Raw genomic sequence first — 186273 nt, 5'->3', positions numbered from 1 at the left:
AAGCCAAGAGTATCTTTCGCTATGGTTTCGACCACCTGCGTCAAATCCTACTGAATCTGGAGTTATTCATCGATGAGTTTTTCCACGTCCTTCAATTTTTGTCCTGTACCTAGCATTCCATGCTGTTTCTCCTAATCAAGTCTTTAGTTAAGCAACCCCGATACAGAAACTGCCGAAGATTCTGGCCTATCCGCCTCTACTCTGACCGCCTCCGGCAGAATGGTGGGCTCATCGTCGATCGCCAGCAAAAATTGAATTAATGCGGTCTGATCCTCCGGACTGAAACCGGCCCTGGCATCCACCCAATATTCATGGCCGCTGCCATCTGCATGAATCATCTGCAAATCGGGGTTCTGACGATTGGCGGTGACGGCAACTTGCCGTAGATTGCGATCGAGTAGGACCCGCAAGCTGGCCTCTGGATCGGGTTTGCGGTTCTGTACCAGCGTGCCGGCCAAGCCTATCTCATCCGGATTGGCAACGCTATAGCTGCCGTCTGCGTCCTGTTGCAGGGCAGTGGCGGTGGCAGCCGCCCCACCATCATGAAGATAGGGAGCCGTCACATAAAGCCCCACCAAGTTCTGCACCTTATAGCCCCCATTGCTGTTGAACGCGTAGGCAAGCTCCTGGTTCTGTTCGGGAGTAATGTCTGTGGGAACCGAGAGAATTTTGGGCTCTGTGGGCAGTGGCACCCGAATATTGGCGGGATAGGTTTCAGGGGGCACCATCGCGGGTGGCAATTTCGCCAGGGCTGTGGCGCGGGAGGGCTGTGACTTCACTTCCTCGATAGGAATGACATCGTGGTTGGTGAAATAGCGACCGCTATGGCACTGAGCGCAATTGGCATTGGCAAATACTGCGGCCCCTTGCTTAAGGGTGTCCGGCTCGACCTCAAAGGGATAAGGGGGTGGCGCCAGGGTGTTCTGGTAGGCGGACATGCCATTGACCTGACTGGCGAAAGGCTTACCGGGGGAATTAGCCACCAGCCCATCCAGAATGAAGACGGAACCTTTGGGAAATCCTGGCATTCGCACCACCTGATTGAGGCCGGGAGTGCCGGGGGTGGGGTCGCCTTTCTCAAAGAATTCGGATGGTTTTGCTCCATCGGGTAGCCGAAATCTCGAATCTGCGGCGTTTTGCAGCATTGTCCCCAGCATGGTCTCCTGGTCCATCCCCAGCAAATATTTGCTGAAGTAGGCTCCGGTAGTGGGGTCGGAGTTGACGGCATGAACGTTGTTGTTGAGGGTGGTCAACCCGTGGAACCAGCCCACTGAAGCGAAGCCACTCCAACCATAAGGGTAGGTGTCGTGGGTGTAGGAGGACGGAATTTGGGCTGGATTGTTGACGTTATCGGGGCTGGAATCGAAATTCCCCGGTGCCCAGGCGAGTAGCTGTGCATCGACGGCATCTTCCAGAGCTTTAGCATCGGGCAGTTTCACCGTTTGACCAAAGCCGTTAATGTAGGAGCGATCGCCCAACCCCACGGTCAACGGATTCACCCCCGTTTGCCGGAACATGGCGGCAGAGTTAGTGGCGAATGCCTGCAACAATCCTGAATCTAAATCACTGTTGGGGGCACCTTCTAAAACACGCCCAGTTTCGGCATCAACGGTGGAATGGCAGACAGCACAGCTTAAACCAACCCGCAGCTTTGCACCTTCTTTATGGGCAATCATTCCCAGGGGCAGCAGGCTACCTTTCGGTACATCCAGTCCCGTATTCAGCACGGTTCCCGCTGGAAAGTTGCGGCCTCCAACGGTGACATCCTGATCCAGCTTAATTTGCAGGTTGGTTGTGGGTTGCCCTTTCAGAGCCAGAATCGCTTTGCCCATGCTGATGGGGTTAATAGGACCTGCGATGGCCCCCACCACATCGGTAAAGAAATACTCGTTGCCGAAGGTTTCCCGGTAGAAGGCATCGCGTCCTAACTCAATCAAATCATCCGTAATGGCAAGGGCACCCTGTTCGGGGGCTAGTTGCACGCGACCCGCTTCTGTTTGCCTTAAAACGTCTGCCTCTTCTGCACTCACAACTCGGCCCAGGATATCAAAGGAACCAACCTGAGAAGGCGGAGCCTGGGTAACGGGCGTGAAGGTATTTTTGAGGTCAGGGGCTTTCGTGGGAAAGGTTAATTTGATGTTGTAGGCTAACAGGACAACGCTAACCAGAACGATCAGAAGTGCCAGAATGGGGCGGCGTTTGGGGGTATTGATGCTATCCGACATCGGTAATCTAGAGCCTGCTTAGCCAGAAGGTGCATATCTCCGATACCATCGCAAATTTGGAGTAGGGCTATATCTATCCCATGAGCGAGTTGGAATAGGGAGGCAGGCTGAAGTTTAAAGGGGCGATCGCAATTCCTCCTTGCGGTAGCACGATCTCATACCTCCTGCGAGAGCTTTCCTTAAGGATTAGGGTTACTGCAAGCTGAGCTTCCTTGGGTGAGAGGTGTTTTGGAACATCCAAAAGGGCTTAGCCTGCAGGATGGTTGACTCAAGTGATTGATTAAGGCGTTGGGAGATCAAGTTTCCAGGACGATCGCCCTTCTGTGGCGGGTTTTGCTTCGGATGGTCCTGGTGTCGGGGCGGCGGGAGGCCGGGGACGAAGCGTGTAGTGAATTTCCACGTCTCCATAGGTAACTGGGTTGTCGGTAACCAGAGCGCTCTTCAACACATCACTGGTACCGCTGGCAATATATTGAACGGCCAGGGCTGCCAGCAAAACGCCCAAAACTCGGGTAACAACATTGATGCCGGTTCGCCCAAAAACTTTGGCTAACCAGGTCGCCAGGCCGAAGAGCCCATAAGTCAGGAGCAACACGAGGGCGACGACGCCTAGAATGAGCGCAAAACCCAGGCGATCGCCATCTACCTCACTGGTAAAAATCAGCAAGCTGGCTAAAGTCCCAGGACCCGCGAGCAAAGGAATGGCCAGCGGAAATACACTCACATCCTCTCGCTGTTGGGCTTCTTGCTCTTCTTCGGGGGTTTCTCGCTCCTGCTGGGCGAACACCATGTCAACACCAATCTTGAGAAGCAGTAACCCAGCGGCAATTTCAAAGGCTTCGAAACTAATGCCCAGGTAGCGCAGCAGTAGATTACCCGTAAAGCTAAAAACGAGCAAAATAACGGCTGCCACCAGCACCGCTCGTCGGGCAATGCGATTCTGCTCTTCAGGAGGATATTTGCCCGTCAAGCTAATAAATAGGGGCAGTAAGCCAACCGGATCAATGACTACGAAGAAGGTCAAAAAAGCTCTAGCAAAAAGAGAAAGCATAGGGAGGGAACCGTAAGGGAGCTGGCACGGGCTAACGGCAGAGGTCTTTTATCGATCTACCTGTTACGGTAGATGCTTTCTGTCTTGGGGTGATTCAAGCTGCACATTAAGGCTTGTGGATTAAACAATGCGAGATAAACGTTTTGAGCGGCTGAGCTGAGCATTTAGCCCGTCCTACAAGAATTGCAGTTTATCTGATTTATGCTGCAGAGTCTGTCTCTGAATTGCCTGTACTTGTGTTTACCGGGATAGCGCTTTCGCATGGAAACCTATGACGTTGTTTTGATTGGGGCAGGACACAACAGTTTGGTGTGTGCTGCTTACTTGCTAAAAGTGGGTTACTCCGTTCTGTTGCTGGAAAAGAATTCCATTCCCGGAGGAGCGGCCACCACAGAAGAGTTGATGCCAGATGAGGCACCCGGGTTTAAGTTCAACCCCTGTGCAATCGACCATATCTTTATTCATCTGGGACCTGTGGTTCAGGAGTTAGAACTGAATAAATATGGTCTGGAATATCTTTTCTGCGATCCGGTTGTGTTTTGTCCACACCCCGACGGCAAATATTTTCTAGCCCATCGCTCTGTCGAAAAAACCTGCGCCGAAATTGCCCGCTTTAGCCCCCGCGATGCTCAAAAATATGCTGAATTCGCCGAGTTCTGGCAGCGGGTTGTTGGGATGCTCATTCCCATATTTAATGCACCACCCAAATCTGTGGTGGATATGCTGGGCAATTATGATTTAAACAAGCTCAACGATGTTTTTTCCCTGATAGGTTCTTCGGATAAGACCCTGGATCTAATCCGAACCATGTTCACCAGCCCCATGGATCTGATCAATGAATACTTTGATTCAGAATTTCTCAAGGCTCCTCTGGCGCGGTTAGCGGCGGAACTGAGTACGCCGCCCTCCCAGAAAAACATGGCAGTCGGTTCCATCATGATGACCCTGCGCCACAACCCGGGTATGGCTCGTCCTCGCGGTGGAACGGGAGCTTTATCCAAGGCATTGGTTCGGTGTGTGCAGGATTTGGGCGGTATTATTCGCACCGAACAGGATGTGCAAAAAGTACTGGTGGATGAAGGCAGAGCCGTTGGGGTGCGCCTTGCTAATGGCAAGGAGTATCGAGCCAAGGACGGTGTGATTTCTAGCCTGGATGCTCAACGTCTGTTTCTTAAGCTTGTGGACCCGAAAGATGTGGATGCAGCGAATCCGGAGCTGCGGGAACGGGTCGATCGCCGTATCACTAACCACAACGAAGCTATTCTCAAAATCGACTGCGCCCTATCCGAGCCACCACGCTTCATCCATCACCAACACCGGGATGAAAACATGATGGGTGCTGTGCTGATTGCTGACTCGGTGGCTCAGGTTGAACTGGCCCACACCGACCCTAACATCGGCAGGATTCCCCTGGAAGACCCATCCATGTATGCGGTTGTGCCAACCATTCGCGACCCGTCGATGGCTCCTGAGGGCAAACATACCCTATGGATTGAGTACTTTGTTCCCTACCAGATTGCTGGTGCCGAGGGCACTGGGCTAAATGGTACGGGTTGGACGGAGGAACTGAAGAACAAAGTGGCCGATCGCGTCCTGGCAAAATTTGCCGACTATGCTCCCAATGTCAGTTCCTCGATCATTGCCCGTCACATTGAAAGTCCTCCAGAACTGGAACGCCGTATTGGTGTTACCAAGGGCAACTACTATCACCTGGATATGACCTTTGACCAGATGATGTTTTTCCGCCCACTGCCCGAGTTGGCCAACTACAAAACGCCGATTGAGGGACTATTTCTGACAGGGGCAGGCACTCATCCGGGTGGCTCGATCTCTGGCTTGCCAGGTCGCAACTGTGCGCGGGTTTTCTTGCAAACGCAACGGCCCCTGGTCCAAGCCCTCACGGATGCTGGGGAAATGATTAAATCTACCGCCAGTTCGCTCTTTAACCTCTCATAGCAGGGGTTATGGAACGTGTTAACCCTACACGTTCCATCGTTGGTGTTTAGGTTTCATCTTGCATAGCCGCTAGCCTGCACCCCAAGAAGATCAGTGGTGTCTTCTTGGGGTGTAGGTTTTGTGACCCTATAAATAGCAAGGTGCAAGTGCGTTAAGACAGCGTAGTAGCAACGTTGCCTACAATGCGACGATTACGCGTTTGAACCTACTGTAATGTGATGCGTTATCTAGGATGTTATGGGTTTCATTCATAACATCCTAGATAACTGCGTCAGTGCCGAATAATATGCGAATGGCTCAGGCATAGAGGCTTGACCCGGTTCAGCAATATAGATTAGTGTCCTATGTTTAGCCCACACAGCATTGGAAAAGGCTGGTGATCTTGCAAGCTGGAGTTTGTTTGAGTCGTAAATCGATGGATAGCTAATGACTTCCATTGCATCGTGATTGTTCCAGTTCAATCAATTTGTGATGTGCGGAAGTGGGAATAAGGATGTTCGCAAATGCCTAAATGGAAATTGACAACCGAGTTTACGTTTGATGCTGCCCACTACATCCGAGATTATGATGGGCCCTGCGGTCGTATGCATGGGCATACCTATCGTGTACGCCTGGAAGCAGCCTCTCGCCAGTTGCACGCTTCTGAATATTGTCCCCATGCGGTGATGGTGGCGGATTTCCGAACTCTGCGTTGGGCAAAGCGTGATGTTCTCAAGGGAGGATTAGATCATTGCGTTTTGAATGAGGTGTTACCCGAAGGGTATGAGACTACGGCTGAGATGATTGCTCAGTTCATTTATGACAAGACCAAAAAACAATTACCTGAAGGGGTAAGCCTCAAGGTTGCGGTGTCTGAGACGCCGGGCTCTTGGGCCGAGTACGAGGATGACTAAAGAGGAAACGATGACGATTTCAAGCGCAACGCAGACCGAGCTTTATTCAGAAGAAACCGAGGTGCCGGTTGTCGAGACGTTTCACTCAGTTCAAGGGGAAGGGGCATGGGCTGGAACCAGTGCCTTTTTTATCCGCCTGGCAGGTTGTGATGTTGGGTGCTCCTGGTGTGACACAAAGCAGTCATGGAGTGCCCGTCGTCATCCTGTACGCAGAACGGCTGACTTGATTGCCGAGGCAAAAGCAGCAAACCCGGCGATCGCCATCATCACAGGCGGTGAACCCCTCATGCACAACCTTGGTTCTCTCAGCACCGGATTAAAAGCCGCTGGTCTGCCCGTGCATCTTGAAACTTCTGGAGCCCACCCGTTTAGTGGCATCTTTGATTGGGTTACTTTCTCCCCAAAACAATCTAAACCCCCTCATCCAAGTATCTATCCACACGTGGGTGAATTGAAGGTCGTCGTTGCCAATGCCGCTGACTTGGAATGGGCAGAGCGCCATGCGGCAAAAGTGCCAGCCAATGCCATGAAACTTCTACAACCGGAATGGAATACCTCTGACAGCTATTCCCTCATTTTTGATTACGTTCTGCGCCATCCTGAGTGGCGAATTAGCTTACAAACTCATAAATTCACGAATATTCGATAGGAGTCACCGATGAGCACCCCCAAGGCGATTGTTTTGTTATCCGGTGGTTTGGATTCTGCGACTTCGGCGGCTCAGGCGATCGCCGACGGTTACGACCTGATCGCCCTATCACTTCACTACGGCCAGCGCCACGATCGCGAACTCGATGCTGCCAAACGCGTCGTCGAGCATCTGGGAATTAAAGAACACTTCGTTGTGGATGTGAACCTGGCCCAGTGGGGTGGCTCTGCGCTCACGGATCAGGCGGTTGACGTGCCAACAGGTGGTGTGAAAACTGGCGAGATTCCTAATACCTATGTGCCGGGGCGGAATACAGTGTTTTTGGCGATCGCCCTCTCCCTGGCCGAAGCCAAAGGAGCCGAAGCCATTTACCTTGGCATCAACGCTGTGGACTACTCCGGCTATCCCGACTGCCGTCCCGATTATCTGGCCGCTGTTCAACACCTTGCAACTCTCTCCTGCAAAGTCGGGTTGGAGGGCCATGCGCCCAAACTTGTAGCTCCTTTAGTTATGGATTCCAAGGTGGATATTGTCCACCGAGCCTTGCGATTGGGGGTTCCCATCCATTTCACCTGGTCGTGCTATCAGGGTAATGATGAACCTTGCGGAGTTTGTGACTCTTGCCGAATTCGCGATCGCGCCCTGATTGAAGCCGGTAGATCTGACCTCGCGTCACAGGTGGGGCAGTCCTTGTATGAGCAGGAGACAACTACTTCTATGTGATGGGTTTAACTGGTGATGACAGCGATCGCCCAATGGACAGCCTACTTCCTGCGGGCCCACGTCTATCAAGACAGAGAGGCTTGTCAAAGAATTAATGGGAGCGATCGCCCCCATTCATGGTTACAGTGCTTAGCGTTGCTGAATTAGATCAACAAGCTTACTCCCGAACTTGAAGCACGATTTTGCCACGGGTGCGTCCGCTCTGGCTCAACTTATGGGCTTCTACTACCTGGTCTAGCGGTAGCACGGTTTCAACAATCGGTTTGACCTGCCCTTGATCAATGAGTTGTGCCATCTCGGTTAGCCAATCCGCTCTGGGTTGAATGAAGACATAAGCACTCCGGCATTGATGAGCAGCCGCTTTTTCTTCAGGTGGAGGCGAGATAACAGAAACTAAAATGCCACCCGGTTTCACAACTTGCCAGGAACGTTCTTGAACATCCCCACCCACGGTGTCAAACACCACATCTACAGGATTAACAACGTCCTCAAACTGAGTGGTTTGGTAATCAATCACCTCATCAGCACCCAACTCCAACAAAAAGTCTCGGTTTCGAGCTGAGGCTGTGCCTATCACATGGGCCCCTTTCCAATGGGCAAACTGAACGGCGTAGCTTCCGACACCGCCTGCTGCCGCATGAATCAAAACTCGTTGCCCTGGTGATAACTGAGCGGCTTCAAATAGGCAGTGCCAGGCTGTAATTCCTGCCAGAGGCACTGCTGCGGCATGAACGTGATCAACGGTTTTGGGCTTAAGTGCGACTTCTGAAGCTTTGACAGCGACGAACTCTGCATACGTGCCATCCCGTTGAATATCAGGGCGCGAGTAGACCTCATCTCCCGGCTTGAAGGTAGTCACATTAACACCAACGGCTTCCACAACCCCAGACACATCCCATCCCAAAATTAAGGGTAAATCGTAATCAATAAAGCCTTGAAGATATCCTTCCCGGATTTTCCAATCCACTGGGTTGATAGCGGCGGCATGAACCCGAATCAAAACGTCGTCTTCGGCGATCGCCGGTAAAGGCACATCCTCGTACGTCAGAACCTCTGGGCCTCCGTAAGCGTGAATGCGAACTGCTTTCATCGTCGTCATCGCCCTTCTCCTCGGATGTTTCGTCTTGATTCTAAAGAATCTACGTCATACTTGCATATTCAGGCTTTCTGTATCTTGTTGTGGATGGTGTGCTTTTCACCGCATACACAGCAAGTGGTGGAGCCTAAATCCTAATGTTGATGCATTTGTTGAATAAAGTCTGATTGAACCCATTGGTTCAAATTAATGGCTTTTAGGCATTCGTTACCCGGTATCTGGGTGAGTTGCTGGATGTGTAAATTCAACCAGTCCGGACGAACCGTAGTTTCTGAGAAGAAGCGCCCAGGCTGATTGTGATAGGAGGTGCTTAACGTTTGGGAAACGATCGCCGGATCAACGCGTGTCCACTGGCTGACTAACTTAAGTGCTGCAGGGGTTTTGTCATACCACTGTTGGGCGGCAGTTAAAGCTTTCAGATAGCCGATCACAACCTCTGGATAAGCGTCTGCTAATGCAGCACGCACAACCACACCATAGAATACAGGCAAATTTTCTAGACGCTGATTGCAGAGATAACGAAAATTTCCCTCGCGACAAGCGACATCATGGAATGGGGCAAAGTGGGCGTAACTATCGGCTAAATCAGTTGGGAATTCAAATTTCTTAGATGGTTTTGGATGCTCGAGGGAAGTGAGTTGAACATCACTGAGAAGATTGGCCGCTTGTAGCGATCGCATCACCATACCATGCGCGGAAGAATGAAAAGGAACGGCCAGCACTCGGCCTCGCAAGTCTTCAATACTTTCTAGATTTGATTCATTAGGCACAATCATTGCATTGCAAGAACCATCCGGATTGGATGATACAAAGCTAACCAATCGAGTTTTTTGTGCGTCTGTCTTTTCTGCTTGAATCGCACTCAACAAGAGTGGGTAATCTCCTAATATGCCAATATCTAACTTTCCAGAATGCAATCCCTCAATAATGGGTGCGCCTGTTGCAAAGTCAGGCCAGCGAATTTGATACTGAGTATTACTGTAGCGTCCATCTTTTGGTAAAAAGTGTTCCAACAAACCCAACCGCTGCATAATTAGCCCCGCTGTGATCGCTGGAATCGTACGGTTCTGCACCCCAATGGATAACGTGAGTGTTTCCGGTTTGCGGGGATTGGAATCACGCAGGAGAAAGTTGGGCGATCGCAATCGTACACCTGAAGCACTGTTCATCGGCTTAGTTTGCTGAATCAGCGCAACAAACTTTTGAACTGGATTGAGATGAATAGCCTTCTGGGTTTTCAAATTCGTTTCATTCGAGGACTCAAGCTGCTTTGACGTTAGAAGATATATATTCCCAGCGAGAGCAAACTCTTGTAATGAAATAGCGGTAACGTTTTTCGATTGACAATCCAGTTTGAAATCAAACTCAGATGCAAATCCCACATAACTCCCCTGGGTAATGTAAGTTCGCATTAAGCTAACGGTGTCAACGGTTTCGAGCCGTGGAAATGCTGCTAACGATAACCCCAATTCTGAAAGTCGTGACTCAAGCACGAGCCGACTGGGAGAACCTTCGGGCAGTACAACCCAAGCACTCTGTTTTAAGTCTTGAATGCTCAGCCAGCTCTGCTTGGCTAACGGATGAGTTGAGGCGACAAAGGCAGAGTAATGGATGCCATCGATGCAGGTTGCATGAATATCTGACCCATCAGAGCTGACATCAGAAAAGCCGACATCAACCTGTCGGTCAGTCATGGCTCGATATAGTGCTTCGACTGATTCAAAAACAACACATTGGGTTTGAATTTCAGGATATTTCTGGCGGTAGTTAAACAAGATATTGGGTAGCCAGCCCTCGGCGATCGCCCCAGTACAACCAATCTTTAAGTTGCCAACTTTTCCCTGCTTAATTTCTTCAATTCCTTGCAAAAGCTGATTCTCAACCTGAATTAATTTGGGTGCTTCTTCCAACAAAAAACGCCCTACTTCAGTTAGCTCAACTTTTCGCCCGACTCGACTAAATACTGAGGTTCCCAATTCGGATTCCAGGGATTTAATTTTGGCACTCACCGCAGGTTGCGTCAGATTCAGAACATCCGCAGCATCCGTAAAACTGAGATGTCGGGCAACCTCTAGAAAAACTTTAATTTGGTAGATTTCCATGGATTTGGGGGAGGGCGATCGCCTGCATTGAACCAACAGCATTTCTGCATCAAATTATTTTATTGATCCATAGAAGACTTGAATATATATCGGATTACATTTGGCACAGAATGGAATGACGTTGAGCCCAGTTGACGAAATGCGACGTTAAACAGAGCTGTTTAGAATTTGTGACGGAACCACAATGATTAGGCTAGTCACCCATAGTTTTCTCTGATCTCAGCCGAATCCCTCAACGAAAAGCTTTTCTGAATTTAATAAGGAGATCTGTATGAGTCCCCAAAATACTCAGTGGATGAGGACAGATGTGCTTGTCATCGGTGGCGGTACTGCCGGAACCATGGCGGCCATCAAAGCGCGACAGGCCAATCCTGAAGCGGATGTGCTGATTCTAGAAAAAGCCAATATTCGTCGCAGTGGGGCGATCGCCATGGGCATGGATGGCGTTAACACGGCCGTCATTCCCGGTCACTCTACCCCGGAACAGTACACGCGTGAAGTGACGATCGCCAACGACGGCATTGTGGAGCAAAAAGCAGTTTACCAAACAGGCAAACTGGGCTTTGAAGTGATTCAAGAGCTGGAAAGCTGGGGCGTCAAATTCCAGAAAGACCCCGAGGGTAACTATGACCTGAAGCAAGTGCATCGAGTCGGCAAATATGTGTTGCCCATGCCGGAAGGCAAAGACCTGAAAACCATTCTGACGCGACAGGTGAAGCGGCATAAAGCTAGAGTCACTAATCGTGTGATGGCAACCCGTGTGTTGGTGCGGGACGGACGGGCGATCGGTGCAGTTGGGTTTGATGTTCGCAATGGCGATTTCATCGTCATTCAGGCCAAAGCGGTCATTCTCTGCACCGGAGCCTGTGGACGGCTGGGGCTTCCGGCGTCTGGATATCTTTACGGTACCTATGAGAACCCAACCAATGCTGGAGATGGCTACTCAATGGCCTATCACGCTGGTGCCGAACTGAGCAACATCGAATGCTTCCAAATCAATCCCCTGATTAAGGATTACAACGGGCCTGCTTGCGCCTATGTGGCTGGCCCGCTGGGCGCTCAAACCGTGAATGCGGAAGGTTATCGCTTCATCAACTGCGATTACTGGAGCGGCCAGATGATGCTGGAAGTTTGGAAAGAACTCAATTCTGGTAAAGGCCCCATCCAGCTCAAAATGACGCACCTGGATGACGACACGATCGCCGAAATTGAATCCATCCTATGGGCCAATGAACGCCCCAGTCGAGAACGCTTCCATACGGGACGGGGCGAAAATTACCGCACCCATGGCGTTGAAATGAATATCTCCGAGATTGGGCTGTGCAGCGGTCACAGTGCATCCGGTGTGTGGGTGAATGAAAAAGCGGAAACGACAGTGCCCGGGCTTTACGCTGCGGGGGATATGGCCAGCGTGCCGCACAACTACATGATTGGGGCATTTGTGTTTGGGCGATTGGCAGGGGAGAATGCGATCGCCCACATCCAAGACTTGGATCATTTAGAACCCGACCCAGAGTTTTTAGAAGCTGAAAAAGCTAGAATTTACGCTCCTTTGAATCAACCTAATGGTATTCCACACACACAGGTGGAATACAAACTGCGGCGATTAGTAAATGATTATCTGCAACCGCCCAAAGTGAGCCAAAAAATGGAAATTGGCCTGCAAAACTTTGTCCGTTATCAGGAAACCCTGGAATTAATGGGTGCTCGCGATCCGCACGAACTTATGCGCTGCATGGAAGTGCATTTCATTCGCGATTGCGCAGAGATGGCAGCCCGTGCTTCTCTGTACCGTCGTGAAAGCCGATGGGGACTGTATCACTATCGCTTAGATTATCCCGAAAAGAACAATCAGGAATGGTTCTGTCACGTCAATTTGAAGAAGGATGATTCCGGTGAAATGGTGTTCTTCAAGCGTTCAATTACTCCCTACATAATCGACGTTGATGTCAGCCGAGAAGTTTACGACGTTGCAACGCGATAACCATTCACATTTCTAACAATAGGATTTTGATCGTATGGCACTAATCAACCAACGCGTCGATGTTCCCGTCATCGTCGATGAATCCAAATGTCTCGAAAAATGCACAGCCTGTATCGAAGTTTGTCCGTTGGATGTTTTAGCTAAAAATCCAGAAACCGGCAAAGCCTACATGAAATACGACGAGTGCTGGTTCTGCCTCCCTTGCGAAAAAGAATGTCCCACCGGAGCCATTACCGTCCAAATTCCCTTTCTGTTGCGCTAGTTTCGCTCAAACCTGAAGTCGAGAAAGGCCGGGGTCTGCTTCAAAACCCCAGCAAAGCGAAGCGGCTTAACGCCTCCTTCCCAAGGTCTCCTTGCCGAGGGGGGTCTGGGGGAACGGGCAGCCGTCCCTCCAGTCTGGGGGTTTGGGGGGCGACGCGCCCCCCAGCCAGATTTATGCAAACCCCCCAGCTTATGTAGTGCCATTCCCCTAAAAACGAACTCTAGAACAGTGTCTATGACTGCCAATACCGATTCCGAATTAAGCCCATGGCTGGAGATGCTGCGATCGCCCGAAGAAAGCGATCGCCTCGTCGCCGTCAAAACCCTACAACACCTCGGAGATGAAGACGCACTCAATCCTCTAATCACAGCCCTTCAGGACGAGAGCACAACCGTTCAAAAGCTAGCCGTAACAGCACTCTGGGAACTCGCCAATCCAACAGCCGTTCCTGCCTTAATTGAATGCCTTGCCTCACCTGATGAAGAGGTTCGCGACGAAGCTCAATCCGCTTTAGGAGAGTTAGTCTCTTCTGATCATCTGTTGTTATTACTTGATGCGTTGCAACAAGGAAACATCCATCAACAACTAAGTGTCTTGTTCCTGCTACAAAAGATTCACGATGTGCAGTGTTTACCGTATATCTTGCCGTTCTTTAAATCTAATCAGCCTGAGCTACGCGAAGCTGCCGTGATTACTCTGCGGTATCTGAATCAGGTGAAAGAGTGTCCAGAGGCGATCACCCTTCTCTCCGATCCAGACGCAACCGTCAGACGTGCCGCCACCCTAACTTTGGGACATTTAGCCGATGCCGATATTGTTTCTGCTCTTTGTCGTGCCTTAACGGAGGATGCTGATTGGCAGGTGCGACGTAACGCGGCCAAATCCTTAGCATTACACGCCAATTCATTAGCAGTATCAGCTTTAGAAACGGCATTAGCTGATGACCACTGGCAAGTTCGCAAATTCGCCCTGCAAGCTCTGCAAAAAACACCCGACGATCGCACTCTGCCCGCACTTATTCAAGCTCTCGCGGATGAGTATTCCGATGTGCGTCGGGATGCGGCGATCGCCCTCGGCACCCTCAAAAATCCAGCCGCTCTCAATGCCCTTCAGCAAGCCTTAGATGACCCCGATCGAGATGTCTGCATCTACACGCAACGCGCCATCAAATCTATTCAAGAAGCCTTGCAAGAACCCTCCAATGCCTAACGTAGAAACCCTTTCTCAACCGACCCATCTATCAGACTCAGCATCTGTAGAAGACCGTAAACAAGACGTTGTGCAACGGCTCAAACAGATTATCGAACCCATTCTTAATAACGACATCATCAGCTTAGGCATGGTGCGTAACCTGCGGGTTGTGGATGATTACGTTTACCTGCGTCTCTACGTGGGTCAACACCAGCACAGACTGCAAGAACAAATTCAGACGACTTTATCTTCGCTCTCCTGGTGTAAAAAGACTTACGTTCAGCTCTGCACCATTCCGGGTGTTCATACAACTCTCGCCATCTCAAGTGGTAAAGGTGGTGTCGGAAAATCAACCGTCGCCGTTAACTTAGCAGCAGCTCTCACTCTACAAGGGGCCAAAGTTGGTCTGCTCGATGCCGATGTCTACGGTCCCAATGTGCCCCAAATGCTGGGTGTAGACCTATCGGATGTGCAGGTTATCGATACTCCCAACGGGCAGCGGTTTCAACCCCTGGAAGCCCATGGAATTAAAGTAATGTCGGTTGGGCTTCTGGCAGAGCCCGATCACCCACTTGCATGGCGTGGGCCAGTGCTACATAAGATCATTACCAAATTTATCCATCAAGTCGATTGGGGCGATTTGGACTATCTGCTAATTGACCTGCCTCCCGGAACTGGAGATGCCCAAATCACCATTATTCAGGAGAGTCCGATTTGTGGCGTTATTTTGGTGACAACGCCTCAGCAGGTGGCGATCGCCGATGTTCGTCGCAGTGTCCATATGTTTCGTCAAGTGGGTGTTCCAGTTCTCGGCATTGTTGAGAACATGAGTTACCTGACAAGCCCCACAGGTGAAACGCTACCAATCTTTGGAAGTGGGGGTGGTACTCAGTTATCAGCGGAGCTTCAGACTTCCCTACTGGGTCAGATTCCAATAGATGCTCGTATTTGCACCGGCGGTGATACTGGAAAACCGTTGGTATTGACGGAGCCGACATCGGCGATCGGTCAAGTGTTGATGCAGACCGCAACCGCTCTTGAAGCAACATTCTGTGCCGTGAGTAGTTGTCTCTAATTTTTGTGGGGCGGGCAAGATGCCCATCCCACAAAAATTAAGAGCTGATTTCAGTGTCACTCGTGTAAAGCTCCATCACACCTTGCTAGTTTTGAATTGTGTGAGCAGAGCAGCATGTTTCCGAGAACCGAAAGCCTTGGAAAGGATTGATGCTACGTATGCAGCATCAATCCTTTCTAGGGCTTTTCAACCTACTTCTGAAAATACCGGATCTCTGAATGTAACTTTCCTAAGAACAGCTCGTTTGTGAAGTAACCGTGCTGCATAAAAAATCTACTCGTGGTGATGTTCAACGGATGAACCTATAGAGAGAGGTGCTTTTTATCGAGGCTCTGGAAACTATAGGCAGTCCCTCTAGATTGCAACAATTTGGGTGATCCAAGGGGATTTTGAGCTGAGTAATAATTCAAGCTCAGCATTTCCATCCATAAGTGAAATCCCCTTTGTTCAGCCCACGAGGTAAAGTCATGGCTCCCGTTGATGTCTTAAACAAAATTTCGGATGTCATCTGGGAAATTCCAGTCTCCTACAAGAGTGGAATGCGTGTGCCTGGACGGATCTATGGCACTGAGAAACTGATTCGGGAATTAGATGACGCCGTCTACGACCAGATCACCAATGTGGCGACCCTGCCCGGAATCACCAAATATGCCTTGTGTATGCCCGATGGCCACTTTGGCTATGGCTTTCCGATCGGGGGCGTGGCGGCTATGGACGTGGATCAGGGAGGCGTGATTTCCCCCGGTGGCATTGGGTTTGATATTAACTGTGGAATGCGGTTGGTCACGACCAATCTCGACTACAAGGAAGTCAAACCTTACATCAAAAAACTGATTGATAAGCTATATGAACGGGTTCCGGCCGGGGTTGGTAGTGCCGGGTTCGTCAAGTTGTCCCGAAATGAGTTCCGCAAGGTAGCGGAGCAAGGGGCACAATGGTGCATCCAGAATGGCTATGGGTGGGAAGAAGACCTGGAATTAATGGAAGAGCAGGGCTGCTTAAAGGGAGCCGATGCCAACAAAATTAGTGAAAAGGCGATCGATCGCGGGGCTCATCAAATTGGCACACTGGGTTCGGGAAATCATTACTTAGAAATCCAGGTGGCTAAACGGGAGAATATTTTTGATAAAGAGTTAGCCAAAGCAATGGGGATCACCCGCCCCGATCAGGTGGTGGTGATGTTTCATTGCGGTAGTCGCGGATTTGGGCATCAGGTTGCAACGGATTACCTGCAAAGCTTTCTCAAGGTTATGGAAAGCAAGTACGGTATCAAAATTCTCGATCGCGAATTGGCCTGTGCTCCCTTTCACTCTCCTGAAGGACAAGCCTACTTTTCTGCGATGAAATGTGGTATTAACATGTCGTTTGCCAACCGACAGGTAATTTTGCATCGCATTCGTGAAGTCTTTTCGCAGGTGTTTGAGCGATCGCCCGAAGACCTCGGTATGCACATGGTTTACGATGTGTCACACAACACGGCAAAGCTAGAGAAACACATGGTGGATGGTCAGGAGCGATCGCTCCTCGTCCATCGTAAGGGTGCGACTCGTGCCTTTGGCCCTGGGATGGCTGACCTGCCATTTCGGTATCAGGAGACAGGACAGCCTGTGATTATTGGTGGCAGCATGGAAACAGGTTCGTACTTGCTCACCGGAGTATCTACAGGCGATCAAACCTTCTTTAGCACTGCCCACGGCAGCGGACGCACGATGAGCCGTACGAAAGCTCGTAAAACCTGGCAAGGACAGCAGCTTCAGAAGGAGATGCAGCAAAAAGGCATTTATGTTCGCAGCACCTCCTATGCAGGGCTGGCCGAGGAAGCCGGAGGAGCCTATAAGGATGTCGACGAAGTGATTGAAGCGGCAGAGTTGGCGGGTATTAGCCAACGGGTCGCCCGATTAACACCCATTGGTAACGTGAAGGGGTAATGTATGCCAGGACGTACACCGTTGACGGTGCTGACGGGACCGTTGGGAAGTGGTAAGACAACACTACTGCGACACATTCTGACAGTGGTGCCCCGCAAAATTGCCATTTTGATGAATGAGTTTGGGGAGATTGCGATCGACACAAAAATTCTGCAAGGCAAGAATGTGGAAATGGCAGATTTGGGTGGTGGTTGTGTTTGCTGTTCGCTACTAGGTGAATTTGAAGCGGCAGTTGATGAAATTATCGCAACGGTGAATCCAGATCACCTTGTAGTAGAAACAACAGGCGTAGCAGAACCGGATGCTCTGGTATTTGATATTCAAGAAAGCTTGCCCCAGGTACGACTGGATGGCGTAATTACGGTCATTGATGCGGACGGTATGGTGAAGTATCCCCAGGTGGGACATACGGGCCGCATTCAAATTGAATCCGCAGATATCTTGCTTCTCAATAAGGTCGATCTCGTTTCTGAAGAGGAATGGGTCACGGTTACCGACAAACTCCACACAATCAACGAAATCGCTTCCATCATCCCTACGGTTCGCTGTCAGATTGACCCCGATCTGCTATTTGGCATCGGGCGTGAACGCTTACAAGCAGCGCTCCACCATCATCACCAACCCGAGTTTGAGTCCTTTAGCTACACCTCCCAGGCGGTTTATGACCCCGCCCGGTTCACAGAATTTGCCGATTCTCTGAGGGCTGATGTCTATCGAGCCAAAGGTTTTGTGCAATTTCCTGAAGGTACACACCTGTTCAACTTTGTTGCCGGACGCTGGGACTTAGAACCTTTTGATCCCTCTCCCACAGAAATCGTTTTCATTGGCAAACACATCACCCAACAGAAACCTGAAATTTGCGATCGCCTCCAATCCTGCGAGCAAGAGTAAGTACCATGCCCTACGAATTTCTTGAAGATATCGCGACGGCTGATATTGCCTTCCATGCCTGGGGAGACGATTTAGAAGAAGTATTTAAATCTGCAGGAGATGCTGTGATCAACACCATGATTGATAACCTGGAGGCGATCGCGCTTACTGAAACACGTACGTTTCAACTTGAAAACGATGAACTGGATCTCTTGCTGTTTAACTTCTTGCAGGAATTTGTTTATTACAAGGACAGTGAATTGTTATTACTACGGGCACAGCAGGTTCAGATTGAAGCAAAAGAATCTGAATATCGCTTAACAGCCACTGCTCAAGGAGAACGCTTGGATAACGATCGCCATCATCAGCGAGTTGATGTCAAAGCCGTCACGCTCCATCAATTTCAGCTTCAAAAAACAGATGCGGGTTGGATGGCACAAGTCATTCTGGATATTTAAGATGCTACAAATTGACGGTTCTTATGGAGAAGGGGGAGGACAAATCCTTCGTACCAGCTTAAGTTTGGCGGCGATCACTGGGCAACCAATTCGTATCGATCGCATCCGAGCAAAACGGGCGAAGCCAGGATTAGCGATTCAGCATTTAACGGGAGTACGAGCGGCTGCGACACTTTGTCAGGCAGAAATTACAGGCGATCGCGTCGGTTCTACCCAGTTAGAATTCATCCCCGGCCGAGCTGTTCAGGCTGGAGAGTACACCTTTGATGTCACTGAAACTCTGGGAACCGGCTCTGCTGGAGCCGTCACCCTGATTCTACAAACGGTTCTACTACCCCTGGCACTCGCGAAAGGGGAGTCATTTGTCACTTTAAAGGGCGGTACTTTCGTCGCGTGGAGCCCGCCCGCTTCTTACATTGAACAGGTCTACCTTCCGTTCTTACAGCAGATGGGAGTGCTGGCAACGGTAGAACTTGCGGCCTGGGGCTGGTATCCACGGGGCGGGGGTGAGTTAAATTTACAAGTCAGCGGTAATGGTGCGGGTGTGGGTTCGCTCAAACCTCTTCAACTACTGGAACGGGGAGCATTGCAGCAGGTTAAGGGATTGGCGATCGTTACTGAACTGCCGTCCCATATTCCACAACGGATGGCAAGCCGAGCACAAACTTTGTTGGAGCAAGCACAGCTCAAAGCCCAGATACAACCGCGACGAGAACGAGGGGTTGGCCCCGGAGCGGGGGTTTTTCTGATGGCTGAGTACGAACATACTCGGACGGGCTTTGGGGCCGTTGGAAAACTCGGATTACCTGCTGAAGAGGTGGCAGCGATCGCCACCCAGGAACTTCTCGCGTTTCACGAAAATGGAGCCCCCGTAGACGTTCACCTCGCGGATCAGCTTCTTCTCCCGGCCGCATTAGCGTCACAACCCAGCCAGTATCGAGTCGCTGAAGTCAGTACCCACTTGACTACGAATGCCTGGGTGATTGAGCAATTTGGGCTGGCAAAGGTTGCGATCGACGAAAGCACTCAGCTCGTGACCGTTACACCCTGCCGTTGACGCAAGCCCAGGCTATAGCGAGTCGATTGAATGTTGGTGACAAAATGAAACGGGCGCACGGATGTATTGAGAAAACCAGGAGCGCGCAGAAAAATTACATTGCCGGGTGTGGTGTCGAGTTGAACGGCATTGCTACCTTGACGGTCATCGCACCGATAGAACTCAGCTTGCCCACTCAGATTAACCAGGGCAATTAGATTAATTGCCCTCAAACTATCTCGATGGGGGGTAATTCCCAACTGGCCTGGTAGATACCGTTGCAATACCAGCTCTGTGAATTGCAAGGGTGTTGTGAAAGGGTACTCAACTAGACCATTACACGCCTGATCCATCAAGTCTTGAAACGCCTGTTTGAAGTCTGGATATAGCCCAGCATCAGGAAATTGGTTACAGGAACTATATTCTGTTCTGACAATGCGATCGCCACCCCCAATAGTTTCAACCTCGGGTTCATAGTGAAAACTCTCTGCCTCCTGCTGAAGAGCTTGCCGCGCTGATTCGGTCAGCAGAGGAATAGACACCGCACCATCAATGGTTAGGGTGTATATCAGAGTATTAATATCAAGGGGTGAGATAAAGAAGGGAATGCCTCCGAATCCTACACCTCCAGCTTACGACTTCTTCTGTGATGATTGAGGGCGCTTCTTCTGACTGTCGCGCCATTCCTCTAAGGTTTTCCCAAAGTGATACAGGCTCCAATGCTTAGGATCGTGTATTAAATAACCTGTAATTCTTTTTGTGAGAGGGGCGGCTTCGCCGCCCCTCTCACAAAAAGAATTACAGGTTATTTTGTTTTTGATCCTTAGGAATCTGCACACAGGCTTTTGAGGCTGGTTAAGCGAGTAATATTAAAATCGTTGCCTTGATAAAGTTGTTCCGCGATTTGAGCAAGCGTCGAGATCTTTTTTGACTCAGGTGATGAGGCCATATTGTATCGTCGCCTTGTTTATTTTTATAGGATTCACATCAAATCTCGCTGCTTCAACATATTCATCAGCTTTAGTTTACGAGCATGAAGTCGCATCAGCTCGGTGTGATACCGTTGCCATTCTTGCTGTTGTCCGAGTTGAAGATAAGCAGCCCGAACTTTATGCAACCAGTTGATTGCATGGTAGTAATACTTCGCTTTTCCCTCATTCATAATGGACTCGGCACGACGACGAGCATTTTCAAGCACCCAGTCGGGCCGATGGGGAATTGCGGCATCCATCACAGGATGAATAATCTCTGATTGATGGGAGCTGAGTTGATTTACTGTGGCGATCGCATCTGCAATCAATCCTTCTTCCACAAAAATAGCGGCTTTTGCTTTCTTACTCTGGTACGTCATGTCCTGCCGTAAGACCGTGAGCAATTCTTGCCGTAGAGAGGGCCAGCGATCGCCTGCCAACTCCTGTAGCTTCAGATAATCTGCTAAGGAGGGCTGAGCCTGAAACGCGATGACTCTCGTTTCTAGGGCAATATCCAGATTGATCCCCTCAGCCAGCTCACTTGCCCAAACGCCGAGTTGATGTTTGCCATATCCATCAAGGGACAAACCCTGAGTTGCAATGCTGAGGGCTTGCTCCAGTTTCCCCTGTTCTCGGAGAGCCTGCGCCAATGTCATTGCTTCTTCCACCGTGCTCATTTGCTGCTGGGCCTGGGCGATCGCCTCTTCCGTGCGTCCCAATTTGGCTAGCATCCACAGGTAGCGATCGGTCTGTCCTTCCGCTTCGGCAAAATGCAGGTATTCCTCATATTTGCCCTGGCGTTCTAAAATCTTCAGGCGAATGCGGGCCAGGCCATCAGCAAAGTCCGGTGCTTCATCGTCCCACGCTCCCAGTTCTGTAATTTCCCCTTGCAGAACCTGCTGAAGTGGCTCGTAGTCCCAGCCCTGTTCTAAAGCTGTCAGACTCATCTCAAAACTATCAATGCCATAATCTTCAGCCTCCTTTCGCCAAGTTTGCAAATCCTTTCGCCATTGCTGGCGATCGCTGTTAGATAACTCGGCACTCAAAAAAGCTTCAGTCAAAGCATCGTCCAGTTCCTCAAAGAAGGCCCCACTATTCCCACTGGAACCATCTAAATTCATCCAATCTTGTATATAGGCGCGGGTAATGGCCCCCAAAATGATCAACGCACTATTGCCATCGTCCTGTTCCAGAAACGCAGCGGCCTTCTGCATCATCTGCCGAATTTCATCCAAGGCAGGCTCATCATTCCATTGCTCGGAGTATCTCATGATAATGCGTTCAACCTGCTGTTCAATAGGTTTTGGATCGATGGTTGTGCGACGGGTTGTTTTCCTGAGTGATGCAGCTTTGGGGGCTGTGAGCAGAACAATCTGAGCTTCGATGGCATCCATCCAGTCGGGTTGCTCCTGCGCGAGATTTTGCACAATCGTTTGTAATTGTTCGCGGCTCAGGGAAGTCAACAGTTGCATTAGCTCAGGACGCTGTTCTATCTGTTCAGGCTGATGCAAACAGGTTAGGAGGGCCGCAACGATGTGTTTGCACCATCCTTCATAGTCGTAGGGACAGGTGCAGGTTGCGCCGGTTATGCCGCCTTTATCGAAGTGAATATTGACCTGGTAGGGGGCCGCCTCACTGCCTTCAACTCTGGCAGATAGTGTATTGCCGCGTTGTACTAATGAGTAGACGGAACCGTTGCGATAGTAAACCTGCCCCCGTTCAAAGGATTGGGCAATCGTGTGGCGACGAATGGTTGTCTCGCTCAACTTTGGTATCACAAGCACACTCCCAGTAAGTCTGAATCAACCTAACTCCAACTTTAAAGTGATCTGACCTTACTCATGTTCTGAGCTAAGGTCATCAAGTAATTTTATTGAAAGTTACACTCAAAACCATACAAAGAGCAAATAAATCAAGGGAGTTGCATTCCTGTGAGGTTTCATGAGCTGTTTTGAGAAGCCCAAGTAGACAAAAAATGAGTATTTACCGATCAAAAAGCTTGTCGGCTCTACCTAGGACTCCATGGATAGAGTTCTGATTGCCATCGATTCGACCCACTATGAAATCGATGTCGTTAAAAATAGAGCTGATACAGGTAAAAATTGTTTAGATGGGATAGCCATAGATCCAATGCAATTGGAACTGGAGTCGATGCGGTTAAAAATTGATGCAATACAATCTCAAATAGAGTTAATGCAATTGAAAGTAGAATCAATGCAGTAAAAAGGAGTATCTGTTAGCTCTCTTTTCGTGATTTGCGGATTCCTATTTTTGCCTGAAATAATTTTTCAGTATCGGCACGGAGTTGAAAACATCTCAATTCAAGGCATTGTTCAAAGAATGCGCGTCTAGGTGCATCTACTCCACTTTCAGGCCATTCAAATATGGCACGTCAGACGATTGATGCTACGTTAACTCCCCAGGAGATTGAGTCGATCATCACGGCTCTCAAAACTATTCGTGAACAGCTTCCCTTCCTGGTAGGCTTATCAACCCAGGAGCGACGTCAGCTGACGAAAATGGGGCGTAAGACACAAACGTTCACCATGCGATCGCTCGATATGGCTGCTCAACATAGCGATGTAATGCCTCGCCATCTAGATGTTGAAGAAGCTCGCCGTGATATTGCCCTATACGAGGCATTAAATCCAATTCTGCAAGCCGTCAGCCAGTTGCAAGAGCTTCTAGAAGATACCCAGATGCTGGCAGGCAGTGAAGCCTACGCGGCTGCTCGGTTGGCTTACCACTCAGCTAAGGTGTCTGGGAAAAAGCTGGGCATTGATGACATCATCGAAGACCTTTCGAAGCAGTTTCGTCGGGTACGGAAGACTCCGACTGTGGTGGAGTAATGAAATGGCGCGATCGCCCTCCTCAAGCAATATTTGTTAGGGTGTCACTAGCGAATCTATTGTGTTAGCTCGTCGGATGACTGCCCCTCCAAAACCCACAAAAGCCGAAATTCAGTCGTGCATCGGCCAAACCATGCACGACGTTATCGCCCCGGATCTCAAAGTGCTGTTTTGTGGCATCAACCCCAGCCTGTATAGTGCCGCCGTAGGACATCACTTTGCCCGCCCTGGAAATCGCTTCTGGCCAACACTTTATGCAGCAGGCTTTACACCCCGACTGTATAGCCCCGCAGAGGATGGCGATTTGCTGAAGTTGGGTTATGGCATTACCAATATTGCTGACCCCGCCACGGCAAGAGCCGATGAATTGACATTGGAAGATTTGCGAACGGGGCAGCGGCAGCTTACGGAGAAGGTGCTGCATTACAAACCACGGGTTCTTGCCGTGTTAGGGGTGAGTGCTTATCGAACAGCATTTAGCCAGCCAAAAACAGGGATGGGACTTCAGGCAGAGACAATTGGTGAAACGGCAATCTGGATATTACCCAACCCCAGTGGACTGAATGCTCACTACCAACTTCCCGAACTGGCAGTAGTCTATCGAGAACTGTTAGAAGCCTGCAAACCCAACTAAGACAGCACAGCAATTCTCATTATGGGCTTCAAAGCCGAGAGCATACACCCGACCGGCGTACACTCTCGGCTTTGAAGCCCGAAAATTGCCCACCTCCAGTAGGCAACAGATCCCTTGTCCCTCATACCATCTCGGGTCAAATGCTTATGATGGAAAGTGGCGGGGCGCAAAGCGCCGCGCCACTTTCCATCATAAGCATTTAACTTTACTTGTTATCACAGTCCAGGTGAGGTTTGGGCAAACAGAGCAGCAAAATCCTTAGTGACCGAAGCAGAGGGATCTTCTGCGGGTTTAGAGATCAGGTCAAAGGCCTTGTTTCGGGCTCCCCGTTCTTGCAGGGCCTGTATAGCAACTTCTGCCACATCGGCTCTGGGAATAGAAGGAGGAATGCCGTTGGGAGCCTGGGTCAAAAATACATCCTGCTTACTGACCAGCAATTCCCGCAGTCCGCCCGGTTGATCCAGTAACCCCCCCGCTCGAATGATGGTGTAATCAATCCCAGAGTTGATTAAGTACTCCTCTGCTCGACGCTTCCACACCAGAATATTGCCCTGCCCAAGTTGATTGAGGGGGTGGTTCAACTGAGTACCTCCCATCGAGCCAACCAGTACGATCTGCTCTACCCCAGCGGCGATCGCGGCATCAATCTGGTTACGCTGACCCTCATAGTCGATCGCTTCTGGCATACCACCGGGTTCAAAATCAAAGGTGGGGCGTTCTCCCGGTTGGGGAGGGGCGGCCATTCGGGGAACGGCACTGGTGAGAATGATGAGAGCCTGGCATCCTTTGAACGCTTGTTCTAAAGCAGCTTTGTCCTTAATATCCCCCAGGAAAAAGCCCTCTGTTGAGCCAAATAATTCCTTGACCTTCGCCTCGGAGCGAGCAAACCCGATCGCCTCAAACTCCTCGGGGTGTTGCCGCAACTTTTGCAGCGTCAGAGAACCCGTTTTTCCAGTGGCACCCGTTACTAAAACCCGTTTCAATGCCATGAGTTTGACCCTAAACTACCAGGACTGTTCTGTCCTCACTCAGTGTAGAACGGGGATGAAGCCTGCTTAACGGTCAGCCCAATCTCTTTTTCACAGAACTTACGCAAGTCCGCCATATTTAGAGCATTTGTGTTGTGTGTAGTGTACGAAGCACACACAACACAAATGCATAAGTCCTGTTTCAAACAAGCGTTTTGGACGTATACACCATGCCCATAATGCTTAAAAAAACAGAGAGGGGAGGTGTATTGCTCCTCCCCTCTCTGTTTTTTAAGTTTTAATGGAGCTAAGCGGATTCGAACCGCTGACCCTCTCAATGCCATTGAGATGCGCTACCAACTGCGCTATAGCCCCGCGTGTGCTTTATTATGATGCCTGAGATTTAGAGATTCGTCAAGCACGGGTTGAAGAAAAGTCCTGAAGTAGGCAGAATGAGGGAGTGCCGGGTTTTCAGGTGCTTTACATACCCAGAATTCTGCGGTTCTGTCCAAATAATTTTCAGGCGATCGCCTTCTCACCATGACCAACACGCCATCCGAGTTTCAGCAAACCCAACCGCTCAGCGAGGAAGAAGCCCAGGAAGTGCTCTTATCCCTGCGTCGTAAAGAAGGCACCTGGCTGAATTGGGGGGATGGATGCCAGCGGCTCCAGAAGGCCGCCTATGCACCGCAACAGATTTTTGAAGGGACGGGGATTGAGCCGATTCATCAGAATCAGTTGATTGTGGCAGCGCAGGTGTATCGCTCCATTCTGGAGAAGGGGGTTTCTGAGGGAGTTCAGACCCGCTTTGAGCGCACGGGGAGTGATAGCCTCTATGAGTTTCGGATTTTGGGGGTGAGCGATCGCGTTGCGGCGGCTGAGCTGGTCGTGGAGAAGAACCTGGATTCAGAAGGGGCTCGGGAAGTCGCCCGGGCATTGAAGGATTTTTCGCGGTTATCTGCACCGCCGGATGCCTTTCCTACCTACCCGGCCGATGCGGTGGCCTATCACTATTGGAAGCTGGCCAAGCAGCAGGGAGATTTGCAGGAGCGATCGCGCCTGATTGCCTTAGGCTTGCGGTTTGCGGATAGTGACACGGCTCGCCAGCAAATTGAAAAATTGCTGACGGATTTTACCGTGACCCGCATGAAAAAGGCTCCTCTGATGCCGACCTATCGGTTGGAAACGGAGAGCGAGGTACCCCGGATGGTACCTGTGGTGGGCAAGATGCCACTGACTGTAGAGGATTTTAAGGCGGTGCCTATTCTGGAGGAGGAAGGAGCGTTCCGTCTGGTGAAATTTTCGGGGGCAGGAGCCTGGGTGGCTCTGCCGGGATGGCAGTCGGTGTTTGCGGCGGAGGATCCGGTTGCGCTACTGATGAATACGGACGAGTTGCCAGGGGAAATTGCCGACGCCAACGAAGAGGTGTTGGTGCTAATTGACCGGGCCGATCGCCAGTGGAGCGAGTTTGCCTACTTCCTGGTGCAGCAGGGAAATGCTCTGGAAGTCAACTGGTTCCCAGATGCACCTGCCCAACCAATTTTGGGTCGTCTGCTGCTTGTAATGCGGCCTAAAAAGGTGCTGGATGAGGCATTTAACAAACAACCGTGGCAAATGGACGAATAACACGCTTGCGCAATGTTTACAGCGCTTTTCAAGCGCTTAAAATCTAGTTATTTTAGTGAGCGCTGTGCTCCGCAGCGCTCACTAAAATAACCGTGGCTGGTTCAAGCGCAAAGCACTGTAAGAGCCGAAGGGTAGTAAGCGTCGGTAGGGATGGGTTTTGCTCGTCTCTTAACATCACATCAAAAATACATTTCAGGCCCGTCCTTGTAGCGATTCGTGGCGATCGCAAGGGCGGGTTTTGCCGAAAGGTTAACACCATAAGCAAACATTCTCAGCTAAACCGGCCACTACGTTAACCTGAGTTTGGGTTAAGGGTGTTTTCGAGTGCCGCGCAACGCGCGGCACTCGAAAACGCTTATTTTGGCGTGCGCGAAGCGCACGCCAAAATAAGGAGATTTCCAGTAATGAAATTACCCCCAGAATGTTGGTGCTTTGCCCGCGAAGCGGGCAAAGCACCAACATTCTGGGTAAATTCTTATGCAGAAACCTCCTAAGCACTTCAGCTTATCCCGAACTGAAGTTACGTTAGAGTGTGACCATTTTAGGAGGGACAACGGTAACGCTGATAGGGCATACCAAAAAGGTTGTTGGGTTGTGCTGGATTCACGCTACAACTCACTTGGGTTTGAGTCGCTGTGGGAATTTTCAATTCTGTTGGCAGTGTGGGTGCTTTTGGGCCTGCGAAGTTCCAGAAGTGAAAGGGAGGGGAGATGCTGGTGGGAAGGGACGGAAGCGGTTGCCAGCGTGGGGCTGTGTTAGGTTCATAGGGAAGAAAGGCGATCGCTACTTTCCCATCTTGGGCCCGCGTTGCAACCCGTAAACGCAGTGCAATACTCAGATCTAACGCGAGTTCCTGAGGGGTTGGGTAGTGGAAGGCGATCGCCGTAGGTTGTTGACGTGCTGAATCTTGCCAAGGATCTCCGGCGAGAATTTGTGCGGCAACGGGTTCTGGATCAGGGCTTTTGTAAAAACCAAGGCTATGAACCACCAGGATGCTGCTGAGCAGGCCAGCGGCGATCGCGAGGACAGGTGTATAACGAGCGGCATTGAGTGCTTGTCCCAACCGACGCCTGGCTCTGCGCAGGTGTATCTGTTGAGGGGGAATTTGCGTCAGCGCCAGTGCCAATAGTGCCCAGAGGCCAGGGAAGTAGACGAAATTGTAGCGCGGGGCGAGGGTGAGGTCTTTACCCAAAACATAGATGATCGCCAGGTATTCCAGCAAAATCAGCAAGGTAGTGGTGGTGATCAGCCACAGGGCTGGATGGGTTGGATATTGATGGCTAAAATTTCGCCAGCCACGGAAGGCTTGCAGGGCAACCCAAAAGAAGAAGGCGACCATCAACAGACCCAGGGGGATGGCGATCGCTAACGGCTGACGCTCCACAGGTAACATCACCAGCATGATGATCCAACCAACGAGCCCCTGATAAAGGGGAGCCAGGTAGCCCCAACCAGAAGATAGGCCTAACCACTCGGTTTCAGGACGGCTGAAGTGGGTAAGCAACACCGGAATCCAGGGCAGGTATCCAAGGATGAGGAGGGCGATCGCCAACCCCAGCATTACACCCGTTCTTGGGGGTACAGCATGCCGATATAGCAGCCACATGCCTATGAGCGATGCCAACTGAGCTACTAAAGCTAGTAAAAAGAAATAGTGGACGTACAAGCCCAACACATTAACACCCAACCACCCGAGCCATACCCAGGCGCGGGTTCGCTGTGCCAGCCAATCTTGCACGAGTAGAACGGAACCGAGCATTGCGAGGCTAATCAGCAAAATCGGTAATGTATAGTGCCGTGCTTCCTGGGAAAGGTAGACCCCATAGGGTGAGACTGCCATCAGAGCAGCGGCCATCAACCCCGCAGGAGGAGAAAAGGCGATGCGATTGAGTAGGTAGAGAGCCGCGATCGCCCCTGTGCCAAATAGGGCTGGAAGCGATCGCAATCCCCAAATCCAGTTCTCCGCATTGGGCTGAAGCCATACCAGCCATTGGTGCAGCAGGCAGAAGAACAACGGGGGATGGCTGGAGTCGCGAATCAGGCGTTGGGCAATGGTTGGACAGGTCGTCTCAGGATTGAGGGTGAAGAATTGGGCGATCGCCTCCAATCCCACAAATTCCCCGGTCGGTACTTCCTGATAATCCCGTCCCATGGCAAACACTGCTGTAATGGTTTCATCGAGCCACAGCGGTTTATCAGCCAGATGCCAGAACCGCAACCCCAAACCCACCAGCATAATTAAGGCCAGCATGATGTAGTGGAGTAGAGCAACCGAAACCGAACGAGAAAACTTCATGGTGAACTACAGCAGTAACCAGGATTCATCCTACTGGCATTCGCTTCAGTTAATATCCATGATTGCCGTTAATCATTACCGTTGACTGCGCTCAATCCACTTCTGCACATTTGGAACTTCAAAATGGCGCAACTTCTCAATCAGGGTTGCTGGGTCTTCGTCGGTCAGCACAATGCTGCGATGCTCAGAGCGAATAAACCCTTCATTCGTTGCATGGTTGAGAAAGGAAAGGAGCTCGCTATAGAACCCCTCGATGTTGAGCAGCCCACAGGCTTTTTTATGAAAGCCGAGTTGTGTCCAGGTAGCGATTTCAAAAAATTCTTCAAAAGTTCCCAATCCACCGGGCATGGCAATAAAGGCATCTGACAGCTCTGCCATGAGGGATTTGCGTTCGTGCATTGAGCCGACAATATGCAAATCCGTTAAGCCCGTATGGGCCAGTTCTTTATCAAATAAAGCCTGGGGAATGATGCCAATCACCTGCCCACCAGCGGCTAGAGTGGCATCTGCGATCGCCCCCATTAATCCAACTCGTCCTCCACCGTAGACCAGGGTCATGTCACGGTCTGCCAGCGCTATTCCCAACTCCTTTGCTGCTTGGAGGTAGGCAGGGCGATCGCCAAAATTAGAACCGCAGTAGACGCAGATACGTTTCATCGTTGCTAGTTTGGTAGTGGGTATGGGAAATAAATAGGCGTGTGCGCCCAATGCCAGAACTTCTGCTTGTTACAAAATCGCCACTCGAAGGAAGATTCACACAGCAACATGAGACGTGTTTTGCTGAAGCCATACTTCTGCTTCAGAAAGACGACAGAAAAAGCGTTCTACCGCTCGCCCAAGATTCTGGTTGTAAAGGGCCATCTTGTTGCAATCGTGGTGAACATAGGCAACCACAGTGCAACAGGCGCGATCAGGATCGGGCGGAATGGTGTTTTGAATGTCAAAGAGACGAAAAAAGCCCACTTCAAAACCATGTCGCGCTAGAAATGTAGGAATGATGACCCGCTGTTGCTGGTGAACTGCAGGGTCTTGTTCACTGACTTCATACCCTTGAATATCCACCAACATACTGAAGCTGAGATGGTTAGGGATTTTACGGCTTTCCCGTTCCAGAGTTTGTTTCCATTCTTCAACTTGTTCGTGGTTAACAATGCCTGCAATGTGGGTCCGTAATATGTTTTCTTCTGGGCTCCACACGGTCTGTATGGGGTTGAGCATAGTTTGAGGACGCGAAATGTGGCCTGGGCGATCGCCTAGCTATTTTCACGAATCATGCGTCAACTTCAATTCTGAAAAATCCCCCGATAGGGTCTGATATGAAACCCGGTTGAGTGACTGTTATTGAGTACTGATGCTGTACAGATTGGGGTGACCGCAATCTACAGCAATCTACAGCAATCTGCAGCAACCTGCTCTAGAAACAGACCCTGGAAGCCCTATGTTTTGTGCGTACATTGCACGAAAAATAGGGCTTCCAGGGTTTAGTTCAGGATTCTGAGGCAGGGACTAATCTGCCCGCTGCCATTGCATATAAGGCTGGCCGTTCAATACATTTTGATAGGTAATCGCGGCGACCGATCCTGTACCTGCCAGGCGTTCCAGGTCAAAGCGCATATAAACATGGCCAAATTGCAGCCAAATGTTGTATTCCGGATTGTCAGGGGCGGTGACCCAGCCGACGCAGTTGCGGTAGGAAGTGGCGAGGGGAGCCGCGAAGATGACGTGGCGATCGCTACTATCTACGAAAAAGCTGTCTCCGGCAAAATCTTTCGTGTTTACGATAACGGTGTGCTCGGCTCCACCCTCGTAAGGGTGGGCATTGGTCCACAACCGCACAGTGCTGGGGCATTGTCCCTCGCTGCGATAAACAGGGAGGGCAAGGTCTTGTTGATAATCGGTTGTGGTTTGTGCTGAGGCCGCTGTGGGGATGAGGGCAGCCAGTGACAGGAGCGCAGCCCAATAAGGGGCAATTGAGCGGGATTTCATACAATTTCAGGAACGCTACACGGAATACTACACATTCCCGAACAGAACTTACGTAATCTGAGTTTTTCTTCAATAGACCTCCTGCGTGAATTGTTGCGCGGCTCCGCCGCGCAACAATTCACGCAGGAGGTCTAATCATGAGTTCAAACAGTTTTTCTGAAGCCCTTAATTTTGCGTGTCAGCAAAATCAAAGGTTTCAGAAAAACTGTTTAGAGGATTGTCAATGACAAAACTGAGAAGTCTGATTGTGCCGTAATGAATCGATGGCGAAACCGGGGTTTCAGAGCCTATGTTAAAAGCCATTGTTTCGTAAGCCTCGTGTACAGAACAATGGCTTTTAACACAGCTTTAAAGCACGCTTTATTACCAAGTGGCGGAACCCATCTGTTTGGCGGCGATGGCTGCTGCGCACGGCTATCTCTTAATAGGTTCGTTTTTGCGCCTTAGCATCACAAATAAAACAACCTGTAATTCCTTCAAAGGAATTACAGGTATTCAATGCACGATCGCTAGTATCAGGTTTTGATGTAAGGCGTGAGCTGGCTTACATCGTACTATTGTGCTTCGCAGCCAATGCCATCTTTATCGCCATCAAATCGATGGGGGTCGGGTGCCAACACTCGGAAGTTGCGGTGGGTGATTTCCCCACAATCTAGATCGGGGGGTGGCGGTGGGATGCACACGTCGGGGTATGCGGGAGAACAGTTAGATTGGGCTACAGCCACGGGTAATCTCAGGCCCAGCAGCATGACACCAACCACGACCAGACAGGCCATTATCATCAAGCGAGCAAAACGGATCATAGGCTTACCGATAATTCAGTAACCCCGTCCAGAGACAAGGTTGTCTTTTAGGTTTCCCCTTTCAGTCATGAGAGGCACATGAGCTTTATAATTTTTTACTTCACGTACGTTATGTAGCGGCGTGCAACTGCGTTAAGTACAAAAATTGATGGTGCAGTGCGCGAAGCGCACTGCACCACGTCCTGAATCAACGCGCAAAGTGCTATATCAAATTCGGTTGGGAAACACAGAGTTTACGCCTTTTTGTTGTGTGTGGCGCGCTTCGCACACCACACACAACAAAAAGGCATTTGGCGTGGCAGGTGCCCTGCGAAAGATGCGATCGCCCCCCATTTAGAACGAGGATTGGCACAATCGGAGTAATGTCGAATGCTGCTTCTATGCCTCATGCCTTTTTTCGCTTTTATGGCAGCCTGAATGATTTTCTGCCACCCTTTCGCCAGCAGTTGAAGTTTTCGGGTTATATCAAAGATCGGGGTTCTATCAAAGATGCGATCGAAGCTCTGGGTGTTCCCCATCCAGAAATTGATCTGATTGTCGTTAATGGAGAATCTGTTAGCTTCGATTATCTCGTGCAGCCGAGCGATTGCATTAGTGTCTACCCGGCATTTAATAGCCTGGATATCGCTATTACCTCTCAAGTACGACCTGTGCCGTTATCTCCGATGCGGTTTGTGCTGGATGTGCATTTGGGTAAACTGGCAACCTATCTAAGGTTGCTGGGTTTCGATGTGCTTTACCGAAATGATTATAGCGACGATGAACTGGCCCAAATCTCCAGCCAGGAGCAGCGTATGCTCCTGACCCAGGATCGCGGGCTACTCAAGCGAAGCATTGTGACCTACGGCTATGCAGTGCGATCGTCAGATCCCGAAACTCAAACTGTAGAGGTTTTGCAACGGTTTGGATTACATAGGGCGATCGCCCCTCTGCAACGGTGCCCCTATTGCAATGGCGATTTGGTGCAGGTTGAAAAGGCGACGATTGTTGATCAAATTCCTTACTACACCCGAGTGCTATACGATGAGTTTTCCCAGTGCCAGAGTTGCCATCGGGTCTACTGGAAAGGGGCACACTACAAGCGTATTCAGGCGTTGATTGAGCGCGTAACATCCTCGTAGGCTACGGCCTAAGTTCGTCACCTATTTTTCTGTGGGGGTGCGAAGCACTCTCACAGAAAAATAGGTGATATATTTACGCCTCAGCATACTGGCGGGCTTGCGCCATTCCTAAACGGAAGCACGCTTACCCTTTGGGAATGGTTTGGCGGAAAGCTTCCCATGCTTGTAACGCTGTGGGGTTGGAAGGGGTTCGCGATCGCATCAAGGCTACGCCATCCTGGAAGCCAACCAGCCCAAAGTTACCCTTGGTTAACCACATCGTCATACGACGTTCCATTCCTTCCAGGGTGCGCTGTTCATCGTCAAAAACCGCCCCAAAGAGTCGGGGATACCAGAGGTCTATGATCAGAAATTCCACCTGGCGTACCTGGCGATCGTCCTCACGAATGCGGATTTCTGGATAGCGCACCACGGACCGTCGGTTTGATAAATGGGCCACGATAAAGCTGGTGGCTGACACGCTGGCATCCGGGGGAATTTCTTTCATTAACGTACGAATAGCCTGGGCGTGTTGCACCTGCTGAGCGGGGGAGGCATAAACCCAGGGTTGGATGGAATCAGGGATGACAATCGACAGGGCGCGGTTGGGATTGGAGGCGATCGTCAACACCAGAGCTAAACCAATGCAAACCTTCCAGAAATTTTGGATACGGGGTTGGAATTGGAGAGGATGCTGAGCCCACCATAGAATTGAGCCATAGAAGAGACCTGGCACCAGTGACAGCGCATACCGAACATGCAGCGACAGGGCATCCGGGTCTTTTTGCATCAAGATTTTGAGCAGGGGAAATGCTGTGAGCAGCCAGGTGGCGGGAGACAGTACGGGCACAAAGGCCAGGGGGAGCCATTGCCCCAGTAAGTAGCTGATAGTGCGATCGAGGGGGCTGAAGAGCTCGCGCAAGAAGATATGAGGTTGGCGAACGATCGCCCACAACACTTCCAGCGTTGATGCCTCCTGATCATCAATAAATTGCCCAAACTGCTCCACCATGAACCGCCGCGAAATGTCCTCTGAAAACAGCGGCATCATCACATTGGTCACGAATACGATGTAGCCAACACTGAGAACTCCCAGAACTGCCCCAACCACGGGTTGACGGCGGCTCAGCACCAGATACATACCAATCCCAAACAGTCCAATTCCGGCATCTTCCCGTACCAGCAATGTGAGCCCAGCGAGGCTCCAAAACAGCCACCACTTGCGTTTCTCCAATGCCCAAAACGCACCAAACAGGTAAAGCGGCAGTTGAGAGATGTCGTGAAAGTTTGCCAGGGTTGGACCGAGCACTGCATTCGCACAATAAAAGCTAATAGCAATAAAGGCTGACAATAGGGGAGGATGGTAGTGCCGCGCTAGAGCATATAGCACCAACCCTGCTGCTGTTGTCAGGGTAATTTGTAGGATTGAGAGCCCCGCTGGGGATTGAAACAGGGCGTAAAAAGGCAGCCACACCAGCAGGGCAGGGGTAAAGTGTTGCCCTAAACGGCGGTAGACAACATCGGGGGCATCTCCATCCATCACATTGATAGATTCGGTGGAGGAGAGAGAACTTTCAAACCATCGTCCATGCAGGTTATTCCAAAAAACCTGATTGAAAATTCCCTGGTCAAAGGCAACATAGGTGGGGTAGAAGTTGAAATACCGTTGCAGGGCAAAGACGCAGCAGAACACCCAGAACACGATCGCAACCACGGCCACCAGGCGGAATCCTTTCAGAGGGAATGGAATGGTCATGGGATGTCCTGTCACAAAGAGAATTGGTTGAGTCGGGGCTCATTCCTATAGAAGGAGCAGCACAAGACTTAACGTATAAATACAGGGTTTATTATCCACTTTCTGAGTAGACCTGGCCTACAACTTTGCTTTCATACAGAATCCGTCTGCATCGCAAAGACGTCCTGCGTGAATCGTTGCGCGGCGCAGCCGCACAACGATTCACGCTCTTAGAAATCGATTCATGCAGGAGGTCTAATCAGGTTTGATATTACTGCCACTTACGGCTAATTGGGCTGTGGGGGTAGCCGCGGGAGTCGTTGGCAAAGTATCGGGCGATCGCAATTGATCCACTGTACTTTTGATCACGCTAGCCACGGGAACCGCCACGATTAACCCTAAAACGCCACCGACTTTTCCTCCCAGAAATAGCGCTGCAATCAGCCAAATTGGATTGAGTCCAATGCTTCCACCCATTAAACGGGGGGAAATCAGGATGTCATTAATTTGACCAATGACGATTGCTGTAATGAGTACACGAATACCCTGGCTAAAGTCTTGCAACGCTACGATCAGACTCACAAGTGAAATAGTTATGACCCCCGCATAAGGAATGATTGTGCTTATGCCAATGACAAAACCAAAGAGAATAGCATAGGGGACATCCCAAAATACTAATCCAAAAGTCTGCGCCACACTTAGAACACCGGCGAGGATGGCTTGCGTACCAAAATACCGGAGAAACGTCTTTTGAATGGAAGCTTGTAGCGTTTCATTCCAGGGAAATGGAATCCAGCTAAAGATACCGTCCCAAGCACTTTCTCCCCCAATCAGCATGAAGATTAGCAGCACCAAAAAGAACAGGATGTTGACCAGACTGTTAATCGTTGTGGTGACAACCGTTATGACCTGATTGCCGGCGAGCTGGAATACCTGCCCCAATTGGCTAACCACCTGATCTAATAAGTTAGGCAGATTGATGGGTAAGTGGCGCTCAACCACAAATTCTCGTGCCCGTTCTAGCTGCAGATTGCCTGAATCTACCAGTTCGGGAAGGTTGCTAACCAGGTTGCTGGACTGTTCAAGAAGTAAGGGGCCGACCGTTAGGGCAGTACCACCCACGACGAGTAGGGTTGTCATCAGTACGATGGCGATCGCTGTCCCTCTAGAAACCCCTCGGTCTTGTAAAAAATGAGCCGGTAAGTTGAGAAGAAATGCAGAAATGGCGGCTGAAATCAGAACATCTATAAACGGCCGCAGATAATCCAATAACAGTAACAACAACCAGCCATTGAGAAAGGCAAAAGGAAACAGAATCCAAACCTTAAGCCATCCAGGGAGACCTTTCAGGGTTTCAATGATATTCATAAAATCAACTTCTTGTACTGATTGTTAGCGATCGCCCTAACGCTTCTTAAGCTGCTCATACTCAGGTGTGTTCTGACACCACCCGAAGGATTATTTTTGTGTGCTTTGTCAACAAGAAATAACCTTCAAAGCAGCCTCTAATATAGCGCTGTGCATGTTGATTAAGTACGGTGGTGTGGGGCACGAAGTGCCCCACACCACCGTTGTTATACTTAACGCACTTGCACATTGCTATATACAACTCGTTGATGAATATAAATATGAGAAGTGCGTGGTGGAAAACACCGCGCACTTCTCATATTTATATTTCTTCTTTACGGCTGATCGAGTTTTAGGACATGTTTTAAAGCTGACCAGAAGGGTTGTTTTTCGTGTGCTGCGCGCACGGAAAACAACCTTTGAAGGTCCTAATAAACTCTCCGTCTCATGAAGGCATAATATAACCACAAAGCAATGACGGCACCGATAACAGCAATGGCTAACCCAGCAAAGCTAAAACCAACCCCTGCTAGGACAAGCGAACCTGTGGTTAATAGTGTGTATAAGGTGCCACCAATGAAGGCTCCAACAATACCCAGGAGCATGGTTCCCAGGATACTGCTATCTTGATAACCGGGGTAGATTGCTTTGGCGATCGCACCAGCCAATAGACCTAAGACAATCCAGGCTAAAATACCCATAGTAAAGTTCTCCCTTACTTAGTTAGCTACTGATCGCTATTTTGAAGCTAGTATTTTGAACGGAAGAGCTCTTCACACCTTCAAATCTACAAAATTTAGCTAGCTCAGGTGCCCCCCTTTGGAGATAAAAAGAGGTAATCTTCCATACCCAAAGAGTACAGAAGATTACCTCTTTAACTAATTTCTGAGCTGCGGTTATCTAGACTAGCCAGTTAGCCAGCGCCCAGATTCCAATGAGAGATAATAAAACGGCTAACCATGCTCCCAAGTTCACCATTGATATACCTCCTTTTCTCTGTACTAACCGTTTCCTGGAATAATTACAATTACGTTGCTACCAACCCCAGGTTACGGGCTCCAGACATCGGGCCTATTCATCCTCATCTTGGTCACGAGTCATGAGACTAGCCCTTGCATCAATCGTTGGGCTTTCCAACATTTGCGGAGCTACTGCTGGGTTTTCGACAATATCCCGGGGGTTGCCTTCAAACCCACCCTTATAAACCAAGTCCATGGGATCAACAACGCGTTCATCCACACTGTCAGAACGCTTCTGATTTGCTTCCTGGGATGAATCCTGATTAGGGGAAGAATTGTCGTTGGGTGTTGCGTTTTCCATTACATCTCCTGGTTTATCCGTTGTAATTTCTACGAACTTGATGCTTAGTCAAACCGAATCTAAGATTTAACCAGAGCTATTCACAAATGCTTCGATGATTTAGCTTTCCACTTGTATGCCAGTTCTATATTCCACTTCACCGAAATTACTCATTAATTGCATCTATCGATGGTCATGGCAATAAGAGTAATTTTCATCAAAATTGCTTTATGAATGTTGTGTGCGGTGGATTTCAAAGTTGCACACAACGTTAATATGGCAGCCCTTTTTGGGTTAGGGGGCTATGGCGAGGAAAAACTACTTTTTCTTTTGTGCCTTCCAGGTACCACCATAGATGTAATGTGGATTATTCTGGCTGACATCCGAATAACAGGCGTCGCAGATAAAGACCCAGCGTTCGGTGTCATCAATTTGAGCACGGTAGAGAACGGGCGCACTGTTTTGGCAGCGATCGCATACCTTTTCCCGTTGTCGTGTCATGGAATATATTTACCTCCTGTCATGGTAAAAGAGGGGGCACCAGTGCCCCCTCTTTTACCATGACAGTTCTAGAGCAAAATCATATCTGTCGTTAGCGCTGAGATACCGTAGAACTCTGGCTACTATCTTGCTCGGAGTTTTGAGGCCGGGCAAAAATCATGCGTCCGGCAGAGGTTTGGAGTGCGCCCGTCACGACAACACTAATAGACTCGCCAATGTAGCGATCGCCCGTCTCCACCACCACCATAGTGCCATCATTCAAATAGCCAACTCCCTGGTCGGCTTCCTTTCCCGGCTTAAGAATTTTCAAATCAAGGCTATCACCCGGCACATAGGTTGGACGAATAGCCTGGGCCAGGTCGTTAATGTTGAGGACGGTAACTGCTTGCAAACTCGCAACCTTATTCAGGTTGTAATCATTGGTCAGGAGGGTGCCATTAATGTCTTGGGCCAACCGTACGAGTTTGGCATCTACCGTGCTGACATCATCGTAATCCGCTGGGTGAATGACCAGGCGCTCGGGATAGGTTTCGTTCAACCGATTCAAAATATCCAGACCACGCCGCCCTCGGATACGCTTTTGATCGTTGGAGGCATCAGCTAACTGCTGCAACTCTTGCAACACAAACTGCGGTACTAACACCTGTCCTTCAAGAAAACCCGTGCTCAGAATATCTTCGATGCGACCATCAATAATGCAGCTGGTGTCAAGGATTTTCGCCGAGGCTGACTTAAGGGTTCCTTCCGCAACCAGCAGGGTTTCGACAGAGTTAGGGTTGAGTAGGCGTAGGAGCGATCGCCCATTTGCCCCCGCTAAGTTCATTCCAGATACGGCAAAGACGACACTTCCCAGTACCGCCGTCAGGGGTTTGATAAAGGCAAAATCTGGGGGAATCGGCAACAGAAAGATTGGAGCTAGCATTAAGTTAGCGATGAGCAAGCCCAGCACCAACCCAATAGAGCGGCTTAAGAGCTGATCGATGGGCATCACCTTGATCTGTTGCTCCAACCGGCGATAGCTCGTTTGAGCCATCAATCCTAGCGCCAATCCGATCAGCCCGCCAAACCCAGCAATGACTGAGCTAAGCCCTTCTACATTAGAAACCTGACGCAGCGTCTCGGAGGGGAGAAAATCGACACTGTAAAAGCCGATTCCTGCCCCTGCTAGCATGAATGAAATGATAATGAGAGCATCTAGCATAGGTTTAAGCTGGGGTTTGTCTAGGCCTGGGCTCCAGGCTGTGGGGAGCATAAGGCAATTTCATAAAAAAGGGCGATAACCTGAGTTTTAAAAATCAGAATATCAGCTGCGACCAGACCGAACACCGCTGAGATAGCCAATATATACAGCCTCATTATATCCATTGCGTCTCCCCTCGATTGACCGGCAGGCTATTGAATATCCTCGATTTATGAGTTCTAAAAGAGTTGAAATAACCATAGCATCTACGCCCGGAAGTGCTGTGCCAGAAGCCAATTTTGCTCCTGTGAACGCTGCCTACATTCACATTCCCTTCTGTCGACGGCGGTGTTTCTACTGTGACTTCCCGATCTCTGTTGTCGGTGATACACGTCGCGGCGAAAATTCAGGCGCGATCGCTGAATACGTCACTCACCTCTGTCAGGAGATCCAGCAAACTTCGGTGGCGGGGCCGCCCCTGGAAACCATTTTCTTTGGAGGAGGGACCCCTTCTCTGTTGGCAATCGCCCAACTGGAAACCATTCTGAACACCCTGCAACAGAAATTTGGCATTGCTCCTGGCGCAGAAATCTCCATGGAGATGGATCCGGGCACCTTTGATCGAACCCATGTCGAAGGGTATGAGGCTGCCGGGGTGAATCGAGTAAGCCTTGGTGTACAAGCTTTTCAAGCAGAGCTTCTGCAAGTCTGTGGGCGAACCCATCAGCCTGAAGATATTCCTGTAGCCCTGGATCTGGTGCGTCAGGCTGGAATTAAGAATGTCGGTATCGATTTGATTTCAGGGTTGCCGCAACAAACCCTGGAGCAGTGGGAAGAGTCGCTGCGACGAGCGATCGCCCTCAGTCCCACCCATCTTTCTGTCTATGACCTGATCGTAGAACCGGGCACGGCCTTTGCTCGTCAATATCGACCTGGCGAAGGCCCTCTGCCTCCTGAGGAAACTGCCGCCCAAATGTACCGTTTGGCTCAGCACCTTTTAACGGCTGCGGGGTATGAGCATTACGAAATCTCCAATTATGCTCAACCGGGCTATGCCTGTCGCCACAACCGAGTGTATTGGGAGAACCGTCCCTATTACGGCTTTGGCATGGGAGCCGCCAGCTACGTAGGGGGGCAACGGTTCACACGCCCCCGCACTCGGCAGTCCTACTACGACTGGTTACAGGAAGGAATGGTGGTGGATGCGGCTGTAGCAACGACAGGCGATCGCCTGCTCGATGCCCTGATGCTAGGGCTGCGATTAGCCGATGGAATTAATTTGACGACCTTAAAACAAGAGTTTGGCGATGAAGTTGTGGCGCTCATCCTGAAAACTCTGACCCCTTATGAAGGGGCAGGCTGGGTTGAACGTCCTCAGCTAGAACAGGTGCGCCTGAGCGATCCAGAGGGGTTTTTACTCTCCAATACAATTCTGGCGGCCCTCTTCGAACGTTTCTCCATAGATTGAGCAAACTAGTAGGCTGCGGCCTAAGTTCGCAACCTATGTTTTTGTGTAGGGTGCTTCGCACCCTACACAAAAACATAGGTGATGGATTTCCGCCTCAGCGTACTAGATATTGCATCCTGACGTAGGCGAACTTAATCCACCCAGTACCCGCAACATCAGGCAACTTCTTCTGTTTGCTTGGCCTGCTGTGTTGTGGCCCTGAGCTCAGGGTGAGAGGTCAAACACTTGTGTCTTAATTGCACTAACCGTTGCCGTAAGTCGTGGGTAAGGCGCTTGGCATCGTCTTTAGGATTGCCAGTCAGATAATCAGCCACCACCATGGGAGTGCTAATCTGAATGCGCACTTTGGAACCCCAACGGGGCATCTCCTCGTCATAGTGCAAATGAATGGGCACAATCTTGGTTCCTATACCAGGCTCGCTCCGCTCTGAATGAATGGCTAAGCGGGCCAACCCTGCCTTCAGAGGGTGCACCTGATTATCACGGAAAATGCCCCCTTCCGGAAAAATAACCAGCATTTCCTGGTTGCGCAGCAAATCCATTCCGTAGCGCAAGCTAGCAATACCGGGTTGTCGGGGGTTGACTGGAAATCCGCCTAACCTGCGGATAAACCACCCCTGAATTCCTTTCACTTCGTCTACCGTCACCATAAACCGCAAGTAGCGTCCGGTTACTCGTGGGCCAGTAACGTGGGGCACGATCAAAGCGTCCCAGCGAGCTTTATGAGTTGGGGCCAAAATAACAGGGCCAGACGATGGAAGATTTTCCTGCCCCGTTACTTCAATTTCGCTGAAGTAGGACGGTAAGAGAAGCCGGCTGCCCAGGGGATAGGCGATCGCCGAAAGCCAGGGAGAAATGCGAGAGTCGATGGGAGCAGCTCGCTCGATGGACGTGAGGTCAATTTCGGTCTCAGGTTTCGAGGATGCCATGAAAATCCGTTTAGGGCGGTAACGCCGTTCCAATCTGCATTTTTAGAATAGTCGGCAATTGAAGGAGCCCTGTTGGGAACAGGACAGTTCTACGGCCGTCCAGATCTAGGCTATCGATTCCATCAGGAAAGCCTAATCCATCGTTGGCAGGAACCCGGCCTCCGCCGCAGGTTATCTCAGCTATATCAGGACTTATGCATTTGTGTTGTGGTTGGTGTGCGAAGTACACCAACCACAACACAAATACACTACGGATAGCGGGCTCGCGTAAGTCCTGTATATCACCTCCGAGAAATCAGGACTGAGGCATTTAATGTTGGGTGTGGTGTGTTTCGCATACCGCACCCAACATTGAATGCCTCAGTCCTGAAGGTTTGAACGGAAGAGAATTTATCCGGGAGATCAGGAACGTCGTTCTAAAAACCACTGCTGTAACTGGTTACGGCATGCCGACTCTAATACCCCTGGCAAGACTCTCAATCGATGATTTGAGCAGGGGCTATCTGGCAGGTTCAGGACAGTACGTATGGTGCCTGCCTTTGGATCATCGGCTCCATAGACTAGCAGGCCCAGGCGTGCCAGCAGAATTGCCCCTGTACACATGGGGCAGGGTTCCAGGGTGACATATAAGATACAGTCTTCGAGATGCCAGGTGCCCCGTGCTTGCCCCGCCGCTCGTAAAGCAAGGACTTCTGCATGGGCTGTGGGGTCATGGTCGCGTTCTCGGCGGTTTTCCCCTGTCGCAATTAAAGAGCCATCCCCGGCTATCACAACTGCTCCTACAGGGACTTCCCCCGCGGCTCCTGCAGCTGTAGCCAGGGCGATCGCCTGCTCCATCCAATAGCGATGAGCAGCGTGTTCAGGCGATAGTACACTCTTTCCGGTCACTTAGACGGCTGGTTGCTGCAAGAGAGCATCAAGTTTTCCCTCCCGATCGAGGCTGTAGAGATCATCGCAGCCACCGACATGCTCATTGTTAATAAAAATCTGCGGCACTGAGCGACGACCATTTGCCCGCTCTGCCATGCGGACTCTGGCTGCGCCATCGCCGTCAATTTTGTATTCAGTAAAGTTTACTCCCTTCCACCGCAACAAAATTTTCGCGCGAATGCAATAGGGGCAAGTTTGCCAGGTGTAAATTTCGACTTGAGCCTTCGCTTCAGGATGACGGCCCAGTAATCGGTTCAGCATTTCAAACATGGTTTTTTAAGTAGGTTTCAAGTAAGTTGAATGATAGGAAAGCTTGCATTGGCTAGGTGATGTCAACGCCCATCGCCGCATTTCACCCCTGAAGTTGAGTGTAGCGATTTCCGCACTTTAGCCCAACCCCTCTCTCCCCTACAATGTATGTATTGCAGCCTACTCGCTGCCTTTCCACCGCTTTTCCCGTTCAGATCGCATAAAGCCATGGGATTTTTTGACTCCGATATCGTTCAACAGGAAGCCCGCCAACTGTTTGAGGACTATCAGAACCTGATGCAGTTGGGTGGCAGTTATGGCAAGTTTGATCGTGAAGGCAAAAAGATTTTCATTGAGCAAATGGAATCCGTCATGGATCGCTACAAGGTCTTCATGAAGCGGTTTGAACTCTCTGAAGACTTTATGGCTCAGATGACGATGGAGCAACTCAAAACCCAGCTCGGTCAGTTCGGTGTCACCCCCCAACAAATGTTCCAGCAAATGCACATGACCCTGGAACGCATGAAAGCTGAAGTCGAAAGCCAAATTTGACTGTTTTCCATGTATTTAATGCCTGTGTATTTAACACCACAGGCATTGAACATTTTTTCACTATCGCCAGAGAGCATGTACGGAAAGAAGGTGGGGTAAAACCCCACCTTCTTTTCGTACACACATTGTGGTCGCTGCTAGATAGGTACCTAAGGCCGTACAAACTGCGAAGCTGGCTTGAACTGTTCTGCTGGAACTCCCTCCAATGCTCGTAGCATAAAGCTCTTCCAGATAGGTGCAACATAGCCCCCACCCGTCGCCCCTCTACCTACTGGCGAGTAGTTATCGTTCCCTATCCAAACGGCAACGGATAGCTGTGGTACATAACCCACAAACCAAATATCCCGTTCCGAAGACGTCGTTCCCGTTTTTCCAGCAGCGGGGCGGCCAATCTGGGCTGATGTGGCGGTTCCTCGGGAGATAACCCCCTGCATCACATCATTGAGCGATGCCACTGCCCACGGGTCTAAAACCAATTGAGGCCGGGGGGTATTGTCCAGTAGTACCCGTCCACTACTATCCGTTACGCGCACAATAAAGGTCGTTTCAGATTGCCAACCTCCACTGGCGAAGGTCGCATAAGCCGAAGCCATCTCTAGAGGTGTCAGGTCTACAGATCCTAACGGTAGTGAAGTTACGGGCTCAATGGGGCTGGTAATTCCCAAAATTCGGCAGATCTCAATCACGCGGTTGATACCGACCTCTTGGCCCAACTTCACCGCGGGTACGTTGCGTGATTGCTCTAGCGCTGATCGAATACTCATGGCACCGTAAAAGCTGCCGTCGTAGTTCTGAGGAGCGTAGGACTCATAGCCATCGGGATAACTCACGGGAGAGTCCATGATGGTTGAGCTGGGCGTGTACTTGCCACTCGCAAAAGCTGCGTAATAGACAAACGGCTTAAAGGCTGAGCCTGGCTGCCGCAAGGACATAATTGCCCGGTTGTACTGGCTTTGCTGGTAGTCGACCCCGCCCACCATTGCCTTCACGAAATGCGTTCGGGGATCTACGGCGACGAGGGCCATCTGATCGGCCCGCAACCCGCGTCGCCGGATGGTCTGATATCCATCTCTCACCGTTTCTTCAGCAATCTGTTGCAGTTTCAGGTCGAAGGTCGTCTGAACCCGCATGCCGCCTTTCAAGACGGCTTCACGGCCAAACTGCTCTGCTAACTCCTGCTCGACTGCTTCCGTTAGGTAAGGGGCACGGCTTACATCAAAGGATTGAATATCCCCCAGCCGAATGGGCTGTTGCCGGGCCTCGGCTTCCTCTTCCGGGGTAATCCAATTCAGCGTCCGCATGCGTTCCAGCACAGTTGCTTGGCGCCGCTTGGCCAATCGGTAATCCACAAATGGGCTGTAATTCTCTGGGGCCTGAATTAACCCAGCCATCATGGCAGACTCGGCCAGGGTTAAGTCAGCGGCTTTTTTGTTAAAGAAGCTCTGAGCAGCAGTTTCAACCCCGTAGTTGTTGTGTCCCCAATACACCTGATTGAGGTACATCTCCAAAATCTGATCTTTGTTAAAGATCTGCTCTAACCGGAGGGCCAGTACCGCTTCCGCCAGTTTCCGGCTGAAGGCTCGTTCTGGGGTCAAGAACAAATTCTTCACCAACTGCATGGTGACGGTTGAACCCCCTTCCACCGTGCGGCCTTCCTCCAGGTTGCTCAAGAGCGCGCGGGCAATACTGGTGGGGTTAATACCGTGGTGGGAGTAAAACTGGTTATCCTCGATCGCCAATACCGCCCGCTTCAAATCAGGCGATACTTCGTTGAGTGTAACGACATCCCGGTTGAACTCGTCATGGATGCTGTCGAGCTGAACCCCGTTAATGTCGTAGATATAGCTTGTTTCAGCCGGAATATAGTTACGCAAAACCCTTACATCGGGCAGGTTTCGGAAGCTGATGGCTAGGCCCACTAGCCCGCCTGCGACGACCGAGCTGCTCAGCATGGTGATGCTGAGTAAAGTTCCAGCGGTAACTTTCCCGACAGATTGTACAAACTGAAAAATAGGGGCCAGTTCCGAGGATTGCTCCGGTACGGCCTGAGCAGAAGTACCCTCGGGGGTTGGCGACGGGTTGCGCCGGGGTGGTTTGGGAGGACGATTTTTCGGTCCCCTGGAGCGGGCGGTATTGGAGGACACGTCGACAACCTTAATTACGAAACGGATCTGGCAAGGATTAGGTCGAACAGGCGAGTAGAGAGGAACACGTTAGCTGAGTTTAGGGCAGCCTATCAGAAGTAATAGCAGATATCTTCAAATCAGGCAGGAAAGATTCACAAACGTTGCCACGATTTTGGCAGAAATTGAGAGGTTTGTCCCGTTGTGTTCGATAGGATCCCAAAAGGCGATCGCCCATGCCCATCTACTCAAAACAATCTGTATAGTCTATCCCCTGTTCTAGCCTTGTCATCCGGATGCAAGCCAAGAATTACATAACGTTCGGCTAGGCAATCCCCATGGAAAGCGTGGCGAACCCAGACGGAAACACAAATTAAAACTATACTAGGCATTGCTCAAAAAATGATAAGAACCTGTGGGAGCGATAGAAGTAGGCGTGGGCGCAGCAAATTTAGCTCAATCAACTGTTAATGGCGTAGGGGAAACGGCCTCTTCCGATCTGGCCTGGTTGACCCGAGGGATTGTGGAGATCTTCCCAGACGACCGTAACTCCAAAGATCCTGCCGAAAATCTTATGCAGCGCTTGAAGGAGGGCGATCGCCCTCTCCGAGTCAAGCTGGGTATTGATCCCACGGGTACAGAAATCCATCTGGGACACAGCATTGTCTACCGTAAACTGCGAGCATTTCAGGATGCGGGGCATACAGCAGTCGTTATCATTGGCGACTTCACCGCCCAGATTGGCGACCCCACCGGCAAATCTGAAGTTCGTAAACAACTCACTACGGAACAGGTCAAGGCCAACGCCCAGACCTATCTGGATCAGTTGCGCCCTATCCTGGACTTTGATACCCCCGGGCGGCTAGAAATCCGCTACAACTCCGAATGGCTCTCTACGTTGGATCTGAGCAAAATTCTAGAGTTGCTTGGCACGATGACTGTGAGTCAGATGCTGGCTAAGGAAGGCTTTGCCGAGCGGTATGAAAAACAGGTGCCCGTCTACCTGCACGAATTTCTTTACCCGCTCATGCAAGGCTACGACTCTGTCGCGGTGCAGGCAGATGTGGAACTGGGAGGCACTGACCAGAAATTCAACCTGGCGGTAGGGCGGGACTTGCAGCGCCATTTTGGGCAAACACCTCAGTTTGGCCTATTGATGCCCCTGCTCTTGGGCACCGACGGGGTGCAGAAAATGTCTAAATCCCTGGGGAACTACGTTGGGCTGCTGGAGGATGCCCTGACCATGTACTCCAAGCTAGAGAAGACTCCGGATAACTTGATTTCCAGTTACTTTGAGTTGCTGACTAACCTGCCACTGGATCAGTTGCCGGAGAACCCGCGCGATCGCCAAAAACTCCTCGCCCTGGAAGTCGTCAGCCAATATCACGGGAGAGAAGAAGCTCTCAAAGCCCAAGAAGCTGCAATCATTCTCACCTCTGGTTCACCAGTATTTGGTAGCTCTACACTGAACCAATCATTGAGTGTCTCAGCCACAGCCCTTGAGGTACCCACATTTTCCATTCAGGAAATTCAGTTTCCAGTGAAGCTGTTTTATTTGTTGGGAGACAAAGCAACAGGATTGTGTAAGAGCAGTTCTGATGCCCGGCGACAGATCAAGGGTGGTGCAGTACGGTTAGATGGTGAGCGCATTACTGACGAGAACCAGGAATTTGCATCAGCTGAAGAAATCCAGGGCAAAGTTCTACAGGTTGGCAAGAATAAGTTTGCCCGTCTCGTACTTTGACAGGCCGTCTTTTGAACGGCACGAGGCACTTGTGTATTTTTAAGCAAGAACCCAGCGGTTGTTGGCTCAAAAATCCTCGAAGCAGCAACCGCTTTTTCCTTCTGTACCGAGACTCGATAGGATAGAGAGGGATCGCTGCACAGCGATCGAGATTAATCTCACGGGAGTTTTCCATCACATGGATTTGGTTGTTCTCCAAAATTGGCTGGATAATGCCTCCTTTGCTGTCCTCTTTTGCACCATGCTGGTGTACTGGGCGGGCGTGGCATTCCCAGGAGCAACGGTGCTACAGACCCTGGGTACAACGGGGATGGCGATCGCCAATCTAGGGCTGGCTGCACTTCTGGGTGCTCGCTGGCTAGATGCCGGATACTTCCCCCTGAGCAATCTTTACGAGTCTTTGCTGTTTATTGCCTGGGGCGTCACGGCTGTCCATTTCCTGGCTGAAAGCACCAGCCGTAGCCGTTTGGTGGGAGCATTTACCTCTCCCGTCGCCATGGGGATCACAGCTTTCGCGACCCTGTCTCTGCCCGCAGCGATGCAGAAGTCGGAACCCCTGGTTCCTGCACTGAAGTCCAACTGGCTGATGATGCATGTGAGCGTGATGCTGCTCAGTTATGCCTGTTTGATGGTGGGAGCTGTTTTGGCGATCGCCTTCCTCATCGTTACCCGTGGTCAATCGATTCAGCTCCATGGCAGTTCTGTGGGCACCGGGGCCTATCGCGAAGGTCGCTATCGCCTGCGCCGTGCTGGAGCACCTGTGGAGGCGGAGGAGCCGGTTGCGTCTTCGGGTGGTAGCACAGCCGTACTCAATCCTGTGGCGGCCACTACCATGGCTTTAACTCCTCAACGGCTAAGCCTTGCCGACACCCTCGATAATGTTAGCTACCGCATTATTGGTCTGGGCTTTCCCCTTCTCACCATTGGCATCATTGCCGGAGCAGTTTGGGCCAATGAAGCCTGGGGCTCCTACTGGAGTTGGGATCCCAAAGAAACGTGGGCACTCATTACCTGGCTCGTCTTCGCCGCCTACCTCCACGCTCGTATTACCCGAGGTTGGCAAGGACGACGTCCTGCGCTTCTGGCGGCTTCTGGTTTCCTGGTGGTTTGGATTTGCTACTTAGGGGTTAATCTTCTGGGTAAGGGGCTGCATAGTTACGGCTGGTTCTTTTAAGCTCGCGTTCGTCGCCCCGCTGCCGATATCGCTCCCCCTACACGGCATAGATGCCCAGAGCTACTATACCGTTATGAATTAATAAAATTCCAAAGAGGTATAAAGATTGCCACACCTCTTTGGAATTTTATTAATTCGCTAAACCCTTATATATTGGAACCTGGACAAGCGTCCCTGGATGACACTGAGGATCATCGTTAATGGAAGATTACAACCTGCTTAGTGATGACGAGGTGCTGCACGTCCGTGTAGGCCGTGTACTGATGCCTAACTCCACCTTTAAGGTGAGTGAATTTTTGGATGCCCTGGCTCAGGTCGTCAGCGAACGAGAAACGGAATGGGTAGACGAGTGCGAAGATTGGTTTACCGATGAGGGTCTCCGCTGTGAGGTGCTGCGGTTTGGCAACCAGGGCTGGCAGCGTGGCCGTGTCCGAATTCGCTTAGAGTTTCAGCCAGAACCCCAGAAGCTTCTAAAAGAGCAAGCGCCTCGCCGTGCCAACCGTCAGGAGCGAGCTTACCGGGGTGACGTCCAACCAGCGCGGGTCGAGGACGTTCCCTACGAAGAATTTCGAGATGATTACTAAGGGTCCGTCAAACTTTTTGTAGGGCTGCGACCCTCATAAAAATCTTAAGGGTGAGAGTTCTTCACCCTTAACAGATTGGCAAGGGCTCTACTGCCCATTAATGTTTTTGATGGTGAGCGATCGCCACCCCCAATCCACCATGTCGGCTGCATTCCTCTGGAGCCCCTATCACGCCCGTCTGCACCATACCCTTCGGCAACGGGGTCTTTTTTCTCGTAAACAAAGCATGTTGATTGCCGTTTCCGGTGGTCAAGATTCTCTCTGTCTGGCGCAATTGCTCTTGGATCTGCAACCCCATTGGGAATGGCGCATTGAGATCGCCCACTGCAACCATCGCTGGCGTCCAGATGCCGATGATAATGCAGCTTATGTCCAATCCTTAGCCGAAGCATGGCAGGTGCCCTACCATGGGCGCACCGCCGCTGAACCCATTCCCTCCGAAGCCGCCGCTCGTGACTGGCGCTATGCCGTCCTTAAGGAAATTGCCCGGCGGGAAGGATTAGACTGTGTCGTGACGGGCCATACGGCGAGTGATCGCGCGGAAACGCTTCTATACAATTTGATTCGAGGCAGCGGAGCTGACGGCCTGCAAGCTCTCACCTGGAACCGTCCCTTAAGTGACTCCATTCGTCTGGTTCGTCCTCTCCTGGACTTCCTTCGCTCCGAAACCGCTCAAGTCTGTCAGGACAGACAGTTGGAGGTCTGGTACGACGCAACCAACGACGATGTAACCTACGCCCGTAACCGTATCCGCGAAGAACTTCTCCCTTACCTGCAGGAGCACCTCAACCCCCGGGTCGAAGCCCATCTTGGGCAGACTGCAGAGCTACTACGAGCCGACGTAGCTCTGTTAGAAGAATTAGCAACAACCGTGCGTAAACAGGCTAGTAGCCCTGATAGCCCCTACGCCTTAAATCGGCAAGTGCTCAAAAACGCTCCTCTGGCCCTCCAGCGGCGGGTGGTACGCCAGTTTCTGCAAGGCTTATTGCCAGCATCCCCTACCTATGAGCAGGTCGAGAAGGTGGTACGACTTATTCTTGCACCCAACCGTAGTCAAACAGATCCCCTTTCGGGAGGGGCGATCGCCCGCGTTGAGCAGGACTGGATTCAGCTTCAATCGAGGGAATCCAATTACTAATAAATTGGGGGTAGCGCTTAGCGCTACCCCCAATTTATTAGTGATGATTCAGGTAATGGGTTAGGAAGCGTATTCTGGAGCCTGGGTCAAACTGCCGATCAATTGGCGCATCTCGGCGATCGCTTGCAACTGATAGTCGCTGGCTTCCTGGAACTGATTCATCAGCCCAGCAACGGCTTCCAGATTTTCCTGCAACTGCGGCAGAGCTCGGCTGGCAAACTGCATGGCATCCGGGTAGGAATTGAGCCGTCCCCAGATTTCGCCCAGGGCTCCCTTCTCAGCTTTCAGGTCTTGCTCCTGTTGCTGTAGCTCATTCCACAGGGCTTCCTGGGTCGCCGCTTGCTGATCCACTTGTCCCTGCTGATTACCAAAGCTATCTTGCATGGCCTTAAGGTCGCTCTGGGCTTGTTGCAAAGCCTGCGAAAGTTGTTGCTTCAGGTTATCCAGTCGAGACACGACGGGGGAGAGATCAATTTCCGGACCACTGCCACCACTGCTTTCTCCCTTACGACGGCTTAGAACTTGTCGATGCTGCTGGATGACATCTCGCCGCTCTTGCAAAGTCCGTCGTTGCCCTACCAGGGTCTCATCCAACATCCGATAGCGATCCTGCTCGTCTGCCAGCTCCGACTCCATGCGCATGCGATCGTACTCGCTAGCACTTTGGATTTGCTCCATCAGCTTATTGATGTCGTCCTGTTGAGCTGTCAGCTCCTCTTCCTGGCTGCTCACGAAGCGCGAGATTTTCTCCAGGTCAGCCTCCATATCTCGAACTGCCGTCTCCAACTCCTCTAGAGGCATCTTTTCCAGAGCGCTTAGGTCAATGCCACCACCCAAAGTAAACTGCCCCGACGTCTCAATTAACTGTCGGAATTGTTGTTGTAACTCATCCTGCTGCTGTAGCTGAGAAGTCAGGCTATTGATATGGTCCTGCTTCATATCCACCAGCTTTTGGCGTGCTTGCAGTTCCGCTCGAGCATCTTCTAGTGCTGTCTGAGCCTGCCGCCACTCCTGCCAGCGCGTCTGCAGCCGTTGCAGGTTCTCGTCCAGGGTATTCTGACGTTGCTGAGTCTGGTTCCGCTCCTCATCCAATGTCTGATAGTGGCTTCCAATGCTCTCCTGCTGATGATTGAGGATACCAAACGCCTGGTTGAGCTGTTCCCGTACGGCTTCGGTCGGTGCGATCGCCCCCGATAGCCGATCCAGCAACTCCTGCATCTGCTGGGCCTTCCCTTCATCGAGCACAGCCGATTGGGAATATTGAGCCTTCTGCTCCTCCATGCGGTTCATTTCACCCCGCAGATGAGCCCAGGCTCCTTCAAGATCCTGGTTCTTACGGTCGAACTCGGCCCGCTGCTGCTCTACATTCGCTTGCAGCTCTTCAATTTCCCGACGCTGTTGCTCCAGCCGCTCAAAGTCTTCCTCCATCTGGTGGAGTTGCTCTTGGCGAGCTTCTAGCTCCATTTCTCGACGGTTGAGTTCCTGGCTCTGGTAAGTCAGCGACTCCTTCCATTGTTCAATTTCTTCTTCCTGGGATTTGGAGCGATCCTGGAGGCGGGAGAAGTTTTGCAGAATGGTCACCAATTGACGTGCCGCATCGGAGTGCCGCTGTATCTGCTTGGTTCCACTCAGCTCAACCATAATCAGTGCACCGGCGTTGTAGCTAGCCATTTCATCGGGGCACTGAACAATTTCTTCATTGGGTACAGCCGTCCAGCTACTTTCTGAACGCTGGCACGCCAATAATCGAAGTTCCACCTTTGCGGTTCGGAACGCTCCACCCTTCTTCTGCACTTCGGCTAGATACAGCACACCAATATTCCTCTTCCGTATCGGTCTAGACTAAATACCAACGATGCAAATCAATCCACCTGATGGTTGGCAGTTCCTTAGTAGCTGGTAAGCCTATACTGACTTAGGAACCAGTCCCTAGCCCAGCCAAGGTCTTCCATAAGTCTAATCAAAGGCCCCATCATCATTATGTTGCAGAATAACCAAGGGGATACCGATCGAGCCGATGGTATCTCGGTTATCCCTGGCAATTTGGTTAGCTGCTGGCGATCGCATCCAACCGTCAAATCGCTCCGCTTTCCGCCCCTGACATCTGCGAACACGCAGTGCGACTAGGTTGGGATGGAGGCACCTGAATCCTTCCGTTCAAATGTAACACCATCAAATGGGAACGGGATCTGGTTCTAACGCAAAAGCACAAACGCTTTTCTAAAATTTATGCAGCCTTCAGGTTTATGCCTTGAATGCGTAATTTTCCGGACAGCATCCAGCAAGCGCGAAGACTCACAATGACAACTTCAGATCTGATGGGTGCAGGGCTAATGCTCTTTGAACAGCCTTTTCAAGTATTGCGATCGCCCTTTTCCTTCCTGTGTCTGGGTAGTGTTGCAAATGCGTGGTTGGTTGTTGAGATGGGGGTAAGCTCCCCGCTCAAAATTAACTAATCAACATGTCTAGAACAGCACCAAATTTATGGCAATGCTCCACTTTGTCACCATTAAGAAAGGCTTCTGTCGTTCTTGGCCATCTCATCTATATATAACGTTGTGTAAACTTCCGGGTATCCACGATTATTCTGCAAAACCCTCTAATTAGGAAGCTTTACAGCCTTTCATCCGGCCTCCCAATGGCTGAAGTAGAGGTATAGCAGTGACTATAGATTGTCCAATCAATGAGTAACGCTATAGTGATAAAGCAGAAGCTCAAGAGCAGCCTTAATTAGCTGCAAAATCAGGCAAAAACCGCTAAAAAGCTACTTTTCATAGGTTAAAAACTCTTTGGGCGAGGAAAAGTCTTTCATTGCGATTGCTCAATACTTTGAGCATGGCTGATGATTTTCCCAATCTGATCGGGAATCTTGATGAAAGAGGTAACAATGAACTAGGTAAAGCACGCGGTTCCCCAATCCCGTGCAACCGTTTTCAGGAGAGCCACTCGGCTAAATGCAGGGCACACTCAGCGAAATCGATAGTCGCAGTATTCTTCAACTCATTGAATTAGGCCAGCGAACTGGAGAGCTGTTTGTCGAAGCCTACAGCTTGCCAATGGTTCCGACCGGCAATGATGCAGTTGTTGCACAGCAAGCTTGGCGGCGCCCTAAAGCCCCAGTCGAGAAATCCTGGTTTGTCTTCTTCCTGAATGGACAAGTAGTCTATGCCGGTGATGCTGGATCAGATTTGACGCGCCTGCGGGATTACCTGCGTCACTATCGCATTACTCTTTCTGCAGATAATGCAGCTCCTTCGGCGATCGCCACCACCAACGCTCCTGAGTATGGCCACCTCTGGGCTCTGCTTGAGAACCATACCCTTACGGCTGCTCAGGGACGCACCATCCTTCAACGTATGGTGCAAGAAACATTGTTTGACATCCTGAGCCTGCATCAAGGCGCATTCATCTTTGAGGTTGGCCCACCTCTGGTGCCTCAACTAATGCCCTTGGAAATCGGTGCGTTGGTGCCCCAAATTCTGAAACAGGTGCAGGAGTGGAAGCAACTGCGCCCCCATGTGCAATCTCCGGAGCAATGCCCGGCGCTTGCTGAAACCAGCCACCTACGTTCCAAAATCTCAGAAAGTGCCCTGACCGCCTGGCTCGATGGCAAAACCTCCATCCGTCGCCTGGCTCGCTATTTGCATCAGGACATTGTGGCTGTAGCAAATCGTCTTTACCCCTATGTGGAACGGGGCGATCTGCAACTGCACATGCCCCAGCCTATTCCTGCCCCAAACCCAAACCTACTGCCTCAAAATCGGGTACCACGAGTTGTGTGCATCGATGATGGGGCCAGTATCCGTAAAGTCGTTGAGCTCATTCTCAACGGCAATGGTTATGAAGGCACATCCATTAGCAACCCACTCAAGGCGCTGAGCCTTCTATTCCAACTCAAGCCCGATCTCATCCTGTGTGATATCTCAATGCCCGAGTTGGATGGCTACGAAATTTGCGCCATGCTGCGCAAGTCCACCGCGTTTCGTCAGACCCCCATCATTATGTTGACGGGTCGAGACGGATTTATTGATCGGGTACGCGCCCGAATGGTTGGGGCTACAGACTATCTGACGAAGCCCTTCGGAGAACACGAATTATTAACTCTAATAGAGAAATATATCGGGCCTGGGAATCCTGATCAGCCTGAGCCTGAAAAATTATTGGCCGAAGCCCTTGAAAATGAGTTAGAAATTGGTATCCCCCGATCTACTTCCGCCACAACTACCCCAACTGATTAATTATTCAATTTGAAGTGCATTATCTTGGTTTACAGGAGAATCCTTATACTGTCCTCGTTAAGCCTCCTTCCCAACCAATCGCGGTCGTAGAGTCGATATGAGTAAAGTTTTAGTCGTCGAAGACAGCGTAACCCAACGAGAAATGATTACAGATCTACTAAAGGGTAGTGGACTAGAAGTAACAGTCGCCAGTGATGGGGTAGAAGCCTTGGAGCAGATCGAGGATCTGCGGCCCGATCTAGTCGTGCTCGATATTGTAATGCCTCGAATGAATGGGTACGAGGTCTGCCGTCAGATCAAATCTAATCCCAAAACCCAGAACATTCCTGTTGTGATGTGTTCATCAAAAGGGGAGGAGTTTGACCGCTACTGGGGCATGAAGCAGGGTGCAGATGCCTATATTGCTAAGCCCTTCCAGCCCACAGAGCTGGTTGGCACCGTTAAGCAGCTATTGCGAGGATAAGGCGTGACCTAATGATCGGCAATCCAGATTTTTTAACCGGTAGTGGGCAAGATCAGGCCCCCGAACTACAACAGCTCGATAGTCCCGAGGGTGAGCTTCACCTGCGGTTTTTTGTCACGTCAGGGGGTGAGTTTGCCTTGCCTGCTATGGGCATCCGCGAAGTGATCTCAGCCTCCCCGGATCGAATTACACCGATCCCGAATGTATCCCCCCTCCTCTTGGGTACTCTCAATGTACGGGGGCGGGTCGTGTGGGTCGCCGATCTGGGTCAGTTTTTAGGTGATGTCATGCCCCTCAGCACCGATCGCTCTGAAATAGCAGTGATTGCGGTTGAGGATCAAGACACTATGTTAGGCTTAGCGGTTGACCGCATCTACGGTATGGATTGGCTGGACATCGAGGAGATTCAGATGCCCACCAATGTAGCCGATGGTATGGCACCGTTTCTCCGAGGAGAGTGGACTGTTGCCGATGCCACTGGCACAGACCATGTCCTCAGGCTTCTAGACCAGGTCGCAATCCTACGATCAGCGCGATGGGCGGCATAAATATCAGGCAAATTCCGAATCTGTTCGGGTAGGAGGAGCAAATGGGATCAGGCACTGAGTACGCACAAGAGTATCAACAGGCTGAACGAGCCTACATGCAAGGCAGATATGAAGAGGCTGCCGAAATCGTCGATCGCTTGGCTGCCAACCACCCAGACGATCCAAGCACCCGGCTGCTGCGAGGCCACGTCTATTGCTATGGCCTGCAACAGTACGAGATGGCCCGCCAGGAATACGAGACGGTACTTACCATCACCACGGATGCAGAATATATTGACTACGCCAACAGTGGCTTAGCCGCTATCAGCCAATATTCCTCCTCCGACTCCGATAGCCCAACGGGTGAAGATCCAAGCTTTGGGGTCGCGGACTTTGATATTGATTCAGATTTTGTTAGCACCCATGATCCCTCTTCCTATGGAACAAATGGATTCCAGGCAGAAGGGGATGACTTTGGCTTAGAAGACTTTGGTGCATTTAACGGCTCTGACAATCCCTTCGGGACAGCCGCTACGGAAGACGCTTACGATAATCCATTCGCTAACAATGTGGGCGATGGCAATATAGGCGGTGATGATCCGTTTGGCCTGGATGATTCACCGTTCAATACGGCGGCTCCGGCTTATCCTCCCAGCGATGATGAGTTTGGCAACACAGTTTTTGGAGGTGAGAATCTCAGCTCCCCGCCACCCTTTGAAGATGACTTTACCGTAGACGAAAATCCTGGATACGCCAGCAATAACTATGGCGATTATGGTTCTTCCCTGGATAGTGCGCCAGGGGTGACCCATAATCGGCAAGGCGATGAGGAAACCCTTTTTATGTCGGGTGATGAATTAGAAGGTCAGCCCCAGATGGATCAGACCTTTGGGTATCCAAGCTACAACTCCACCGTCAGCCTGAACACTGGCTCTGACAGCTTTAATGATTTTGATTTGGAAGACCTGGATGATTTTCAGGACTTTTCTACCAGCGAAGAACCCCGTCCAGCGCCTCAAAATACAGTTCGCTCTGGAGGAGCTGATTTTCTTGATGACTTTGAGGAGTTTGACGATCTGGGAAGTCTGCCCGACTTTGACCTATCGGACAACTCTGCTGGTTTTAGCAGCCCATCCGTTGGGATCTCCAACTCTATGTCCTCCGGGGATTCCAGCTTCGGCTTCGCAGACAGCGGCGACCAATCCGTCATTCGGGAAGACGAAATCTTCAGCATTGCAGGTAATACTGAATCGTTGCCGACATTCACGTCCGTTGATGTCCGTGATGTGGAACCCGAAGTAAGTGTGGAGCAAGGATGGACGGCTCCGATGGAGAATGCTTCCCTTTCCTCCAAGCGTTGGATTATTGCTGGAGCGACAGGGATTGTATCGGCTCTATCGGTTGCAACCGTTAGTTTCATCTCCTCCAGTCTTCTCGTACCCCCGCAAGACAAGCCTACCGTGGTTCCTTACACCACCCGTTCTGGCTTGCTGATGGCGGCAGCTGCAGGCTTATGCGGGGCAGGTACCGCTGCGGCTCTAAGTTGGGCCACAACCCGTCAAATGCAGCGCTCTGTAGATGACTTGCAACGCCAGTTTGAATCGGTTTCTCAGGGAAACCTGAATGCTCGAGCTGTAGTGTACTCCGAGGATGAACTGGGCCGCTTGGCGACTGGCTTTAACCAGATGGCTCGAGTGATTTTAACGACCACCAGTGAAGCTCAGCGTAAGGCGGAAGAGCAGGAGCAAGCGAAGGAAGATTTGCAGCGTCAAGTGATTCGCTTACTGGACGACGTAGAAGGCGCGGCCCGAGGTGACCTGACGGTACAGGCGGAAGTAACTGCCGACGTTCTGGGAGCCGTTGCTGATTCCTTCAACCTCACCATTCAAAACCTGCGAGAGATTGTGGAACAGGTGAAGACTGCTGCTCGGCAGGTAGCCAAGAGTTCTACAGAAAATGAAATATTTGCGCGATCGCTCTCCTCTGACGCTCTCCGTCAGGCCGAGGAGCTGGCCGTCACCCTCAACTCTGTGCAGGTGATGACCGACTCGATTCAGCGGGTGGCCGAAAGCGCCCGTGAAGCTGAGGAAGTAGCCCGTTCTGCATCGGCTACCGCCCTCAAAGGTGGGGAAGCGGTGGAACGTACTGTATCCGGTATTTTGGAAATCCGAGAAACGGTGGCGGAAACAACCCGGAAGGTGAAGCGACTGGCCGAATCTTCCCAGGAAATTTCCAAGATCGTGGCATTGATTTCTCAGATCGCTTCTCGTACGAACTTGCTGGCCCTTAACGCCAGTATTGAAGCGGCTCGTGCCGGTGAAGCAGGTCGAGGATTCGCCATTGTTGCCGATGAGGTTCGTCAGCTAGCGGACCGGGCGGCTAAAGCGTCGAAAGAAATCGAGCAGATCGTATTGCAGATTCAGGGTGAAACGAGCTCGGTAATGACGGCAATGGAGGAAGGTACCCAGCAGGTTATTGAGGGTACTCGACTGGCAGAACAGGCCAAGCGATCGCTCGAAGACATCATTCAGGTATCTAACCGAATTGACGTGCTGGTGCGTTCTATTACCGCCGATACCGTCGAGCAAACGGAAACCTCCCGAGCTGTGGCCCAGGTTATGCAATCCGTTGAGTTAACCGCTCAAGAAACCTCCCAGGAAGCCCAACGGGTGTCCGGTTCTCTTCAGAGTCTGGTGGGAGTTGCGCGTGACCTGCTGAACTCCGTGGAACGTTTCCGCGTTGAAAAATAAGCCATTCTTATTTCGTTAACCCCTATTGGAGGGATGACGTGATAGTGATATGGGAGAAGTCGGGTACATTAGATGCAATTCATCTATAAATCGGCCGACTGATCGGTTTGTATCAGGTGCCACCGAGTGACATCTACCAAGCCCACTTGGGTGCATAGCCAAACCCAGCGTATTCGAGGAACACTGCCATGCTGTCGGAACAACAACAGCGGATTATGGGGTACTTCATTGAGGAGGCGAAAGACCACCTCAATACCATTGAGCAGGGGTTGCTGAGTCTCCAGAACACCATTTCAGACCCCGAGATGGCCCATGAAGTATTCCGTGCGGCCCACTCCGTAAAGGGCGGAGCAGCAATGCTGGGTTTGGACAGCATTCAGCAAACCTCCCACCGCCTAGAAGACTACTTCAAAGTCCTGAAGGAATGCCCGGTTCAAGTTGATCAGCGCTTAGAAAGCCTGTTACTGAACGTCTTCGACACCCTCCGGGATTTACTAGACCAATTGCAGGGGCCATTCGGGCTAACGGATGATAAAGCGCAAGAAGCCATGGTGGCGATTGAGCCCACCTTTGCGCAGCTCAACGAGCACATCAGTAAATTGGTTGCTCAGGCTGGGGTCACTCCTCCTGATGACGTGAACTTGCAGTCGGTACCTGTCGCGCCACAGCCAGTCATCACCCCACTGGTTGTTGCGGCTCAACCTGCTGAGGAAAGCGCGTTTCAACTTATCTTTCAAAGCGATGTTCCGGCTCGTCTCCGGGATATGTTGCAGCTCTTTAAGCAACCTGATCGTCCCGAAATACGGCAGCAACTGGACGGAATATGTCAATCCCTGGCCCAGGCTGGAGAGCAATTTGAGCTCGTACCCTGGGTCGATTTGTTGAATCTGACACGGCGAGCGGTCGCCCACCCTGAGAACGAGTTCCGGGCTTTGGCTCCCGTCGTCATTCGCGAAATCAAGCAAGCTCAGGAACAAACTCTTGCAGGCCAGTCCATGGCGATTTCGGCTGGGGACGCCTTACTGGCTTTGGTGCCACCAGAACCCGAGCTTGAGTTCAACGAGCTAGAAGCTCTAGACTTCCTGACTGACGACATTGAAGAGGTTGGTACCTTTGAGTTGCCCGAACTGGGCTTTGGCTTGGATGAGGCGGCCCTGCTGGAAGATGCCGATTTGGCAACCGGAGCAGGCTTGATGGCCGATACAGATATTGACTTTGGCGATCTGCCCTCTCTGGAACAAGATAGTACCTGGGTGCAGGAAGACGCCTTTGCAGATTCGAGTTTAGCCGATGAGTTAAACACCAGCGAATTCACTTCAACGTCAACAGATGATGGCCCTATAGTTGGCATGGCTGAATTGAATAGCCTGGCCGATCTTTTTGAGGCTGACACTCCGGAACTTGGTATGACCTGGCAGGAAGAGGAAATCCTCAGTGATGCAGATGCCGGTATGCCTGAGCCGTTAGAGTTAGATAATTCAGGAGATTTCAGTGATCTTCTGCAAACAGGCTTTGGCAACACTGATCCTTTTGCTCTGGAAATCCCTGCTTCATCGGATGAGGATGATGATAGCCTCTCCGATCTGCTCCGTCAGGCAGAGCTGCCAGATGCTGCTGGCCTTGATTTGGACTTAGGTTCCAGTGATGCATTTTTGACAGAATTAGGTGGCCTGGATGTAGGAGCTGCGGGAAGCGATCGCGCCTCCATTGATAACCAGGAAATGATTGGCGAACTCAATCTCTTCTTCTCTGATATCCAGGATGATTCTTTTGGAGAGACCGGTGCTACCAATCTCCCGCCTAGCGATGAAGAGAGTGTCGATTTTCTGTTCGAGGATACCTCTGAGACAGTCATCATCACTGATTTGCCTGGAATGGATGATCCTTTTGGAGGGATTAGCATTTCCAGTTTTGGCCCTGATGAAGACGAAGAACTAACTTTAGAACCCACAAATCCTTTTCAGGATGTGGGAATGGCTGACCTAAACTTGGCAGTTGACGATCAATCTTCTCCTGATTTTGAAGATGGCAATCCTTTTGCTGATCTCAGCTTTGGGGAGGAGAGTAACCCATTAAGCGAGTCCTTTGCAGATGAATCTCTATTCTCAGAGCCTGAAAGTGTCACAGCTTCAGGAGAGGAATCTGCTTCTGAGGAAGCTTCGGCTGAATCACTGTCCTGGCTAGACATGCTCGATTCCGATGAAGGGTTGACGGGGATGCCTGCCGCTCCTTCAATGTGGAACACAGATGACGAGGATGTGACTGCTGACCTGTGGGACAGTGATCAGGCCCAGGCAGCAGCATCTGCCGGCGATCCCTTTGGTAGCTTTGACCTATCAATGGCGGTACCTGAGCCAGCTGCAGATGTTGCACTTGCATCAGAAGAAGTACTTCTTGAACTTGACCCTGCTCTCACAGCCGATAATCTCGATTTAGATCTAGATCTTCCTGTTGATCTGAGCGATGACAACCTGGAGTCTCTTGATCTGGATTTAGACAGCTTGATTGCTGCCACCGAACCTGAAGCCATAAGCGCCAAGGGCTGGGATGCTGAGGGAAGTGATTTAGGACTCGATCTGAACCTGGATTTCGCGGAGAATTCTGAGGACCTAGGGTTAGGCTCTTCACTAGAAGCTACTCCTGCTTTGGAGCATGATTTAGGGTTCGGCGAACTCGATCTGGGTAGTGGTGACTTTACGGGTAGCGGGTCTGAGGATCCATTTGCTACAGATATGCCGGGCTTCGATCTAGATTTGGGGCTGGCTGATGAGAGCTTCCCAGAGGCCACAGCAGAGAGCTCCGTAGATAATTTCAACAGTTTTCTGAATGAAGAGAGCCTAGATTTTGATCTGGAGGTGCTTTCAGATGGACTGACCGCTACACCTGTCGAGGAGACACCTGACAATCTGGGCAGCATAGCGGATAGCGCTGACCTTGATTTTGATCTGGGTCTTGGCTTTGATGTGCAGCCAGAAGCGGAAGACAGTGAAATTTCTGGAGATTTAGATGCACTGCTAGGTGAATCAGCTCTCGACTTTGATCTGGAAACGGAATCGAGTGAGCTGACAGAATCTTCTGTAGATCAATCTTCTGATGATTTTGATGTCTTGCTGGGCGACGGGTCAGAGCTTGATTTTGATCTGGGGATGGAATCGAGTGAACTGACGGAATCCTCTGTAGATGAATCGTCTGAAGGTTTTGATGCCTTACTGGGCGGGTCAGAGCTTGATTTTGATCTGGGGATGGAATCAAGTGAACTGACGGAATCCTCCGTGGATAGCTCCTCTGAAGATTTTGATGCCTTGCTGGGCGGCGGGTCAGAGCTTGATTTTGATCTGGGGATGGAATCAAGTGAACTGACGGAATCCTCCGTGGATAGCTCCTCTGAAGATTTTGATGCCTTGCTGGGCGGCGGGTCAGAGCTTGATTTTGATCTGGGGATGGAATCAAGTGAACTGACGGAATCCTCCGTGGATAGCTCCTCTGAAGATTTTGATGCCTTGCTGGGCGGCGGGTCAGAGCTTGATTTTGATCTGGGAATGGAATCAAGTGAACTGACAGAATCGTCCGTGGATAGCTCCTCTGAAGATTTTGACACCTTGCTGGGCGGCGGGTCAGAGCTTGATTTTGACTTAGGAATGGAATCGAGTGAACTGGCAGGATCTTCTGCAGATAGTTCTTCTGAAGATTTTGATGCCTTGCTGGGTGGTGGGTCAGAGCTTGATTTTGATCTGGGAATGGAATCAAGTGAACTAACAGAATCCTCTGAGGATAGCTCCTCTGAAGATTTTGACGCCTTGCTGGGTGGTGGGTCAGAGCTTGATTTTGATTTGGGAATGGAATCAAGTGAACTGACAGAATCCTCTGTGGATAGCTCCTCTGAAGATTTTGACGCCTTGCTGGGTGGTGGGTCAGAGCTTGATTTTGATTTGGGAATGGAATCAAGTGAACTAACAGAATCCTCCGTGGATAGCTCCTCTGAAGATTTTGACGCCTTGCTGGGTGGTGGGTCAGAGCTTGATTTTGATTTGGGAATGGAATCAAGTGAACTGACAGAATCTGTAAGTGACTCATCGGGTGGCTTTGACAACTTGTTTGATGAACCTGGGCTTGATTTAGACCTGGGTATGGCATCCGATATGTCACCAGACCCCTTTGTCAACACCGCATCAGATGAGACTGAGAATCTGTTTGATGGAGCGGCTCTCGATTTTGGCTTAGGGTCAGAATCGAATGACCTATCAGAAGTAACCAGCAGTGAGACATCGGAAGATTTCGATAACCTGTTTGATGAATCTGAGCTGAGCCCTAATCTGGGGGTGGATTCAAGGGAGTCTCTTGATGCTTCTGATGGTGATAATGCGGACAGTTTCGATGCCCTTTTAGGTGAGGCTGATCTTAGTCTTAATTTGGCGTTCGATGCCTCAGATGATGCGTCTGCCAGCCTTACAACTGATAGCTTCGACGACCTCTTTGGGGATGCACAATCCGAGTTTGATGCACCCCTTGCATCCGTCGAAACGTTGGATAGCGACTTGTCAGAAGACTTCGGGAATCTAGATAGCTTTCTTAACGAGGAAACTGATTTAGGGCTGGATCTGGAGTCTTCATCGGCATTTGATGATGAGTTGGGCTTTAGCCTTGATGAAGCAGGAGATACTGAGGCGGATGAATTAACGGAGCTTGCTTTTGCTGGGTTGTCGCTGGATGAGGACACAGAAGAGTCTTCTCCCACTCTGTTTCCGGATGATGGAAGCAGCTTTGATTCCGACACGGACTTGTCGCTTGACTTCGATGTTGACACGCTACTTGACGATGTCAGCAGCGGTCAGCTTCAAGAAGCTGATTTGAGTGTGACAGGTTCGGGGGACGTGGACGGTTTTGCAGATCTGGATGCCTTACTGGAGGAAAGCTCTTTTGAGCCTTCTGGAGCAGCAAGCTCTGAGCCTGACGCTGGGCTGGATGAATTTGCCGACCTAGATGCTTTGTTAGGGGATGCATCATCGAATGGTGGCGTTACAGATACAGCAGGCGGTGATGATTTTGCAGATTTGGAGGCACTTCTAGGTGCAGATTCTCCTGGGTTAGCTACGCCATCTGTTCAGCCAGCAGAACCAATATCTTCTTTTCCCAGTGATGAATTTGAAGACCTCGAAAAACTGCTAGAAGCTGCCGACAATACGTTGGGTGGACCACCCAGTGTTCGGGGAGTTCGCAGTCCTGCGATCGCCAACCGGCGTCCCACCGCAGCTCGTACCTCGGGTATGCGGGGTGATCAGACGATGCGGGTGTCCGTCAAGAACCTGGACAACCTCAACAACCTGATTGGGGAACTGGTGGTCAACCGGAACAGCCTGGAACAGGCCGAAGAACGTCTGCGGCAGTTCCTGGATAACCTGCAATACCAGGTGCAGCAGCTCAGTGATGTGGGGCAGCGGATGCGTGACCTGTATGAGCGATCGCTCCTCGAAAGCTCCCTCATGTCGAGCCGTAAGAGCTATCAGATGGCAGGGCCTCATCAGACAGGCACACCCGCAGCTTCACAATCTCATGCCACTGGAGTCAGCTTCGATGCCCTGGAGATGGATCGCTTCACTGGCTTCCATACCCTGTCCCAGGAAATGATTGAGCTGATTGTCCGAGTTCGGGAATCGGCCTCTGATATCGACTTCGTGGTGGGTGAAACTGATCAGGTTACCCGTAACTTCCGCCAAATTACCAGCCAGCTTCAGGAGAGCCTGACTCGGGCTCGAATGGTACCCTTTGCGCAAACGGCGGACCGTTTGCCTCGTGCGGTACGTGACATCTCGCTGCGCTGTGGCAAACAGGCTGAGCTGACGATCGAAGGCCGGGATACTCTGATTGACAAGATGATTCTGGAGCAGTTGTATGACCCGATGACTCACCTGGTCAACAACGCTATTACCCACGGTATTGAAACTCCGGAAGAGCGGACATCTCAAGGTAAGGCCGCTACTGGGCGCATTACCGTTCGGGCCTTCCACCAGGGTAACCAGACTGTTATCTCGGTGAGTGATGATGGCGCAGGGATTGATCCAGATCGGGTGAAGCAGAAGGCGATCGAGCGGCGTCTGATTACCCCCGAGCAAGCTCGGATGATGAACCGCCTGGATGTTTACGACCTGCTGTTCCATCATGGATTCAGTACACGCGATCGCGCCGACGACTTTGCCGGACGGGGCGTTGGCATGGACGTGGTACGTACCAGCCTCACAGATATTCGTGGGGTGATCAACATTGACTCCACCGTGGGTCGTGGCACCACGTTCACCATTCGTCTGCCTCTCACCCTGAGCGTTTCTAAGGCGCTGTGCTGCATCAGTAATCGCGCCCGGATCGCCTTCCCGATGGACGGGGTGGAAGATATGCTCGACGTACCTCGGGAGCAAATTCAGATCAACTCTGAGGGCCAGTCCTGCATTCAGTGGCGAGATCAACTGCTCCCCTTCCAGTTACTCTCTGACCTGCTGAAGTTCAACCGGAGCCTTGGACGTGGAAGCGTTTATGGCGGTAACCAGGAAGAGGATATTGTCTCGGTGGTTGTGCTGCGGAGTAACGCGGGTAGCTACCTGGCACTTCAGGTTGACCAGGTGCTGGGTGAGCAGGAAATTGTAATCAAGCAGCTCGAAGGTCCAGTTCCCAAGCCCGTCGGTATTGCGGGTGCGACGGTTCTGGGGGATGGGCGGATTATGCCGATCGCTGACGTTCTGGAACTGATCGACCTGTCCCTGGGACGGATTCGCCGGGAGGCGGGTACTCCCTTCTGGGATCAGGGAGCGGATCAGATTCCTCTGGAGCCCGTATCCGAACTCAAGACCGAACCAACGGTGTTGATTGTGGACGACTCGATCACGGTACGCGAGTTGCTGTCGATGACCTTCAACAAGGTGGGCTACCGAGTAGAACAGGCTCGTGATGGCCAGGAAGCTTGGGAAAAGCTACGTTCAGGCCTACCTTGCGACCTTGTATTCTGCGACATCGAGATGCCTCGGATGGATGGTCTGGAACTGCTCTCTCGTTTGCAGAAAGACGGGCATCTGAACCGAGTTCCCATCGCTATGTTGACCTCTCGTGGTGCTGACCGTCACCGCCAAATGGCAATTCAGCTTGGGGCTAAGGGCTATTTCACCAAGCCTTACCTGGAAGAAGTGCTGCTGGATGCTGCCCAGCGTATGCTGAAGGGCGAAATCCTGGTAGAAAGTGCCGCTGCTGAAAACAGTTAGCGAATTTGACAGTTTGCAAAGCTCAATGAGCTTTGCAAACTGTGCAGATACGAGAAGAGCGTTGGGAGATGATCCCAACGCTCTTTTTCAATAAATGGGCTGGAGGTGTCAGTCTTTCTAGCCTGCTTTAGCGGGTGCCCTCACTCCTATCAGGTTGAGCAAACGATCGCAGTCAAAATACTTCGTCATCATCTGCTGGATGTGAGCGACTTTTACTGGCTCATGCAACCGCACCTGTCCAAACGCTCGGTCGACTACTTCCACCGTAGAGAGGGTATCCAGGTCGACGGAGAGAATGGGCACTTCCAATTCTTCGGCGCGGCTCACGATGTCCTGGGTAGGAGGAATTTGGCCCGTCAGGATGAGGCAGTGCGTTGAGGTTTCCAGGGCGGCTAGCTGTAAGTCAGTGCGATCGCCCCCCGTTACCACGGCCATATTGCGAGCCTTGCGGAAATACTTGAGGGCTGAGTTGACATTCATCGCCCCAATTTTCAAGCTTTCCACGAGCAAATCCATTCGTTCGGGACAACACAGGACTTCTGCCTTAAGCTGATGCACCAACTGCGCTACACTAACGCTGCGCAACAGGGCACTGCTGGGTAGGATAGCCAGAACTGGAATACCATAACCTTCCAGGAAGGGACGGATGCTGGTTTCTACGAAGTCTCGCTCAGCCGTTGGGACATCGTTGATGAGAACACCGACTAGGCGATCGCCTAGTCGCTGCTGCGCTGCCAGAAGTGAATCAACGACCAGTTCCGAACGATAGCGGCAGACAAGCACAACATTGGCATCCAGCGCCTCGGCCATTTGTGGTACCGACAGATCGAAAAGCTGACCTTCATTCAGTGTTCCGGGGCCTTCCAGAAGAGCTAGATCAACCCCTGGAGCAAGAGGCTCATTCTGGAGTAGTTGACCGTAATTGGTGGTGTCTTCCTGGCGAATTCTCGGTTGGATGGTTTCGGGAGCGAGGTTCAGCAACGTTGGGGTCAGGCGATTGTCCGGGAGCTTCAGAGTCTGAGCGATGAACCGCACATCTTCGTCAACGCAGTCGTCGAGTTCGCTGGGACATGTTCCAACGGGTTTTCCGTAGCTAATGTCAAGCCCTCGCTTTTGTAGTCGATGAGCAATGCCCAAAACTACAGCAGATTTCCCGCTATACGCCTCTGAAGAACCAATGAGTAAATACTTTCCCGCCACGCTGTCCTACCCTTGCTGGTTTGCCTCCAGCCTGTGCATTGTGCAAGTCTGGATTTCACGTCATAGAGATTGTCGCGCACTCCAGCCATCCTAAATTGGTGGCTAGAATCCCGACACCTCTTGCTTCATCCCCTCCTGGGGAGCATCCGGTCATCCTATCATGGCTTGTTAGGCTCTCATAGAACCGACTTTTCGCCGTAACCATCCTTTTAAGTGAATGTTTGAAAACAAAAACGGATTGGTTTTTCAAACGCTCACTGAGTTAAGGATAACCAACTATTGCGATGTACAGTTTTGTTGTAGCGAAAGGAGTGCCTAGGGATGAATCCTATGCACTCCTTCTGCAACGAGACTGAACAACCCGTCAGTTGGGTGGAACCGGACTAGAAAACCCTGGAGAGTTTAATCATCGTAGCGCAATAGCTTGCGGTAGAAAATTTGGGAGAAGTCTGCTTTGCGAGTGGCTTTGAAGTTGAAAATGACATCAATCAGGTAGTCAACAAACTCAAAGTTAGCCATGGTGACTTCATAGCTTAATTCAGCATTTCCATCGAATTGCATGCGGCAGCGGGTCAAATCAGCTGGCAACGATGAAACTGTCCAGCTAGCCACAAACGGAATGCTCTCTCCACCTTCAATGCGCCGAGTTCCCTCCAGGCTGCCCCGTTGGTAAAGGCTGATTGCCAGAGGTAAGGCATTTTTCTTGCGCCCCTGGTAATAGGGGGCATAGACGTTAACATCCCGTGGGTTGGCTGGTTGTAGAACTTCGATGGTCATGCCCGTGTCGTCCTCTGGCTTGCACTCAAACTATATTTGGAATCGGACGGCCTAGCCGGAGAAATCCGATCCTACAAATTCCGGAAGCAATTGCTCTCGGGTACTCTGTGGATCAGTATGCCCTTAGTTTCTAGGTTTTATTCAAAAATTCCCCAACATTCATAGGACTTACGAGAGCCCACTATCTGTGGCGTAGTACGGATGGGTGTAGCGAATTCACTCCGCTACACGATAAATATCTGTCAGTTATAAGAATGCTAAGCGTTTCAGCCAGCTGACCCGTATTGTTTGGGCTTTGCATAGGCGTATGAGTCAGCTTGCTAAAACGGCTCCGATAGAATTCATGTCGAAACGTGAAGAAGCCAAAATTTAATTTTTGGGGATCTTGTAACGTTAAAAAATCCTGTCTATTGAGGGTAAACGTGCCAGTTGACCGCGTGATTGTTATTGGGGGAGGAGCAGCAGGGTTTTTTGGGGCGATCGCCGCCGCAGAAGCAAATCCTGAAAAATCTGTGTTGCTCCTAGAAGCAGGTCGGGAACCGTTGCAAAAAGTACGCATTTCCGGTGGAGGCCGGTGCAATGTGACGCATGCCTGCTTTGAACCAGCCCTGCTCGTGCAGAACTATCCCCGGGGTGGCAAAGCGCTTCGGGGTGCCCTGAGCCGGTTTCAGCCTCGGGATACGGTTACATGGTTTGCCAAGCGTGGAGTCAAGCTAAAAACCGAAGCAGATGGGCGGATGTTCCCGGTGACCGATGACTCCGCAACCATCGTAGATTGCCTCATGCAGAGTGCCCGAGATGCGGGTGTACGGCTGCAAAATCAAGCACCGATTGTAGATATCAAGCCCTTAAATCCAGGATTTGAAATCCAACTTAAATCGGGGGAAACCTGGCAGGGCGATCGCCTCCTCCTGGCTACAGGCAGTAATCCTCAAGGGTTACGCCTGGCTCAGAAGCTTGGCCACACCATTGAGCCTCCTGTCCCTTCGCTTTTTACCTTCAATATTGCTGATGGGGATTTACGAGAACTGGCTGGGGTGTCGGTTGCTAGCGCTAAGGTAAAGCTGTCTGTTGCTAGTCAGTCGCCTCTGGAACAGGTAGGACCCCTGCTTATTACCCATTGGGGGTTGAGTGGTCCTGCCATTCTGAAATTGTCAGCTTGGGGAGCCCGGTTGTTACATGATTCTCACTACCGTGCCAGCTTACAGGTGAACTGGTTGGCGGGGCGATCGCCTGAGCAAATTCGTCAATGGTTGGCGGAAACGCGACAGGAGAATGTGCGGCGGGCGATCGCCACTATTCATCCTCCAGAACTGTCCCGCCGTCTCTGGCGCTATCTAATTCAGAGAGCCAATATTTCTGAAGACCAGCGTTGGGCCGAGCTCTCTAAGGTTCAAACACATGCATTAGTCCAAGCCCTAAGCGCGTGTATGTACACGGTGCAGGGTAAGGGAGCGTTTAAAGACGAATTTGTCACCTGTGGTGGAGTGCGTCTCTCTGAGGTTAACTTCAAAACCATGGAGAGCCGTCTTTGCCCTGGCTTACACTTTGCAGGGGAAATTTTAGATATTGATGGTGTCACGGGAGGCTTCAACTTCCAAAGTGCCTGGACAACAGGGTGGTTAGCGGGTCAGGCTATGAGCCAGTAACGCTGTGTGTTGTAGTGAAGCAAAGTAGTGTGCAGTTGTACATCTAAGATTTTCTAATCCAGTGAGGTACAAAAGTACCTCACTGGATTAGAGCCGTTTTGTACTGAGTGAGAAGCTTTTTAGAAGGTTGGGTATTCGCGCGTTGCTAACGCGAATACCTAACTTTTCAAATGCCAGTTTGATGATGTAGATAGTGCATTGCAGAATTAGTCATTTCGAATTTTGACGCCCTGTGTCAGTAGTTTTGCAAGGTATTCAGCAACTAATTGTTCATCCGTTTTCTTTTCTTTCTTCTTTTCTGGGTTGGTGTACATACCCAGCACAAAGGAAAGCGAAATGACCAAGAGAAATAGCAGGTCAATTCCAGTCATACGTTATGGTTGAGGATAGTTTGATAGATTGCGACCCGTACCGCACCCATTAACAAAGGGAAACACAACCGAATCAATTGATTACTGAAAGAAATAGAAGTAACTTGCTCTGGAGAGAATTTTCAGGTTTTTCTTTAGAGCAGGAACACTGATAAATCTCTAACAAGCAGATTTTGGAAGTCTATCACTTTCTATCGGTAGAATCCACCTATATGGTACTTCTTTCCATGTATCTATTGTTGCATGCTATACCAAGCCTCAAAGCCCTCTATTTGAATTGCTTAGTCTCTCAAAGTGCACCTTCTGGGGATTGCGAGGCCGCTATAGGAGGAGGGTACGGGCTCAGTACTCAGTTTTTTGATAACTTAATAGGTGTTGACGATATAGCGCTGTACTTAACGCATTTGCAGTTATATAGCTTCTCAAGCGAAATAGGCTTATCCTACAAATTCACTCCAAATTTGAATGAATTCTGGAAAGTTAAAGCTTCGGGGGTCACGGCGGTTGCCTGAGCGATCAACTGCACGATGGGTCGTAATCCGCTCCTGAGGCACTCCAGTGCGGGCTGTGAGCCAGGCCAAGGACTCGTATTGAGCTCGGGTATAACCGCTATGACCCGATTGATTGCCACGGCCATCCGATGGAGTTTCTAAGGAAATGTGATACGCGAAGTTATTAACGGATGGGGGGAAAGCGGCATTGGTAATGACGGCTTCAGGGCCGTAGGGGCCATCAAAAACTGAATTTCCGGCTCCGAAAGCCCGGTACTCTGGCGGCACAATGTACACAACTGTCCCATCTTGGCGAATTAAGGCGTGATAGCTTCGCTGGTCGTTGTCTCGTACATGATAGGTCTGGAATGTATTAATAGCGCTTTGGGCAGACCCGACGGTCTCGTGTATCACAACGATGAGTTCGTTGTAGACGGGATTGCCGTAAGCATCCACCAGAAACCGTTGTCCGTAGTTGCTGGGATCTGCTGGGGCCACTTCTTCAGGCGGTGTGAAGTTGGTGGCTAGAGCATGTAGCGTTGGTGCTGGAGATGTTGTAGCCGTTATGGCTGCAGTAGCGACAGGGTTTTTGTGAGGGTGGATGCCTGTCTGTAGATGCGGCTCGGGTTGGGAAGTGCCTGTAGGGACAACAAATCCGATCGCCCCAACGCTACCTAAAACTAACATTAGAGAGCAAATCAATGCTGTTAGGAAAAACCATCGAAAAATCACAGACTGATTCCAGGAACGAGCGAATCCGGCTGTAATACGAGGAGTCCATGGCAGTCTCTTGGGTGGTGATTTTCTCTGGCCCACCGTAACTCTCCTTTAATGAAAGTGGCTCACTTTGCCTGATTATGTCTAAAACTATCGGCCATTGCCCAGCATTTGCCACGATGGCCAGCTCTAAACGGTAGGCTGGGTGCGTGCTCTATGGAGTGCATCCAATCTATTGTTCTACAGGCATTTAGGAGATTTCCAGGAATAAAATGGCTTCCGTCGTGTGGAGAATTTCTTGACGAAGCAGGGAATTTTCTACACGACAGGTAAGGTCTTATGCAGAAATCTCCTTAGGCTTTGAGCGATCGCCCCTTTCCCATGACGATCGGCTCGTTAAAGCAAGCTCATGAAGGGTGCTTAAAAAGAACTGAGGCTTTTTCGGAAAGAGGCACAGTAAACAGATAAGATTTTAGATTGAACTGAATTTATCGATCAACCAATCCAGATGGCAGAAACCCTCCTGTACAACGCGCTAAAAGAGGCCATCGATGAGGAGATGGCCCGAGACCCCAATGTATTTGTGCTGGGGGAAGACGTAGGCCACTACGGCGGCTCCTATAAAGTCACAAAAGATCTCTATAAGAAATATGGAGACCTACGGGTTCTCGACACTCCCATTGCGGAAAACAGCTTTACGGGTATGGCTGTTGGAGCAGCTATGACCGGGCTCCGTCCCATCATCGAAGGGATGAACATGGGGTTTCTGCTGCTGGCATTCAACCAAATTGCCAATAACGCAGGGATGTTGCGTTATACCTCAGGCGGCAACTTCAAGATTCCTCTCGTGATTCGTGGCCCTGGCGGTGTAGGCCGTCAATTGGGTGCTGAACACTCTCAGCGTCTAGAAGCTTATTTTCAGGGCGTACCAGGTCTGAGAATGGTGGCCTGCTCCACGCCCTACAATGCGAAGGGGTTGCTCAAGGCTGCGATTCGTGACGACAACCCAGTGCTGTTCTTCGAGCATGTGTTGCTTTACAACCTGAAGCAAGATCTACCTACAGAAGAGTATGTGCTGCCTCTCGATAAAGCTGAGGTGGTACGAGAAGGGAAGGATGTGACTATTCTGACCTATTCTCGGATGCGGCACCATGTCACTCAAGCAGTCAAAACTCTTGAAAAAGAAGGGTTTGACCCTGAAGTGATTGACCTGATTTCCTTGAAGCCTATTGATTACACCACAGTAGGAGCTTCTATCCGCAAGACCCACCGCGTGATCATTGTGGAAGAGTGTATGAAGTCTGGTGGGATCGGGGCTGAGTTAAGTGCCTCTATCATGGATCGCTTCTTTGATGAGTTGGATGCTCCGGTTGTGCGGTTAGCCTCCCAGGATATTCCAACCCCTTACAACGGTATTCTGGAAAACCTGACTATCGTGCAGCCGCAACAAATTGTTGAAGCGGTACAGAAAATTATGGCTAACCAGATTTAAATCTGTTGGCCCGACCACGGCTTCTTCAAGAAGTTGTAAATCTGATACAAATAGCCCCCAGTTCTTAAAGGTAACTGGGGGCTGTTTTGATCCTCGGATTCTGCTCAGGTCTCGTCTGAGTCTTTCTCGGGTTTCAGTAGGGGGAAGGCGATCACATCACGGATGCTGGCAGAATCCGTCAGCAGCATGGCCAGGCGATCGATGCCCATGCCCATGCCTACTGTAGGTGGCATTCCGTATTCCAGGGCCAGCAGGAAGTCCTCATCGACTCCCTGGGCTTCCAGATCGCCCGCGGCTTTACGGGCAGCCTGGGCTTCAAAGCGATCGCGCTGATCAATCGGATCGGTCAACTCCGAGAATCCGTTAGCCGTTTCACGACCGACAATGAACAGCTCAAATCGTTCGACCAAACCCGGCTTGCTGCGGTGAGGTTTCGCCAGAGGAGAAATTTCAACAGGATAGTCGGTTACAAAGGTCGGTTGAATCAAATTAGGTTCAACAGTTTGCTCGAATGCCTCATTCAGTACGCGACCGATCGCATCACACTTGTCGACATCCTTAATGCCGGCTTTCTTCGCAGCGGCTTTAGCATCGTCCAGGTTTTGGAACTGGGCAAAGTTAATGCCAGTGCTTTCCTGCACCAGTTCATGCATCGTCGCCCGTCGCCAGGGTAGGGTTAAGTCTACCGCCTGCCCCTGATAGGAGATTTGGAGGGTGCCGACGATTTCTTGAGCGACCGTCGCAATCAGGTTTTCGGTCATCTCCATCATGTCGTGGTAGTCACCGAACGCTTGATAAACCTCGATGGAGGTGAACTCCGGGTTATGCCGGGTTGAGACACCTTCATTCCGAAAAATACGACCGATCTCGAACACGCGCTCAAATCCACCCACCACGAGTCGCTTCAAGTGCAACTCTGTGGCGATGCGGAGGTATAACTCCATTTCGAGAGTGTTGTGGTAAGTGATGAAAGGCCGGGCATCGGCTCCACCAGCCTCTGATTGCAGAACCGGGGTTTCAATTTCCAGAAAGTCCTGATCTGTCAGGAAGCGGCGGATAGCGGTAGTGATTTGGGCACGTCGCCGGAAGGTCTCACGCACTTCAGGGTTAACGATGAGATCGACGTACCGCTGGCGGTAGCGCTTCTCAACGTCCGTGAGGCCATGCCACTTGTCGGGTAGGGGTTGCAGCGATTTAGTCAGCAGGCTATAGCGCTGTACAAAGACGGAGAGTTCGCCCTTTTCGGTACGGCGTAAAGTCCCCTTGACGCCCAGGAAGTCTCCGGCGTCGGTCAGTTGCTTCAGGTGTTCAAAGGCATCGGAGTCCGTATCGGCCATGCCTTCCTGAATGGCTTTTTTATCCAGATAAAGCTGGATAGTGCCGCTTTCGTCTTGCAGGGTGAAGAAGGCGAGTTTGCCGAAGACGCGCCGATTAAGGATGCGCCCAGCAATGGAAACGGTGTCTTGAACCTCTTCCCCGTTACCCAGATCCGCGTATTTTTCTTGCAATGGGGCAGCCTGGTGGGTAACCTCCCACTTATAGGCATAGGGATTGAAGCCCAGTTCTCTGAGCTTTTCGGCTTTGGCGAGGCGGGCGGCACGGAGATCGTCGGAAGACATTAGAAGTAGTTAATCTTTTTGATGGGAAAACTGGTAGGCACCGACCGCGGAAAGGGCGATCGCCGCCAACATCAGCACTGGAATACTGTACCAGGGAAAGCGGGACAACGGCAGATACGCCGCTGCTCGGAGGCTGATGCTGGTGTAAGTCAGGGGCAGCAGATAGACAACCGTTTTGAGAACCGCAGGCAAGGTGGCCGGATCGAAAAAAGTTGCCCCCAAAAATGACATGGGCACGATCAAGAAGTTGTTGAGCAATCCAACCCCTTCCAGGGATTTAACATTCAATCCGACGATGACGCCTAACCCTGCAAATACAGCACAGTTCAGAACGAGCATCAGTAGAAATAGAGGGCTCAGGAAATGCCAGTTGCCCGTGACGACGAGGGCGATCGCAATCACAGAACCCGAGGTCAGCAGCCCCCGCAGCACTCCTGCTAGCATCTTGCCCAAAAATAGAGCAAGGGGATGTACGGGTAACAGCAGAACTTCCTCAAAGGTTTTACTGTAGAGTCGCTCACCGCAGATAGAGAAAGTTGTACCGCCGAAGCTGATGGTCATGGATGAGAGAGCTACCATCCCCGGCAGAATGAACTCCAGATAGTTGTCTCCGGCAGGGGGCTGAACAGCTTGATCCAATGCACTTCCCAGCCCTAACCCGAAGGCGAGGATATAAATCAGGGGAGAGATTAAACCTGACGCGATGACCTGGGTAATGCGTACACGCAAGTCAAGCCAATCGCCCCAAAAAACGGTCAGGCTGTCCCGAAAAATGCCAGGAATGAGCGCCAGGGGCGAGGGTTGAGTAGCAGGAAAGGAGGTTTGGGCGGCCACGGTGTCAGGTTTTGATTACGGACTAGATGTTATTTAATGTAAACAATTTTGACGTCGATGATAAGGTGCCCCCAAGCTGCCCTCTCCCCGGATGCCCCGATCGATCGCTATACTGGACTTTAAAGTGGCTGCGGATCTTCGTAGCGCTCTACCCCTGCAAACCGTTAGTGGTTGCTTTACAAAACTGCCATGAGACGACGCCCACCTTCCCCTCCGCCTCGATCCTCTTCCCAACGACCGTCTATGGACAAGCCACCCAACAAATCTCCGCTGACCTCTGCATTTAACTATGCCAGCGTGGCTGTCATGGCGGCCATTTTTATTCTCGGGATCGGTATGGGCATCGCCTTTAGTTCGACAGCGAACTTTGGCCCCGAAAATATTGCCTCCCGTGAAGCGATCGACCGTAGTGCACCCAACCCAGAAATTTGTGCCCAGTATGGCGCCAGTGCTATCACGATGAATATGCGGGCTTTTGTCACCTTAAACCCGTTTAACGTCTATATTTCTCAGCCTTCAATGGAACCCGGATGTGTGTTGCGAAGCACCAACTGGTCAATTTTGGAGAAGCAGAATTTAGTAACCAATGATGATGTAAGGGATTGCCGTCAGCGGCTGAATACCTTTGGCTTCACAGGCGAGCTGAATCGGCCTAACGAGAAGCCCAAGATTGATTGTGTCTATCAAAATGATGCAGCCAAGAATCTCTTCTTGAATCAGCCCGGGTTTGGTACGACGACCACTCCCCCTGCAGCCGAGCGCTTCTAACGGCTCATTCGAAACTCAACAAAAAGCAGTGGGAGATGCTAACAGCATCTCCCACTGCTTTTTGTTCTTCAAAGGCTTACTTCCCTGTAGGAGGGTCACTCAGGACAACCTGATTCCGGCCTCGGGCTTTGGCTCGGAGGAGGTTTTGGTCGGCTCGGTGGAGCAGGCTAACGCCACGGTTGTCGTCAGTGCTTTGAAGGGATGACACCCCGGCACTAATAGTAATGGTTAGTTCTAAGCTATCGCTGATACTGAAGGGTTGGCTGCTGATCAGATCACAGATGCGGGTTGCGATCGCCCCCACCTCATCGGCTCCTGTATCACTCAGTAGAATAACGAACTCTTCACCTCCGTACCGGAAGGGGGTGTCGTAGAAGCGCAAATTATGGCGTAGTCGGGCAGATACCAGTTTTAGGGCGCGATCGCCCACTACGTGCCCATAGGTATCATTAATTCGTTTGAAATAATCAATATCTAGCATCAACAGGCTGATCGGCACCTCACGATCGCGGCTGTTTTGGATCTGACGGGGTAGTTCCCATTCGAAGGCACGACGATTATTCAACTCGGTGAGGGGATCAACGAGGGCGATCGCCGACAGCAAATCGTTAGTACGCATCAAATCTCGATGGTTTTGTACCCGCTGTTGGCCGGCGTGAAGCTGTGCGTAAAGCCGTTGCAGGACAAGAGGATCGCATCTTTCTAGGGCAAGCGATTCAGGTTGCAAGGGAATGGGTAGATTCAACAGGGCATCTGCTCCCATCTGCAACGCCTGAATCTCAGCCTGGAGTAACAAGGTCGGATCTGAAAGCTGCATATGACCAAGCGTTGGGGCTGTTTGAATCACAATGCAGTAAATCCAGGCAAGCTGGCTTTGAGATTTAATTTGTTGGCACAGGTCAAGGACACCCAGTTCACTGGCCTGAAGCAGTAATAAGTCGGGCTGTTGGGCCTGCACGAGTGACATCGCTTCACGAGGATGAGACGCCACTTGAATTGCAAAGATCGATAACTTCTCTACCAAGCTTGAAAAGGTATCGACAAAGTCATCGCTACCAACGATTAAGATTGAAGCATCCATTGGTCTGGGAGGCACACTCCAGGCAGTATGTCAAGGATTCCGTACAGTTAAATCCAGATGTGGGGGTACATAAGGCAAGCGGTGGCAACCGAGACGCTTCGTTAGCGTATGGACTGTAGGAGTTAGAACCAGGCAAGTAATAATGGGAAATCAGTAGACCCTTGAGATACCAAACCGGGGCCATGAAAACCCAGTCGTGCTATGGGGCAAAGGCCGCGGATATCCATGGCTACAAATTGTTAGGAAAATATTACGGAACGGTTGCGGATCTCAGATACATACCCTGTAGACAGCAATTATTGCCCGAGAACTCCATACGCTTCACAAGCAGGTAAAAGCGTCTCCTCAAAGGGCTAACTGAATGTTCACTCCAGTCGGCCTATCTAGAGTTAGACGTGAGGATTGCTCGTTCGTACGGCATCATGGAAGGAGAAGATTAGGGATATATTTTCAGTCTAAAGATGACCCTGAGATGTCTGCCGTAAATTCCCATATTACGTTAATGCCATAGGGGTTTTATACCCTTGCAGGAATTCTTAGAGCTTTTTCTTTAGTGAAAAACTCCATCTGAACCCATTGTCGACCCAGATCCTTCTTAGCCTGACCTATTGATACGACCAGGAAAACCCATGTCTACTGCCCTGCCCACTACCAACATCCCAATGCTGACTGGCTCTGAAATTCGCCAAACCTTCTTGAATTTCTACGCTGAGCGGGGGCATCAGATTCTGCCTAGTGCTTCCCTGGTGCCCGAAGATCCCACGGTGCTGCTGACCATTGCGGGGATGTTGCCGTTTAAGCCGATTTTCCTGGGGCAGCGTACCTCCGAGTTCCCCCGAGCCACCACATCTCAGAAGTGCATTCGTACCAACGATATTGAGAATGTGGGGCGTACGGCGCGGCACCACACCTTCTTTGAGATGCTAGGTAATTTCAGCTTTGGGGATTATTTCAAGGAGAAAGCGATCGCCTGGGCCTGGGAACTCTCCACCGACGTGTTCAAGCTTCCGGCTGATCGATTAGTGGTGAGCGTATTTGAAGACGATGACGAAGCCTTTGCTATCTGGCGCGATCAGGTTGGCGTACCTCCGCATCGCATCATTCGCATGGGAGCTGACGATAACTTCTGGGTTTCTGGCCCCACCGGCCCTTGCGGCCCCTGCTCTGAGATCTACTATGATTTCCATCCTGAGCGGGGCGATGACCACATTGATCTGGAAGACGATACTCGCTTCATCGAGTTCTATAACCTGGTGTTCATGCAGTTCAACCGGGATGCTGCCGGGGCTCTGACTCCCCTGGCTGCGAAGAACATTGATACGGGGCTGGGTCTGGAGCGAATGGCCCAAATTCTCCAGCGCAAGCCCAATAACTACGAAACGGATCTGATCTTCCCCATTGTTGAGAAGGCAGCGGAGATCGCAGGGCTGCAATATGCGGCGTGTGATGAAACGGCCAAGGTATCCCTCAAGGTGATTGGCGATCATGTGCGCTCGGTCGTTCAGATGATTGCTGATGGCATTACCGCTTCAAACCTGGGACGGGGCTATATTCTGCGGCGCTTGATTCGGCGGGTGGTGCGCCATGGGCGTTTGCTTGGTATTGAGCAGCCCTTTATTACTCAAGTGGCGGAGGTGGCGATCGCCCTGAGCGAAGCGCCTTACCCCAATGTGCGCCAGCGAGAAAAAGCTATCCTGAGCGAACTGCAATTAGAAGAAGCTCGTTTCCTGGAAACGCTGGATCGGGGCGAGAAGCTATTGGCGGATATTTTGTCTCAGGTTCCGCAAGGTGGGCAGGTGTCGGGCCGTGATGCCTTCGTTCTATACGACACCTACGGCTTCCCCTTAGAGCTGACCCAGGAGATTGCCGAAGAACAGGGCCGCACTGTCGATGTCGAAGGGTTTGAAGCCGCCATGGAGGAGCAGCGCGATCGCTCCCGTGAAGCCCACGAAACCATTGACTTGACGGTGCAAGGTTCCCTCGACAAGCTGGCCGAGAACCTGCACGAAACCCAGTTTTTAGGTTACACCGAGGTCAACAGTCCTGCCGAGGTTAAATTGCTGCTGGTCGGAGGCCAACCGACTGAGGTCGCCGAGGCTGGAACCAGCGTTCAGGTGGTGCTGGATCGCACTCCCTTTTATGCGGAGTCTGGAGGACAGATTGGCGATCGCGGCTACCTCTCAGGCGACCAGATTGTGGTGCGGGTTGAAGATGTGAAGAAGGATGGGGCGATCTTCGTTCACTTTGGCCGCGTTGAGCGGGGGACGCTGAAGACAGGCGATCGCCTCACGGCTCAGATTGACCTGGCCTGCCGCCGTCGGGCTCAGGCTAACCATACGGCAACTCATCTGCTCCAGGCCGCTCTGAAGAAGCTAGTTGACGAGAATATCGGGCAGCAAGGCTCTCTGGTTGCCTTCGACCGTCTGCGCTTTGACTTCAACTTCAACCGTGCCCTCACCCTGGAGGAAATTGAACAGATTGAGGAACAGGTGAATGCCTGGATCGCAGAATCCCATGGGGCGCACGTGACTGTGATGCCGTTGACGGAGGCGAAAGCCAAGGGCGCGACCGCCATGTTTGGTGAGAAGTATGGGGATGAGGTGCGCGTCATTGACTTCCCAGGTGTCTCTATGGAGTTGTGCGGGGGAACCCACGTCCACAACACCGCTGAAATCGGTCTGTTCAAGATTATTTCCGAAACGGGTGTGGCGGCTGGAATTCGCCGGATCGAGGCGGTTGCAGGTCCCGCAGTGCTGGAGTATCTGAACGTGCGCGATAAGGTGGTGCGAGAGTTGAGCGATCGCTTCAAAGCGAAGCCCGAGGAACTCACTGATCGGGTCACGGCCATTCAGGAGGAACTGAAGGCGACCCAGAAACAACTGGATGCGGCGAAGGCTGAACTGGCTCTAGCAAAATCTGACCAACTCCTCGATCAGGCAGAAACCGTCGGCTCCTTTAAGGTGCTGGTGGCAGAAATGCCCGGTGCTGATGCTGACTCCCTCAAGACCGCTGCGGAGCGTTTGCTGCAAAAGCTGGGTGAAGGGGCAGTATTCTTGGGAGCTTCCCCTGAAGCGGAAAAGGTGAACTTGATTGCAGCTTTCAGCCCTGGGGTGAACCAGAAAGGGGTACAGGCTGGTAAGTTCATTGGGGCGATCGCCAAGCTCTGCGGTGGCGGCGGCGGTGGCCGTCCTAATTTTGCCCAGGCCGGTGGGCGCGATGCCTCTAAGCTGCCTGAGGCTTTAGCCGAAGCTAAGCGCCAGCTGACAGAGCAGTTGGGTTAATTTCAGACAAGAACGAGGGTAAACACACGATAAAAAGTGGTGTAGCACAAAGCGCTGCACCACTTTTTATCGTCAGCACAACGACACGATATTAGTAAGCCTGGTCATCTGCCCAAGTGCGAAATGCTCGATAGGCCTCATTTTGAGTGGGATAGGTGTCCGTCCTACGAATTGCTGTGCAGTCATTTTGTGGCCAGTATACAAGGTAGAAGTCGTTACTCCGATCCTCCTGGATAATGTCATAGCCCCAACGAGAGCTAATTGAGCCACTGGCAACTTCGCGATCGCCCTCAGAAATTGTGTAGCACTCCGCTGCAGACTCCTGTGCTACCGCTGCTCGGGTTGTTGAGTTTGCTGTTGCCATATAACCCGGTGAAGCATTGGACTGAGAGAGACTTTGAGCTGCTCGGTCCCAGTTCAACTCAGAATTGGAAGTTGCGGCGACCTCAGGGGTATTTGCTACAGCTAATAGGGTTTGGCACTGGGTATGTCCCGATCGATCAAAGACAGTTTGAGCAGCGCGGTAGGCTTCAAATTGACGGCGCAACTGTAGATAGGATTGGCGATCGCTCGACGACACGCTATCCTGCCCTATGATCTGACTTGTGAGCCGAATTGCCGTCGTCCAATCATTCAAACAAACAGAAGTTTGTAGGGCAGTAGTCAAATCGGATAGCGATAGATTTTGGGCCGAAACCCTAACAAAATTGCCCGGTAGCAATCCACAGACAACGGAGAGCCCCAGGGCCAGGGAAAAATGCTTCAACATGGTTTTGAGAGACACCCAAACAGTTCTGGCTTAGTGATGACGTGCAGCGCTGCTCAGCACAGGACAAAAATTCAAACCTTGCTAAAAACTGGATTTTTTTGTTGCGGCGGCTTCACCGCAACGAAAAATAGGTTTTAGAGATTTTGTTTTGTACTGAGACAGAGCACACATAATCACCTTGCTCAATTTATCGGGGAGAGAATTGAGAAAACACGGTTAGAAATACGGATTGGAAGGGTTAGAGAAAACCACATTCAGTAGTTATTCTGATCGGGCGATCGTCGCAATGATGTGAGGGGGATAGGGGCTAAGCACTCATCCGACCCTGTTGATCTAGAGCCGTGGCCAGGTTCGTTAGAGCGATTACAAGCAATGCCTGTAATCGCTCTAACGAACCTGGCCATAGCCATAGGAGCTGAGCGTAAACCGTTATGCTGGATAGGTTGAGCTATGGATGTAGGGGCGATCGCCCACCCAAACCCGATGGAACCGATTCATGTCATAGGTGGTGGACTGGCTGGAACCGAAGCGGCCTGGCAAATTGCGCGAGCAGGATTGCCGGTGGTGTTGCATGAAATGCGCCCTGAGCGGCAGTCTCCTGCTCACCACTCCGAGCACTTGGCCGAGTTAGTATGCAGCAACTCCTTTGGCGCGCAGGCCACAGATCGGGCCTCGGGGCTTCTGCATGAGGAGTTGCGGCGGCTCGGTTCCGTGGTGATTGCCAAGGCAGATGAGCATCAGGTGCCTGCCGGGGGTGCGCTGGCAGTCGATCGGGCCGTCTTTAGTGAAGATTTGACCACAACCCTGGCTCAGCATCCCTTGATCGAATTGCGACGGGGCGAGGTGACTCAGATTCCAACAGAGGGAGTGGTGGTCTTGACGACGGGTCCACTCACGAGCGAAGCTCTGTCAGCAGATTTACAGCGGCTCACTGGGCAGAATTACTTGAGCTTTTTTGATGCAGCCAGCCCAATTGTCGTGGGGGAGAGCATCAATCAAGACATTGCCTTCATGGCGTCTCGCTACGACCGCGGTGAAGCGGCTTACCTCAACTGCCCCATGAACCGGGATCAGTATCTCCACTTCTGGCAGGAGCTATGTCAGGCAGAACAGGCAGAGCTGAAGGATTTTGAGCGAGAGACCGCCAAGTTTTTTGAGGGCTGCTTGCCGATTGAGGAGATGGCAAAGCGAGGCGAGGACACCATGCGCTATGGCCCTCTAAAACCCGTGGGTCTATTTGATGCCCGCTTTGGAGATTTCAAAGACCCGGCAAACCGGGACAAGAAGCCCTATGCAGTAGTGCAGCTGCGCCAGGAGGACAAAGCTGGTCAGCTGTGGAACATGGTGGGCTTTCAGACCAACTTGCGGTGGGGCGAACAGAAGCGCGTCTTCCAGCTGATTCCTGGTCTAGAGAATGCTGAGTTCGTGCGGATGGGGGTGATGCACCGCAACACCTTTATCAATTCACCAGAGTTGTTGAGTGCGGGTCTTCAGTTCCATCAGCGTCCAACGTTGCTAGCGGCGGGGCAATTGGTCGGAACTGAAGGATACACGGCGGCTGTCGCAGGAGGCTGGTTAGCTGGGACTAATGCCGCTCGTGTTGCCCTGGGGCGTGAGTTGCTAACTATGCCAGTTTCCACAATGATGGGAGCAATGTTTGACTTCATCAGCTCGGCTGAGCCAAAGCATTTTCAGCCGATGCCACCCAACTTTGGAATTCTTCCAACCCTGCCGACGAAGGTGCGGGATAAGCGAGAGCGGTATGGGCAATATCGCGATCGCTCCTTCCAAGATCTTTCTACCTGGGCCAATGCTCATGGTTTGGCATTGCGATTACCTGAGGTTGTGGCGATCGCTTAAGGGACTTGCTGTCAAATGAAATCTCGGAGAAGGGGGTGCAGGCTTTGCCCATAGCCCCCTTCTTCGGGATTTTTATTTTTTGCTAAGCCCTAATCGCATAGCGCTGAAAGAGACAGCCTTTAGACCTCCTGCGTAAATCGTTGCGCGGCTGCACCGCGCAATGATTCACGCTTTAGAAATCGATTCATGCAGGAGGTCTTTTATCTGGCAGCTAGGTAGGAACCTCTATAAAAACATCCCTTCGGCAGACCGCCCGTGGTAGGGATGCGATCCTATATGAGTAAGCAAACCTGGAGAAAATCCGGACAATAGGCTGTGGATGTCGTGCATCGAGATGCTTCATGTTGAGATTTCGACCGAAACGATTCCTTGGCCTACTCTTGTTGGGGCTGGTAATGACAGGCTTGATGGGGCTGACAGGACCGCTAGCTCAAGCTCAGGTACCGCTTCCCGCCCTATCGCCGTCACCCGCGCCGAGTGAGGTATTGGGACCACCGGACAATGTGCGCCGGGTAGGCAATGTTGAATTGGCCCCCGTCATCCTGGATGGGGAACGGTTATTTGACGTAGTCGCTCCTACAATCCTGGACCGGAATAATTTGGGGGGGCGAACCCCGGTAGAGGTGCGGGCTCAGCGCATTCGGGAGAACCTGGACTATATCCTATCGTTGAAAGAATTTTCTCTGCTCGACAACGAGATGGAGTATGGCACTCGCTTTGATCCAAAGACCCTTGCTGTTGGGGTAGCGCCTCTCAGTGGCCAAACGGTTGTGGCTGCGAGTGATGCTGACCATCCAGAGCCGCAAATCCTTCTGACGGTGACAGAGCAGGATGCCAACTATTACGGCCTCTCTCGTACGCAGTTGGCAGAGCGGTGGCGCGATCGCCTCCAAACCGCTCTCCTCGACGCCTTAAAATCGCGACAACCAGAAGCCATAGCCCGCTGGGTGTGGTTAGCCCTGATTATTGTGTTGGGTCTGCTGCTACTCAGCCTGCTGGGTTTTGTGGGGGTTAAGCGGCTCAATCATCGCCGTCAGGCTTTAAAAGAACGGCAATCTGCTGCTTCGTCTCCTGTGCCACCCCAGGCACCCACGGAAGGAGACCCCGATCCGGCATTCCTGCTAGATTTTCCTGAAACTCTGAAGCGCTACTTTGATTTGGATCAACGCTTGCGCTGGTTAGATCTGTTGCGCTGGTTGCTAATTTGGGCCGGAGTTTTGGCCTGGTTGGTGGGAATTGCCATCCTGGTGGAAGAGTTGCCGCTGATGCAGGTCACAGCCCTGGAGGTATTGCTGGCACCTCTGACCATTGTGCTGGTGTGGGGAGCTACCGGGTTAGTGAATCGGTTGGCAGACATTGGGATCAACCGTCTCATGGCGTTGTGGCGTATCCAGGGGGGTGGGGGAGATATGCAGCGGCGATCGCTCCGCATCACCACCATCACCAATGTACTGAAAGGGCTAAAAACATTTCTGGTCTACCTGCTGGCAGTATTGATTATTCTCGAAACCCTGGGCTTTAGTACCCAGTCGGTATTGGCATTTGGGGCGATTATAGGATTTGCTGTGTCCCTGGCTTCCCAAAACCTGATCCGTGATCTCGTGAACGGCTTTCTGATTCTGCTAGAAGACCAGTACGCGATTGGGGATGTGATTTCTGTGGATAATGCCGCTGGGTTGGTTGAGAACCTGAACCTGCGTACGACCCATCTTCGCAATGGAGAAGGGCGTTTGATTATTTTGCCCAACAGCTTGATCAACCGGGTCGAAAATCTAACTCGCTCCTGGGCTCGGGTCGATCACACGATTGAACTGGCTCTCAGCACAGATGTTAATAAAGGTTTGCAGGTGATCCGGGATGTGGCTCAGGGACTATATGACGACCCCAAATGGCAACCTTTATTGGTGGAGCCGCCGGAGGTCTTGGGTGTAGAAAATATTACGTCTACAGGCATCCTGATCCGCACCTGGATTAAGACTCAACCCTTGCAGCAATGGGCTGTAGGCCGAGAATTTCGGTTCCGCCTGAAATTGGCTTTGGATCAGGAGAATATCTATGTGGGTAATGTGCAACAACTGCTGTTGCACTCTGGACCCGAGGATCAGGAAGAGCTTGAGGGGGTGAATGGCGATCGCCCTCAACCCAGCTCAATATTTAAGCCTTAACCTCCACAACCTGAACTCAGCCATAATTTTGATGGGGCAGCCCATTGCGTTGCCCCATCAAAATCCATTTTTGCCTACGTTTCGCGCAAAAATGGGTAAGCAGATGCTCCCGAATTGACGTGTTAAATGGCCAAAATTTCTTCGATATCTGGCGATGCTTCGTCGGAGTCGGCTACAGGGGCAGCTTCGGCATAAACTACCTGGTCAAGACTTACGCCTTCCATCATCGTCCCTTCCAGGTTGGCATCCTGTAAGTTTGCACCTTCCACTTGAGCATTCTGAAGATTAGCACCGCTTAAGTTCGCACTGTTCAGATTGGCTCTGGTCAGGTTGGCTCGCTGTAATTTTGCTCCCAACAGGTCAGCCCCACTCAGGTCGGCCCCACTCAGATTAACTTCTCCTAAATCAGCGCGATTCAGCCGGATGCCGGCCAGATTCCCTCCTGAGAGATTTGCCTGAGACAGTTTGGCTCCTATCAATCGGGCATAGCTGAGATTGGCTCCACTCAGATTGGTGGCTCTCAGATTGGCCCGGCTCAAATCAGCCCGGTTCAAGTCAGCACCACTCAACGTTGCCTGGGTTAGAGTCACGGTGCTCAGGTCGGCTCCGCTCAGGTTGGCCTGAGTAAGATTGGCCTCTGTCAAATTAGCCTGGCCCAAGTCTGAGCGGTTCAGTACCGCCTGGGAGAGGTTCGCTCCTGTTAAATCGGCCTCTCGCAGATAGCAGCCCAGGAGATTGGCCCCTTGCAGATCTGCTCCACTGAGATTCGCAGCTCCTAGCTCGGCTCCACTTAAATCAGCCTGACAGAGAGTCGCGTGCTCAAGATTGGCTCGGCTAAGATTAGCCCCCGCTAGAATGGAATCCGAAAGATTAGCCCGACTGAGATTAGCATCCTGTAAATCATTCTGGATGAGATTAATCTGGCTGAGGTCGGGAATTACGCTAGGGTTGTCGTCCCGCCAGCGGTTCCAGTGGTTGATACTTTGCCGGAGTAAGGAGAGGTGCTCTGGATTTGCCATGGCGAACGCCTGTGAAAGATATGCGAGTCTATAGGAATATATCCAGCGGTATCATTCAATCGCCAGGACACAGCGTTGATGTAACCGTTATCTGACATTTCTCGCATCTTGTCTATGGTGGGTACGTTATTCTAGCTAGGAGCCCTGCCGGGGATACTTCATCGTCGGGATGCGATGCAGCGTTTGCCTCGTCAGGAATCGATACATAACAACACTGATGAAAGAGTTTTGGGGTTTGTCATGAAACTGGCGGAGCGGGTAGATCGGGTGTCACCGTCGATGACGTTGGTCATTGATGCTAAGGCAAAGGCAATGAAGGCCGAAGGTGTCAACGTCTGTAGCTTCAGCGCCGGGGAGCCCGATTTTGATACACCAGCCCACATCGTAGAGGCCGCGAAGGCAGCCCTCGATCAGGGCAAAACCCGTTACGGCCCCGCTGTTGGAGAACTGAAGCTGCGGGAAGCGATCGCCCAAAAGCTCCAGCGCGATAATCAACTTTGCTATGGCGTTGACAATATTCTGGTGACCAACGGTGGCAAACAATCTCTCTATAACCTGGCTCAGGTGTTTCTAGAGCCAGGCGACGAGGTGATCATTCCAGCTCCCTACTGGGTCAGTTATCCCGAAATGGTGAAGCTGGCCGGAGCTACCCCTGTCATTGTTTCCACCACTGTGGAACAAAACTTTAAAATAACACCGGAGCAATTGCGGCAGGCTATTACTCCCAAGACAAAGTTGTTTGTTTTCAACTCACCCTCAAATCCGACCGGGATGGTTTATACGCCCGAGGAGGTGAAGGCGATCGCCCAGGTGATTGTCGATGCGAACATCTATGTTGTCGCTGACGAAATCTACGAAAAAATTCTCTACGATGGAGCCACTCACCTCAGCATGGGTGCCGTTGGGCCAGAAATTTACGAACGTACCATTGTCAGCAGCGGTTTTGCTAAAACCTATGCCATGACGGGCTGGCGCATCGGTTTTCTGGCAGGGCCACAACCTCTGATTAAAGCGGCTACGAAGCTCCAAAGTCATTCCACATCGAATGTGTGTACGTTTGCTCAGTATGGGGCGATCGCTGCTTACGACGGTCCTCAGGACTGTGTTCAGACCATGTTGACAGCCTTTGCAAAGCGTCGTGAAGTCATGCATGAACGGCTCAATGCAATGCCCGGTCTGACCTGCTTAAAACCAGATGGCGCATTCTATATGCTGCCCAGCATTCGAGACACCGGAATGACCTCTCTCGACTTCTGCAACGCTCTTTTAGATGAATATCAGGTCGCTGCGGTACCGGGGATTGCGTTTGGGGCAGACGATTGCATTCGTTTATCCTATGCAACCAGCATGGAGATGATCGAAGAGGGGATGGATAGGCTATCCAAGTTTTTGCATAAGCTCTAACTTTAACGAGAGGGGGAGCTTGGCTCCCCCTCTCGTTTGTTGTCCTCACACCACCGGGACATGTGTAGCTCGTGTTGTCCTCACACCACCGGGACATCTGTAGACAATTTGTTGTCCGTTAGCTCTGAACCACTGGAGCACTCAGGCTTACTGGAGTTGCGTCACCTCCTGCCAAAATGTTGGGGAAGTGGTGCGTGTTGGGTGCATGCATGGCCTGAATTCCTAGCATGGCTCGATTGACAAGATCCGCATCGGTAGGAATCACTTTACCTTGACTATCGAGAATGGATTGATTGAAGTTAAAGCCGTTTAAATTGAAGGCCATAACACCAACCCCAGCAGCAGCAACCCAAACGCCAACTGTTGGGAGAGCAGCCATCAGAAAGTGAACGACACGGCTATTTCGGAAGGCGGTAGCAGGGATCAACAAGCGGCCCAGGTACCCTGCGTGCCCTGCCAACAAATTGTAAGTGGTTTCCTGTTGTCCAAACCGGTAGCCCATGTTGGCGGATTCCAGGTCAGAGGTTGTGCGAATCAGGCTGGCAGATACGAGAGAACCATGCACAGAGCTGAGCATAGCTCCGCCTAATACCCCAGTAACGCCGAGCATGTGCAGCGGGTGCATCAGGATGTTGTGATCGGCCTGGAAAGCAAACATGAAGTTGAAGGTGCCCGAAATGCCCAGGGGCAATCCTTCCGAGAAACTGCCCTGACCTATGGGATAGATCAGCAGCACGCTAGTGGCGGCCAGGACGGGAGCGGAGAAGGCGATCGCTACCCAAGGCCGCATCCCCAGGCGGTAACTCAACTCCCACTGTCGTCCCAGGTAAGCAAAAATTCCAATTAGGAAGTGCAGCACAATCAGTTGATAAGGCCCACCGTTATAGAGCCACTCAGGAATTGATCCCGCTGCCCAGAGAGGGTAAAAGTGCAGTCCTATAGCGGCTGAGGTGGGGATTACGGCGGCAGTCAGAATATTATTGCCCCCTAGCAGCGAACCAATGATAGGTTCCCGAATTCCATCCAGATCGACGGGAGGAGCCGCAACGAAGGCAATGCTGAAGGCGATCGCTGCCGCTGCCAGGGTGGGAATCATCAGTACTCCAAACCAACCAACGTAGAGGCGATTGTTGGTGCTAGTAATCCATTCACAAAAATGATCCCAGGTCCTGAATACATCTAATTCAGGCCGATGTTGAATAGTGGTACTCATGATGACGTTTCCTCTGCGAGAGGTCACTTCACCCAGATCTATTCCATTTAAATTGATAGAAACGCAGAGAATGAGAGCATGTCTGAGCCCCAGAAACGGTAGATTTTTCGTGCAATGTGCCTACGAAAAATGTTCCATCAATGCCCTTTTAGGTGAATGAGGTAGGATGCAAAATTTGAGCGATCGCAAACAAAAGGCTTTGAAGTGTAATGCTTTGTTCGCAAATTAAGAATCGGAATTGGAGCGAACTGAAGTGAAGCCAATAATCTTAACTTTCCTAATTTTAGACCGATTGCCTCGTCTAGTTTGTAGAGAAACACTAAGTTTTATGGCACTTGTTTTATCCAAAGAATCACAAACAAAATAACCTGTAATTCTTTTTGGGGAAGGGGTGGTTGCGCCACCCCTTCCCCAAAAAGAATTACAGGTTAATAAATACGCGATCCAAGGTGGGCGCAGTTTTGCTTCCTTTGCAGGAAGTTCATCACCATATCTTTTTAACAGGAAAAAGTGTAGAACATTCGACGCATCCTCATACTGAATTAACGTCAGTTCGGGATAAGCCGAACCGCCCATTATTGCGTGCGCGACGCGCACGCAATAATGGGCTTTTTCGAGTGCCGCGCGAAGCGCGGCACTCGAAAAAGCCCTTAACCAGAACTGAGGTTGAATTACTATAAGAACCCGTTTGAAAAGGTTGATTATTCGTGTCTAAAGGGCACAGAAAACCAACCTTCTCAAACCAGTTTAGAAATCCGAGTTCAAGTTACCAGCCCTGGTCGTCTGTGTCCTGCGTCAACCCATCATCAGCTGCATCGGTTGGTTGCGAATCAAGCGTATCATCTGAGGTCTGAGTGTCATCCCAGCTATCGGTAGCTGCTTCAGCAGCGGGGGAAGCCTTCAGTTCTGCTGGGCGACTAGGAGGAACACCCAGTGTGGTAATCATTGTTTCAATGACCGTCTTTGCCAGAGGGGCTGCTACAGTCCCACCATAGGCGTTGTCTCCCTGAGGCTCGTCAACAACGACCAGGATGCTATAACGGGGAGCATCGGATGGAAAGAGGCTGACAAAACTGGTAATTCGTGCCGAGGAATCATATCCACCAGAGGCACTGGCTTTTTGGGCTGTACCTGTTTTTCCCGCAAGCCGATAGCCGGGGATTTGTGCGGCTTTTCCAGTGCCATCGTCTACCACGGCTTCCATCATCTTCAACACGGCCTGAGCCGTTGCTGTGGAGAAAACTCGGCGGGGAGCCGGCAGCTTGGGTTGCCATTGAAGTTTGTTGTTGGCGTCGTAGAGCCCGGTGACAACGTGAGGTGTCACTAACATGCCCCCATTGGCAATGCTGCTTTGAAGTTGAACCATTTGCAGCGGTGTCAGCGAAATTCCCTGACCAAAAGCAGTGGTTGCAGGTTCAATAGGGTCTGATAAAAATGTTTCCTTGTCCTTCAGGGTACTGGCGGTTTCAAAGGGTAGGTCGGTGCCTGTCACATCACCCAGGCCGATCTTCTCAAGCCAACCATAGTAGTCATTTGGCTTGAGCTGTTGCATCACCCGTACCATACCTACGTTGCTGGAGTTTTGGATGATTTGAGTGATAGTTTGCGGGCCTCGTGCCCCAGCGTAGGAGTAGTCGTTGTTCTGAATAGGCCATTCTCCAACGATAATTTGGCCTTCATCCACAAAGCTATCACTGGGCTTAACGGCCTTCGATTCTAGAGCGATCGCCACATTCACGGTCTTGAATGTAGAACCTGGCTCATACAGGTCGCTAACGGCCCAGTTGCGATAGCGATCTGCTGGGGACTTGTAAAATTGGTTGGGATCAAAAGTAGGTTCGGTGACCAACGAGATCAGGGAACCATCGCGCACATCCATCACCAGGACAGCTCCCCGCTTGGCACCATAGCTTTTGATGGTGTTTTGAAGGGCAATGCGGACCAGCCGTTGCAGCCGGCTATCAACCGTCAGGTGCAGACTCAATTCATCAGAGTGGGTCAGGTCTCCGGGGTCTGAACCGGGGAGGATTTCCCCCATGGCTGTACGCCGTAGCTCATACTTGCGGGGCTTGAGCTGAAGCTGCTCGTCAAAGCTATATTCAATGCCTGCCTGTCCCTTCTGCTCGCCATTGACAAAGCCAACAATTTCTCCAAACAAATTTTGCTGAGGGTAAAGCCGTTGTTGTTCTTCAATCAGCTCTAACCCATCCATCCGTAAGTCGCGGATCCGGTCAGCCATATCCTCGGGTAAGGCATATCCAGCTTCCAGCCCACTTTCCCCACTCTGAAAGAGTTGTACCAGGTCGCTCATTGGCTTGTTGATGATAGGAGACAGAGCCTGGGCAATGGCTTCCTTCGACTCCTTAAACAGCTTGGGGTGAGCATACAGTGTGTAAACCGGGCGATCCACCGCCAGAATATTGCCCAGGCGATCAACGATGGGTCGACGGGGCGGTGGTGAATTGAGCATGATGCTCTGCTGCGATTCAGCTTGCGCCTGTAAGCTCTCCGCATCAAATACCTGCAAACGTACCAGATTTGCAGCAAGCCCTACCATACTGACAAGCAGGATGGCCCATACGATAAGCAGCCGCGCCCTGGGATGATCCAGAGCTGAGGAGCGCGATGGCTTCACTGGCCGAGCACTACTCCCCATTCCCCTGGGTAAGCGTTCAGGGCGAACAGGGCGGGAGCGAAAGGATTGAACGCTGGGGCGGTGGGCACCCCGTGGAGCCGAGGTGGGCTTACGAGAGCCAGGGCGAATCATGAGTGGCTTAGGGCGAGGTTAGTAGGCAAAAGGACGAGCAGGTTCAACCTCGGGAGCGGGTGCAGACGCTGCTGTAGGAGCGATCGCCTCACTAGAAACGGGCGGCGGAGCATCCAAAAACACAGTCGTGTTTAAGTCAGAGGTGATCAGCCCACTATTGGGGTTGAGAGCCTGCTGGGCCAAATCATTTTTTAACACTTCATCGGCCGCCATAAGTTGACGTTCCTGCCGTTGTAGAGCTTCCAGCCGATGGTACTGCTGGCTCCAGAGCTGCTGGGTATAAACCGTCCAGCCATAGAATACGGCGGTCACTGCAATGACCAGAAAGGTCAGAGGTGTGGCAACCTGTTGCGCAAGCATTAACGTCCGCAGCCCCGCTGGCATGGACCGTGAAACGGGCAGAGACTGTACCGTGGGGGCACTATTCTGCCGCCGTCCGGGCGGAGCCAACCGTAAGTCTGCTGCTGAGGGACGTACAGCTAGGCTTGAGGGTTGTGTAGACCTGGGAGCCAGGGGCATTGGGCGGGAGGAGTTAATGGCCTGAAGTGAGCCATCCTGGCGTGACCGGGGCGATCGCGGATACGGTACCAGGGGCTTAGGAACAGCAGTCATAACCTCACTCCTTCAATAAATCCTTCAAATAAGCCGTATTTAGACAGACTCAAGAGCCCATTGATGCCGTCTTTTTTCCGCCTTGGAAAAGATTCCAAAGAGAGGACGGAATCAACAGAATCTAAAGCCGAGGAAGACTAAAGTTGCCCTCATCATAGTCCGTCTCTAGAAGTTTACTGATCTTTTCAAAGCTGGCAAGCAAATTTTTCAGAGAAATCAAAGGAGCGATAAAACCGAATGGGTTTAATAGTTTGCTCCTTGACACCATAGCCTGCTTTTTTTAATTTCCCGGTTCTCCCAATCACTTGATTGAACTGGGCTATCGAGGAACAATACGAATTTCAATTCGCCGATTTCGGGATGGATCCGGAGAATTGCCTGCGCCTGTTAATGGTTTAGTGTTGCCATAACCAACGGTCAGCCATGTGTAGCCAGCACCTAAGCGGCTTTGTAGATACCCTGTCACCGTACTAGCTTGCGCAAAGGATTGCTCCCGTTGCGCTTCAGCACTACCGCTCGCATCACTATGGGCTGCTACCCGCATGACCGCATTGGGATAAGCCTGTAAATCCTGAGCGATGCTGTCTAGAATGCCACGGGCAGCCGGTCGTAGCATCTGTCCGTTGGGCTCGAACAACGCATCGCTGGGTAGAGTGACCAGCAGAGTCCGCTCGCCCGCCGCAACGGGGCTCGTCTCTACGGGAGCCGCTGTTGGATCAATGCTCTGCTGTAAGCGTCGCAACCGGGCATCCAATGGCGCGGCGGTGGGCACGATCCCCAATTCGGTTTCCAGAGCGGTGGCGCGATCGCTCAAGGTTTGCAAATTTCCCTGAATCTGGTTAACTTCGGCTTGAGCCGTCTGGCGGGCTGAGGGAGCCAGGGTTAGTGGTGTTGGTGCTAACGATGGTTCTGCCGCAGGTTGGGTTGAGGGCTGAAATGGCATAACCCCCGTTTGCCGACGCGCATTCAAGTCTTCGACTTGCTGGAGCAGGCGCTCCGTGAGAGGCGGTTCGGCTACTGTGCCGGGGGCTAGTTGGGCGATCGCTATCCCAATCAGCCAAGCCAACCCACCACTGACCCCCAGTAACAGTAGACGAAATATAAGAGTTAAAACTCCTAAGGCCCGATTCTTGCGTCTGGAAGAAGGCTGAGTTGAGGGAGGAATTGCTTGGGTCTGAGACATGACAACAGTGCAAAGCGCAAGGGTGCAACAAGACAATGCAAGCAGCTAAAACAGGACATGCAGTGCTGCTATACGTCTACTCCGAATGGATTGCCTATGTCAAAACAAGACACCGAGGGTTGATTGTAGCACCGGGAAATAGTGAGGAAATCCATCTTCTGGCTTATGGGAAAACGGTAAATCAACGCTTTAATGGTGCTCAAATACCAGTTTGGATAACCGCTTCCATATTCCCACATCCTGTCCGGATTGGTGGCAAAGGGCGTCGTTAAGACTGGTAACGGTTTTTTCAGGGAAACCCCAGATCAATCGTCAATTAGACTACATTAGAGCAAATTCGATGGGGATCGTTGCGGTTTTCTCCGAGGCTTTTGAACCTGATTTGTATCGGTTTGAAGGCATACTCCGCTGCGACACCTAGGCATCGGGTAATGCACTCCTTTGTTTCCTGTTCTTGGCTATTTCGTGAGTTTCAATCTGGAGTTGAGGGATCACGTGTTTGTACGTGATTCGTTCATGCCCCTATTTCTCTTCCTCTCCGTCGGGCATCGACAATCGCCTGACACAATATCACTCCAATATCTGTGTTGAACGCCTGCATGTTGCTGTTGTGTTCAGCACAACTCCACTTCCCTCACGCCCTCACACTGCCATGCAACCGTCTATTCAACTCGATCCGCTGAACAGCCCTTTCCCAATTCCTTGGAATTGGGTGCTGGCCACGTTGTCTGACACCCGCAATTCTGTTTCTCGGATGCGCTATTTTCGCACCCAGTCGTTGCTATCGCCGGATGGGCGTTTTGCCGCCTACAGCCGGATTCAACTGGTGGTCGAATCTGACTTTACCCGGAGTCGGGTGAGTAGCGCAATGTTTGTTGAAGACTTGCAGACGGGAGACTTAAAGACGATCCCCATTACAGCCCCTTTTGCCGATAACCCCTTCATGCATGAAGCCGATCAGGAAACTTCTGGCACGATCGCTATCGTGATCCCCGTGGCCTGGTCTCCTGATGGCGATCGCATCCTGGCCCGTGAATTTGAATCGATGTTTGGCACCGGGTTAGCATCAGACTTCGCTGTAATCTGGGATCACCACACCAACCGCACTCACACCCTTGCTCCCAGTGGCATTGCCTATAGCAACGCTATCCTGTTGGGCTGGAGCCGCACTCATCCCAATCGGGCTCTCTTCCGAGCGGGAATGATGGGCGATCCCCAATGGGAACAATGGGCCGTTGATCCCAGCGGTACTACCGATCCCGCCCCAGAGGATCAACCCATTACGTTTGGGCAATACGTCAATCATGTGTGGGCAGGGCCCCAGGCTTATCGATAAGGGTTCTTAAAATGATGGAGTGTTGACAAAGCCAATATTCCATAACTAAAGAGTGGGGGTGGCAAAACCACCCCCACTCTGAGTTTTATTGAGCAGGCCGCCCATGCCATGGGCTGACCTGGACCGCCCCGCCGGGAGTAAAGACCACCCGAAAATCGGCAGACGGCTCAGGGGCATCGTTGCCCGTTGAGTTGTACTGCAAATCTCGGAGGGGAGTTTTGTCCATGTGTTGTACAGCCGCATCATTCACATAACGGAAGCCAAGAATGTCGCCGTTTTCAGCGGTACGAACACGGTAGACTAGCTCTTCAGGGAAATCTGAACCCTGAGTCCAGGCTTCATCCAAGCGATTGCGCAACTGATCCTGTAACTGGTCAACAACCTCGGGATCCGTAATTTCGTTATCCCGGGTCAACGCCTGGTTGAGGTTGCCAGCCGCAGCCGAGCGCCTTGGAGAAGGTGTTGCTGAGGCTTCCGTTGTTGGGCTTGTTCTGGGCCTAGGTGACGTTTCTGCCTCAGGCGATGAGCTCGCCTCCGGGCTGGAGGTCACCTCCGGACTGGGAGTTTCTTCAGGGCTGGAAGTTTCTTCAAGACTGGAAGTTTCTTCAGGGCTAGCAGTCGCCTCAGGGCTTGGAGAGGGGCTGGTTGCAGGAGAAGCACCGGGGAGAACTGCGGCTGTATTGGATACTGCAGCCGGCGATTCCTGCGCAGTGGGTTCCTGCTCCACGCGCCGCTCGGGAATGGGGAGGAAGAAGAGAGCGATCGCTGCTGCTGCCAGGCTGGTTAACCCCACTGCAATCGGTACAACACGCTTACCCACAGGCTCATGGGTAACGGCATACTGACGGGAAATGGGGGCTAGAGGAACGGTCAGGTCAGGAACCGTTTGCTGATCCGCCAACATTTGATCGAGCGCTTCTACCAGATCAAAAAGTTGTACCGTTTTCAGGTCTAGCTGAATGGTTCCAGGAGCGCCGATCGCAACTTGTCCATTACCTGCGGATGCATCCTCTTTTGACTGCACAGTTAGACGATGCACGTCTGGATTAACACGTTCTAGCCGTACCACTTCCCGATCCGCCCGATGGCTACCGGACGCCCCAGGGCTGTGAGGGTGCGGTACGCCGCTGAGAAACTCTTGGGCGTAGTTGCTTACAACGAGCACCAGGGAGTCGAGTAGCGATCGCCCCCCGGTAAGGGGCGGCTCTAGACCCAGCAGATTACACTCGACATGGGTAACGACGGAGAGAGGCGGACGGGGAGAGGTTTCAGTGCCGTCTGGGGCAAATCCTTCGACGACTAACTTACAGTTGGGCAGATTGTATTCACGCTGAATGGTCATGCCACCTCTCCATCAAACAGGCTAATCCACAGCCGCTGAGTACCTGAAATACCCGTGCAAAACAGCAGTTGACTCAGCAGAGAAAGGGCCAGACTGTTAAGTTTTTCATCCGTGTTGTAGGCCATGACCGCTGCCCGCTTGGGGTTCATCCGGGAGCGGAAATGGGCACGGAAACGTTCTAAATATTCGGATAAACGGAAGGAAGATTCTAGCGGAATGTTGCGTTCGTTCAGTTGCTCATAAGCTAGCAGTAACTGCCGGATCAGCACCGTGAGCCGCCGTGCCTGAGAGCTGATCATCATCACCAGAGCTTTTCCCTCTGTCTGGCTCAGCTCGCGATGTTGGCTACCGTAGCGACGTAAGGGGTTGGTGCAACGCAAACGCCAGAGTTTAACCCGGTTTTCGATCACAGGTTTGAGGTTGAGTTCTTGGGTCAAGCTGAGGAGTGCTTCAGACCCGTTCAAATCCAGGGCTTCGATCGCCAGCAATAGCAAGTCGAGCTGGACACGGGCACGACGGGGGCAGTTATCGCCCAGGCCGTCAATGTTGGGCAGGGCATCCAGCAGGGAACCGTGGGGTGGGGTGGGAGGGCTATCGACTTGCATTAATGGTTTCGCAATGGACACACAGAATCAGCAGAATTTTAGCGCTTAACACAGTGACTGGAACGAGCCACCCCTCAACCAGGCGCAGATCGGGGGCAATGCTAAGTCTAACGACGCAGCATCCTGTCTAGGGTGCCCACTTTAATCCTCAAAGGGATCAATGACAGATTGTGGGCATCGCGCATGATGGAACACAACTTAGACTTCGACCTGAACTCCACGCCAGAAGGCGATATGCCCCGTAATTTGCTTCGCTGCATCTTTGGGGGTGGGGTAGTACCAGGCGGCGTCTTTGTTGACTTTTCCATCCACTACCACGTTGTAGTAGCTGGCGAACCCTTTCCAGGGACAGGTTGTGTGGGTGTCACTGGGCTGAAAATATTCGGAGTGAAGAGCATCGGGGGGAAAGTATTGATTCCCTTCGACGACGACACAGCGATCGCTTTCGGCCAAAACAGCGCCATTCCAGGTAGCTCGTGGCATATATCTTCTCCAATGGGGGAATGGTGAGATCCGTATAAATCGTCGGAGGGTCAAGTTGATCCATCCGGAACGATGCCAGGTAAAAACTCTGTCTACACCGTCTGCCATTTTAGCGTCCGGATGCCTACGCTCATGAAAAAGTATTGGAATTCCTTAGGGCACATCAAAATCTGATGGGAGTTTTGGGTGTTCTCAGGGCACATAAAACTCACGCCAGGGCTGGCATCAACTTTCATGGCATTTTGCTAATTCTTGCTATCGAAGCTCCTAATGTTATGAAATGGGGAAGCCAATCGCGGTCAGTGCCATAGTGAAATAAAGCACCCTCAACTGCACGTAAATTACGTCAACCTGGAGTCCTTCCATGAGCAATGCAGCCACCCTAAATCCGGTTAACACCGAGACGAACCAGCGCCCCATGGCTTTTGATTCGCTGCAAGCGGTTCCTGAACTGTGGGCGATCGCCGCTCAGCGTTTTGGCTCAGTGGTGGCGCTTCACGACCCCCACGCCAATCCTCCCGTCGAAATCACCTACAGCGCGCTGTATCAGCAGACTCAGCAATTTGCAGCCGGTTTACAGTCCCTTGGCTTGCAATCCGGGGATCGTGTGGCTCTCTTTGCCGATAATCAACCCCGATGGTTGCTGGTAGATCAGGGCATTATGACAGCTGGCATGATTGATGTGGTGCGGGGTGCTCAGGCTGATCCGGCAGAATTGCGCTACATACTCAGCCACAGCGAAAGCATTGCTCTGGTTGTGCAGGACATTGACACCTTAAAGAAGCTGCTAGCACAACCAGAGCCGCTTCCGGTCAAGCAAATTATTATCCTGTCTGATGAAACGCCCATTGAAGTTCCAGGCATCGATGTGATGACCTTCTCCGCTGTGATGGAGCGAGGCCAGGGCCACCCTCTCAAGCCAACTACCGCCAAACGTACAGATTTAGCCACACTGATGTATACCTCCGGAACCTCCGGACAGCCTAAAGGGGTCATGCTGAGTCATGGCAACCTGCTGTCTCAGGTATCCGGCGCAGGGACGGTGGTGGATTTGCAGCCGGGCGATCGCGTCCTCAGTATCCTGCCTATCTGGCACTGCTACGAGCGCAGCTTTGAGTACTTTATTTTTGGCCACGGCTGCACGCAGATTTACACCAACATTCGCTACGTCAAAAAAGACCTCAAAACTTATCGTCCTAACTACATGGTGGCGGTGCCCCGGCTGTGGGAATCCATCTACGAAGGAATTCAGAAGCAGTTTCGGGAACAGCCTGAGAAAAAACAGAAATTGGTGCAGTTCTTCCTGGGGCAGAGCGATCGCTACATCAAAGCGCGCCGTACTTTCCTGGGGCTAAACCTGGAGAACCTGAATCCGTCGCCTCTGGACAAAGCGGTAGCACTGGCAACGATGGTGACACTGGCCCCCGTGCATGGTTTGGGCGATCGCCTCGTCTACCGCAAGGTACGCGAGGGCGTTGGCGGCAATATCCACTTTGTCGTCAGCGGTGGCGGCTCTATTGCCGAGCACCTGGAAGACTTTTTTGAAATTGTGGGGATCGAAATTCTCAGTGGTTATGGTCTGACGGAAACTTCCCCCATTACCCATGTGCGCCGTCCCATGCGTAACCTGCGAGGGGCCGACGGCCAGCCTCTGCCCTACACAGAAACGCGAATTGTCGATCCTGAAACTCGTCGGGATTTACCCGTTGGGCAGCAGGGTTTGATCTTGCTGCGGGGGCGTCAGGTGATGATGGGCTACTACCGTAACCCGGAGGCTACAAAGAAGGCGATCGATCCCGATGGCTGGTTCGACACAGGAGATTTGGGTTGGGTGACGCCCCAGGGCGACTTGACCATTACCGGACGGGCCAAAGACACCATTGTGTTGACCAACGGCGAAAACATTGAGCCGCTACCCATCGAAAACGCTTGCTTGCGTAGCCCCTATATCGATCAAATCATGCTACTGGGTCAGGATCAGAAGGTGCTGGGAGCCCTGATTGTGCCGAATATGGAAGCCCTGGAAGCCTGGGCAAAAACCGAAAACGTCTCGCTGGATCTGCAGAGCAAAGCGGTGCAGGATTTAATTCGCAAGGAGCTGAATCGGGAGGTAATGAACCGCCCCGGCTATCGTCCTGACGACCGAATTGGCCCCTTCGTGTTGTTGGAAGAACCCTTCACCATTGAGAACGGTCTCCTGACCCAAACCCTAAAAGTACGGCGCGATGTCGTGAGGGATCGCTATCGCAGTATGATTGACGGTATGTTTGCCTGAGCTTGAAGCCTTTTATTTAATAGGACTTCAGTGCAGGCGACCCGTTTTTCTGTATAGTCTTTTTGGTCACTCTGCGCTGAAACTCTTCTCATGGATCTTTCAAAGCCTCATCTCCTGCTTAAACGTCCGGTTAACATCAAAGTCATTGTGACTCCCCGCTGGAAGGAGGAGGTTCAACAGCAACTCCAGGCCCAAATTAATCAGATTGACGGCCAACTGCAGCAGATTGAAATGCAGGGCCAGCGCATGGTTGCCGAAGTTCAAAAGCAGGCGGCTAACCCGAGCGATGCTGCGATCGCTCAGCAAGTTGGCAACCTCCAGGCCCAGGTCAACCAGCGTAAGAGCGAGTTGTTAGAGCGCAAGAACCAGACCCTTCAACAGCTTCAGCAAGTGCAATTGCTGGAGATGGACAAGGAAGTGACTCAGGGCACGATTGAAGGGTTTTTCCGGATTGAGCAGGGGGATAACCTGGTGCGGAAGATGCAGGTCGAAGTCCTGCTGCGCGATGGCATCGTAGAAGAGATTCGCGGCGAAATTTAGAACTTATTTGAGAATTTGAGAGACCATTCCCCACACGCAATGTGTGTGAAAAATCGTCCATGTCTAAGAGCTTGCCCTTGTGCAGACGCTCTTGATGTTCCCTCAACACGATACAATTATCAGTTGCCAAGATTGCACTGACCCATCCCATCCATCCTCATCCCTAGCAGACTTAAAGCCAATGATTTACGAAGTTTTCATGCCCGCCCTCAGCTCCACCATGGAGGAGGGCAAAATTGTGTCCTGGACAAAGTCTCCGGGAGACAAGGTCGAAAAAGGCGAAACCATTGTGGTCGTCGAGTCCGATAAGGCCGATATGGATGTGGAGTCCTTCAATGAGGGATATCTGGCGACAATTATTGTGGAGGCTGGTGGTGTAGCTCCTGTAGGAAATGCGATCGCCTTTATTGCTGAGACTGAAGCTGAAATCGAAGCGGCTAAGCAGAAAGCCGCTAACCTTGGCGGTGGAGCTGCTGCTCCGGCCGCCGCTACTGCTCCTGTGGTAGAATCGGCCATTCCCTTAGTGTTGGAAGAGGTGATTCCCTCTAAGAATGGTTCCAGCAATGGCGGTCGCCCGGTCATTTCGCCCCGCGCTCGCAAACTGGCAAAAGATTTGAAGGTTGATTTGGCCACCCTCAAGGGCAGCGGCCCCTACGGTCGGATCGTAGCTGAAGATGTCGAACGTGCAGCGGGTAAAGCGCCCTCTGCGGCTCCTGTCGCAACGGCTCCCGCTCCTGTGGCAGCTCCGGCCCCGGCTCCTACAGCCCGCCCTGCGGCCGCTCCGGCTCCGGCTCCCGTCCCTGCGACACCCGGTCAGATTGTGGCATTTACCACGCTGCAAGGAGCTGTAAACCGCAGCATGGTGGCAAGTCTGGATGTTCCTACCTTCCACGTCGGCTACACCATTACCACCGACGAGCTGGATAAGCTCTATAAGCAGATCAAGAGCAAAGGGGTGACGATGACGGCGTTGTTGGCGAAAGCGATCGCCGTAACCCTCCAAAAACACCCGCTACTGTATGCCAACTACACTGATCAGGGCATCCAGTACAACAGCAGCATTAACGTAGCCGTTGCAGTTGCCATGGATGACGGTGGGCTAATCACCCCCGTTCTACAGAACGCTGACCAAATGGACATTTACACCTTGTCTCGCACCTGGAAGGATCTGGTGGAACGGGCACGGGTGAAGCAACTGCAACCTGCTGAGTACAGCACTGGCAACTTCAGCATTTCGAACTTGGGAATGTTTGGAGTTGATCGCTTCGATGCAATTCTGCCTCCTGGTCAGGGTTCTATTTTGGCGATCGGAGCTTCCCGTCCTCAAGTGGTGGCAAACCGCGAAGGTATGCTGGGAGTTCGCACTCAGATGCAGGTCAACATTACCTGTGATCACCGCATTATTTACGGTGCCCATGCAGCAGCGTTCCTGCAAGACTTGGCGAAGCTAATTGAAACCAATGCCCAATCCTTAACCCTGTAAGGGCTTTTGGGAAGTCTATAAAAAGAGCGCGGTGTTTTTCACCGCGCTCTTTTTATTAGGATTTGGGACTTTTTAAAATAAACTTTCTGGTGCTGAGTCCATAACGTTCTATCTAGAGTAATCCGGTTTGATTTTTGAAAGAGGTGGGAGAGAATACGAAGACCGCTCGGAATCGGGGTGCCTAATGACGCATATCTCTGCTCAGGCTGCTGTAGAAGAGTTGCAAGGGTTTATTGCGAGCAATCCAGATGCCCGTGAAATGCGAAAAGCCTTAGCGCTGAAACTGATGTACCAGAACTGAAATCGGTGAATTGGAGCAGCACCTGACCGAGTACTATGATGTGGTCTATGAATCTAAGTAAAGCTACTACGATCTGTTTGAGGCCGCCGGGATGAGTTGGAAGAAAACTCCCAAAGGTAACTCGAAAGAAAATTCTCAAATAGCCGCAGCAACAAAGACGAAATTGGGTGGTTGCTGGCAAGCTACCGGAAGGAAATCGAGCGGAGCACTCTAGGCGGTGCTTTAAAGCGGTTTCGAAGCCTTATTGGCTCGTACGAGCCAATAAGGCTTCGAAACCGTTTCAGAACATTTCTGCAACGAAGTGTTACATTGCTTTTTCGTATACTAGCCACATGCGAGGTGAGCAATTGCATGGAACGACAGAATTTTTCCACGGGTACCCCGTGGGAATCTTTAGCTGGGTATTCCCGTGCTGTACGGGTTGGGCCATTTGTCTATGTGTCAGGAACAACGGCCAGTGATGCCAGTGGACAAATACAGCATCCGGGCGACCTCTATGGGCAAGCTATCTATATTTATCAAAAGATTGAGGGTGCTTTAAAGGCGGTGGGTGCGAGTCTACAAGATGTTGTACGAACTCGCGTTTATGTCACCAACATGGATGAATGGCAGCAGGCCACCCGTGCCCACCATGAAGTTTTTCAGGATATCCGTCCGGCCAATACCCTTGTTGAGGTCAGTCGCCTGGCTACACCCGATATGTTGGTCGAGATCGAAGTAGATGCGTACATAATGCATGAGGCACAGGCATGAGTTACGACTGGATTGTAGTCGGTGCAGGACTGGTTGGCTCTGCTGTAGCCTATGAGTTGGCAAAGGTCGGGTTTTCAGTCTTGCTGCTGGACCAGTCGCCCGATCCTTCAAACGCGACTCGATACAGTTATGGCGGTATTGCCTTTTGGGCTGGAGATAGTGACTTGACTCGGCAACTTTGCCAGGAAAGTGAGGCCATTCATCCCCAACTCTCCGAGGAATTGGGTTATGACACCCAGTTTCGTGAAATGGACATGTTGCTAGTGATCGACCGCGATCGCGATCCCACTGCCATTGCTGCTTCCTACCAGCACTACCGCATCCAACCTCAACTGCTTGACCCGTCTATGGCGGTGAAGATGGAACCTTTGCTAGAGCCAAAGGCGATCGCAGCTGCCCTTCACATTCGCCACGGGCACGTTGATCCAGAGTCCCTGACTCGGGCGTACCAGCATGGTTTGAGGCAAGCCGGGGGACGGGTAGAAATTGCGTCTGTTGAAAGATTTGTGCAGACGGGCGAACGGATCGAAGGGGTTGTGACGTCGCAGGAAATCTATAGCGGCCAGGTCATAGTTAGCGCCGGGGGATTGAGCCGAAGGCTGCTGTACCAGATGGGCATTTCCACACGTCTCTATTACACCCAAGCCGAGATTCTGGAGACGCCGCCTCTAGAGACTGTGTCTCTGCAAACCATTGTGATGTCTGCGGAGCTGCAACGAATGCCCATGGAAGCGAAGGCTACTCGCCCCGAGTATGAGTCCCTCTGGGATGAACCGGGTCACGAACCTGTGCCTCCTATCCTGGATGTCGGTGCGATTCAATTTCAAGACGGACGCATCCGGATTGGGCAGCTTAGTCGGGTGCTGACGGACCCAGATGCTCTGGTGAATGCAAGTGCAAGTGAAGAACAACTGCGCGATCGCATTGGTCAAGTTCTCCCCTGCTTGAAATCGGTTCCGGCCGCCTGGGGAAGCTGTTTGGTGGGGTTTAGTGGCGATCGCCTGCCTCTGATAGGGGCCCTTCCTGGTGTCAGTGGTCTGTATCTCTGCTCAGGTTTTAATGGGCCTTTTTTACTGGCTCCTCCGCTGGCTCGCCGGTTTGCCAAATCCCAAAAAGGGGAAGCTGACCCAATTTTGGCGCAGTTATCTCCCGCCCGGTTTTCCTAGTACGTGACGGCTTAAGTTCATGGGTTGATTTCTGCCACTTATTGCTAAACCTCAGTTTGGGATAAGGTGAAGTGCTCATTTTGGTGTGCGCAAAGCGCACACCAAAATGAGCGTTTTTGAGTGCCGCGCAACGCGCGGCACTCAAAAACGCCCTTAACCCGAACTCAGGTTACTAAAGTCTGCTTTAAAGGTCATTTTTCCGTGTGTGGAGCGCATGACAGAAGACCTTTAAAGCCAGCTTTAAAACACGTTCTAGGATCTCGTACGGAATAAAACCTGGATTTTTTGTGGGAGATGCGGCTAAAGCGCACCTTCCACAAAAATCCAGGTTTTATTCTATTTGTATTCGTGAGGATAAATGTTTGATCAATCGTTTTTAAGGGGAAACCACGGGAGCTGCAATGACCCCTTCTGCTTCCAGAACAGCGGCAGCTCGTAGAGCTAGCGCTTCATGGTAGGGGGCCGCAATGATCTGCACGCCAATGGGTAAGCCGGTTTGTTGTACCGGTACGACAAGAATGGGCAGGCCAATGAAGGAAAGGGGCTGAGTATAAAGCCCCAGGTTGGGACGCAGAGGCACTTCTTCGCCGTCCAACATCAGGGTCTTTTGCCCAATTAAAGGTGCGGGGCAAGGAGTGGCAGGAGCCAGAATGAGATCAACAGTCTGAAACAACTCACGGACACGATCGCGGTACCAGCGGCGAAACCGTTGTGCCTGGATGTACCAGGCGGCCGGCATGAGAGCGCCTGAGAGAAAGCGATCGCGCGTTCCAGGGTCAAAATCCATTGGGCGAGTTTTTAGCCGTTGCAGATGCAGCGCACTCCCTTCACAGGTAGTAATGACATAAGCGGCAGCTCTGGCTCGCTTTGCCTCGGGGATGACAACGGTTTGATCAGCTCCCAGGGCTTTGGCAACTTTGGCAACGGCATCCAGTGCTTCCGGGTGAGCACCCTGGGCGAAGTAGTCTGTAGCGATCGCCACCCGCAGACCTTCCAAGCCTTTCGCTAACTGCGGCAGAGTTGGTTCAGGGGCCCGGGTCGAGCAGATGGGATCTCTTGGGTCAGGGCCATGTAAGACATCAAAGCTGGTAGCGATATCTTGCACGGAACGGGCAAAAGGGCCAATGTGGTCGAGGCTGGCAACAAACGGGTAGGCTCCGGCTCGAGAAACCCTGCCATAGGTCGGTTTCAATCCAAAGATGCCGCAGAGGGATGCGGGTACCCGAATCGAACCATTGGTATCTGAGCCGAGGGATAGCGGCACCAATCCTCCTGCGACAGCGGCAGCAGATCCGCCAGAGGAACCTCCAGCCACTCGGGCCAGGTCATGGGGATTATGGGTGGGGCCGTAATGGCTGTTTTCAGTGGTGAAGCCATAGGCATACTCATCCATACGCAGGGTGCCCACGAGGATTGCGCCGGCTTGCTTGAGCGCTGCGACCGTCGTAGCATCCTGAATGGCAGGTAGATTCTCCCGGTTAATTTTGGACCCGGCAAGGGTGACAACCCCGGCGACATCCAGCAAATCCTTGACGGCAAAGGGGACACCAGCCAGAGGACCAGGATCTTGACCGGCGGCGATCGCTCCATCCACCGTCTCTGCCTCTGCCATTGCCTGCTCGGTCAGCACGTCTGTAAATGCATTGAGCGACACGTTACCTGCCTCAATCCGTGCCAGGGTTTGCTGCGTGACCTCTTTAGCACTAACCTCACCCGAGCGCACCGCTGTTGCAATGGCGATCGCATCTACTTTCCCCCAATCCATCCCACTACCTCTCCAGCTAAGGAACACAAACTCTCGTAAACGTGTGAGCGTCAGGATAACCCTCTTACACAGAAGACACGGGCCTAAATTTTGCTGAGTTAAGGCTGAGCAAAATTCATGAATCAACGATTACGGCTCAAAAGTTGGGCCTGCCTCCAGGTCGTCGGGTAAGGGAAACTCCATAACGAGGCGGGCGATCGCCGACGTTCGCATCATGTTGTCTACTACGCCTTCCAGACATTCGGGGGAAATGGGTAGCCCAATCAGGGCTGCTACCTGTTCTACATAGGTCTCAACGGCGTCCCGGTTTGATGATGTCTCTGTCATAGCCCCTCCTATGTTGAATCTTTCCGATTGTGCCGCTGTTGGGTACCGCAGATTGTAGTCCGTGAGACGTCTTTGTATGGGTGCGGAGGGCGCGATCGCACTAGCTGGTAGGAACTCTAAAAGCTACACCAGTTCAGTTAAAAGTGCATTGAGGGTGCTTTACTCACCATCAACGCACTTCTTACCCTATAAGGTACGAGAGGGGGATGTAGGACTTCGTCCTGCATCCCCCTCTCGTACCTTATAGGAGCGGAAAATGCTGTAGAAGCAGTACAAATCCTTTGTCCTGACGGGTGTGTGCCTTGTAAGCTGCTATCCGCAAGACTGGAGGTTAATAGTACAATCTGGAGCATGGTCTGGTCTGGAGTCCGATGGAAATTTCTCTACTCATTGGCAGTCTCATTTTGCTGGTTATCGTCGGGTTCCATGCCTGGTTCTCGTACCGCATTCTGCAAGAGGTTCGCCATGAGAATAGCCTGTACCGGGGGGCGATCGAGCGTCAGCTACGATTAGCGTCGTTGCCCCATGTTTACTGTGACATCCAGCCCCTGGCCGATGGTGCCGGAATGCATCTGGGCATCTACAACATCGGCAATACCCCGGCCTATGACGTGCACATAGACATCATTGGTGCTTATGCCGTCGAGGGCATGGATATTCCCACCTTTATGCGAACGTTTGTGCAACCTCGTTTTCGCAAATATCCGCTGCAACCCGATAAGGTGGGTTACTACGGCGTTCGCAACAGCGCTCGTTATCCGCTTCTGGCCTATCAAAAACGTCTGGAACTTCCCCTCAAAATTCCTGCTACCCCAGTGGATGTCTATGCTCTTTTGCAATACCGCGAGGTCACAGGAGTGAACTATCACCAGGTGTATTGCTTTTCAGAGGTCAATGAGCAGGGCAATTACCGGGCTAATCTAGCCGAGCCGAGTCGTGCCGAGATTATCGAGCGCTTACATTTTTACGATACGGACGACGCTAAGATCTCCAGCCAGGAAAAGGCACTTCCCTTTGCGCTAAAGGCGTTTATCGATCTGTGGAATCACTCCATGTCAGTGCGCTTTACCCTGCTGGAACCGGAGGGCGCAGCCCCTGTCCCCTCCGTTCAGGAGATTTAGCATCCCTACCGAAACCTCGCTATGATCGAGGCAGTGGTTTACATAATGTAATATTGCGATCGCCATGACTCTCACCCACACCGCTTCCGTTGAGACAAAAACCTGGCAATGGCAGGGGTTTCCAATTCGCTATCAGCAATCTGGAACAACAGGGCCAGCGGTGGTATTGATTCATGGGTTTGGAGCTTCCAGTGATCACTGGCGAAAAAACTTACCGGTTCTCGGGGAAACCTGCCGAGTGTTCGCACTGGACTTACTCGGGTTTGGCTTCTCGGCAAAGCCCGAGCCTGGAAATCCATTGGCTTACAGTTTTGAAACCTGGGGCCAGCAAATTTTGGACTTCTGCCAGGAGATTGTCGGCGAACCCGTGTTTCTGGTAGGTAACTCCATTGGTTGTGTGGCAGCGGCTCAGGCAGCGGTGATGAATCCGTTGTTTGTGCGGGGGGTAGCGATGTTGGACTGCTCCCTACGGTTGCTGCACGATCGCAAACGTCTAGCTCTGCCCTGGTATCGTCGGATGTCAGCGCCGGTTCTGCAATCAATTTTAAGCAATCGCGCGCTTGGTCATCTCTTTTTTTCGCAGCTGGCGAATCGGCGCACCATTCGTAAAATTTTGCTGCAAGCCTACGGGCGGAAAGACGCTGTGACCGATGAACTGGTGGATTTTCTCCTCAAACCTGCCTTTGAGCCGGGAGCGGCTGACGTCTTTTTAGCCTTTATTAAATACTCTGAGGGGCCTTTAGCAGAAGATTTGCTCCCAGAGATGACCTGCCCGGTGCTGATGTTGTGGGGAACAGTCGATCCCTGGGAACCGATTGAGTTGGGGCGTGTTCTGGCAGAGTTTCCTGCGGTCGAAGAATTCGTGCCTCTGGAAGGAGTGGGCCATTGCCCCCAAGACGAAGCACCTGAGCTCGTAAATCCACTGCTACAAAACTGGATTGCACGGCATACCTGAGCTTGTCTCAGTTCCTTGGTTTGCCTAGGGTTTGGAGTACAGGGTGCGTCGCAACTTATACCCCAAACCATCGGTTGATTTTGCCGTGCAGGACCGGGTAAGAGAAGGCCTACTCGTAAACTGGAAGCATCACTGAGAATGTGCTGCCTTCACCCGATTTACTCCGGACAGAAATTGAGCCGCCACAGCGCAGCAATAGCTGCTGCACAATAGACAACCCGAGACCAGCCCCGCTCGTGTCATCCCCTTGCCCATGACGTACCCGATAGAAGCGATCGAAAATTTTGGGAATATCAGACTGGGCAATGCCAGCGCCTGTATCGCGCACATCAATTTGAACAAATTCACCCTGCTGTTTTGCCTTCACCCAAACCTGCCCGCCCTGCGGCGTGAACTTAATCCCGTTGTGTAACAGGTTGATCACGATTTGCCGTAACCAGGGGGTGGTGCAAGTCACCGTGGGCAGATCTTCTGGGACGGTGTAGGCCAGCATAATGCCCTTTTCCTGAGCCAGAGGCTGGTAGGTGCTGACAATTCCTGGAACGACATCAGACAAGCGGATGGGTTGGGTGGCGGTGTGGTCATCCACGTTTTCCAGTTGCAGCAGATCGAGCACGCTGGTGATCAGTGAACCCTGGCGATCGCACTCCTGGGTCAGCATATCCATGTACCGCTGTCGTTGGGGCGGCTTCAGAGTCGGCGATCCGAGCAGCGTCAGTGCCGTTTTCATACTGGAAAGGGGCGTACGAAGCTCCTGCCCGACGTTCTTCAGGAACTCGTCTTTCAAGCGAATCGCGTTCTGTAACTCTTCATTTTCGAGTTGTAAAGTCGATGCCGACTCAGCCTGCCGACGATAGCCCGCCGTACGATGCCACATTTCTTCTTGGCGCTGGATCTGGCGCACCATTAGGTGGCTCAGGATAGCCGGGTCGAGATGAACCTTGTTCGCTGGAGCGGTTACCTGAGACCAGTTCAGCAGCAAAGAGGTGAGTTCTTCCTGTTGTTGATTGTGGGGCACGCTAGAGGCGATCGCCAGATGAATCCCTGTCAGTACCTTCTGAATCGTGGCCGAGTCAAAGGAGCAAAGGGTTAACAGTAAATGCTTCCGCTCCTCCTCGTCCGCTAGCGGTGATTCTAGAGAGGTGTCGGCTGGAATATCTTCGGTTGCTACCGAGCGCTCCTGACTGCGAATGGTGCGGGGGCGGTGGGCCAGCACCAGCACCGAAAACTCCTCCGAGAGGATAAGGACAAAATATTCGCGCCGAAGCTGAATTTCTGACTGAATGGGTAAAAAGACGCTGTTGGCTGTATCGGGTTGTGCTGCTGCGATGACGCCCTGGTCATCAATCAGCGCATCCGTTTCAGCACTCATCAGCTGCAACTCAATACTGGAGCAAGAGTCCATGTCAGAGCCAAGCTCGGCAGCGAGCATCCCCATCTGCGCGGCTAGAGAGGACTGTTTGGGCGGCTCGCTCCGGTGACTGCTAAAGGCATAAATGGTGTGCGGAGCCACAGCCGAACGCCGAAATCGCTCAACTTCTGCTTGCCATACGTCTCCTCGGGGCAGCTTCATCCACACCGTCGCTGGAATCTGCTTTTCTAGCAATAGGTCGATCAGCAAACTGATAAGCGACTTGAAGGTGGTGGGGCTAAGTTGCAGAGGATGAGGGGGCTGCTCCGAGCTAAGCGCTAGTTCGTAGAGGGAGACATCTTGCAAAGAGGACGATTTCATGAAGAAGTGACTCTCAAATAATGCAAAAAGAACCTGAAACGGAACAGGGCACTTTATCCATAAATCTAGAGAATTAATCGCCTTTCCGGGCGGTTCTTAACCCTTCTTAGACTTTGCTTAAAAAGTGTTGCAGACGACATGTTGCTGTTTGGGAGTTCATCTACCAAAACAATTTTCAAGCAACTTTTTAAATTCTGCTTGAAAACAATAGGATATGCCTGAAATTTCCCTAATGTTTATCCAACCAGGTCAATTTGCAGTGCTTAATTGTCGTTTTGGTTAAGAACGGCCGTTGAAATGACTTTGTTAGGCCATGCTCAGGCCGAAGGTATCGCTGTTGGTAGCTAACCCAGCTACTGATCACCGTAAAAACTGGGAGGATGAGCCCCCGGCCAGGGGCCAGGTGGGGTCTCTGGGAAGTCGCGACTATAGTGTTCTTCCCGATAAACCTTGAGACCACGAGCCTGGTAATTCTTAAGAGCGGTGGGGCCATCTAAAGAACACGTGTGAACCCATACCCGGTTGGCCCCAATATCCCAGGCTTGCTGAATACCTGTACTCAACAGGTGCCCACCAATTCCCTGCCCGATGAATTGGTGAATGAGCCCAAAGTAAGCAATTTTTACGCTCTCGTCGGGTTGGGTTTCGAGCTCAATATAACCGGCTGGAGTTCCAGCGTAGTAAGCGACCCAGGTTTGCAGGTCCAGACGATTGACGTAAGCCCACCACTGCTTGTAGGTCCAGGGAATGCGATCGCACCAATACCAATGCCCCCCCACACTTGTGTAGAGAAACCGATTGAGCTCAGGGCAAGGGACTTCGGCCTGCAACACGGTCAAGCTAGGGTCATCAGAGTATTTGGGCCGGAATTCCGACCGATCGCGCATTTCCAGATACCAGGTGGTGACATCAAGCAGCATAGATCTTATAGGGCTAGGGCTGCGCTGGGGGAAAATGAGCGCTGAAGTGTGGTTTGAGCGATTAAGTGGCCGCTCTTGAAGACGGTGCGATCGGCTGGGGTGAGGGCGATCGCCTCTGATACAGAGGATGCTCCCAACAATACCAGATCTGCCGGGCACCCTTCCTGCAAATTATGGACCAGACCTATCGCCCGGGCGGCTTGAGTTGTGGCCATTTCCAGGCACAACCGATGTTGCTCGATGGTGCCTAACTGGAGTACCTCCGCCAACAGCAATGCCACCTTCAGCACATCGCCGTCTCCAAAAGGGGTAAATAGATTCTGAGTGTTATTCACTGCGACGCCCACATTGACGCCAAGTTCCGCCAGACGATGAATAGGGGCTACTCCCCGCCGGACATTGTGAGTGTCCTTTCGGGCCATGATGTAAATGTCAGAGGCTGGCAAAGCCAGAATTGAAATATTGGTATCCCTGAGGGCTAGACCGATGTCTGTCAACTCGTTGGGGGTCAGTGCTGCCAACTTGGTCATGTGGCCCAAGCATACACGCCCCTGCCAACCTCGCCGTTGAGTTTCCTCGATCACGAAGGGCACCAGCATGGGAGCGTCATCATCCAGAAAATCTAGATGAAAGTCGACATCGCAATCAAACTCCTGAGCAATGTCGAAAATAATTTGTACGTTGCGGTGAGGGTCGGGGTCCACATAGGGGGCTGAGCCAATGACATCACCACCCATATGCATGGCCTGACGCAGTAAATCAGCTTCGCCTTCAACATTTGTGATGCCCTCTTGGGCAAAAACTGCCAATTGCAGAGTGATACCCCAGGCATATTGCTGCCGCAGAGGCAGCATTGCCTCCAGCGATCGCAATCCCAAAGTTGGGTCAACTTCCACATGGCTGCGGATGGCTGTGATCCCGTGGGCGATCGCCCGTTCCAGGACTCTCCGGCCCCGTTCCTGCATATCCTCAATGGTAAAACTCTGCTTTAATCGCAGGGTCTCGCGCATGGCTTCGGCAAACGTGCCTTCATAGGCAGGTGCGCGGTCATAAATGAGCGCTTTGTCTAAATGAAAGTGAGCGTCTACCAGAGCAGGAATTAGGAGACGGCCACTGGCTTCTAGCTCACGGGCAGCCTCTGTCTCAATGTGGGGGGCGATGGTGGAGATGCGATCGCCCATAATGCCAACATCCCAGAGCCCATCCCGCCCAGGCAACCCAGCCCCAGTAATCTTCCAATCCAGCACAGTTGATTTTGCCCTTAGTACGCTCAATCCATGTATATAGCTTTTCTCAAGGATTTGTATAGCGATGAGTTGATGCTTTAATTTCTGGACATGGGATGTGAAGGAAAGGGCGTTATCTTTTCACCACATCCCATCTGGACGTCTAGTGGTGTGCCAATGTTTAAGTGTGGGGTAACCCTACACTTATAGCGCTTGAAAAGTGCTTAAAATCTGTTTGTTTTTGTAAGAGCTGTGCAGCGCGCTGCTCTCATAAAAACAAACGTGGCTGATTCAAGCACAGAGCCCTGTAATTAGATTTAAGGAATTTTTGAGAGGTCGTAGCCCTCAAAAATTCTTTGACAGAGTGCTGGAACCCTACCCCTCAATTCATGCTCAGTCCATCAAGAATCGTGGGGGTGTGAGCCAGAACAGTTCACCCTGCCCAATCGGTGATCCAGTTTTCGGTAAGGTTATGCCGATGACCCCGGCTTTCTTCAACCGAATGTGATAGCGAATTTCGCCCCAAACAAGTTGCTCGGCCCAAGTGCTCAAGTTCGGTTCATGGCCTACTAAAGCCAAGCATTCGCTGCCGCTCTGTTTCCACGTTTCAAACCAGGGAAGCCAATCTTGAATATGGCCTTCTGGCGCAAGTAGGCGCGACTCTTCCAGGGTTTTTCCTAAACCCGCTGCTACAAAGATGTCGGCGGTTTGCCGGGCTCGTACGAGGGGGCTGGTCAAGATACTATCAAAGCGAATTCCAAAGGACTCCAGTCGATTAGCAATCTGCTTGGTTTTTCGCTGGCCTTCGTCGGTAAGGGGACGTTTTTCATCATCAGCATAGCTGCCATGTTCTCCAGCGAGGCCATGGCGAACGATGTAAAGGTCGATGGGCATGGGGTAGCTCCAGGCAGATTATGAGTGAGGAATTTTGATAGCAAGTTTTGCGGTGGCACAGGAGAGATCATCGTACCAATCCCATTCCATCACGACAAATTCCCTGGGTAGGAACTAGTAATTTTCATTTTGGCATCCAGCCCGAACACTCGCCCGAGGCGAGTGTTCGGGCTTCAAAGCCGAGAGTTTGTGACCCCAAGGCCTGAACTATCAGCTTTGAAGCTCACGGAGAATTGGTGCCGAATGACACGGTGACGCAAATGAGAGCGCAGGTATGCAGGATACTGGAGAAAAGGCTTGATCGCCTTCGATATCCCCTAATCGAAAAGACTGAATTGAGATGAGCCAGGCACTTCGCAACCAACAAACCGCCCAAGGAGCCCAACTGGGCACTGTAGCAGAGCAGGCTGTACCCCTCAGCTTTAGTAATGATGCGATCGCCCTCCAGGCTACTCAAACAGGGGTCGCACTGTACGATCGCACCCATTGGGGCCGCATTCGAGTGGGCGATCGCGATTACCTCCGCTTCCTCCATAACCAGACCACCAATGCCTTTGAGGGGCGGAAACCCGGTGAGGGTTGCGATACAGTTTTTGTCACTTCTACAGCCCGCACTATTGACCTGGCAACGGCTTACATTCTGGAAGATGGAGTGTTATTGCTGGTGTCACCCGGGCGATCGACCTCCCTTATCGCCTGGATGGATCGTTACATCTTTTTCGCAGACAAGGTAAGTCTGCAAGATGTGACCACTGAAACGGCTGCTTTCAGCGTGATTGGGCCGGAGAGTGAAACGCTGTTGCGGACATTGGAAGTGGAATCGCTGAGTAATCAGCCCTATGGCACCCATCAAGAGGTGTCGTTAAAGGGAATACCTGTGCGGGTCGCGGTGGGCAGTGGGGTGGCGATCGCCGGATATACCCTGATCACGCCTATAGACCATGCTGCGGATCTATGGGGCATCCTGGTCGATACTGGAGCAGTGCCTATGGGAGAAAACGCGTGGGAACAACTGCGGATTCAACAGGGCCGGCCTGTCCCTGACCACGAACTCACGGATGACTTTAACCCTCTAGAAGCCGGGCTTTGGTCTACCATTTCCCTCTCTAAAGGCTGCTATATCGGTCAGGAGACGATCGCCCGGCTTTATACCTATCGCGGTGTTAAACAACAGCTCTGGGGCATTCAATTAGAGGGTGCAGTTACACCTGGTAGCACCATCACAGCAGGCGCTGAAAAAGTCGGCGTTCTGACTAGCAGCATTGCTACGGATGCAGGCTATTGGGGCTTAGCCTACATTCGTACAAAGGCGTTGGAAGGTAATCTGCAACAGGTCCAGGTGGAAGGTGTCTCCGGGTATCTTGTCTCTCTACCTTTTGTGGACCATACCTACTTGTGATAGTCCCAAAGTCTTGAGGATCACAAATAAAACAACCTGTCATTCTTGTTGTGGGAGTGGTGACAAAATCACCACTCCCACAACAAGAATGACGAAGATGATCTTTTACGTTACCTTTCTAGTTTCCCTGTAATAGAAGAAAAGCTTAGGGTAGCTATAAGTTGGTTATCAAAGTTGGGTTCTTCAATATAGCGCTGTGCACGTTGATTAAGTACGGTGGTGTGGGGCACGAAGTGCCCCACACCACCGTTGCTGTACTTAACGCACTTGCACATTGCTATAGATTCATAAGCTTTCCAAAAGCTAGAAACAACATTTTCTATTCTTCGGTAGTTGACTCAATCAATTAGCATAAACCCCGAAAAACTGTTCCTACGGCTGTGCGGTGGGAACAGTTTTTCGAGGTTTATGTTAATTAATCTGAGAAGCGGTTTGAAAACCCCCGGGAAAAGACCATTTTGGTGTGTGCTCTGCGTACGCCAAAACGGGCACTCGGGCCTATCCTGAACTGAGGTTGATTACCATTACTGACCGATTTTGGTTTTGGAGGCTTATTTGAAACAATTACTTTTTGATCCTCAGGGTAAAAACTAACCGTTTGAGTACCTACTTTATACAGCCTCTGAATATCGGTGGAGTAAGGCATCTTTTTACTCCATCTCTGGGAATACTTAATTCAAGGTTACCTAAGTTAATTGTAGAAATGATTCTGTACCTTGAAAGGATAGACAGGCGTTAGACAAAATTGCCTTGTCAGCAAAAAATTGGGTGTGTCTCAAGCGTGTAAATAAAGATCAACAATTGTAAAGTTTGTTGTAAATGCTTCTACAAAGTTCAGTTTGTTTATCGTTTTCAAGGCGGGTTCCTACGGACTATTGTCCTACTTAGGAGCTGGCTGAAATTCAAATTTTCTTCAAAGTTATCTTCTAGTCTCTTATTACATTTGTTGTGAGAAAACTACCTTGGCTCACACCCCTTCCCCCCATGAACACCTGCTCCATAATATTGCGAGCCGGATTCGCCAATCTTTAGAATTGCCTGAAATTTTAAGAACTGCTTCTCAAGAAATCCGGCAATTTCTAAACATTGATCGTGTCAAAATTTATCGCTTCGATGCAGATGGCTCAGGGCAGGTTGTTGCCGAAGCGCTCTGCCCTGATCGGCTGCCTTCTCTCCTCCATCTACACTTTCCCGCCGAGGATATTCCACCTCAGGCCCGCCAGCTCTTTGTACAGGCTCAGCAACGGGTTATTACGGATGTGGCCGCTCAGCGCCGGTTAACTTACAGTTTTGATCCAACCCACCCGGAAGGCCGAGCCCAAGAAAAAGACGTACGCTACAGCCCGGTTGATCCATGCCACCTGGAATACTTGCAGGCGATGGGGGTCAAGGCTTCTGTTATTCTGCCTATCTTGCATCAGCAGCGATTATGGGGGTTGCTGGCGATTCATCATAGTGAACCCCGTCATTTTGCGGAGCCCGACTTACAGGTGGTGCAGTTACTGGTCGATCAAATTTCAATTGCGATCGCCCAGGCTGAGTTGCTGGCTCAAGCCCGTCATCAAGCCTTTCAGGAAAGCACCCTGAATAAAATCAGTGGGTTACTTCACTGCCCACTATCGCCGGAAGAAGCCCGCCAGTGTGTGTTAGAGGCTGCGGTCAATGCGTTAGGTGGTTCCGGAGGACGGCTCTACATTATTCCTGAGTCTTCAGAGTCTCGGGGGCAAGTGTATCTGCATGGGGAACAACCTCATATCGCGCGGTTAGAGGAGGAGCCCCAGTGGCAGAGTTTAATGCACTATTCCAGCAGCTCCCTGACACGCATGAGCCTGGTGGAGGCGATCGCCTCCTGGCAGACCAGTCAGTCGCCCTTGATACAGGGGAGCGACCTGGAGCCTCTGTCCGTGCAGAAATTTCGGTCCGTTTCCCTGGCAGAACTGCAGCGAAGCCCTCAACTCAAGACCCTGGCTCAGGGGTTTGCTGCCTCTAAAATTCGTTCCTTATTGATGGTGCCGCTGGAATTTCAGGGGCAGTTCATGGGATATTTCACAATCTTCCGTAACGGTTACGACCAGGAGATTTTGTGGGCCGGTAAGCGTTATCCTAACGAGCGACATCAAAGACCCTGTGCATCCTTTGATGCTTGGCTGGAGGTGCGCCGTGACCAAGCGCCTGAGTGGACCTTGGAAGAACGTCGCCTAGCTCAGGCCATTGGGACGCACTTATATATGGCCGTGATGCAGCGGCGAGTGGAGAGCCTGATGCGCTATCAAGCCTCCCATGATTCCCTGACGGAGTTGCCCAATCGGCTCATGTTTGGGGAGCGGCTGGCGCTGGCCTTGGCGGATGCCCAGTACCGGGATGAAATGCTTGGGGTTGCCTTTTTAGATCTCGATCGCTTTAAGACGATCAATGACACTCTCGGCCATGCGACGGGAGATGAGCTGCTGAAGCTGGTGGCTCAACGACTACGGCGAGGGCTGCGAAGTTGTGATGCGATCGCCCGTTGGGGTGGCGACGAGTTCACCTTGATGTTGCCCCATCTAACCTCCGCGGAGGATATCAGCAAGCTGGCCCAGCAGGTTCTAGACAATCTGGTAGATCCCTTCTCTCTGGATGGTCAGGAGTTTTATGTCACCGCTAGCCTGGGGATTGCTCTGGCTCCCTATGATGGTCAGGATGTGGAAACCCTACTGAAGCACGCTGACATGGCGATGTACCAGGCCAAACAGCAGGGCAAAAATAACTTCCAACTGTATTACGAGAAAATTCACAAACGTACCCTAGAGCACCTGACGCTGGAGAGCGATCTGCACAAAGCGTTGAGCCGCAATGAATTTTTGCTGTTCTATCAACCCCAAATTCAGCTTCAAACCTGTACTGTGGGTGGTTTAGAAGCACTGCTGCGCTGGAATCATCCAAAGTTAGGGTTTGTGCCTCCCTCACAATTTATTCCCCTGGCAGAAGAAACGGGGCTGATTAACCCGATTGGCGATTGGGTGCTGCACGAAGCCTGCCGACAACATCAGGTATGGCGATCGCTCGGCCTCCCGCCTATTCGCATCGCAGTCAACCTGTCAGCGAAACAATTCCAGCAGGCCAATCTGGTCAACAAAATCCTGACGATTTTAGAGGAAACGGGTATGGAGCCGCGTTATCTCGAAATTGAAATTACTGAAAGTGCTGCTATGCGGGATGTGCAATTTACCATTGCTACACTGCAACTGCTTCAGGAATTAGGTATTCAAATTGCTCTAGATGACTTCGGTACGGGTTATTCTTCGCTCAACGCCATTAAGCATTTCCCGTTGAATACGCTGAAGATCGATCAGAGCTTTGTGCGGGAGGCCTGTCATGACTCCAGTGATGCGGCGATCGCCCGCACCATTGCCGCTCTTGCTAAAGGGCTCAAGCTCAAAACTGTGGCCGAAGGCGTCGAAACCCAGCAACAACTTAATTTCCTACACGCGATCGGTTGCGATGGGGCCCAAGGGTTCCTGTTTGGAAAACCTAATCCCGCCGATCGCATCCCTGATGTGCTGGGGCTTCATTCATCTTTCTGCCTGAGCCTGGGTAATTCGAAGGAGGTGCATAGCACCCCACTAGAAGCACAACAACTGAACCCTTGATGAAACCAGGTTTTGTAAAAGCAATAGGTTACTCCCGCCGCTTTTGCAAAACCTATGAACCGAATTGCGATCGCAGTTCCGTGAAACGCTTTCAATCCAAAGGTTTTTGCCTATAACCTACCGCGATAAAAAGTTCAGGACTTCGCCCTTATAGCAATGTGCAAGTGCGTTAAGTACAGCAACGGTGATGTGGGGCACTTCGTGCCCCACATCACCGTACTTAACCAACGTGCACAGCGCTATATGTTGTGTGGGGTGTGCGAAGCACACCCCACACAACATAAGGGCTCTAAATTTTGAAAAGCTACGCAAGCCAGCTTTTCAAAGCTAAACTTTCTGGTTCTGAGTGCGTAGCGCTATACACGGGCTAATTCTCGGTAAGCTGCTGTCGAGCTTGTTTGGTTAGCTCTAAAATTTCCTGCAACGTGGGTGGAGGGGTGAGAGAATTCATGCGCAGCCACAGCAGGTATTCGATGTTGCCAGCGGGGCCGAGCAACGGTGACCAGGTAAGGCCACAGTAACCCCAGCCCAGGTTAATAGCAGATTGGAGAACCTGGGCGATCGCCTCGGCCTGATCTTTCGCCTCCCGTACAACACCCTTTTTGCCGACCTTCTCTCGCCCTACCTCAAACTGGGGTTTGACCAGCAACACCACTTCGCGAGGTGCCTGGAGCAGGCCCCAGAGGGCAGGCATTACCTTGGTTAGCGAGATAAATGACACATCAGCAACGCCCAAATCGGGGAGGGGAGCGTCGCCGTACAGATCTTCGGCGGTGAGGTGGCGCAGGTTGGTGCGCTCCCGTAAGATGACGCGGGGGTCTTGGCGCAGGCTCCAGGCAACCTGGCCGTAGCCGACATCTACCCCATAGATTTGGGCAGCACCATTTTGTAGGAGGCAGTCAGTAAAGCCGCCCGTGGAGATTCCAGCATCCAGAGCAATGCGTTCGGCTACAGCAATGTCAAAAGCTTCGAGAGCTCGGGCGAGTTTTTCGCCACCTCGGGAGACGTAGGGCGATCGCTGCTTGACCGTAATATTGGCTGCTAAATCAATTTCAGTGCCGGGTTTATCGATCACCTGCTGGTTGACCTGCACTTCGCCCGCCCGGATCAGGCGTTGGGCCTGTTGTCGGGAATCGGCGAGCGATCGCTCTACCATCAGCATATCGAGGCGTTGTCGCGGCACAGGCAATCCATGGGTAAATAGGGCAGATTCGGGTGTGTTTTAGAACTGGCTAGAAAGGTTGATTTTTGGGTGCATGAGGCGCACAAAAAAATAACTTTTAAAACAGACCCTAAGGGATGTGTTGGCATATCCATCCCACAGGTATTTTAGAACCCTCTCTGGTGAGTTAGATTAGGAGTTCAGACTTATTGCTGCTCATGGGAGGTCCGCGTGTCCTTTTCCTCTGACGATTTTGCCAAAGCCCTGGAACAACAGCTCTACGACTTCAGCAAAGGGCAAGTCGTGCGGGGGCGGCCCTTTAGCTACGAGTCCGACGGGGTGTATGTCGATATTGGTGGTAAATCTGCGGCGTTTTTGCCCGCTAGTGAAGCCGGATTGCGGCAGACGACCGATCTGTCTCAGCTAGTTCCCCTCAACGAAGAACGAGAGTTTCTGATTGTCCGCGATCAGGATGCTGATGGTCAGGTGACTCTGTCAATCCGCCAACTAGAGCTACGGAGCCTGTGGAAGCGCCTGGCAGAGATGCAAGACACCAAGGAAACCATTTCGGTGCGGGTCAGTGGTGTTAACAAGGGCGGGGTGACGGTCGATGCAGATGGATTGCGGGGCTTTATCCCGCGATCGCACCTGGTCGAGCGCGAAAACCCCGAAGCTCTGATTGGTCGAGCGATGACAGTTAGCGTTCTGGAAGCTAATTCCAGTACTCGTAAGCTGGTGCTGTCGCAACGAAATGCGTCTCAGGCCGCTAGCTTTGGCCGCTTGCACGAAGGCCAGCTCATTTCTGGCAAGATTTCGGGAATTCGGCCTTTTGGGGTGTTTGTTGATTTTGATGGCAGTTCGGGGCTGCTCCACGTCAACCAGATCAGCAAAAATTATGTGAGTTCGGTGGAGACGGTATTCAAAGCTGGACAGCCGATTAAAGCGATCATTTTGGAAATCGACGATATCAAGCGGCGCATTTCCCTGTCGACGAAGCAGCTAGAGAGCTATCCCGGCGAAATGCTGGATAACTTTGATGCGTTGATGGCAGAAGCAGAATCCCGGATGGAGAAGCTGAATCAATCGAAACCCAGCGCTCCCGCCGAGGTTGCAGAACCAGCAGATGAGGCTGAGGCCGAATAGGGTTGCAGATACGACGGATGAATTGCCAGGGTTAGTGACTGGATGCGAGACACCCGGGGTTTTTAGAAACCTCGGGTGTCTGAGCTTTTGCTATCCAAGAAGCGCAGGTGTCTATTGGCTTGAGTTGTCTTACGATCGCCGTTTATGAGGGGCGATCGCTCCCCTGATACCGATCGCGCAACCATTGCAGTCGGCGTTCAATGCGTGGTAGCCGCTCAGGGTTGGGATGTTCGCGGTACAAAATAATTGACCAAACCAGAGCCACCAAGGTGCGGGCTTCAATGCAGAGATCGAGAGCCTCTGGGTCAAAAGAACCATAGCCTTGAAGGGCGGCTTCAGCTTTGTCCTGATCGACGCCGAAGACGTGAGGCGCGGCAACCAGGGAGGCTAAATCCCATTCAATTGGGCCGATGAAGGCATCTTCCCAATCCGTCCACAAAACTCCATCTGACGTGTTCAGGACATTGCCTGAATGCGGGTCACCATGAAGGGGTTGCATGGACAAGTTTTGCAGACGAGGTTCTAGAGATTGGCTCACCTCCACAAGGAGAGCGGCATCGGCTTCAGCAAACGTTGATTCTGCAATTAGTCTGGTTAAAATTTCGTGGCCTTCTCGGATGAGAGCGAGGTAGGGTAGTTCTCCTGGGAAGTGCTTCAGAGCGGTATGGCATTGCCGTAAAGCCTGCCCTGCTTGGGTGGGGTCAAACGGTTCGGGTAAAACCTGCACAAATTTCCAAAAGCTGAGGATAAAGCCATCGTGATAGTGTGGCCCGGGCTTGAGGAGGGTAGTGGGAGGAATGATAGGAGCCTCGTGGGTCATTAGATGTTGGGCGATCGCCACTTCACGGGTGAACCACGCATCACCCTGACGAATGGTGCTCGTGGAGCCCATTACCCGGGCAACGACTGGTGTTGGGGAGAGGTGGGCGATGATGTTGCTCTGGTTTTGCAGGGTGATTGCCCGCTCGAATTGCAACCCCTGGTTACGGGCGATCGCGCTAGCTGCATCCAATGCCCTTTGCAATCGCGCATTCTGGCTCATGCGGTGTTTACCCTTCGTGCGTTACCTCACCAATTTTGGCAGAACGGATGAGGACGTAGTTTTGTTGACATCATGGGAGAGTAAGAGGACATCTTGCACCCTCCAGTAAAGATAGGAAAACGGGTTAGCCCTGAAAGCTTTATGGCAGTGGCATTGCATGCAATGTCATTGCCATAAAGCTTTCAGGGCTAAAAACTGTGCCAACGCATAATGCAGACTCGTAGACCCAAATAGGGGCTTAGGTTCGTTTCGATAGTGATCCCAGTGCAAATTGTATCTGTCCGAATTGCAATTGTATTTGAATACAAGTAAGATGCATTGTTAACGCTGGAAAACTTCACGGACTAGGCGATGGGTGATGTCTCCACCCTCGCCCTCCTTCCTGCTTTTGCGGCCTATGGGTCCACAAATTTTTTAGCAAAGGTGTCAGAATCTCACCTCTGCTCGCATTCATCCCCTAACAAGTCCAAGCAAACTCACTCTATGAATATCCGTTGGAAGCGCTGGATTTCTCAGCTCACGGCTTTTTTTGTGTCTGTCGTTGTGGCGATCGCCCTCATCCCTGCGCTAGCGACATCGGGTCAAGCCGCAACTACTCTGGAGTACGTCAGCCCGCAGTGGCTCTCAGAGCATGCAAACGATCCGCAGCTGAGAATTCTGGACGTGCGCATGAATCCGTTGGACTACATTCAAGGCCATGTTCCGAATGCTGTTCACATTGCAGACAATACTTTCCGTGGTCCTAATGGTCGTCTGCCTATTCAGTACTGGGAGCAACAAAAGCTGCAATCCCTGTTCCGTCAGGCCGGGATTTCTGGGGATAGCCAGGTGGTTGTTTACTCCGAAGGCAACAATATCTTGGGGGCGACCATGGTGGCATACCTGCTAGAGCGCAGCGGCCACGACAAGATTGCAGTTCTGGATGGCGGCTACAAAGGTTATGAAGGGGCAGGTTTACCCCTGACTAAAGAGTTTCCGCAGTATGCGCTAGGTAACTTTGAAGTGCAGGACAACACCTCTACCCGGGTAACCCTGAATGACATTCGCCAAGCCATTGGCAACCCCAACATCACAATTATTGATCCCCGCCCACCGGCTCTGTTTTCGGGTGAGCAAAACTTGTTCATTCGCAACGGGCATATTCCTGGCGCTAAGAATATACCCTGGCCCACCTTTACGGTTGGTGAAGCCAACTTCCACCAGCTCAAGCCTCTCAATGAAATTCAGGCTCTGCTCGACCGCCGTGGAATTACTCCCGATGACGACATCATTGTTTCCTGTAGCACGGGCCGAGAAGCGACGCTGCAATACACCGTTCTGAAGCACCTTCTGGGTTATCCCAAGGTGCGCGTCTACGAAGGCTCCTGGACGGAGTACTCTGCTCAGCCTGATCTGCCGATTGAAACTGGCCTCGATCCGGAAAACGTTTAAGCCAATTTTTCTCGTGGGGTTGCCGATGAAATCCGAGTTGGCAACCCCGCCCCCCTATGGTTGCTCCCGATAGTGCTCTGGAGGTAAATGCCGTGCTGACTCCGTTGTTCTTGATAGGTGGTGTGTTGACCGTTGTTAGTATCTGTAGTCTGACATTTTGGGCTTCCCAGGAGGCGGGCTATGGCTATAGTGTGGCTCCTTCCTTGCAAGCCTGCGAACCGACGAGTTCTGACACACCCGCAAGCCCCCCCGATACTTCTGAGGCCGATCCGTCCTAACGGGTCGAGGTCTCATCCATCTGCATCGTTTTTGTTCTTTGCACTGTACCAGGGGAATTTCGCATGATGCCGTTTGAAGCGTTTGAGCAATCGACCACATCGGTGCCGACAGTCGCCATTATTGGTGGTGGATTCAGCGGTGCCATGGTTGCCATGCACCTTCTGCGAAGGGCTCGGGTACCGTTGTCGATTTACTTGATTGAGCGTCAATCCCAGGTAGGCCAGGGTGTTGCTTACAGTAGCCCCCTTGATTGTCATGTCATGAATGTGCCCGTGGGAAGCCTTCGGCTTATGGATGATGAAGATGGGACCGTGGGCGATCGCCCCGACTTCCTCACCTGGCTGCGGGAGGTTGCCGGGCTCGCCTCTGTGACGGCTGAAGATTTTGTGCCCCGCTACTGGTTTGGGCGCTATGTGCAAGCGTCACTCCAGGCCGCCATTGCCCAGCGCCATGCTAATGTGCAAATTTCTGTGATTCAAGATGAGGCGATGCAGATTTCGGTGGGTGATCGCTATGCCACCCTGCACCTACAACGGGGGCAACGGCTACGGGTCGATCGCGTCGTCCTGGCTCTAGGGAATTCTCCTCCAGCCTCACTTCCCATCGATAATCTGGCGTTTCACAACAGTGCGTCTTACATCGAGTCAGGGAGGAGTGATGCCCTGGATTCTGTATTGTCCCAACCCTCGTTGCTGCTGGCGGGTATGGGTTTAACTGCCGTGGATTGGGTAGTAGCATTGCATCAGCGAGGCTATACCGGGACGATTCATGCCCTTTCGCGGCGGGGGTTGCTACCCCAGGTGCATCGCATCTCCAGTGCAGCGCAGGCCGCCCAATCGTCAATGCGGTTGGTTGTCCCTCAGGAGGGTGAGGACACCTTGCTTGCCACATTGCCCACGACGGTGCGAGAGTTGACCCAATGGATACGGCAGCGAGTAGCGATCGCCCAATCCCTCGGCTATGACTGGCGTCCGGTCTTTGACAGTCTGCGCCCCTACACCCAATCCCTTTGGCAACACCTTCCCCTAAAGGAAAAACGGCGCTTCCTGCGGCATCTGCGCCCCTATTGGGATAGCCATCGCCATCGCGTTGCTCCCCAAGTGTATGAGGTGGTGCAATCTTTACGTCGTTCCGGTCAACTTCAGCTTCATAGAGGGCAGCTACAAACCTGTGAGAATTCGGATGCAGGGGTTGTGGTACGATTCCGTCCTCGCGGGCAAACTCATTCAGAAACCCTGACGGTCGGAGCAGTGATCAACTGTACCGGTGCTCAGACGAACTATCGGGAAATCCATCACCCGCTGATTCGCTCGCTCATGCACCAGGGGTTAATGCGCACAGATGCGCTGCGGCTAGGGCTGGATGCCGCACCCAATGGGGCTGTAAGGAATAGGAACGGAGTACCCTCCTCCTGGCTCTACACCCTCGGTACGGCCTGTCGGGGGCAGCTGTGGGAAACAACGGCGATCGCTGAAATCCGTACGCAAGCAGCGGCTCTGGCCACTACCCTGCTGCTTCCTCAGGGGGGGATTGTGCCTTCCCATGGTTCAATGATTCGCATTACCCATCCTGCCTGACCCTTTCCGGTTGCTGCCCCTTCTTAACCTTAGTTCGGGATAAGCTGAAGTGCTCATTTTGGCGTGCGCAAAGCGCACGCCAAAATGAGCGTTTTCGAGTGCCGCGCAACGCGCGGCACTCGAAAACGCCCTTAACTCGAACTCAGGTTTCTTACAGCCCCAGGTGCTTAAAACCAGGAGGATGACTACTGAAGAGGTGCATTCTGTGCACCTCTTCAGCAGTTTGTTCTGGGCGATCGCGTTTGTAGCCTTGGCCTGGATGGTTAGGACATGCAGTAGGAGCTTTGCTCCTACTGCATGTCCTAACCATCCAGGCGATATAAGAGGGCCGTCATAATTAACCGTGCCCCCGATAAACGGCTTGCAGGATGCCCAACCAATCCTCATCCCCCATCACTAAGCAGGCCAGCAGATCGTATTGCCACTCGTAAAGGGGGGCATCCTGCCCGATACGGGCGTGAAGTTTGTGGGTTTGATCAATCCAGCTAGCGGCTTCCTCGGCCTCTTCCAGTAGCCAGGTAGCGAGGGGATGCTCCCAGTCGTGAAGGAATTGCTGCATGAGGTTGCGATCGCCCCCTCCCACGAGCTGCGCTGGAACCCCAGTCATATAGAGCTGATTGTCTGGGGGAAATTCGGGGCCCTGCAAGGCTGAAACGTTCAGGGTTTCCCACTGAGGAGCTATTAGGGAGGGCAGCAGGCCAAAGGTGTACTGCTTGTTCGCTTCCAGGGAAATACCACCAATGTCAGGTGGTCGGTTGTGCTGCGTCAAAAAGTCGTAGAGTGCCTGGAAAAACGGCTGGATGATTTCACGGGCTATGACGTCGCAGAGGCGATCGCCCACCTCTGAAAAGTCTGTTTCTTGCAGAAGGATCTGCTGTTGATGTAGCAGAATTGCCTGGCTCAGGTCGTGCTGGCTGCGATCGTCCAGGCAGAACCAGACGGTAGTGCCGAGGTGATCCTTGAGCTGGCGTTCAACGTCAACAGGATCGAGGGTGCTGGAAGGCGGGGCGACGGTGGGTGGATGGCTATCCTTTCTGTGGCCCTCTGGCTTATTCTCACGAATGAAATTTGAAGTTTGGTCGGCGAGTTTTTGTTGAAGCTCGGCAATTTGCCGGTCTTTTTGAGCGAGTTGGCGTTGAGGATCGGGACGGTTTTGAAGCTGAAGGCGGAGATCCTGTAATTGTTGTTGAAGTTCGGCAATCTGGCGATTTTTGCTAGGGAGAGTAGACCCTTCCTCGGTGCGGGCTTGGAGCTGGAGGCGAAGTTCTTCGATGTGGCGACGCAGGTCAGCAATTTGGCGGTCTTTTTCGGCGATCGCCTTTTCTGCCGAAGCTCCTGCCGCCAGTTGTTGCCACAGCTCCTCCGTTTCCTGCTGGAGAGCCGCAATCTGCTGGTCTTTTTCGGCAATGACCGTCGCCTGTGACGCCTTTTGAAGCTGTTGCCCCAGTTCTTCGTTTTTCTGACGCAGGGCGAAAATCTGCTGTTCTCTCTCGGTCGTGACTGTAGCCAAGTCGGCTTGAGCCTGGTGCAAGGCTTCGAGCTGCTGGTGCAAGTGGGCGATTTCTTCGTCTTTTTGGGCGATCGCCTCCTGATGGTTCGCTGTCTCTAATAGCTGTCGTCCCGCTTGAGGTTCCGGCAACGGCGTCCCCACACTACCTGGGTCTGGGTATTGGCGACGGAAGGTTTCGATTTGCTCCTGTAGCGCGGCAATTTGCTGATCCTTTTCAGCAATTAAACTGTCTTTTTTTTTATCCAGTCCTCCTTTTCGGCCAGTTGCAGGGCATGGAGGGCTGATTGCATCAGATTTTCGTAAAAGGGCTGATTGAGGTCAACCAGTTCGGCCTCGCTACCCTGGCGGGTAAGTCGGCCAGTCGTTTGTTTCGGTGAAATGGTGAGCAAGTTGCCTTCCGCGTTGTAAATTTGCAACTCGCGGCTGTTGCCCTGAGGAACGACACGGCATTGATAACGGCGGCGGCTAAAGATAAAGGGGACGCCGGGCAATTCAGGTAGGGGTGGGGGGGAGGCAGTCTGGAGGATGGCTGAATTGACGGATGCATGCGTCGGGACGGAGGTCAGGGGGAGGGATGGCTGAACGGCACGGGAACGGGTTGGAGGTTGTAGGATGCGTTCGGGCACGTAGCCTTCGGGAAGGCGCATGCCCACGAGTTCGAGTTCTACGTTGCGGGTGCCGTTCCACTCGTTGAGGCGAAGTTTGTAGGCAATATCCAGGCGACCGGGTACTGGGCAATACTGGCCCCAGCGCCAGCCGATTGCCTTCAACGCAACGGGAGCACCATCATCTTCCACCACCATTAATTTCATATGGGCGCGGGTTTGACCCATGCACTGCTGCTCCACAACTCGTACGTTGGGTGTCCAAAAAACAGGGTCACAGTTTTCAATGCCGCAAGGTTGCAGGTGGTCAATCTGCTGGTACAGCTCCAGAGTGATGTCCTGAAGAGAGGCTTGCACATCAACATTAACCAATGGCTTCAGGTGTTCGGGTTCCAGGTGTTGGTTGGCGAAGGCAATGAGATGCCGTCGCATCTCTTCCAAATTCTCTGTTTTAAGGGAGAAGCCCCCAGCTGCTTTGTGCCCACCGAAGCGCTCCAACACAGGCGCACAAGCTTGTAGCGCGTCAAAGACGTTGAATTCAGGAATACTGCGGGCAGAACCGCGCACATGGCTGGGGTCATTCTCCTCAAAGGTTCCAATGAACACGGGTACGCCATAGCGCTCTACCAATCGGGAGGCGACGATGCCGATGACGCCATGATGCCAGCCAGGTTGTACGAGAAGGAGAACGCGATCGCTCAATAGATCCGGCTTTTCGGCCTCAATGGCGGCGATCGCCTGCTGCTCAATCAACTCACACAACCGCTGGCGCAACTGGTTAATTTCTTCGCACTGCATTGCGCGATCGAGGGCAACACCAGGGTCATCGGTTGTGAGCAGATCAATCACAATTTGCGGATCGGCCAACCGTCCGACGGCATTAATCCGGGGCCCCAGGCGAAAGCCAATGGCTTCAGGCTTCAACGCTCCATTGCCCTCATTCACTCCAGCCACCTGGCTCAAGGCTCTGACTCCCGCCAGTCTGGATTGGGGTAACAGCGCTAGCCCTCGCCGCAGCCAACGACGGTTGACCCCGGTTAACGGAGCCAGGTCAGCAATGGTGCCCAGGGTAAAGAGTTCCAGCAATGGAGCCGCGATGTCTTGCGCCTGCATAACCTGAGCCAGGGACACGGCCAGCAGGTAAGCCACACCTACCCCCGCCACGCCTCGAAATGGCGAATCAATGCGAATCAGTTTCGGGTTAAGGATGGCATCCGCGGGAGGTAGGGTCGGCGGAACGTCGTGGTGGTCGGTGATGATGACCGTGAGGCCCTGTTCTCGGGCATAGGCGACCGGATCAACGGCTGCAATGCCGTTATCCACGGTCAGGATCAACTGCACCCCATCCTGTTTAAAGTCATCTACAATGCGGCGGTTAATCCCGTAGCCTTCTTGCATCCGGCTGGGGATCGCTTGAATCACCTTGGCCCCTAAGGCCCGCAATGCCCGTAGCAGCAGGGCGGTGCTGGTCATGCCGTCAGCGTCATAGTCGCCGCAGATGCCGATGGTGCGCCTGTTGGCGATCGCCTCCTTCAACAGCTCCAAGGTCTTGGGCAGATCAGGAAACTCGTCCAGGGGGGACGGCAAAACCTGTAACTCGGGCTGCACAAAAATTTGAGCCGCTTCGGGCGTATCCATTCCTCGATTGAGCAAGACCTGCCCCAGCAACGGTTCCAGGTCTACCGCTGCGGCCAATCGCCGGGCCTGTTCAGGTTGGGCAGGGGCAATGCGCCAGCGTTGATCAGGAAGACGGCGATCGCGGCTCAGGTCAGAAGCAGGCTGTTCAGCAAAGGAGGACGAGGGAGACACAGGCATTCCGGCAGAGTGGACGGTAGGTCAATGATAATAATAGGACTCCCAACCGAGTAGTTAGCTTCAACAATTTTCGTTTTGTTTTTGTCTGGGCTTACGCATTTGTGTTGTGGGTGGGGTGCGAAGCACCCCACCCACAACACAAATGCACTACGGATAGTAGGCTTGCGTAAGTCCTGTTTGTTCTTGGGATGTGCCCTTCTAAGGTGCGTCTCAAGAACAAAAAGCAGCGGCATCTTCTACGGGAGCTGTCTTAGAATGAAGCATTCCAACTGGATGTAGAAACCCTACGCTTCAGGAGGCGCAATTTATGTCCCCCGTCGATCGGATCGCTGTTGTGACTGGGGCTAACCGTGGCATTGGTCTAGAAACGGCCCGCCAGTTAGCTCAGCATGGTATTCATGTCATCTTGACCAGTCGTGATCAGGATAATGGCATTGCGGCGGCAAAAACGCTTCAAAGCGCTGGGCTACCTGTGACGCCTCAGGTACTCGATGTCGCCAACCCAGCCAGTATCCAGTCATTGGTCGATTTTTTGACGGCAGAGTTTGGCGGTGTTGATATCCTCGTCAACAATGCGGGGGTTTATCTCGATAACGGCCTGACTGGTTTGAACGTGCCAACAGAGATTGTGCGGCAGACCCTGGAAATTAATACCTTGGCTCCCCTCCAGTTGAGTCAGGCCGTCATCCCGTTGATGCGCCAGCGGGATCGGGGCCGCATTGTCAACGTGTCATCCGGAATGGGTGCTTTGACGGATATGACCGGTAGCTCTTTGGCCTACCGCGTCTCGAAAACAGCGCTAAACGCCATCACCCGTATTCTGGCCGATGAGCTATCGGACACCAATATTTTGGTCAATTCTGTTTGCCCCGGTTGGGTAAAAACGGCGATGGGTGGGGAGAGTGCCCCCCGTAGCGTGGAGAAGGGTGCCGATACAATCGTGTGGCTGGCGATGTTGCCAGATGGGGCACCCAGTGGGTTATTTTGGCGCGATCGCGAACCCATCGCCTGGTAGTCCATTCAGCAAGGGGATTTTTCGCCCGTGTCTCGCACGAAAAATAACTTTCAGGCCACCCCAACAGGATAAAATGACATCCGGCTAAATTCCGGAATAGAGCAATGGATTATCGCGAGGCTGGGGTTGATGTAGAAGCGGGGCGTGCTTTTGTGCAGCGCATTCGCAATTTGGTGAGCCGTACCCACCGCCCAGAGGTGATGGGCGGTATTGGTGGCTTTAGTGGGCTGTTTCAATTACCGACTGGCTACCAGGAACCCGTGCTGGTATCGGGCACCGATGGCGTCGGCACCAAGCTCAAACTGGCCCAGCAACTCGATCGCCATAACACCATTGGCATCGACCTCGTCGCCATGTGTGTCAATGACGTCCTCACGTGCGGTGCAGAGCCTCTGTTCTTTCTGGATTACCTGGCTACGGGCAAGCTCAACCCTGAACAACTCGAAGGCGTTGTTGAAGGGATCAGTACGGGATGCCAGCAGGCGGGCTGCGCTCTGTTAGGGGGTGAAACGGCTGAAATGCCAGGTTTCTATCAACCTGGAGAATATGATCTCGCTGGATTTTGTGTCGGGATTGTGGAAAAGAGCCGCATTCTCGATGGTTCTCAGGTGCAAGTGGGAGATGTGGCGATCGGTCTTGCCAGTGCCGGCATCCACAGCAACGGCTACAGCCTGGTGCGGAAGATCGTAGAACTCAGTGGGCTAGGACTGGATCAAACTCCTGCCCAACTCAACGGCACATCCCTGGGTGATGCTCTCCTGGCTCCTACCCGTCTCTATGTCCAGCCCATTCTTGCCGCACTTCGGGCTAACCTTCCCATCCACGGCATGGCACACATTACGGGTGGCGGCCTCCCCGAAAACCTGCCTCGTTGCCTTGGCCCCGGCCAATCTGTACAGGTTGCTTCTGATACCTGGCCTGTCCCTCCTGTCTTCCAATGGCTTCAGGAAACGGGCTCTGTGGAGACTCTGGAAATGTTTAACACCTTCAACATGGGAATTGGCTTCGTCGTGTTGGTACCCCCGGCCAATGTCTCCACGACTCTTGAATTTTTCAAAAACCAGGGGTTGGAAGGCTGGGAAATGGGTTCTGTGATTGAAGGCTCAGGGGAATTACAGTTCACCACCTGATCCATACGTTTGTGTGGAGAAACCATTTGAGGGGCTGTGTGAAAAGTTGATTTTTCGCATGCTACACATATGAAAAATCAACCCTTAGGATCGTGTATTGAATAACCTGTAATTCTTTTTGTGGGAGGGGCGGCAAAGCCGCCCCTCTCACAAAAAGAATTACAGGTTGTTTTATTTGTGATCCTTAGCGGGCTTTTTCAAACAACCTCTCATCGATGTCCATAGGCAGATGGGGTTCAGTCAGGATTCCCCTGCCCTACGTAAACCATCATTAAGAATCCCTGCAATCTGTAACTGAACAAAGCTTTGGGGTATTTGCCTCAAAGCTTTGTTTTCTAAGGATCTCAGCTAGCTTGAAGAGGCTTTTTTGAGGGCGATCGCCCCTTCCCCTCTCTCTTCACCTTTTCCGCATCTCTGCGACAATCACAACAGTCCTTCAATCTTCCACGCGGTTCCGTGGCGGCGATCGCCGCGAAGCAACACGGAACCTCACCTCCATCTCAACCTCCCGGTCACGCAACCATCATTTGCAGGGAGATCCTCATATATGAAATTGGCTTACTGGATGTATGCCGGACCGGCGCACATCGGCACCCTCCGCATTGCCAGTTCCTTTAAGAACGTCCATGCCATCATGCACGCGCCCCTGGGCGATGACTACTTTAATGTCATGCGTTCCATGTTGGAGCGGGAACGGGACTTTACCCCCGTTACGACCAGCGTGGTGGATCGCAACGTGCTGGCTCGGGGTTCCCAGGAAAAGGTGGTCGACAACATCACTCGCAAAGATCAGGAAGAAGCGCCGGATCTGATTGTGCTGACTCCCACCTGCACCTCCAGCATTCTGCAAGAGGATTTGCAGAACTTCGTAGATCGGGCGCAGATGGACGCCAAAGGCGACGTGATGCTGGCGGATGTAAATCACTACCGCGTCAACGAACTTCAGGCCGCCGATCGCACCCTGCAACAAATCGTTCAGTTCTACATCGAGAAGGCTCGCAAGAAAGGCGAACTGCCCGAAGGCAAGACGGAGCGTCCTTCTGTCAATATCATTGGCATTTCTACCCTGGGTTTCCACAACAACCACGATCGCCGTGAACTGATTACCTTAATGCGGGATCTGGGAATTGAAATCAACGCCATCATTCCCGATGCTGCGTCTGTGCATGAGTTGAAACATTTGCCTCGTGCCTGGTTCAACCTGGTGCCCTACCGCGAACTGGGTCACATGACCACGGATTACCTCCAGCAAGAATTCGGCATGCCCTCTGTGGACATCACTCCCATGGGGATCGTGGAAACCGCTCGCTGCATCCGCGCCATCCAGAAGGTGCTGAATGAGCAAGGCGCCACGAAGGATTACGAGAGCTATATTGACGAGCAGACGCGCTTTGTCTCCCAGGCCGCCTGGTTCTCCCGCTCCATCGACTGCCAAAACCTAACGGGTAAGCGAGCTGTGGTGTTTGGTGACAACACCCATGCTGTTGCCATGACCCGCATCCTCGCTCGCGAAATGGGGATCAAGGTGGTGCTGGCAGGAACTTACTGCAAGTACGACGCCGAGTGGTTCCGGGAACAGGTAGAGGGTTATTGTGACGAGGTGCTAGTCAGCGATGACAATGCAGCCATTGCGAACGCGATCGCCCGCTTAGAACCCGCTGCCATCTTCGGTACTCAGATGGAACGCCACGTTGGCAAACGCCTGGATATTCCCTGCGGTGTGATTGCCTCTCCAGTTCACATCCAAAACTTCCCGGTGGGCTTTACTCCCTTCCTGGGCTACGAAGGCGCAAACCAGGTAGTGGATCTGGTTTACAACTCCTTCACTCTGGGCATGGAGGATCACCTACTGGAGATCTTCGGCGGTCACGACACGAAGGAAGTGATTACCAAGGAGATGTCGGAGACGACTGATCTGGCCTGGAGTAAAGATGGCCTGGTAGAGCTGAACAAGATCCCCGGTTTTGTGCGGGGTAAGGTGAAGCGCAACGTGGAGAAATTTGCGCGCGATCGCCACATCGCCCAAATTACTGCCGAAGTTCTGTACGCTGCTAAAGAAGCGGTTGGTGCATAAAAGCTGCATCTACGCAGAATAAGACACCCGGTGTTTTTGAAAACACTGGGTGTCTTCGTGATCAGCCGCTATTCGTCGACGCGAAATGTATTGCTATAGGCATCATATTTAAAGCCCCTCACGAGCTCTCCTCGACCTCCCGTAATGACCCGCTGACAGAATTGAGTAATAACCTCATTTCCCTCAATACCGAGAAAGATATCGTGGCTACTTCCAACATTCTCAGCGTCGGTAAAATCAACGTAAATTGGGCGTTCAGCGATTAATCTTTCAGCCGTGTTTCCTAAACGAGCAGGATTAATAATGTCAGATGCTTTTAGAACCGCATCACGTTCGTTAATGGTGACATAAATGCGTCTGCTATTAATCAGATCAATCCATGTGTAATGGTTTTTGTTATCTACGTCAGCCTGTTGAAAAATCACGTTGTCAAAGATTCTGGTTTCTCCCCCAAAGATGGGAGATTTAATGAACTCTTGTACGAGAAAACACCCCAGGCTATAACACATAAAGTTAAGGCGAATGCTACAACCTTCGCTGTTGACCCCTTGCGATCGCGACATCGAATTGCGTTCTTCAATATAACGTCCCAATTTTTCTAAGGTGCGATCGAGGGCCAGGCTCGATGCTCTAGCGGCTGCCCGTGCATCACGATACTCATTACTGATGAAACCTCCCTGATTGGAGGGCCAGGAAAAGGCAATGATATTGACGCCGTAGGTCTGCTCAAGCCGACGACATTCCTCTAAATTTCCCCGAAACGATTGATTGAATCCGTGAACATAGAACAACCAATCTGCTTTCAATTCCCCTGCACCAATAGCAGTAATAATACGATTAAATAATCTTTTGCTGGGAACATTCGCTTCATTCATCGCATCCGGTTCTGGCAATAATTCCACTTGCCATCGCTCGTTGCTTTCGTCATGGTTAGCGATCGCTATCCGTAGTTCATCTAAAGAAACCTCATTGGGCTTTTCCCCAAACAAATTCTCGCCAGTTTCCCCTTCATTGATGTTGCGGTTAGTAACAACGACAATCATGGTCAGTTCTCCAAAACTAGGTGGGCAATTCCTGGGCTTTGATTTAGGCTGAGGAGAATTTTCTCATCTTTTTTAGAGCATTAGTTCGGACAGTTTTTCTGAAACCCTTGATTTTGCGTACGCGAAGCGCACGCAAAATCAAGGGTTTCAGAAAAACTGTCCAGAGTATTGTTAGAGATCAGCTTTGTTCTATTTCTTTAGGCGTAGTTCGGTGATGCTGTATCTTGCACGTTTGCTATGTGATCCGGTACAGCAATCCAAGAACCGGATTAGTCCAAACTAAAGTGAATGAACTGGAATCAGATATAGTGCTATGCGCTCAGAACCAGGAAGTTTAGTTTTGAGAAACCGCACTCTGTCCGGTTTCTCAAAACTAAACTGACCTCACCGGATTACATGGGTTGTACGCTACCGCGATAGTATCTGCTCGATGACCTGGGTCAGATGTTTGGGACTACGCAAATGAATTGCTTGTAGTAGCCCTGATTTAACGATGCGGTGGGCACGTTCGTCGGTGATCTTGCCTTCCAAAGCAGTGGCGAGGACATCGGCGGTACGGCCACTACCCGCGATCGCAATGACAGGTCGTCCCTCCTCGACATTCTCGCGAGTATCCAACCAGCTCACCTCGCCGCCGTTGATGAGGAGAGTAACAGAGGGTTCGTCCTGAGCGATCGCCGTCGCAAGTCGAGCAATCCACTCAGACTCCGCCCCCCACTGGGCACCGGGAATCATCAGGAAGTGAGTGTGGTGGGGTTCTAAATAGGCCGCATCCGTGTTGGGTAGAGGTTGATCAGGCAGGGCTACCAGCCCGACCGGAGCCACGCCAAGCAGGGGAAAGGTGCCACGGGTGCGGATACGGGCGCGGCCCATCATGCGCATGATGCCTGCGTCAGTGCCGCCATCGACCACGACGGCGTTGAGGGTTTGAGCCAAGGGGGCCAGCACTTGCACAAATAGGCTGCGAAGGAGCTGCTGATCGCTGGCGCTGATCTGGCTGGCCCCGCCAATTAATACCAGCACTGGACGGGGATGTGGAATTTGCATCAACTCCAGCACGGTATCCAAAGGAGCATCTTCTGGCACCTGCATTGCCACGGCTTTCAGGCGATCGCCAAACGCTACGGTGAGAGGTTCCATTGCAGTGCTGGGATGAGAGAGTGAGCAAGGGTGACGGCATCCACCCCCAATTCCGTTCGCCGCTGGGCTGCCCATCGTGCCGCCTGGGAATGCCACCAGGTTGCGGCTTGAACGGCTCCTTCGGGTGGCATTTTCATCAGCGTAGCCTGAGCCAGCAAGCCGCTCAAGAGCCCGGTTAAGACATCACCACTGCCACCCCGCGCCAGGGCAGGAGTACTTTCAGGATTCACCCAGACTTTCCCCGATTCTGGATGGGCGATCGCCACCCGTGCCCCTTTCAGCAATACAATTGCGCCACTGCTGCGCGCCGCTGCTTGAGCCAGAGCAATCCGATCCACCCCTTCTGCCTGAGGGAACAATCGACGAAACTCTCCTAAATGTGGCGTCAGAATGGTGGGAGCCGATCGCGATCGCACCTCCCAACCCTGCCGTGCCGCCAGAATGTTCAATCCGTCGGCATCCAGTACCAGGGGGCGATCGCTCGCCAGTAAGGCTTCTATAACAGCGGTGGGATGGGGCGTAAGACCAGGGCCACAGGCGATCGTGCTGTAACGACTCAGATCTAAATCGGCGGGGAGATGGGCGATCGCTCCGTCTGTTTCTGGCAAACCGACCACCAGAGCATCGGGCACCTGAGCCACAAGCAACGGCGCGAGGGATTGCGGTACGGCCATCGTGAGCATGCCTACTCCACTGGCCCGGGCTGCTAATGCTGTCAGGATGGCGGCTCCCGGATAGGTGCGCGACCCGGCAATAAGGAGCAGGTTGCCCTGTTTGTATTTGTGCGTGTCAGCGGGACGCGGAAGGGGCAGGAGAGCGATCGCTCCTTCGTTTGTCATTCGCTCCACTTCCGGTTCGCCCACGACGGCCTGCACATCTGCCACGGGCAAACCAAAATCAACCCGCTCGACTGTCCCGATATATTCCAGCGCCGCGTCCTGCATGAACGCTCGCTTCCACAGGCCCAAACAAAACGTATGGGTTGCCCGGATAGCAATACCCAAAACCTCTCCGGTGTCTGTATGGATGCCCGAGGGAAGGTCGATGCTGAGCAGGGGCTTTTGCCAGGTGTTCAGGGTGGCGATCGCGGTAGCGATGGGGTCAGTGAGCGATCGCTCCAGCCCAAAGCCAAACAGCCCATCAATCAAAACATCACAGGTGGCTAACGCTTCAAGGGATGACGCGAATGGAATGGTGAGCGAGCGCGCATAGCGGGCATGGGCATCCGTTAATTCCTTCAACCGCTCAAAGGGGCAATAGATCTGTATGGAATATCCTTGCACGTGCAGTTCCCGCGCTACGACCAGAGCATCGCCGCCATTGTGCCCTGGCCCTACCAACACGCCAAAGGTTGTAGAGGTTGCTGGATAGAGGGCGATGATGCGTTGAGCAACCAACCCGGCTGCCTTTTCCATCAAGGCCGGCACCGGCATTCCCGCTGCAAAGACCCGCGATTCAATGGCCCGCATCTGCTCTGCGGTGACCACAAACCGGTCGAGAATTAATGGTCGGTTGAGGGCGCTTGGCCCTACCATGCCAGGGAAAATGGCCACAGTTCCTCTCTTGGTGGTTGCTAATCGTGGATAGATGTCAAAACACTATCCCATTCCACGCCGGACCTCTGCCGTTAACCAAGCTTCAACACCGATATTTGAAGGCTCAGGCGTCACGTCCACCCCAATCCGTTACCGGCGGAAGTACACTCGCGCATCCATTCCAAAGTCACGGAAATAGTTATTCCACCGTTCTGCGGCGCTACGTCCGTTGAAGGGGCCGACTCGTACATGAGGGCCGAGGGGAGAATCCCGTTCTTCCACTAACCGGGTCAAGCGAAATCCATAGGCCATCCGAACCACTTGTTCACTGATGTCCGCTAGATCCTCATCCGACGCGGGAATCACAATGTAATAATCCCGCCTTGCTTCCTGCGCATCATCTCTAGTCGATCGCTCGCCAGAGGGAGCCGGTTGGTTTTCTAAGGGAGTTAAAGGCTCAAACTCTAGTTCTTGGGGAACGACCGTTGTGGGCAGTTCTGGGATAGGGAACCCCTCGACTTGATTCAGATCCGCTTGTTGATTTAAGTCTGCTTGGGCAACGGGTTGCGGTGCAGGGGTTGCCTCCGCAACGGGAGCGGGTTGCGTCAAAGGAGCCGCAGCCACCACCCGCGATACAATGCCTCGTTCACTCAACCGTTGCACTTGCTGCGTAGCTGCGGCCTCATCACCAAACACTCCAGCCTGAATCAGCGATCGCCCTTCTATCGGTACAATCGTCGCCTCCGGTTCTACCTGCTGCACTTGAGATAACAGTAATGGGCTATCTCCATCTACCACCACAATGTAGGAGCGAATGGTCGGCATCACGGTGCCCATGGGCTGAGCGGGTGCTGCCGTGGTGGGCGGTGGTACGGAAACTGATGGTGTGGAACTCGGCACCCCATAGGGTTGAGCCGGAGGCAAGGGGGCTGGGGGTAATCCATCCACCACCTGCGCGGTGGCGGGTTTTGCCAGAGGTAGCAGGAGAGCCAGCAGGGTTAACCAGGATAGCGATCGCACCGCCAACGAAACACAGCCTGTAGGTTGAGACGCTTGCACCAACCTGCCTGAAATCACCTTAGAACCAAACCGAGGATGTACCATTTTGCCCTAAAGCTCCACACTGACTCTCAAGAGTAGCGGAATTGAAGCAAAATGTATCACGCATCTCTAGCGTCGTCACTCAAGTTTTCTGAAACTTTTCCCCATATTTGGTTGCTGCATCAGCAATTCTCATTTTGAAATCAGGCCCGAAAACTGCGCGCCTTTGGCGCGCAGTTTTCGGGCTTCAAAGCCGAGAGGGCGCGCCCTCTCGGCTTTGAAGCCCATACTGAGAATTGCTGTTGCTGCATTGTCTTATAGCGCTGTGCCTGTTGGTTAAGTATGGTGGTGTGATTAACGTATTTGCATATTGCTATAAATACAAAGACCCCCGGTATTTATAAAAACACCGGGGGTCTGAAACTCAGCGGGTTAACTTAGAAGGACATTTCGGCTTCTTGAACACGCTCGACCTGTTTCTTCTTCAGCACCAGCATGATTTGCGACAGCATCACCGCTGCAACAAAGGCGATCAGACCCTTGATGCGGTTGGGGCTTTGCAGCACGATTTCGGTGTCTTTCTGACCGAAGCCACCCACGTTGGGGTCGTTGGTCAGCGCTTGCCCAGCGGTTACCTCGTCGCCTTCAGAGACGATCAGTTGAGGGCCAGCGGGAATTGCGTCAACCACTTCACCATCGGCAGTTGCGATAGTAACCGCAGCGCTACCGTCAGCGTTTTGAGCGATCGCCGTTACAGTACCCGCCGCAGAGGCGTTGTAAACGGTGTTGTTGCTCTTTTCACCCGTGGGGTAAACCTGACCGCGACCGCGGTTAGCACCCAGGTGAACGGAGTACTTACCAAAGTGGATAGCCTTGTCGCTACCAGGATCGGGAGACAGTACGGGGAATACGATTTCCTCATACTGATCGCCGGGCAGAGGCCCTACGATCACGATGTTGTCCTGGCCTTCGGCATAGCTCGTGAAGAGGTAGTTGGGGCCCACTTCTTCCTTCATTTCTTCAGGAATCCGATCTTCGGGAGCAATCTTGAACCCTTCAGGCAGCATCAGCACGGCACCCACGTTCAGGGAGCCCTTTTCGCCGGTGCTGGTGACCTGCTGAATGCTGTGGTCATAGGGGATCTTGACAACGGCTTTGAAGACGGTATCGGGAAGAACCGCCTGGGGTACTTCGATTTCCGCAGGTTTTGCGGCCAGGTGGCAGTTTGCACACACGATGCGACCCGTCGCTTCGCGGGGGCTGGCGTAGTTTTGCTGTGCCCAGAAAGGATAGGCTTGAGCGGCCTGGGGATGGAGCAGATCGCTGCCGAAGCAGAGGGCGATCGCCGCCAATACCGCCAGGGTTGCTCGGAGGCCTGTTTGAATACGTGCAGGCACAGACGACCAAATTGTTGATTTCATCGGATATCTGTTCTCAACCAGGGGTTTGACAATAAAGATTTGGTACAACGAGAGATTAGGACCACCAGGGATTGTCACCCGTGCGGAAGTCTTGCTCCGTCCAGGGGGTGAGGGTTACCTTGCCGTCCTCGGTCACATCGGAATGTGCCAGAGCCAAGGACAGGGGAGCCGGACCCCGAACCACTTTACCCGTGTTGTCGTATTGCGACCCGTGGCAGGGGCAGATGAACTTGTTAGCACTTGCGTTCCAGGGCACAACGCAACCCAGGTGGGTACAAACCGCGTTGATTGCGTAAGTGGCGATCGCGCCATCTTCTACAACCAGATAGGTGGGGTCACCCTTGAGGCCCTGAACCAGCGAGCGATCGCCCTCTTTATGAGAGGTTAAGTAGTCGCTGACAACAACGTCGTTACCCAGCGCATCTTTGGCTGTTACGCCACCACCCGCGCCACCGCTGGAGGGGGGGATGAAGTATTTCACAACCGGATACAGAGCGCCCAGCGCCGTCCCCGTTACCGCCCCAAACGTGAGGAGGTTCATAAACTGCCGCCGCCCCAAATCAGGCACGTCAGCATTTCCAGAAACTTGAGTCATGATGTGAATCGGATAAGCTACGAAATGGATCGGCAACCGCCGCGATGACCCCTGGTGTTTCAGGCTGAGCCAATATTGGGCACCCTGGCCCATCAGCCGAACGCGGCATTGATTTACAGTCTGTATTATTGCATCTTCTAGATTCCATACGGGTTAAACCCATCGATTGCAAAGTTTTGTTACAGGGGTCGGGCATGACGGGGGAAGAACTTCATCAAATGATCGTGAGTAAATGGGGCTGCTCCTTTGATGTGCAGCTTCGCAAGGTGCAGGGGAAGGTATTTTTTCAGGTGATGTGGAAGTACCTGGAGCAGGCGTCTTTCCCGATGTCAGAGGAGGAGTATTTCGATCATTTGAATGACATCGCCCAATATCTCAACGCCTGGGGCAGCTCTCACCAGGTGCAGGCCTATATTGACCAGACGAGTGAACGCCCGCGCCTCGGTAAGGCCGTGAGTGTGGCGCTAGATTTGGGCGATCGCGCCTCCGAGTGGATGTTGGAATGACGTAAAACCCCAGCCGTTTGGGAAAGGGCGGGTTTTGCCGTCAGGTTAATGGTGAGAAGTGGGAGGTATCTGCTAAACCCGCCCCTACGCCCTATGCCTATAGGTGGCGCGATCGCCCCATCGGTTCCTTTAAGACACAAACCTCCATCCAAATCTGTAGGGGCAGGTTTTGCCGTCAACAGACAACGAAGCCAGGGACTCCCTATCAAACCTGCCCTGACCCAAGAAATCCCACTGTAGCCGATTGCCCTCCCAAGGAATGTCCTCAAACTCGCTACAACACCCGTAACCCCAGTGGCACTTCCCGGTCGGGCTGAATCAGGGCTACTGCTCCACCATCCAGCACCACTCCCAACACCAGCACCTCTGACATAAAATCGGCTACCTGTCGGGGTGGAAAATTCGTTACCGCTAAAACCTGCCGATTCAGTAGTGTCTCTGGCGTATAAAAATCTGTAATTTGGGCACTCGACCTCTTCGTGCCCAGCTCCCCAAAATCAATCCACAACTTATAGGCAGGCTTCCGAGCCTTTGGAAACTCCTCAACGCGAATAATCCGGCCTGCGCGGATTTCGACTTTCTCAAAGTCGGCATAGGTAATCTCAGCCATTCCCCACCTCTCTAAACCATGGCTTACGTATTCTGGTTGTGCGTAGGTTGCTTGGCATCCTACGCACAACCAGAATACGTAAGTCTATAAAGAATAGGGCGTACGCTTTGCGCACGCCCTATCAACACTATTCAAAATATCCTGACGTTTGCCTATTTACCTAGCAGCTTGGTCATTCCAATGCCGCCGAAGTACAGCAGTAGAATTGCCCCTGCCAGCAAGCTCTGAGTCACTGGGTCGGTGGAGGGGGTGAGTACGGCCCCCAGAATGGCCCCGCCCAGGATGACAAAGCGCCAGCCCGACAGCATTTGCTTCGAGGTCACAATTCCTAATAACCCCAGCAGCATTTGAATAACAGGAATTTGGAAGGCCAACCCGGTGCTAAACAGCAGCAGCAGCACAAACTCGAAGTAGCGATCGATTGACCAGAGCTGCTCTACTACATCTGCACCATAGCTGATGAAGAAGTTAAGCGCGGCGGGAATGAGGGCAATGTAGGCGAAAAATAGTCCACCTACAAACAGGAGGCTCGATCCGAGCACGATCGGCCCAATCAGCCGTCGCTCTTTGCGGGTTAGCCCCGGCAGCACGAACTGGATGATCTGATAGAGGACGAAGGGACTGGCTACCAGCAGGCCACTGTATCCCGCCACCTTGATCGACACAAAGAAGTACTCGCCTGGCGACAATTGCAGAAATTTCACGCCCTGAGCGGGGACTTCCAGCAGTTGCACAATGCGATTGACGAAGACGAAGCAGCCAATTATCCCTGCAACGACGGCAATTAAGGCGTAGAAGATCCGCTGCCGCAACTCTTCGAGGTGGTCGAACAGCGACATCTCCACGTCATAGGGGAGTTCGTCTTCGACCTCCGTGTCGGGAGTGCCCTTAGGCGTGGCATCCGCTGGCGGAGGACTGGTCTGAGCAGTGTCTAGTTCGGTCGGCGCAGTCATAGTGGCAGCAGTCTGTGGTTGAAGTCTATTTTAGATGACTTGCTGGGAGAAACCCAGGTCGCCTACTATCTGCCCGGCAATTCTCGCTTGAAGTGGGGTTTTTCTGGGGGCGGGCATCTTGTCTGGCTAAGCGTTGGGCAGGCAAGATGCCTATCCATAAAAGATGTTGTTCTTTAAGACCAAGGGGCAACATGTGAGTTGTGGTTACCCGCCGCCCAAAAAGCTTTTTTTGGCGATCGCTCCCACTCTCCTTCCCCCAATACCGCTCTCAACCATAGGCAGAATGAGGGGTGTGAGGCGATCGCCCTTCCCACCCGCGAGGCATTTCAAAAAAAACTTCCACTTTTTTTTAAAAACACCTTGCAAAATGTTTTGACCCTTTGTTACTATCAGTAAGCGCTCGGGAAACGGGCGCACGAAGCGAAACGCCCTCACCGAAAAGGTTTGACGTTTACTTCATCCCAGCCGGGATAGCTCAGTTGGTAGAGCAGAGGACTGAAAATCCTCGTGTCGGCGGTTCAAGTCCGCCTCCTGGCATTGTTTCAGCGTCTTCACCCGCTGGAAAGGAAAATAGTCGGACTATTTTAGCCTCCATCCTGGAGGTTTTTATTAACAGTTTGAGGTCATTAATCTTGCTTTCAAAGAAAGCATCATTTTTACCTTTGAAAGGACCTTCTTGCAAGGTTGCATAGACGTGAATAAGCTCACTAGCTAATCCATTAACCAGGTTTTTAAGGCGTTGAATTTCTGTGTCTTTATCCATTTCTTACTTAACCTCATAACCGACACGGAGTAGAGCTTTAAGCCTTCCACCATCTAAAGCAATGGTTACCCTAATCAATCGAGGCTCCCATAGCACTGGATAGGAAAGACGGCCAGGTTCAGGTGTAGCAGTGAAAAACCAATGATTTGCTTTCATAGCACTGCAATGGGTAATAAATTAATCCTCTCGTGGTTCCAGACCACGCTTTATTCGATATTCATCAATGCAGCTATCGAGGGGCCTTTCATTGACGCATTGGTCGAAACTGAGCCTATCCTCAACAAACCAGATGATAGGTGCAACTATCAATGCAATTCCACAACCAACAAACACACCCCAGGCGATCGCTTCAATTTCTTTACTTGACATATACATTTCCTAAGTAATTGTTTGCGAGGCACACAAAGATTCAACTTCATTCATAGCTACAACTAAGCCCCCTCTTGGTAACTTGCCGCCATCCGACGCATGACTGACAATGTGGCTTTGCAATCTCCCAGAGCAGAGTGATCGCCTCCTGGCAGCTTCTGCCAGCGATAATTACCGTGGTAATCGTTCCACTCTCCACACCAGGCCGAATACTGAAGCATGGCGCAATGGATGGAGCCGCCATTGAGAAAAACGCGACATTGCCGCCGATCGCTTGTGGGGAAAGCTAAGTGAATTCCGTATGGGCGCAGCGATTGACGAATCAACTTCAAGTCATACTCAGCGTTATAGATAACTAGGTCTTTGTTCCCTACAGCTTGGAGTATTGGCACTAACAGCTGGGAAAATGTTGGGGCATTTTCTACGTCCTCATCATCAATTCCGTGGATGTCGGTTGCCCGTGCCCCAATAGGGCAGGTGGGCTTTACCAGGGAGTTAAAAAGCGGATAACCTAAATTGCTTAGTATTGCAATTTGCACTATTTCATCTGTACTCCCTAGACCCGTTGTCTCAGTATCAAGAATGCAGAAATTGCTATTTTTTAGCAGTTCATGTGCCCACATCGCCGCTAATTGATGGTCATTTTGTTGGGTCATTACCATGGTTTCCTCCTGTGATGGGTTGCCTGGAGGGGCAACTATTCAAACGGAAAAGTAACTATTGCAGCTCTAAAGCTTCATCTTTCTGAATGAGAGAATGAGGTTTTCAGAATATAGCCAATTGGTTATGTAGTCCAAATCTAGTCCTCATGCTCAGAACTGAGAGACGAGGATGCGATCGCCTTCCCGAATTCGCTGCAAAGTCAATCAAATTGCCTTGCTTGTTGGGAAATAGCAGCTCTATGGCATTTGCTGATTTGAGATGTCATACAAGATAATAGATATACGCTAACTAAGGTATTTAGGCCTTCATGCAGTTTGAGTGGGACGAAGCGAAAAACTTAGAAAACATTCGTAAACATGAGATTGATTTCGCTGATGTTCCTGAGATGTTTGAAAGCCCAATGCTGATTGAGTTGGACGATCGCTTTGACTATGGTGAGGATCGCTGGTTTGGTATTGGGTTTCTAGGCAACGGTGTGGCGGTTGTGGTTTGGACAGAGCGACAAAATGATGTAATTCGGATCATTTCAGCACGAAGGGCAAATCGATATGAGCGGCAAAGACTTAAGCAATACCTCTCGTACTAATTGGGAAGCATTGGAGTCAATGGATGATGAAGGGATTGACTATTCTGACATCCCTCCATTGACTGCAGAGTTTTTTGAGAACGCTACCTTAAGAATTCCTGCACCTCAAGCTCAGCATTTGGTACAGCTTGAGCCCGACATTTTGAAATGGTTTCAAGCTCAAGGTGGAGAATATCGAGCTTTAATCAACTCGGTTTTACGCCGTTACATCGAAAGCAGCGGCGAACAGTCTGTTATTTAGGGGCGTGTGTTTAATAACCTGTCATTTCTTTTGTGATAATGGGAAGCGATCGCCAATCAAAGAACTGACAGCAGTTCTGCAAAGTCAGTGTCGTGGGAATTGTTTCGCTATTAGCTACAGGAACTTTTCCATTGCATAGTTGATGAACGTTTCGCCTCCGCGAGATACTTGCTGTTCTTTGACAACTGAAAATCCCATCCGCTCAAAAAACGGCTTCGCGGTAATGCTGGCTTCAACAAACAATCGGCTTAACCCTAGCTCAACAGCTTTCGCTTCGATAGTCTGATAGATTTGCCGACCTACACCACGACCTATATAGTTTTTATGACAGTAAAAGCAGTCGATATGTCCATCTGCCTCTAGCTCTCCGAATCCAGCAATCACACCCTCATCCTCTGCCACATAGGTAAATCGGTTAGAACAAACCTCAACCCAGTTTCTAAAGTGGATGTCGTCAGGAGCCCAGGCCTTAACCTGATTCACGGAATAATCGCGCACATTCACTTCACGGATTGTGTCATGAAACAGTTGCGCGATTTGTTCAGCATCCTGTGCTTCAAATAAGCGTATCTTCATTGCGATCGCTCTCCATCCATCATGCAAGGTAATGCTTCTATCCATCATCCCTACAATTGCCAAGCCAGCAATTCCTGGTCTTTGCATGAGCCGTTTAGGGAAGCCAGGGGCATTCTAAGGAGAAGCTTTCAATCTTAAAAATTGAGAGCTTGCAACTATTGTCATGCCTTCAGGGGCTTCATGCTTTATCTTGCTCTGCTTGTCTGCGTAGCGATCACCCTGGGTTTGCTTGGCCTGCTGCTGTCCATCATCCGAGAACAACAGCGGCCCAAGCCCATCGCCCTCAAGCCTTATTCATCTAAGCGATCGCCTACCGCTCGTCAGCGCTCGTCAGCGCCCGTGTTAGCCAAGGGAAGTGTGAGCGATCGCACCCGTCCGCGCGCACAAGCTCAGCCCAAACGACGTAAGCCTACGCGGGCTTACCCACAATTGGAGAAATTGCTACATGGCGATCGCGCCGCTGCCGATCGTCTAATTCAAAACCTTTTGGATAGTTATCCCGATAAGCCTGAGCAGTGGTGTTACGAGAAAGCCCTCTTCGATCTGAACCGCGATCGGCACTGAAAGCCGAAAGAGGGAACCCTGATTAATTCGGCAAATGCAGAGCCAATACCCAAATCGACCAACTGGCTGGATTGTCAGTAAAGTGATTGCTGATTTGGAAAGGGATAGAGGGCGCTAATAATAATTTTGCTATTTTGATTATCCTGAGAAGGAGAGTATGAGACTAAGCCCCATGCTCTCCTTCTCATAATTAACATTCTGCACCTTCCCAGTACCAGAACCGAAGAGGAGTTTTTCTGTAACTTAGTGGCAGAAAAGCTCCTCTCCTGGGTTTTATGTATGATCTGATACGACCTCCGCTTTGTATAGAAACGGTATGTTATTTGCTGGGGTGTCCTCTATTTGGGCATCTCAGGAGAAAGCAGACTGTTACTTTATAAGTAAATTTCCTGTGGGACTAGCGACAACTGAACTTTCCAGAACTTCAGGTTTTTTAGAGGCTGCTTCTCACACTTTTTACAACCACTGTCAGAGTATAGCTTTGGGTGATTTCAGGTAATTTTTAAGCCTACTGAGAGTATCCCCCAGATGGGTGAGGGGTGGTCGTGCGATCGGGTGAGGAATCAATAACCTCTAAAGAAAGCTTAGGCGGGGCAAGGGATAGAGGGGCTTTTGCTAACGCTAACTCCAGACCTTTTCTGTAACGACACACACAAAATCGCAAATTATAGTCATAAACATAGAGTTCAATAAACACAGCAAAGCACTGATAAAACTGCGAAATGGATGAATTGCAAAAAGAGTTTCTGCTCTTGAGAAAGCGCTCCTACAATTCACCATTCAAGTGATTCAAAATCTCCAATTGTTGCAGGCTTAAGTCTCAGAAAAAAGCTTCCTCAAGTTTGGAAAATCCTATTCGTCAACGGGGCAACGAACCGTAGGCATAGGCTCTGCTGCGCTGCCATGAACTACCTAAAATAACCCATTCCTTCTGGAGAACTGTAATGCTGGTTACTGGTACCAATTCCAATGAAAATAACGTTACTCGCCCTCAACTGGTTGGGAGTGAACAGGATGATCAAATGTATGGGTTGGGTGGGGAAGATATCCTGTATGGATTAGGCGGAAACGATTTATTGGATGGGGGCTCAGGTATTGACACCATGTATGGTGGTGCAGGAAATGACACCTATGTTGTGACAGGGGGAAGTTTATTTATTGATAGTGTTGTTGAACAAAACGGAGCAGGAAATGACACAGTTCATTCATACGTCTCCTACACCTTGGGGAATTATGTAGAGAACCTCGAATTACAAAGCCTGATCTCACTTCCTGGGCAACCTGCTGTTAACAATAACCTCAACGGCACAGGCAACAACCTCCAAAATCGTATTACGGGTAATATTGGCAACAATGTTTTGCAAGGATTAGGCGGCGCCGATACACTTCTGGGCGGTTCGGGTAGCGATACTCTCTATGGCGGCAGCGAGGCTGACCTTCTAGACGGTGGCTTTGGCGCAGACTTCATGTATGGGGGTACAGGTAGCGATACTTACTATGTCGATAACGTGGGTGATGTGGTCGCCGACAGCAGCTCGGCTTCAAGTGGAACCGATCGCGTCATTCTCAAATCTGTTCTCAACTACACCCTGTCTGATTATGTTGAAAACCTGGAACTGGTTTCCAACACCACCACCGCTCAATCAGGTAGAGGTAATGCACTAAATAACCAAATTAGTGGTGGGTTAGGGAATGACACCCTGCGAGGCTTGGGTGGAGATGATAACCTCTATGGCCACACAGGTAGTGATAATTTGCTAAGTGGTACGGGTAGCGATCGGCTAGTGGGAACATTCAATGGTCGGGGTGAAATTGATCGATTAACAGGTGGTGCAGGCAATGACACGTTCGTGCTAGGGCAGGCCTTGACCCCAACGGGTGGGAACTACTATATCGACAATAGCTTTCTCTCCTCTGGGACAACCGACTATGCGCTGATTACAGACTTCGCCGTTGGTCAAGACAAAATTCAGCTCATCAATAACGCATCCCAATACATTGTTCAGAATGTAACTCTGGGTTCTGTCAGTGGAGCTGGAATTTATATCAAGGGCAATCAATTAGCAGTAGCGGAGCTCATTGGTGTTGTACAGGGCGTATCTGCGGCAAATCTGAACTTGAGTGGGGCTTCGTTTACCTACGATCAATACCAGCCCCCTCAGTAAAACCTTGTTGTTTAAAGGCCCATACTCTAGCATGAGCCTTCTACCCAGCAAAACTTAAACTCGGGATGTACATGGTGCTTTGCATCATGTACATCTTCAGTTCTGGGTGTTGCTAGCTGGGGGGTGAAATGGAACGTCAACTATAGTTTGGCGCTCCATTTCACCCCCTGGTTAATATCAGATTTTGTGGCGGCTTTATAATTTGTGCGAGGGACGGGCATTCTAGGGGTAAGCTCTTATCCAAAGGCTACAGACTCGACTTTTATAGTATTCAGGGTTTTTATGATTTACTGTACTCTGTTGATTGCATGCATTACCCTCGTTGGAGCATTGCTGATGCTGCTTCAAACGATTTTGGCTACAGCGATCGCCCAACCCTCGCTCACAGTATGTAAAATTTACTGGCTACCGAGCTCAGCCTCTTCAAATTCTGACGTTACACCCCAACCCTATTCAACATCTTTTGAGAAGTAGAAGGTCGTTGAGTTAGAGCGATCGAAATTGCACTCCTTGTTACACATTCACTTTAAAGAGTGAGTGTATGTTGAATGCTAATTCAACTCTTGAGAGTGGCAACATGAAATGGCTGGTTAGATATTTTTATGAGATTAAGCCAGCTAAAGCTGTTCTCTGGTGCTATCTCATTTGGTATCTGGTTACCGTTTACTTCTACTTTGATTCATCTCTCAAACTTTGGATTAATTCATTAGGAATCAGTGCTGTTATTGGTACCGGATTAATCTTGAGTGTATCCTCTAGTAGAGATGGTCGACGTGATCACTGGCAACTATTTAGGCTCTATCTAATGCCGTTTTGCGTTTCTAGCTTCTCGGCTCTCATTAAAGATCAGGGCTTTCTGCTGATTGTGTCCCCTAATATTCGAGAAACGTTAATTACAATTATCTGTTGCACGTTATTTCTCTGTTTAGTGTTCGTAGTTAAACGTATAAAGCATCCATGGATGTGGCATCGCTAGGATCGTGCATTAAAAGACCTTCTGTATGAATCGTTTTTGGGGGCGTGAGTCGTTGCGCGGCTCCGCCGCGCAACGACTCACGCAGGAGGTCTGTTGATTCTAGGGCTTGTGTAAGCTCACTATCCCTAGTAGGCTGCGGCCTAAGTTCACAACCTATGTTTTGTGTGGGGTGCGAAGCACCCCACACAAAACATAGGTGATGGATTTCCGCCTCAGCGTACTAGTGTGTTTTTGTTGGCTATGGTGTGTGATGCATATAGCCAGCATAGCGATGAGTTTAGGCGTTATTGAGCAGGCACAAAATCATACCCAAAGCCTGAGCGGGAACCAGGAGCGACTTTTACCAGTTGCATGGGAAGATTGCGATCGCCCGATGCCAAAAAGCGGATGCTTCCGGTTGCCCCTTCAACGGCAAAGCTAGAGTTTCGAAGCGTTGTGTCAATACCTTCGCGAGTGGGATTGGCGCGCAATCCTTCAACAATGGCAATCACAGCATCATAGGCTGTTGCTGTACGCCAGTTAATATCTCCCCCCCAGAGTTGCCGGGCCGTTTTGGTGAATGGCGATTGAGCATTGGCCTGGATAATCCAGGGTACTGTAACGACCATCCCTTCGCTATTGGCACCGCCAATTTGCAACAACTTGGGGCTATAAAGGCCATCGCCACCCACCAGGGGCAACTGTCGGCGGTTTACCGCAACCATTTGAATCGCGGTATCGATGTTGCCAGAGTTGGTTAACAAAACCAGCGCTTCAGCTTGTTGCTGTTGGGCTGCCTTTACAGCATTCCCAGGATCAAACCCGTTACCTGTAATATCTACCTCTGATAGAATTTGCCCGCCGTCCGTTGCAAAGGCCGTAGAGAACTCGTTTTTAAGGGAGATGCTATAGTCGCTCTGGCCGTTGAAAAAGACGACAACGTTGCGCTGCTGTCCTGTATTCATTAAGTGTCGGGAAAGGGCCGTGGCGGTAAAGCGATCGCTCGGCACGGTGCGAAAAATATAATTCCCCTGCCCCGACAACTGGATGGAGGTACTGGTGGGAGAAATCATAACGAGTTTCCCCTCGTTATAAATGGGCGCAGCCGCCAGCGACGCGTTACTGCTGAAATGGCCAATAACCGCCAGCACCTTGGAGTCATCCACCAGGCTACGGGCAACGGTTTTCACCGTATCCAGATCGTCATCATCACTGGCAATGAGCACCCGCAAGGGAGTACCGTTGATGCCCCCTGCCTGGTTTACCTGATTCTGAGCTTGGGCAACGCCCCGCAGTATTTCCAGCGCTACATTAGTGACCGTGCCAGCCGGTACCGAAACGGCGATGGTGTAAGACGGGCCATCTCCAATCCGAGCATTATTCAGATAAATTAGGGCTTCAGGGTCGTTGGAGTTCTGTTGCAGTGAGGCTTCTAACAGACGTACGGCTTCTGAGTAGTTCTGGTTGGCGATCGCCGCCACCGCCGCTGTTTTGTCTTCAGACGCACCCTGGGGAAATAAGACTTGTTGTCCCAGGCTCAATCGTTGAGCAATGGGGGTATCGGTCCCGGGGGAAGTGCCCTGGTCTGGTGCATCGGGAGCCGTCGCCGTGGGTGAGGAGGGACGCAAGACATTTCCCACATTGAAGCGGCCCACAAACCACCAGGCTCCAGCCCCGATTAAGGCCAGGGTCACGAGCAGAGACAGAATCAGTGCAGGGGTTTCGTTTTTGTTTGCCACGGCCCGATTGCTACTACAGATACAGTTCTTGAAGTCATCATATCGCCATAGTACTCGACGGCTTAAGTTTGCGAAGGTTCGGAGGTGAGAGAACCCCCTCATGGGTTGATTTCCCAGTTATTCTCATGCTGAAATCCAGCCCGAAAACCGCTCGTCTCAGACAGCAGTTTCCGGCTTTAGAGCTGATAGACGGCCTCCACGGTGTCAAATTCTCGTGCCAAAAATGGTTGAGGAAACGAGATCCCATAGCCCTGAGCGTAATCAACGCCGATTTGTTTTAGCTTTTCGGTGATTTCGTCATTCTCGACGAATTCGGCAATGGTGAGCAAATTCATGGCATGGCCGACCTGATTAATGGCGTTGACCATGGCTAGATCCAGTACATCGGTCATCATATCTTTGATAAACATGCCGTCGATCTTGAGGTAATCTACTGGCAAAGTCTTCAGGTAGGCGAAGGATGACATGCCGCTACCAAAGTCATCCAAAGCAAAGTGACACCCCATGCGTTTGAGATCCTGAATGAGCGCAACAGCTTTTTTGAGATTGGCGATCGCTGCTGTCTCCGTCACTTCAAAGCAAATCATGCTGGGGGGAATCTGATAGTGGCTCAAGCGCTCACGAATAAAGTCCACCAGATGTTCGTCACTGAGGCTGGCTCCCGATAAATTCACCGCATAGATGCCATCAAGATGGCAGTATGGCCCCAGGGTCATCCCACTCCATCGTGGATCGGGTTGCTGCATACGGATGTACAGAGTCGCAAATAAGTGATCAATCACCCAACGGTCAAGCTTGGGCATTAGGTCATACCGTTCAGCCGCTGGAATAAATGCCATCGGAGGGATGGGCTGACCGTCCAGGCCTATCATGCGCAGCAGAATTTCAATGTAAGGTCGCGGTGTTGCCAATTGGCCCGATTGGATTGGCTGTACTCGCTGGTAATAAAGTTGGAACCGTTCCTCTTCGAGTGCCCGGGTGATTTGGGAAACCCACTGACGCTCGTTGCGCTGGCGCATCAGATCCTCGTCGTCTTGCCGATACACATGAATCCGGTTGCGGCCTCCGGCTTTGGCTGCATAGCAAGCAGAATCAGCCGCACTGAGTACCTGGGTATGGTTCTGAAAATTGTCATCAACCACTACCAGGCCAATGCTGACCCCGATGGTAAAAACCTTATCCTGCCAGGAGAAGCGGAAATTATGGACGCGATCGCACAACAGTTGGGCAATGTTCATCGCTGTTTCCGGAGAGCAATCCCATAGCAACACCCCAAACTCATCGCCCCCTAACCGAGCAAAGACATCGCTTTTGCGGACCTGCTCGTGCATAAGCTGAGCAATCAGGATGAGGAGTTCATCTCCTGCGCAATGACCGCAAGTGTCATTCACAATTTTGAATTGGTCGAGGTCGAGATAGCAGAAAACATGCTTCAGGTTGCTGCTATGGGCTGTGGACATGGCCTGTTGCAGGCAAACCTCAAACTCATGGCGGTTGATTAGCCCGGTTAGCGCATCGTGACTGGCCTGCCAGGAGAGTTTTTGGGAGAGGGAGAGAGCCTCTGTCATATCTCGCAGCACCAGCACAGCCCCAATAATGTCGCCCCCAAGGCGGATGGGAGCGGCCGAGTAGTGCACCGCAAAAGCCTGACCGCTTCGGGGATGCAAGGTGTTGTCATGGGTCAAACTCATTACGGGGCTGCCCTGAAGCACCTGTTGCAGGCAGGCAGGCACGATCTCCTCTCCCTCAATACTTCGCATCTGCAAAACTTGGGGTAACAGACATCCCACGGCAGTGGCTTCTTGCCATCCTGTCAACCGTTCAGCTGCCGAGTTCATGGCCTGAATTTGGCCTGCCGAGTTGGTTGTAATGACAGCGTCTTCAATGGATTGCAGGGTGATCTGGGCCAACTCCTTCTGGCATTGCAATTCCTCGGTTCTGACACGAACCATGGTTTCTAGATTGTTATTGAGATCCTGAAGCTGGGTTTGCTGAGTGCTTAGAACTTCGAGCATGTGGTTAAACGTTTGTCCCAGCATCGTCAACTCCAGTACACTGCCGGAGAAGTGGAAGCGAGCCTGCAAATTGCCCTGAGATACCGACTGGCTTAATTGAATGAGCTGCTGAACGGGTGCAAACAAACCCCATTGCACCAGGGCTTCCACCAGGGCTACCAGAGCGATGCCCACCAGTCCCTGCCGCAGAAGTCGGATTGTTACCGATCGCCAGACCTCCTGATACTCCCGCTGCCAGTTCACTCGCACCACCAGAGCCGCAGCCACCTGACCTTGCTGGTTGGTCAATGGGAGGGCATAGTTGTGGTAGTAGGGTTTGGGGCCAGGGGCCGAGGAGAGGCGGAGCGATCGCATGGCCTCTTCTGCCAGGTCTTGCCATGCAGCAGGAGAAGAAGCGCGATCGCCTTCGGTATCCCAATGGGAATCTCCCCGCTGACGGGCCAGCACGGTTCCCTCTGACCCGACCACCAGGACATCTACACGCCCCCCAATTACAGACAGCCGAGATAGGGCCGCTTCTACAGCGACGCGATCGCCCGTCTTGAAGGCGCGGTCTAAAACCAGACCGATGAATAGGGTTTCCTGGTGCCCAACCTCTCGCCAGGTATGGGCATGCGTCGCCGTGTCATGCATCGCATGGGTGAGTACAACAGCACCCCAGCTGCCCAAAAATGCCCCATAGGTAGCCAGAATCAGTGATTTTAGTTTGAAACCCGGTTGGAATACTGCCATGTCATGGTCGGGCCGCCTCTACAATGGATGGCTCGTAAAGGGATTGAGGGTCAAAGTCTGATAGGTTGGGATTCGTACTTTTCAGAAAGTCGTAGGTCGCTTGCAATTGTGCCGCAACGGTGTTCGGTCCGCCTTGGGGGGCAAACAATCGGTGGTTGTCTTCAAGCCGTAGAAAACGAATGCCATCGGCCTCGGCTTTAAGAGCTTCGCTGGGGCGATTGTTGATTGCCGAAAGTAGCTGCCAGCAGCGATCTGCTTCGGTTTCACACGTTGCCCGCATCTGATCCCAGGCTTCCACGAGCTGAATATAGGAATCTCGATTAGCTTGCAGTTTTGACTTGCGAACCACAAGTACATTCAGAATCAAATTGGGAAAATCTCGAGATGTGGTGAGAATGTGCATGTTGGGCAATGCCACTGCTGTGCTTAGGTTCGGTTCCCAGGTGACGACGGCATCAACCTGACCTGTTTCGAGGGCCTGGTTGACCTCATCGGCTTGCACATCAATATAAGTAATGTCATCCAGGGTTAACCCGGCTTTCTTTAGAATAGCCAACAGCAGGTAGTGGCTGGTGGCTCCCGTTTCTGCTCCAATCCGTTTGCCCCGTAGGTCAGCCAGGGTACGGATCTCCTTGCGGGCAACCATGCCATCGGCTCCACTCGATTCGTTATAGGCATAGATGACAGCCATATCGGGATCCGTGGCTGCCAGGTTGATGGCAACATCGAGGGTGAAATTTAAAACATCTGTGGTGCCATTGCGAAATGCCTGGACGATATCGTCTGATGTCTTGATCGCTGGTAGATTCAGATCCAAGCCATGGCTTTTGTCTAAGCCCAACTCCTGGATAGCAATGAAGCCCTGATCGCCGGGCCAATCTGTGGGCAGTAGAGTGAGCGATCGCGGTGCAGGGTGCACAAGTCGCGGAACGAGCGGCACTACCGCCAGGGACACCCCCACAATTAACCCCGTAATCAGGACGCGAGGTATCCGCACCACAGCCTTTCCTCCCAATGTTTAGTACCTGCTTGAACATTGGCCTGTTTATAGCGATCGCCCGGAGGACAACCTCCAATGCAATAGATTGGAACGCTTGAAGATTGCAGTTCCAATTATTGAACAGGTTTACCTGCTTCTCAATGGCTATAAAAAGGCAAATGCCTATTTTTAGAATTGCCAGAAGTGTGCATTAAATTCAAAAGCCATCACAAAACTTCAGCATTCCGGGACCAAGCCTGAGTAAGTGGTCATCGTTAACCATTTAATTTGAAGGCTATGTTGGCCACAATGCAGTCAGCATCGTCTTTTGGGTTATCTGTTAATTGGCTGATACCAAATCAATGTGAAGCTGCACAGAATGAGAGTTGCGGCGGGTACCCGCCGCAACTCTCATTCTGTGCAGCTTCATATAAAAACAGTATGAGCCACTTATTGTTTATTCACTCAATCGTTCTAGGAGTAGTTTCTACCAATCCCTGCTTTTTGGATTAACAGTGCAACTTAATGAAACAAGACCCAAAACTCATGCCTTAGTGTGGTAAGGAGCATGGTTTTTTGAATTTTACAGCGCTTTTCAAACGCTTAAAATCTGATTGTTTTTGTGAGAGCCATGTTCCGCGTGGCTCTCACAAAAACAACCGTAGCTGATTCAAGTGCAAAGCACCGTAGGTTTAATTGAGCTGGGTTATTCACCTTGACTAAATAATCACCCGAATGGGTGAAGTTCCCATTATTTAATCGCATTTTTCCGTATTGCTTTCAGGTTCTGTTGTAGTTCTAAAAAGTGTTTGAGAGTTGCACTAAAACAGAAGAATTCAGCCCTTTGAATTTAGTTTTCAAGAATGTTTATCCGTTCTAGTAAAGCTAGTTTCTTCTGTAGAGAGTGCGAAAAAGAATAAACTTTTCGGACACTTTTCTATCCTGATTATCGTTTTTGTTGAAAGGTTCATATTTATGAAAGCGAGAGCCCTTGTATTGCTGGCCATTGTAGGAGTTCTGTCTACTTCTTCGGTGGTGGCTGCCCAGCAAGCACGATTACCTCAACCCAATGCGAATGGTGACTACACAGCGCGTACCAGCCATAGTTCCTGGCAAGTAGTTGATCCTGACCCAAATGGCTTGAATTGTCGTTGGTCGAGCCAAATGCCTGCAGAATGGTATGCACCGGATGCGCGCCTTCCCCGCAGGGATGTGGTGAACTGGGGCGTTGTACGCCGTTTCGCGACGGGAACAGTATTAACTGCCAATACGACTCCCGCTGGATTTGCGACAATGACAGATTCCCGAGGGCTGCCTTGGCTTAAAGTATCGATCGGAAATAACGATCAGATTTGCTTAGTACGGGCGAATAGCCGATTTGTTCGTCCTCGGTAGGACGCGCTTTAAAGCTGGCTGAAAGGTTCATTTTTTCGTGCAGGAAGTGCACGAAAAAATGGCCTTTCAAGCAGGCCCTGAATCCATTTCAGTATTCAATTTGATGAAGTACAAAAAGCAGTGTGTGGTGCGTAGCACCACACACTGCTTTTTGTACTTCATCAACCTACATAATGCTGCCAGCTCAGCAAAAGAGAAGGATATGAATGCGGGAAAACCCCAAACGTCAGACTACGTTCCACGCCTTCTCTCATATCTCATTAGATTGGCAAGACGTATAACTTGCATAAAAAAATAAGTCTTAAACAAAAGAAAAAGCTGATGTTCCCGCCAGACCTGCGGAAGGCATCAGCATCTTGGACTTTGGAGCGGCCCAGCCTGAGAGAATGTTCAGATTAATGACCGTGGGCGCGAAGCACAGTTATTAACTTTGCATCGAATCGAACATTCTATAGTTGAAAGGTTGAAACATATGAAACAGACAGATACTTTACGGACTTAAGCATCCCTTGAACCAAAATATTCCAACCCTGTTCAAGAAGTTGTTTGAAACGTTTGAGAACGGATGAGTCTCTCTGTATAACACGCACGCTTAACGTTTCAAATACGCACTTATAGAGCGTAAGAAATATGGCCAAAATCGGCTGGAGTGATAGTGTTGGCATCAACTCCAACAAGGATTGCCAACGTTTCTCCGCCAAGTTTGATGCGGGTGTTGTCGCCCTGTTGTCGGATGGTGAGCTCGGAGAAGGCAATCTGTACCAGACCCAAGCGATCGCCCGCCCCAAAATCTACAATCTTATCTGTCCCAGTGCCTGCTTCCAGAACAAATACATCGGCTCCAGCTCCGCCCTTGAGCCTATCTCGGCCTTCGTTACCGAACAGGGTGTCATCCCCAGTCCCGCCAAGAAGCGTATCTCTTCCGGTGCCACCCCGCAGGATGTCATCCCCAGCACCACCCCTCAGGCGATCGCGGCCATCGCCCCCATAGAGGCGATCGCTCCCGCCACGCCCTAGGATTTTGTCATTTCCCTCGTCACCCCAGAGTAAGTCACGCTGCTGGCTCCCCCGGATCGTATCGTTACCCTGCCCACCATAAATGCCACTGCTGGTTGAGCCAGCCGTCAGCCGATCATTACCGGAAGTGCCTGTGATTAAGTTATCTACAACTGTGGGCATGTCATCTACATAGATGACATCGAGGTCAGAACCGGGTATTTCAGGCATAGGCCACGGATCTGTAGGAATGGGGTCATCGAGTCTGGGGCCTCTGGTCGTCGATCCGGGACGAAAGCCTGGAGGGAAGCAGATCAGCGGATCTGTAATGATGATTGAGGTCGTGGCCATAAGCTCAGCATCAGGGGTGGTAGCTCCCTCCTCGGGTGAATTGTCTGTTGCTTCGCCGCCTAAGGTTTGGAAGGTCTGAAATGTTTCAAAAACGCCTGAATCAACTGGCTCGAAAGCAACCCAATCATTTACCACCCAATCAATAGGGTCAATCCACTGAACATCAGTCTCTTCAGAGGAAGGGGAAAGCTCGCTAGATAGCGATGAGTCCGTGTTGGTTAAATCTAAGGCCATAAACTAATTCTCCATATGAGTGACGTGGACAGCACGGCCTATTGGAATCGCTGCCTCTAATAATCAGGATGCCCTAAAAACTTCACCCTAAAACAATTTAGGCTAAAACTTCATAGATCTGCAAGGTTTACCTAAAGAAATTTAGTCAAGCGCGACTATGATAGAGGAGTGACCTTAAGGCGGATACCCCACAGTCTGCCTTTCCCCTCAATCTCTGGGATGAAACGATGACAATTTCGCAGATCGCCGCGTTGCGCGAGCAGGCTGGCCTCACCCAGCGAGAATTGGCTCTGGCAGTTGGGGTTACTGAAACGACGATCGCTAACTGGGAGCGGGGTCGTAGCGGTTTGGATTGGATCGAACGGCTCATTCGCCTGTGCCGTACCCTCAATTGCAATCTCGAAGATTTGATTGCAGAGGAGGTTGAAGCAGAACCTTCTGAGCCAACGTTTGAAGAATTGCGTCAGATGTATCGGGAGGGGCGTCTGTCAGCTTTAAGCTCGTCTCCTGTGACACCCGATGCTCTGTGACATCAGATGCTTAAGCGGGAGAGGAAGCGGGCACACTAGGACATCAAAGGGGCCAGAGGCAGCGGTCTATGAAGCATGTTTTAGTGCGAGAACGCTTGATTTGGGAGGCACTGCACCAGGACGCCACGTCAGACTTTGACGTGCTATGGGAGATTTTGCAATCTCGCGAGGTGCAGGGCTATGTAACGGATGATGATTTGACGGCACTGTACCACCGACTGGCTCAGGAGCAGGGCTGTGGTCCGGCCCACCAGCTCACGAGCCAGTTTCGGAGAGTGCTCAAGGTCTATTCCCCTGACCGAGATGGGGCGCTGGATGTGGCGATCGCCCACCCTCACGACGATAATCCCCTTGAACCGACTGAAGACCTGCCGACCTTATCGGTCGCCAGCTTTCTGGAACGGTACGTTCTTTACCAGCTTTATCAAACCGATACCCCAGAAGTACCCCAGGGCGGATGGTACCGTCGATGGCGAGCTTCAGGGTTTGACCCGATGCTGCTGTGGCCTGTGGCTCTGGTGCTGGTTTTGCAGGAATTGCCTGCATTCCAACAATGGTTGCTGGCTGCGGAGATGATGCCCGGAGGGGACCGGCCTACAAATGGCTTGTTGTCAGGGGGATGGGCGATCGCCTCTTATCCCCAATCCGATGCAACAACTTCTGGCCCGGATGTCCGCTCGTTAAAGGATGCACCTCCCCGGGCCACCCAAGGGGAGAGCAACGAGCTCCCCTCATCGGAGGTTAACCTACCCTCCGATTCCACAACCCTGTCGGCGGATCCCCTATTAATTGCTCGCTCTGGTCCTTTGGCTGAGGTTCCACAGTTTACCTGGCGGGAAATCGTTATGGGAAACAGGGGGGGCGATCGCCTTCCTGATCCACCTGCCCCGACCGTTGTAGAACTGCCATCCCCACCGGTTAAGTCCAATGCCTCAATTCCAGTCGTAGAACCTGCCGCTGCTCCAGTTACAGTCGTCGCTCGGGCAAGCTCTACTCCGCAGGTGCGCCCGGCTGCACCCGTTGAACCGCAGAGGGTAGAGGGATTCCCCGCTCGGGAAGGCGCACAGAATCCAGGCGGAAGTTTACCAGTAGCTGGACCGGGTAATGGTGCGCCCTCCTCGGGCCAGCCTCACCCTCCGTCTCCTGGTGTCGGTCTGATGGGTGTAGGCTCAGGCTCTGCGTCTTCTCCCCCAACCTCGGGGGCTCCGATAGAATCGCTTCCTCCAGGGGATCAGCCGACAATGGCGACAGAATCGCCGCCCTCCGGGCCGTCATCGGGTTCCCAGGCACCGCAGCAGGAAACTGTGCCAGTATCATCTCAAGGCTCTGGACAGACCGATCCGCTTTTGGGAGATAGCGCGGCTCCTGCTCACAATTCTGCTCAGCCGTCAAATCCAGGGGTTACGGATGCGCTATTGAATCCTGCGCAGTCTGAAGCAGCTCCATCGAGACTGCCAATTCTACCTGAGAATTTTCTAAATCTAAACCCCCATCTTCCTTCTCAGACGCCTGCTCCAAAGAACTGGCAGCCTGTGTTGGATGCCGAGTTAGTGCATTCTGGTGTGGGGCGATCGCTGCTGTCGTCCTATCAAGAAACGGATCAACCCAAAACGGCCTTAATACTAGCTTTTGGGAATGGAAACGCCAGTCAAAACATTCTGGTTACCACTTAAAAAGTTAACCAGGGCTTCTCTGTTTTTATGAGGCTCTATAAGAATCTCGTCCAGCATGAAAGCGGGAATCTTGAGTGGGAAGTGCGGCTAGGCCACACTTCCTACCTAACCTCAGTTCGGGTTAAGGGCTTTTTCGAGTGCCGCGCTTCGCGCGGCACTCGAAAAAGCCCATTATTGCGTGCGCGTCGCGCACGCAATAATGGGCGGTTTGGCTTATCCCGAGCTGACGTTACCTAAAATTCCCGCTTTCATTCAACTTGTAATCTTCCGAGAGTTTTAGGTTTTTGGTGATTTTGCTGATTAGCCTCTTGCTTTAAGGCGGGGGGCAGAAGGCAGAAGGTTAGTTCTCCGTTAAATTGTCGACATTGCTTCTTTCCTTCTGTCCCAAAGTCTCTCTTTCCCCCGGTTTCCCTCGCCTTTCCTCCTTCTTCTGTCTTGCTATGAACATCCAACCCCTCATTCTTGGTATCGACATTGGTACCACCAGCACGAAAGCGTTGCTGTTTACAGCACGAGGCACAATCGTCGCTCACCATGCGATCGGCTATCCTTTGCTATCTCCAGAACCTGGCATTCAGGAGCAAGAACCCGAGGCAATTCTGGCAGCGGTGGTGGGATGTGTGCAGGCCGTCGCTCAGGCAAACCCTATCCCCCCTGACTTGTGGGTGGGTATGTGCTTCAGCGCGGCAATGCATAGTTTGATCGCGGTGGACGCTCAGGGATTACCCCTGACGCGTAGCATTACCTGGGCCGATCGCCGCAGCGCAGGCTGGGTCGACAAAGTACGTCTTGAGCACAACGGTAAAGAGATTTATCACCGTACAGGCACCCCCATTCACCCAATGTCGCCGTTGTTAAAGTTGCTGTGGTTGCAGCAAGAACAACCCGAGATTTTTCAGCGGGCAACCAAGTTCATTTCCATTAAGGAATATGTGCTGTACCACTGGTTTGGTGAGTATGTGGTGGATCACTCGATTGCCAACGCGACCGGGCTGTTCAATATGAAAGCGTTGGATTGGGATGAGGAAGCGCTGTCCCTTGCCAATATTAAGCCCGATCGCCTTTCTCAACTGGTCCCGACTACCCATGTGCTTAAGGGAATGAAAACGGACTATGCTGCCGCCATGGGAATTCCAGCCGAGATGCCTGTCGTTGTGGGGGCGAGCGATGGGGTGCTGGCAAACCTGGGGGTGGGGGCGATCGCCCCTGGCATCGTTGCAATTACCATTGGCACGAGCGGTGCATTACGAGGGGTTGTGGATCGGCCCGTCACAGATCCCTTAGAGCGGCTGTTTTGCTACGCTCTGACGGAGAAGCACTGGGTCATCGGCGGTGCGGTCAACAACGGCGGTATTATCTTGCGATGGGTACGGGATAACTTTTCGGCGGCAGAAGTGGCGCTGGCTATTCAAAATCAACAAGATCCCTATGAATTGATTACGGCCCTGGCAGCCCAGGTTCCTCCCGGCTCAAATGGGCTAATTTTTCATCCCTACTTAGCGGGGGAGCGATCGCCCCTTTGGGATGCCGATGCCCGTGGCAGCTTCTTTGGGCTGAATATGCACCACAGCCGCGCCCATATGATTCGAGCGGTAATGGAAGGCATACTCTACAACCTGTATGTTGTGATGCAGTCGTTACAGGATGCGGTGGGCCTGACACAGAGCCTGCGGGCCTCCGGTGGATTTGTGCGATCGCCCTTCTGGCGGCAAATGCTGGCGGATATTTTCAATCACGAAGTGGTCATTCCAGATAGTTATGAAAGCTCGGGTATGGGCGCTGCATTCCTGGGGTTGTACGCTCTAGGCTATCTACCCTCTTTGGAGGAAACGATGAGCTATTTTGAGGCGGTTGGTCACCATCAGCCTAATCCCGAGCATGTGGCTCAGTATCGGCGGGTGTTGCCACATTTTGTGCGTTTATTGGAGTTATTTAGACGGGAGTATGGGGCGATCGCTCAACTGCAACTCGACTTGTCTTAGGATCGCTACCAATTTGAACAGAACCCAGTGCAGATGTTTGTAAGGAAATAGCTCGTAGAGCCATTTCCTTACAAACATCTGCCTAGTACGCTGAGGCAGAAATCCATCACCTATGTTTTGTGTGGGGTGCGAAGCACCCCACACAAAACATAGGTTGCGAACTTAGGCCGCAGCCTACTAGTTTGGTCTTTAAATTAGTAGCGAAACAATAAACCCCGATTTTTTTGGAAAGCTCGACTACACCAAGCTTTCCAAAAAAATCGGGGTTTATTTTGTACGAAATCTTTAGCGTTGAAGGGGCGATTTTTGTGCAGGAGCTGGAATGACGTAAGTTTTGTGTGAAATAGCAAGGTGTGGGTAAAGAAAAACCGCTGCATCGTTCATGCAGCGGCTCTGCGTTGTCGGTCATCTTGTCTGAGGAGAGGAGGAAAGATCATTCTTGTTGGGACAGTACCAAACGCACTTCAGTCGGATATCGGGTGCGTTCTCGTTCAACCCATTTGTGGCTCAATGCTTAATGCAATCTGCAGTAAGTCGTGCCCCAGTACCGTAGTTGAGGAGCATTGTCGGGCAAGGGCATGTTGGTGGCCCGAAATTGAGTGGATACGCCCCGGTACTGGCCGAGCCCTTCACCGATAGGCACGTCGAAAGTCAATTCTGGAGAGTAGGCGATGCCACGGTAGGAAAGTCTCATAAGACTGGCTCTGGCGATTTCTGGGGGTGTTGATACCCATAACTTCCAGCCAGAGTCGCAGCATTCCAGAGTAATTTGAGTGTTCTTTCTCAATAGGTGGCTGTGAGCAAGGTCACTGATTTTTTCTCGGATTACGCCTTGTGTCTCCGGGGGGAAGAACAAGTTAAGAATACCGTTCATGCTAGAAGCTAGTACTCAGCGGCGGAAATCACTCCGTAGCTACAACGGATAGGAGCATGGGATTTCTTGAAGAGGGATGGAGGTTGTTAAAGGCCACTATCCGAGAATGGCACGCTAAACAAATTTCGGTGCTCGCTGCATCACTGGCGTATTATGCGATCTTTTCCCTGGCTCCGTTGATTATTATCTCCGTCATGATTGTGGGGGCCTTCTTTGGAGAGGCCGTTGCGGAAGGGGAAATTGTGGGGCCTATCCGCAGTGTGATTGGGGAGGATGGGGCACGTTTTGTGGAAGCGCTTGTTTACAATCTGCGCGAGGAGACAAGTGGAAGTAGTAATAGTATCCGTTGGATGATCGGTGTTGGTTTTCTACTATTTGGTGCATCGGGCTTTTTTGTGCAAATTCAAAATGCCCTGAATCGAATTTGGGAGGTTGAGCTAGAGCAAGGACGACAAGTACAAGTATTTTTTCAGAAGCGTCTGTTGTCATTCTTGATGGTTCTACTTATCTCAATTTTGGTCTTCTTATCTGTATCCGCGAATATTGTTCTGGCATATTTCATAGATATGTTAACGGGTGTCTCTCCTATGTTAGAGAGCTTATGGCAACCCCTTAGCTTTTTAATTACGTTAACAATCATCATTCTATTAATGACAAGCATTTATAGCATTCTTCCTGATGCGACAGTTGATTGGAAAGATGCGTTAGTTGGATCTGCCATTACAGCTGTTCTTTTCATGTTTGGGCAGTACTTATTTGGGCTCTTTCTGCGCCAAACTAACTTTGGTTCTGCCTACGGTTTTGCCAGTACGTTCATTGTTTTAGTGACCTGGATCTATTACTCAGCCCACATTTTCTTATTTGGAGCCAATTTAACTCAGGTATATGCAAAGAGATTAGGCCACGCCATTGTGCCCGAAGAAAACGCAACTCGGGCAACGAATGCTCAATCTAGTTAACCTTCAGTCGGGATAAGGGCGTTTTTGAGTGCGGCGCAACACGTGGCACGCAAAAACGCCCAATTTTGTGTGTACAAAAATGAGCGCTTCAGCCTTTAGGTTGAATTGAAGGAGCCGCAGGTCTTTAAAACCTGCGGCTTACCAATCCTTGGCGTTTTTGTTCACTACTCGCCTGTAATAGAGAGCTCTTCTACCCAGACGCGAGGAGCGATGCCGCCGCCCACCAACTCCAGATCTTTTTCGACGTAGAGGATGGAGTTAAGGACTTGGCGGAAGTCTCCTGCAACGGTAGCAGATTCGATACTCGTGCGTTTGCCATTCTCGATCAGCCAACCATCGAAGGGCAATGAGAAGGAGCCCTGCAAGGATTGTACTCCCGCATGGAGGGCTTGCAGGTCATCAATGTAGATGACTCCGTCCGCATCCTCCAGTTTGTATTCCTTGCTGGCGGGTTCGCCCTGGAAGATGTGATAGAAGTGGCGACCTACAGTGACTTTAGAACCCATATTGGCATGACCTGTGGGCTGGGCGTTCATCCGCTTGGCGGTGCCTGCGCTGTGCATGAAGTTGGCCAGCACGCCCTTCTCAATCAGAGCCAAGCGTCGGGTGGGAGTGCCCTCGCCGTCGAAGGTTTCGCCGCCGATGTTCTCAGGATGTAGAGAGTCGTCGTAAAGGGAGATCAGGGGGGAGGCGATCGCCGTCCCCAACGACTCCGATGTCGAAAGGCTCTGCTTATCCAAAATATTCTGAGCATTGAAAAGATTGGAGAATGCCCCCATCAGGCTCAGAATCGCATCAGGGGAGAAGACCACGGGGTATTTCCCTGTCTTAATCTTCTCGTAGGTGAGGTGGCTGATAGTTTTCTCAGCGGCCTCTTCCACACAGGAAGGAATGTCTAACCCTTCGACATTACGGGCAACGCGGAAAGCTCCGGCGCTGCGAGGCTTTTTGCCATCCTGCTCGGTTTTGCTGTAGAGGTAGATGGAAGCGGCCGAGCGAATATCGTGGCGGCGCGCCCCATCACTATTGAGGTAGAAGCGATCGACATCCCGTTGGGAAAGACCATTGTAGGGAACGGAGGTGATAGCGGGATGGGTCGCCATCAAGTCTTTTTCAGCAACGATGAGCTTTTCGATCAGCTCGGCCACAGCGGATTGAGGGGCTGTGTCTTCTCCAGTGACATTGATGGGAGCCGTTGCTTCAGGGCTGAAGTCGGGTGAGTTTTCTTTAATGCCAAATTCGCTGGCTTCGTAGGCCGTCTTTAGGGCCAGTTCCAACCCAGTGGGGTCAATTTCGCTGGTGGAGGTGACACCGACAGTGCCATCGCCATTCCACACCCGCACCGTCACGCTGGAGCGGTTAGAGGCTTTTACCTGCTTAGGTTCGCCGTGATCCACCTGAACGCTGGTTTCATCCACAGACGCACCATAGATGTCGTATTTCTGAATACCAAGGCGATGGGCCGCTTCTTGAACCTGAGTCGCCAGATTATCGATGTTGGTGGGCATAGCTTCCAATGCGAGCAGCAATTTCGAGTGTATCGCGTTCGCCTAAAAGGTGTCAGCGATCCCGGTACGGGACAAAACTTCTGAACCCAGATTTTTTCGTGACTGAAGCTAAGCCCCAGCGAAAAATTTTGGTTTTAGGAGATTTCCAACAATGAAATTACCCCCAGGATGTTGGTGCTTTGCCCGCGAAGCGGGCAAAGCACCAACATCCTGGGTAGATTCTTATGCAGAAACCTCCTTAGCGCAGAATATGCGGAGGACAAAGTTCATCAGGTCGTTACCAAAGGTTTGGTCAGTTCCTTTATGCAGAGGAATCTTTCCATCTGGGAACTCTAAAGTGAGGGGTGAGTTTGATGCTAACAGGCTCCGATTGAGGCTGCATAAGCAAATCACCGGGCCTTCCAGAGCGGCTAAACCGGGCTTAACTCAGAGCTCCTCGCAACCTGACAGTTGTGCAGATGACCATATTGAAGTCCTGATTCTAAGCTGTTTGCTGATGCTGCGACGTTTTTACCTGCTGATCCTGTTTAGCCTTGCCCTGGGGCTGGCATTGATGAGCCGAAGTCTGCCTCAAAACATTCCCGTAGATTTAGAGCAGGTAGCCGCGCAGCCCGCTGCCATTCTGGATGTAGAAACGTTGCCCGATTCGGCCCCCTATATCTGGTGGGAAGCAGAAACCCCAACCGATACCAACTTCCCATCTCGAAATCCCTTTGCACCGAATGGCCTGGAAGAAGCCCTGGTGTTATCCGACGGTAAGTGGATTGGAACCGATGGCGATCGCCCCCAGCCCCTCTTCCTCTCCTATGACATCACCGTTCCGGAGGTGGGGAATTACTACTTCTACACGCGCAAATTTTGGCAACATGGTCCCTTCCGATGGCGCTGGGATGATCAGCCCTGGACTACGGTTGGCCGTGGCTTTCTCATGGATGAGTCTCCCATCCGACCCTATGTGGTCGCAAACTGGGTTCCTCTGGGAGCTGTCCCTCTGACCGCTGGAACGCATACTTTGCGGGTAGAGCTCACAGAGAACCGTGGCCCTGCTGCCTTTGACTGTTTTGTGCTGAGCCAGAGTCCCATTTCGGCGCGGGGCAAGCTGAAACCCGATCAGCGATACATTGCCGACATTCCTAGCTGGGCGGTGTTCGATCCCGAGCCAGATACGTTTGCAGCCAGCCCAATTGATTTGCGATCGCTCAACGAACCATTCGCCGGAGCAGAGGGCTGGATTCAGGCCCAGGGAGAATCGCTGATTCATGAAAGAACCAGGGAGCCTGTGCGGTTTTGGGGGGTAAACGTGGGGCCGGATGTGTTGGCCCTGGATGCCGATTCTCTGGCGCATATGGCACGGTTTTTGGCAAAGCGGGGGGTCAACATTGTGCGGTTCCACGGACCGTTAAATCCGTCGGATCGCTTGGTGCTGGAATCGGAGAAGCGCGATCGCCTCTTCACCCTGGTGGAGGCTCTGAAGCAGGAGGGAATTTACACCTCCCTGTCGATTTATTTTCCCCTCTGGTTCAAGTTCCCGGAAAGCGGTGGACAACCACCGTTTGCGCTGCTCTTCTTTGAACCCACGTTACAAGCTCAGTACCGTACCCTCTGGCACGATCTGCTCACAACACCTAACCCTCAAACCGGATTGTCTCTGGCAAGGGACCCCGCCGTAGCTTCACTGGAGCTGATCAACGAAGATTCCCTGATGTTCTGGACGTTTGACCCCAATCGTCTGCAACCACGTCCTCGGGAAGAATTAGAGCGGCAATTTGCAACATGGCTGCGCGATCGCTACGGTTCTCTAGATGCGGCGTTGACGGCCTGGGGCGGTGCGGCAACATCAGCCCGAGTGGCTTCGGATCGAGTGGCTGTGATGTCGGCAGGGGAGGTCGCCTCCCGTCCCGAAAGTCAGCGTCATCAGGACACAGCAGCTTTTCTGACGGATGTGCAGCAGCGATTTTTTGATGGCACGACCCGCTATCTCAAAGAGGAGCTGGGGTATCGGGGTCTGGTTACTGCTTCAAACTGGATTACGGCGGATGCTCGCCGCCTGGGACCGCTGGATAAATTCACCAACACCGTTGGAGATGTGATGGATCGCCACGGTTACTTTACGGGGCTACATGAAGGAGAACGGGCCAGCTATGCCTTGTCAACGGGCGATCGCTACCAGGATCGCTCGGCACTATTGCTGAAGCGGCCCCAGTGGGAGACGCCCCGTGACTTAAACCTGCCCATCATGGATTTGCACTACAACCACAAGCCCTCCACCATCAGCGAAGTGAACTGGTCGATGCCCAATCGTTTTCGGGCTGACTTTCCCGTTATGGCCGCTGCCTATGGTGCCCTGCAGGATACGGATGGGTTCTTCTTCTTCTCCACCAATCGGTTGGAGTGGGATTCGTCTTTAGGAAAATTCAGCATTGCATCGCCTGTCGTTATGGGCCAGTTCCCGGCGACGGCGCTGATGTATCGCAAGGGAATGATTCAGCCAGGGGATGCAGTGGTGAATTTGGAGCGCAGGCTAACGGATTTGCGGGCCTTACGAGGGGCCCCCATTGCTGCGCCCCAAAGCCTGGATGAACTCCGAGCCGCAGATGTTCCGGAAGGGCAGTCACCCGCTGCTACCCCCCCGGAAAGCATTGATCCGTTGGCGTTTTTTGTGGGTCAGGTGAATTTAAACCTGGATGCGGAATACAACCAGACGGGAGTTGTGAATCTGAACCCGTATCACGATCGCGAGCGCCAGCGCATCCACAGCAGTAGCGGTGAACTGACCTGGGATTATGATGATGGCCTGGTGACCATCGATGCACCTCAGGTGAAAGGGGCAACCGGCTTTTTGCACCATGCAGGTGCCTTGCGGCTCGGCCCGCTCGCTGTGGATACGTCTGTGGACTATGGCTCGGTTTTACTCGTTGCACTGGATGACCAGCCCCTGAACCGCTCTCAAAATATGTTGTTGCAGGTGATGTCTGCCGACGAGAATTTTGGCTGGCGTACAGAGGCAATCGAGGGTAAGAAGACGCTTCAATCGGTCGGGTCTGCACCGCTTGTGGTCCAGGAGATTCAGGGGCAGGTCGCGCTGCGCCGACTAGATGCCGGTCAGTTATTAGTTACGGCACTAGATGCCAACGGGGTGCCGACCAATGTGGTGGGCTCGGGCGATCGCTGGGAATTACAACCCAGTACGTTTTATTACTGGATCACTCGGCGTTAGTCAGCGTATTGTGGATTTCTAAGTAGCGACAGGCACCATCGCCCATCTGTTTAAGATTGGGCTCAATCTTTTTGCCCAGAAAATCTTCAACGATGCCACCCACCATGCCTGCAATGAAGGATGGCACTTCCCGAATTTGGCGGGAGTCGATGCGCAGTTCTCCCTGGCTTTCGACTACCGTGCCCGAACCATCTTCAAGAAAGCGGCTGATGCCAGAGCAAAAGACCGCTTCGGTGTAAGCATGGGTCTGAATTCTCCAGGCGTTGGTGAACTGACGTCCATCCCAAAGACCGTGCTCTGTCCAGGACAACATGGACTCATTCAGCACAGCCCGAGCTGCGGCTGGAATGTCGCCACCGCCATGCCATAGGTTGACCAGCTCAATGCGATCGCCCGTTACCTGCCGCGATTGCTCAATAACCTGGCGGATGTTGGGCATATAAGGCACCAGCTCCCTCAGGCGATCGCGATAGGTGGAGAACACAACGGCTCTGGGAAATGGCAAATAGGTACGGGTGGAAATTAGCATGGCAGTGTGTGAAATACCACTTCTATTCAACGCTCTTTGGGTAGATTTGAAACCTGGAAAAGGGCAGAGATAGCCGATCTTGCGCCGTACTCATGCTTTCAATTTTGCAGATCAAAAGCTGACTATAAAGAGTATCTAATTGATGGGCGCGCTTAAAAATACTGTTCAGTTTCTTAATAAAACGTTGATATAGAGGCTCAAATGTCTTTGCAAGGCAGGATTGTCACCGAACTGCGCCATTTAGCAACGAGTGCAGACCTCCTGCATCAGTCGTTCTAAAGGGCGCGACTGGCAGGGCAGCTTCAAGTCCCAATTCATGCAGGAAGTTCTGTATCGCAGGGCTGTTCTAAGGAATTACCCCATGTGTATGTTCCTGTGGGTGGGCGATCGCGAAAGATCTGCCACTGGGATGAATCTAGCCTGATTCATCCGACACTACGCTCAAGGCAACATTCCCTCTACAATGAGAAGACGCTTCATAAAGCGTTATAAATTTATTTGTTTAACTCGGTGCATGGCAAGCGACGAACAAATAGGGCTTTTTAACCTGTCGGAATCCTCTACTCCGGCCAGCTTTGATCCCGATACCATCCCGACCAGCGCCAAGGTGCCCATCCCCCCCGGCACCTATGACTCTATGGAGCAGATGTCGGTACACTGTAACGTCTGCCAGCGCTGCGAGTTGGCTGCCGGACGCACCCACGCGGTGATTGGGCGGGGCAGCGTAACGGCTCCCATTATGCTTGTGGGAGAAGGCCCAGGGCAGTTTGAAGATGAGTCGGGTATCCCCTTTGTGGGCAAGTCGGGGCAGTTGCTCGACAAGATTTTGGAATCTGTGCGGCTTACGGAAAACGACGTCTTCATCTGTAATGTCGTGAAGTGCCGCCCTCCGGATAACCGCAACCCCTCCATCCAGGAAGCAGAAGCCTGCAACGGTTATCTGCGGGAACAGATTCGCATGGTCGACCCCAAAATCATTTTGCTGACGGGGGCGGTTGCCATGCGTACCCTCCTCGGCATCCGCGAGGGCATTACCAAGGTGCGGGGCCAATGGTATGAGCGCGAGGGCCGCTTCTACATGCCTATCTTCCACCCGGCCTATTTGCTGCGCAACCCCTCTCGTGAGAAGGGAAGCCCTAAATGGCTGATGTGGCAAGATGTGCAGTCAGTTCGGACGAAGCTGGACGAAATTCAGACAGCTGCGTCATAAGCATCGGTAGCGTTCTAGATGTGTGACGAGGGTATGGTGGAAGGGGCACTTCGTGCCCCTTCCACCATACCCTCCTACATTTGAAACAACCCAAATGCTCTTTTCGGCTTACGGCGAATGTCTGAGAGAGCGATTTTGACGAAGGTCGGTGTACCTCAATAGGGGGCGATCGCTCACCTCCCAAAGTGGATGGAGTATCCGATTTAACCGATTAGGATCGGTTACACTCGCTTTAATTGGGTCGCAGGAGCGCGAGGAATCACCTCGCTCCGGTTATCAATTTACGCTTCATCCTCTTTGCCCTGGCCTGCTTCCTTGGCCTTAATCTATGGTCAATCCCTCCCCATCTTTTCACGCTTATTCCCGTCCCTTACGCACGTCAGAGACTCATCCTATTCACGTCGACTTTCTGACGCCAGAGGCCACAGGGCTGTCAGGGCAGATCGGTATGACCCTGGCCCCCGGCAAATGTAACCATGGCATGGCTTACCGCTGGATACGAGACCTGGACCAGGATCTTGCACGCCTGCAACAGGTTTATGGAGTGAATGTGCTGGTGACCCTGCTGGAAGCCCATGAGATGCCACAGTTGCAAATCGCCGGCTTGTTGCATGAGGTGGAGCGGTATGGGATGCGATCGCGCTGGTTCCCCATCCCTGATTTCAGCACGCCGCCTTCTCTGCCCGAGTTTGCAGGGCTGGTGCACGATATCTTGACACTGGCTGGTCAGGGAGAAACCGTAGTGATTCACTGCAAAGCTGGGCTAGGGCGGAGTGGTCTGGTCGCAGCATCCTGCCTGGTGGCTCTGGGCCATAACTACAAAGAGGCATTCTTGCAGGTACGGCGGGTGCGTCCAGGTACCATCGAAACCCCGATCCAGGAAGCTTATGTAGAATCCTTTGCTAACTTTTGGAAAGTTGATTCGCTTTCCTAACCACATCCCATAACATTAGTTCGGATAGTTTTTCTGAAACCCTTGATTTTGCGTGCGCTTAGCGCACGCAAAATCAAGGGTTTCAGAAAAACTGTCCAGAGTATTGCCATAAGGGACTTGCGGTTAAATAAAATCCTGAAGAAGGGGAGCATTCTCCTTCTTCGGGATTTTGCTTCTTCTGGAACCTTCCTCTGAAAGATGGCGTGCAGGTCATAGCTACAAGGATTTCATCATGGGCATTATTTGGGACGTATCTAGGTGCTTCTGCCCCATCTAAAGCGTTCTTGTTAAGTGTGATGGAATCCCTCCGCTCAACAAGAAATATGTAAGTCCTAACTAAGAGACAGGCGATCGCAAGCAAAAGGCACTATCCTGAATGCAGCTTGCTGGCGGGATGATTTCCCACGGGCATGGGGTGTTTTCTGAGAGTTTGTCCCTGGGGCACTTTTGGAGAGTACTGAGATTTTCCAACGTAATAAGTACCGTACACAGATGATGACCTTTGGTGCATGGTTGGGGCTGGTGGCCCTGGTGGTCTCGCTCTATATCCTCTGGCAGATTCGACAGTTGCTCCTGTTGGTGCTGGTGGCTGTCGTATTTGCCACAGCTCTCAATCGCCTGGCCCGTCGCCTCCATCACTGGGGCATTGGACGGGGACTCGCTATCTTTCTGTCAATTGGCGGCACGCTGGGGTTGCTGGTTCTGTTTACGGTGCTGATTGTGCCGCCGTTTCTCAATCAGTTACAGGAACTCACTCAGTTGGTGCCCCGCGGCTTAGGGCAGCTAGAGGTCTGGCTGACTCGGTTACTCGCCCAGCTCCCCGGCGAAGCGGTGAACCTGTTACCCAGTTTCGATACCTGGTTGGGCCAACTCACGCCTCTAGCGTCGGACCTCGCGAATAACTTCTTTCGCCTGTTTTCTGGCTTCTTCAATGTCACCCTCAGTACCCTGCTGGTGCTGGTGTTGACGCTCATGCTTACCCTGAATCCCACCGCTTATCGGCAGGGATTTGTACGGTTATTCCCAGCGTTTTATCGGCGGCGTTTTGACGAGATTCTGACCTACTGCGAAGAAGATCTGGTGGGATGGATCATCGGTATTCTGATCAACATGGTGGTGATCGGCACTACCAGTGGGATTGTGCTATCGGTACTGGGGGTGCGGCTGGTGCTGGCTAATGCTTTGCTGGCGGGGCTGCTGGAAGCGATCCCGAACCTGGGGCCAGTTCTGAGTACGGTGGCACCGACGGCGATCGCCCTGCTCGACGCTCCCTGGAAAGGACTGGCGGTGGTGTTGGCCTATCTGGTGATTCAACAGCTGGAGCAGTTTGTGTTGGTGCCCGTGGTCATGGGGCAACAGGTTTCACTGCTGCCGGCTATTACCCTGCTGGCCCAATTGGTTTTTGCCTCATTTTTTGGATTTCTCGGTTTATTTTTGGCTATCCCGCTGCTAATTGTGGTGCGGATCTTCATTCGAGAAATTTTGATCATAGATGTATTGGATCGATGGACGTTATCCCCTGGTTTGAGCCGTGTTATTGGACGGCCCGCCGTGACAGAGACTGTGATCACTGGCCCGGCAAACCCAGAACCAACGGAACCTTTGGGGTCTTCTAAAGCAGAAGGACCGATAACCCCTCCCGAACCCCCACCCCCACCTCCTCAGGTTTAATAGACCTCCTGAATGAATCGCTGCACGGCGAAGCCGTGCAGCGATTCACCCCCTCAAAACTGATTCATGCAGGAGGTTTAATGGATTAATGGTTAATTGCCGCTGCTTAGTACGAGTACTCGGCGGCTAAGGCTAACTCATGTTTGGTGAGATGCAAAGCGCCCCACCAAACATGAGTTAGCCCGGAAATCAACCTGTTTGAAGTTTCAAACACTGGCTTACTCCTTTTATAGTTTGGGTTGTTAGCTACCTTTCCCATCCCTTCTCCATACCCTCCTTGCTCCTATGGTTGCTACCCTTGCCCTCATTGCTCACGATGCGAAAAAAGACGAGATTGTTAGTTTCGCTCAGCAGCACAAGCCCATTCTCAGTCGCTATCGCCTGATTGCCACAGGCAACACAGGCCAACGAATTGAGCAAGCGACTGGACTAACAGTGGAGCGTATGGCCTCGGGGCCGCTGGGAGGTGACACGCAGATCGCCGCTGAGGTGGTTTCGGGTCATGTGGTACTTGTGGTGTTTTTGATGGATCCCCTCTATGCCCAGCCCCACGAACCCGATATCCAGGCCTTGCTACGAGTCTGCAATGTAAATGACGTACCCCTGGCGACCAATCTTGCGACTGCCGAGATTCTCGTCTCAATGTTGGGCAAAAAGTCTATTGCAGACTTGATCTTCAACCCCATGTCGGGTCAGGGCAATGCTGATCAGGAATTGAGTATTATCCGGCAGTTTTTGGATCCCCACTTCCATTTGCGGGTGCATGAGATGCAGGATGGGATGGATATTGTGGAAGTTACGAAGGAGGCGATCGCCAACGATTCCAGTCTGGTCATTGCCTCGGGGGGTGATGGCACCGTATCTGCGGTAGCCGGAGCGTTGATCAACACGGATATCCCCCTGGGCATTATTCCGCGAGGCACGGCCAACGCCTTTGCTGCTGCCCTGGGAATGCCTCGTCTTGCCCCCATTCGCAATGCTTGCCAGACCATCCTCAACGGCCACGTGCGTACGGTGGATGTGGCTCGGTGTAATGGTGTACCCATGATTTTGCTGGCCGGTATTGGGTTTGAGGCCGAAACCGTCGAGCTAGCTAACACTTCCTTGAAGGATCAGTGGGGGGCATTGGCTTACCTGGTGGCAGGTTGGCAAACGATCGATAAACAACAGTCCTTTGAAACCCGCATCGAAGCGGGAGGCGAGGTTTACACCTTTGAAGCGGGCAGTATCACCATTGCCAATGCCGCCCCGGCAACGTCGGTGCTGGCTCAGGGCGGTGGCCATGTAGCTCATGATGACGGCAAGCTGGATATTACTATTGCCTCTGCGGAAACCCGCCTACAGGGTGTGTCCACCATGCTCCGCATGTTTGGTGCGGCGATCGTAGGGACGGGAGTAGAGCAGCAGAACGTCGTTCATATGCAAACCGATCGTCTGACTGTGATAACGGAGCCACCCCAAAAAGTAGTGCTAGACGGAGAAATGATTGGAACGACCCCCGTAGAGGTGGTTTGCATTCCCGGCGGCCTCAAAGTGCTTGCTCCGCCAGCGGTGACCGATAACCAGGGCAACTCATAAAGCGTTTTTATGTACGGTGTGGTGTACGAGGCGCGCCTACACCACACCGTACGTTCTAAAAGCGTGTGCATAGCAAAGACCTGGTGTTCTAAGAACACCAGGTCTTTGCATGTTGAACGGTAACCCTAAAACTTTCGAGTCGGAGCTTCCTGGGGCCCTACCTTTGGTAGCCGCAGCCTTCCTTGTCCCATTACATCCTCATGCACGACGATGTAGAAGCAGGGGATGAGAAATAGCGTCAGCACAGTGGCGATCGATAGCCCTGAGAACACAACGACCCCTAGAGGCTGTAGGAATTCAGAACCTTCACCCCAGCCCAAGGCCAGAGGAAACAAACCCACAACCGTTGTAATCGTTGTCATTAAAATGGGACGCAATCGTTCTGATGCGGCCTGGAGTACGGCGCTGCGATGATCTAGACCATCCGTTTCGCGTACCTGATTGGCCCGCTCAATCAAAATAATGGCATTGTTGACCACAATTCCCACCAGCAGGACGGCACCGACTACAACCATGGCCCCGATCGCCGTTTGAGTTAGATACAGCCCAAAAATGCTACCGGCCACGGCCAACGGCACCGTCAACATAATTACCAGCGGGTCAAGCAACGAGTTGTACTGCACCGCCATCACAACAAACACCAGGAATGCTGCCAAACTCCCCAGCATAATCAATGCATTGCGAATTTCCCGATTGGTCGATTCGCTGGCACTCTGGAGCCGGCTTACCCCCTGCGGAAGTTCCAGGCTATCGATGGTGGCATTGACCTGAGCGATCGCATCCCCCAAAGGCGCACCCTCGTTTAGCGTTCCCTCAATCAAAAACACCTGCCGCTGGTTAATCCGCTGGATTTCCCCTGGGGCAACACCCTGTTCCACGCGGGCCACATCCCCCAGTCGTACCCATTGATTGCCATTGGTAAACAGGGGTAGCTGACGCAGTTGTTCCGGTTGTTGTAGACGATTGTTGGCGAGCTGAACGCGCACATCGACGAGGCGATCGCCCCGTTGCAGCTGCGTTGGCACCGATCCCTGGATAGCGGTTTGTACCGTTTCCCCAATATCCACAGCAGTAAGATTGAGCTGGGAAGCGCGTTCCCAATCAGGGCGTACCTGCACCTCTGGCTGAGGAGGGTCGGCATCCGGGCTAAAGCGGGCCAGTTTTACCCGTTCATCCAGGGCAGCCAATACCTGCTGCCCGGCCTGTTGGAGGGTTTCGGCATCGGGTCCCTGGAGTTGAATGTCAATGTCTGCTCGTACCGGGGAGTTATTGAATGACAAGCCGCGTACGTTTTCGGGGGTGACACGTAGGCGCGTATCCACCAAATTGAACTGGGCCATTTCCCGGTTCATGCGCTCCACAAAGGCTTCTAGATTTGTCCCCGGCTTTAGGCTAATGGTGCTGCTGGCCCGCAGAATGTTCTCGCTGGTGCTGCTGCCAAATAGGCCGCCGCCCGAGGTGCTAAACACATAGGCCACTTCGGGTTGTTGAAGCAGCAAGTCATCAACTGCGGTCATCACCTTCCGGTTTTCCTCCAGGGAAGTGCCGGGAGGAAATTGCACCCGCAGTTGAGCCTGTCCAGTGTTGATGCGAGGCAGAATTTCTTGGGGAAGCTGCCCTCCCAGGAAGGTACTGCCGCCTCCCAGAATCAGGATGGCGATGGCAATCACCCACCATCGATGCTGCAACACTCGAGTCAGCAATTGCCCGTAACGGCGAGTTACGCCCTCCAGCCGCAGACGAAATTCACGAAATAGCCATCGATTGCTTATGCCGCTAGTGCGGGGAACGGCCAGGAGGCGGGCGGCGATCGCCGGAACCACGGTCAGGGCTACCAGCAGGGAAGCGGCAACGGCAAAACTAATGGTCAAAATGAGGGGGTTAAACAGCAGAGCGAAGAATCCACCCAGGAGCAAGAACGGCACCACGGACACCAGATTGGTGGTAGTAGATGCCAGCAACGCCGATTCCAACTCACGGCTGCTCTCGGTCGCGAGTTCTATTGCACTATCCGAAACGGGTGGAGTAGAGCCGTTGACATCACTGGACGCATAGGCCGCTTCCAGGGAAAAGCGGCGGGTCATGTTCTCCAACATCACGATCGCGTTGTCCACCACAATTCCCACCCCCAGGGCCAGCCCACCCAGGCTGAAGATGTTGAGGGAGAGGCCAAAAAAGCCCATCAACACAATGGCTGTAAGACTGGCTAGCGGAATCGCCAGCACAATGATGAGGGTCTGACGCAGGGAACCCAGGAAGAAGAGAACCGCGATCGCCGCCAGCAATGCCCCCGTTAACCCTGAACTGGTGACATTGGAAATCGAGTTACGGATAAAAACTGATTCATCCAGGGTGGGGGTTAGCACCAGATCTTCTGGCACCAGGCCAGAGGTTCGCAGGAATTCTAGCCGTGCTTTTACCCCGTCTACGACTTCTATCGTGTTGGCTTCGGGCTGTTTCTGAATGCTCACCTTGACCGCAGGTTGACCATTCAGGTTCACCTGCACCCGCTGTTCCTCGGTACCATCCACCACCTGGGCAAAGTCGCGCAGGTATACTCGCCCCAGGGCGGGGCTGGCTTCATCGGTGCCAAAGCCCAGGCTTCCAGCTGCCTCGAAGCTGATGTTCTCTAACTCCGCTGCGTTTTGAAAACGGCCCACAGTACGAGTAAGGGTTTCATCGTCGGTTCCTTCCAGACGGCCTCCAGCAGTGTCCTGGTTCCGCTCATCGAGAGCATCCAACACATCGTTAAGCCCTATGCCCAGGGCCTGCATTCGGTCGAGATCCAGGTTCACCTGCACCTCTTCCTGCACTCCACCCGATACATCGACACTGGCAACCCCTGGCACCACCGTTAATTCTCGGGCCAGTTCTTCATCGGCGAATACCCGCAACTCCACATCCCGCAGCGATGGCGAGGAAAGCGCAAATTCGTACACAGGGAGCTGGGATGGCTCAAACTTGAACAGGCGAGGTGGCTCAAGACCGGCCGGCAGTTCGCGCAAAGCCCGGTTAAGAGAAGCCGTAGCATCATTCAAGGCCTGATCGATGTCGCCACCGGGACGGAAGTATAAATCCAGACTAACCTGGCCCTCTCGGGTTTCTGAAAACACTTGCTCTACGCCATCCGTCGCTACCAGAGCTCGTTCCAGAGGGCGGGTGATTTCGTCTACAGCGACGGTGGGATCGATGCCGGGGGAAGTAACCCGTACCCCAATGCGGGGATAAGTGATGGAAGGCAACAGATCGACTGGAATTTGAACCAGGAAGAAGAAACCCAGAAGCAGAACCGTGAGGGCCAGCATCAGGGTGCCAATGTGCCGCCGAATTGCGAGGGTACTAAGACTCATTGAGGTGCGGGTGAGGAAGTTTCCGAAAGGAGACTGAGTTTTACGGACTGGCCATCGGAGAGAGGGCCACTGCTGCGCGTCACTAGGGTTTCTCCCGGTTTGAGGCCACTGAGAATTTCGACATTGCCGTTGGCGCGATCGCCTACTTGTACGGTACGGGCCACCACTTTAGGCGATTCTCCCGACTGATCCAGCACAAAAACCGTGGGCTCTGGCGCTTCCCCCAACTCCAGGGCTTGTTCAGATACCACTACCCGAGTTTGCGGACCACTCTGAAAGGTCACTCGGGCCAATAACCCACCTGTGATACGGCGATCGCCATTGGGCACATAAATTTCCACCGGGACCAAGCGGGCCGCAGCATCAGCCGCAGGAGCAATGCGGGCCACTTGACCGCTAAAGGGGCGATCAGGAAAGGCGTCAAGCCGCACCTGCACCGATTGACCCACCGTTACTCTGGATAATTCCAGTTCTGAGACGGGTACGACCACCTTCACGCCACTGAAATCTCCCAATTGCACCACTTCTTCTCCAGGGCGTACCAGATCGCCCGGTTGGCGCAATCGTTCTAACACCGCCCCATTAATGGGAGCTTTCAGAGTGGAATAGGCTCGGCGTTGGCCGACTTCTGCCACGGTTGCTTCCTGAGCAACGACTTGAGCCTGGGCCGCTCTGACGGCTTGCTGGCGTGTACGAACTTGCTCTTCGGCAGACCGTAATGCTTGCTCAGCGGCTAAACGCTCAGTTTGGGCTTGCTCGGCCTGTTGTGTTGTCACCGCTCCATCGGTCGCGAGTTGCTGAAAGCGCTCGGCGTCGGCGATCGCCTGCTGCAACTGCACGCTGGCCTGGGCAGCCTGGGCTTGAGAGTTGCTGACCTCTGCCTGGGCCTGGGCTACCGCAGAACGACGAGAAGCCAGTTCTGCCTCTGCCTGGCGTAGGGAGGCGACCAGGAGGCGATCGTCAAGTTGCCCCAGGGCTTGACCCTGGCTAACGGTATCCCCCACATCTACAGCCAGGTTTAAGAGTTGGCCTTCTGTCTGGGCTCGTAGGGCTACGAGTCGGGCGGGTTGGGTTGTCCCTGTAAATTCTTTAGCGCTTTCGAGACTGCCAGTTTGGGCGATCGCCGTCTCCACCGATGTCGGTCCATCCTGAGACGGCCCGCCCCCCGGACGGGATTGGGCTTGGGTTTGGGGTTGTGAACCTACGGGTAAGCTGCAACTCACCGCAGAAGGTACCATCGCCAAGACCATCAGAACAGTTAACGGACGTGGAATAGCCATGCAGAATAACTCTGGGGATTAGCAGGAGTGAGCGTCGTGAAGAGGGGTTCTAATTCTGAGATTCTGCTTAACATTTTTATGATATTTTGCTGCCAACCTTACCGCTCATAGTTACCTTCCCCCTAAAGGTAGATATTTTAATTGCAGTTGCAAAAAATGTTGAGGTTGGGGTGGGCGATCGCTAAATAACCCTACGGCTTTTCTATGAAATAAGGATGAAATGTAGAACATCCACAAGGTGTTATAGCCTGAGGCTTTTGAGGCAGGTACGTTACATGCAACGTACCTGCCTCAAAAGCCTCAGGCTGCTCTATATAACCCTTATCGAACTGGTGAGTGATGAGAGATGAATGGGACGAACCCCATCCATCTCTCATCACTCACCAGTTCGGAGCTGTATTAAGAATCCAGATTAAATCAACGTTTCCAGCAGACTGGTGCCTAGGTAGACGTAAGCGCCGACAATAAAGGGTGAACTCAAGAGCAACGCCAGGAAGAAATCTGGATAACGAATTTTAGTGAGCCCGACCGCATAACTCACAATATCTTGAGCGAGGGGCATCACCATAGCCATGTAGAAGACGCTATGTTGGCTTTTGAGCTGGCGCGTGAGTCGATCCAACTGGATCACATTACGTGCGCCAATAAACCGAGCGATGACCTTACGTCCATAGTGGCGAGACAGCAAGAAATTGAGGTGACATCCCAGCAAACATCCCAGCAGGCTGAGCCAAAATCCATCAGCTCTACCAAATAGCGCACCGCTCAAAACATAGATAGAACTGCCACTCAGGGGCGCCACAACCAAGCTTACGGCACACAGCAAAATGTAAACCAGGGGAGCCCAAACCCCTGCCCGGTGAACGTACTGTTGGGCATTTTCTAAACCGATGGCTCTCAGAATAAGTGCCATCCCAACGTAAGTGACGGCCACTATCAGGAGGGCCAGTAGAATTTTGCGGACGGGAATACCCGATTGCATCGTTAAACCATTACCGTGCCGATGGCCCATGATGAACCTAACAAAGGTGTAACATTTGCGTCAAACTTTAAAGGGAGGACCGGAAAGGTCACTTAGTTATGCAATCCCACTAAGCAATTCAACCTTTCTTGGGGTTGTTCAAGCACCCGCTAAACGGGTGATAAGGGGAGGGACGAAAGACTGATGTTGCAAGGCGACACTATTGCGGCGATCGCTACCGCCATTGTGCCCCAACAGGGGAGCGTGGGCATTGTACGCCTATCGGGGCCGGAGGCGCTGGCGATCGGCCGTACCCTCTTCCATCCTCCTGGCAAGCCACCCTGGGAAAGCCATCGCATTCTCTATGGCAATATACTCCAGCCCCGCACTGGCCAACTGATCGATGAGGGCTTGCTCCTGCTCATGCTGGCTCCCCGCTCTTACACCCGTGAGGATGTAGTAGAGTTGCACTGCCACGGTGGCATCATGGCTGTGCAGCAGGTGTTGCAGGCATGCCTCGAACTGGGGGCGCGGCTGGCCGAACCAGGCGAGTTCACCTTGCGGGCTTTTCTAAATGGGCGAATTGATCTGACCCAGGCTGAAAGCATTTCAGATTTGGTGGGCGCGCGATCGCCCCAGGCCGCCCAAACTGCCCTGGCCGGATTGCAGGGGAAATTGGCCCAGCCCATCCGTAGCCTCCGTCAAACTTGCCTGGACATTTTGGCAGAAATCGAAGCTCGCATCGATTTTGAGGAAGACTTACCGCCTTTGGATGAGGCAGAAATTCAGATGCAACTGGCCCAGGTGCTCCAAACCGTAACCGACATTCTGGATACGGCTGATCGGGGGGAACTGCTCCGTAGCGGGTTGAAAGTGGCGATCGTAGGGCGTCCCAACGTGGGCAAGTCGAGCTTGCTGAATGCCTGGAGTCGCAGCGATCGCGCCATTGTCACTGACCTTCCCGGCACCACACGGGATGTCGTGGAGTCGCAGTTGGTGGTGCAGGGCATTCCTGTGCAAGTGCTCGATACGGCAGGCATTCGGGAGGCAGAGGATCGGGTGGAGCAGATTGGGGTGGAGCGATCGCGCCAGGCTGCCCAGGCTGCGGATTTAGTGCTCTTGACTATCGACGCCGAGCAGGGCTGGATGCCAGACGATGAAGCGATTTACCAACAAATTACCAGTCCCGAGGAGAAGCGCCCACTGATTCTGGTCATTAATAAAATCGACCGGGTATCATCCAAATCGATTGACCCGGTGCCATACCCCAAAAACTTTGCACAGGTCGTCTATACTGCCGCCGCTCTAAATCAGGGTATCCCGGATCTGGAAGAGGCTATCCTTCAGGCAGTGCAGCACCAGGCAGTGCAAGCAGCAAATCTGGATGTTGCCATTAACCAGCGTCAGGCCGCTGCACTACTTCAGGCCCAAAACGCTCTTCAGCAGGTGCAGGCTACCATCCAAAATCAACTCCCCCTCGATTTTTGGACGATTGATCTTCGCAGCGCCATTCAAGCTCTTGGAAGTATCACGGGAGAAGAGGTAACGGAATCTGTGCTCGATCGCATCTTCAGCCGCTTTTGCATTGGTAAGTAAGGGGATGTGCAACTTGGAATAGAACTAACAGAACCCTAGATTTTTGGGTTTTAAGTTGCATATTGCGGTGAGTAAGCTAAGTTCGGGTTAAGGGCGTTTTCGAGTGCCGCGCGTTGCGCGGCACTCGAAAACGCTCATTTTGGCGTGCGCAAAGCGCACGCCAAAATGAGCACTTCAGCTTATCCCGAACTGAGGTTGAGTAAGGTCAAATCCCGATTGAATAGCCAGTAATAAGGATTATTACCATCTCACTATCCCTTATTACGGCTATTCAACCAAGTGCTATACAACTATTACTTCTCTAAGATTTTGTATTTCTTAGCAGAAATTGACAGCCGCAAGAGAAAGGATTTGGGCTTTCAATACGATGGTCTTGTACTACTTCAATGGCTAAATTGCTTTGATAGATCAATTTGTCATAATCCATTAGCGCATTCCACTTAATTTTTCCGGTTGGAAAACCGATGTTTAATGCTGCATCTTCAATTAACGCTTGCCATTTTTGGACCTCAGGATTCTGCGATTTGCAGTAATCAAGGATGGCAATCAGAGCATTGGATTTGGTGACTCGCAAAATTTCTTGTAGGGCACGCACTGGATTAGCAACAACGCATAGCGTAAATCCAGATGCCGCTGCATCAAAACTGTTATCAGCAAAATCTAAATTTTCGAGATTGGCTACTTTTAATGTGAGATCAGCCATGATGTTCTTCTTGCGGGCTTCCTGTAGCATCCCCTCGGAAAGATCTATCCCGGTAACTTGTACCCCAGCCGGATAAGCGGGAAGATTCAATCCGGTTCCAACAGCGGCATCCAGAACTGTTTGACCCGGCTGCAGATTTAATGTGCTAATAAACGGCTCTCGCTCGACGTGCCAGTAGCGCTGCATGATTGCTTCATACTCTGCCGCCCCATGGTCGTAGGTCGCGATAACCTGTTCGATTGGCATAAGACTACTCACTATCTAAATGTTGGAAGTCTAGCACCCAATTTCAAAGTTTTGATTACCCGGTAAGCAGCTCAGTCTAATTAAATATAGGGTTTAGAAGGCTATGCTGACTATGAAGTGGTCAGCATAACCTTCTAAACCCTGTGTGGTTTTATTCCTTACTTCTCTCATACTTTTGGGATTACTTAAAGCTGCTTCAATTTCTTAAATATTTTCTTAAGAAAAGAGATATATGGCAGAGGAAATTTGCTATGAGATGTATTCAAAAGAATTATTTTTCAGAAAAAACTGGGCTACTTTAAGAAGCTAGAAATTGGAAAAAGTAGCCTCCTGATCTGTAAATTTTGAGTTGTTGTAAATTGGGGACTTAAATATTTTTGTTGTGTAGTACGCAAAGAACACTACATAATAAAAATATTCAAGCTTTGATGATGAGGGCGATCGCCCATTCCTCAGCTTGGTTTTGACCCTTGCGAAGTACGAGTAGTAACACCGAACTCAGCAGAATACTCTTGCAAAGCATTACTATTTGTAAGCTTTACTCACAGGTAATCAACCTTTCTTAATAGTGCTCAAACGCCGCTTGGTGATAGAAATATAGGCTTGTGGGTTTATAGGAGAGATGGCAACCGTTCTCATCGATGAGCTTTGAGGTTTGCAACAGAATATGAACATTGTTTCATGACATATCTGACAATTTCCTTAAGATGAGCGATCCCCAAGAATTCTCATTAGAGAATTCAAGCGTCATCTTGTATCTACGAGAAAAGGACTCGTTTCAATCCTTAGCATTAGCATTCACCCGAAATACTTGGAAGAACTGAGTATTTTTACCCTCAAAAAGCTCTTCCCCTGAAAAGGACTGTGACTTTTTTGAAGAAGTCACAGTTTTGAACGTCTTCATTCGAGCAGCCCTTTAGCCCTGGCTGTTCGCTCTCAAAGGCTTTTAACTCGGTTGCTGTTCCCAAATCCTGAATCTGTCGAGTCCATTGCTCAGGAGTTTGAGATTAGCCAATCGATGAGATTTGTTCAGGCTCATCTTTCCCCATTGAGGGAAGTCAGTGCCATAACTTTCCCTCGTTACACATCCCCTTTCGCTACTTTCGAGTATCCACAATGAACCACTACCAAGCGCCATCTCGTCAGGGCCTGTACGATCCCCAATTTGAACACGATGCCTGTGGAGTTGGCTTTATCGTCCACATGAAGGGGCAGAAGTCCCACGACATCGTGAAGAACGCCCTCACTATTCTCTGCAATCTGGATCACCGGGGGGCTGTGGGAGCCGAGTTCAATACAGGAGATGGAGCCGGCATTCTGTTTCAGGTGCCGCATCTGTTCTTGCAGAAGACGATGGCAGCTCAGGGGATCACGTTGCCCGAAGCCGGTCAGTATGGCGTGGGCATGATTTATGGGTCGCCTGATGAAGGGCAGCGATCGCGCGGTCGCCAAATTTTTGAACAGGTGGTTGCTGAAGAAGGGCTACGCGTTCTAGGGTGGCGTGATGTCCCCACAGATAACTCTTCCCTGGGTAACACTGCTAAAGCCAGCGAACCCTTGATGCAGCAGGTGTTCATCGAACGGGGCGCAAGTTTCGCGGATGACCTCGCATTTGAGCGCAAACTCTACGTCATCCGCAAGCGCTCCCATGGCCTGATTCGCACTCACGACTGCGATCCCTACTGGTATCCTTCCAGCCTTTCGGCCCGCACCATCGTCTACAAAGGGATGTTGATGCCGGGGCAGGTGGCTGATTACTACCCGGATTTGCGCGATCCCGACCTCACCAGTGCGCTGGCGATGGTGCATTCTCGCTTCAGCACCAACACCTTCCCGAGCTGGGAGCGATCGCACCCCTACCGCTACATCGCCCATAACGGTGAGATCAACACCCTGCGCGGCAACATCAACTGGATGAATGCGCGGCAGTCCCTCTTTGCGTCTGAGCTATTTGGTGATGACATCCAGAAGATTCGTCCCGTAATTAACATGGATGGCAGCGACTCGCTGATCTTCGATAACGCGCTGGAATTGCTGGCATTATCTGGGCGATCGCTCCCCCATGCGGTGATGATGATGATCCCGGAACCGTGGAGTGCTCATGAGTCCATGGACGAGGCGAAGAAAGCCTTCTATGAGTACCATTCCTGCCTGATGGAGCCATGGGATGGCCCCGCCTCCATTGGCTTCACCGACGGTACGGTGATTGGTGCGGTGCTCGATCGCAACGGCCTGCGCCCCTCCCGGTACTACATCACCCAGGACGATCTGGTGATTATGGCGTCCGAAGCGGGAGTTCTCCCCATCGAGCCGGACCGAATCATTCGTAAAGGCCGCCTGGAGCCAGGCCGGATGTTCCTGGTCAATACGGAAGAAGGCCGTATCGTGGCCGATGAAGAAATCAAATCCCAAATCATCAACGAACATCCCTACGGCGACTGGCTGGCTCAAAATCTCGTTGATCTCGATCAACTTCCCGCTGCTCCCATCGCTCCTCTAACTTCTCAACTCCCCCTCCCGCAGCGTCAAAAAGCCTTTGGTTACACCTTCGAAGAACTGCGGCTACTGCTGACTCCCATGGCTAAGGATGGCGTTGAGGCAGTGGGATCAATGGGTACCGATACCCCGCTAGCGGTGTTGAGCGATTGCCCCAAGCTGCTCTACGACTACTTTCAACAACTCTTCGCCCAGGTCACCAACCCACCGATTGACTCCATTCGCGAGGAAATTATTACCTCGGCCATTACCACCATCGGCTCTGAGAAAAACCTGCTGGAACCGACACCGGAAAGCTGCAATCTGATCAAGTTGCAAAAGCCTATCCTGACTGACGCAGACCTGGCAAAGCTGAAAGGCATTCAGCAGGGTGGATTTAAGTCCGTCACCTTGCCAATACTGTTCCCCGCAGCGGATGGGGTGCAGGGTCTAGAGGCTCGGATGGAAGCGCTGTTTGCGGAAGCGGATGGGGCGATCGCGGATGGCGTGAATCTGCTGATTTTGAGCGATCGCGACCTCAGTGTGGACCGTGCAGCCATCCCAGCACTGATAGCCGTAGCTGGCCTGCATCACCACCTGATCCGCCAGGGCACCCGCACTCGCGTCGGCCTCATTCTTGAATCTGGCGAACCCCGCGAAGTCCATCACTTTGCAGTGCTGATGGGCTACGGCTGCTGTGCCATCAACCCCTACCTGGCCTTTGAGACAATCGCTAACATGATCGATGAGAAATTGTTGCTGGGTGTGGAATACAGCACCGCTTGCAAGAACTACGCCAAGGCAGCGACCAAGGGAATCGTCAAGATTGCCTCGAAGATTGGCATTTCGACCCTGCAAAGCTATCGAGGAGCGCAGATCTTTGAGGCGATCGGCCTGAATCAAGCGGTGATCGATCGCTACTTCACCTGGACGGCTTCTCGCATTGAAGGGGCTGACCTGGACGTGCTAACTCAGGAAGCGCTGATGCGTCATAGCCACGCATTCCCCACCAGTGCTGCTCAAGACTTTACGTTGGATGTTGGCGGCGAGTACCAGTGGCGGCGGGATGGTGAGGCCCACCTGTTCCGGCCTGAAACCATCCACCTGCTGCAACGGGCAGTGCGCGAGGACGACTACAGCCTGTTCAAGAAATACGCCGAATCAGTCAATGACCAGAGCAAGCAGCACTTCACCCTGCGCGGTCTGCTCGACTTCAAACAGCGCGAGCCGATCCCCCTGGAAGAAGTGGAGCCTGTGGAGGAAATCGTCAAACGGTTTAAGACCGGGGCGATGAGCTATGGCTCGATTTCCAAGGAAGCGCATGAGACATTAGCGATCGCCATGAACCGTCTCGGCGGCAAGTCCAACACGGGTGAAGGCGGCGAAGACCCCGAACGCTACACCTGGACAAACGAGCGCGGTGATTCCAAGAACAGTGCCATCAAACAAGTTGCTTCTGGCCGCTTCGGTGTCACCAGCTTGTATCTCTCCCAGGCGCGTGAAATCCAGATCAAGATGGCCCAGGGTGCGAAACCTGGTGAAGGGGGCCAGCTCCCTGGTGGAAAGGTGTATCCCTGGGTTGCCAAGGTGCGCCACTCAACCCCCGGTGTGGGTCTAATTTCCCCACCGCCCCACCACGACATCTACTCTATTGAAGACCTGGCCGAGCTAATTCACGACCTGAAGAATGCCAATCGGGAAGCCCGCATCAGCGTCAAGCTGGTGTCTGAAGTGGGTGTGGGAACGATCGCCGCTGGAGTTGCCAAGGCTCACGCTGATGTGGTGCTAATCTCTGGCTTTGATGGCGGCACAGGTGCCTCACCCCAAACCTCCATCAAGCACGCTGGCCTGCCCTGGGAATTAGGGTTGGCTGAAACTCACCAAACGTTGGTACTGAACGACCTCCGCAGTCGAATTGCAGTGGAGACAGATGGGCAGATGAAGACGGGTAGGGATGTGGCGATCGCCGCTCTCCTCGGTGCCGAAGAATTCGGCTTCTCCACTGCTCCTCTGGTCAGCCTTGGCTGCATCATGATGCGGGTCTGTCATAAGAACACCTGCCCTGCCGGGATTGCCACCCAGGATCCCGAACTTCGTAAGAGCTTCGTGGGCGATCCCCAGCACGCCGTCAACTTCATGCGCTTTGTCGCAACAGAGCTGCGGGAAGTCATGGCTCAACTCGGCTTCCGCACGCTCAGCGAGATGGTCGGTCGCACTGACATTCTGGAAGCGAAGCAAGCGGTGGATCACTGGAAGGCCAAAGGCATTGACCTATCGAAGATCCTGTATCAACCCGACGTTGGCCCCGAGGTTGGTCGTTACTGCCAGATTCCTCAGGATCACGGCCTCGCAAAATCCTTGGACATCACCACCCTGCTGGATCTGTGCAAACCTGCGATCGAAAATGGCGAGAAGGTCAGTGCCACCCTACCTATCCGCAATACGAACCGCGTGGTGGGCACTATCCTTGGCAACGAAATCACTAAACGCCATTGGGACGGATTAGCAGAGGACACGGTTCATCTTCACTTCCAGGGCAGTGCAGGCCAAAGCTTCGGCGCATTCGTGCCCAAGGGTGTGACGCTGGAATTGGAGGGGGATGCCAACGATTACTTCGGTAAGGGATTGAGTGGCGGCAAGCTGATCATTTACCCCGATAAAGCTTCCACCTTCGCCCCCGAAGAGAACATCATCATCGGCAACGTCGCCTTTTACGGCGCAACAGGCGGAGAGGCGTTCATCAATGGCATGGCTGGAGAACGCTTCGGCGTTCGCAACTCGGGCGTGAAAACCGTCGTGGAAGCCGTTGGTGACCACGGTTGCGAATACATGACAGGCGGTAAGGTCGTCATCCTTGGCAAGACAGGGCGCAACTTTGCGGCTGGTATGAGTGGTGGTGTGGCCTACATCCTCGACGAAGCGGGCGACTTTGCGACCCGCTGCAACACTCAAATGGTCGGCCTCGAAAGCCTGGAGGAACCGGAAGAAATCCAAGACCTCCGCGAACTGATTCAGAAACACGCCGATTACACCCGTAGTCGTAAGGCCGCTGAGGTGTTGGCCAATTGGGAGGCCAGTGTGCCCAGGTTTGTGAAGGTAATGCCTCGCGATTACAAGCGGGTGTTACAGGCCATTCAGACGGCGATCGCCGATGGCCTCACTGGAGACGACGCCCTCACCGCTGCCTTCGAAGCGAATGCCCGCGATGTCGCCCGCATCGGTGGCGGTTGATAACACCCGTAAGGGCGAATGACTATTCGCCCCTACAGCCTATTGATTATTAGCAGCGAGGGTATTGACCAGGCTAATGACAGACGGAGTGATATTGGAGAGCACTACTACCGAGGCTGCCGCGATGATGATAGTCGTTGCCATGCGGACCATCCCATCGGTTCCCTTCTGGAAGGAATCGAACTTGTACTGAGAGTGTTTAGATTTTTGTGTAAGCCTTTAGATTTTTAATAGTTGAAGCGTCCTGGAAATAGGATAGCAAAATGAGACAAGGCTGCCTTCCAATTTTTTATCGGTCGATTCCATCGCTTAGCAATGTTGTTCATGGCCAAATACATCAGCTTGAAAACAGACTCCTCATCTGGAAACACAGCCTTGGTTTTAA

The 186273-nt window shown here is 51.9% G+C and carries 147 protein-coding genes, 2 tRNA genes and 2 pseudogenes; 76 read left to right on the top strand and 75 right to left on the bottom strand.

Going from position 1 to position 186273, the window contains the following annotated elements; translation table 11 throughout:
• Positions 1-143: 143 nt before the first annotated feature.
• Together NDI52_RS10695 and NDI52_RS10690 are read right to left on the bottom strand one after the other, a co-directional pair.
• Positions 144-2225: a hypothetical protein gene (locus tag NDI52_RS10695; protein ID WP_190771853.1), complete on the bottom strand. Its 2082-nt coding sequence runs from the start codon at positions 2223-2225 to the stop codon at positions 144-146.
• 280 nt (positions 2226-2505) lie between these two features.
• The gene (locus NDI52_RS10690; protein WP_190771852.1) at positions 2506-3276 is read right to left on the bottom strand and encodes a MarC family protein; all 771 of its coding nucleotides are present in this window, start codon (positions 3274-3276) and stop codon (positions 2506-2508) included.
• A 261-nt stretch (positions 3277-3537) separates the two neighbouring features.
• Between NDI52_RS10690 and crtO the strand changes: the two genes are divergently transcribed.
• The 5 genes from crtO (at position 3538) to NDI52_RS10665 (ending at position 7644) form a co-directional block, all read left to right on the top strand.
• On the top strand, positions 3538-5232 hold the full coding sequence (crtO, locus tag NDI52_RS10685; protein WP_190771851.1) for a beta-carotene ketolase CrtO: 1695 nt from the start codon (positions 3538-3540) through the stop codon (positions 5230-5232).
• Between the two features lie 503 nt (positions 5233-5735).
• On the top strand, positions 5736-6125 hold the full coding sequence (locus tag NDI52_RS10680) for a 6-pyruvoyl tetrahydropterin synthase family protein (RefSeq protein ID WP_190771850.1): 390 nt from the start codon (positions 5736-5738) through the stop codon (positions 6123-6125).
• A gap of 10 nt (positions 6126-6135) precedes the next feature.
• Complete coding sequence (locus tag NDI52_RS10675) at positions 6136-6774, top strand: 7-carboxy-7-deazaguanine synthase QueE (protein ID WP_190771849.1); 639 nt, start codon at positions 6136-6138, stop codon at positions 6772-6774.
• A gap of 9 nt (positions 6775-6783) precedes the next feature.
• A complete protein-coding gene (queC, locus tag NDI52_RS10670) occupies positions 6784-7497 on the top strand; it encodes a 7-cyano-7-deazaguanine synthase QueC (RefSeq protein ID WP_190771848.1) in 714 nt (237 codons plus the stop codon).
• 15 nt (positions 7498-7512) lie between these two features.
• Positions 7513-7644, top strand: coding sequence for a hypothetical protein (locus tag NDI52_RS10665; RefSeq protein WP_277874844.1), 132 nt, complete (start codon positions 7513-7515; stop codon positions 7642-7644).
• A 10-nt stretch (positions 7645-7654) separates the two neighbouring features.
• Here NDI52_RS10665 and NDI52_RS10660 read toward each other — a convergent pair whose 3' ends face one another.
• Positions 7655-8587 carry a zinc-binding dehydrogenase gene (locus NDI52_RS10660; protein WP_190772013.1) on the bottom strand — a complete coding sequence of 311 codons (933 nt, stop codon included), beginning with the start codon at positions 8585-8587 and terminating at the stop codon, positions 7655-7657.
• A 140-nt stretch (positions 8588-8727) separates the two neighbouring features.
• The gene (locus NDI52_RS10655) at positions 8728-10695 is read right to left on the bottom strand and encodes a LysR substrate-binding domain-containing protein (protein ID WP_190772012.1); all 1968 of its coding nucleotides are present in this window, start codon (positions 10693-10695) and stop codon (positions 8728-8730) included.
• 271 nt (positions 10696-10966) lie between these two features.
• On the opposite strand from NDI52_RS10655, the gene NDI52_RS10650 reads away from it, so the two are divergent.
• The 8 genes from NDI52_RS10650 to rtcA all read left to right on the top strand — a co-directional run bounded on the left by NDI52_RS10650 (position 10967) and on the right by rtcA (position 19520).
• Entirely contained in the window at positions 10967-12679 is a 1713-nt protein-coding gene (locus NDI52_RS10650; RefSeq protein WP_242035824.1) for a fumarate reductase/succinate dehydrogenase flavoprotein subunit, read from the top strand.
• A gap of 34 nt (positions 12680-12713) precedes the next feature.
• Entirely contained in the window at positions 12714-12941 is a 228-nt protein-coding gene (locus NDI52_RS10645; RefSeq protein ID WP_190771847.1) for a ferredoxin family protein, read from the top strand.
• A 234-nt stretch (positions 12942-13175) separates the two neighbouring features.
• Positions 13176-14150, top strand: coding sequence for a HEAT repeat domain-containing protein (locus NDI52_RS10640; RefSeq protein ID WP_190771846.1), 975 nt, complete (start codon positions 13176-13178; stop codon positions 14148-14150).
• Entirely contained in the window at positions 14143-15207 is a 1065-nt protein-coding gene (locus NDI52_RS10635) for an Mrp/NBP35 family ATP-binding protein (RefSeq protein WP_348256396.1), read from the top strand. The genes NDI52_RS10640 and NDI52_RS10635 overlap by 8 nt, the downstream gene beginning before the upstream one ends.
• A 467-nt stretch (positions 15208-15674) precedes the next feature.
• Positions 15675-17135, top strand: coding sequence for an RtcB family protein (locus NDI52_RS10630; protein WP_190771844.1), 1461 nt, complete (start codon positions 15675-15677; stop codon positions 17133-17135).
• Positions 17136-17138: 3 nt separating this feature from the next.
• Positions 17139-18026 carry a GTP-binding protein gene (locus NDI52_RS10625; RefSeq protein ID WP_190771843.1) on the top strand — a complete coding sequence of 296 codons (888 nt, stop codon included), beginning with the start codon at positions 17139-17141 and terminating at the stop codon, positions 18024-18026.
• A 5-nt stretch (positions 18027-18031) separates the two neighbouring features.
• Entirely contained in the window at positions 18032-18463 is a 432-nt protein-coding gene (locus tag NDI52_RS10620) for an archease (RefSeq protein ID WP_190771842.1), read from the top strand.
• Between the two features lies 1 nt (position 18464).
• Positions 18465-19520: an RNA 3'-terminal phosphate cyclase gene (rtcA, locus tag NDI52_RS10615; protein WP_190771841.1), complete on the top strand. Its 1056-nt coding sequence runs from the start codon at positions 18465-18467 to the stop codon at positions 19518-19520.
• Here the strand turns inward: rtcA and NDI52_RS10610 are convergent.
• Both NDI52_RS10610 and NDI52_RS10605 read right to left on the bottom strand, forming a co-directional pair.
• On the bottom strand, positions 19490-20041 hold the full coding sequence (locus NDI52_RS10610; protein ID WP_199307870.1) for a hypothetical protein: 552 nt from the start codon (positions 20039-20041) through the stop codon (positions 19490-19492). The two genes, rtcA and NDI52_RS10610, sit on opposite strands and share 31 nt — an antisense overlap.
• A 440-nt stretch (positions 20042-20481) precedes the next feature.
• A complete protein-coding gene (locus tag NDI52_RS10605) occupies positions 20482-22248 on the bottom strand; it encodes an SWIM zinc finger family protein (RefSeq protein WP_190770669.1) in 1767 nt (588 codons plus the stop codon).
• 244 nt (positions 22249-22492) lie between these two features.
• On the opposite strand from NDI52_RS10605, the gene NDI52_RS10600 reads away from it, so the two are divergent.
• From NDI52_RS10600 to mug, 3 genes are all read left to right on the top strand, one after another.
• Positions 22493-22693 carry a hypothetical protein gene (locus tag NDI52_RS10600; protein ID WP_190770668.1) on the top strand — a complete coding sequence of 67 codons (201 nt, stop codon included), beginning with the start codon at positions 22493-22495 and terminating at the stop codon, positions 22691-22693.
• 161 nt (positions 22694-22854) lie between these two features.
• On the top strand, positions 22855-23319 hold the full coding sequence (locus NDI52_RS10595) for a hypothetical protein (RefSeq protein ID WP_190770667.1): 465 nt from the start codon (positions 22855-22857) through the stop codon (positions 23317-23319).
• A 76-nt stretch (positions 23320-23395) separates the two neighbouring features.
• Positions 23396-23953, top strand: coding sequence for a G/U mismatch-specific DNA glycosylase (gene mug, locus NDI52_RS10590; protein ID WP_190770666.1), 558 nt, complete (start codon positions 23396-23398; stop codon positions 23951-23953).
• A gap of 215 nt (positions 23954-24168) precedes the next feature.
• Here the strand turns inward: mug and NDI52_RS10585 are convergent, their stop codons facing one another.
• A complete protein-coding gene (locus tag NDI52_RS10585) occupies positions 24169-24942 on the bottom strand; it encodes an SDR family oxidoreductase (protein ID WP_190770665.1) in 774 nt (257 codons plus the stop codon).
• Between the two features lie 281 nt (positions 24943-25223).
• Positions 25224-25296, bottom strand: a tRNA-Ala gene (locus NDI52_RS10580).
• 165 nt (positions 25297-25461) lie between these two features.
• On the opposite strand from NDI52_RS10580, the gene NDI52_RS10575 reads away from it, so the two are divergent.
• Positions 25462-26547 carry a RuBisCO accumulation factor 1 gene (locus tag NDI52_RS10575; protein ID WP_190770664.1) on the top strand — a complete coding sequence of 362 codons (1086 nt, stop codon included), beginning with the start codon at positions 25462-25464 and terminating at the stop codon, positions 26545-26547.
• A 541-nt stretch (positions 26548-27088) separates the two neighbouring features.
• Here NDI52_RS10575 and NDI52_RS10570 read toward each other — a convergent pair.
• The 5 genes from NDI52_RS10570 to NDI52_RS10550 all read right to left on the bottom strand — a co-directional run bounded on the left by NDI52_RS10570 (position 27089) and on the right by NDI52_RS10550 (position 31632).
• Positions 27089-28843, bottom strand: a complete 1755-nt coding sequence (locus NDI52_RS10570; RefSeq protein WP_190770663.1) for a glycosyltransferase family 39 protein — start codon at positions 28841-28843, stop codon at positions 27089-27091.
• Between the two features lie 75 nt (positions 28844-28918).
• Positions 28919-29500 carry a TIGR00730 family Rossman fold protein gene (locus NDI52_RS10565; protein ID WP_190770662.1) on the bottom strand — a complete coding sequence of 194 codons (582 nt, stop codon included), beginning with the start codon at positions 29498-29500 and terminating at the stop codon, positions 28919-28921.
• Between the two features lie 96 nt (positions 29501-29596).
• Positions 29597-30061, bottom strand: coding sequence for a hypothetical protein (locus NDI52_RS10560; protein ID WP_190770661.1), 465 nt, complete (start codon positions 30059-30061; stop codon positions 29597-29599).
• Between the two features lie 288 nt (positions 30062-30349).
• Complete coding sequence (locus NDI52_RS10555; protein WP_190770660.1) at positions 30350-30829, bottom strand: hypothetical protein; 480 nt, start codon at positions 30827-30829, stop codon at positions 30350-30352.
• A 554-nt stretch (positions 30830-31383) separates the two neighbouring features.
• Positions 31384-31632, bottom strand: coding sequence for a hypothetical protein (locus NDI52_RS10550; RefSeq protein ID WP_199307869.1), 249 nt, complete (start codon positions 31630-31632; stop codon positions 31384-31386).
• A 362-nt stretch (positions 31633-31994) separates the two neighbouring features.
• Here NDI52_RS10550 and NDI52_RS10545 point away from each other — a divergent pair, with 362 nt between their 5' ends.
• Positions 31995-32753, top strand: coding sequence for a Mut7-C RNAse domain-containing protein (locus tag NDI52_RS10545; protein WP_199307868.1), 759 nt, complete (start codon positions 31995-31997; stop codon positions 32751-32753).
• Between the two features lie 124 nt (positions 32754-32877).
• On the opposite strand, the gene NDI52_RS10540 is transcribed toward NDI52_RS10545, so the two are convergent.
• The 6 genes from NDI52_RS10540 to NDI52_RS10515 all read right to left on the bottom strand — a co-directional run bounded on the left by NDI52_RS10540 (position 32878) and on the right by NDI52_RS10515 (position 38815).
• Positions 32878-34488 carry a DUF2079 domain-containing protein gene (locus NDI52_RS10540; RefSeq protein ID WP_190770659.1) on the bottom strand — a complete coding sequence of 537 codons (1611 nt, stop codon included), beginning with the start codon at positions 34486-34488 and terminating at the stop codon, positions 32878-32880.
• 234 nt (positions 34489-34722) lie between these two features.
• Positions 34723-35835 carry an AI-2E family transporter gene (locus NDI52_RS10535; protein ID WP_190770658.1) on the bottom strand — a complete coding sequence of 371 codons (1113 nt, stop codon included), beginning with the start codon at positions 35833-35835 and terminating at the stop codon, positions 34723-34725.
• Between the two features lie 407 nt (positions 35836-36242).
• Positions 36243-36515 carry a GlsB/YeaQ/YmgE family stress response membrane protein gene (locus tag NDI52_RS10530; protein WP_190770657.1) on the bottom strand — a complete coding sequence of 91 codons (273 nt, stop codon included), beginning with the start codon at positions 36513-36515 and terminating at the stop codon, positions 36243-36245.
• A 370-nt stretch (positions 36516-36885) separates the two neighbouring features.
• Entirely contained in the window at positions 36886-37134 is a 249-nt protein-coding gene (locus NDI52_RS10525) for a hypothetical protein (RefSeq protein WP_190770656.1), read from the bottom strand.
• A 297-nt stretch (positions 37135-37431) separates the two neighbouring features.
• Positions 37432-37614 (bottom strand): hypothetical protein, encoded by a 183-nt coding sequence (locus tag NDI52_RS10520; RefSeq protein ID WP_190770655.1) that lies wholly within the window; start codon positions 37612-37614, stop codon positions 37432-37434.
• Positions 37615-37705: 91 nt separating this feature from the next.
• Complete coding sequence (locus tag NDI52_RS10515; protein ID WP_190770654.1) at positions 37706-38815, bottom strand: PIN/TRAM domain-containing protein; 1110 nt, start codon at positions 38813-38815, stop codon at positions 37706-37708.
• Between the two features lie 262 nt (positions 38816-39077).
• Here NDI52_RS10515 and hemW point away from each other — a divergent pair, with 262 nt between their 5' ends.
• A complete protein-coding gene (gene hemW, locus NDI52_RS10510; protein ID WP_347280046.1) occupies positions 39078-40262 on the top strand; it encodes a radical SAM family heme chaperone HemW in 1185 nt (394 codons plus the stop codon).
• A gap of 155 nt (positions 40263-40417) precedes the next feature.
• Here hemW and NDI52_RS10505 read toward each other — a convergent pair whose 3' ends face one another.
• The 3 genes from NDI52_RS10505 to grxC all read right to left on the bottom strand — a co-directional run bounded on the left by NDI52_RS10505 (position 40418) and on the right by grxC (position 42391).
• Positions 40418-41191, bottom strand: a complete 774-nt coding sequence (locus NDI52_RS10505) for a 1-acyl-sn-glycerol-3-phosphate acyltransferase (RefSeq protein ID WP_190770652.1) — start codon at positions 41189-41191, stop codon at positions 40418-40420.
• 402 nt (positions 41192-41593) lie between these two features.
• Positions 41594-42079, bottom strand: a complete 486-nt coding sequence (tadA, locus tag NDI52_RS10500) for a tRNA adenosine(34) deaminase TadA (protein ID WP_347280021.1) — start codon at positions 42077-42079, stop codon at positions 41594-41596.
• Positions 42080-42391, bottom strand: a complete 312-nt coding sequence (grxC, locus tag NDI52_RS10495) for a glutaredoxin 3 (protein ID WP_190770651.1) — start codon at positions 42389-42391, stop codon at positions 42080-42082.
• A gap of 207 nt (positions 42392-42598) precedes the next feature.
• On the opposite strand from grxC, the gene NDI52_RS10490 reads away from it, so the two are divergent.
• Positions 42599-42922: a DUF1825 family protein gene (locus NDI52_RS10490; protein ID WP_190770650.1), complete on the top strand. Its 324-nt coding sequence runs from the start codon at positions 42599-42601 to the stop codon at positions 42920-42922.
• Between the two features lie 149 nt (positions 42923-43071).
• On the opposite strand, the gene NDI52_RS10485 is transcribed toward NDI52_RS10490, so the two are convergent.
• A complete protein-coding gene (locus tag NDI52_RS10485) occupies positions 43072-44874 on the bottom strand; it encodes a penicillin-binding protein 1A (protein WP_190770682.1) in 1803 nt (600 codons plus the stop codon).
• A gap of 670 nt (positions 44875-45544) precedes the next feature.
• Between NDI52_RS10485 and tyrS the strand changes: the two genes are divergently transcribed.
• The 4 genes from tyrS (at position 45545) to tilS (ending at position 49685) form a co-directional block, all read left to right on the top strand.
• Positions 45545-46789 (top strand): tyrosine--tRNA ligase, encoded by a 1245-nt coding sequence (tyrS, locus tag NDI52_RS10480; protein WP_199307733.1) that lies wholly within the window; start codon positions 45545-45547, stop codon positions 46787-46789.
• 178 nt (positions 46790-46967) lie between these two features.
• Positions 46968-47963: a c-type cytochrome biogenesis protein CcsB gene (ccsB, locus tag NDI52_RS10475; RefSeq protein WP_190770648.1), complete on the top strand. Its 996-nt coding sequence runs from the start codon at positions 46968-46970 to the stop codon at positions 47961-47963.
• A gap of 200 nt (positions 47964-48163) precedes the next feature.
• On the top strand, positions 48164-48547 hold the full coding sequence (locus NDI52_RS10470; protein WP_190770647.1) for a KGK domain-containing protein: 384 nt from the start codon (positions 48164-48166) through the stop codon (positions 48545-48547).
• A gap of 139 nt (positions 48548-48686) precedes the next feature.
• A complete protein-coding gene (gene tilS / locus NDI52_RS10465; RefSeq protein WP_190770681.1) occupies positions 48687-49685 on the top strand; it encodes a tRNA lysidine(34) synthetase TilS in 999 nt (332 codons plus the stop codon).
• A gap of 60 nt (positions 49686-49745) precedes the next feature.
• On the opposite strand, the gene hmpF is transcribed toward tilS, so the two are convergent.
• The gene (gene hmpF, locus NDI52_RS10460; RefSeq protein ID WP_190770646.1) at positions 49746-51497 is read right to left on the bottom strand and encodes a pilus motility taxis protein HmpF; all 1752 of its coding nucleotides are present in this window, start codon (positions 51495-51497) and stop codon (positions 49746-49748) included.
• 168 nt (positions 51498-51665) lie between these two features.
• On the opposite strand from hmpF, the gene NDI52_RS10455 reads away from it, so the two are divergent.
• The 7 genes from NDI52_RS10455 to NDI52_RS10425 all read left to right on the top strand — a co-directional run bounded on the left by NDI52_RS10455 (position 51666) and on the right by NDI52_RS10425 (position 64907).
• Positions 51666-51812, top strand: coding sequence for a hypothetical protein (locus tag NDI52_RS10455; protein ID WP_348256395.1), 147 nt, complete (start codon positions 51666-51668; stop codon positions 51810-51812).
• A gap of 173 nt (positions 51813-51985) precedes the next feature.
• A complete protein-coding gene (locus NDI52_RS10450; RefSeq protein ID WP_190770645.1) occupies positions 51986-52141 on the top strand; it encodes a hypothetical protein in 156 nt (51 codons plus the stop codon).
• Positions 52142-52639: 498 nt separating this feature from the next.
• Complete coding sequence (locus NDI52_RS10445; protein ID WP_190770644.1) at positions 52640-53923, top strand: response regulator; 1284 nt, start codon at positions 52640-52642, stop codon at positions 53921-53923.
• A gap of 97 nt (positions 53924-54020) precedes the next feature.
• Complete coding sequence (locus NDI52_RS10440) at positions 54021-54386, top strand: response regulator (protein WP_190770643.1); 366 nt, start codon at positions 54021-54023, stop codon at positions 54384-54386.
• 11 nt (positions 54387-54397) lie between these two features.
• Complete coding sequence (locus tag NDI52_RS10435) at positions 54398-54934, top strand: chemotaxis protein CheW (protein ID WP_190770642.1); 537 nt, start codon at positions 54398-54400, stop codon at positions 54932-54934.
• Positions 54935-54975: 41 nt separating this feature from the next.
• Entirely contained in the window at positions 54976-57663 is a 2688-nt protein-coding gene (locus tag NDI52_RS10430) for a methyl-accepting chemotaxis protein (protein WP_190770641.1), read from the top strand.
• 188 nt (positions 57664-57851) lie between these two features.
• Entirely contained in the window at positions 57852-64907 is a 7056-nt protein-coding gene (locus NDI52_RS10425; protein WP_348256394.1) for a response regulator, read from the top strand.
• A gap of 117 nt (positions 64908-65024) precedes the next feature.
• Here the strand turns inward: NDI52_RS10425 and NDI52_RS10420 are convergent, their stop codons facing one another.
• Positions 65025-66107 (bottom strand): DRTGG domain-containing protein, encoded by a 1083-nt coding sequence (locus tag NDI52_RS10420; protein WP_190770640.1) that lies wholly within the window; start codon positions 66105-66107, stop codon positions 65025-65027.
• A 402-nt stretch (positions 66108-66509) separates the two neighbouring features.
• Positions 66510-66884: a type IV pilus biogenesis protein EbsA gene (gene ebsA, locus NDI52_RS10415; RefSeq protein ID WP_190770639.1), complete on the bottom strand. Its 375-nt coding sequence runs from the start codon at positions 66882-66884 to the stop codon at positions 66510-66512.
• 422 nt (positions 66885-67306) lie between these two features.
• Here ebsA and NDI52_RS10410 point away from each other — a divergent pair, with 422 nt between their 5' ends.
• Positions 67307-68533 (top strand): aminoacetone oxidase family FAD-binding enzyme, encoded by a 1227-nt coding sequence (locus tag NDI52_RS10410; RefSeq protein WP_190770638.1) that lies wholly within the window; start codon positions 67307-67309, stop codon positions 68531-68533.
• A 206-nt stretch (positions 68534-68739) separates the two neighbouring features.
• Here NDI52_RS10410 and NDI52_RS10405 read toward each other — a convergent pair whose 3' ends face one another.
• Both NDI52_RS10405 and NDI52_RS10400 read right to left on the bottom strand, forming a co-directional pair.
• On the bottom strand, positions 68740-68904 hold the full coding sequence (locus tag NDI52_RS10405) for a hypothetical protein (RefSeq protein ID WP_190770637.1): 165 nt from the start codon (positions 68902-68904) through the stop codon (positions 68740-68742).
• Between the two features lie 437 nt (positions 68905-69341).
• On the bottom strand, positions 69342-70211 hold the full coding sequence (locus NDI52_RS10400; RefSeq protein WP_347280186.1) for a peptidoglycan recognition family protein: 870 nt from the start codon (positions 70209-70211) through the stop codon (positions 69342-69344).
• A 409-nt stretch (positions 70212-70620) separates the two neighbouring features.
• Here NDI52_RS10400 and NDI52_RS10395 point away from each other — a divergent pair, with 409 nt between their 5' ends.
• Positions 70621-71604 carry an alpha-ketoacid dehydrogenase subunit beta gene (locus tag NDI52_RS10395; protein WP_190770636.1) on the top strand — a complete coding sequence of 328 codons (984 nt, stop codon included), beginning with the start codon at positions 70621-70623 and terminating at the stop codon, positions 71602-71604.
• A gap of 104 nt (positions 71605-71708) precedes the next feature.
• Here the strand turns inward: NDI52_RS10395 and lysS are convergent, their stop codons facing one another.
• The gene (gene lysS / locus NDI52_RS10390; protein WP_190770635.1) at positions 71709-73223 is read right to left on the bottom strand and encodes a lysine--tRNA ligase; all 1515 of its coding nucleotides are present in this window, start codon (positions 73221-73223) and stop codon (positions 71709-71711) included.
• A 9-nt stretch (positions 73224-73232) separates the two neighbouring features.
• Positions 73233-74015 carry an ABC transporter permease gene (locus tag NDI52_RS10385; protein ID WP_199307734.1) on the bottom strand — a complete coding sequence of 261 codons (783 nt, stop codon included), beginning with the start codon at positions 74013-74015 and terminating at the stop codon, positions 73233-73235.
• 285 nt (positions 74016-74300) lie between these two features.
• On the opposite strand from NDI52_RS10385, the gene NDI52_RS10380 reads away from it, so the two are divergent.
• A complete protein-coding gene (locus NDI52_RS10380) occupies positions 74301-74825 on the top strand; it encodes a DUF3172 domain-containing protein (RefSeq protein ID WP_347280024.1) in 525 nt (174 codons plus the stop codon).
• A gap of 76 nt (positions 74826-74901) precedes the next feature.
• On the opposite strand, the gene NDI52_RS10375 is transcribed toward NDI52_RS10380, so the two are convergent.
• Positions 74902-75906 (bottom strand): diguanylate cyclase, encoded by a 1005-nt coding sequence (locus NDI52_RS10375; RefSeq protein ID WP_190770632.1) that lies wholly within the window; start codon positions 75904-75906, stop codon positions 74902-74904.
• Positions 75907-76535: 629 nt separating this feature from the next.
• On the opposite strand from NDI52_RS10375, the gene alaS reads away from it, so the two are divergent.
• The gene (gene alaS, locus NDI52_RS10370) at positions 76536-79187 is read left to right on the top strand and encodes an alanine--tRNA ligase (RefSeq protein WP_199307727.1); all 2652 of its coding nucleotides are present in this window, start codon (positions 76536-76538) and stop codon (positions 79185-79187) included.
• Positions 79188-79278: 91 nt separating this feature from the next.
• On the opposite strand, the gene NDI52_RS10365 is transcribed toward alaS, so the two are convergent.
• Positions 79279-79956, bottom strand: a complete 678-nt coding sequence (locus tag NDI52_RS10365; RefSeq protein WP_190770631.1) for a hypothetical protein — start codon at positions 79954-79956, stop codon at positions 79279-79281.
• Between the two features lie 254 nt (positions 79957-80210).
• On the bottom strand, positions 80211-80360 hold the full coding sequence (locus tag NDI52_RS10360; RefSeq protein WP_348256393.1) for a hypothetical protein: 150 nt from the start codon (positions 80358-80360) through the stop codon (positions 80211-80213).
• A gap of 46 nt (positions 80361-80406) precedes the next feature.
• Here NDI52_RS10360 and trmFO point away from each other — a divergent pair, with 46 nt between their 5' ends.
• The gene (gene trmFO / locus NDI52_RS10355) at positions 80407-81816 is read left to right on the top strand and encodes an FADH(2)-oxidizing methylenetetrahydrofolate--tRNA-(uracil(54)-C(5))-methyltransferase TrmFO (protein WP_347280022.1); all 1410 of its coding nucleotides are present in this window, start codon (positions 80407-80409) and stop codon (positions 81814-81816) included.
• 341 nt (positions 81817-82157) lie between these two features.
• Entirely contained in the window at positions 82158-83981 is a 1824-nt protein-coding gene (locus NDI52_RS10350; RefSeq protein ID WP_190770630.1) for a mechanosensitive ion channel family protein, read from the top strand.
• 122 nt (positions 83982-84103) lie between these two features.
• Here NDI52_RS10350 and NDI52_RS10345 read toward each other — a convergent pair whose 3' ends face one another.
• Entirely contained in the window at positions 84104-85000 is an 897-nt protein-coding gene (locus tag NDI52_RS10345; RefSeq protein ID WP_190770629.1) for a pentapeptide repeat-containing protein, read from the bottom strand.
• A 240-nt stretch (positions 85001-85240) separates the two neighbouring features.
• Between NDI52_RS10345 and NDI52_RS10340 the strand changes: the two genes are divergently transcribed.
• Positions 85241-86404, top strand: coding sequence for a pyridoxal phosphate-dependent aminotransferase (locus NDI52_RS10340; protein WP_190770628.1), 1164 nt, complete (start codon positions 85241-85243; stop codon positions 86402-86404).
• Positions 86405-86522: 118 nt separating this feature from the next.
• On the opposite strand, the gene NDI52_RS10335 is transcribed toward NDI52_RS10340, so the two are convergent.
• From NDI52_RS10335 to NDI52_RS10320, 4 genes are all read right to left on the bottom strand, one after another.
• Positions 86523-87617, bottom strand: coding sequence for a Photosystem Q(B) protein 1 (locus tag NDI52_RS10335; protein ID WP_190770627.1), 1095 nt, complete (start codon positions 87615-87617; stop codon positions 86523-86525).
• 766 nt (positions 87618-88383) lie between these two features.
• Positions 88384-90384, bottom strand: coding sequence for a penicillin-binding protein 2 (locus tag NDI52_RS10330; RefSeq protein WP_199307728.1), 2001 nt, complete (start codon positions 90382-90384; stop codon positions 88384-88386).
• An 18-nt stretch (positions 90385-90402) separates the two neighbouring features.
• Complete coding sequence (locus tag NDI52_RS10325; protein WP_190770626.1) at positions 90403-90996, bottom strand: hypothetical protein; 594 nt, start codon at positions 90994-90996, stop codon at positions 90403-90405.
• A gap of 319 nt (positions 90997-91315) precedes the next feature.
• The gene (locus NDI52_RS10320; RefSeq protein WP_190770625.1) at positions 91316-92179 is read right to left on the bottom strand and encodes an OmpA family protein; all 864 of its coding nucleotides are present in this window, start codon (positions 92177-92179) and stop codon (positions 91316-91318) included.
• Between the two features lie 652 nt (positions 92180-92831).
• Here NDI52_RS10320 and NDI52_RS10315 point away from each other — a divergent pair.
• The gene (locus tag NDI52_RS10315; RefSeq protein WP_190770624.1) at positions 92832-93515 is read left to right on the top strand and encodes a hypothetical protein; all 684 of its coding nucleotides are present in this window, start codon (positions 92832-92834) and stop codon (positions 93513-93515) included.
• An 85-nt stretch (positions 93516-93600) separates the two neighbouring features.
• Here NDI52_RS10315 and NDI52_RS10310 read toward each other — a convergent pair whose 3' ends face one another.
• The 3 genes from NDI52_RS10310 to NDI52_RS10300 all read right to left on the bottom strand — a co-directional run bounded on the left by NDI52_RS10310 (position 93601) and on the right by NDI52_RS10300 (position 95945).
• Positions 93601-94857 carry a DUF4335 domain-containing protein gene (locus NDI52_RS10310; protein WP_190770623.1) on the bottom strand — a complete coding sequence of 419 codons (1257 nt, stop codon included), beginning with the start codon at positions 94855-94857 and terminating at the stop codon, positions 93601-93603.
• Entirely contained in the window at positions 94854-95462 is a 609-nt protein-coding gene (locus tag NDI52_RS10305; RefSeq protein ID WP_190770675.1) for a DUF3038 domain-containing protein, read from the bottom strand. Before NDI52_RS10305 ends, NDI52_RS10310 begins: the two co-directional genes overlap by 4 nt.
• Positions 95463-95660: 198 nt before the next feature.
• Positions 95661-95945 (bottom strand): DUF427 domain-containing protein, encoded by a 285-nt coding sequence (locus NDI52_RS10300; protein WP_190770622.1) that lies wholly within the window; start codon positions 95943-95945, stop codon positions 95661-95663.
• A gap of 418 nt (positions 95946-96363) precedes the next feature.
• Here NDI52_RS10300 and NDI52_RS10295 point away from each other — a divergent pair, with 418 nt between their 5' ends.
• From NDI52_RS10295 to NDI52_RS10270, 6 genes and pseudogenes are all read left to right on the top strand, one after another.
• The gene (locus NDI52_RS10295; RefSeq protein WP_347280025.1) at positions 96364-98220 is read left to right on the top strand and encodes an AMP-binding protein; all 1857 of its coding nucleotides are present in this window, start codon (positions 96364-96366) and stop codon (positions 98218-98220) included.
• A 90-nt stretch (positions 98221-98310) separates the two neighbouring features.
• The gene (locus NDI52_RS10290) at positions 98311-98760 is read left to right on the top strand and encodes a YlqD family protein (protein WP_190770620.1); all 450 of its coding nucleotides are present in this window, start codon (positions 98311-98313) and stop codon (positions 98758-98760) included.
• A gap of 181 nt (positions 98761-98941) precedes the next feature.
• A complete protein-coding gene (locus tag NDI52_RS10285; RefSeq protein ID WP_190770619.1) occupies positions 98942-100243 on the top strand; it encodes a dihydrolipoamide acetyltransferase family protein in 1302 nt (433 codons plus the stop codon).
• Between the two features lie 208 nt (positions 100244-100451).
• A pseudogene (locus tag NDI52_RS10280) lies at positions 100452-100745 on the top strand (hypothetical protein); the annotation flags it as partial.
• 150 nt (positions 100746-100895) lie between these two features.
• Complete coding sequence (locus tag NDI52_RS10275; RefSeq protein WP_190770618.1) at positions 100896-101297, top strand: RidA family protein; 402 nt, start codon at positions 100896-100898, stop codon at positions 101295-101297.
• Positions 101294-102463 (top strand): FAD-binding oxidoreductase, encoded by a 1170-nt coding sequence (locus NDI52_RS10270; protein WP_190770617.1) that lies wholly within the window; start codon positions 101294-101296, stop codon positions 102461-102463. Before NDI52_RS10275 ends, NDI52_RS10270 begins: the two co-directional genes overlap by 4 nt.
• Before the next feature lie 376 nt (positions 102464-102839).
• Here the strand turns inward: NDI52_RS10270 and NDI52_RS10265 are convergent, their stop codons facing one another.
• Positions 102840-104228, bottom strand: coding sequence for an AtzE family amidohydrolase (locus NDI52_RS10265; RefSeq protein ID WP_190770616.1), 1389 nt, complete (start codon positions 104226-104228; stop codon positions 102840-102842).
• 129 nt (positions 104229-104357) lie between these two features.
• Positions 104358-104555, bottom strand: a complete 198-nt coding sequence (locus NDI52_RS10260) for a DUF4089 domain-containing protein (protein ID WP_190770615.1) — start codon at positions 104553-104555, stop codon at positions 104358-104360.
• Between the two features lie 371 nt (positions 104556-104926).
• On the opposite strand from NDI52_RS10260, the gene NDI52_RS10255 reads away from it, so the two are divergent.
• Positions 104927-105676 carry a hypothetical protein gene (locus tag NDI52_RS10255; RefSeq protein WP_190770614.1) on the top strand — a complete coding sequence of 250 codons (750 nt, stop codon included), beginning with the start codon at positions 104927-104929 and terminating at the stop codon, positions 105674-105676.
• Between the two features lie 64 nt (positions 105677-105740).
• Positions 105741-106631, top strand: a complete 891-nt coding sequence (locus tag NDI52_RS10250; protein ID WP_190770613.1) for an alpha/beta fold hydrolase — start codon at positions 105741-105743, stop codon at positions 106629-106631.
• A gap of 109 nt (positions 106632-106740) precedes the next feature.
• Here NDI52_RS10250 and NDI52_RS10245 read toward each other — a convergent pair whose 3' ends face one another.
• The 4 genes from NDI52_RS10245 to sixA form a co-directional block, all read right to left on the bottom strand.
• Complete coding sequence (locus tag NDI52_RS10245; protein ID WP_190770612.1) at positions 106741-108363, bottom strand: ATP-binding protein; 1623 nt, start codon at positions 108361-108363, stop codon at positions 106741-106743.
• Positions 108364-108716: 353 nt separating this feature from the next.
• Positions 108717-109283 carry a GNAT family N-acetyltransferase gene (locus NDI52_RS10240; RefSeq protein ID WP_190770611.1) on the bottom strand — a complete coding sequence of 189 codons (567 nt, stop codon included), beginning with the start codon at positions 109281-109283 and terminating at the stop codon, positions 108717-108719.
• A gap of 5 nt (positions 109284-109288) precedes the next feature.
• The gene (locus NDI52_RS10235; RefSeq protein WP_347280023.1) at positions 109289-110530 is read right to left on the bottom strand and encodes an amidohydrolase family protein; all 1242 of its coding nucleotides are present in this window, start codon (positions 110528-110530) and stop codon (positions 109289-109291) included.
• A gap of 372 nt (positions 110531-110902) precedes the next feature.
• Positions 110903-111403: a phosphohistidine phosphatase SixA gene (gene sixA, locus NDI52_RS10230; protein ID WP_190770610.1), complete on the bottom strand. Its 501-nt coding sequence runs from the start codon at positions 111401-111403 to the stop codon at positions 110903-110905.
• A 340-nt stretch (positions 111404-111743) separates the two neighbouring features.
• On the opposite strand from sixA, the gene NDI52_RS10225 reads away from it, so the two are divergent.
• Entirely contained in the window at positions 111744-112802 is a 1059-nt protein-coding gene (locus tag NDI52_RS10225; RefSeq protein WP_190770609.1) for a folate-binding protein YgfZ, read from the top strand.
• A gap of 962 nt (positions 112803-113764) precedes the next feature.
• Positions 113765-116431: an EAL domain-containing protein gene (locus NDI52_RS10220; protein ID WP_199307730.1), complete on the top strand. Its 2667-nt coding sequence runs from the start codon at positions 113765-113767 to the stop codon at positions 116429-116431.
• Between the two features lie 367 nt (positions 116432-116798).
• Here NDI52_RS10220 and NDI52_RS10215 read toward each other — a convergent pair whose 3' ends face one another.
• Complete coding sequence (locus NDI52_RS10215; protein WP_190770608.1) at positions 116799-117614, bottom strand: TlyA family rRNA (cytidine-2'-O)-methyltransferase; 816 nt, start codon at positions 117612-117614, stop codon at positions 116799-116801.
• 210 nt (positions 117615-117824) lie between these two features.
• On the opposite strand from NDI52_RS10215, the gene NDI52_RS10210 reads away from it, so the two are divergent.
• Positions 117825-118736 (top strand): S1 RNA-binding domain-containing protein, encoded by a 912-nt coding sequence (locus tag NDI52_RS10210; protein ID WP_190770607.1) that lies wholly within the window; start codon positions 117825-117827, stop codon positions 118734-118736.
• A 142-nt stretch (positions 118737-118878) separates the two neighbouring features.
• Here NDI52_RS10210 and NDI52_RS10205 read toward each other — a convergent pair whose 3' ends face one another.
• Positions 118879-119778, bottom strand: a complete 900-nt coding sequence (locus NDI52_RS10205; protein WP_190770606.1) for an aminoglycoside phosphotransferase family protein — start codon at positions 119776-119778, stop codon at positions 118879-118881.
• A gap of 483 nt (positions 119779-120261) precedes the next feature.
• On the opposite strand from NDI52_RS10205, the gene NDI52_RS10200 reads away from it, so the two are divergent.
• The 3 genes from NDI52_RS10200 (at position 120262) to NDI52_RS10190 (ending at position 123065) form a co-directional block, all read left to right on the top strand.
• On the top strand, positions 120262-121209 hold the full coding sequence (locus NDI52_RS10200) for a sulfurtransferase (protein ID WP_190770605.1): 948 nt from the start codon (positions 120262-120264) through the stop codon (positions 121207-121209).
• Between the two features lie 56 nt (positions 121210-121265).
• Positions 121266-121487, top strand: a complete 222-nt coding sequence (locus NDI52_RS10195; protein ID WP_190770604.1) for a hypothetical protein — start codon at positions 121266-121268, stop codon at positions 121485-121487.
• A 63-nt stretch (positions 121488-121550) separates the two neighbouring features.
• Positions 121551-123065, top strand: a complete 1515-nt coding sequence (locus NDI52_RS10190; RefSeq protein WP_190770603.1) for an FAD/NAD(P)-binding protein — start codon at positions 121551-121553, stop codon at positions 123063-123065.
• 337 nt (positions 123066-123402) lie between these two features.
• Here the strand turns inward: NDI52_RS10190 and NDI52_RS10185 are convergent, their stop codons facing one another.
• A complete protein-coding gene (locus NDI52_RS10185; protein ID WP_190789306.1) occupies positions 123403-124704 on the bottom strand; it encodes a hypothetical protein in 1302 nt (433 codons plus the stop codon).
• A gap of 92 nt (positions 124705-124796) precedes the next feature.
• Positions 124797-126995 carry a single-stranded-DNA-specific exonuclease RecJ gene (recJ, locus tag NDI52_RS10180; protein WP_190770601.1) on the bottom strand — a complete coding sequence of 733 codons (2199 nt, stop codon included), beginning with the start codon at positions 126993-126995 and terminating at the stop codon, positions 124797-124799.
• A gap of 307 nt (positions 126996-127302) precedes the next feature.
• Between recJ and NDI52_RS10175 the strand changes: the two genes are divergently transcribed.
• The 3 genes from NDI52_RS10175 (at position 127303) to bchB (ending at position 131214) form a co-directional block, all read left to right on the top strand.
• Positions 127303-128010: an SDR family oxidoreductase gene (locus tag NDI52_RS10175; RefSeq protein ID WP_190770600.1), complete on the top strand. Its 708-nt coding sequence runs from the start codon at positions 127303-127305 to the stop codon at positions 128008-128010.
• A 104-nt stretch (positions 128011-128114) separates the two neighbouring features.
• The gene (gene purM, locus NDI52_RS10170) at positions 128115-129140 is read left to right on the top strand and encodes a phosphoribosylformylglycinamidine cyclo-ligase (RefSeq protein WP_190770599.1); all 1026 of its coding nucleotides are present in this window, start codon (positions 128115-128117) and stop codon (positions 129138-129140) included.
• A gap of 547 nt (positions 129141-129687) precedes the next feature.
• Positions 129688-131214 carry a ferredoxin:protochlorophyllide reductase (ATP-dependent) subunit B gene (gene bchB, locus NDI52_RS10165; RefSeq protein WP_190770598.1) on the top strand — a complete coding sequence of 509 codons (1527 nt, stop codon included), beginning with the start codon at positions 129688-129690 and terminating at the stop codon, positions 131212-131214.
• Positions 131215-131282: 68 nt separating this feature from the next.
• Here the strand turns inward: bchB and NDI52_RS10160 are convergent, their stop codons facing one another.
• The 6 genes from NDI52_RS10160 to petC form a co-directional block, all read right to left on the bottom strand.
• Entirely contained in the window at positions 131283-132257 is a 975-nt protein-coding gene (locus tag NDI52_RS10160; protein WP_190770597.1) for an alpha/beta hydrolase, read from the bottom strand.
• Positions 132258-132665: 408 nt separating this feature from the next.
• Positions 132666-133397, bottom strand: coding sequence for a hypothetical protein (locus NDI52_RS10155; RefSeq protein WP_190770596.1), 732 nt, complete (start codon positions 133395-133397; stop codon positions 132666-132668).
• Entirely contained in the window at positions 133379-134932 is a 1554-nt protein-coding gene (locus NDI52_RS10150) for an NAD(P)H-hydrate dehydratase (protein WP_190770672.1), read from the bottom strand. Before NDI52_RS10150 ends, NDI52_RS10155 begins: the two co-directional genes overlap by 19 nt.
• 150 nt (positions 134933-135082) lie before the next feature.
• Complete coding sequence (locus NDI52_RS10145) at positions 135083-136036, bottom strand: hypothetical protein (protein ID WP_190770595.1); 954 nt, start codon at positions 136034-136036, stop codon at positions 135083-135085.
• Between the two features lie 374 nt (positions 136037-136410).
• Positions 136411-137394: a cytochrome f gene (petA, locus tag NDI52_RS10140; RefSeq protein WP_190770594.1), complete on the bottom strand. Its 984-nt coding sequence runs from the start codon at positions 137392-137394 to the stop codon at positions 136411-136413.
• 55 nt (positions 137395-137449) lie between these two features.
• Positions 137450-137989, bottom strand: coding sequence for a cytochrome b6-f complex iron-sulfur subunit (petC, locus tag NDI52_RS10135; protein ID WP_190770593.1), 540 nt, complete (start codon positions 137987-137989; stop codon positions 137450-137452).
• Between the two features lie 194 nt (positions 137990-138183).
• Between petC and NDI52_RS10130 the strand changes: the two genes are divergently transcribed.
• Positions 138184-138495, top strand: a complete 312-nt coding sequence (locus NDI52_RS10130) for a DUF3067 family protein (protein ID WP_190770592.1) — start codon at positions 138184-138186, stop codon at positions 138493-138495.
• Between the two features lie 93 nt (positions 138496-138588).
• Positions 138589-138735 (top strand): hypothetical protein, encoded by a 147-nt coding sequence (locus NDI52_RS10125; RefSeq protein ID WP_190770591.1) that lies wholly within the window; start codon positions 138589-138591, stop codon positions 138733-138735.
• 34 nt (positions 138736-138769) lie between these two features.
• Here NDI52_RS10125 and NDI52_RS10120 read toward each other — a convergent pair whose 3' ends face one another.
• The 3 genes from NDI52_RS10120 to NDI52_RS10110 all read right to left on the bottom strand — a co-directional run bounded on the left by NDI52_RS10120 (position 138770) and on the right by NDI52_RS10110 (position 140388).
• Positions 138770-139105 carry a tRNA-binding protein gene (locus NDI52_RS10120; RefSeq protein ID WP_190770590.1) on the bottom strand — a complete coding sequence of 112 codons (336 nt, stop codon included), beginning with the start codon at positions 139103-139105 and terminating at the stop codon, positions 138770-138772.
• A 152-nt stretch (positions 139106-139257) separates the two neighbouring features.
• Positions 139258-140058, bottom strand: coding sequence for a twin-arginine translocase subunit TatC (gene tatC / locus NDI52_RS10115; RefSeq protein ID WP_190770589.1), 801 nt, complete (start codon positions 140056-140058; stop codon positions 139258-139260).
• 204 nt (positions 140059-140262) lie between these two features.
• Positions 140263-140388 carry a hypothetical protein gene (locus NDI52_RS10110; protein WP_277874374.1) on the bottom strand — a complete coding sequence of 42 codons (126 nt, stop codon included), beginning with the start codon at positions 140386-140388 and terminating at the stop codon, positions 140263-140265.
• A 134-nt stretch (positions 140389-140522) separates the two neighbouring features.
• Here NDI52_RS10110 and NDI52_RS10105 point away from each other — a divergent pair.
• Positions 140523-140595, top strand: a tRNA-Phe gene (locus NDI52_RS10105).
• A 403-nt stretch (positions 140596-140998) separates the two neighbouring features.
• Here the strand turns inward: NDI52_RS10105 and NDI52_RS10100 are convergent.
• Together NDI52_RS10100 and NDI52_RS10095 are read right to left on the bottom strand one after the other, a co-directional pair.
• Complete coding sequence (locus NDI52_RS10100) at positions 140999-141190, bottom strand: hypothetical protein (protein WP_190770587.1); 192 nt, start codon at positions 141188-141190, stop codon at positions 140999-141001.
• A 62-nt stretch (positions 141191-141252) separates the two neighbouring features.
• Entirely contained in the window at positions 141253-141852 is a 600-nt protein-coding gene (locus tag NDI52_RS10095) for a 3'-5' exonuclease (protein ID WP_199307731.1), read from the bottom strand.
• 308 nt (positions 141853-142160) lie between these two features.
• Here NDI52_RS10095 and NDI52_RS10090 point away from each other — a divergent pair, with 308 nt between their 5' ends.
• A complete protein-coding gene (locus NDI52_RS10090; RefSeq protein WP_190770586.1) occupies positions 142161-142439 on the top strand; it encodes a BrnT family toxin in 279 nt (92 codons plus the stop codon).
• Positions 142402-142680, top strand: a complete 279-nt coding sequence (locus NDI52_RS10085) for a BrnA antitoxin family protein (RefSeq protein WP_190770585.1) — start codon at positions 142402-142404, stop codon at positions 142678-142680. The genes NDI52_RS10090 and NDI52_RS10085 overlap by 38 nt, the downstream gene beginning before the upstream one ends.
• Before the next feature lie 114 nt (positions 142681-142794).
• On the opposite strand, the gene NDI52_RS10080 is transcribed toward NDI52_RS10085, so the two are convergent.
• Complete coding sequence (locus tag NDI52_RS10080; RefSeq protein ID WP_190770670.1) at positions 142795-143256, bottom strand: GNAT family N-acetyltransferase; 462 nt, start codon at positions 143254-143256, stop codon at positions 142795-142797.
• Positions 143257-143436: 180 nt separating this feature from the next.
• Between NDI52_RS10080 and NDI52_RS10075 the strand changes: the two genes are divergently transcribed.
• The 3 genes from NDI52_RS10075 to NDI52_RS10065 all read left to right on the top strand — a co-directional run bounded on the left by NDI52_RS10075 (position 143437) and on the right by NDI52_RS10065 (position 146459).
• The gene (locus NDI52_RS10075) at positions 143437-143820 is read left to right on the top strand and encodes a hypothetical protein (RefSeq protein WP_190770584.1); all 384 of its coding nucleotides are present in this window, start codon (positions 143437-143439) and stop codon (positions 143818-143820) included.
• 944 nt (positions 143821-144764) lie between these two features.
• Positions 144765-145985 carry a calcium-binding protein gene (locus NDI52_RS10070; RefSeq protein ID WP_190770583.1) on the top strand — a complete coding sequence of 407 codons (1221 nt, stop codon included), beginning with the start codon at positions 144765-144767 and terminating at the stop codon, positions 145983-145985.
• Between the two features lie 282 nt (positions 145986-146267).
• Positions 146268-146459: a hypothetical protein gene (locus NDI52_RS10065; protein ID WP_190789307.1), complete on the top strand. Its 192-nt coding sequence runs from the start codon at positions 146268-146270 to the stop codon at positions 146457-146459.
• Between the two features lie 786 nt (positions 146460-147245).
• Here NDI52_RS10065 and NDI52_RS10060 read toward each other — a convergent pair.
• The 3 genes from NDI52_RS10060 to NDI52_RS10050 all read right to left on the bottom strand — a co-directional run bounded on the left by NDI52_RS10060 (position 147246) and on the right by NDI52_RS10050 (position 152426).
• Entirely contained in the window at positions 147246-148679 is a 1434-nt protein-coding gene (locus NDI52_RS10060) for an ABC transporter substrate-binding protein (RefSeq protein ID WP_190770582.1), read from the bottom strand.
• Between the two features lie 176 nt (positions 148680-148855).
• On the bottom strand, positions 148856-151426 hold the full coding sequence (locus NDI52_RS10055) for an EAL domain-containing protein (protein WP_190770581.1): 2571 nt from the start codon (positions 151424-151426) through the stop codon (positions 148856-148858).
• 1 nt (position 151427) lies between these two features.
• Complete coding sequence (locus NDI52_RS10050; RefSeq protein ID WP_190770580.1) at positions 151428-152426, bottom strand: ABC transporter substrate-binding protein; 999 nt, start codon at positions 152424-152426, stop codon at positions 151428-151430.
• A 954-nt stretch (positions 152427-153380) separates the two neighbouring features.
• Between NDI52_RS10050 and NDI52_RS10045 the strand changes: the two genes are divergently transcribed.
• Entirely contained in the window at positions 153381-153800 is a 420-nt protein-coding gene (locus NDI52_RS10045; protein ID WP_190771816.1) for a hypothetical protein, read from the top strand.
• A gap of 612 nt (positions 153801-154412) precedes the next feature.
• Here the strand turns inward: NDI52_RS10045 and NDI52_RS10040 are convergent.
• Positions 154413-155381 carry a calcium-binding protein gene (locus tag NDI52_RS10040; RefSeq protein ID WP_190771817.1) on the bottom strand — a complete coding sequence of 323 codons (969 nt, stop codon included), beginning with the start codon at positions 155379-155381 and terminating at the stop codon, positions 154413-154415.
• A 227-nt stretch (positions 155382-155608) separates the two neighbouring features.
• On the opposite strand from NDI52_RS10040, the gene NDI52_RS10035 reads away from it, so the two are divergent.
• The 3 genes from NDI52_RS10035 to gntK all read left to right on the top strand — a co-directional run bounded on the left by NDI52_RS10035 (position 155609) and on the right by gntK (position 159566).
• A complete protein-coding gene (locus NDI52_RS10035; RefSeq protein WP_190771818.1) occupies positions 155609-155911 on the top strand; it encodes a helix-turn-helix transcriptional regulator in 303 nt (100 codons plus the stop codon).
• A 68-nt stretch (positions 155912-155979) separates the two neighbouring features.
• Entirely contained in the window at positions 155980-157584 is a 1605-nt protein-coding gene (locus NDI52_RS10030; protein ID WP_190771819.1) for a hypothetical protein, read from the top strand.
• Positions 157585-158024: 440 nt separating this feature from the next.
• Complete coding sequence (gntK, locus tag NDI52_RS10025; RefSeq protein WP_190771820.1) at positions 158025-159566, top strand: gluconokinase; 1542 nt, start codon at positions 158025-158027, stop codon at positions 159564-159566.
• A 514-nt stretch (positions 159567-160080) separates the two neighbouring features.
• Here gntK and NDI52_RS10020 read toward each other — a convergent pair.
• Positions 160081-160260, bottom strand: coding sequence for a DUF4278 domain-containing protein (locus NDI52_RS10020; protein ID WP_190771821.1), 180 nt, complete (start codon positions 160258-160260; stop codon positions 160081-160083).
• Between the two features lie 236 nt (positions 160261-160496).
• Here NDI52_RS10020 and NDI52_RS10015 point away from each other — a divergent pair, with 236 nt between their 5' ends.
• The gene (locus tag NDI52_RS10015; protein ID WP_190771822.1) at positions 160497-161399 is read left to right on the top strand and encodes a YihY/virulence factor BrkB family protein; all 903 of its coding nucleotides are present in this window, start codon (positions 160497-160499) and stop codon (positions 161397-161399) included.
• Between the two features lie 164 nt (positions 161400-161563).
• Here NDI52_RS10015 and NDI52_RS10010 read toward each other — a convergent pair whose 3' ends face one another.
• Positions 161564-162907, bottom strand: coding sequence for a TldD/PmbA family protein (locus NDI52_RS10010; protein ID WP_190771823.1), 1344 nt, complete (start codon positions 162905-162907; stop codon positions 161564-161566).
• Positions 162908-163058: 151 nt separating this feature from the next.
• Between NDI52_RS10010 and NDI52_RS10005 the strand changes: the two genes are divergently transcribed.
• The gene (locus tag NDI52_RS10005; RefSeq protein WP_190771824.1) at positions 163059-166124 is read left to right on the top strand and encodes a hypothetical protein; all 3066 of its coding nucleotides are present in this window, start codon (positions 163059-163061) and stop codon (positions 166122-166124) included.
• On the opposite strand, the gene NDI52_RS10000 is transcribed toward NDI52_RS10005, so the two are convergent.
• Positions 166111-166653, bottom strand: a complete 543-nt coding sequence (locus tag NDI52_RS10000) for a hypothetical protein (protein ID WP_190771825.1) — start codon at positions 166651-166653, stop codon at positions 166111-166113. The genes NDI52_RS10005 and NDI52_RS10000 overlap by 14 nt on opposite strands.
• A 514-nt stretch (positions 166654-167167) precedes the next feature.
• Between NDI52_RS10000 and NDI52_RS09995 the strand changes: the two genes are divergently transcribed.
• From NDI52_RS09995 to mgsA, 4 genes are all read left to right on the top strand, one after another.
• Positions 167168-167863, top strand: a complete 696-nt coding sequence (locus tag NDI52_RS09995) for a uracil-DNA glycosylase (protein WP_190771826.1) — start codon at positions 167168-167170, stop codon at positions 167861-167863.
• Positions 167864-168191: 328 nt separating this feature from the next.
• Positions 168192-168797, top strand: a complete 606-nt coding sequence (locus tag NDI52_RS09990) for a cyclin-dependent kinase inhibitor 3 family protein (RefSeq protein WP_190771827.1) — start codon at positions 168192-168194, stop codon at positions 168795-168797.
• A gap of 492 nt (positions 168798-169289) precedes the next feature.
• Positions 169290-170468 (top strand): AI-2E family transporter, encoded by a 1179-nt coding sequence (locus NDI52_RS09985; RefSeq protein ID WP_242035717.1) that lies wholly within the window; start codon positions 169290-169292, stop codon positions 170466-170468.
• A 285-nt stretch (positions 170469-170753) separates the two neighbouring features.
• Entirely contained in the window at positions 170754-172046 is a 1293-nt protein-coding gene (gene mgsA / locus NDI52_RS09980; RefSeq protein WP_190771828.1) for a methylglyoxal synthase, read from the top strand.
• A 125-nt stretch (positions 172047-172171) separates the two neighbouring features.
• Here mgsA and NDI52_RS09975 read toward each other — a convergent pair whose 3' ends face one another.
• From NDI52_RS09975 to NDI52_RS09965, 3 genes are all read right to left on the bottom strand, one after another.
• On the bottom strand, positions 172172-175396 hold the full coding sequence (locus NDI52_RS09975) for an efflux RND transporter permease subunit (protein ID WP_190771829.1): 3225 nt from the start codon (positions 175394-175396) through the stop codon (positions 172172-172174).
• Positions 175393-176676: an efflux RND transporter periplasmic adaptor subunit gene (locus NDI52_RS09970; RefSeq protein ID WP_190771830.1), complete on the bottom strand. Its 1284-nt coding sequence runs from the start codon at positions 176674-176676 to the stop codon at positions 175393-175395. Before NDI52_RS09970 ends, NDI52_RS09975 begins: the two co-directional genes overlap by 4 nt.
• A gap of 412 nt (positions 176677-177088) precedes the next feature.
• On the bottom strand, positions 177089-177688 hold the full coding sequence (locus NDI52_RS09965; RefSeq protein ID WP_190771831.1) for a VTT domain-containing protein: 600 nt from the start codon (positions 177686-177688) through the stop codon (positions 177089-177091).
• Between the two features lie 153 nt (positions 177689-177841).
• On the opposite strand from NDI52_RS09965, the gene mnmE reads away from it, so the two are divergent.
• The gene (mnmE, locus tag NDI52_RS09960; RefSeq protein WP_190771832.1) at positions 177842-179233 is read left to right on the top strand and encodes a tRNA uridine-5-carboxymethylaminomethyl(34) synthesis GTPase MnmE; all 1392 of its coding nucleotides are present in this window, start codon (positions 177842-177844) and stop codon (positions 179231-179233) included.
• Between the two features lie 301 nt (positions 179234-179534).
• Here mnmE and NDI52_RS09955 read toward each other — a convergent pair whose 3' ends face one another.
• The gene (locus tag NDI52_RS09955) at positions 179535-180182 is read right to left on the bottom strand and encodes a methyltransferase domain-containing protein (protein WP_190771833.1); all 648 of its coding nucleotides are present in this window, start codon (positions 180180-180182) and stop codon (positions 179535-179537) included.
• 1116 nt (positions 180183-181298) lie between these two features.
• Here NDI52_RS09955 and gltB point away from each other — a divergent pair.
• The gene (gltB, locus tag NDI52_RS09950) at positions 181299-185888 is read left to right on the top strand and encodes a glutamate synthase large subunit (RefSeq protein WP_348256392.1); all 4590 of its coding nucleotides are present in this window, start codon (positions 181299-181301) and stop codon (positions 185886-185888) included.
• 227 nt (positions 185889-186115) lie between these two features.
• On the opposite strand, the pseudogene NDI52_RS09945 reads toward gltB, so the two are convergent.
• A pseudogene (locus tag NDI52_RS09945) lies at positions 186116-186273 on the bottom strand (IS256 family transposase); the annotation flags it as partial.

Origin of the sequence: Leptolyngbya sp. PL-A3 (assembly GCF_039962325.1) — a bacterium.
Lineage (GTDB): Bacteria > Cyanobacteriota > Cyanobacteriia > Elainellales > Elainellaceae > Vacuolonema.
The sequence above is the reverse complement of the archived record's forward strand: the minus strand, read 5'-3'. Positions and strand labels throughout refer to the sequence as shown.

Coding starts and splice junctions, on each gene's coding strand:
- NDI52_RS10270 (WP_190770617.1), top strand. CDS start 101,294: ATGAGTTACGACTGGATTGTAGTCGGTGCAGGACTGGTTGGCTCTGCT.
- NDI52_RS10535 (WP_190770658.1), bottom strand. CDS start 35,835: ATGAATATCATTGAAACCCTGAAAGGTCTCCCTGGATGGCTTAAGGTT.
- NDI52_RS10555 (WP_190770660.1), bottom strand. CDS start 30,829: ATGAAATCCCGCTCAATTGCCCCTTATTGGGCTGCGCTCCTGTCACTG.
- NDI52_RS10090 (WP_190770586.1), top strand. CDS start 142,161: ATGCAGTTTGAGTGGGACGAAGCGAAAAACTTAGAAAACATTCGTAAA.
- NDI52_RS10145 (WP_190770595.1), bottom strand. CDS start 136,036: ATGGTACATCCTCGGTTTGGTTCTAAGGTGATTTCAGGCAGGTTGGTG.
- NDI52_RS10330 (WP_199307728.1), bottom strand. CDS start 90,384: ATGATTCGCCCTGGCTCTCGTAAGCCCACCTCGGCTCCACGGGGTGCC.
- NDI52_RS10425 (WP_348256394.1), top strand. CDS start 57,852: ATGCTGTCGGAACAACAACAGCGGATTATGGGGTACTTCATTGAGGAG.
- NDI52_RS10650 (WP_242035824.1), top strand. CDS start 10,967: ATGAGTCCCCAAAATACTCAGTGGATGAGGACAGATGTGCTTGTCATC.
- NDI52_RS10630 (WP_190771844.1), top strand. CDS start 15,675: ATGGCTCCCGTTGATGTCTTAAACAAAATTTCGGATGTCATCTGGGAA.
- NDI52_RS10245 (WP_190770612.1), bottom strand. CDS start 108,363: ATGAAATCGTCCTCTTTGCAAGATGTCTCCCTCTACGAACTAGCGCTT.
- queC (WP_190771848.1), top strand. CDS start 6,784: ATGAGCACCCCCAAGGCGATTGTTTTGTTATCCGGTGGTTTGGATTCT.
- bchB (WP_190770598.1), top strand. CDS start 129,688: ATGAAATTGGCTTACTGGATGTATGCCGGACCGGCGCACATCGGCACC.
- NDI52_RS10680 (WP_190771850.1), top strand. CDS start 5,736: ATGCCTAAATGGAAATTGACAACCGAGTTTACGTTTGATGCTGCCCAC.
- NDI52_RS09985 (WP_242035717.1), top strand. CDS start 169,290: ATGATGACCTTTGGTGCATGGTTGGGGCTGGTGGCCCTGGTGGTCTCG.
- mgsA (WP_190771828.1), top strand. CDS start 170,754: ATGGTTGCTACCCTTGCCCTCATTGCTCACGATGCGAAAAAAGACGAG.
- NDI52_RS10100 (WP_190770587.1), bottom strand. CDS start 141,190: ATGTCAAGTAAAGAAATTGAAGCGATCGCCTGGGGTGTGTTTGTTGGT.
- NDI52_RS10190 (WP_190770603.1), top strand. CDS start 121,551: ATGATGCCGTTTGAAGCGTTTGAGCAATCGACCACATCGGTGCCGACA.
- NDI52_RS10000 (WP_190771825.1), bottom strand. CDS start 166,653: ATGCTAATTTCCACCCGTACCTATTTGCCATTTCCCAGAGCCGTTGTG.
- gltB (WP_348256392.1), top strand. CDS start 181,299: ATGAACCACTACCAAGCGCCATCTCGTCAGGGCCTGTACGATCCCCAA.
- mug (WP_190770666.1), top strand. CDS start 23,396: ATGACTGCCCCTCCAAAACCCACAAAAGCCGAAATTCAGTCGTGCATC.
- NDI52_RS09990 (WP_190771827.1), top strand. CDS start 168,192: ATGGTCAATCCCTCCCCATCTTTTCACGCTTATTCCCGTCCCTTACGC.
- NDI52_RS10660 (WP_190772013.1), bottom strand. CDS start 8,587: ATGAAAGCAGTTCGCATTCACGCTTACGGAGGCCCAGAGGTTCTGACG.
- NDI52_RS10360 (WP_348256393.1), bottom strand. CDS start 80,360: ATGGCCAGGTTCGTTAGAGCGATTACAGGCATTGCTTGTAATCGCTCT.
- petA (WP_190770594.1), bottom strand. CDS start 137,394: ATGAAATCAACAATTTGGTCGTCTGTGCCTGCACGTATTCAAACAGGC.
- NDI52_RS10155 (WP_190770596.1), bottom strand. CDS start 133,397: ATGGAACCTCTCACCGTAGCGTTTGGCGATCGCCTGAAAGCCGTGGCA.
- NDI52_RS10320 (WP_190770625.1), bottom strand. CDS start 92,179: ATGTCTCAGACCCAAGCAATTCCTCCCTCAACTCAGCCTTCTTCCAGA.
- grxC (WP_190770651.1), bottom strand. CDS start 42,391: ATGTTTGAAATGCTGAACCGATTACTGGGCCGTCATCCTGAAGCGAAG.
- NDI52_RS10645 (WP_190771847.1), top strand. CDS start 12,714: ATGGCACTAATCAACCAACGCGTCGATGTTCCCGTCATCGTCGATGAA.
- tatC (WP_190770589.1), bottom strand. CDS start 140,058: ATGACTGCGCCGACCGAACTAGACACTGCTCAGACCAGTCCTCCGCCA.
- NDI52_RS10340 (WP_190770628.1), top strand. CDS start 85,241: ATGAAACTGGCGGAGCGGGTAGATCGGGTGTCACCGTCGATGACGTTG.
- NDI52_RS10470 (WP_190770647.1), top strand. CDS start 48,164: ATGGAAGATTACAACCTGCTTAGTGATGACGAGGTGCTGCACGTCCGT.
- recJ (WP_190770601.1), bottom strand. CDS start 126,995: ATGCCTGTGTCTCCCTCGTCCTCCTTTGCTGAACAGCCTGCTTCTGAC.
- NDI52_RS10600 (WP_190770668.1), top strand. CDS start 22,493: ATGGATAGAGTTCTGATTGCCATCGATTCGACCCACTATGAAATCGAT.
- NDI52_RS10395 (WP_190770636.1), top strand. CDS start 70,621: ATGGCAGAAACCCTCCTGTACAACGCGCTAAAAGAGGCCATCGATGAG.
- NDI52_RS10005 (WP_190771824.1), top strand. CDS start 163,059: ATGAAATTACCCCCAGGATGTTGGTGCTTTGCCCGCGAAGCGGGCAAA.
- NDI52_RS10300 (WP_190770622.1), bottom strand. CDS start 95,945: ATGCCACGAGCTACCTGGAATGGCGCTGTTTTGGCCGAAAGCGATCGC.
- NDI52_RS10560 (WP_190770661.1), bottom strand. CDS start 30,061: ATGCTCAACCCCATACAGACCGTGTGGAGCCCAGAAGAAAACATATTA.
- NDI52_RS10020 (WP_190771821.1), bottom strand. CDS start 160,260: ATGAGACTTTCCTACCGTGGCATCGCCTACTCTCCAGAATTGACTTTC.
- NDI52_RS09965 (WP_190771831.1), bottom strand. CDS start 177,688: ATGGGCCATCGGCACGGTAATGGTTTAACGATGCAATCGGGTATTCCC.
- trmFO (WP_347280022.1), top strand. CDS start 80,407: ATGGATGTAGGGGCGATCGCCCACCCAAACCCGATGGAACCGATTCAT.
- sixA (WP_190770610.1), bottom strand. CDS start 111,403: ATGCCCATCGACCTTTACATCGTTCGCCATGGCCTCGCTGGAGAACAT.
- purM (WP_190770599.1), top strand. CDS start 128,115: ATGGATTATCGCGAGGCTGGGGTTGATGTAGAAGCGGGGCGTGCTTTT.
- NDI52_RS10695 (WP_190771853.1), bottom strand. CDS start 2,225: ATGTCGGATAGCATCAATACCCCCAAACGCCGCCCCATTCTGGCACTT.
- NDI52_RS10435 (WP_190770642.1), top strand. CDS start 54,398: ATGATCGGCAATCCAGATTTTTTAACCGGTAGTGGGCAAGATCAGGCC.
- NDI52_RS10240 (WP_190770611.1), bottom strand. CDS start 109,283: ATGCTGCTTGATGTCACCACCTGGTATCTGGAAATGCGCGATCGGTCG.
- NDI52_RS10565 (WP_190770662.1), bottom strand. CDS start 29,500: ATGAAACGTATCTGCGTCTACTGCGGTTCTAATTTTGGCGATCGCCCT.
- NDI52_RS10285 (WP_190770619.1), top strand. CDS start 98,942: ATGATTTACGAAGTTTTCATGCCCGCCCTCAGCTCCACCATGGAGGAG.
- NDI52_RS10070 (WP_190770583.1), top strand. CDS start 144,765: ATGCTGGTTACTGGTACCAATTCCAATGAAAATAACGTTACTCGCCCT.
- NDI52_RS10625 (WP_190771843.1), top strand. CDS start 17,139: ATGCCAGGACGTACACCGTTGACGGTGCTGACGGGACCGTTGGGAAGT.
- NDI52_RS10010 (WP_190771823.1), bottom strand. CDS start 162,907: ATGCCCACCAACATCGATAATCTGGCGACTCAGGTTCAAGAAGCGGCC.
- NDI52_RS10595 (WP_190770667.1), top strand. CDS start 22,855: ATGGCACGTCAGACGATTGATGCTACGTTAACTCCCCAGGAGATTGAG.
- petC (WP_190770593.1), bottom strand. CDS start 137,989: ATGACTCAAGTTTCTGGAAATGCTGACGTGCCTGATTTGGGGCGGCGG.
- NDI52_RS10160 (WP_190770597.1), bottom strand. CDS start 132,257: ATGATTGTCGTTGTTACTAACCGCAACATCAATGAAGGGGAAACTGGC.
- NDI52_RS10450 (WP_190770645.1), top strand. CDS start 51,986: ATGACAACTTCAGATCTGATGGGTGCAGGGCTAATGCTCTTTGAACAG.
- NDI52_RS10130 (WP_190770592.1), top strand. CDS start 138,184: ATGACGGGGGAAGAACTTCATCAAATGATCGTGAGTAAATGGGGCTGC.
- NDI52_RS10310 (WP_190770623.1), bottom strand. CDS start 94,857: ATGACCATTCAGCGTGAATACAATCTGCCCAACTGTAAGTTAGTCGTC.
- NDI52_RS10445 (WP_190770644.1), top strand. CDS start 52,640: ATGCAGGGCACACTCAGCGAAATCGATAGTCGCAGTATTCTTCAACTC.
- NDI52_RS10365 (WP_190770631.1), bottom strand. CDS start 79,956: ATGTTGAAGCATTTTTCCCTGGCCCTGGGGCTCTCCGTTGTCTGTGGA.
- NDI52_RS10225 (WP_190770609.1), top strand. CDS start 111,744: ATGAGCCAGGCACTTCGCAACCAACAAACCGCCCAAGGAGCCCAACTG.
- NDI52_RS10505 (WP_190770652.1), bottom strand. CDS start 41,191: ATGGCATCCTCGAAACCTGAGACCGAAATTGACCTCACGTCCATCGAG.
- NDI52_RS10520 (WP_190770655.1), bottom strand. CDS start 37,614: ATGACACGACAACGGGAAAAGGTATGCGATCGCTGCCAAAACAGTGCG.
- NDI52_RS10200 (WP_190770605.1), top strand. CDS start 120,262: ATGAATATCCGTTGGAAGCGCTGGATTTCTCAGCTCACGGCTTTTTTT.
- NDI52_RS09975 (WP_190771829.1), bottom strand. CDS start 175,396: ATGAGTCTTAGTACCCTCGCAATTCGGCGGCACATTGGCACCCTGATG.
- tilS (WP_190770681.1), top strand. CDS start 48,687: ATGTCGGCTGCATTCCTCTGGAGCCCCTATCACGCCCGTCTGCACCAT.
- NDI52_RS10545 (WP_199307868.1), top strand. CDS start 31,995: ATGTCGAATGCTGCTTCTATGCCTCATGCCTTTTTTCGCTTTTATGGC.
- NDI52_RS10275 (WP_190770618.1), top strand. CDS start 100,896: ATGGAACGACAGAATTTTTCCACGGGTACCCCGTGGGAATCTTTAGCT.
- NDI52_RS09955 (WP_190771833.1), bottom strand. CDS start 180,182: ATGCCAATCGAACAGGTTATCGCGACCTACGACCATGGGGCGGCAGAG.
- NDI52_RS10255 (WP_190770614.1), top strand. CDS start 104,927: ATGGAAATTTCTCTACTCATTGGCAGTCTCATTTTGCTGGTTATCGTC.
- NDI52_RS10375 (WP_190770632.1), bottom strand. CDS start 75,906: ATGGATGCTTCAATCTTAATCGTTGGTAGCGATGACTTTGTCGATACC.
- NDI52_RS10620 (WP_190771842.1), top strand. CDS start 18,032: ATGCCCTACGAATTTCTTGAAGATATCGCGACGGCTGATATTGCCTTC.
- NDI52_RS10065 (WP_190789307.1), top strand. CDS start 146,268: ATGATTTACTGTACTCTGTTGATTGCATGCATTACCCTCGTTGGAGCA.
- NDI52_RS09970 (WP_190771830.1), bottom strand. CDS start 176,676: ATGGCTATTCCACGTCCGTTAACTGTTCTGATGGTCTTGGCGATGGTA.
- lysS (WP_190770635.1), bottom strand. CDS start 73,223: ATGTCTTCCGACGATCTCCGTGCCGCCCGCCTCGCCAAAGCCGAAAAG.
- NDI52_RS10440 (WP_190770643.1), top strand. CDS start 54,021: ATGAGTAAAGTTTTAGTCGTCGAAGACAGCGTAACCCAACGAGAAATG.
- NDI52_RS10515 (WP_190770654.1), bottom strand. CDS start 38,815: ATGCTAGATGCTCTCATTATCATTTCATTCATGCTAGCAGGGGCAGGA.
- NDI52_RS10030 (WP_190771819.1), top strand. CDS start 155,980: ATGAAGCATGTTTTAGTGCGAGAACGCTTGATTTGGGAGGCACTGCAC.
- NDI52_RS10195 (WP_190770604.1), top strand. CDS start 121,266: ATGGTTGCTCCCGATAGTGCTCTGGAGGTAAATGCCGTGCTGACTCCG.
- NDI52_RS10665 (WP_277874844.1), top strand. CDS start 7,513: ATGACAGCGATCGCCCAATGGACAGCCTACTTCCTGCGGGCCCACGTC.
- NDI52_RS10350 (WP_190770630.1), top strand. CDS start 82,158: ATGTTGAGATTTCGACCGAAACGATTCCTTGGCCTACTCTTGTTGGGG.
- NDI52_RS10335 (WP_190770627.1), bottom strand. CDS start 87,617: ATGAGTACCACTATTCAACATCGGCCTGAATTAGATGTATTCAGGACC.
- NDI52_RS10575 (WP_190770664.1), top strand. CDS start 25,462: ATGACCAACACGCCATCCGAGTTTCAGCAAACCCAACCGCTCAGCGAG.
- NDI52_RS10570 (WP_190770663.1), bottom strand. CDS start 28,843: ATGAAGTTTTCTCGTTCGGTTTCGGTTGCTCTACTCCACTACATCATG.
- NDI52_RS10655 (WP_190772012.1), bottom strand. CDS start 10,695: ATGGAAATCTACCAAATTAAAGTTTTTCTAGAGGTTGCCCGACATCTC.
- NDI52_RS10550 (WP_199307869.1), bottom strand. CDS start 31,632: ATGATCCGTTTTGCTCGCTTGATGATAATGGCCTGTCTGGTCGTGGTT.
- NDI52_RS10095 (WP_199307731.1), bottom strand. CDS start 141,852: ATGGTAATGACCCAACAAAATGACCATCAATTAGCGGCGATGTGGGCA.
- NDI52_RS10455 (WP_348256395.1), top strand. CDS start 51,666: ATGTTGCAGAATAACCAAGGGGATACCGATCGAGCCGATGGTATCTCG.
- NDI52_RS10325 (WP_190770626.1), bottom strand. CDS start 90,996: ATGACTGCTGTTCCTAAGCCCCTGGTACCGTATCCGCGATCGCCCCGG.
- NDI52_RS10690 (WP_190771852.1), bottom strand. CDS start 3,276: ATGCTTTCTCTTTTTGCTAGAGCTTTTTTGACCTTCTTCGTAGTCATT.
- NDI52_RS10405 (WP_190770637.1), bottom strand. CDS start 68,904: ATGACTGGAATTGACCTGCTATTTCTCTTGGTCATTTCGCTTTCCTTT.
- mnmE (WP_190771832.1), top strand. CDS start 177,842: ATGTTGCAAGGCGACACTATTGCGGCGATCGCTACCGCCATTGTGCCC.
- crtO (WP_190771851.1), top strand. CDS start 3,538: ATGGAAACCTATGACGTTGTTTTGATTGGGGCAGGACACAACAGTTTG.
- NDI52_RS10175 (WP_190770600.1), top strand. CDS start 127,303: ATGTCCCCCGTCGATCGGATCGCTGTTGTGACTGGGGCTAACCGTGGC.
- NDI52_RS10525 (WP_190770656.1), bottom strand. CDS start 37,134: ATGGAAAACGCAACACCCAACGACAATTCTTCCCCTAATCAGGATTCA.
- NDI52_RS10085 (WP_190770585.1), top strand. CDS start 142,402: ATGAGCGGCAAAGACTTAAGCAATACCTCTCGTACTAATTGGGAAGCA.
- NDI52_RS10150 (WP_190770672.1), bottom strand. CDS start 134,932: ATGGTAGGGCCAAGCGCCCTCAACCGACCATTAATTCTCGACCGGTTT.
- NDI52_RS10265 (WP_190770616.1), bottom strand. CDS start 104,228: ATGGATTGGGGGAAAGTAGATGCGATCGCCATTGCAACAGCGGTGCGC.
- NDI52_RS10125 (WP_190770591.1), top strand. CDS start 138,589: ATGCCTATAGGTGGCGCGATCGCCCCATCGGTTCCTTTAAGACACAAA.
- NDI52_RS10430 (WP_190770641.1), top strand. CDS start 54,976: ATGGGATCAGGCACTGAGTACGCACAAGAGTATCAACAGGCTGAACGA.
- ccsB (WP_190770648.1), top strand. CDS start 46,968: ATGGATTTGGTTGTTCTCCAAAATTGGCTGGATAATGCCTCCTTTGCT.
- NDI52_RS10490 (WP_190770650.1), top strand. CDS start 42,599: ATGGGATTTTTTGACTCCGATATCGTTCAACAGGAAGCCCGCCAACTG.
- NDI52_RS10075 (WP_190770584.1), top strand. CDS start 143,437: ATGCTTTATCTTGCTCTGCTTGTCTGCGTAGCGATCACCCTGGGTTTG.
- NDI52_RS10640 (WP_190771846.1), top strand. CDS start 13,176: ATGACTGCCAATACCGATTCCGAATTAAGCCCATGGCTGGAGATGCTG.
- NDI52_RS10120 (WP_190770590.1), bottom strand. CDS start 139,105: ATGGCTGAGATTACCTATGCCGACTTTGAGAAAGTCGAAATCCGCGCA.
- NDI52_RS10295 (WP_347280025.1), top strand. CDS start 96,364: ATGGCTTTTGATTCGCTGCAAGCGGTTCCTGAACTGTGGGCGATCGCC.
- NDI52_RS10040 (WP_190771817.1), bottom strand. CDS start 155,381: ATGGCCTTAGATTTAACCAACACGGACTCATCGCTATCTAGCGAGCTT.
- NDI52_RS10305 (WP_190770675.1), bottom strand. CDS start 95,462: ATGCAAGTCGATAGCCCTCCCACCCCACCCCACGGTTCCCTGCTGGAT.
- NDI52_RS10015 (WP_190771822.1), top strand. CDS start 160,497: ATGGGATTTCTTGAAGAGGGATGGAGGTTGTTAAAGGCCACTATCCGA.
- gntK (WP_190771820.1), top strand. CDS start 158,025: ATGAACATCCAACCCCTCATTCTTGGTATCGACATTGGTACCACCAGC.
- NDI52_RS10205 (WP_190770606.1), bottom strand. CDS start 119,778: ATGAGCCAGAATGCGCGATTGCAAAGGGCATTGGATGCAGCTAGCGCG.
- NDI52_RS10055 (WP_190770581.1), bottom strand. CDS start 151,426: ATGGCAGTATTCCAACCGGGTTTCAAACTAAAATCACTGATTCTGGCT.
- ebsA (WP_190770639.1), bottom strand. CDS start 66,884: ATGACCATCGAAGTTCTACAACCAGCCAACCCACGGGATGTTAACGTC.
- NDI52_RS10635 (WP_348256396.1), top strand. CDS start 14,143: ATGCCTAACGTAGAAACCCTTTCTCAACCGACCCATCTATCAGACTCA.
- NDI52_RS09995 (WP_190771826.1), top strand. CDS start 167,168: ATGGCAAGCGACGAACAAATAGGGCTTTTTAACCTGTCGGAATCCTCT.
- NDI52_RS10260 (WP_190770615.1), bottom strand. CDS start 104,555: ATGACAGAGACATCATCAAACCGGGACGCCGTTGAGACCTATGTAGAA.
- NDI52_RS10250 (WP_190770613.1), top strand. CDS start 105,741: ATGACTCTCACCCACACCGCTTCCGTTGAGACAAAAACCTGGCAATGG.
- NDI52_RS10080 (WP_190770670.1), bottom strand. CDS start 143,256: ATGAAGATACGCTTATTTGAAGCACAGGATGCTGAACAAATCGCGCAA.
- NDI52_RS10540 (WP_190770659.1), bottom strand. CDS start 34,488: ATGACCATTCCATTCCCTCTGAAAGGATTCCGCCTGGTGGCCGTGGTT.
- NDI52_RS10315 (WP_190770624.1), top strand. CDS start 92,832: ATGCAACCGTCTATTCAACTCGATCCGCTGAACAGCCCTTTCCCAATT.
- rtcA (WP_190771841.1), top strand. CDS start 18,465: ATGCTACAAATTGACGGTTCTTATGGAGAAGGGGGAGGACAAATCCTT.
- NDI52_RS10585 (WP_190770665.1), bottom strand. CDS start 24,942: ATGGCATTGAAACGGGTTTTAGTAACGGGTGCCACTGGAAAAACGGGT.
- NDI52_RS10675 (WP_190771849.1), top strand. CDS start 6,136: ATGACGATTTCAAGCGCAACGCAGACCGAGCTTTATTCAGAAGAAACC.
- NDI52_RS10035 (WP_190771818.1), top strand. CDS start 155,609: ATGACAATTTCGCAGATCGCCGCGTTGCGCGAGCAGGCTGGCCTCACC.
- alaS (WP_199307727.1), top strand. CDS start 76,536: ATGTCTACTGCCCTGCCCACTACCAACATCCCAATGCTGACTGGCTCT.
- NDI52_RS10485 (WP_190770682.1), bottom strand. CDS start 44,874: ATGCTGAGCAGCTCGGTCGTCGCAGGCGGGCTAGTGGGCCTAGCCATC.
- NDI52_RS10380 (WP_347280024.1), top strand. CDS start 74,301: ATGGACAAGCCACCCAACAAATCTCCGCTGACCTCTGCATTTAACTAT.
- NDI52_RS10045 (WP_190771816.1), top strand. CDS start 153,381: ATGAAAGCGAGAGCCCTTGTATTGCTGGCCATTGTAGGAGTTCTGTCT.
- NDI52_RS10290 (WP_190770620.1), top strand. CDS start 98,311: ATGGATCTTTCAAAGCCTCATCTCCTGCTTAAACGTCCGGTTAACATC.
- NDI52_RS10530 (WP_190770657.1), bottom strand. CDS start 36,515: ATGGGTATTTTAGCCTGGATTGTCTTAGGTCTATTGGCTGGTGCGATC.
- NDI52_RS10345 (WP_190770629.1), bottom strand. CDS start 85,000: ATGGCAAATCCAGAGCACCTCTCCTTACTCCGGCAAAGTATCAACCAC.